Here is a 212869-nt window from a genome sequence, read left to right on the forward strand (position 1 = left end):
TGCGGCCTCGGCGGCGATGCGCAGACTCCGGCGCAGAAGGCGTGGGCCGACGCGGAGCGTGTCGCTCGAACATACATACGAGCAGGTGCGTAGACTGCTTTCATGATCTCCTCCCTGCGTGGCACCGTGCTGTCCGCGACCACGGATTCCGTCATCATCGAGGTCGGAGGAGTCGGTTTCTCCGTCGCCGTGCCCGGTGACGTCGCGCACACCGCCCGGGTCGGGCACGAGCTGCGCCTGCACACGTCGCTGATCGTGCGCGAGGACGCGCTGTCGCTCTACGGTTTCGCGGATGCCTCCGAGCTCGAGGTGTTCGGGCATCTGATCTCCGTCACCGGAGTGGGGCCGAAGTCCGCCCTGGGCGTGCTCTCGCACCTCTCGGTCGACCAGATCGCCACCGCCGTCGCCGCAGACGACGATGCCCCGTTCCGCCGCGTGTCCGGGATCGGGCCGAAGACGGCCAAGCTCATCGTTGTGCAGCTCACGGGCAAGCTGCAGGCTCCGGTCGCGACGCCCTCCTCTGCATCGATCCCCGACGAGATCGGCACGCAGCTGATCGCGGCCCTCATCGGCCTCGGCTGGTCCGAGCGCATCGCCGCCGAGGCCGCAGAGCGGAGCACCACCGAGGCGAGCGAGACCGAACGCGGATCCGTCGCGCTCCTGCTGCGCCGCACGCTCGCGACCCTCGGACCGGCTCAGGGCGGAGCCGCTCGTGGTTGAGTTCCACGACTCCGGCGAGGCCGTCGACGAGGTCGAGCTGGCGATCGAGGGAGCGCTGCGTCCGACGAGCCTGAGCGAGTTCGTCGGTCAGCACAAGGTGCGCGGCCAGATGAAGCTGCTGCTCGAGGCGGCGAGGATCCAGGACCGGCCCGCCGACCACATCCTGCTGTCGGGCCCTCCGGGACTCGGCAAGACGACGCTGGCGATGATCGTGGCGCACGAGAGCGGGCGGCCGCTGCGCATGTCGAGCGGTCCCGCCATCCAGCACGCCGGCGACCTCGCCGCGCTGTTGTCGAGCCTGACCCCGGGGGAGGTGCTGTTCATCGACGAGATCCACCGGATGGCGCGCTCCGCGGAGGAGATGCTGTACCTCGCGATGGAGGACTTCCGCATCGACATCATGGTGGGCAAGGGAGCAGGGGCGACGAGCATCCCGCTCGAGCTCGCCCCGTTCACTCTGGTGGGCGCGACCACGCGCTCCGGACTGCTGCCGAACCCGCTGCGCGACCGCTTCGGCTTCACCGCGCACCTGGAGTACTACGAGGCGGACGAGCTCGAGCGGGTCGTCGAGCGCTCCGCCATCGTGCTCGGCGTCGGCGTGCCCGCGGTGGCACGGGCGGAGATCGGTCGGCGCTCACGCGGCACCCCTCGCATCGCCAACCGCCTGCTGCGGCGCGTGCGCGACTACGCGCTCGTGCACGGCGGAGGATCCTCGGCCTCCGTCGAGGACGTGAAGGCCGCCCTGGAGCTCTACGACGTCGACCGGATCGGCCTGGATCGCCTGGACCGTGCGGTGCTGGACGCGATCGTCCGCCGCTTCCGTGGCGGCCCCGTGGGCCTCAGCACCCTCGCGGTCTCGGTGGGCGAGGAGGCGGACACGATCGAGAGCGTGGTGGAGCCGTACCTCGTGCGGATCGGCTTCCTCGGCCGCACGCCCCGCGGGCGCGTGGCGATGCCGGAGGCGTATGCGCACCTCGGCGTCGCGCACCCCGAGGGTGCCGCGTTGTTCGATGACCTATAATCGCTGGAGACTTTCACTGTCCCCACCCTTCTGCGCACCCACCGCCGGCGCGCGCCCCGAAAGGCACCTCTTCGCATGAATCTCGCGACCTTCTTCTCGCAGTACGGTCTGTTCTTCGTCCTGGCCATCCTGCTGGTCTTCATGGTGTTCTCCACCCGTCGGCGCAACAAGCGCATGAAGGAGGAGCAGGAGAAGAAGGCCACGCAGACCATCCCCGGCGCCAAGGTGCTGCTGCAGGGCGGCATCTACGGCACGATCGTCGAGTTCGACGCCGAGAACCTGGACCGTCCCGCCCGCGTCGAGGTGGCGCCCGGCGTGGTCATCGAGGTGCACTCGCAGGCGATCCTGCGCATCGTCGACGAGGAGCAGGACGCACCCGTCGTCGACGAGACGCACACGCCCCTCGACGAGCAGACCCCGCTGGATGAGCAGACGCCGCTCGACGAGCGCGCCAAGGACATCCGCATCGAGTCGGCCGAGGAGACCCGCGCGCGCCTGGAGCGCGAGGCCGACGACAAGAACTGACGCGGTCCGCGCTCGGCGCAGGACTTCCCTCCGGACAGACCGTCCCCCTCAGAAAGCGAAGAACCTTCGTGGCATCGTCTTCTCCCGTCAAGCACGCCTGGCGGGTCCTGCTCGGCCTGCTCATCGCCATCGGCGTGCTGTTCGGCCTGAACGCGCTCGGCGTGTACGGCTTCGGCAAGAGCTCCTGGACCCCTCAGCTGGCCCTGGACCTGCAGGGCGGCACGCAGATCATCCTCAGCGCGCAGACCGCTGACGGCAAGGATCCGAACGCCGACCAGCTCACCCAGGCGGCGCAGATCATCCGTCAGCGCGTGGACGCGTCGGGTGTCGGGGAGTCCGACATCACCACCGAGGGCGGCCGCAACATCGTCGTCCAGATCGCCGGCAAGGCGGACGAGGCCACGCGCAACCGGATCCAGGCGAGCGCCAAGATGGAGCTTCGCGCGGTGCTGGCGGCCACGGCGCCGTCGACATCATTCGTGGGCGACGACGGCAAGTCGACGCCGTATCCGACGCCGGCTCCGGACCTCGCGTCCACGCCGTCGCCGTCGCCGACCGACGGCAGCGACATGTCGTGGGCCACTCCGAAGCTGCAGGCCCAGTTCCTCGCATACGACTGCAAGACCAAGCGCGATGCGGCCAAGCTGCCGGCGGATCAGCCGCTCATCGCCTGCGACAGCAGCGATCAGGCCAAGTACCTGCTCGGCCCGGTGGAGCTGGACGGCACGTCGATCAAGGACGCCACGGCGGGCCTGAACCAGCAGAACGGGCAGTGGGAGGTCAACCTGACCTTCGACAGCAAGGGCACCGATTCGTTCGGCAAGGTCAGCCAGCGCCTCTACGCGTTCACGCAGCAGGGCCAGACGCCGCGCAACCAGTTCGCGTTCGTGCTGGACGGCTCCGTCATCTCCGCGCCGACCATGAACGGCGTCATCCTCGACGGTCGTCCCTCCATCAGCGGCTCGTTCACGCAGGAGACGGCCAAGAGCCTCGCCGACCAGCTCAAGTTCGGTGCATTGCCGCTGAGTTTCACGGTGCAGAGCTCTGACACCATCTCGGCGACGCTCGGATCTCAGCAGTTGCAGATCGGCCTCATCGCCGGTCTCATCGGCCTCGGACTCGTCGCCATCTACTCGCTGCTCAGCTACCGTGCGCTCGGCTTCGTGATCATCGCGTCGATCGGCGTGATGGCCGTCATCACCTACGTGCTGATCTGCATCCTCGGCTGGCGGATGGGCTTCCGCCTGTCCCTCGCGGGTGTCGCCGGTCTGATCGTGTCGATCGGATTCACGGCCGACTCGTTCATCGTCTACTTCGAACGAATAAGGGACGAGCTGCGCGACGGCAAGTCCATCACCGGCGCGGTGGAGGACGGCTGGAGCCGTGCCAAGCGCACGATCTACATCTCCAAGTCGATCAACATCCTCGCCGCCGTGGTGCTGTACATCCTCGCCGACGCGACCGTGAAGGGCTTCGCGTTCACGCTGGGTCTGACCACGCTCATCGACGTGCTGATCTTCGTGGTGTTCACGCACCCGGTGATGCAGATCCTCGCTCGCACCCGCTTCTTCGGCAACGGTCATCCGCTGTCGGGCATGGACCCCGAGGCGCTCGGCGCCGTGTACCGCGGACGCACCGAGTACCGCGCGGTGGCCCCGGCCTCCCAGGGCAAGGCGGCGCGTGCCGGCCGCTCCCGCGGTGAGGCCGAGCGACGCCAGACCATCGCCGAACGAAAGCGCGCGGAGTCCCTCACCTCCGCGGACCAGGGCGCGAGCCGGAACGGGGAGAACGACTGATGCGCTCCATGAACGAGCTCGGCAACGACCTCTACTCCGGCAAGACCTCCTTCCCGTTCGTCGGGAAGCGGCGGGTCTGGTTCATCATCGCGATCCTGCTCGTCGTCGGATCGGCCCTCGTGCCGCTGTTCCGTCCTGTGCAGTTCTCGATCGAGTTCACCGGCGGCTCGCAGTTCACGGTCGAGGCGCCCTCGAACCGCAATCAGGACATCGCGACGACCGCGGTGCGCTCGGTGCTGCCCAACGTCACCACCAAGGTGACCACGGTCAACAACCGCGACATCCGCGTGCAGACGGCCCAGCTCAAGAACGAGCAGCAGAGCCACGACGTGGCCGCCGCCCTCGCCAAGGCCTACGGCGTCGCCGACGACAAGGTGAACACGTCGTTCATCGGCCCGAGCTGGGGCGAGGGCGTGACCCGCCAGTCGCTGTGGGGTCTCGCGATCTTCCTCGCGCTGACGTTCCTCATCCTCGCGATCTACTTCCGCACCTGGAAGATGTCGGCGGCCTCGATCCTCGGCCTCCTGGACGTGCTCGTGATCACGGTCGGCGTGTACGCCCTGGCGGGCTTCGAGATCTCTCCGGCGGCTGTCATCGGCTTCCTGACGATCCTCGCGTACTCGCTCTACGACACCACTGTCGTGTTCGACAAGATCCGTGAGAACACGAGCGAGGAGGGCACCAAGTCTTCCCGGACCTTCGGCGAAGCGGTGAACCTCGCGGTCAACCAGACCCTGATCCGGTCGATCAACACCGCGGTCATCGCGGCGCTGCCGGTCGGCGCGATCCTGTTCATCGGCGCCTTCTGGCTCGGAGCGCAGACGCTGACCGACATCTCGCTGTCGATCTTCGTGGGCATCATCGTCGCCGCGTACTCGACGCTGTTCGTCGCCGCCCCGCTGTACTCCCTGTTCCGTGAGAACGAGTCGGGGATCCGCGAGCACGACAAGCGCGTGCTCGCCGCCCGGGAGCGCGCCACGGTCAGCGCGGTGGAGGTCTGACCGGCCGATGCGTCCTGCCGTTCCGGGCGCTTGTAGGATGATCTGCCTGGAGGTCGGATGAGCGAGGTCGGGACGACGCCTGGGGCACCGGCGCAGGGGTCGAGTCTGCGCAGGCTCGTGCCCCGGATCTTCTCGCGCGCGCCTCGGATCAACGACCTCGACAACCTCATCCGCACGGTTCGGCAGAACCATCCGCGCGGCGACCTCGCGATCATCGAGCGCGCTTATGCGGTCGCGGCGGAGAAGCATGAGGGGCAGAAGCGCCAGAGCGGCGAACCGTACATCACGCACCCGCTCGCGGTGGCGCAGATCCTCGCCGATCTCGGGCTGGGGCCGCGTGCGATCGCGGCCGCGCTGCTGCACGACACGGTCGAGGACACCGGCTACGCGCTGACCGATCTGACCGCGACGTTCGGCGACGAGGTCGCGATGCTCGTGGACGGCGTCACGAAGCTCGACAAGGTCAAGTACGGCGACAGCGCCCAGGCCGAGACCGTCCGCAAGATGATCGTCGCGATGTCGAAGGACATCCGGGTGCTGATCATCAAGCTCGCCGACCGCCTGCACAATGCCCGCACCTGGGGCTTCGTCCCGCCGGAGAAGGCGGCGAAGAAGGCCACCGAGACGCTCGAGATCTATGCGCCGCTCGCGCATCGGCTCGGAATCCAGGCGATCAAGTCCGAGCTCGAGGATCTGTCCTTCGCGGTGCTGCACCCGAAGATCTACGCCGAGATCGACAGCCTCATCAAGCAGCGCACCCCGCAGCGGGAGAAGTACATCCGCGAGGTGGTGGACGCGGTCGAGAGCGACCTGCGCGATCTGCGCGTGCGCGGCAAGGTCGCGGGCCGACCGAAGCAGCTGTACTCCGTCTATCAGAAGATGGTCGTGCGCGGACGCGAGTTCGACGACATCTACGACCTGATCGGGATCCGCGTGCTGGTCGGCACGGTGCGCGACTGCTACGCGGTGCTCGGCGCCATCCACGCGCGCTGGACGCCGCTGCCCGGCCGGTTCAAGGACTACATCGCCACCCCGAAGTTCAACCTCTACCAGTCGCTGCACACCACCGTGATCGGCCCCGGCGGCCGCACCGTCGAGATCCAGATCCGCACGCACGAGATGCACCAGCAGGCCGAGTTCGGCGTCGCGGCGCACTGGATGTACAAGGAGCGGATGAACGGCGGCGGCAAGGGCTCCACGGCCGACGCCGACATGACCTGGCTCGCGCACATCTCCGACTGGCAGGCGGAGACCGCCGACCCCAGCGAATTCCTGGACTCCTTGCGCTTCGAGATCGGCGCGAAGGAGGTCTACGTCTTCACGCCCAAGGGCCGGGTCATCGGGCTCCCGTCCGGAGCGACGCCGGTCGACTTCGCGTACGCCGTGCACACCGAGATCGGCCACCGCACGATGGGCGCCAAGGTCAACGGCCGCCTCGTGCCGCTGGAGACCGCGCTGAACAGCGGCGACGTCGTCGAGGTGTTCACCTCGAAGAACCCCGACGCAGGCCCCAGCCAGGACTGGCTGACCTTCGTGAAGAGCACCCGTGCGCGCAACAAGATCCGCGGCTGGTTCACGAAGGAGCGCCGCGAGGAGGCGATCGAGCAGGGCAAGGAGGCCATCGCGCGCGCCATGCGCCGGCAGAACCTGCCGCTGCAGCGCCTGATGAACCAGGACTCCTTCGCCGAGGTCGCGCAGCAGTTGCGCTATGAGGACGTCTCGGCGCTGTACGCCGCGGTCGGCGAGGGACATGTGTCCACGCAGTCCGTGCTGGAGAAGGTCACCGCGCTGATCTCCACGACCGAGGACACCTCGACCGGCGCGATCGACCTGCCCGCCCACGGGCGCAGCCGGGCCCCGCGCGAGGGCGACTCGGGTGTGCTGGTGCGCGGAGCCTCGGACATCCTCGTCAAACTCGCGAAGTGCTGCACGCCCGTTCCGGGTGACGAAATCGTCGGGTTCGTGACGCGGGGGAGCGGCGTGTCCGTGCACCGCTCGGACTGCGTGAACGTCAAGGCGCTGGCGGTAGAGAAGGATCGCATGGTCGACGTCGAGTGGGCGCCGACCACGCGCAGCATCTTCCTGGTGCAGATCCAGGTCGAGGCGCTGGATCGTTCCGGTTTGCTGTCCGACGTCACGCGGGTGCTCAGCGAGCACCACGTGAACATCCTGTCGGCGACCGTGCAGACCACCAACGATCGTCTGGCGCTGAGCCGGTTCGTCTTCGAGATGGGCGATACGGTGCACCTCGACCGCGTGCTGAACGCCGTGCGCAGGATCGACGCCGTTTACGACGTCTACCGCGTCACGTCCTCCTGAGCGTCCGTCGTCGCTCAGGAGGACGACGGACCAGCCCCGTGGGCGGCGAGGAAACTCGCGATGCGGTGGTAGCCGGGCCCATGGCGCATGGCCGCCAGGCGAGTGGCCGCGCGCTCGATGAGAGCCGGATCCGCCTGCACCAGCAGGAGCGCCCAGCGGTGCCGTTCCGGCAGCGTCGCGGGCCAGCGCAGCAGATCGATCACGGTGCGCTCGGGAGTCGTCACGGCGACGCCGCCGAAGTGCTGCACGTCCGCACAGTCCAGGGCGGGGTCGTGCACGATGATCCGACGCGTCGCGGGAGCGCGCAGCCGGCGGCCGGAGGCGCTCTGCAGCTCGTGCGTCTCCGGCGCCGCGTCGCCGGCGCCGTGTATCCAGGCTGCGCTCATGCCGGCGAACGCCGCGTCGCGCATCCCCGCGACGAGAGAGGTCAGCGAGGAGGCGCGCAGGACAGCGGTCTCGACGAGATCGGCGGGAGCGAAGGCCTCGCCGAGTCCGACCACATCGCCGTCCAGGCGCGCCGCCGTGAGCTCGGCCAGGGAGAGCCGGTCGCCGGGGATGTGGAGGAACGCGCTGCGCATGCCTTCAGTGTGGGGCAGACGCCGCAGGGCGGGGATCCGAAGACCCCCGCCCTGTGGACAACTCCGCCGATGCTCGGCGTGCGATGACTGCTCAGCCGTCGAGCGCGTTCAGCCAGGCGCGACGGGCCTCGAGAGCCTCGGTCGCCTCCTTGAGGGCCTTGGCGTTGCCGGACTTCTCGGCCGCGTCGCGCTCGGCCTCGAGCTTGGCGATGGCCTGCTGGAGCTGCTCGCTCATCGCGCCGGCGCGTGCCTTCGTCTCGGGGTTGTTGCGCTTCCAGTCGACGTCCTCGCGAGACTTGAGCTCCTGCTCGATGACGCGCAGACGGTCGTCCAGCGCGCGCTCCTTCTCGCGCGGGAAGATCCGTCCGACCTCGTCCCACTGGCGCTGGATGCGGGTCAGGAGCGCACGGGCCTTGGTGAGGTTCGCCTCGTCGGCGACGGCCTTCGCCTGCTCGAGCAGCGCGGTGCGCTCTTCGATGCGAGGAGCGGACTCCGCCTCGGTCGCCGCCGCCTGCTCGGCGCGCGCCGAGTAGAGGGCGTCGCCCGCGGCCTTGAACCGGGCCCACAACGCGTCATCGGCCTTGCGCCCTGCGCGGCCTGCGGCCTTCCACTCATCGAGCAGACCGCGGTAGGCGGGGATCCCGTCCACGCCCTTGGGCGCGAGCGCCTCCGCACGCTCGACCAGACGCGACTTGCGGTCGCGGGCGGCCTTGTGCGTCTCGTCGAGCTCTGCGTAGAACGCGCGTCGCTGGCGATCCACCGTGGCGCGCGCGTCGCGGAACCGCTTCCAGAGCTGGTTCGCCGCGCCCTTGGGCAGGCGGGGACCGTTCTGCTGGTGGTTCTGCCACGCGTCGAACAGCGCGCCCATCTCCTCGGTGACCTTCTTCCACTGCACGGAGGAGAGGTCCTGCGCGGCGATGGCCTCGGAGCGCTCCACCAGGGCGGTGCGCTCGGCGATCGCGGCGTCGACGGCGGCCTTGGCCTCGACCGCTTCCGCGGCGGAGGCGTCGGCGAGGGAGCCGGTCAGCGCGTCGAGGCGGGCACGCAGGTTCGCGAGATCGCCGACCGCCGCGGCGTCGGTGACCTCCACGACGAGGTGCTGAGCCTGCTTGGCGAGATCCGTGGCACCGGAGCCGCCGGCCTGCACGCGCTGCTCGAGCGTGTTCACCTTGAAGGCGATGTCCTCGAACTTGCGCACGAAGTAGGCGAGAGCCTCAGCAGGGGTTCCGTCGGGGTACTGCCCGACCTCACGCCACTCCTCGCCCTCGCGCACCGACACGGTTCCGTCCTCGGTGACGCGTCCCCATTCGGCGGCATCGCTCGTGCTCACCGCGGAGGGGGCGACGGGAGCGGCAGGCGCGGCGGGGCGGATCGCCGATGCCGGCGGGCGCGGCATGGCCGGCGGCCGGGGCATCGCCGACGGACGCGGCGCGGGCGCGGGGACGGGCGGCTGCTCCTCGGCGACCGGGGCCTGCTCGGGTGCGGCGACCTCGGTGGGCGCCTCTGCTTCCTCACCGGGAGCGTCGGGCTGCTCGGCAGGGACGGCGACCTCGGCGACGGCGGACTCGGAGGCCTCCGTCTCGACGACCTCGGACGCGTCGGCGACAGGCGTCGTGGCGTTCTCGGTGTCGGGCTGCGGGGTCTGCGCGGCGTCGATCGGGTTTTCGGGGATGTGCTCTTCGGTGGACACGGTGAACTCCTTGCGCGGCGTGCCGCGGGAGGCGGAAAGGACAGGGCCAGCCTAGTACGCCGGACCGGCGCGCGAGAGGGACGCGGCTCAGCCGGCCGGGGTCTCCGTCGCCGTCGGCGCAGGTGTGGGAGCGGGGCTCGGCACGTCCGTCGGGCTGATCGTCGGGGAGGGGGACGGGGCGGGCGCGGTGGCCTCCGCGTGCACGACCTGGCTCACGACGGCGCCGATCACGATGACGGCTCCCGCGACCACGGCGATCGTGTTGTCGCGCACCCTGCGTCGGACGCTCCCGGCGTGCAGATCCAGGCGCGCGGCGTGCAGACGGGCGCGCTCCTGCTGGACACGAGCGCGCTGGTCGCGGGCGTTCGTCGGGCGGTGAGCGGCCATGGATCCTCCCTGGATGTCGAGGACCGAGCCTATCGCGAGAGCCTCGGCCCTCCGCGCAATCCGGGGGTCGACGGCGCACCGCGCGTCGCACTGTCGGCGCACGCCGTTAGCCTTGACCGCATGACTCCTGCAGCTCCGCTGATGAGCGGCCAGACGCCGCTCGCCGTGCGGATGCGACCGATCTCTCTCGACGAGGTCGCCGGACAGCAGCATCTGCTGCGCCCCGGATCGCCGATCGTGAGCCTCGCGGATCCGGCGGCGAAGACCGCGTCCAGTGTCTCGATGATCCTCTGGGGGCCACCAGGGACAGGCAAGACCACCCTCGCGCAGGCCATCGCCCGGTCGTCGGGACGGCGCTTCGTGGAGCTGTCCGCCATCACCGCCGGAGTGAAGGACGTGCGCGAGGTGATGCAGGAGGCGCTGAACCAGCGCGACCTCTACGGCCAGTCGACGATCCTGTTCCTCGACGAGATCCACCGCTTCACCAAGGCGCAGCAGGACGCACTGCTGCCGGGGGTCGAGAACGGCTGGGTCATCCTCATCGCCGCGACCACGGAGAACCCGTCGTTCTCCGTGATCTCCCCGCTGCTGTCCCGGTCCCTGCTGCTCACCCTGAAACCCCTCACCGACGAAGACATCGGCGTCCTGATCGACAGGGCCGTGGCGGATCCGCGGGGGCTCAACGGCCGCGCCACCCTGGACGACTCTGCCCGCGCCGCACTGATCCGGCTCGCCTCGGGAGATGCGCGACGGGCGCTCACCGGCCTCGAGGCGGCAGCGGCCGTCGCGGCCTCGCCGGACCGCCTGACCGAGGACGAGACGCCGACCGTCACGGACGACGACGTCGCGCAGGCCGTCGACCGTGCGCTCCTGCGGTACGACCGCCAGGGCGACGAGCACTACGACGTCATCAGCGCGTTCATCAAGTCGATCCGCGGTTCCGACGTCGACGCGGCCGTGCACTACCTCGCCCGCATGATCGAGGCGGGGGAGGATCCTCGCTTCATCGCGCGGCGCCTCGTGATCTCCGCCTCGGAGGACATCGGCCTCGCCGATCCGCAGGCGCTCGTGATCGCCGTCGCGGCGGCCGACGCGGTCGCCTTCATCGGGATGCCGGAGGGGCGGATCCCGCTCGCGGAGGCGACCGTCTACCTCGCGACCACCGCGAAGTCCAACGCCGCGTATCTGGCGATCGATGCGGCGATCGCCGACATCCGTTCTGGAGGGTTCGGGCGGGTGCCCGTGCATCTGCGCGACGCGCACTACCCGGGGGCCAAGCGCCTCGGACACGGCAAGGGCTACCGCTATCCGCATGACAGCGACGCGGGGATCGTGCCGCAGCAGTACCTTCCCGACGAGCTGCAGGGGCGCCGCTACTATCAGCCCAAGGCCCTCGGCGGAGAGCGCGAGGTGCAGGCGCGCCTGGAGCGCATCAGGAGGATCCTGGGGGAGGGGTAGGCGACCGTGGCACGAGCCGTTCCGAGGATCCCGCCCGACCGCGACCTCTCGATCGACTTCGTCCGTGCGATCTGCCTGCCCGTCGTGGTGCTGCTGCACGCGCTCCAGATGGGCATCGCCGGCGACCCGCTGCGGGCCTTCAACGCCCTCGCGGAATGGAAGTCGCTGACGGCGATCACCTGGGTGGGCATGATCATGCCCACGTTCTTCATCGCCGGAGGTTTCGCGGGGATCACCACATGGCGGCGCGTGCACGGCGCCGGAGGAACGGCCGCGGAGTACATCCGCGCCAGGATGCTGCGACTCGCACGCCCTGTGCTGTTCGCGATGCTCGGCGTACTGGCGGCGATGGGGATCCTCGCGCTGTGCGGAGCGGATCCCGAGTTCCTGCGCACCTTCGCGTTCCGGCTGGCAGAGCCTCTCTGGTTCATCGCGGTCTACGCGATCTGCACGTCGTTCGTTCCGCTGATGGCGGCGCTGCACCGGCGCGCCGCGTGGGCGACCTACTTCACGCTCGCCGGTCTCGCGGTGGCGGTCGACCTCGTGGACCGATACCTGCATGTGCCGGTCGGCGCACTGAACTGGCTGTTCGTGTGGCTGTTCGTCCAGCAGCTCGGCTTCGGGGTGCGGGATCAGTGGTACTCGCGCCGTCCGCGCTGGCTGCTGCTCCTGCTCGCGCTGACCGCGTACGCCCTCATGGCGGTCGCCGTGCTCGGCATGGGATACGACCCGGACATGATCGCGAACCTGAACCCGCCGACCGTGCTGCTGCTCCTGCTCGGCCTCGCGCAGGTCTACCTGTTCACGCTGCTCCAGCCCGCGATCCGCGCGGCGATGCGACAGCGCCCGGTTCTCGTGGCCATCGGAGCACTCGGCATGTTCGGGATGGTCATCTACCTCTGGCACACGGTGGCGATGGCGGTCGTGGTCGGGGTGCAGCTCGCGCTCGGGCTGCCCTTCCCGCCCGTGCTGACCGCGACGTGGTGGATCACGCGGATCCCCTGGGTGCTCGCCATCGTCGCGGTGCTCGCGGTGCTGTGCCTCATCGTGCCGCGCCTGGAGCGGCTCTGGCCCGATGAGCGATCGCGGCGGATGCCCCTGTGGGCGGCGCTCGTGTGCGCGGCGGCGCTCGTGCTGAGCGTCGGCTGGGTGCTCACCCAGGGGTATCTCACGCCCGGCAGCGCACTGGCCGTGGTCCTGCTCGCGGCGGCGATCGCGTGGCTCACGATCGGCGGACCGGCGCGACGTGTTCCGTTCGATGCGGTGCCCAGGCACTCCGATCGCACCGAGACAGGCGCCCAGGCCTGATCTGATAGCATGGATCGGCTCGAAACCGTGTTTTCGGGCATCTCTCCACTCCTGCACCACCCTCTCGTCCGCCCCGGCGTGCGCTCGTGAGGGGCGGAATCGAGACGATACGTCCGCGAGCCGTGATCGACACGGCCGCGTATCGAAAGGAACACTTCGTGGTTACGAAGTCCCAGGACCGCCGTAAGGTCCGCCTGTCCCGTGCTCTCGGCATCCCCCTCACCCCGAAGGCTGCCAAGTACCTCGAGAAGCGTCCCTACGCTCCGGGCGAGCACGGCCGCACCAAGCGCAAGCAGGACAGCGACTACGCCGTCCGTCTGCGCGAGAAGCAGCGTCTTCGCGAGCAGTACGGCATCCGCGAGAAGCAGCTGGTCATCCAGTTCAACGAGGCCCGTCGCAAGGACGGTCTGACCGGTGAGAACCTCGTCGAGCAGCTCGAGATGCGTCTGGACGCGCTCGTGGTCCGCGCCGGTTTCGCGCGTACCACCGCGCAGGCGCGTCAGCTCGTCGTGCACCGTCACATCCTCGTCGACGGCCAGCTCGTCGACCGCCCGTCCTTCCGCGTGAAGCCGGGTCAGCTCATCCACGTCAAGCCCAAGAGCGAGGGCCTCGAGCCGTTCCAGGTGGCGGCCGCCGGCGGTCACGCCGAGGTGCTGCCCCCGGTTCCGGGTTACCTCGAGGTCGAGCTCGACAAGCTGGAGGCCCGTCTGGTCCGTCGCCCGAAGCGCGCCGAGGTCCCCGTGACCTGTGACGTGCAGCTGGTCGTCGAGTACTACGCCGCGCGCTGAGTTCAGCGACTCTGCTCTCGGAGTTCAGCGAACTCCGAGAACACGCCGAGGAGGCGTCGGGGGTATCCCCGGCGCCTCCTTCGCGTTTGCGCATACGATGGAGAGCGTTGTGACGTGCGACCCGATCCGGAGGTGGTGACATGAAGACCCTGCTGTGGTTCCTCATCGGCGTGATCGGCGGCTTCGTCGCCGCACACTTCCTGAACAAGGATCCGCGCGGACATGACGTGCTTGCGGCCGTCGACGACCGGATCAACGAATTCACCGGCATCCTCGCCGACGCGTTCCACGCGCAGGAGGCCCGCCTCACTCAGGACGGACCCGCGGACTGACGCGGATCCGCCCTCTCCCGATTCCGCGCTGCGGCGCGCCCTGACAGCAAGGACCCCTCGACGAGCATGAAGACCGCGGAGATCGCGCAGCGCTACCTGAGCTACTTCGAGAAGAACGATCACTTGATCGTCCCCTCGGCGTCGCTGGTCAGCGACGACCCCTCGCTGCTGTTCACCGTGGCCGGCATGGTGCCGATGATCCCGTATCTCACGGGCGTGGTCCCCGCTCCGCATTCGCGCATCGCCGACCTGCAGAAGTGCATCCGCACCAACGACATCGAAGAGGTCGGCCGCACGGCGCGGCACGGCACCTTCTTCCAGATGCTCGGCAACTGGTCGTTCGGGGACTACTTCAAGGAAGGCGCGATCCGCTACGCCTGGGAGCTGCTGACGGGTTCCGAGAGCGACGGCGGACTCGGCTTCGACGAGAAGGACCTCTGGGTCACGGTCTTCGAGACCGACGACGAGGCCGAGGCCATCTGGCGCGACGTGATCGGCCTGAAGCCGGAGCGCATCCAGCGTCTGGGTCGTGCGGACAACTACTGGAACACGGGACAGCCCGGCCCCGGCGGCCCGGACAGCGAGATCTTCTTCGACCGCGGACCCGCGTACGGCCAGGACGGGGGACCGGCGGTCGACGACAACCGGTTCCTGGAGATCTGGAACCTCGTGTTCATGCAGGACTTCATCGACAACATCCGCGGCAAGACCGAGTTCGACATCGTGGGCGAGCTCCCCATGAAGAACATCGACACCGGCATGGGCCTCGAGCGCGTCGCGTTCCTCAAGCAGGGCGTCGAGAACATGTACGAGACGGATCAGGTGCGTCCCGTGCTGGACCGGGCGGTCGAGTTGTCGGGGCTCCGGTACGGCGCCGAGCACGCCGACGACGTCCGCTTCCGCGTCGTCGCCGACCACGTGCGCTCCTCGCTCATGCTGCTCTCCGACGGCGTGCGCCCGTCGAACGAGGGCCGCGGCTACATCCTGCGCCGGCTCATGCGCCGCACGGTGCGGTCGATGCGTCTGCTCGGCGTCGACGAGCCGGTGTTCCCCGAGCTGTTCTCCGCGTCCAAGGAAGCGATGAAGAGCGCCTATCCGGTCCTCGAGCAGGACTGGGCGCAGCTCTCCGCCGCGGCGAACGCGGAGGAGGAGACCTTCCGCCGCACGCTGGACGCGGGATCCACGATCCTCGACCTGGCTCTCGCCGATACGAAGAAGTCGGGCTCGGAGACGCTCAAGGGCTCCGAGGCGTTCCTGCTGCACGACACCTACGGCTTCCCGATCGATCTCACCCTCGAGATCGCCGAGGAGGCAGGGCTCAACGTCGACCGCGCCGCGTTCGACTCCCTCATGCAGGAGCAGCGCTCCCGTGCGAAGGCCGATGCGCGCAACCGCAAGCGTCAGATCGCCGACGTGTCGGTGTACGGCGACCTGCGCGCGAAGGGCGAGACCGCGTTCCTCGGCTACGACGAGCTCGAGGCGAGCTCGACCGTCCTCGGGATCCTCGTCGACGGCCAGCCCGTCCGCAGCGCCTCAGAGGGCCAGGTGGCCGAGGTCGTCCTCGCCGAGACCACGCTCTACGCCGAGTCGGGTGGGCAGGTCGCGGACAAGGGCGTCATCACCGGCCCCGGTTACGCGCTCGAGGTGCTGGACGTGCAGCGTCCTGTTCCCGGCCTGATCAGCCACACGGTCGAGGTGACCAGCGGCGTGGTCTCGATCGACGCCCCGGCGACGACGTCCGTGGACGCGGCCAACCGCCGCGCCGCGCGCCAGGCGCACTCCGCCACGCACCTCGTGCATGCAGCCCTGCGCGACACGCTCGGCAAGACCGCGACCCAGGCCGGATCCCTGAACCGCGCCGGATACCTGCGCTTCGACTTCTCCTGGGGTCAGGCGCTGTCCGGCGACACGAAGACCGAGATCGAGGAGATCGCGAACCGCGCCGTGCAGGACGGGCTGGAGGTCACCACGCGGATCATGTCGCTCGACGATGCGAAGGCCGCGGGCGCCATGGCGCTGTTCGGCGAGAAGTACGGCTCGACCGTGCGCATGGTCGACATCGGCGGCCCCTGGTCGCGCGAGCTGTGCGCCGGCACGCACGTCGCCTCGAGCGCCGAGATCGGCCTCATCAACCTGGTCGGGGAATCCTCGGTCGGCGCGTCGAACCGTCGGGTGGAGGCGCTCGTCGGTGCGGACGCCTTCCGCGAGTTCGCCGCCGAGCGCGCCCTCGTGTCCCAGCTCACCTCCGCGCTCAAGACGCCGCGCGACCAGCTCACCGAACGCGTGACCGACCTCGCGGCGCAGCTCAAGGCCGCCGAGAAGCGGATCGCCCAGTTCGAGGCCGCGGAGCGGGCCGGGCGCGTCCCCGCGATCGCGCAGAGCGCGACGTCCCTCGGCGCACTGCAGTTCGTCGCGCACGACCTCGGCGAGGTCGGCGGGGCGGACGAGGTGCGCGAGATCGCGACCGGCGTGCGCGACACCTTCGGTTCCGCGGCCGCGGTCGCGGCGATCTCCGGGGTCGCGAATGGCCGGCCGATGGTGGTCATCGCGACCAACGACTCCGCCCGCGCCCAGGGCGCGAAGGCCGGCGCTCTGGCGAAGATCGCCGCGGGCGTGCTCGGCGGCGGCGGCGGCGGTCGCGACGACGTCGCGCAGGGCGGCGGATCCGATGCGGCGGCGCTGCCTGCGGCGTTCTCCGCGATCGAGCAGGAGCTGCGTCGCGCGTGACCGGGTTCCGACGGGGCGTGCGGCTCGGCATCGATGTGGGCCGCGCCAGGATCGGCGTGGCACGGTGCGATCCGGACGGCCTGCTCGCCGTCCCGGTGGAGACGGTGCCGCGCGGTGATGCGGACGTCGCGCGGATCGCCGAGCTCGCGGCCGAGTACGCGCCGCTCGAACTCGTCGTCGGCCTGCCGATCAACCTGCGCGGCGAGGACACCGCATCGACCGTCGATGCCCGCGAGTTCGCGGCGGCTCTCGGCCGGGCGTGCGGCATCGCCGTGCGCCTGATCGATGAGCGGCTGAGCACGGTCACCGCGCACCAGGCGCTCCGCGCCTCCGGACGCACCCAGCGCAATTCTCGCGGTGTCGTGGACCAGGCCGCTGCCGTGGTGCTGCTGCAGCACGCGATCGACACCGAGAAGAACACCGGCAACCCGGCCGGTGCGCCCCTGATTCTCGATGAGGAGAACATCTGACATGTCCGACCGATCGCCGTCGGCCGCCACGCCGGAGAACGAGCCCGTCTCGCACGACCTCTTCGGTGCGCTGCCGGATCCGCAGGTGCAGCCTCCTCGCCCCGCCGAGCAGCCCGCCGTCCCCGGTTCTCGTCGCGCCGTCCGCGAGGCCGCCTCGTCGTCGACTCCGACTCCGACTCCGGCGGCGCCGTCGGGTGACGGTGCCCCCGCGGAGCACCACGACCCGGTCCACTCGACGCTCGAGGCGCTGTTCCACCACGAGACCGAGCCGCCGAAGACGCCGAAGCGGAAGAAGCGCCGCGGCTGCCTGGTCGCGCTGCTCATCGTGTTCGTGCTCATCGCAGGCGTCGCCACCGGCGGGCTGTGGGTGTGGAACACCTATGGCGACAAGATCAGCGAGGTCTTGGGCTGGGGGCCGTCCAAGGACTTCGAGGCAGGTCAGGCCACGGGCAATGCGCTCGTGACGATCAAGAAGGGCGACGGAGGGCAGCAGATCTCGCAGGCGATGTACGACGCCGGCGTGACGAAGACTTCTGGAGTCTTCTACGACATGCTGGTCAAGGAGAACGTCGTCACCACGTTCTACCCCGGGGTGTACAAGCTGCAGCTGAAGATGACGGCCGCAGCCGCCCTCAAGGCGCTCGAAGATCCCAAGAACAAGATGCAGAACTCCGCGGTGCTCCCGGAGGGCCTCTCGGTCGCCGAGACCATCTCGCGCATCGCGCAGAGCGTGGACGTGCCCCTCGCGGATCTCCAGGCCGCGGTGAAGAATCCGGCGGACTACGGCGTGAACGCGCCGTCGCTCGAGGGATGGCTGTTCCCGGCGCTCTACGAGTTCCAGCCCGGGGCGACCGCGAAGGATGTGGTGTCGACCCTCGTCCAGCGCACGAGGGACTCTCTGAGCGCCGCCGGAGTGCCATCCGCGGATGAGCAGCGGGTGCTCACGATCGCATCGATCATCCAGCGCGAAGCACGCGCGGAAGGCGACTTCTACAAGGTGTCCAGGGTGATCCAGAATCGCCTCGATCAGGGCATGAAGCTGCAGATGGACTCGACGGCGCAGTACGGCTACGGCGAACTCCACAGCGGGTCGGCCAGCACCTCGGACGCGGCGCAGACCGACGACAACCCGTGGAACACCTACGTGATCGACGGGCTCCCGAAGACGCCGATCGCGAATCCGGGGGACAAGGCGATCGATGCTGCCATGCATCCGGCTGCCGGACCCTGGCTGTACTTCGTCACCGTCAACCTCGACACGGGCGAGACGGTGTTCTCGACGACCTACGCCGAGCACGAGGCCGCGGTGAAGCAGTGGCAGGACTGGTGCAAGGCCAATCCGAGCTCGGGCTGCTGACATGTCCGTCGGCGGTCCTGCCGTGACGCGCCTGGCGGTCTGGGGCGATCCGATCGACCACAGCCGCTCGCCAGACCTGCACGGCGCCGCCTACCGACTGCTCGGAGTGGACTGGGAGTACGGCCGCCGCCGGGTGGACGAGGCCGGATTCGACGCGGCGCTGGACGGACTCGACGACACCTGGCGCGGGCTCTCGCTCACGATGCCGCTGAAGGAGCGCGCGCATGCCCGCGCCGACCTCCTCGATGAGGACGCAAGGCTCACGGGCGCGGTGAACACGCTGCTTCTGGGCGAGGAGATCCGCGGCTTCAACACCGACGTCGGCGGGCTCACGTCCGCGCTTCTGGCGGGCGGCCTCGGCTCGGCGCGCTCGGCGCGCGTGCTCGGCGGGGGAGCGACGGCCCGGTCGGCCCTGTTGTCCCTGCTGCGCCTCGGCGCCGACACGGTCGAGCTCCGGGCGCGTCGCGCCGAGCAGGCGGCCGAGCTGGCCGGATTCGCGGAGCGGATCGGACTGCGGGCGACCACCGCGGAGCTCGCCTCGGAGGCGATCCCCGCGACGGTCGATCTGACGATCTCGACCCTTCCCGGCACCGCGGTGCTGCCGGATGCCGTCATAACCGCGCTCGCGAGCCGCGGCGGAGCGCTGTTCTCCGCCGCCTACGCCCCCTGGCCCACCCCGCTCGTCCGTGCGTGGACCGACGCCCCCGTCTTGAGCGGTCTCGAGATGCTCCTGCACCAGGCGGTCCGGCAGATCCGGATCTTCCTGCACGGGGATCCCGAGCAGGAGCTGCCCGACGAAGCAGGCGTGCTCGAGGCCATGCGGGCGGCCTTGCGCTGAACGCGCGGAAGTCATGCGGGCGGGCGTGCTCTGAACGCATGGGAGAGGAGAGGAATCCTCCGGTACGGGAAGTCATGCGGGCGGGCGTGCTCTGAACGCATGGGAGACTAGAGAAATGCTCCGCGTGCTCACGGCCGGCGAATCGCACGGCCCCGAACTCATTGCCGTCATGGAGGGTCTGCCTGCGGGCGTCCCGCTGTCGCGTGAGGCGATCCAGTCCGACCTGCAGCGCCGCAAGCTCGGCTATGGGCGCGGGTCGCGGATGAAGTTCGAGCAGGACGAACTCTCGATCTCCGGCGGCGTGCGCCACGGCTTCTCGCTCGGCAGCCCGATCGCGATGCGGATCGGCAACACCGAGTGGCCCAAGTGGGTCGAGGTGATGAGCGCGGATCCCGTCGAGCTCACCGACAAGTCCCGTGGACGCAGCGCGGCGCTGACCCGCCCCCGTCCCGGTCACGCCGACCTCGTCGGCATGCAGAAGTACGGCTTCGACGAGGCCCGCCCGATCCTGGAGCGCGCGAGCGCCCGGGAGACCGCCGCCCGTGTCGCGCTCGGCGCCGTGGCCCGCGCCTTCCTGGGCGAGCTCGGCATCCGCCTGGTCAGCCACACCCTGTCCATCGGACCGGTGCAGGTGCCGGAGGGATCCGATCTGCCGACTCCCGACGACGTCGATGCGCTGGACGCGGATCCGCTGCGCTGCTTCGACCCCGCCACCTCCGCGCGCATGGTCGACGAGGTGGACGCCGCCCGCAAGGACGGTGACACCCTCGGCGGCATCGTCGAGGTGCTGGCCTACGGCCTGCCGCCCGGGCTCGGCTCCCACGTGCACTGGGACCGCCGGCTGGACGCGCGACTCGCGTATGTGCTCATGGGCATCCAGGCGATCAAGGGCGTCGAGGTGGGCGACGGATTCGAGACCACTCGCCGGCGCGGATCCGCCGCGCACGACGAGCTCTTCGCGACGGACGACGGCATCAGCCGCGGCTCCGATCGTGCGGGCGGCACCGAGGGCGGGATGTCCACCGGAACCGTCCTGCGCGTGCGCGCCGGCATGAAGCCGATCGCCACCATCCCGCACGCGCTGCGCACGGTCGACATCACCTCGGGCGAGCAGGCCACCGCGCATCACCAGCGCTCCGACGTCTGCGCGGTGCCCGCGGCGGGCGTCGTCGCCGAGGCGATGGTCGCGATCGAGCTCGCGAACTCGGTGCTGGAGAAGTTCGGCGGCGACAACGTCGCGGAGACCCGGCGCAATCTCGAGGCGTACCTCGCCGCGATCCCGGAGGAGCTGCGCACCACGCCGGCCTCCGAGGCGGCGCTGATCCTGCACGATGAGCTCGGCTGAGGCGCAGGCGCCGGAACTGCTGGTCCTCGTGGGTCCCATGGGAGCCGGCAAGACCAGCATCGGCCGCAGAGTCGCCAAGGCCACGGGACTCCGCTTCGTCGACACCGACAAGGCGATCGTGCAGGGGCATGGACCGATCCCGGCGATCTTCGCCGAGCACGGCGAGGCCCAGTTCCGGGTATGGGAGCGCGAGGCGGTCGCCGAAGCGGTCGCGGCCGGCGGGGTGATCTCGCTGGGCGGGGGAGCGGTGCTCGCCCCGGAGACCAGAGCCCTGCTGCGCACCGTGCCGGTCGTGCTGCTCACCGTGTCGCCGGAGGCGGTCGCGGTGCGCATCGCTGGCGAGGGACGTCCCCTGCTGCACGGCGAGGAGGATCCGGTCCAGCGCTGGTCCAGGATCTACGCCGAACGGCGAGCACTGTACGAAGAAGTCGCCGACACGCATTTCGACACCTCACGGGTGCCGATGTCGCGGGTCGCCGAGCAGGTCGTGGAATGGATGAGAGGACGAGCATGAGCGCGGAGCAGAACGACGGGGTCACGACGATCGCGGTGACGGGGAGCACCCCGTACGACATCACGGTGGGACGGGACATCCTCGATCGCGTCTCCGCGGCTCTGGCGCCGAGCGTCCGCAAGGTGCTCGTCGTGCACCCGCCGACACTCGCAGATCGCGCCGCGAAGCTTCGCGACCGGATTGTCGCCGACACCGCGAACGGTCCGCGCGAGGTGCTGCTGGCCGAGATCCCGGATGCGGAGCAGGGCAAGCGCATCGAGGTGGCGCAGTTCCTGTGGCAGATCATGGGTCAGGCCGACTTCACCCGCACCGATGCGGTCGTCGGCTACGGCGGCGGGGCGGTCACCGACCTCGCCGGCTTCGTCGCCGCCACCTGGCTGCGCGGCGTGCAGATCGTGCAGGTGCCGACCACCGTGCTCGGGCTGGTCGACGCCGCCGTGGGCGGCAAGACCGGCATCAACACGAACGAGGGCAAGAACCTCGTCGGCGCCTTCTGGGCGCCGCGCGCCGTGATCGGCGACCTCGACGAGCTGTCCAGCCTGACGCCGAACGAGGCGACCGCCGGCTTCGCCGAGGTGGTCAAGGCCGGATTCATCTGGGCGCCCGAGATCCTCGACATCATCGAGGCGGATCCTGCTCGCGCCGTGGATCCGCTCACCCCGGAGTTCCGGCGCGCGGTCGAACTCGCGATCGGCATGAAGGCCAGCGTGGTCTCGGAGGACTTCCGCGAGGCCGGCCAGCGCGAGATCCTCAACTACGGCCACACGCTCGGCCACGCCATCGAGCACGCGGAGCGCTACCGCTGGCGTCACGGCGCCGCGATCTCCGTGGGCATGCTGTTCGCGGCCGAGCTGTCCCGGCTGGCAGGGCGCCTCTCGGACGACGACGCCAACCGGCACCGCGCGATCCTGGAGTCCCTGGGGCTTCCGACCTCGTACCGCGCCGGCGCATGGCCGACCCTGCTGTCCACGATGCAGCGCGACAAGAAGAGCCGCGGCGGCATGCTGCGCTTCATCGTGCTGGACGGCATCGCCAAGCCCACGGTGCTGCAGGCCCCCGACGAGTCGCTGCTCTTCGCCGCGTACCAGGAGGTCGGCGAGTGAGCATCGAGGTGCGCCGGGTGCTGGCCACGGAGTGGGCCGACGTCCGCGATCTGCGCCTGCGCGCCCTGCAGGATCCGGTGGCCGCGCTCGCGTTCCTCGACACCTTCGAGAACGCCTCGGCGCAGCCCGACGCGTTCTGGCAGCACCGCACCGCCAATGCGGCCGAGGGCGGTCCCAACGCGCAGTTCGTGGCGATCGCCGACGACGGCGAGTGGTTCGGATCCGCCACGGTGCTGCCTTCGGGGCTCGAGGGCCCGGAGTCCACCGCACTCGTCGTCGGCGTCTACGTGGCCGAGGGGCATCGCGGTGCCGGAGCCATCGAGACGCTCTTCGACGAGTGCGCGACGTGGTCGGCCGAACAGGGCGCCTACGGGCTCACGCTCGAGGTGCACGTGGACAACCACCGCGCGCAGGCGGCCTATGAGCGCTGCGGCTTCACGCGCACGGGGCAGATCACGGAGCTCGCCAACGGGCGGGAGTACGTGATGGTGCGCCCCGTGGTCCCCGACGCGCGCTGATACCGTGAGCACGTGACCACTCCGCGCCGCCTGCTCCTCGTCAACGGGCCGAACCTCAACCTGCTCGGCCTGCGCGAACCGGGGATCTACGGATCCGCGACGCTCGCCGACGTCGAGCGGATCACCGCCGAGGCCGCCGGGGCGTACGGCTACGAGATCCGCGCGGTGCAGAGCAACCATGAGGGCGTGCTCCTCGACGCGATCCACGACGCGCGCGAGGACTGCGGCGGCATCGTGATCAACGCCGGCGCCTACACGCACACCTCGGTCGCCCTGCGCGACGCGCTCACCGGCGTCGCCCTGCCGTTCGCCGAGATCCACATCTCGGATGTGTATGCGCGCGAGGAGTTCCGGCACCATTCGTACCTCACGGACGTCGCCGCGGTGCACGTCGTGGGGGAGGGCGTGCAGGGGTACGCGACCGCGACGCGACGCCTGATCCTGCTGCTCGAGGGCCAGGCGGACGGCTGATCCGCGGCACCGCTCCGGTCGCTCTCACAGGCCGATCGGCGGGCATCCCGTAAGATTGAACGTCGGCCGCTCGGCCGCGAACCTCAGGAACGGACTTCTCAGACCCATGGCATCGACCGCAGACATCAAGAACGGCGTCGTCCTCTCCATCGACGGACAGCTCTGGAACGTCATCGAGTTCCAGCACGTCAAGCCCGGCAAGGGCGGCGCTTTCGTCCGCACGAAGCTCAAGAACGTCGTCAGCGGCAAGGTCGTCGACCGCACCTACAACGCGGGTGCCAAGATCGACATCGAGAACGTCGACCGCCGCGACTTCACCTACCTCTACACCGATGGCGACAACTACGTCTTCATGGACCAGGAGGACTACGACCAGATCAACGTGGCCGCCGCCACGGTCGGCGACGCGAAGAACTTCATGCTGGAGAACCAGCAGGTCCAGATCGCGCTGAACAACGGCAACCCGCTCTACATCGAGCTGCCCGCCTCCGTCGTGCTCGAGGTCACCTACACCGAGCCCGGCCTGCAGGGCGACCGCTCGTCGGCCGGCACCAAGCCCGCCACGCTCGAGACCGGATACGAGATCCAGGTCCCGCTGTTCCTGGAGACCGGCACCAAGGTCAAGGTCGACACGCGCACCGGCGGCTACCTCGGCCGCATCAACGACTGACGCGTGGGCGCCCGGACCAAGGCGCGCAAGCGCGCCCTCGACATCCTCTTCTCCGCCGATGTGCGCGGTGACGACCTCGCGGTGACCCTCGCCGCCGAGGCCAAGCGCGCTTCCGCCGAGCCCGCCCGCGAAGCCTCCTGGCTGTATGCGCGCGAGATCGTCGACGGGATCATCGATCACCGCGACGAGATCGACGAGCAGATCACCACGCACAGCCGTGACTGGAAGCTCGACCGGATGCCGGCCGTGGACCGGGCGCTGCTGCGCATCGGCGTGTGGGAGATCCTCCGCAACGACGAGGTGCCCACGGCCGTCGCGATCGACGAGGCCGTGGAGCTCGCGAAGGAGTTCTCCACCGACGACTCCGGCGCGTTCGTGCACGGCGTGCTCGCGCGAGTCGCGCGCTCGGCCTGATCCGATCGCACCACGATCTCCCGTTTGGGGCGTGCCTGTCCGTTTTGGGGCGCAGGATCCCGGGTTTTCCCGGCATCCTGCGCCCCAAAACGTAGAAGTGTGCCCCGAAACCCGGCCGGTGTGTCCGTGGCCCGCATGAGGATGGATCATCATGACCTCCGCTGACGCCGACGACTGGCGCGTGCTCCTGCCGTCCACCCGGGCGAGCGGTGCGCCGCTGGCCCTCGGGGTCGAACTGCGCCGACGCGACCGCGCCGATGCGAGGCACTGGGCCTCGCGGCCGCTGCGCACGGCCACCGCACGGGATCTGGTCAAGGATCCGGGCGAGCTGTTCCTCGCCGTCCGCCCGCTGCGGCGCAACGACGCCGGATCCGCCTGGGTGCAGTCGGACGCCGACTGGGACGCCGTCCGTCGCCCCGGCACGCGCTATGACGCGGCGCACTCCCGCTGGTTCGCCGACCTGCTGAGCATCTCCCGCGACTCGCTGCTCTCCGGCACGGCGGGGGACTGGCTGCTGCTGGATCCGGTCGCATCCCCGCTGCTGTGGCCGCATCTGCAGTCGGCATCCGCGGCGGGGATCGTGCTGGTGGCGACCGAGCGCAGCACCCGCCTGCAGTGGTCGGAGGAGCTGCGGATCGTGGTCGACATCGCTGCGGACGGCGACGGCGGGCTCCTGCTCTCCGCCTCGGCGGACGCCGTGGGCGAGTCGTTCCCCGCCACCGCGACGCAGGCGGTGGGATCCGGTGGCGCGTACGCGCATCGCGTCGTCGGCAAGAGGATCGATCTCGTGCTCGGACCGGTGCCGCTCACGGACGGCGTGCGGGCGCTGCTGTCGGCGCCGGCCGGCCTGACGGTCGCTCCGGTGGACCGGAAGGCCTTCTTCCGGGACGGGTATCCGACGATCATGCGCGGGGCCGCGGTGCGCGCGGGGCACAGTGTCACGCTGCCCGCGGCGCCGAAGCCCGTGCCCTTGCTCGTCGTCGACTTCCGCCCCGACGACGTCGTGGCCTACCGGCTGCACTGGGACTACCCGGGGTACGCGCGCTTCCCTCTCGATGAGCGCGCCACTGAGTCCGGGATCCGCGACGGCGCGGCGGAAGAGCAGCTGCGTCCTTCCGTGCACACGGCCTGGACCGAGGTCACGGGATTGCCGTTCACGCTCGCCGGCGCGCTGCGCGACGCCGACGCGGCCGAGTTCGTCTCGCACCTCGTGCCGACCCTCGAAGCGCGCGGCATCGCCACGGAGAGCACCGGCACGCCGCGCACGTACGCGGAGCTGACCGGCGACCCCGCGATCACCATCAGCACGGTGGAGAGCACGGATCCGGACTGGTTCGAGCTCGGCGTCCTGGTGCGGATCGACGGCCGCACGATCCCGTTCGAGCCGCTGTTCCGCGCGCTCGCCCTTCGTCAGGGCAAGCTCAAGCTCGTCGACAACACGTGGTTCTCGCTGCGCCACCCCGCCTTCGACCGACTCAAGGAGCTCCTGGACGAGGCGGCGGAGCTCGCCGAGTGGGAGACCGGGCCGAGGATCGCGCGCACCCACCTGACGCTCTGGGAGGACTTCGAGGACCTCGCCGACGAGACCGTGCCCGCGCAGGCCTGGCGGGCCGCCGTCGAGGGTCTCCGAGCCGATCCGAGTGCGGATCCGGTTTCGGTGCCGGCCGCCATCACCGCCGAGCTGCGCCCGTACCAGCGCGAGGGATTCACGCGGCTCGCCCGGCTGTGGCAGCACCGCCTCGGCGGGATCCTCGCCGACGACATGGGGCTCGGCAAGACCGTGCAGCTGCTCGCGCTCATAGCTCACGCGCGGGAGAGCGGGAGCGGCGGCGTCGAGGCCGAAACCGCACCGTGGCTGGTCGTGGCGCCGACCTCGGTGCTTCCCGTTTGGCAGCGGGAGGCCGAGCGGTTCGCGCCAGGGCTCCGCGTGGTCCTGGCCGGCCGCACCCGCGACGCGCACGGCATCGATCTCGCCTCGCATGTCGGCGATGCGGACCTCGTGATCACCTCGTACACCGTGCTGCGCCTGGACGCGGAGGAGTTCGCGCGCCGGCCATGGTCGGGAGTCGTGCTCGACGAGGCTCAGAACGTGAAGAACCCGGCGACCAAGCAGCACCAGGCCGTCGCCGCGCTCGACGCCCAGGCGGTCTATGCCGCGACCGGCACACCGCTGGAGAACGGTCTGGGGGAGCTGTGGGCGCTGCTGAGCCTCACATCGCCCGGCCTGTTCGCCTCGGCGCGGAGATTCCGGGAGGACTTCATCCAGCCGATCGAGCAGGGCAAGGTGCCGGAGAACGCCGAAGGCGCACCTTTCCGTCGATCCCGTATCGACCTGCTGCGGCGGCGGATCCGTCCGTTCCTCATCCGCCGCACCAAGGAGCTCGTCGCCCGCGATCTGCCTGAGCGGCAGGAGCAGGTGCTCCGCGTCGAGCTCGCTCCCGCGCACCAGCACCGATACGACACGGTGCTGCAGCGCGAACGGCAGAAGATCCTCGGCCTTCTGCCCGACCTCGACCGGCAGCGTTTCATCGTGTTCCGCTCGCTCACGATGCTGCGCATGCTGAGCCTGGCGCCGGGGCTGATCGAGCCCGATGATGCCGGTATCGCGTCCCGAAAGCTCGAGGAGCTCGTGGAGCGACTGATCGAGCTGCGCTCCGAGGGGCACAGGGCGCTGGTGTTCAGCCAGTTCACGTCGTTCCTGGGGCTCGCGGCCGAACGGCTCCGCCGGGCAGGGCTCCGGGTGTCCTATCTGGACGGATCGACCAGGGACCGGGACCGCGTCGTCCAGGAGTTCAGGGAGGGGGAGCAGGACGCCTTCCTCCTCAGCCTCAAGGCCGGCGGTACCGGCCTCACCCTCACCGAGGCCGACTACGTGTTCCTGCTGGATCCGTGGTGGAATCCGGCGGCCGAGGCGCAGGCCGCCGACCGCGCGCACCGGATCGGGCAGCAGAACCGCGTCTTCGTCTACCGGATGATCTCCGAGGGCACGATCGAGGAGAAGGTGCTCGCCCTGCAGCAGCGCAAGGCGCGCCTGTTCTCCGCGGTGCTCGACGACGAGGATCTGTTCGCGCAGTCCCTGACCGCCGACGACATCCGCGAACTGCTCGGCTGAGCTGCGCTCCCCGGCGGGGTCGTGGCGGCCCTGGCGGCCGTCGGATCCGGTTATGCACGGGCCGTCTCCAGGCCCGATCGGGCGGGCCCCGGTAGGATCGACAGGTCCACACAGGAGGAGAAACATGCGGATCACGGGACTCGGGCACGCCGGGATGTTCATCGAGACGGTCGGCGGAAACATCATCTGCGACCCCGTCCTCGGCCCGTCCTTCTACGGATCCTGGTTCCCGTTCCCCGACAACCGCGGCCTCGACTGGGAGCGGTTCGGACGCGAGGCCGACTTCCTCTACGTGTCGCACCGGCACCGCGACCACTTCGACCCTCGACTGCTCGAGCGCTACATCCGCAAGGACATCGAGGTGCTCCTGCCGGAGTACCCGACCGACGACCTGGAGAAGGATCTCCGCGCCCTCGGATACGAGAACATCACCTACGCGCCCGCGGGTGAGATCATCGAGCGCGGCGCGCTGAAGATCATGATCACGCCGCTGCGTGCGCCCAGCGACGGCCCGATCGGCGACTCCTCGCTCAGCGTCGACGACGGCTCCGGATCGGTGCTGAACCAGAACGACTCGCACCCGCTCGACCTGGAGCGGCTGCTCACGTTCGGCAAGCCGGACGCCTACTTCACGCAGGTCTCCGGCGCGATCTGGTGGCCCATGGTCTACGACCTGCCGCTGGATGCCAAGCAGAACTTCGCCCGCCTCAAGCGCGAGGCGCAGAACAAGCGCGCGATGTACTACATCGAGAAGGTCGACGCCCCGCACGTCTTCCCGATGGCGGGCCCGCCGATGTTCCTCCGCGACGAGCTGTTCGACTTCAACGGCATCGGTCGCAACGGCGAGTCGATCTTCACCGACCAGAAGCAGTTCCTGGCGCACATGAAGGAGCTCGCCCCGCAGTACGACGGGCACCTGTTCGTGCCCGGCACCGTGGTGACCCTCGAGGACCGCGAGATCGCCTCGGTCGAGCAGACGCTCTACTCCGAGGACGAGCTGCGCCACATCTTCGATGAGAAGTGGGACTACCTCGGGGAACAGCGCGCCACGCGCCAGCAGGAGATCCGCGACGAGGAGGCTCGTCGCTCGCCGATCCTTCCTCCCGAGGAGATGCTCGCGGCCATCAAGGAGTGGTGGGAGCCGCTGCTCAAGAAGTCCCGCACGATCCGGCTCGGCGTGGGCGGCAACGTCCGCTTCCGCATCGGCGAGCTCGACATGGTGGTCGACTTCCCGAAGGCCAAGGTGCGCGAGTACGCGGGGGAGGAGTGCATCTACTGGTACACGATCCCCGCCGACCTCGTCTCGACCAACATCGCCGACCATGAGATCGACTGGTCGAACTCGATCTTCCTGTCCATGCAGTTCTCCGTCGGCCGCAGCGGCAAGTTCAACGAGTTCCTCACCACGTTCCTCAAGTGCCTGTCCGTCGACCGGATCGAGTACGTCGAGAACTGGTACCAAGAGCAGACTGATCAGACCGAGGACGCCGAGGTCGGAGACTGGATCGTGCAGCGCCGCTGCCCCCACCTGCGCGCCGACCTGACCCGCACCGGATCCGTCGACGAGGAGGGCGTGCTCACCTGCAGCATGCACGACTGGAAATGGGATCTGAAGACGGGCCGCTGCCTGTCCACGAGCGGGCACCCGATCCGGGCGAAGCAGATCGACCCCGTCACCGACGACGCTCTGCGGCTCGGGGTCTGAACCCCTTCCGCCATCGCACGTCCGGAGCCGTCCTCCCCTTGGGGAGGGCGGCTCCTTTCGCGTCCGGCGCGCCTGTGCACTCGGGGACCTTTTCTGTCCACTCGGGGACCATTTCGCGGGTCGCGCCGTCCCTAGCATGGGGATCCGGCGGGCGACGAGGCCCGCCCGAACGGAGAGAATCCCGATGGTCACCGCCTTCAGTTCCGCGACCGAGATCGCCCGCGAGATCAGGGCCGGCGCGGTCAGCCCGGTCGAGATCGCCGAGCTCTACCTCGACCGGATCGACCGGCTGAACCCTGCGATCAACGCGATCGTCTGGATCGACCCCGACGCGACCCTGGCCGAGGCCAGGCAGGCCGAGCGCGCGGTACGTGCGGGAGAGCCGCTGGGGCCGCTGCACGGCATCCCGGTGCCCATCAAGGACCTCACGGCCGCCGCCGGACAGCCCTGCTTCTACGGGTCGCTCGGCACCGACACTGCGGTGCGGACGGAGGACGACCTCATCGTCGGGGCGCTCCGCCGTGCGGGCTGCGTGCTGCTCGGCCGCAGTCACGCCCCCGAAGCGGGCACGATGAGCGTGACCGAGACGTCGCGCTTCGGCGTGGCTCGGAACCCGTGGGACCTCAGCCGCTCACCGGCGGGATCCAGCGGCGGGGCAGGGGCGGCGCTGGCCGCGGGCCTCGCGCCCTTCACCCATGCCTCCGACGGAGGCGGCTCGATCAGGATGCCCGCGTCGAGCAATGGTCTCGTCGGACTCAAGCCCTCGCGCGGGCGAGTGCCCTCCGCGGTCGCCGGATGGGAGCACGCGGCGACGGAGGGCGCGGAGGCCCGCACGGTCGCCGACGCCGCCGCGATCCTCGACGCGATCAGCGGACCGGATCCTTTCGTGATGTACAACGCCCCTCGTCCCGAGCGCCCTTTCGCCACGGAAGTCGGGCGGCCGCAGGAGCCCTTGCGGATCGGCCTGCTCCTGGAGGCGCCCACCGGCCTTCCCGTCGATGACGAGTGCGTGAGGGCGGCGACGGGCACTGCGGCCCTCCTGGAGGCGATGGGGCACGTCGTGACACCCGTGGCGCCGAGGTTCTACAGCGAGCGCGCGGTGCTCGGATACGTCACCCACATCATGGACGCGTCCGTCGCCGCGATGCCCTACCTCCGGCCCGAACTCGCGGAGCCCTATCTGCGACACCGGATGGCCCGCGCAGGCCGTGCCAGCGCGGTCGACTACGTGCAGAGCGCGATGCGCATCCAGGCCGAGACCTACGACATCGTGTCGCAGTTCGGGCGGGACTTCGACGTGCTGCTCACTCCGACCATGGCGACCGTCCCGGTGCCGGCCGGCGAACTCGTCGCCGAGGCGAACGAGCATCCCGATCTGCCGCGCGTGCGGGAGGGGCGCATGGTGAGCTTCACGAGCTGGGTCAACCTCGCGGGCCTGCCCGCCATCTCGCTGCCGATGCACGTCGCGGCGGACGGCCTGCCGGTCGGTGCGCAGCTGGTCGCCGGACCCTGGCGCGAGGACCTCCTGCTGCGGCTCGCCGCGGCGCTCGAGGAGGCGGCGCCGTGGGCGCATCGCCGTCCCGCCGGATTCGAGGGCTGAGCGGATGATCGAGCTCCTTCTCTCGCTCTTCAGCCAGCTGGGGCTGGTCGCGCTGCTCGCGCTTTCGCTCTCGCTCGTGTTCGGGGTCAGCCGGATCGTGAACCTCGCGGTCGGCGACCTCGCGACGATCGGCGCCTTCGCGATGGTCGCGACGGCAGGGCTGCCGTTCTGGCTGGGGATCCTCATCGGCCTCGTCGTCTCGGTACCGCTCCTCTATCTGATCGAACGCGGTCTGCTGAGCAGGCTCGTCGGATCCCCGCTCGCCTCGCTGCTGGTGACCTGGGGCGTCGGGATGGTGCTCCGCCAGGTGTGCGAGCTCATCTGGGGTGCGACGGCGCGGGCCGTCCCGCCCCCGTTCGACGGCGTCGTGACCATCCTCGGAGTCCCGTACCCGTCCTTCCGCCTGCTCGCCGGACTCGTCGGCGCCGTGGCTGTCGCGATCGTCCTCGTCATCGCCTACCGGACGCGGGCAGGGCTCCGGCTGCGCGCCGTGGCCGACAACCCCACGATGGCGGCGCTGCTGGGAACTCCGCCGGCCCGCACCAGGACGCTCACCTTCGTGGTTGCAGGACTCCTCGCCGTCCTCGCGGGAGGTCTCTACAGCCCACTGCTCGGCGTCAGCCCTTCGATGGGCTTCACGATCCTCATCCCTGCGTTCGTGGTCCTCCTGCTCGCCAGGCCCGGCTCGTTCTCCGGGACCGTCATCGCCGCGCTCTTCGTCGTCGCGCTGCAGGTCGTGCTGCGCCGCTTCTTCGCCGACACCGCCGCCGATGCGCTCTTCTACGTCGTCGTGCTCTTCGCCGTCGCCGTCCGTTCCACCTCGACAACCAGGAGGCTCCTGACATGGTCCACCCGATTCCTTCCCCGCGGCCGCGTCGCATGACCCGCCGCAACCGCCTCGCGCTCGGAGCGGTCCTCGCCGCGGGTGCCCTGCTCCTGACGAGTTGCGGGAGCAGCATCGGCGGGGCATCGACGCAGAGCGACGCCGCAGGCCCACTGAAAGTCGGCGTGATCGTCCCTGCGACCGGCAACATCTCGTCGGCCGGACTCGCTCTCAAGGCGGGCTTCGAGCTCGGCGTCGAGAAGATCAACGCCGAGGGCGGCGTGAACGGCAAGCCGATCGAGTACACCGTCGAGGACGACTCCTCGGACCCTGCGACGTCGACCCAGCTGGCGAAGAAGTACGTGCAGGCCGGCGACGTCTCGTTGCTGTTCGGCACCATCACGGGCGACACCGCCGCCGCGGTGGCCTCCGTCGCGAACTCCGCGAAGATCCCCTTCGCGACGTCGATCCTCGGCGATCCCGCGGTCTGCTCGCGCTACGCATGGGGCTTCGGAGAATCGACCGATCAGCTGCTCACGCCGATCGTCCCCGACCTGCTCGCGAAGTACGGGAAGCGCGTCGCGATCGTCGGCTCCGACTACAACTTCCCGCGGGACTATGCGGCGAGCGCGGAGAAGATCGTGACAGCCGCAGGGGGGACCGTGGTCGCGCAGGAGTTCAGCCCCCTGGGCACGACCGACTTCGAGTCGACCATCGGGCGTCTCAAGGCCGCCGCTCCCGACCTCGTGCTGTCCATGGTCGTCGGCGCCGACGCCATCGTGTTCACCAAGCAGGCACAGGCCTTCGGGCTCCTGACGCCCACGCTGGGCTACGAAGGAGCGCCGCTCGACGCCGACTACTACCCGGCCGTCGCGGATCAGGTCACGGGCCGAGAGCACGCGGTGCGCTGGAGCGACGGCTTCGCCGATGACGAGAGCAAGGCCTTCGTGGCGGCGTACCGAAAGAAGACCGGGTCTCAGGCGCCGATCCCGGAGGTCGCCGCGAACGCCTACTTCGCGATCCGGTTCATCGCCGCGGCCGCGAACGACGCCAAGGCCACAGCGCCCGCCGAGCTCAACACTGCGATCGCCGGCTTCCGTTTCGACTCCCCGCTCGGCAAGGGGACGCACTTCGCGGGTCCCGCGAACATCCTGCAGGCCACCATGTCGACGGTGACCATCGGCGCCGGCGGCGCCTATCCCGTCACGAAGGATCACGGCATGGTCGCCGACACCGAGACGACCTGCGGATGACCGCGTCGGCCCGCCGGGGGATCGGCGGTCTCGTCCGTCGCCCCGGCGCGATCCTCGTCGTCGTGGTCGTCCTGCTCGCGGTGCTCCCGTTCGGGCTCGCACCCTATGCGCTCGGCGTCGTCGCCCTCGGCCTCGTCTACGGGCTCTTCACCTACGGGCTGGATCTCTCCTGGGGGAGGGTGGGACTCATCAGCGTGGGACAGGCCGCGTTCTTCGGCCTCGGCGCCTACGCGCTCACGATCGGCGTCTCGCTCGGCGTCCCGTGGGTGCTGGCCGCTGCGCTGGGCGTCGTGTTCGCCGCCGGCATCGCGGGACTGATCGCGCAGATCGCGCTCGCGGTGAAGGGCGAGACCGCGGTGCCGCTCTTCATCCTCTTCACGCTCGGCATCAGCCAGCTCCTGCAGCGCGTCGCGACCTCGATGCCGGAGGTGACGGGCGGATCCAACGGGATGGTCGCGCCGACGCTCGACCTCGTCCCGACCTACTACCTTGTGCTCGCCGTCACCGTGATCGTGGTCGGGCTCACCTTCCGGTTCTTCGTGGCGGGGCGGCGCGGTGCGTTCCAGCTCGCGGTGCTCGTGAATCCCGCCAGGGCGGAGCACCTCGGCATCAGCGTGCGCGGGACGCAGACCGCGGCCTTCATGATCTCGGCCGCGGTCTCGGCCGTGGCAGGGGCGCTCTTCGCACCCGTCGCAGGCCTCGTCACCCCCGCGACCCTCGGGCTGGCGCTGTCGACCAGTGTCCTCACCTGGCTCGCAGTCGGCGGCAAGGGCTCGCTGATCGGCCCGTTCCTCGGCGCCGTGCTCCTTACGGTGGCCGCCCAGACTCTCGGCCGCACGTGGCAGAGCTGGTACGTCTTCGGGCTCGCGGCGCTCTTCATCCTGGTGGTGCGATTCGCTCCGGGCGGCGTGGCCGGCGGGGCGCGGCGCCTGCTCTTCGGCCGGTCGGAGGTGCTGCGCGTCCCCTCGGCCCGTCCGGTGCGCCGTCCGAGCGTACCGCCTCCCACCGACGCCCCGTTGCTGCAGGTGGAGGGCGTGGACCAGCGCTTCGGCAGGTCGAGCGTGCTGCAGGACATCTCGCTCACCGTCCGCAGCGGGCAATGCGTGGCGCTGATCGGACCGAACGGCGCGGGCAAATCCACCCTGCTCTCGGTGATCGCGGGACTGCTCCGCCCCTCGGCCGGACGAGTCCTGCTCCGCGGAGAGGACGTCACCCTCTACGGCGTCGACCGCCGGGCCAGGCTCGGCATCGGCCGGCTGTTCCAGGTGCCGAGCGTCTTCACCGCGCTCGCCGTCGCGGACAACCTCACCCTCGCCGCTCTCAGCGGCGGATCGGCCGACAGGGCACCCGCCGATGCCCGTCTCGCCGGCGAGCTGTCGATGGCCGAGCGGAGGCACCTCGAACTCGACATGGTGCTGCGGGGGCCCTCCGATCTCGTGCTGCTCGACGAACCGGCGGCGGGGCTCTCCCACGCCGATGCGCGGGCACTCGCTCAGCGCCTGCGCCGGGTCGTGGAGGACACCGGATGCGGGATGGTCGTCGTCGAGCACGACATGGAGATCGTGCGGGAGATCGCGGACCGCGTCGTGGTCCTGTCCAACGGCGCGATCATCGCTTCGGGGACCATGGACGAGATCGTCGCGCACGATGCCGTGCGCCATGCCTACCTGGGGAGCTGAGATGGTGCTTCACGCGCGGGGGATCGCCGGGGGATACGACGGCGTCCGGATCGTCGACGGCGTCGACCTCGAGGTCGGTGCCGGGGAGATCGTGGGACTGCTGGGCAGGAACGGGATGGGGAAGTCGACCCTGCTCGGAGCGCTCTTCGGGACGGTGGACCGCCTCAGCGGCGAGGTCGAGGTGGCAGGCCGAAGCCTCGCGGCGCGCAGCCCTGATCGGTCGGCCGCCGCAGGCGTCGCCTTCCTCCCCGAGGATCGCGGGGTGTTCCCGTCGCTGACCGTCGCCGAAAGTCTCCGGCTCGCCCGGCGCGGGTACCGGCCGGCGGTCGATCCGCTCGAGGTCTATCCCATGCTCCGAGAGCGGGCTGCGCAGCCGGCGGGAACGCTGTCCGGCGGCCAGCAGCAGCAGCTCGGGATCGCCCGCGCGATCCTCGCCGGATCGGCGCTCGTGTGCATCGACGAGCTCACCCACGGCCTGCAGCCGTCGATGGTGACGCGCACGTTCGCCGCGCTCCGCGCCGTCGCGGACTCCGGCGTGGGGGTGCTGTTCGTGGACCAGAACCCCGATCTCGTCGCGGCGTCCTGCGATCGGGTGCTCGTGATGGAGGCGGGGAGGATCGTGCTGGACCGGAGGGTCGAGGACGGGGTCGTCGAAGAGCTGCGGCGTCTGCTCGTGCTCAGCTGACCGCGTCCTCGGCCGCGCGCAGCTCGCGCGGGCTCCGTCCGAACCGTTGCCGGACGACCTTGCTGAGCCGAGAAGGGTCGCGGAAGCCCCATCGGCGCCCCACGGCGGCGAGCGGTTCGTCCCTGCTCGCGGTCTGCAGCTCCCGGCGCACCCCCTCCACCCGCCGCGCCAGCACGTGCTCGCCGACCGTGGTGCCGGCGCGACGGAAGACGCGGTGCAGGTAACTGACCGAGATGTGGTTCGCCTCGGCGATCCTCGCCGGGGTGAGGTCGGGGTCGGCGAGGCGTCCATCGATCCACTCCACGACACGGTCGTAGACCGCCTCCTCGGCGGAGCGGAGGGTTGGACGCCCGCCTCCTGCCTCCCTGACGCAATCGCGGAGCAGCGACAGTACGACATCGGCGAGCTCGAGCCGCAGTGGCGCGGGCAATGCTCCCCAGCGCTCCGGAACGCCGGCCAGGAGACCCGTCAGGATGCAGGCCGCGGCCGTGTCGGAGAGTGCCGCGGATCCCGCCACCGCCGACAGGTCCCGGTCGCTCGCACCCAGCGCGTCGACGTCCACGGCCAGGACGAGATACCGATAGGGGCCGACGAGGTCGAGGAAGAACGGCGCGGACCGGGAGTACAGCACCATGCTGCCCGGGCGCAGCGCGGTCTCGGTCCGGTTCTGCGCGAAGGTGCCGGAGCCCTCGAGGAGGATCCCGAGGAAGCGCGTGTCGATCGCGGTCGAGAACGCGAGCGGACGGACGCTGACCGAGTAGTCGTCCCTGATGTCGCAGCCGAGCAGGCGCCCGAGCGCCCAGGAGGATGAACGTGCGCGATAGGGATCCTCGTGAGGCCGGACGACCACCGCGTCGCCGGGCACGCGATCGCTCGGCGCATCGTCGAGGTAACCGCTGACGACGGCGCCGCCGAGGGTCGAGGTGATGTGCATGGCTCCGCCTTTCTCTTCGTCGAGAGGGAGCGCAGGGTGCCCGATCACTGTATCTCAGGATGCCTGCCATTCGGTTCGGCAGCCTGTCTGCGAGCGGTCATCCGGTGCGGGCCACGGAGATCGCTCCCGCCGTCTCGACGCATGGTGCCCGTATCTGTACCACTGTCCGGGCAGGCGGTACACTCGTGATATGGCCACCACACTCCCGCGGATCCAGGTGACGCAGACTCCAGAGCTCGCCGCGGGGCTCGAATTGGCGGAGAAGGAGTGGCCGGGCGCCTCCCGGTCCGAACTCGTCGCGCGTCTTGCAGTGGCGGGGAGCGAGACCCTGGCTGCGAAGCGAGCAGCTCGCCGATCCGAGCGGCGCAAGGTGCTGGAGGAGACGCGGGGGAAGTTCAACTACCCGCCCAACTACCTCGATGACCTCCGGAAGGAATGGCCGGAGTGATCGTCGTCGATGCGAGCGTGCTGATCGCCTGGTGGACGCCAGGAGATCAGCACGCGGACCTTGCCGCTGAGATCCTCGATACTGAGGAGGATCTGATTCTGCATCCGGTCACGCTCGCCGAGACGCTCGTATGGCCGGTTCGCGAGGGGCGTGAGGACGAGGCGGTGCGGGACATCGTCCGGTTGGGGATCGATCGGCACGTCCCGCTGCTCGATGAGCCGCTCGATGTCGCGCGCCTCCGTGGCACGACGAAGCTCAGACTGCCCGGCACCTACGTGCTCGCCACCTCGATCGAACTCGACGCGACTCTCGCCACCTTCGACCGGCGTCTCGCCGATGCCGCCCGCGAGCGCGGCGTCGCCGTCGTGGTGGCGCAGCAGGACCGGGTAGACTGAGGCAATACTTCGAAGCAACCTTTAACACCGTCCCGTGAGGCGGAGAAGGGAGCCGGCAGATGAGCGCACGTATCGTGCTGCAGGAAGCCGACATCAGGCGCGCCTTGACGCGCATCGCCCACGAGATCCTCGAATCCAACCGGGGAGCGGAGGACCTGATCCTCCTGGGCATCCCCACCCGCGGGGTCCCGCTCGCCGAGCGCCTCGCGATGCTGATCACGGAGATCGCACAGATCGCGGTCCCGGTCGGATCTCTCGACGTCACGCTCTTCCGCGATGACCTCGCGAAGCACCCGACGCGATCGCCGCATCGCACGCACATCCCCGCCGGCGGCATCGACGGGAAGACCGTCGTCCTGGTCGACGACGTGCTCTTCTCCGGCCGCAGCATCCGAGCCGCCCTCGACGCACTGCAGTCCATCGGCCGCCCCGCCGTGGTGCGACTCGCGATCCTCGTCGACCGCGGGCACCGCGAGCTGCCGATCCGCCCCGACTTCGTGGGCAAGAACATCCCCTCGTCCCGCGCCGAGCGCGTCAACGTGCGCCTGCGCGAGGACGACGGCGAGGAGTACGTCTCGATCGAGGGAGGCGACGAATGAGGCATCTGCTCGACACCAGGACGCTCGCCCGTGAGGATGCGATGCGCATCCTCGACATCGCCGAGGACATGGCGGACACCCAGTCCCGCGAGGTCAAGAAGCTGCCGACGCTGCGCGGCAAGACCGTGGTGAACCTCTTCTTCGAGGACTCCACCCGCACGCGCATCTCGTTCGAGGCCGCCGCCAAGCGCCTCTCCGCCGACGTGATCAACTTCGCCGCGAAGGGATCCAGCGTCTCCAAGGGCGAGAGCCTCAAGGACACGGCCCAGACGCTGGAGGCGATCGGCGCCGATGCCGTCGTCGTGCGGCATCCCGCATCCGGCGCCCCGCGCACGCTCGCCACGAGCGGCTGGATCTCGGCCGGTGTCGTGAACGCCGGCGACGGCACGCACGAGCACCCCACCCAGGGCCTGCTCGACGCCTACACGATCCGCAAGCGCCGCTTCGGCGCGGACAGCCGGGGCCGCGACCTCAGCGGGGTGCGCGTCGTGATCGTCGGCGACGTGCTCCACTCCCGCGTGGCGCGCTCCAACGTGTGGCTGCTGTCGACGCTCGGCGCGGAGGTCACCCTGGTCACCCCGCCGACGCTGATCCCGCAGGACGTCACCGGCTGGCCGGCGCGAGTTCTGTACGACCTCGACGCCGCGCTGGCTGAGGAGCCGGACGCCGTCATGATGCTGCGGATCCAGCTCGAGCGCATGCATGCGGCCTTCTTCCCCTCCGAGCGCGAGTACACCCGCCGGTGGGGCCTGGACGCGGCGCGGCTGCGGCGGCTGCCCGACGATACGATCGTGATGCACCCCGGTCCGATGAACCGCGGACTGGAGATCTCCTCCGACGCCGCCGATTCCGCCCGCTCCACCGTGCTGGAGCAGGTCACGAACGGCGTGTCCGTGAGGATGGCGGCGCTGTATCTGCTGCTGGCGGGGGAGCGCCCCGAGCCGGACAGAGCAGGGGCGAGCGCTGCGACCGAGGAGTTCGAGATGAATCGAGGAGACCGATGACCGAGAGCCTGCTTTTCCGAGGCGCGAAGATCCTCGGCGCCGATTCCGCGGACATCCTCGTCCAGGACGGGCGGATCGCCGAGGTCGGATCCGGCCTCTCCGCCACCGGAGCGCGCGTCATCGACGCCGACGGGCTGGTCGCTCTGCCCGGGCTGGTGGATCTGCACACGCACCTGCGCGAGCCCGGCTACGAAGCCAGCGAGACCGTGCTGTCCGGCACCCGAGCGGCGGCAGCCGGTGGCTTCACCGCCGTGTTCGCGATGCCGAACACGTCGCCCGTCGCCGACTCGGCCGGTGTGGTCGAGCAGGAGCTCGCCCTCGGCGAGGCCGCCGGCTACGCCACGGTGCAGCCGATCGGCGCCGTCACCGTCGGCCAGAAGGGCGAGCGACTCGCCGAGCTGGGCGCGATGGCCTCCTCGCGCGCGAACGTCCGCGTCTTCAGCGACGACGGCTTCTGCGTGTGGGATCCGCTCATCATGCGCCGCGCGCTCGAATACGTGAAGGCCTTCGGCGGCGTGATCGCGCAGCACGCGCAGGATCCGCGGCTCACCGAGGGCGCCCAGCTGAACGAGGGCGCCGTCTCCGCGGAGCTCGGCCTCGCGGGCTGGCCCGCCGTCGCCGAGGAGTCGATCATCGCGCGCGACATCCTGCTCGCCGAGCACGTCGGATCCCGGCTGCACGTCTGCCACCTCTCCACGGCCGGCTCGGTCGAGCTGATCCGCTGGGCGAAGAAGCGCGGAGTGGCGGTGACCGCCGAGGTCACCCCGCACCACCTGCTGCTGACCGACGAGCTGGCCCGCGGCTATGACGCGCGGTTCAAGGTCAACCCGCCGCTGCGGACCCAGGAGGACGTGCTCGCGGTGCGCGAGGGCCTCGCCGACGGCACGATCGACATCGTCGCGACGGACCACGCCCCGCACCCGAGCGAGGCGAAGGCCTGCGAGTGGCAGGCCGCCGCCAACGGCATGGTGGGACTCGAGTCCGCACTGCGGGTCGTGCACCAGGCGATGGTGCAGACGGGCCTGCTGGACTGGACGGATGTGGCGCGCGTCATGAGCTCCGCTCCGGCGCGGATCGGCTCCCTCGCCGGCCACGGCACGCCGATCACCGCCGGGCAACCGGCGGAGTTCGCGCTCTACGACGCCGACGCGGTCGGCGTCTTTGCCGAGTCGGATCTGCACGGGCAGAGCACGAACTCGCCGTACCTCGGCCGCGACCTGCCGGGCAAGGTCCTCTGGACGGTGCACCACGGATACGTGACGCTCGAGGACGGCGTGCTGGCCGAGCAGGGAGCGCGCTCGTGAACCAGCAGCTCGCCGGAACCGTCGTCCTCGCGGTCGCCCTGCTGCTGATCCTCGGCGGCGTGCTCGCCTGGCGTGCACGGCTGCGTCGGGACTCCGGCCTCACGGCTCCGCTCGGCGTGCCGGAGCACGCGGAGGTGCAGGCCCGTTACGAGACGCTCTACGTCGCGACGACCAAGCACGACCACTCGCTCGAGCGCCTCGCCGTCCGTCCTCTCGTGTACCGCGCCCGCGGTGAACTCACTATCACCGACCGCGGCGCGGCGCTGAGCCTCGACGGCTCGCCGACCGTGTTCCTCGCATCGTCGCGGCTGATCGGCGCGGACCGGGCGACCGTCACGATCGACCGGGTCGTCGAACCGGGCGGCCTCATCCGCCTCGTCTGGCGCACGGACGAAGGCACCGTCGTCGACAGCTATCTGCGCATCACCGGTGACATCGGGAACACCGATGCCTCCGGCGCCGCGCTCACCGACCTCCAGCGACTCATCAGCTCGCAGCGCCCCGACGCTGCCTCCGAGACAGGAGAATCCGCATGACCCTTCCCCACGACTCCGCCGTGCTCGTCCTCGAGGACGGCACGCGCCACGTCGGGCGCGCCTACGGCGCCCGCGGCACCACCCTGGGCGAGGTCGTCTTCGCGACCGGCATGTCCGGCTACCAGGAGACCCTCACCGACCCGTCCTACGCGGGTCAGATCGTGCTGCAGACGGCGCCGCACATCGGCAACACCGGGATGAACGACGAGGACCCCGAGTCCCGGCGCATCTGGGTCGCCGGGTACATCGTGCGCGACCCCTCGCGGGTCGTGTCGAACTGGCGTGCGAACACGTCTCTCGACGAGACCCTGGTGCGCGACGGGATCGTCGGCATCAGCGGCATCGACACGCGTGCGGTGACCCGCCACATCCGCTCCGCCGGATCCATGCGCGGCGGCATCTTCTCCGGCGCGGACGCCGCGCTGGACGCCGACGAGCAGCTGCGCCGCGTGACCGAGGCGCCGGAGATGGCCGGCCAGAACCTGTCCGCCGCCGTCTCCGTCGAGCACGCGGAGGTCACGCCGGCGACGGGGGAGCGGATCGGCAACCTCGCCGTGCTCGACCTCGGCGTCAAGCAGTCCACGCTCGACAACCTCGCCGCGCGGGGATTCGACGTGCATGTGCTGCCGCAGTCCTCCACGTTCGCCGACATCGCGGCCGTCGATCCGGTCGCCGTCTTCTACTCGAACGGCCCCGGCGACCCCTCAGCGTCCGACGCGCAGGTCGCGGTGCTCCGCGAGGTGCTCGACGCCGGCCTGCCGTACTTCGGGATCTGCTTCGGCAACCAGCTGTTCGGCCGCGCTCTCGGGCTCGGCACCTACAAGCTCACCTTCGGCCACCGCGGCATCAACCAGCCGGTGCTCGACAAGGCCACCGGCCGGGTCGAGATCACCGCGCACAACCACGGCTTCGCGGTCGAGGCCCCCATCGAGGGCTCCTTCGACAGCCCGCACGGCTACGGCAAGGTCGAGGTCAGTCACGTGGGCCTCAACGACCAGGTGGTCGAGGGGCTCCGCGCCCTCGACATCCCGGCGTTCTCGGTGCAGTACCACCCCGAGGCCGCCGCCGGCCCGCACGACGCCAACTACCTCTTCGACAGATTCCGTGACACCGTCGTCGCCCACCTCTCCCTGAAGGACAGCAAGTAATGCCCAAGCGCGACGACATCCACTCCGTCCTCGTCATCGGATCCGGTCCGATCGTCATCGGTCAGGCCTGCGAGTTCGACTACTCCGGCACCCAGGCCTGCCGCGTCCTGCGCGAGGACGGTGTCCGCGTCATCCTCGTGAACTCCAACCCGGCCACGATCATGACCGACCCGGACTTCGCGGACGCGACCTACATCGAGCCGATCACCCCCGAGGTCATCGAGACCATCATCGCCAAGGAGAAGCCTGACGCGATCCTGCCGACCCTGGGCGGTCAGACGGCGCTGAACGCGGCCATGGCGCTGCATGAGCGCGGGATCCTGGAGAAGTACGGCGTCGAGCTCATCGGCGCCAAGGTCGACGCGATTCAGAAGGGCGAGGACCGCCAGATCTTCAAGCAGCTCGTGCTCGATGCGGGCGCCGACGTCGCCGCGTCCGTGATCTGCCACACGATGGACGAGCTGCTCGAAGGCGCGGAGAAGCTCGGCTATCCGCTGGTCGTCCGCCCGTCCTTCACGATGGGCGGGCTCGGATCCGGTTTCGCCTACGACGAGCAGGACCTGCGCCGCATCGGCGGCGCCGGCCTGCACGACTCGCCGACCACCGAGGTGCTCCTGGAGGAGTCGATCCTCGGCTGGAAGGAGTACGAGCTCGAGCTCATGCGCGACACCGCGGACAACACGGTGGTCGTCTGCTCGATCGAGAACGTCGACCCGGTCGGCGTGCACACCGGCGACTCCATCACGGTCGCCCCGGCGCTCACGCTCACCGACCGCGAGTACCAGAACCTCCGTGACATCGGCATCGACATCATCCGCGCCGTCGGCGTGGACACCGGCGGCTGCAACATCCAGTTCGCCGTGAACCCGGAGAACGGCCGCGTCATCGTCATCGAGATGAACCCGCGGGTGTCCCGTTCCTCGGCGCTCGCGTCGAAGGCGACCGGCTTCCCGATCGCGAAGCTCGCGGCCAAGCTGGCCCTCGGCTACCGACTGGACGAGATCCCGAACGACATCACCGGCGTGACCCCGGCGAGCTTCGAGCCCACGCTCGACTACGTCGTGGTCAAGGCGCCGCGGTTCGCGTTCGAGAAGTTCCCCGCCGCGGACGCCACGCTCACGACGACCATGAAGTCGGTCGGCGAGGCGATGGCGATCGGACGCAACTACACGACCGCGCTGCAGAAGGCGCTCCGCTCGCTCGAGAAGCGCGGATCCTCCTTCCACTGGGGTCCCGAGGACCGCAGCGTCGACGAGCTCCTCGAGATCTCGAAGACGCCGACCGACGGCCGGATCGTCGTGCTGCAGCAGGCGCTGCGCAAGGGCGCCACGATCGAGCAGGCGTTCGAGGCCACCGCGATCGACCCGTGGTTCATCGACCAGATGGTGCTCATCAACGAGGTCGCGGAGCAGATCCGTACGGCCCCCGAGCTCGACGCCGATACGATCCGGCTCGGCAAGGACCACGGCTTCTCCGACGCGCAGTTCGCCGAGCTCCGCGGCATCGGCGAGGCCGAGGTCCGGGGGGTCCGGCACGGGCTCGGCATCCGCCCGGTCTACAAGACCGTCGACACCTGCGCGGGAGAGTTCCCCGCGCTCACGCCGTACCACTACTCCAGCTACGACAGCGAGACCGAGGTCACGCCGTCCGAGCGCACCAAGGTCGTCATCATCGGCTCCGGCCCGAACCGCATCGGCCAGGGCGTCGAGTTCGACTACTCGTGCGTGCACGCCTCCTTCGCGCTCTCGGACGCCGGCTTCGAAACCGTGATGGTCAACTGCAACCCTGAGACCGTGTCCACCGACTACGACACCTCCGACCGGCTCTACTTCGAGCCGCTCACCCTGGAGGACGTTCTCGAGGTGCTGCACGCCGAAGCGCAGAGCGGCACCATCCTCGGCGTCGTCTGCCAGCTCGGCGGACAGACCCCGCTCGGGCTCGCGAAGGGCATCGAGGCGGCCGGCTACACGGTGCTCGGCACGAGCCCCGAGGCGATCGACCTCGCCGAGGAGCGCGAGCTGTTCTCGCGTCTGCTCGACGAGGCCGGCCTCGTCGCTCCGCGCAACGGCACGGCCATCGACGTGGACGGCGCCGTCGCGGTGGCCGAGGAGATCGGCTACCCGGTGCTGGTGCGCCCGAGCTTCGTGCTCGGCGGGCGCGGCATGGAGATCGTCTACGACACCCCTGCGCTGCGCGACTACTTCGTGCGCACGGCGGGCGAGGTCATCATCGAGGAGGGCAAGCCCCTGCTCGTGGATCGCTTCCTGGACGACGCGATCGAGATCGACGTGGATGCGCTCTACGACGGAACAGAGCTCTACATCGGCGGCGTCATGGAGCACCTCGAGGAGGCCGGCATCCACTCCGGCGACTCGAGCTGCACCCTGCCGCCGGTCTCGCTCGGACGCACCGACATCGACCGGGTGCGCGAGGCGACGCTCGCGATCGCCGAGGGCGTGGGCGTGCGGGGCCTGCTGAACGTGCAGTTCGCGATCAGTGCCGGCGTGCTCTACGTGATCGAGGCGAACCCGCGTGCGAGCCGCACCGTGCCGTTCGTGTCGAAGGCGCTGGGGATCCCGCTCGCGAAGGCGGCGAGCCGCATCCTGTCCGGAACCACGATCGCCGCGCTCAAGGACGAGGGCCTGCTGCCTGAGAACGACGGGTCCCGTGTGCCGCTGGGCTCGCCGGTCTCGGTCAAGGAGGCCGTGCTGCCCTTCAAGCGGTTCCGCACGGCGGACGGCCGCATCGTCGACTCCGTGCTCGGCCCCGAGATGCGCTCGACCGGTGAGGTCATGGGAATCGACCGCGACTTCCCGACCGCGTTCGCGAAGAGCCAGGCCGCGGCGTACGGCGGAACGCCGACCTCCGGCACCGTGTTCATCTCGGTCGCCGACGCCGACAAGCGCGCCGTGATCCTGCCCGCGCACCGGCTGCACCAGCTCGGGTTCACGATCGTGGCGACCACGGGCACCGCGGAGATCCTCTCGCGCAACGGCATCCCGGTGACCGTCGTCGAGAAGTACAGCGAGACCCAGACGAGCGGCGAGACGAACATCGTCGACCTGATCGACCAGGGCGCGATCGACATCATCGTGAACACGCCGTCCGGCGGCGCCGCACGTGCCGACGGCTACGAGATCCGCGCGGCCGCGGTCGCCGCGGACAAGGCGCTGTTCACCACGATCGCGACGCTGGGCGCCGCCGTGAGCGGGATGGACGCGGCGGACAAGGGCTTCGAGGTCCGCAGCCTCCAGGAGTACGCCCAGGACCGGTTGGCGCGCGCGTGACCGTGACCTCGTTCGGATCGCGGCTGCGCCGGGCGCTCGACGCGTACGGCCCGCTGTGCGTGGGCATCGACCCGCACGAGGCGCTGCTGGACGCCTGGGGGCTGCCCCAGACGTCCGACGGCGTGCGTGCGTTCGGACTCGCCACGGTCGAGGCCGCCGCGGGGCGCGTCGGGATGGTCAAGCCGCAGGTGTCGTTCTTCGAGCGCTTCGGATCCCGCGGCTTCGCCGCGCTCGAAGACGTGATGTCGGCGGCGCGTGCGGCGGGTCTCCTGGTCGTCGCCGACGCGAAGCGCGGCGACATCGGCACGACCATGGCCGGCTACGCGCAGGCGTGGCTCGAGCCGGGCGCACCGCTCGAAGCCGATGCGCTCACGATCAGCCCCTACCTCGGCGGCGGGTCGCTCGCCGAGGCGATCACGCGGGCGCTGCCTGCGGGCAAGGGCGTCTTCGTGCTCGCCGCGACGAGCAACCCCGAAGGCGCGCCGGTGCAGCAGGCGCTCGTCCCCGCGGCGCTCGCGACGACCCAGGGGGAGACCACCGCGCTGCGCATCACCCGGGACGTGACGGCCTACGACGCGTCGGAGAGCGGGCTCGGATCCGTCGGCCTCGTGATCGGGGCGACCATCGACCGGGCCGGATTCGCCCTGGACGACGACACGCTGCGCACGGTGCCGTTGCTCGCGCCCGGATTCGGCGCGCAGGGCGCGACGCCCGCGGATCTGCGTGCGAGATTCGGTACGCTGGCAGGTAACGTCCTGGCTTCCGAAAGCCGGAGCATCCTGTCCGCTGGTCCGGACCGGATCGCAGCGACGATCGAAGAGCGCGCCGCGCGCTACCAGGAGGTCATGGGTGGTTGAACCGGCAGGGCGCGCAGTCCCCGAGGTCGATCGTGTCGCCGCTGCGCGCCGAGCGGTCGAGCGCCGCCGCGCGCGGGCGTCGCTGAAGCGCGATCTGACCATGCGGGTGATCGCTCCGCAGGACGTTCTGGCCGCAGCCGCGGCCGACCCGCTCTCGACGGCGGGGACACTGCGCGTGCCGGACTTCCTGACCGCTCTGCCGGCGATCGGCGCCGGCAAGCGCGATCGCATCCTCGCCGACCTGCAGATCTCGCCGGTCAAGCGACTCGGAGGCCTCGGATCCCGCCAGCAGCTCGCGCTGCGCCAGTGGGTCGACGCCCGGTTCCCCCAGTCCGCGCCGCGCGAGGGCCGCAGCCGCCTGCTCGTGCTCGCGGGGCCGACCGCGGTCGGCAAGGGCACGGTTGCGGCGCACATCCGCGAGAACCACCCCGAGATCCATCTGTCCGTGTCGGCGACCACGCGCGCTCCTCGTCCGGGGGAACAGGACGGTGTGCACTACTTCTTCGTCGACGACGCCGAGTTCGACCGCATGATCGCGACGGACGAGCTGCTCGAGTATGCGACCGTGCACAACCGGTTCCGCTACGGCACTCCGCGCAGGCCGATCGACGCGGCGCTGGCCGAGGGCAAGACGGTGCTGCTGGAGATCGATCTGCAGGGCGCACGGCAGGTGCGCGCGGCGGATCCCTCCGCGAACCTCGTGTTCCTGCTGCCCCCGTCCTGGGACGAACTCGTGCAGCGGCTGGTCGGCCGGGGCACGGAGGACGCGGAGGAACGCACCAGGCGCCTGCGCACCGCGAAGGTCGAATTGGCCTCTCAGTCCGAGTTCGATCACCGTGTCGTGAACGAGGACGTCGCCACGGCCGCCCGAGAGGTCGTAGAATTGTCCTCGGCGTCTGCGCGCTGACCGCTTTCCCGGTCCCTGAGCTCGTCGAAGGGTCCTGAGCCGGTCCGAGGGCCGGTGCGCACGCCCGAATTCTTCGCGACGCGCGTCGCAGAACATCCCACCAACAGGAGGTCCACCATGGCCGGACACAACAACGGCATCATCGACCCGCCCATCGACAACCTGCTCGACCGCGTCGAGTCCAAGTACGAGCTCGTCATCTACGCGTCCAAGCGCGCGCGTCAGATCAACGACTACTACTCCGACCTGCACGAGGGCAACCTGTTCGACAACGTGGGTCCGCTGGTCGACTCCTCGGTCGAGGACAAGCCGTTGACCATCGCGCTGCACGAGATCAACGAGGACAAGCTCCGCATCCGCCACGCGGAGTGAGCTGACCCTCCGGAGCCGCCGTCATCCCTTCCGTGGATGTCGGCGGCTCCGTTCATACTGGGCTCGGGCGCACCGCCCGGCTGCCTGGGGTGCATCCCGCCCCACCCGACCTTCCTCCACACCAAGGAGCACCGATGAGCGCGCTGCGTCTGTTCACCTCCGAGTCCGTCACCGAGGGGCACCCCGACAAGATCTGCGACCAGATCTCCGACTCGATCCTGGACGGCCTGCTCACGGTGGACACCGGGGCGCGCGTCGCCGTGGAGACGCTCGTGACGACCGGCCTCGTGCACGTCGCGGGCGAGATCCGCACCTCCGGCTACGTCGACATCCCGACGATCGTGCGCGATGTCGTCAACGGGATCGGCTACACCTCCAGCGAAACCGGGTTCGACGGCTCCTCGTGCGGCGTGAGCGTCTCGGTGGGGGAGCAGTCGGCCGACATCGCGAGCGGCGTGGACCAGGCGCGCGAGCACCGCGAAGGCGGCTCGTCGGATCCCAGGGACCTCCTGGGCGCCGGTGACCAGGGCATCATGTTCGGCTTCGCGACGACCGAGACGCCGCAGCTCATGCCGATGGCGGCGTGGACCGCGCATCGCCTCGCGGAGCGGTTGACCGAGGTGCGCCGCGACGGCACGCTGCCGTTCCTGCGCCCCGACGGCAAGACCCAGGTGACGCTCGGCTACGACGGCTTCACTCCGAAGACGGTCGACGCGGTGGTGCTGTCCACCCAGCACAACCCGGAGATCTCGCAGGAGGAGCTCAAGGCGCTCGTCCGCGAGCACGTGATCGATCCCGTGCTCGCCACGACGGGCCTCGATCTCGACGGCGTCACGCACTACATCAACCCGGCCGGCCCCTTCGTCACCGGTGGCCCGAAGGGCGATGCGGGCCTCACCGGCCGCAAGATCATCATCGACACCTACGGCGGGGCGGCACGGCACGGCGGAGGCGCCTTCAGCGGCAAGGACCCGTCCAAGGTCGACCGCTCCGGCGCCTACGCCATGCGCTGGGTCGCCAAGAACGCGGTCGCGGCGGGTCTCGCCGATCGGCTCGAGGTGCAGGTCGCGTACGCGATCGGCGTCGCGCAGCCCGTGGGACTGTACGTGGAGACGTTCGGCACCGGCAAGGTCGACGACGAGACGATCACCCGCGCGATCCGCTCGGTCTTCGACCTGCGCCCGCAGGCGATCATCGAGGAGCTCGATCTGCTGCGCCCGATCTACGCCGCCACGGCGGCCTACGGGCACTTCGGCCGCGAGCTGCCGACGTTCACCTGGGAGCAGACGACGCGCGCGGACGACCTGCGCCGCGCCGCCGGCCTCTGATCGACCCCGCTCACCCGCAAGCTCCGCTCGTGCCACGGCCGATCGCCCGCGTGCTGCTGGACTCGCCGGTCCCGCAGCTGGATCGGCTGTTCGACTACGCCATCCCGGCTGAGCTGATCGACGACGCGATGCCGGGGGTGCGGGTGCGGGTGCCGCTCCGCTCGGCCGGACGACTCATCGACGCCTACGTGGTCGAGCTCGACACCGAGGACGACGACACCAGGACCCTCGCCGAGGTCGACGCCGTGGTGTCGCGCGCGCAGGTGCTGCCGGAGCAGCTTTGCACGCTCGCCCGCCGCGTGGCCGATCGCGCCGCCGGCAGCGCCTCGGACGTGCTCCGGTTGATCGTGCCCAAGCGCCAGGTGCGCGTGGAGAAGGCATGGCTCGCGGCCCGGGCCGCTGACGATGCGACCCAGGAAGCGGACGACGCCCCGCGGGATCCGGACGCCGTCGCCGCCGTCTCGCCGATAGTGCCAGTGCTCCCCGCCGTCTCCGACACGATCGCCCAGTACGAGGGCCTCGCCGACGCGCTCGCGGATTCCGCGCGGGCTGCCGTGGAGGCGATTCCGCGACTGGCCCCCGACGGATTGCCGGAGTGGACCAGGCTGCTGGCCGCCGCGGCCGCGCGCACCATCGCCGACGGCGCCTCGGCGATCCTGGTCGTGCCGGACTACCGCGACCTCGATCTGCTCCTCGCCGCGCTCGATGTGCTCGCACCTGAGGCCCCCGTCGCACGGCTGGACTCCCGCCAGACCAATCCCGACCGGTATCGCGCGTATCTCCGCACTCTCGAGGACGCGCCGTGCATCGTCGTCGGCAACCGCTCCGCCGCGTACGCCCCCGTGCGGGCGGGGCTGGTGGCGCTCTGGGACGACGGCGACAGCCTGCTCGGCGAGCCGCTCGCACCCGGCGTGCATGCGCGCGACGTCGCCCTGCTGCGACAGGAGCAGGAGGGATCGGCCCTGCTCTTCGCGGGCCACACCCGCACGACGGACGTCGAGCGCCTGGTCGAGAGCGGATGGATCCGTGCGATCACGGCGGCACGACGGCGGCTGCCGCGGATCGTTCTGGACACCACGGAGGATCTGGACCGCCGCGGTCAGCGCCTGCCGTCCAGGGCCTTCCTGACGGCCCGGGAGGCCGCGGCGACCGGCCCCGTGCTGCTGCAGGTCGCCCGGCCCGGCTTCTCGCCGACTCTGGTGTGCGCGTCATGCCGCGCCCCGGCGCGCTGCACATCCTGCGGGGGACCGCTCGGCGCCGCGCACCGCGGGGCGACCCCCGTGTGCGCCTGGTGCGGACGCGGTGCGCGGCAGTGGGCCTGCGGCTCCTGCGGCGGCGAGACCGTGCGACTGGCCGCGTCCGGCAGCGAACGGACGGCGGAGGAACTGGGGCGCGCGTTCCCCGGCATCAGGGTGATCGTCGCGGACGGCAACCACCCGGTCGAACGGGTCGACGCGAAGCCCGCGCTGGTCGTCGCGACGCGGGGCGCCGAGCCCCTGGCCGAGGGCGGCTATCGCGCGGTCGTGCTGCTCGACGGCTCCCGAATGCTGCAGGCGCCCGAACTGCGGATCGGCGAGTCCTGCCTGCGCTGGTGGTCGAACGCGGCGGCTCTGGCCGCCCCCGGAGCGCCGATCCATCTCGTCGGCGTCGACGGCGCGGTCGCCCGCGCCCTCGCCACGTGGTCCCAGGCGTCGTACGCCCGTGCGGAGCTCGTCGAACGCGCGCCGCTGCGCATGCCTCCCTCCGTCAGGGTCGCGCAGCTCGAGGGCACGGGCGCGGGGGTCCGCCGTGCTCTCGATGACATCGCGGCGCTCCAGCTTCCGCCGGACGCCGTGCTCGGACCCGTGCCGATCGAGGGCGACGACGACGGACGGGAACGCGCGCTCGTGCGCTTCCCCTACGCCGAGGGCGCGCGCGTGGCCGGCACGCTCCGGGCCGCCGTCGTGGCCGAGGCCATGGGCCGCCGCCGGGCCCGCGGCAAGACCCTACGGACTACGCTCTCGGTGAGGCTCGACGTCACCGAACCCGACCTCTGACCCACCCGAACCGCGCCGTTCGTCTCGAACATCCCGCAGCACCTTCGAAGGACCCCCATGCGTCTCGTCTTCGCCGGAACCCCGGCGGCCGCCGTGCCCACCCTCCGTCGCCTCGCCGGCGAGCACGAGATCGTCGCGGTCGTGACGCGTCCCGACGCCCCGCTCGGGCGCAAGCGGATCCTCACGCCGTCGCCGGTCGCCCAGGAGGCCGAGGCGCTCGGGATCCCGATCATCAAGGCCGCGCGACTGGATGAGGAGGCCACGGGGCGGATCTCCGCGCTGCGCCCCGAGCTCGGCGTCATCGTCGCCTACGGCGGCCTCGTGCGCGAACCGCTCCTGAGCGCGCCGGAGCACGGCTGGATCAACCTGCACTTCTCGCTGCTGCCCGCCTGGCGCGGAGCCGCCCCGGTGCAGCGGGCGCTCATCGCGGGCGATGCCGAGCTCGGCGCCACCGTGTTCCAGCTCGTGCCGGCGCTCGACGCCGGGGACGTGCACGTGATGCGCGCGTATCCGGTCGCGGGCGACGCCACCGCCGACGATGTGCTCGCCTCGCTCGCCGTGGACGGCGCCGAGCTCACGGCGGAGGCGGCCTCCGCGATCGCCGACGGCAGCGCCCGCCCGCTGCCGCAGCAGGGCGACGCCACGCACGCCGCGAAGCTCGCCCTCGACGACGGGCGCCTGGACTGGACCGAATCCGCGGACGCCGTATTCGCCCGCTACCGCGGGGTGACGACCGAGCCGGGTGCGCACACGACCTGGGACGGCGCACCGCTCAAGGTGCGCGAGCTCGCGCGGGCGGAGGATGCGGACCTGCTTCCGCCGGGCAGGCTGCGCGGGATCAAGGGCGGAGTGCTCGTCGGCACCGGCACCGTGCCGCTGCTGCTCGTGCGCGTGCAGCCCGCGGGCAAGGCCGCGATGGCGGCGTCCGACTGGTTCCGCGGCCTGCGGGTCGCCGACGGCGCGACCGTGGAGCTCGATGCGGCCTCCTCGCGCAGCGAGGGGAACGAGGCACGATGAGCGGGCAGGGACGGCAGAACCGCGACGACCGTCGGGGTCCGCAGCGACGCGCGGACGGGCAGGGCGGACCGCGTCGGGAGAGCACGGGAGGAACATCGCATCGTGCACCGTCGCGGGGTGCGCGTCCCCGTGACGTGCAGCCTGCGCGCCGCGTCGCCTACGACGTGATCCGCGCTGTCAGCACCTCCGACGCCTACGCGAACCTGCTGCTGCCCGGCGCGATCAGGGAGGCGGCGCTCTCCAGCGCGGATGCGGCCCTCGCGACCGAGCTCGCCTACGGGACCCTGCGCCGTCTCGGCACCTACGACGCGATCATCGCGCAGGCGGCCGGCCGGGACATCGCCGACATCGATCCGCCCGTGCTCGACGCCCTGCGCCTCGGGACGCACCAGATTCTCGCGACCCGTGTGGCGACCCACGCCGCGGTCAACGAGTCGGTGAACCTCGTCGCGCTGCATGCGGGCCGTGGGGCCTCCGGTTTCGCGAACGCGGTGCTCCGCTCCGTCGCCGCGCGCACGCAGGAGGAGTGGCTCGATGCGGTCACGGCCGCGGCGCGCTCGGACGACGAGCGCCTCGGACTCCGTTTCGCCCACCCGGTGTGGATCATCCGCGCCCTGCGCCGTGCCCTCGCGGCCGAGGGCCGGGAGGAGGAGCTCGAGGCGCTCCTCGCCGCCGACAATGCCGCGCCCGAGGTCACGCTCGTCGCCCTGCCAGGGCTCGCGGAGCCGCAGGAGCCCCGGCGGCCGTATGCGGCGACGGCGTTCGGATCCGCAGGGGGAGACCCCGGAGCGGTCGTCGCCGCGAACAAGGGGCGCGTGCGCGTGCAGGACGAGGGCTCGCAGCTCGTCGCACTCGCTCTCGTCGGCGCACAGCCGGTCACGGCGGGGGAGCGCTGGCTGGACCTCTGCGCCGGCCCCGGCGGCAAGACCGCGCTGCTCGCCGCGGAGGCTCTGCGCAGCGGCGCGACACTCGATGCGAACGAGGTGGTGCCGGCCAGGGCGGGGCTGGTCCGCAAGGCCGTCGCCTCCGTGCCGCTGCATGTGGACGTGGCCGAGGAGGACGGTCGCGTCCTCGCCGTCGACCGCCCCGGCGCCTACGACCGGATCCTGCTCGACGCACCCTGCACCGGGCTCGGAGCGCTCCGGCGCCGGCCGGAGGCGCGCTGGCGGAAGACGGCGGCCGATGTCCCCGAACTCGCCGCTCTTCAGGAGGGGCTGCTCGCAGCCGCGCTCGAAGCGCTCAAGCCCGGAGGCATCCTCGCCTACGTGACGTGCTCGCCGCACCTCGCCGAGACCGCCGCGGTGGTGCAGTCCGTGCTCCGCGACAGGGAGGACGTGCAGGAGCTCGACGCCCGCGAGGCGGTCCGCGCCGTGTCGGAACAGCCGATCGACCTGCCGGAGCCGTCGAGCGGATCCGGTCACGCCCAGCTCTGGCCGCACCGTCACGGCACCGACGCGATGTTCCTCTCGCTGCTCCGGAAACAGCCGTAAGGGTCGGTCGCTACTCGCTCCCCACTTCCGGGTCGTCCCCATCAGCGGACCCTATGGCGTGCGCTGATGGGGACGACCCGGAAGTAGTGAGGGGCGGACCGGGGCGCCGATGCCGGGATAATGGGCGCATGCCCGCATCCCGCGCCGAATTGCCCGCAGTCCCTCGGATCAACCCGTCGATCCTCGCCGCCGACTTCGTGAACATGCAGGCGGATCTCGCCCGCATCGCGACCGCGGACTTCGCGCACGTCGACGTGATGGACAACCACTTCGTGCCGAACCTCACGTTCGGGCCGCAGATGGTCGAGCGCATCCAGGCGACGAGCCCGATCCCGCTCGACGTGCACCTCATGATCACGGATCCGGACCGCTGGGCGCCGGGATACGCGGAACTGGGCGCCGCGAGCGTCACCTTCCACCTCGAGGCGGCGACCGATCCCGTCGCGCTCGCCCGCAGGCTCCGCAGCATCGGCGCCAGAGCCGGTGTCGCCGTCAAACCCGGCACGGCGGCGGAGCCGCTCTACGACATCCTCGGCGAGTTCGACCAGATCCTCGTGATGACCGTCGAGCCCGGCTTCGGCGGGCAGGGGTTCCTGCCGGAGACGATGCCGAAGCTGCGCGCTCTCGCGGATGAGGCGAAGCGGCGCGGATCCGACGTGTGGCTGCAGGTCGACGGCGGGATCTCCGATGCGACGATCGCCCAGGCCGCGGCCGCCGGCGCCGACACGTTCGTCGCCGGATCCGCCGTCTACGGCTCCCACGACGTCGAAGCGGCCGTCACGCGGCTCCGGGGCCTCGCGCGAGCCGGTAGCCTGGGAGGGTGAAGACCTTCGACGAACTGTTCGCCGAGCTGAGCCGCAAGGCGGCCGAGCGCCCGGAGGGATCCGGGACGGTGCGCGAGCTCGACGCGGGAGTGCACACGATCGGCAAGAAGATCGTGGAGGAGGCGGCCGAGGTGTGGATGGCCGCCGAGTACGAGAGCGACGAGGCCGCGGCCGAGGAGATCTCCCAGCTGCTGTACCACCTGCAGGTGCTGATGCTGGCCAAGGGACTGACCCTGGAGAACGTCTACCGACATCTGTGAAGCGCCCCGACCAGGATCGCTTCGAACGAAAGACCTTCCCATGCTGCGCATTGCCGTCCCGAACAAGGGATCGCTGTCCGAGACCGCCGCCGAGATGCTCGCCGAAGCCGGATACGCCGGCCGCCGCGACACCAAGACCCTGCACGTGATCGACGCCGACAACGACGTCGAGTTCTTCTTCCTCCGTCCCCGTGACATCGCCACCTACGTGGCCTCCGGCGCGCTGGATGTCGGCATCACGGGCCGGGATCTACTGCGCGACGTGCGCCGCCCCGACGCTCGAGAGATCGAGCAGCTCGGCTTCGCGCGCTCGACGTTCCGCTTCGCCGCGCCTCCCGGCCGGTTCAAGACCCTCGAGGACCTCAACGGGGTGCGGGTCGCCTCCGCCTACCCCGGACTCGTCGACGACTACCTGCGCGAGCACGGCGTCGAGGCGGAACTCGTCCCCCTGGACGGCGCCGTGGAGTCCGCCGTGCGCCTGGGCGTCGCGGATGCGATCGCCGATGTCGTGGAGACCGGCACCACCCTCCGCCAGGCGGGGCTGGAGATCTTCGGACCGGTGATCATCGAGTCCGAGGCCGTGCTGATCAGCCGCCCCGGCGACGCCGACGGCACCGAGAAGCTGCTGCGGCGGCTGCGCGGAGTCATGGTCGCCCACCGTTTCGTGCTCCTGGACTACGACCTGCCCGCCGACCTCGTCGAGCAGGCGGCCGCGATCGCACCGGGACGCGAGTCCCCGACCGTGTCCCCGCTGCGGGATCCGGCCTGGGTCGCCGTGCGGGTGATGATCCCGCGCCGCGGCATGAACCAGGTCATGGACCAGCTCTACGCGCTCGGCGCGCGGGCGATCCTCGTGACCGCGATCCACGCCGCGAGGCTCTGATGTCGCTCACCGCGCGCGTCATCCCGTGTCTCGACGTGGCCGCCGGCCGCGTCGTCAAGGGCGTCAACTTCGAGAACCTGCGCGACATGGGCGACCCGGTCGAGCTCGCGCGGCACTACGCCGCGCAGGGCGCCGACGAGATCACGTTCCTGGACGTGACCGCGACCGTGGACGAGCGCGCCACGACCTACGACGTGGTGCGCCGCACCGCCGAGGAGGTCTTCGTGCCGCTCACGGTCGGCGGAGGGGTGCGCTCGGTCGACGACGTCGCCCGGCTGCAGGGCGTCGGCGCCGACAAGGTCGGCGTGAACTCCGCGGCGATCGCCCGGCCAGAACTCATCGGGGAGATCGCCGACCGCTTCGGCGCCCAGGTGCTCGTGCTCTCGCTCGACATCAAGCGCAGCGCCCGCACGGCCTCCGGCTTCGCGGTGACCACCCACGGTGGTCGCACCGAGACCGACCTCGACGCGCTGGACTGGGCCCGCGAGGCGATCGAGCGCGGTGCGGGCGAGCTGCTGGTCAACTCGATCGACGCGGACGGCACCAAGGACGGCTTCGACCTGGAGCTCGTGCGACTCATGCGCGAGGTCTCCAGCGTTCCGGTGATCGCCTCGGGCGGTGCGGGGAAGGCGGAGGACTTCGCCCCTGCCATCGCCGCGGGCGCCGACGCCGTGCTGGCCGCGAGCGTCTTCCACTCCGGCCAGCTGACGGTCGGCGACGTCAAGGCGGCCCTGAGCGCCGCGGGCGTGACGGTGCGACGCAGTGCGCTGAGCGAACGGAACGAGACGACGTGACCGACGACCGCATCGGGGCCGAACTGGGCCTCGTCACCTGGAACGACCAGGGACTGGTCCCCGTCGTCGTGCAGCAGTGGGACACCCTCGAGGTGCTCATGATGGCGTGGGCCGACGAGGAGGCGCTGCGCCGCACGCTGACGACGGGTCGCGCCACCTACTGGTCCCGCTCCCGCCAGCAGTACTGGCGCAAGGGCGACACCTCAGGCCACGTCCAGAACGTGCGCGGCGCCCGCCTCGACTGCGACGGCGACACCGTGCTCCTGCTCGTCGACCAGATCGGGGTGGCCTGCCACACCGGCACGCGCACCTGCTTCGACGGAACGGATCTTGACCCCGTCGTCGCTGCGGCACAGGACGGTTCCACCCCAGACAGTGCAGAGCAGGCGACGGAGTGATGCTCACGCGCCGCGCGAAGTCCACGAGCCTTCTGCTGATCCTGCTCGCGGGCGGGATCGGCATCCTCTCCTCGACGCAGACCTGGCTCACGGTCGGACGCGCCGACGGGGGTGAGGCGCTCGAGGTCGCCGGCAATGCGGCGCTGCCGGTGCTCGCGCCGCTGAGCCTCACCGCGCTCGCTCTCTGCGCGGCCATCGCTCTGGTCGGTCCCGTGATGCGTCGCGTGTTCGCCGCGATCGCGGTCGCCGTCGGCGTCCTCATGCTCGTACTGACGGCGCGCATCCTCCTGCAGCATCCCCTCGATGCGGTGAGCCCGGCCCTGACCAAGGCGACGGGGCTCGCCGGGGACACCGCACTGTCGGCGATCATCGATGGCATCGCCGTGACGGCCTGGCCCTGGGCGGCGCTCGTCGGCTGGATCCTGCTCGTGCTCGGCGGAGGACTCGCGTTGATCACCGCCGGCCGATGGCGCAGCGGCGGGCGGCGCTACCGCACAGCGCCCGTGCCGCACGACGGACCGGTCGACGCCGTGGAGAGCTGGGACGACCTCAGCCGCGGCACGGATCCCACGCGCTGACGCCCGCCCCGAAGGCACTCATGCCGTCCGGCGTCCTCGCCGCCAGGCGCGATCCCGATAGACTTTGAACCCACCACCCGACGCTCGGAGGAGAACATGAGCAACCCCATCGCAGATCCCGGCCACGGACACTCGCCTGCGGCTTGGACCGCCGTGGTGATCATGCTGCTCGGCTTCACGGTCGGCACGACCGCGTTCTTCCTCGATGTCCCGGTCGTGGTCTGGGTGGGCGTCGCACTGATCGTCGTCGGCGCGATCTCCGGCTGGGTGCTCTCCAAGGCCGGTTACGGCGCGAAGGGCCCGAAGTACCAGCCGAAGGCGCACTAATGGTGCTCGCCGACCTCACGGCCGGCGCAGTCGAGGACGCGGCCCGTCGCGAGCGGGAGCGTCCGCTCGCGATCGTGGAGCGCGCCGCCCTGGATCGCGCCCCCGCACTCGATGCCCGCGCCGCGCTGGCGCCCGCCGACCGGGTGAAGATCATCGCCGAGGTGAAGCGGGCGAGCCCGTCGCGCGGAGCCCTGGCCGAGATCCCGGATCCGGCGCTGCAGGCGTCCCTGTACCAGCAGGGCGGCGCATCCGCGATCAGCGTCCTCACGGAGGAGCGCCGGTTCGGCGGCAGCCTGGCCGACCTCGAAGCGGTCACCGCCGCCGTGCAGGTCCCCGTGCTCCGCAAGGACTTCATCGCCACGCCGTATCAGGTGTTCGAGGCGCGTGCCGCCGGCGCGTCCCTCGCGCTGCTGATCGTGGCGGGCCTGGACCGCGCGAACCTGGAGCGGCTGTACGCCCTCATCCTCGAGCTGGGCATGACTCCGCTCGTCGAGACGCACTCGGCCGAGGAGCTCGAGGTCGCGATCGACCTCGGCGCGCACCTCATCGGCGTGAACGCCCGCGATCTGAAGACGCTCGAGCTGGACCGGGAGCTGTTCGGCCGGCTGGCGGAGCGGATCCCCTCGACCTCCGTGAAGATCGCGGAGTCCGCGGTGCTCACGCCCGGCGACGTCGCGCACTACCGCGCGGCCGGCGCCGACGCCGTGCTCATCGGCGAGGCCCTCGTCACCGGCGATCCCGTCGCCACCCTGCATTCTTTCCTGGAGGCCGGATCATGCGACGCACTGAGCGACCGGAGGGAGACGAAGTGAGTCTTCGCGATCAGCCGGGGCCGTTCTTCGGCGAGTTCGGCGGACGATTCATGCCCGAGTCGCTCATCGCGGCGATCGACGAGCTGACCGAGGCCTACCACGAGGCGATCGCCGACCCGGCGTTCCAGTCCGAGCTCGCGACCCTGCTGCACTCCTACGCCGGTCGTCCCTCGCCCATCACCGAGGTGCCGCGGTTCGCCGAGCACGCCGGCGGCGCGAGGATCTTCCTCAAACGCGAGGACCTCAACCACACCGGCTCGCACAAGATCAACAACGTGCTCGGCCAGGCCCTGCTGACCAAGCGGCTGGGCAAGACGCGCGTGATCGCCGAGACCGGGGCGGGTCAGCACGGCGTCGCCACGGCGACCGCGGCCGCGCTGTTCGGCCTGGACTGCACGATCTACATGGGCGAGGTCGACACCGAGCGTCAGGCGCTCAACGTCGCCCGCATGCGCCTTCTCGGCGCGGAGGTCGTTCCCGTCACCACGGGCTCGCGCACCCTCAAGGACGCGATCAACGACGCCTACCGCGACTGGGTCGCGTCCGTCGAGACGACCAACTACATCTTCGGCACCGCGGCGGGCCCGCATCCGTTCCCCGCCATGGTGCGCGACTTCCAGAAGATCATCAGTGAAGAGGCCCGCCAGCAGCTGCTCGACGAGGCCGGACGCCTGCCGGACGCGGTGCTCGCGTGCGTCGGCGGCGGATCCAACGCGATCGGCATGTTCGACGCGTTCCTCGATGACGAGGCCGTGCGCCTCTACGGCGTGGAGGCCGCCGGCGACGGCGTCGACACGCCCAAGCACGCCGCGTCCATCGAGCGCGGTCGGCCCGGTGTGCTGCACGGCGCCCGCACCTATGTGCTGCAGGACGAGGACGGGCAGACGATCGAGTCGCACTCGATCTCGGCCGGGCTCGACTACCCCGGCGTGGGACCGGAGCACTCCTGGCTCGCTGCGATCGGCCGCGCCGAGTACATCCCCGCGACCGACGACGAGGCGATGCAGGCCCTGCGCCTGCTCAGCCGCACCGAGGGCATCATCCCCGCGATCGAATCCGCGCACGCCCTCGCCGGCGCCATCCGGATCGGCAAGGAGCTCGGTCCCGACGCGATCCTCGCGGTCTGCCTCTCCGGACGCGGCGACAAGGACATGGACACCGCCGCGCGCTACTTCCACCTCTACGACGAGGGCGCAGCAGAGAACGGAGCCGGCGCATGAGTCGCGTCGAAGAAGCCATCCAGCGCGCGCACGACGCGGGACGCGGCGCCTTCATCGGCTACCTGCCGGTCGGCTACCCGGATCTGCAGACGAGCATCGACGCGGCGATCGCGCTCGCACGCAACGGCGTCGACATCATCGAGCTGGGCCCGCCCTACAGCGATCCCGTCATGGACGGCGCGATCATCCAGGAGGCGACGCAGGCCGCGCTCGCGAACGGCTTCCGGATGCGCGACCTGTTCACCGCGGTCAAGGCCATCACGGACGCGGTCGATGCTCCCGTGGTCGTCATGACGTACTGGAATCCCGTGCTGCAGTACGGCGTCGACCGCTACGCCGACGACCTGCTCGCCGCAGGCGGCGCGGGGCTCATCACCCCGGACATCACGCCGGAGGCAGCCCCGGAGTGGATCGCCGCCAGCGAGCGCACCGGACTCGACCGCGTCTTCCTCGCCGCCCCCACGTCGACCGACGCCCGGCTCGACCTGGTCGCGTCGCGCTCGACCGGCTTCGTCTACACGGTCTCGACCATGGGCATCACCGGAGAGCGCGCCGAGCTGGACAAAGCGGCCCGCACGCTCGTCGGGCGGCTCCGCGAGCACGGCGCAGGGCGCGCCTGCGTCGGCATCGGCATCTCCACGGCCGACCAGATCGCGGGCGTGCTGGAGTACGCCGACGGCGCGATCGTCGGCACGGCTCTCGTGCGCGCGCTCAGGGACGGGGGAGTGGAGCGGCTCGCCGAGGTGACCCGTGAACTCGCCACGGGCACCGCACGCGCGCGGTGACGGCGCCCTGACGACGTAGACTCGTGATCATGCCCTTCGCGCTCCAGAACGCCCTCATCGGCGTGCACGCCAGCATCCCGAGCCCGCCGGTCAGCTTCTTCACGCTGAACATCTTCGGGTGGACGCTGCAGATCCACTTCTACGCGCTGTGCATCATCGCCGGCATCATCGCCGCCACGCTGCTCACCAACCACCGTCTCAGCAAGCGCGGTGCGGAGCGCTGGGTCGTCGTGGACATCTGCATCATCGCCGTGCCGCTGGCGATCATCGGAGCGCGCATCTTCCACGTGCTGACGCACCCCGGCTTCTACTTCGGACCGGACAAGAACACCTGGAACCCCTTCGAGCCCGGTTCGGTCTGGGCGATCTGGGAGGGCGGCATCGCCATCTTCGGCGCCCTCATCGGCGGCGCGATCGGCGCCTGGCTCGGCTGCAAGTGGACCGGAGTGCGCTTCTCGGCGTTCGCGGACGCCCTGGCCCCCGGCCTCATCCTGGCGCAGGCGTTCGGCCGCTTCGGCAACTGGTTCAACCACGAGCTGTTCGGTCTGCCCACCGACCTGCCCTGGGGCCTCGAGATCGAGTCCACCAACCCCGCCTTCCCGGCCGGCCTCGCCCCCGGGACGCTGTTCCATCCGACGTTCCTGTACGAAGTCATCTGGAACACCCTGGGCTGCCTGTTCCTGCTCTGGCTCGGCCACAAACTGCGCCTGCAGTGGGGCAAGCTGTTCGCCGTCTACCTGATCTGGTACGGCGCGGGACGCATGGTCTGGGAGTCGATCCGCATCGATCCCAGCGAGATCTACTTCGGGCTGCGCACGAACGTCTGGGCGGCGCTGTTCGGCGTCGTGCTCGGCATCGTGATCCTCTTCGTCCAGGCCCGCCGTCACCCCGGGTACGAGCCCTCGCCGTACCAGCCGGGTCGGGAGCCGAGCAACGCTGGGGTAGAATCACAAAACCCCGATGATTTCGTCGATCTGAGCGAGCCTCAGCCCGACGAGAATCGCGCGGAGGCGGACGCCACGAGCGCCGTCTCCCGCCCCTGAGAACGGCACCGACAGGAGCCTCGCTGCGGTGGACGCACGTCCACCGGGAATCACGCACTGAACGAGCGGGCCGACGATGTCCCCGGGTTCATCAGAAATCTGAGGACGGTGACTGGTGTACTTCCAGCCTCCCTACGGCGCCTCGGGCGCCTACCCCCCGAAGCAGGGGATGTACAACCCCGCGTTCGAGAAGGACGCCTGCGGCCTGGCCATGGTCGCGACGCTCCGCGGGGAACCAGGCCATGACATCATCGCGCTCGCCCTGGAGGCGCTGCGCAACCTGGAGCACCGCGGTGCGATCGGATCGGACGCGGGAACCGGCGACGGCGCCGGGATCCTGACCCAGATGCCGGACGCGTTCCTGCGGGCCGTCACCTCCTTCGAGCTTCCCCCGGTCGGCGAGTACGCCGCGGGACTCGCTTTTCTCCCGCTCGACTCGCGCAGCCGCCGCGAGCAGAAGGCAGGGATCGAGAAGATCGCCCGTGCGGAAGGGCTCACCGTCCTCGGTTGGCGCGAAGTCCCAACCGCGAACCAGCATCTCGGCAAGCTGGCCGACGAGGCGCGTCCCGCGTTCGAGCAGCTGTTCGTCTCGCGTCCCGCTTCCAGCGGCGCCAAGGCCCTCTCCGGCATCGCGCTGGACCGCGTCGCGTACCGACTGCGCAAGCGCGCAGGCCATGAGCTCGGCGCCTACTTCGTCTCGCTCTCCGCGCGCACCCTCGGCTACAAGGGCATGGTCACGACCCTGCAGCTGGAGCCGTTCTACCCTGATCTCCAGGACGAGCGCTTCGCCTCTGAGCTCGCGGTGGTGCACTCCCGGTACTCGACCAACACGTTCCCCTCGTGGCCGCTCGCCCAGCCGCTGCGCATGCTGGCCCACAACGGCGAGATCAACACGGTCGGCGGCAACCGCAACTGGATGCGGGCGCGCCAGTCCCAGCTCGAGTCCGAGCTCCTCGGGGACATCCGCCCGCTGCTGCCGATCTGCACCGACGGGGCGAGCGACTCGGCCTCGTTCGACGAAGTGCTCGAGCTGCTCACCCTCACCGGGCGGAGCCTGCCGCACGCCGTCATGATGATGGTGCCGGCGGCCTGGGAGCGCCAGACGGATCTGGATCCCGATCTGCGCTCGTTCTACGAGTACCACGCGAACCAGATGGAGCCGTGGGACGGCCCCGCCGCCCTCATCTTCACCGACGGCACGGTCGTGGGCGCCACGCTCGACCGCAACGGCCTTCGTCCCGGCCGCTGGACCGAGACGACGGACGGCCTCGTCGTGATCGGCAGCGAGACCGGCGTCCTCGAGTTCGAGCCGGAGCGCATCAAGCGCCGAGGCCGTCTGCAGCCCGGCACGATGTTCGTCGTCGACACCGCGCAGCGCCGGATCGTCGAGGACGAGGAGGTCAAGCACGACCTCGCGACCCTGCACCCGTGGCAGGAGTGGCTCGACGAGGGGCGCGTGCGCCTCGCCGACCTCCCGGAGCGCGAGCACATCGTGCACCCCGTCGCCTCGATCACCCGCCGGCAGCGCACCTTCGGCTACACCGAGGAGGAGGTGCGGATCCTGCTGACCCCGATGGGGCAGACGGGCGCCGAGCCTCTCGGCGCGATGGGCAGCGACACCCCTATCGCGGTGCTCTCGGAGCGGCCGCGCCTGCTCTTCGACTACTTCGTGCAGCAGTTCGCGCAGGTCACCAACCCGCCGCTCGACGCGATCCGCGAAGAGGTCGTGACCAACCTCTCGCTCGGCCTCGGCCCCGAGCGCAACCTGCTGGACTGGGGACCCGACCACGCGCGGACGATCGTGCTGGACTTCCCGGTCATCGACAACGACGAGCTCGCGAAGCTCCGTCACATCGACCGGGCGCGCCCCGAGCGCTCCAGCGCCACGATCAAGGGGCTCTATCACTTCGACGTGGGCCCGCACGCCCTCGCGCAGCGTCTCGACGAGATGTGCGCCGAGGTCGACGCGGCGATCGAGGACGGCGCGGAGCTGATCATCCTCAGCGATCGCGACTCCAACAAGGACCTCGTCCCGATCCCGTCGCTGCTCATGCTGTCCGCTGTGCATCACCACCTCATCCGCCGCGAGGACCGGATGAAGGTCGGTCTGATCGTCGAGGCGGGCGACGTCCGCGAGGTGCACCACGTCGCGACGCTCATCGGCTACGGCGCGTCCGCCGTGAACCCCTACCTCGCGATGGAGACGGTCGAGCACCTCGTCCGCACCGGCTACATCACCGGCATCACGCCGGAGAAGGCCGTTCGCAACCTCATCTACGCGCTCGGCAAGGGCGTGCTGAAGATCATGTCCAAGATGGGCATTTCCACCGTCGGCTCCTACGCCGGCGCGCAGGTGTTCGAGGCCGTCGGTCTCGGCCAGGATCTCGTCGACGCGTACTTCACCGGCACCGAGACCAAACTCGGCGGCATCGGCATCGAGGACGTTTTCACCGAGAACCAGGCGCGGCACGACTTCGCCTATCCCGAGGACGCGGCGGCGCGCGCGCACGAGCGCCTCTGGACGGGCGGCGAGTACCAGTGGCGCCGCGACGGCTCCCCGCACCTGTTCAACCCGGAGACGGTGTTCCGTCTGCAGCACTCGACCCGCACCCGCCGCTACGACGTCTTCCGCGAGTACACGCAGCTCGTGGACGATCAGGCCAAGGAGCTGAAGACGCTGCGCGGCCTCTTCGAGCTGCGCACGGGGGAGCGCCCGCCGGTCCCGATCGATGAGGTCGAGTCGGTGTCGTCGATCGTGAAGCGGTTCTCGACGGGTGCGATGAGCTACGGTTCCATCTCGCAGGAGGCCCACGAGACGCTCGCGATCGCGATGAACCGTCTCGGTGCGAAGTCGAACACCGGCGAGGGCGGTGAGGATCCGGAACGCCTGGTCGACCCGGAGCGCCGCAGCGCGATCAAGCAGGTCGCCTCCGGGCGGTTCGGCGTGACCAGCCAGTACCTCACCGAGGCGGACGACATCCAGATCAAGCTCGCTCAGGGCGCCAAGCCCGGCGAGGGCGGTCAGCTGCCGCCGCAGAAGGTGTACCCGTGGATCGCGCGCACCAGGCACGCGACGCCCGGCGTGGGCCTCATCTCCCCGCCGCCGCACCACGACATCTACTCGATCGAAGATCTCAAGCAGCTCATCTTCGATCTGAAGCGCGCCAACCCGAACGCCCGCATCCACACCAAGCTGGTCAGCCAGTCCGGGATCGGGGCGGTCGCGGCGGGTGTCGCCAAGGCCCTCAGCGACGTCGTGCTCGTCTCCGGGCACGACGGCGGCACGGGCGCGAGCCCGCTGAACTCGCTCAAGCACGCCGGCACCCCGTGGGAGCTGGGGCTGGCCGAGACGCAGCAGACCCTGATGCTCAACGGCATGCGCGACCGTGTCGTGGTGCAGGTCGACGGCCAGCTGAAGACCGGCCGCGACGTGATCATCGGCGCCCTGCTGGGCGCGGAGGAATTCGGCTTCGCCACGGCGCCGCTCGTGGTGAGCGGCTGCATCATGATGCGCGTGTGCCACCTGGACACCTGCCCGGTCGGCGTCGCGACGCAGAACCCGGTGCTGCGCGAGCGGTTCACCGGCAAGCCCGAGTTCGTCGTGAACTTCATGGAGTTCATCGCGGAGGAGGTGCGCGAGCATCTCGCCGCGCTCGGCTTCCGCAGCCTCGAGGAGATCGTGGGACGCGCGGATCTGCTGCGCACGGACGCTGCGATCAAGCACTGGAAGGCGGATGGCCTCGACCTCGCCCCGGTGCTCGAGGGCCCGGCGTTCCCCGCGGACGAACCGCGTCGCAGCGCGCGCACCCAGGACCACGAACTGGAGAAGCATTTCGATGCGCCTCTGCTCGAGGCCGGCCGTGAGGCGATCGCCCAGGGCACGCCGATCTCCTTCGATCTGCCCATCCGCAACACCGAGCGAGCCGTCGGCACCATGCTCGGCCACGAGGTCACGGTGCAGCACGGCGGGGAGGGTCTGCCCGCGGGCACGATCGGCATCTCGTTGCACGGCACCGCCGGCCAGTCCCTCGGGGCCTTCCTCCCGCGGGGCATCTCGATCTCCCTGGAGGGCGACGCCAACGACTACGTCGGCAAGGGCCTCTCCGGGGGTGAGATCGCGATCCGGCCGGACCGCCATGCGACGTTCGAGCCGCACCGGAACGTGATCGCCGGGAACGTGATCGGCTACGGCGCGACGAGCGGCACGATCCACATCTCCGGCGTCGTCGGCGAGCGCTTCCTGGTCCGCAACTCCGGCGCGGTCGCCGTTGCCGAGGGCGTGGGCGATCACGCGCTGGAGTACATGACCGGCGGTGTCGCGGTGATCCTCGGCAGCACCGGCCGCAACCTCGGCGCGGGCATGTCCGGCGGCATCGCCTACGTGCACGACCTGCAGGTCGAGCGCGTCAATCCGCTGTCGCTGGGCTCGGGGGAGCTGGAGCTCCTCCCGCTCGACGAGGTGGACACCCAAGAGCTCCGCGAGCTGCTCGCACAGCACGTGGAGCGCACCGGATCCCCGCTCGCCGCGTCGATCCTGGCGGACGACGATTTCGCCGCCGCCTTCACGAAGATCCTGCCGCGGGACTACGCGGCGGTGCTGCGCACCCGCGCAGAGGCAGAGGCCGAGGGGATCGACCCCGACGGCTCCATCGTCTGGACCCGCATCCTGGAGGTGACCGGTGGCTGATCCCAAGGGCTTCCTGAACGTCACGGAGCGCGAGCTCCCCGCCCGCCGGCCCGTCCCGGTCCGCATCATGGACTGGAAGGAGGTGTACGAGCCGGGCGATTCGGCCGTGCTCCGCCGCCAGGCAGGCCGCTGCATGGACTGCGGCGTGCCGTTCTGCCACCAGGGGTGCCCGCTCGGCAACCTGATTCCGGAGTGGAACGACCTCACCTGGCGCGGCGAGGGCCGCGCCGCGATCGACCGCCTGCACGCGACGAACAACTTCCCGGAATTCACCGGGCGGCTGTGCCCCGCGCCGTGCGAGAGCGCGTGCGTGCTCGGCATCAACCAGCCGGCCGTCACGATCAAGCAGATCGAGGTCTCGATCATCGACGAGGCGTTCGCATCGGGATGGGTCGAGGCGCAGCCGCCGGCCCGCCTCACCGGCAAGACCGTGGCGGTCGTCGGATCCGGTCCCGCCGGCCTCGCTGCCGCCCAGCAGCTCACGCGCGCCGGGCACACGGTGGCCGTGTTCGAGCGCGACGACCGCATCGGCGGGCTGCTGCGCTACGGCATCCCCGACTTCAAGATGGAGAAGTCGCACCTCGACGCGCGCCTGCGGCAGATGTCTGAGGAGGGCACCCGCTTCCGCGCGGGAGTGAACATCGGCACCGACATCAGCTGGGCCGACCTGCGCACCCGGTACGACGCCGTGGTGATCGCGACCGGGGCGACCCTGCCGCGCGAGCTCGCGATCCCCGGACGCGACCTCGACGGCGTGCATTTCGCCATGGAGTACCTGGTCGAGTCGAACAAGGCGATCGCCGGGGACCCGGTGCCGAACCAGATCTCCGCCGAGGGCAAGCACGTGATCGTGATCGGCGGAGGCGACACCGGTGCGGACTGCATCGGCACCGCGCACCGTCAGGGCGCGCTCAGCGTGACGAACCTCGCGATCGGCCGCCAGCCGTCGTCGGGACGGCCGGAGCACCAGCCCTGGCCGATGATGCCGACCGTGTTCGAGGTCTCCTCGGCGCACGAGGAGGGCGGAGAGCGGCAGTACCTCGCCTCCACCGTCGAGTTCCTCGGCAACGAGGCCGGCGAGGTGCGCGCACTGCGCGTGGCCGAGACCGAGTTCGTGGACGGGCGACGGGTTCCCAAGAGCGGCAGCGAGCGGGAGATCCCGGCGGATCTGGTGCTCATCGCGATGGGCTTCACCGGACCCGAGTACGAGGCGTACGGCGAGGACGGACCGCAGCGCACCGACCGCGGTGCATTCCGCCGCGACGAGGACTACGCCTCGACCATCCCCGGAGTGTTCGTCGCCGGCGATGCCGGACGCGGTCAGTCCCTCATCGTGTGGGCCATCGCCGAGGGCCGCGCCGCGGCTGCGGCGGTCGACCGGCATCTCATGGGACAGACTGTGCTCCCCGCTCCGGTCCGCCCGTCGGATGTCGCGATCGGGGTCTAGCCCGCGTAGGCTGGGCCCGGCAGCGTGGCCCTTTATTCCATCCCCCTGACATTTATCGGAGAACGCATTGAGACGTGCCAAAATCGTGGCCACACTCGGCCCCGCAACCTCGACGTATGAAACGGTGCGGGCCCTCATCGATGCGGGCGTCGACGTCGCCCGACTGAACCTCAGCCACGGGGACTACTCCGTGCACGAGAACAACTACGCCAACGTCCGTCGCGCCGCGGAGGACTCCGGTCGCGCGGTCGCCGTCCTCGTCGACCTGCAGGGGCCGAAGATCCGCCTCGGCAAGTTCGAGGCCGGCCCCTACGAGCTCGCCGTGGGCGACATCTTCAAGATCACGACCGACGACATCCTCGGCAACAAGGAGATCTGCGGGACGACCTTCAAGGGCCTCCCGCAGGACGTCAAGCCCGGCGACTTCCTGCTCATCGACGACGGCAAGGTCCGCGTCGAGGTCGTGGAGACCGACGGCACCGTCGTCACCACCCGCGTGATCGTGGCCGGTGCGGTGTCGAACAACAAGGGCATCAACCTGCCCGGCGTCGCCGTCAGCGTCCCCGCGCTGAGCGAGAAGGACGAGGACGACCTGCGCTGGGGTCTGCGCATCGGCGCCGACCTCATCGCGCTGTCGTTCGTCCGCGATGCCTCCGACGTCACCCGCGTGCACGAGATCATGGCGGAGGAGGGCGTTCGCGTCCCGGTCATCGCGAAGATCGAGAAGCCGCAGGCCGTCGACAACCTCGAGAGCATCGTCGACGCGTTCGACGGCATCATGGTCGCCCGCGGCGACCTCGGTGTGGAGCTGCCCCTCGAGGCCGTCCCGATCGTGCAGAAGCAGGCCGTCGAGCTCGCGCGCCGCATGGCGAAGCCGGTCATCGTCGCGACGCAGATGCTCGAGTCGATGATCTCCAGCCCGGTTCCGACGCGCGCCGAGACGTCCGACGTCGCCAACGCCGTCCTCGACGGCGCCGACGCGGTGATGCTCTCCGGCGAGACCAGCGTGGGGGAGTACCCCGTCATCGTCGTGGAGACCATGGCGCGGATCATCGAGTCCACCGAGGACCACGGTCTGGAGCGCATCCACCCGCTGACCACGAAGCCGCGCACCCAGGGCGGAGCCATCACGCTCGCCGCCCTGGAGGTCGCCGAGTTCGTCGAGGCCAAGTTCCTCTGCGTGTTCACGCAGTCGGGCGATTCGGCGCGACGCCTCTCGCGGCTGCGTTCGCGCATCCCGATGCTCGCGTACACGCCCGACCCCGGTATCCGCCGTCGTCTGGCCGTCACCTGGGGCGTCCGCACGAGCCTGGTGAACTTCGTGCCGCACACCGACATGATGTTCCACCAGGTCGACGAGCACCTGCTCGGATCGGGCCTGGCGGAGGTGGGCGACAAGGTCGTGGTCATCTCCGGGTCTCCTCCCGGAATCATCGGCTCCACGAACGACCTGCGCATCCACCGGGTCGGCGACACCGTTCAGGGTGCCGCTCCGGCCTATCAGGTCAAGTAGGACGCGCGAGGGCCGGTTCCCACGGGGACCGGCCCTCGTCGTATCCCCGGGTGCGCTACAGTCGATCCGGGCCGGCGTGGCGGAATGGCAGACGCGGAGCACTCAAAATGCTTTGTCCGAAAGGACGTGTGGGTTCGAGTCCCACCGCCGGCACCAGGAGCATTGTGGAACGGCCGCCAGGCCGTTCCACAACGCTCTTCTGGTTCGGTGTGGGGCACCTCGAGCCCTAGGGCCCCGCCGGCCAGAGGCTCCGTGCGTCGCGCATGCGACGTGCGGAGAAGGCCCGGTGGGACTCGAGTCCCACCGCCGGCACCCGTGGTTCACAAGATCCGAATCTCCTGTCCAGTAGGATGGATCCGTGACTGAAGAGCAGCAGCCTGAGCAGCCCGCCTCGTCCGCTCCGCGACGCGTCGTCGTCGCCGAGGACGAGTCGCTGATCCGCCTCGACATCGTCGAGATCCTCCGCGACAACGGTTTCGACGTGGTCGGCGAGGCCGGAGACGGGGAGACCGCGGTACAGCTGGCGACCGAGCTTCGTCCCGACCTCGTCATCATGGACGTGAAGATGCCGCAGCTGGATGGCATCAGCGCTGCCGAGAAGCTGCACAAGGGCAACATCGCCCCTGTCGTGCTGCTCACCGCCTTCAGCCAGAAGGAGCTCGTCGAGCGTGCGAGCGAGGCCGGCGCGCTGGCCTACGTCGTCAAGCCGTTCACCCCGAACGACCTCCTGCCGGCGATCGAGATCGCGCTCGCGCGTCACGAGCAGATCATCACGCTCGAGGCCGAGGTCGCCGACATGGTCGAGCGCTTCGAGACCCGCAAGCTCGTCGACCGTGCCAAGGGACTGCTGAACGAGAAGATGGGCCTCTCCGAGCCCGAGGCGTTCCGCTGGATCCAGAAGGCGTCGATGGACCGCCGCCTCACGATGCAGGACGTGGCGAAGGCGATCATCGAGCAGCTGGCTCCGAAGAAATAGCGGCATGGATCTCGGCGACGGGATCCTGCTCCGCCCGCTCCTGGCCGGCGACGGCGAGGAGCTCGCAGCGGCGTACAGCCGCAACCGCGCGCACCTCGAGCCGTGGGAGCCCCTGCGCTCCGAGGAGTTCTTCACCGGGCCACGTCAGCGTCAGCTGATCGCGGAGTCACTGCGGGCCGTCGCCGACGGCCGCAGCGCCGCCTACGTGCTCGAAGACGGCGAGCACCGCATCGTCGGGCGTGCGAACCTCAGCGACATCGTCCGCGGCGCGTTCTGGAGCGCGCACCTCGGCTATTGGATCGACGGGCGATTGGCGGGTCGGGGCCTCATGCGGCGCGCTGTCGACCTGGTCTGCACGCTCGCGCGCGACGACCTCGGGCTTCATCGTGTACAGGCGGCGACGCTCGTGCACAACGAAGCCTCGCAGCGCGTGCTGCGAGCGACCGGCTTCACCGAGATCGGCCCGGCCCCGCGCTACCTGCGCATCGCAGGGGAGTGGCAGGACCACCTGCTGTTCCAGCGGATCCTGGATGACTCTCCTGAGGGCGCCGGCTGACGGATCAGGCTCCCGGGAGATCCTTGATCATGTTCGTGATGCGGATCGTCGAGCAGCGTCGGCCCTGATCGTCGCTGACGGCGATCTCGTGGACGGTGACGCTGCGGCCGAGGTGGATCGGCGTGCACACGCCGGTGACGACGCCGCTCGTCGCCGAGCGGGTGTGGGTGGCGTTGATGTCGACGCCCACCGCGAGCCGTCCTGGCCCCGCGTGCAGATTCGCCGCCATCGAACCGAGCGACTCGCCGAGCACCACGTAGGCGCCGCCGTGCATGAGTCCGACCGGCTGCGTGTTGCCCTCGACGGGCATCGTGGCGACGCAGCGGTCCACCGAGAATTCGACCCAGCTCAGGCCCATCTTCTCGGCCAGAGCACCCATGCCGCGCTCGGTCGCCCACTCCAGTCCGGGGCTCGTCCGCGCGGTACTCGCGTCGACCTGGTCGCTCACGCGGGGTCCTCCTCGATTCGATGTCCGCCGGGGTCGTTAGGCTGGAAGTCGTGACGGACTCCGCAAAGCCTACCCTCATGGTCGTCGACGGCCATTCGCTCGCATACAGGGCCTTCTTCGCCCTCCCGGTGGAGAACTTCACCACGAAGGACAACCAGCACACGAACGCCATCTACGGGTTCCTGTCGATGCTGGTGAACCTCATCAAGGCGGAGCAGCCGACCCATCTGGCGATCGCCTTCGACACCTCGCGGCACTCGTTCCGCACCGACGAGTACCCGGAGTACAAGGCCACGCGCTCGGAGACGCCGTCGGAGTTCCGCGGGCAGATCCCGCTGCTGCAGGACTGCCTCGCTGCGATGTCGATCCCGGTGCTCACGAAGGAGGGCATCGAAGCCGATGACATCCTCGCGACGCTCGCCGCTCAGGGATCGGCGCAGGGCTTCGACGTCCTCGTCGTCTCCGGCGACCGCGACACGATCCAGCTCGTGAACGACCAGGTCACGCTGCTCTACCCGAACGTGCAGGGGGTGTCGCAGCTCAAGCGGTACGACCCGGTCGCCGTGCAGGAGCGGTACGGCGTGCGCCCGGAGCAGTATCCCGACATCGCCGCGCTCGTGGGCGAGACGAGCGACAACCTGCCCGGCGTGCCGAAGGTGGGGGAGAAGACCGCCGTGAAGTGGCTCACCCAGTTCGGGACGCTCGACGAGCTGCTCGAGCGCTCGGGCGAGATCAAGGGTGTCGTCGGCGGAAACCTGCGCGACCACATCGAGGACGTGCGCCGCAACCGCAAGCTGAACCGCCTCCTGCAGGACGTGGAGCTCCCGGTCGGTCCCGCCGACCTCGAGACGCGCCCGATCGACGCGCAGGCCGTGCGCGACATCTTCGCGCGGCTGGAGTTCCGCACGCTGCTGCCGCGCGTCTTCGAAGCCGTCGGCGAAGACGCTCCCGAAGAGGAGCAGGCCGCCACGGTCGCCCTCCCCCCGGTAGCCGAACTCGCCGCGGAGGGCCTCGCGACCTGGCTGAAGGCCGCCACCGGGGATGTCGCGGTCGAGGTGACCACTGCCGGCGGTCTGCCGCAGCGCGTGGGACTCGCGCACGGCGACGACCTCGTCGAGCTCTCCTGGTCCCCGCAGGTGCAGGCGGCCCTCGCGGACTGGCTCGCGTCGGAAGCGCCGAAGATCTTCCACGACGCCAAGTCGCAGGTGAAGGCGCTGCACACCGCGGGCGTGCGCGTCGGCGGTCTGGCCTACGACACCAACCTCGCCGGCTGGCTGCTCCGTCCGAGCTACCCGGACAAGACTCTCGCGGATCTCGTGGATCGCTATCTGGGCGAGAAGCTCCCGGAGGCGGATCCCACCCAGCTCGTGCCGGAGACCGAGGGCGCCTCGCCCGCGCAGCTCGCCTGGTTCACGGCGCGGGTCGCCACCTCCCTCCGCACGGATGTGCCGGAGAGCGTCGACAGGGTGCTCCGCGAGATCGAGCTGCCCACCCTCATCACACTGGCAGACATGGAGCTCGCGGGCGTCGCCGTCTCGCACGAGATCCTCTCCGGCTTCTCGCAGGAGCTGGGAGAGCGCGCGGGCCGTATCGCCGAGGAGTCCTTCGCGATCATCGAGCGCGAGGTGAACCTCGGCTCGCCCAAGCAGCTGCAGGAGGTGCTGTTCGAGCAGCTCGAGCTGCCGAAGACCCGCAAGACCAAGACCGGATACTCGACCGACGCCGCCGTGCTGGCCGACCTGCAGGAGAGCAACCCGCACCCGTTCCTCGATCTGCTGCTGCAGCACCGCGAGGCCACCAAGCTCCGGCAGATCATCGAGTCGCTCGACACCGCGATCCGACCCGATCACCGCATCCACACGACCTACGTGCAGACGGGCAGCCAGACCGGCCGGCTGAGCAGCACCGACCCGAACCTGCAGAACATCCCGGTGCGCACCGAGGAGTCGCGGCGGATCCGCAGCGCCTTCCAGGTCGGCGAGGGCTACGAGACGCTCCTCACTGCGGACTACTCGCAGATCGAGATGCGCATCATGGCGCACCTGTCCGGCGACGAAGGACTCATCGAGGCCTTCAACTCGGGGGAGGACCTGCACCGCTTCGTCGGCGCCCGCGTCTTCGGCGTCGAGCCGGAGGAGGTCAGCTCCGCGATGCGCACCAAGGTCAAGGCGATGTCCTACGGCCTGGTCTACGGGCTCAGCGCCTTCGGCCTGTCCAAGCAGCTGCGCATCGAGCAGTCCGAGGCCAAGCAGCTGATGATGGAGTACTTCGCCCGATTCGGGGCTGTGCGGGATTACCTGCGCGCCTCCGTGCTCGCGGCGAAGGAGGTCGGCTACACCGAGACGATCTTCGGGCGCCGTCGTCCGTTCCCCGATCTCGTCAGCCCGAACCGCGTGCTCCGCGAGAACGCCGAGCGCGCGGCTCTCAACGCCCCCATCCAGGGCAGCGCCGCCGACATCATGAAGATCGCGCTCTTCCGGATCCACTCGGATCTCCTCGACGAGGGACTCGCATCACGGGTGCTGCTGCAGATCCACGACGAACTCGTCGTCGAGGTCGCGCCAGGGGAGTGGGACGCCACGGAGCGCATCGTGCGCGAGCGCATGGGCGGCGCAGCCGAGCTGTCGGTTCCGCTCGACGTGCAGGTCGGCCGCGGCGGCGACTGGAACGAAGCCGCGCACTGACCCGACGCGCCGTCACGGGCCCCGCTCCATGACCCGCCCTCCGGGACGCGTCGTTCCATGGAGCGGGGCCCGTTCCATGGATAGGCTCGGGGGATGACCGCAGAGCAGCCCACGACGCGCACGCCGTCCACCATCGATCAGATCGCGGAGGGCTGGGTCGACACCCTCGCCGAGCTCTCGCCGATCCTCGGCACCTACATCGGTCGTAACGAGGTCAACGGCCGTCTCGACGACTTCAGCCCCGCCGGCCACGAGCACGCGATCGCGGAGACCCGCCGCGTTCTCGCCGAGCTCGACGCTCAGGAGCCCGTCGACGAGATCGACCGCGTCACCAAGACGGATCTCTCCGCCGAGCTCCGTCTCTCGATCGAGCAGCACGACGCCCAGTGGCACCTGCGCGACCTCAACGTCATCGCCTCCGCCGCACAGGATGTGCGCCAGGCCTTCGACCTCATGCCGACGGCGACGGCCGACGACTGGAGCGTCATCGCCGAGCGCCTCGGCGCGATCCCCGCCGCCCTGGACGGGTACGTCGAGACGCTGCGCGAGGGCATCGCGAAGGGCGTCGTGCCGGCCCGACGTCAGGTCGTCGAGGTCGCCACGCAGATCGCCCGCTACACCGCGGACGACGGGTTCTTCGCCGCGTTCGTCGCCGATGCTGCGACAGACGAGGGGCAGCTGCCCGCGAGCCTCGCCCGCGACCTCGCCGACCGCTCTGCGGCCGCCCGCGTCGCGTACGACGGTCTGCGCTCGTTCCTCAGCGCGGAGCTCGCACCGGTCGCCGGAGACCAGGACGCCGTGGGGCGCGAACTGTACGCCCTGGCTTCGCGCCGGTTCCTCGGTGCGACGATCGACATCGACGAGACGTACGAGTGGGGCCGCGAAGAGCTCGCCAGGATGGTGGCGGAGCAGACGGCCATCGCGAACGAGATCCTCCCCGGATCCACGGTCGAGGAGGCCGTCGCCCACCTGGAGGCCGACCCCGCGCGCAAGCTCGTCGGGACGGACGCTCTGCAGCGCTGGATGCAGGAGACCAGCGACCGGGCCATCGCCGAACTCGGCGCCTCCCACTTCGACATCCCGGAGCAGATCCGCGAGCTCGAGTGCATGATCGCGCCGACTCAGGAAGGCGGGATCTACTACACCGGCCCGACCGACGACTTCTCCCGCCCCGGCCGCATGTGGTGGTCCGTGCCGGAGGGTGTGACGGAGTTCGACACCTGGCGCGAGCTGACGACCGTGTACCACGAGGGTGTTCCCGGCCATCACCTCCAGATCGCGCAGGCCACGTACAACCGTGCGGAGCTGAACACGTGGCGGCGCGTGCTCGCCGGCACGTCGGGCCACGCCGAGGGCTGGGCCCTCTACGCGGAGCGCCTGATGGAGCAGCTCGGCTACCTCGACGACCCCGCCGACCGCCTCGGCATGCTGGACGGGCAGCGCATGCGCGCTCTGCGCGTGGTGCTCGACATCGGCGTGCACCTCGGCAAGCCGCGCCTGGACGGCGACGGCGTGTGGGACCACGATTACGCGCTCGACATGATGCGCCGCAACGTGAACATGTCCGATGAGTTCCGGCAGTTCGAGGTCAACCGCTACCTCGGCTGGCCGGGGCAGGCGCCGTCGTACAAGGTCGGCCAGCGCATCTGGGAGCAGGTCCGCGACGCCGTCAAGGAGCGCGAGGGCGACGCCTTCGACATCAAGGCGTTCCACAAGCGCGCGCTCGACATGGGCGGCGTCGGGCTCGACACGCTGCGGTCGGTCTTCCAGGTCGGCTGAGATCCGCATCCCATCACGGGAATGCGCCCTGCCCCTTGAGGGTTCATTCATCTGAATACGAAAGGGGCAGGGATGGATCTGCAGTTCGGATTGGGCACATTCGGCGATGTGAGCCGCGGAGCCGACGGGGAGATGCTGAGCGGCGCGCAGTCGATCCGCAACATCGTCGCGCAGGCCGTGCGCGCCGAGGAGGTCGGCGTGGGCTACTTCGGCGTGGGGGAGCACCACCGGCGCGAGTTCGCCGTGTCGAGTCCCGAGATGGTGCTCGCAGCCATCGCGTCCCGCACGGAGCGGATCCACCTCGGCACCGCGGTGACGGTGCTGTCGTCCGACGACCCGGTGCGCGTGTACGAGCGCTTCGCGACCCTGGACGCGCTCTCGAACGGCCGCGCCGAGGTCGTTCTCGGACGGGGATCCTTCACGGAGTCGTTCCCGCTGTTCGGCTACGACCTCCGCGACTACGACCGCTTGTTCGAGGAGAAGCTCGAACTGTTCGTCGAGCTCCTCAAGGAGGAGCCGGTCACGTGGCAGGGGACCGTTCGGGCGCCGCTCGAGAATGCGGACGTCTTCCCGAAGACCGAGAACGGCCTGCGCACCTGGGTCGGCGTCGGCGGGTCGCCGGAGTCCGTCGTCCGCGTCGCACGCTACGGGCTCGGGCTCACGCTCGCGATCATCGGCGGCGCAGCGGCACGCTTCAAGCCGTTCGTTGATCTGTACCACCGCTCCACCGCGGCCTTCGGCACGACGGTGCACCCCATCTCGGTGCACTCGCCAGGGCACATCGCCGACACCGATGCCGAGGCCTGGGACGCGGCCTATGAGGGCATGGAGGCGATGAACAACACCATCGGCCGGGAGCGCGGGTGGCCCGCCTACAGCCGCGCCCGGTTCCAGAACGACGTGGGCCCCGAGGGGGCGATGTACAGCGGCTCCCCGGATCGCGTCGCGCGGAAGATCGTCGACACGGTGCGCGCCCTCGGCATCGGCCGGTTCGAGCTCAAGTACGCCTCCGGACCGCTTCCGCACGAGGCGATGATGCGCAGCATCGAGCTGTACGGCACCGAGGTGATCCCGCGGGTGCGGGCGATGCTCGCCGACGACTGACCCGCGCTCACGACGGCGCCGCGCGGACGATCATCCGCCCGGCGCCGTCGTCGTAGGCTGAGGGGATGAGCACTGTCCGTTTCGTCGCCATCGGAGACTCGTTCAGCGAGGGCGTGGGTGACGAACTCCCCGACGGCACTGTCCGCGGGTGGGCGGACCTCGCCGCGATGGGGTGGGCCGACGCGATCGGCCAGACGATCGAGTACGCGAACCTCGCGATCCGCGGCCGGCTCGCCTGGCCGGTGGTCGAGGAGCAGCTCGAGCCCGCCCTCGCGTTGAAGCCGACGCACCTGTCCTTCAACGCGGGCGGCAATGACATGCTGCGCCCGAAGGCCGACATCGAGCACATCGCCGATGCGTTCACGCGCGTGCTGCGACGGTGCGATGAGGCCGGCACCACGCTCATCGTGCTCTCCGGGGCGAACCCATCGGCGCAGCTGCCGCTGACCTCGCTCATCCAGCGTCGCGGTGACGAGCTGTCCGCGGCCGTGCTCCGCAGGATCCAGGATCGGGCCGATGTGCTGCAGGCGCTGAACTGGCCCGATCGTGAGCTCAGCCGGCCCGAGTACTGGGCGGAGGACCGCCTGCACATGAACGCGAACGGCCACCACCGCGTCGCCGCGCGCGTGCTCGACGCCGTCGGCGCCGGAGCTCCCGAGGAATGGTGGCATGCTCACGACGTGCCAGAGGAGGAGCCGCTCAGCACGGCCGCGTACTACCGGCGGCACGTCGGCCCGTGGATCAAGCGCCGTGTCACGCGGCGCTCGTCCGGCGACGGCCGCCGCCCGAAGTTCGCCGAGTGGACCGAGATCCGCCCGTCGTCCGCAGGCTGAGCAGGCGCTGCCGCGAACCGCTCAGCCAGCGACAGTCTTCAGTGCGGCACGCGGGCGAGGAACTCCGCTGTCGCGGGATGCTGCGGCGCATCGAAGATCTGCTCGGGCGGCCCCTGCTCGATGAGCACGCCGTCCTTGAGGAAGACGACCCGGTCGGCGACCTCGCGGGCGAAGGACATCTCGTGCGTGGCCATGAGGATCGTCGTGCCGCGTCCCTTGAGCTCGCGGACCAGATCGAGGACCTCGCCGACGAGCTGCGGGTCGAGCGCGCTCGTGATCTCATCCAGGAGCAGCAGCTCCGGATCCGTGAGGATCGCGCGCACGATCGCGACGCGCTGCTGCTGCCCGCCCGAGAGGCGGTCGGGGTAGGCCTCGGCCTTGTCCCCGAGGCCGAGCGTCGTCAGCAGCTCGAGGCCGCGTCGAGCGGCTTCCGCCTTCGGCAGCCGGTGCACACGGCGCGCAGCCAGCGTGACGTTGTCGAGCACGGTGAGGTGCGGGAACAGATTGAAGTGCTGGAAGACGACCCCGATCCGCGCGCGGATCGCATCCGCGTCGATCCGGGGATCCGTGATGTCCGTCCCGGAGAGCAGGATCTGTCCGTCGTCGACCCGCTCGATGAGGTTCATCGTGCGGAGCAGCGTGGATTTGCCGGAGCCGGACGCGCCGATCAGCACGACGACCTCATGCGCGTCGACCGCGAGGTCGATGCCGCGCAGCACATCGTGGTCGCCGAAGCGCTTGCGGACACCGAGCGCCTCGATCACGGCGGTCATACGATCCCTCCGGCCTGCTCGCGCTTGTTGAGACGCGCCGTGACGACGTCGGTGAGCCGGATCATCGGCCAGCTCAGGATCACGAAGAAGAGCCCGGCGACGACGTACGGCGTGAAGTTGAACGTCTCGGCGACCTGGAGCTGCGCCGCGCGGACCGCGTCGATCGCGCCGAGGACCGAGATGAGCCCGACATCCTTCTGCATCGAGACGAAGTCGTTCATGAGCGCGGGGACCACTTTGCGCACGCCCTGGGGGATGACCACGATCCGCAGGGTCTGCCCGTGCGTGAGTCCGAGCGAGCGCGCCGCGACCCGCTGCGAGGGGTGCACGGCCTCCATCCCGGCGCGGAGCACCTCCGCGACGTACGCCGAGTAGCTGATGACGAGCGCGATCGTGCCCCAGAACATCGCGGGCATGCGAGGGAAGATCATGAGCGCCGGGATCCCGAAGCCGACCAGGTACAGCACGATCAGCAGCGGCACGCCGCGGAAGAAGTCGGTGTACGCCGCGGCGAGCAACCGCAGCGGGAAGAACACGGGGCCGCGCAGCGAGCGCATGACGGCGAGCAGGGTGCCGAGCAGCGCCACGCAGACGGCGGAGATGACGAGCACCACGATGTTGAGGAGCAGACCCTGGAAGATCGGGCCCACGCTCGCGAGCGCGGCCTTGGGGTCGAAGAACGTCTCGCGGACGACCTTCCAGCCAGGGGTGTTCGCGATCACGATGACGAGCACCCCGGCGACAACCAGACTGCTCAGCAGCGCGAGCAGAACGGACCACACCGTCGCGCGGCGTCGAAGCGCGCGGCGGGACAGCTCGAGTGCGCTCGGCTGCCACGCCGCTTCGGTCAGGGGAGCGGTCACTTCAGGACGGGGACGTTCACGGCCTCGCTCAGCCACTTCTTCTGCAGCTCGGCGATGGTGCCGTTCTTCTGCAGCGCGTCGACGGCCTTCGTGACGGCCGGCGTGAGCGAGGAGTTCTTCGGGAGCACGAAGGCGAACTGGTCGCCGCCCTTGTCGTCGGCGAACTGCCCGACCACCGCCGCGTTCTCGAGCTGGGCCGCGGTCACGTAGAACGCGCCGGGCAGGTCCGTGATCATCGCATCGATCTGGCCGCCCTTGAGCGCCTGGACCACATCGTCGACCGAGTTGAAGACGCTGAGGTCGCCGGTGCCGAGCTGTGCCTTCGCGACGGTGTAGCTCGTCGTGCCGGTTGCGACGCCGACCTTGGCCTTCTTGAGATCTGCGATGCTCGTGGCCGAGGCGGCGGGCGTGCCCTTCGCCGCGACGACCGCCTGCGTGGTCGTGTAGTACGACGACGAGAAGTCGACGGCCTTCTTGCGGTCCTCGGAGATCGAGAACTGCTGGATGTTGAGGTCCCAGTCCTTGGGGCCAGGGGCGATGGCGGCGTCGAAGCCGGTGCGCGTCCACACGATCTGCTTGTCCGAGAAGCCCAGCTCGGCGGCGACCGCGTGGGCGACGGCGCCTTCGAAGCCCTTGCCGTTCGACGGCTCGTTGTCCACGAACCACGGCTCGTAGTCGGGGTCGCCGGTCGCGATCGTCAGCTTGCCCGCGGTGACGGTCTGCAGGGCCGCGCCGGTGGCGTCGGCACCGGCGGACGGGGCGGACGCGGCGGAGCCGCTGCACGCGGCGAGGGAGAGAGCGGCGGCGGCGGCGATCGTCGAGACGAGCGCGACACGGCGCAGAGCGGGTGCGAGGGACACGGAGACTCCTGAGATGCGGGTGCGGGGGCGGACGGGTGTGACTGCAGGCGCAGGTGCCCCGTTCATACCGTAGAGGAATCGGCGAGTCGCCAGTCGGCGAAGTCGAAACCCGGCGAAACGAAACAGGAGACCAGCACCTCGCGGTCATCCAGCGGACGAGCGGCCTGCCACACCCCGGCGGGGACGAGCGCCTGCGCAGCGTCGTCGGGGCCGAGCACGATCGTCTCGGCGTCTCCCGGCGCGGCCTCGGATCCGCCGAGACTGAGCTCGAGACGGCCGGGGCCGTGCCAGAGCCAGAGCTCGTCGCTGGACACGACGTGCCAGGCGCTGGATTCCTCCGGAGTGAGGAGATAGTGGATGCAGGTGGCCGCGGGGCGCGTGCCGCCGGCGGTCTCGATCGGATTCGGGCTCGTCCAGGTGCGACGGAACCAGCCGCCCTCGGGGTGGGGCTCGAGACCGAGGCGGATCGCGGTCGAGGGGACGGGTGCCGTCATGGGGTGCCTCCGTTGCAGGCGGTCAGGGGGTCTCGAAGGCCATGGTGGAGTGACGGACCTCGCCGGCGATCACGGTCGCGACGGATCGTCCCGCCCCGGCCTCGACGAGCTCCACCACTGCATCGGCACCCGGCGGGACGTCGAAGAACGCGAGATCCGCAAGGGCTCCGACCGCGAGGTAGCCGGTGCGGTCAGGACCGACGTCGATCCCCATGGCGTGCGCACCGCCGAGGGTCGCGGCGTTCAGGAGCCGTGCGTGCAGCTCGCGATCGGTGTACCCCTGGGACCGGGCGATGCGGGCCAGCTCGGCGACGTCGGCGAGCAGATCGAGCGAAGGGCTCGACGAGAGCGAGTCGGTGCCCACGGCGATCGGGTTGCCCTCGCGCAGGTACGCCGCGATGGGCGGTTCCTCCAGCCCGATCACCGCGTTCGAGCGGGGGCACAACGCGACGCTCGTGTGTCGCTCACGCAGGATCGCACGGTCGCGGGCGCTCATGTAGACGCCGTGCGCGATGTGGCAGTCGGGGCCGAGCACGCCGAGCTGGTCCACGAACTCGGTCGCGCTGGTTCCGAAGCCGGCGTCGCGCAGCTCCTGGAAGCTCGCGAGGCCGGCCGTGTGCCAGGCATGGGCCTGGTCGTGCGCGAACTCGCTCTCGAACGCCGCCTCACCGAGGTGGATGTGGATCCGGCTGCCGCGTTCGCGGACGATGTCGGGGATCTCCAGCAGGGGTTCGATGTCGAGCGAGTACGGAGCGTGCGGCGACAGCCCGGTTCCCGGCGGCGTGGGCAGTGCATCCAAGGAGTCCTCGACCTGGCGACGCCCGGTGCGCGCCCAGTCCGCATTGGTCCAGCTCATCACCTCCCAGTAGGTGATGCCGTGCAGACGGGCGTCGTGCAGGGCCGACGCGGCAGCCCTGTCGGTCACGACATCGGCGGCGGCGGTCGTGCCGGTGCGGATCAGTTCCGCAGCGCCGTCCGCCGCCTCCGCGGCCCAGTTCCGCCCGGCCTCGTACACGGGGTCGAACGCCGTCACCCAGTCCTCGAAGCCCTGATAGCGGCCTCGTCCGACCTCGGCCATGCCGGTGTACTGCAGATGGGTGTGCGCGTTGACGAGCCCGGGGATCAGCACGCCGGGCCAATGCACCTCGGTGGGCGTGGCGCCGCGGTCGGCGAGGGATCGCTGCACCCAGGCGCGCTCGCCCACGTGCAGGATCCTGCCGTTCTGCACGGCGACGGCACCATCGGTGATCGGCGGGGCGGTGATGGGGAAGACCTGCCCCGCGGAGTACAGGGTCACGCCGTTCATGCCGTCGCCTCCCGGTACCGGGGCGAGCGCCAGTCGTCCTGCGCGCGGACCTGCGCGTCGCTGCGGACGTCGAGCGACTCGCCGCGCACAGCCAGCGCGGCGCGCGCGACCAGTTCGTCGGCGTCGGCGGGGAAGGGGTGCACGCCCGCCGGCAGGGACGTGCCGAGAAGCTGTGCCACAGCGGACAGCTGCACCGCGAAGGAGAGATCCATGATCTCGATCGGATTGCCCTCTGCGGCCGCGAGATTGACGCACCCGCCCCGTGCCAGGAGGAGCGCACCATCGCCCGCGCGTTCGAGATGGCGGAGCGTGGCGCCGTCGCGCTCGAACGGGAGCAGCCCCGCGACGTCGACATCGACCTCTCCTGGCACGCCTCCGGCGACCGCCACGATCCGCGCCGCGTGCAGGGTCTCGGCATGGATGGTGTGCGGGGCGCCCGTGGCGGAGACGACCAGAGCGCCGGGCGCCACGGCTTGCAGGCGTCCGGTCCGGTATCCGTCGTGCGCCGCCCGGAGCGCCCGCACCGGATCGGTCTCCGTGACACTGACCTGCGCGCCGAGGGCGCGCAGGTGCGCCGCGACGCCTTCGCCGACGGGGCCGTATCCCACGACGACCGCCGGCTGGTCGCGCATGCAGATGCCCGCCGCGTCGAGCACATCCGCGATCGCGAACACGCAGGACTGCCCAGTGCCGTAGCGGTTGTCGAACGCGGTCTTCATCGGCGCATCGTTCACGGCGACCACCGGGATCCGCAGCACGCCCTCCGCCGCCATCCGGCGGAGGGGAGTGAGGCCGCTCGTCGTCTCCTCTGCGGCGCCTCTGATACCGGCGAGGAGCTCCTCCTCATGGGCGAGCCGGATCAGGTGCGAACCGTCGTCCAGCAGCAGGTCGTGACCACGACGAAGGAAGGCGATCGCGGCCTCGCGCTCGGCCGCTCCTGACAGCGACGGGTCCCCGTCGACCGGGATCCCTCGTGCACGCAACGCGGCGGCGACCTCGGGGTCGATCTCGTCGGGATGCGCGTACACCGCGACATCTCCGCCCGCGTCGCGCAGCTGCAACGCGAGCTGCGCGGTCTTCGGCTCGAGCACCATCGCGATGCCGATCCGGATCCCGTGGACTGTTTCCGCGGCGTGCAGGGCCTCGGCGAGCCCGCGGGAGACGGGCATATGCGATCCCGCGAAGTCGATGCGTTCGTCGGCGGTCTCGCGCCGGGGCAGCGGAGCGCCGCCGAGCAGGATCTCCGTCGCGGTCCCCGGTGCGAACACGACCGCGCCGTCGCCGATCCGGGCGCCCAATCGCGAGAGCAGCGCGCGCAGCTCGTCGGCCACGTCGTCTTCCCCGACGACGCCGATGGTGCGGCCGGCCACCAGCAGATTAGTGTCACGGGCGAACCGGCGCACGAGTCGTTCGGCGATCAGGAGGGCGTCGGGCACCTGTTCAGCGTAGAGGTTCCGCCGGCCCGCTCGCCGCCGCGCGACATCGCTCCGTCACTCACCGCCGGCAGGGGGCGACAGGCGATAGGTGAGCTCGGCGAAGGGCCCTGCCTGGCGCGCTCCGGTGAGCTCGAGGCGGGAATGGTCGAGGTCGCGAGGCAGCAGCGGCCTGCCCGAGCGGAGCGTCGCAGGAGCGAACGTGACCACGATCTCGTCGAGCAGACCTTCGTCGGCGAACTGTCCGGCGAGATCGCCACCCCCGACGATCCACACATCGCGGGCTCCGGCGGCTGCGACGATCTCGTCCCAGTGCTCGCGGACCGGTCCCCGAACGAACCGGATGTCCGCGCCCGGAACCCGGGGGAGCTCGCGCGACGTGAAGACGAATGTGGGGCGGTCGCCGTAGAACTGCTGCCAGCGCTCCGGGTGGTCGAGCAGGCCTTCCTCCCGCAGAAGCCACTCATAGGTCGAGGAGCCCTCGACGAGAACGCCGACCTTCTCGGTGAACGCGGCGATGTCTGCGGTCGCCGCATCCTGGGGGATCGAGAGTAACCAGGACAGCGAGTCGGCGTCGTCGGCGAGGAAGCCGTTGAGGGTCGAGGCGGTGTAGAAGATCGCGCGCGTCATGCGGGCGACGCTATCCGAGGCCTCCGACATCGGCGGCGGCCTCGCGGCGCCGCAGGTGCAACTGCCACTCGCGTGCAGTGACGACCACGATGAACACGTCGAAGAGCGTGAGCGCGAGCATCCACCAGCTGAAATGGACGATCAGTTCGTAGCACTGCAGGACGATGAAGACCCCGAGCGCGGCGAGCATCCACGGATACGCCCAGAGCTGCTGTCTCAGCAGCGCCCAGACCAGCACCACCTTGATGATGCCGTGCAGGAGCAGATACGCGGCCGCGAAGAGCGTCGTCCTCGTGCCCCAGGAATCGCCGAGGTGGATCGCCCAGTGGAATACGGGAGAGCGTTCGTGGCCCACGAGCACGAAGGAGACGACATCTCCGAGGGCTTCGCGCAGCGCCGCCGGGGAGATGAACAGCAGCGCGAGCCCGCCGATCAGCTCGGCCACGCCGTCCAGCCCCTTGAGCACGATGCTCACGGCGAACACCCGGTCCAGGGTGCGGTGGGAGGCGGTGGCCGTCATAGACCCGATGGTAGGTCTGGCGGCTTTTAGACTTCCCTGAGATGAGTGACATCGAGATGCGCGCCCTGCCGGCTGGTTCCGTCGCCCTGCACGATGCGCGGAGCAAGCGCCGCTGGCAGGTGGACCTGGAGCCGTTCGAGATCGGCGTGTTCGCCGTGACCGAGGAGCAGGTGTCCGAGCTGCTCGGGATCGCGGCGGAGCATCCGGACCGCCCTGCCGTCGAGGTCTCCTGGCAACGGGCGATCCGCTTCTGCAACGCGGCCTCGGAATGGGAGGGACTGGATCCGGTATATCGGTTCGATGGCGCGGAGGTGCGCTGGGACGTCGATGCGGACGGCTACCGGCTTCCGACCGAGGCGGAGTGGGAGTACGCGTGCCGCGCCGGGTCGACCGCGCCGCACTACGGCCCACTTCAGGATGTCGCGTGGACGGCGGCCGACGGCCTGCGTCACCCCCAGCGCGTGGGGGAGAGGATGCCCAACCTGAATGGGCTCTTCGACACCCTCGGCAACGTCTGGGAGTGGTGCTGGGATCTACTGGATCCGGCGCGCTACGGGGAGTATCGCGTGTTCCGCGGAGGCGGGTTCGCGGACGATGCGTGGAGCGTCCGTGCCTCGGTACGGCGCGGGGGAGACCCGCGCACCGCTCAGGACGATCTCGGGTTCCGGGTCGCACGCGGCGGTTTCGACCGCGTGGACGCCGCTCAGGGCTGGTCTCTCGCCGCCGATGAGGAGCGGGCGCTGCTCGCCGGGCCGCTGCCGTCGGGCTGGACGCCCCGACGCTGAGCGTGATCTCCCGCGACGAAGCTCAGCCGCCGGGACACTCGCAGGGCTCACCGCTCGAGCACTGGCAAGGGGCCGCGGGGTAGTCGGTCGTGTCGACATGGCGCCGCACCGTCAGATCGTCGAGCGCGACGGTCGTCGCCTCGGCCATGGATTCGGGCAGTCGGCTCGCGACAGGGCTCCTGGCGCAGTCCGCGGAGGTGGTATCAATTCCGGAGCCGTCCCGGGCGACCACGAGCGTCCAGCACGTGCGCAGGGAGACCTGTGCGTAGAACAGCCCGCCACCGGTCTCTCCGCTCGCTGAGGTCATCAGCGTCAGTGCGGTGCCGGAAGCATCCTGGCGGAGGTCCGTCAGCAGCCAGGATCCCTCAGCGCTCGTCCGGCGGACATCCGCCAGACCGGAGATGTTCGCCAAAGCCGCTTCCGGATCGTGAGACAACGCCGCCCGGAACGGCCAGATCTGGTCCTGCGATTCCTCGACCATGTGCACGAGTCCTTGGCGGGCGCTGTGCTCGGCACTCGATTGCGGTGACCATGAGCCGCATGCCGACACGAGCATGATGCACGCGCTGACCAGCAGCACTCCGATGATCCGCGTCGTCTTCGACCTGCGCATCTCGTCATCGTGTCACGAAGCCCATGCCATCGGCGGTATGAGCCCGGCGATGAGCGCGGTCCCGGCTCTGCTCCGCATCGCGTGCCTCACGGGCGTGGATGATCCTGGCGGCAGGCCAGTCCCTCGTCCGACGGTGGGGAAGTCAGGGCATCGAGCGCACCAGGACGAGCGAGCCCTCGAACGCGGCCTGACGGCGGAGCGCACCGTATCGGCGGTCCCACTCGCCGGAGTCGAGCGCGTTCCGCAGTCGATCGGCGTAGTCCCTGGCGCGCACAGGATCCACGAAGCTCCATGCCGAGCAGGCCGCCCGCGCTCCCGCATCGAGCAGCGCCTCCGGCCTGCCGTAATAGGCCTCGTTGAAGCCGTCGGTGCAATCGAGGGGGATCGGCACCGGGTCGACGGTGACCGTTCCGCCAAGGGCGGAGGCGAGCCGGGCGACAGCCGGGTAGCGCCGCCGCTCGGTCTCGATCACGTCCGGGGCGTACTCGGCGAGCCAGAAGCGATCCAGCAGATCCGGATCGCACGTCAGGATCGCTACGGGCCCGCGTGTGACACGGCGGACCTCCGCGAGTCCGGCGGTGAGGTCGCTCCACTGGTGCACGGAGAAAGTCGTCATCGCGGCGTCGAATGTCGCGTCGGCGAACGGCAGCGATTCCGCCACGGCGTCGATCGCGGAGACGAGGTGCGGCGGTCGCTGCGCGCGCATGCTCGCGGACGGCTCGACGGCCGTCACCTCCAGATCGACCGGCTCGTAGCTCCCAGCGCCCGCGCCGATGTTGAGCACTGTGCGGGCATCGCCGAGCGCATCGCGCACGATCCTCGCGATCCTCGGATCCGGCCGGCGGAAGTCGCTGTAGGTCGCGCCGATGACCCCGTAGTCGGCGTCACCGGCGCTGCCGTCCTGAGTCCGCGACAGATCCGTCATGCCTTCGATCCTGACACGGACGCGCGCGTCGACGCCGCACGCGCCGCGATGGGATGATGAGGCCATGCCCGAGGAATCGCGCGCGGCGACGCTCACGACCGAGCGCTTGTATCTGAGGCCTCAACAGGTGCAGGACGCAGATGTCTTCCGGCGGCTGTGGACCGAACGCGACGAGCGGGTTCCTACACACCGTCGGCTCGATGCGGAGGGACATCCGACGGTGGCGGAGATCGCCGACGACATCCGCCAGAAGAGCGTTCGTGGACGGCCTCGGCTGCTCACGGTCGTGCTCCGCGAAAGCGATGCGGTGATCGGCTACTGCGGGTTGGCGTTCGACGACGACGGCGAACGGCCCGAGTTGGCCTTCGAACTGCTGAGTGCCGTGCACAATCGCGGATACGCCACCGAGGCCGGCGGCGCCGTCATCGAGTGGGCCGGAGAGGCGGGCTTTCCGCGCCTGTGGGCGAGCGTGTGGGACTGGAACCGGGCTTCGCGGCGCGCGCTGGAGAAGCTCGGCTTCGTGGACACCGGGACGATCGTCAAGGAGAGCGTCTACGGTCGCTCTCTGCTCACCGTGCGAGAACCGACAGGTTGAGCATGGCGACGATCGACGACGTGAGGGCTCTCGGGTCGACGCTCGAGCGCTCCTACGAGGTCTACGTCCGAGGCCGTCTGAAGTTCCGCGTGGGACAGATCGTGTATGTGGCGTTCTCGTCGGACGAGCGCATCATGGAGTTCGGGTTCCCCAAAGAGTTGCGCGAAGGACTCGTCGGTGGCCAGCCCGACAAGTTCCAGCTGCCGTCGCCGTCCGACATGCGCTTCCACTGGGTGCGCTCCGATCTCGCGGCCCTGGATCCGGGGGAGGCACGGGAGTTCGTCGTGGATGCGTGGCGCATGGTCGTCCCGCAGAAGCTGTCCCGCGCCTACGATCTGGCCCACCCGTACGGACCGGCGTGATCCGGGCCTCTGGGCCTTCACTCAGGTGACAAGGGGATATGCTCGACCTCAGGTTGTTGAAGTTGTGGTTTCTGCCGGAGTCCTGCTCCGGACCAGCTTCTGGGCTCGGTCATCGGCCGAGCGGGTATTCAGTTCAGTGACTCTGGTTGCGTCAGCCATTGTGATGCACTCCTCACCGGTTGGTTTTCTGATCTCTCCTGCTGTTCCCGTATCCCTCCCGCTGCCCGTGTCGGCCTCGGTGATCATGTGGACCCTTCCCCGCATGTCGGATCGACGACCAGACCGAGCGCCTGCCGGCGCGACCCCCTACTTCCCGACGGCATCGTCGCGGATTCGCGGACCGTTCAACGGGTCCCAGACAAGAAGGAATGACGACATGGCCACTGGCATCGTCAAATGGTTCAACACCGAAAAGGGCTTCGGATTCATCGCGCCCGACGACGGCTCCGCCGACGTCTTCGCGCACTTCAGCGCGATCACGGGTGACGGCTACCGCAACCTCGAGGAGAACCAGAAGGTCTCGTTCGACTCCGAGCGTGGCCCCAAGGGCATGCAGGCTGCGAACATCCAGGTCATCTGAGTTCTCACGAAAAGCGGGCGTCCCGGCATGCACATACCGGGACGCCCGCTTTTCGTTGCGCGGAGCGTCGTCCTCTGCGGGAGCCCCAGGCTGCGGGCGAACTGTCGGCCCGACCTATCATGGGGACGGTGACTCAGGAATCCGCGGCCGCACAGCAGGACCTCCCGGACTCCGCGCTGGTCGCCCGTCTTCTCCAGGAACAGGCTCCGCATCTCACCGGACAGGCGCTCCGCCCCAGCACGGCGTCGGGGAGCAGCAACTGGGTGTTCCGCCTAGGCAACGAGCAGGCTGTTCGTCTGCCCCGGTCCGAGGGTTACGCCGACGACCTGCTCAAGGAGGTGCGTTGGCTCCCGAGATTCGGGCCTGCCCTTCCCGTACCGGTTCCTCGCGTCGAGTTCGTCGGTGACGCGTCAGAAGCGTTCCCGAGACCGTGGACCGTCGTCTCCTGGTTGCCAGGGGATCCGCCTGCCGACCTCGACAGCACGCGGCAGGCCGAACTGGCGACGACACTCGGTCACTTCCTGCAGAGCCTTCATGACGTGGACGCCTCAGGAGTTCCGGAAGGCGCCGAGCACTGGGGGTATCGCGCGGGCGAACCCGTCACGGACACGATCGACGAGTGGGCCGACTACGCGGCGACGCGACTCTCCGACGTGTTCGATCCGGAAGCGGTCCGTCGGGCTTGGCGACTTCTGCGCGATGTCCCACCCGCGACAACGCCTCCCTGCTGGATCCACACCGACCTGTCGGCGGAGAACATACTCGTGCGGTCGGATGGAACACTGGCCGGAGTGATCGACTGGGGCGGCCTGGGAGTGGGCGATCGTGCCGTCGACCTGCTCTACGCGTGGAGCATGTTCGACGCCCCCGCGCGCGACGTGCTTCGCGCTGCTGCCGCAGCTGACGATGCCACGTGGGCCAGAGCTCGTGCCTGGGCGTTCGTCGGTCCAGGACTGCTCACGATCGAGAACTACCGCCAGACGATGCCGGGACGAACAGCCAAGCTCATCGCGATGGTCACGACAATCGCAGCGGAGGTCGGCATCCGGCTTCGTTGAACGAACGGATCACGCGCGGCCTCGCGATCACAGGAACCACGCCACCCGGAGCCGGGCACGACTCCGGCCGGTGATGCTCCGGCGCCCGTGGCGCTTCCGATGCCGGGTCCGTATCCTTCAGGCATGAGCGAGCCCTCGATTCCCCGCCCCGCCCTGGGCTATGTCGCGTCGTGATCACACGGGCTCCGAGCGTGCTAGGTTGAGCCGCGATCGCAAACGGCTGTGGAACCACAACCTCCACTTTCACCGCCTCGTCACGGACGCGATTCCCGCAGGCGCAACGTCGGCGCTCGACGTCGGCACCGGTGATGGCGCGCTGGCGGGGGAGTTGCGGGCGGTGATGTCGGACGTCACCGGCATCGACCTCGACCAGGGCGTGCTCACACGCGCGCAAGCCGAGCACCCCGGCGTCGCCTGGGTTCACGGCGACGTGATGGTCCATGACTTCGGTCGGACCTTCGATGTGGTGGCTTCGATCGCAACTCTCCATCACTTCGATGACACGCGTGCGGCACTGCGAAGGCTTGGCGCCCTCACCTCGCCGGGCGGAGTTCTCGTCGTCGTGGGACTCGCGCGATCCACGACCTGGGGAGACCATGCGCACGATGCGCTCGGCATCGTTCAGCACCAGTGGTACTCGCGGACGCGGACGTACTGGGAGCACTCGGCGCCCACGGTATGGCCGCCGCCGCATTCGTATTCGGAGGTTCGCGAGTCCGCAGCCCAGGAGCTGCCCGGGGTCCGGTGGAAGCGCCTCGCCCTGTGGCGATACGCCCTCACCTGGCAGAGGTCGGAGTAGCGCTGTCGCACGGCGAGGGAGGCGATGCGCACGTCAAACGCGCGCCGGCGCCGGATACAGCAGATGCAGCACGCGGTCGCCACGAATGACTTCCACGGGGTCGGCGAGCAGAATCTCATCGCTGACGCTGCCGAAGTAGCGCTTACCCTGACCGAACACCACCGGCACGATATCGATCGCGACGCGGTCGACCAACCCGGCGGCGACCGCCTGTCCAGCCATCTCGCCCGCGCACAGAACCACGTCGCCATCGCCCGCGATGTCTTTGGCCGTGGCGATCGCGCTCTCGATGTCGCCACAGAACGTGAATGGCGCGTCCGGGTGGCGGTCGCGCCACTCGTCGGCCTCGCGATGGGTGACAACGACGACGTGGTCGCCGATCACGGGCACGCCGTTCCATCCATTCGTGAAGTCGAACATGTGGCGCCCCATGATGACGCAGCTGGTCTCATCGATCAGCCGGCCGAGGTAGGCCGCCGAGGAAGCCGAGACGTGCCACTCGTATCCGCTCGAGGGTACGCGTACGGCGACGTCGCCGTTCTCGTACCAGTCGAACAGCGGCCCGACGCTGTCGTCGGGCCGAGCGATGTAACCGTCGATAGAGGCGACGGCGTGGACGGTGACCGTGCTCATGGGATCCTCCTGTCGTTGATCGGCTTCACTCCAGGGAACACCGCCGCGAAGAATTATGCAACCGATTGGTTGGATAATGTGGCACGATCGCACCATGACCGACAACCCCGTGCCCACCGTCCCGCCGAACGCGATGCTGCTGGAGCTCGTGCTCGTCCCTGTCAGCGACATCGACCGCGCGAAGGCGTTCTACGCCGACCAGCTCGGCTTCACCGTCGATGTCGACGTCGAACCGTCCGAAGGGGTCCGCATCGTGCAGCTCACTCCGCCAGGCTCCTATTGCTCGATCACACTCAGTGCCGGCCTGCCCGGGACCCAGATGCCGCCTGGCTCGCTCCGCGGACTGCATCTCGTCGTCTCCGACATCGCTGCTGCGCGCGCGAAGCTGGCCGAACGCGGCGTCGACATCGGGCCGGTGGAGGATGTCGGCGGTGTCTTCTACGCCGGCTTCGCGGATCCTGATGGCAACACCTGGACGTTGCAGCACATGCCCTGGCGACGCTGATCGGGCTTTCTGAGCCGCCGGTTGCGAGAGGGGAGAGCGCCGCACCGAGCCAGGGGAGGGGAGCCCCGGATCTCGTACCCGCATCGCCTCTGATGGAGATACCTCGCCGGGGAGTCTTACCCTGGCGTGGTGGCAGAACGACAGAAGATCCTCGCATCGATAGACACGGACTTTCCGCGGTGGTACCAGGACGTGCTCGAGAAGGCCGAGCTCGCCGACAACGGACCCGTGCGCGGCACGATGGTCATCCGACCGTATGCGTACGCGGTGTGGGAGCGGATGCAGTCCGAGGTCGACGCCCGGATCAAGGCGACCGGTGCCGAGAACGTGTACCTGCCGCTGTTCATCCCGCAGTCGTATCTCGAACGTGAGGCCGAGCACGTCGAGGGTTTCAGCCCTGAGCTCGCCGTGGTCACGCATGCCGGCGGCAAGGAGCTCACCGAGCCCATCGTCGTGCGTCCGACGTCCGAGACGCTTTTCGGGGAGCTGATGGCGAAGTGGATCCAGTCGCACCGCGATCTGCCGATGTTGCTGAACCAATGGGCGAACGTCGTGCGCTGGGAGATGCGTCCGCGATTGTTCCTGCGCACCAGCGAGTTCCTGTGGCAGGAAGGGCACACCGCTCACGCCACGCGTGAGGACGCTGCCGAATACGCCACGCGCATTCACCTCCAGGTCTACAAGGACTTCCTGGAGAACGTGCTCGCGATCCCCGTGCTGCCCGGGTTCAAGACGCCGTCCGAGCGCTTCGCGGGCGCCACCAACACGATGACGTGCGAAGCGATGATGGGCGACGGCAAGGCGCTGCAGATGGCCACGAGCCACGAACTCGGCCAGAACTTCGCCACCGCCTTCGACATCACCTACACCGACGCCCACGGCAAGGTCCAGACCACCTGGACCACCTCCTGGGGCTCCTCGACGCGAATGATGGGTGGCCTGATCATGTCGCACGGTGATGACTCCGGACTGCGCATTCCTCCGCGCATCGCGCCGCATCAGGTGGTCGTCATCGCCGTGAAGGACGACGACCGCACGGTTGAGGCGGCGAAGCAGATCGTCGCGGACCTCGCCGCCGTGGGAGTGCGCACGAAACTGGATGTGCGCGTCACCCCTGGCTTCGGTCGCCGCGCCACCGAATGGGAGCTCAAGGGCGTGCCGGTTCGAATCGAGGTCGGTCCGCGCGATCTGGACGCGGCGCAGGTCACCTATGCGCGCCGCGACACGGACGGCAAGTCGACGCTGCCGCTGGCGGACCTCGTGACCACGATCCCGGTGCTGTTGGACCGGATGCAGGAGGACATGCTCGCGAGCGCCCGCACGCGCCTCGCTGAGCGCACGACGCACGTGTCGACGATCGAGGAAGCGCGCGAAGCCGCTAAGACCGGGTTCGCGGTGATCGACTGGGCCGTGCTCGGCGAGGCCGGCGAGAAGGAGCTCAACAGGGACGCCATCACCGTGCGCTGCCTGCAGACGCGCGACGGGCAGATGCCCGACCCGCTGAATCCCGAGCAGGATCTCGTCGCGATCGTCGGGCGCGCGTACTGACGTCCGCTCCTCAGCGCAGCCGGACGAGACGGTACCGGCCATCCGGCGTGCGACCACCGAAGTGGAACCCCAGGCGTTCCGCCAGGCGCAGAGACGGGTGGTTGTCTTCATGGATCACCGCAGCGATCCAGTTCGCCCCCAGCTCGGCGAAGGCGACGTCGATGAGTGCCGTCGCGGCCTCCGCTGCGTATCCCTGTCCTGTGCAGGACGGGAGCAGCAGCCAGCCGATCTCGGCGCCGAAGGTGAGTGGATCCGTACCGCGCAGATGCAGCGAGACATCGCCGATCACCACCTCGCCCCGTGTGACGGCGAGTGCAAGGAAGTCGCCGTCGTAGCAGAGCCGGGTGTGCCGGGTTCGATGCTGCAGATGCCGCGCCGAGGCACGGCGATTCCGGGCCGGCCACGGCAGGAACTCACGGATCGTGGGCGACGACTGGATCCGAAACCAATCTGCGGTGTCGGCCGTTCTATAGGGGCGCAACAACAGGCGGGGCGTCTCCAGAGTGCGGGCGATGAGAGGGTTGCGCACGCCGGACCCGCGAAGGAAGTCCGGGCGGCGCAGCGGGAGCACGTCTCGCACCGCCCGCATCCAGGACCCTTCGCCGCCCGGATGCTGCAGCGCGCGGCGCTCGTGCGTCGGGTCGCGATGAACGATGCCTGCCATGGCTCCGAACCTAGGCACGCCCGCCATGCGCGACTGAGGCGGTGACTCTGCGCCCTCTGTGAAACACTTCGGTCCGCGATAAACGCACCCCGTGCACTACGCGGTCGGCGCCGAGAAGAGGTCGGGACTCGATCAGTACACGATTCGCTGTACTATAGCGGCATGCTCACCGCCACGCGACCACACACGGCTGCTCTGTCTCGCCTGGGCCATGCTCTGTCGGACTCGACTCGGGCGGCCGTTCTCCTGGCACTACGGAAGGGGCCGGCCTACCCGTCCGAGCTCGCCGACGATCTGGGCGTGTCGCGGCAGGTGATGTCGAACCAGTTGGCATGTCTGCGCGGCTGCGGGCTCGTGGAGGCTGTCGCAGAAGGCAGGCGTTCGTCGTACCGGCTCGCCGACCCGCACCTCGCGCCTGCCCTCACCGAGCTTCTCCAGGTCGTCTTGTCGGTCGAACCGGACTGCTGCACGGGGGAGGGGTGCAGCTGCTCATGACGATCGCCTCCCGCACCGGCGATCGCCGCCAGGTCTTGCAGCGACGGATCCGCTGGATCGTCGCGGCGACCATCGGATACAACCTCGTCGAGGCCATCGTCGCCATCGGCGCGGGCGCAGCAGCGTCGTCGGGCGCGCTGGTCGCGTTCGGCCTGGATTCGACCGTGGAAGTGATGTCTGCAGCTGCCGTTGCCTGGCAGTTCACCCGTCGTGACCCGGAACGATGGGAGAAGGGAACGCTGCGCGTCATCGCCGTCGCGTTCTTCGCCCTCGCGGTCTACGTGACGGCCACGTCGCTCATGACGCTCATCGGGCGCGTGGAAGCGGAGCACACAACCCTCGGAATGGTCATCACGGCGCTGAGCGTCATCGTCATGCCGTTCCTCTCGCTGGCCGAGCGCCGCGCGGGCCGTGAACTCGGCTCAGCGACGGCAGTCGCAGACTCGAAACAGACACTGATCTGCACGTATCTGTCGGCCGCCGTGCTGGTCGGTCTGGTGCTCAATTCGCTGTTCGGGTGGTGGTGGGCCGACGCGGTCGCAGGCCTGGTGATCGCCGGGTTCGCGATCCGAGAGGGCTTCGAAGCCTGGCGAGGCGACGCTTGCGCGACGTCGGTCGGCATGATCCTCGAGGACGACGAGGACCCTCGCCACTGAGTCGCTGGCGACCTCCTCGAGAACCGGCTCAGTGGCCGTTCACCGCACACGTATCATCGCTCGGTGCTTCGGGGGCGCTCTGAGGTGAGCACCCCCGAAGCCGGGTTGATCAACACCGTCCGGGAGCCACCTACCGCAATGGTTGGGGATCCCATGCCGCCTCCTGGGGGACAAAGGCGGCCGATGAATTTCTATCAACGCGAAGTGTCCCGTCCTAACCCCGTTGCAAGGAGTGCAAAAGGGGCGCACATCGCCTTCCTCTCGTCGCGCGGAAGAACGAGAGTCAGCCGGACAATATCGTCCGCGTTCAGAACCGGCAATCGGCGACAGGTAGATCCGCTCGCCGCTCTGGTGCCCCGAGAGCGCGGGATATGGCACGGGATGCCGCTCGCGTGGTCTCGGTGAGAGCCTGAAGGGGGCCATCGCCGTGCCGGAACACCACCGAAAGCCCTGCTATCGCGTGCCCGCCAGAGTCGAGAATTGGCGCGCCGATTGCTGCCGCGCTCGGGTCGGCGCCACGATCCGACTGCACGTATCCTCGTTCCCTGACGCGTGCAAGCAGGGTGCGCAGAGCATCCGGATCAGTGCAGGTATAGGGGGTCAGTGCGGGAAGGGGGCCGTCGAGAATCTCCTGCTGATCGCTTCCCGAACTGTTGGCCAGCAGCGCAAGACCGCTCCCTGTCGCATGGAGGGGAATCGATGAGCCGACCGTGTACATCATGGGTAGGCCGGCGGAACCGAACATGCGTGCTACGACCAATCCCGCCATGCCTTCCCGGACGACCAGCCCTACGTCGTATCGCGTCCGCAGAAAAAGCTCCTGCATCACAGGCTGCGCGACCTCGATGAGGTTGACTCCCGTCGGCGCGCACATCGCAATCCTCTGCAATGCGGAACCTATCGCGTAGCGCCCCGTCGTATCGCGGGTCAGCAGGCCGGCCCGCAAGAGATCATCGGCGCGCCGTAGGGCGGTTGAAGGAGTCAGCCCGGTGATGCTGCTTAATTCACCCAGCGATATCTTTGGCCGTTGGACGGTGAACGCGTCAAGAATCCGTGCCGCCTTGGATATGACGGTCACGTCCACAGCGCGCGCTATCTCCATGATTGGCCACACTGTCTTATAGACGCCGGTAATAGCAGGTCGAGAGGCCGTGAATAATGTTCCGGAAAAGACTCTCAGTCGCCGGAAGGTATGCACGTTCTCATCGCGGGGCGTTGAATCGTTCGGCCCGCCCGCGACGTAGAATTCAGGACGCACTTTTGTGGACGGCGGGGAAGGGGAGGGGTCGCCTAGTGCCGAGTTGATTTCGACCCCCAAGATGTCATCGATAGAAGATGAACGCCCAGAAAGCGAATCCCGTGCCCACTGCGGCAAGCGTTGTGAGCCCGGTCCTTTTCGCGGCCTCACGTATAGGATTCGGCGAGCGGTAGTACCGGTTCATGCGTCGTCTCCGACGCCGGGTACGCCTTCGGGCGGAGAGAGGTCCTCCGTGCATGCGGCTTTCAATCAACTGGGGGTGAGGGTGGGATTGCTCGGCGTGAGGTCTGTCCAGTTGACCGTCCCCGTCCCTGCGATGATCGCGCCCAGGCTCGAAGGACTCGTGATGTCGAAGCAGAGAGCATATGTGCACTCCACTTGAGGAATGGGAGGAATCGGAACGAAGATCGCAGTGAAGGTCATGCAGATTCGCGTCGGTACCTTCGGGGAGTACGGCGGCACCAGATCATTGGGCATGTTCACGCGGCCAAGCACGGTGAAAGTTGAATCGAACACGCTGACCTGCCCGATGGTGCCCACTCCGGTCGTAGCCCCGATCGTGTAGGGGTATTTTGTACCGTCGCTGAAGGAGATACTCCCTCCCGCGCCGAGGACGGTGTACAGGGGTTTGAAGAATCCCGTGTTGCAAGCTCCGCTGTCGAGATTGAACGCAATCGTTCCGGTGACGGTGCCGATATTCAAGAGCGTTGCGGCTTGCGCGGTGAATGCCCCGAGGGCTCCGGTCGCGAGGCAGCCGCAGTTGGGCTTCTTCTCCGATGCCGCAGCCAACGGTACGGCGACCGAAGCGGCAATGACCGGTACAGACCAAGCAAGCCCCTTCGTGACCGTTCGGCGGCCGATGCCGGGGGGCGCCATTGTGAAACTCTGCGTTTCGACACTTTGCGGCTGGTTTTCCTTGATGCCCATGCTCGTCCTGTCTCGCCGTGATACGCCTCCACGATTCGGGCGCTCTAGACCAGTTAGGAGGGACGGAACGGAATCACCAAGAGTCATTGCACTCAGTGCAATGGCGGGCGGGTAGGTGTTCAGCGCAACCGATGCACCTTGAGCGGGGGAGCGGGGCACCGATCGCAACGATCCCGAGTTGGCGCCCCCTCTGGCGACCGACGCCCCCTCGCAGAGACGCGTCTCAGAGGGGGCGCGGATCCTCGGAGGGGGCGTCGACGCAAGGGCACGGAGAGACAGGCCGGATCAGCGTGACTCGCTGAGGAATCGCTGCGTTCCCTGAGCGATCTCCGCCGACAGGGTGTGGTGCAGGTAGTGCTCGCCGGGCAGCGGCATGACCTCGCCGCGGTCGACGCTTGCCGCCTGCTCCTCGTGCAAGGTCATCCAGCCCTTCACGTCCGTGTTGTCGTCCTGCACGAACAGGAGCACCGGCAGGTCGCGGCGGAAAGCGAGCCGCTGCGCGTCGTGGAAGTTCTGCGAGAAGTGCTCCGTCTCGTCGACGTACGTCGCACTGAGACTGTTCTGCATCGACAGGATCTTCATCTGCTTCTTCGCGTCCTCAGTGAACGGCGTGCCGGCATAGGGATCGCCCCCGAGATCGGTCAGCACGCGCATCAGCCCGAGCGACTTCATGGCCTGCATCGCACCGATCGGCAGTTCGTCGTCCATCCCACGCTGCGTGGGCACGCTGCTATCGATGCCGACGAACGCAGAAACCTCGTCGGGGTATGCGTTCGCGTACTCGAGGCCGTAGATGCCCGCAATGGAGTGACCCATCAACGTGTAGCGGTGGATCCCGAGCTGGCCGAGAGCGTCGTGTACTTCGGAGACGATGTTCGCGGAGGTGCGCGGCCGGTCGGTCTGGTCACTGAGACCGTAGCCGAACGGCTCCACGACAACGGTGCGGTAGTTCGCGCCGAGCTTCTCGGTGAGGGGGCCGAAGTCGAGCGCCGGCGACGCCGTGCCGAAGCCGGGCAGCAGCACGATGGTCTGCTCGCCCTGTCCGCTGACGACGACGTTCATCTTCTTGCCGTCGACGTCGACCTTCTGCCCATACGGCTCGATCTCCTCGGCCTCCGCCGACGTGGCGACCGCGTTGGTGATGGAGGTGACGGCGAGCGTGACACCGACGACGGCCACAAGGCCCGCGATCGAGAACGCGACGACTTTCAGGAACGTCCTCCCACGGCGCGGCTTGCGCTTCGGCGGGGTGTCGTGGGGATCGTTCGGAGTGGAGTGACGACCGGATCCGGCGGTGCGGGTGTTCATAGGTTCAACGTATGGTGGGCGTCCGCACGGCGGATCGGGCGCGGGTACCAGCGCCGGTCACAAAAGATGGTCCCGCAGAACCATCTTTCCGAACGGGGCTCATCAGGGCGCGACCGGATAGCCGGTGCTCACTGGCGGTTGCACCCGCTTCTATGAGGATGTGAGTGCCGATGTGGTGATGACGCGGGTGAGCTCCGGCGCGTGGTCGGTTCGGAGGACTCTTGTCCGCCCGTCGGTGAGGGTCACGCACACGGCCGGGCCGGGGGACCACAGAAGGAACCGGGCCGAGCCTGCCAGTCGCCACCCGAGCCCGCCGGCGTCACCGATGGTGACCGTCGTGGTCTCGACCTGACGTACCTCGGCGAGGGGGATGTGCATGACGCGGAACGGCACGAGGCGCGCGGTGATGTGGGTATCCGAGACGGTGAGCGTGATGCGTCGTAGGAGGAACAGGACTCCGGCCACCAGGATCACGAGGAAGGCGACCGGAAGGAGCCAAATGATCCAGGGGTCCGGGGCATCGGGCTTGGCGACGATGGCGGGGACCACGATTGCGGTGATAGCGGCGAGGAACACGAGGACAGCTGCGCCGAGGTAGACCATCCAGCGTGGTCCGACGCTGGTCTCATGGAACATGATGTCCGGTCTCCCTGATCTGGTATCTCGCGACTCTCGTTGCGGTGAAGGGGGAGAGTCTATCTGCGGGCGTCGCACAACCGGGTCGATCAACGCCCGGATCCTTTCGGTCTTGCGAGTAGTTCGCTCGGAGTGCTGTCGTCGGCGGACGGTCGGTCGTCACGGGCACGAGTTCCGGGCGTTTGCGGATCGAGCAAGACGCGCAGTCGTTGGCGAGCGCGTTGGTAGCGCCCGCGGGCGGTGGACGCCGGGATGCCGAGCGGGGCGCTGCATTCGACCAGGGAGAGTTGTTCCCAGTGCACCAGCCGGATGATCTCCGCAAGATCGGACGGAAGACGCTCGATAGCGTCGCGCACGTCCACTCCCTGATCTGCGGGCGGAACGACTTCCTGGTGGAGCCGATCGCGCAGACGATGCGCGAGGGCCCGCTGCCGCCGCTTCCCGCGGGCGTAGTTGCGCAGCACGCCGCGGGCGACGCCGAACAACCACATTCGGGCGGACTCGGCTTCGACGGGTAGGCCACCGACTCGCCGCCAAGCGGTGACCATGGTCTCGCCCAGCAGGTCCGCCGCGTCGTCCCTCTCCACGCGGCGGAGGAAGTACGCCAATAGGTCCGATCCGGACTCGGTCAGTGCTGCTGTGAGCCTGTCGGGTTCGTTCATGATGCTGGCTGGCACTGCATTTGCAGATTGGTCGACCAGTCCGTGGATGCACCGACCGTGACGGCGTGCGCGTCGAGCACATCCTGCAGCCCCGTGTCTACCGCAATCGCGTAGAGGTCGTCGGCGGTGGGTCCGGCCGTCGTCTTCGGCACCACGTCGAGCCCGCCGCTGCTCTTGAGTACAACCATGAGCGCGTCGGGGCCATTCGGATCGGGAAACACTGTTCCCTTTGCCTCAGCAGCTTTGGGCAACCCGTCCGCAGGATTCAATGCGGCAAGTTGGGCCGGCACATCCACGAGCTTGGTGAAATCGGCCGACGTCGCCCAAGCCTTCAGCGCCGCCCCAGCTGCAGACGCCGTCTGAATTCGGTCGCCTGCCGTTGTGGTCTCGTTGATCAGAATGTGCTCCTCGCATTGCCGGCCGCTGGGCAACGTGAACGAATAGGCGATATCGGGTTTGGCGGCCCACCCAGTCCAGGTGAACAAACCGCTGGCAATCGCCGCGCTCGCACCGCCGGTGAACAGCACCGCCAGACCCGCCCCGGCCGCCCAGCGCATTGCGCGCGTACGCCGCCTTGCCGTTGCCTCGGCCCGCGCTTCCCGGGACATGACCGCGATCGTCTCGGCGAACCAAGCAGAATCGATGGATGGGGTAACAGGTGCGGAACGGTCGAGCTTTTCGGTGAGTGGTTCGTCAGGCATCGCTCTCTCCAATGGATCGCTTCTACTACGTACCTGTCCGGTTGATGCCCGATCGTCCATGGCAACCTCGATTCAACTCAAAAGCGATGTGCCGACGATACGGATCTTCACGCCCAGCATGTTCGATATCGAGATGGTTTGGGGGAGAGGCGGCCATGCGCTTGCAGAGCTCGCGCAGTCCGAACCTCGCCACGTGCCGCCTGGATTCGGGCGCGACTGACTGAGAAGCGCCTGGAGTCGGGAGTAGGTTGCATTGGTGAAGAAGTCCTTCCGATCCGGGCTTGCCGTGGCCGCCACGGCGATCCTGCTGTCGGGGTGCGCCGGCGGGGATGTCGCCGGCGATGTGCGCAGGGACGCGGAGATGAGCGTCGCGATAGGGGTCGATCATCTGGCGAAGGGTCTCGCCGATTCGATCTCTTCAGACAGCATCGGAGCGCAGCTGACCGCGGATGCGATATCGAGGATGGGCGTGCCAATGCTGTTCACGTTTTGGATCTACCAAGACGTCTCGACATCAGCGTCGTTCGTCAGTCTGTCGGTACAGGTATACGGATGCGGTGAATGGTGATCGAGCGTTCGCGCGCGGTCCGGCTTCATGATGTCCCATGCCCCTCCTGGGCGGCACCGTGGGGGAGCGGGGAAGCGAAGCGACTTTCCCTGGAAGCAGTTCTCACGGACTATCGCGGCGGCACGGCATGGTGACTGCGGGAACAGGTCATCTTCTGATGGGTAACCCCGTGTCCTGGTTGTCCGCAGCGCGACGATCGCGCCGCACAGATCGTCCGCGATAGCACCTGGCGTCAGCGGGCTCCCTCTCGGGTGACGGGAGTTCGTCGGAGTTGGTCGGCGGTGGCCTGCACGGTGCTCGCGGTTGTGAGCTCGCGGGGCGTCGTGCCCAGCGCGTCGGCCAGACGTGCGACGTCGTTCAGGGTGAAGCCCCCATGGAGGCAGGTGCGGAAGTCCATCGCATTCATTCCGACGTCGGATAGAACCCTCGATACGGACTTGCCGCTGCGGTTGCGGAAACGCTCCAGGGTGCGAGGGTGAAGCGCCACGCGGACTTCTCTGTTCATGCTGTTCGGCTGCGCGTGGGCGTGGGTCATGACAAGACGACGATGATGATGGCGGCGATGGAGGCGGCGATCACGACGACGAGCCCCACCCACCCGAGCATGATTCCGAGGTCCGCCCGCTCCCGACCACGTTCCCGATGCATCTCGATCTGCCTCCGCGCTGTGTGCCCAGCGATGAGCGCGACGACTGAGCCGAGCAGGGGGACCAGGCATACGATGCCGAGGAACCCGCTGATCAGGGAGATGGTGGCCAAGGAGTTCATCCGGGCAGATGCGAAAAGCGGATCCGTGAGGGGCGCTGACCTCGCGGTCCGAGGACGGATCTCCATCGTCACACCGCCATCGCGCGCGCAGGCAGCGGGGAGGACGGGGCAAGCGGGTTCATGGGCTCACATTGCTCGGGGGCGGGGGCGGCAGAGGACGCCCTTCGCCGCGACGTTGACGCGCCGCAGGGGTCTGTGCCGCGCATCGAGGTGTCACTAACAGAGATGCCATCGCGCGGGATTCATTACGCGACCACGTCTCGGCACTTGAACGCCAAGGCCAGGTAACAGCCCTCACTCGGCAGATAGGGTGCCCTTGCGAGGCACGGGGCCGGATCCCTGAGCGCAACCTACGGCTCTCGCGACAGTCACGCCGAGGGCCAATCGATGGAATCCAGATCCACGTTCGACTTCAGGGCGTGGATCAGACTCCGCGAGCCGCTGACCTTTGTCGCCCAGAGGTCGTAGTCGGTGTAGACGAACCATGACCGATCAGCGGGCCAGAAGTTTGATGGCGTACAGCCGAAGCGCTCGATCAATTCGTCGATGGCGGCAAACGGCCCCCTCCAAACGTGCGGTGACTGTTCTCCCGCCCAGTCGCCGCTCGCGCCGTCGGCATACAACGCCGTGATTTCGGCGCCGAAACCGCCGCTCTGCTCGGCGAGCGTCGCGACCAGCGCACGGAAGCTGCTCTCGTCCAGCGACCCTTCATCGGGCGGGAGTACGTTGGCTGGCCAGCTCCCAGGGGGGAACCAACGGAAGCACGGCGGCACCTTGGCTTCGCGGGCGATGCGATCGAGATCTGGCGAGTAGTCCGCCCATCGAACGCGAGACCACTCCGGGCCAGGTGTCGGTGAGAATCCCAGGCCGCCGCCCTGAACCACCGTTGTCTCGTCGAGGTTGACGTCGGCGATGACGAGCGGCGCCTCCACCCCCGCCGAAAGTTGGATCTTGTGAACCTCATCGTGAGTCAGTCCCGACGGGAGTGAATGATTAACGTACATCGCAGACAGCAGCCAGACATCAGCGTCCCAGCCGTGCGCGTCAACGCCGGCAAAGAGCTCGGGGATCTCGGCACCGCCTGCGAACCAGTCGATCGCCTCGACGGCACCGTCGATCCTGGCCATTCGCGTCGGTTCGCGCCCGCCGTTGTTCACGCGGTCAGCCTCTCACGATCGCGGCCCACGAGTGGGCGAAATTGTCCAAGCGATTCCTTCTGCGTGCTGGACGCAGATCCAGTCGCGCAAGCACCTCCAGACGCGCGTCAGACCGACCAACTTCCGGACTAAGCGAGGGGAGTCGTGCCAGGTGTGCCAGGCGTCGTTTTCGCATCTACCAGGAGTAGGCCATTTTCGTACTGACATAATGTTGATTATCAGCGATACCGCCCGGGTTGCGCAGGCTCCATCGAACCATGCCGATCACGCCGTACTGCCTGCCGTGGGCGACTTCAGCTGCTGTGGGCGCTTCCAGAGAACGTGTCGCAATGCACGCCTACGAATGTGCCGACGACGACACGACGCCAGATGAAGTTCGAGTTCTCGTCCCAGAGACGCCTGGATGACGACCTGGCGGATCCACGCCGGCTAGCTCATGCCGAAGGCCGAGATCGCGTCGCCGCCCAGATGGACTCTTCCCTAGGAGATTCTCCACGCGGGTACCAGAATAGCAGAGCTGACATAATGTCACCCTCTCCGTTATCGCAGGTGCCCGTCACGCCGCGGGGCTGCCCGTCACGCCGCGGCCGCCCGCTGCCGTGCAGCTTCATAGAGCATGAGCGTGGCCGCGTTCGAGGCGTTCAGCGAACTCGCCGACCCGCTCATCGGCACCCGGACCATCACATCTGCCGCGTCGCGCCAGCCGCGCGCCAACCCTGTCGTCTCGTTGCCGATCAGCACCAGCGACGGCTGGGTGAAGTCGTAGTCCCACACGTCCACGTCGCCGTGCTCGTCCGTCGCGACCAGTGTGAGCGGCGTCCCCTGCGCGCGCACCTGGTGCACCCAGTCGAAGACGGGGCCGCCCGAAGCCGTCCTGACGACAGGCGTGGCGAACAGTGAGCCGGTCGAGGCGCGTACCGACTTCGGATCATACGGATCCGCCGCGTGTCCGGAGACGATCAGGCCGTGCCCTCCGAGCGCATCCATCGAGCGCAGGATCGACCCGATGTTGCCGGGCTGCGTCGGTCGGTCGAAGACCATCCCCAGGAAGTCCTGCGGCACCGCGATCCGCGACAGGTCGTCGTCGGGCATCGCCACCACGGCGATGATCTCGGTGGCGCCCTCGTCCTTGTCCGCGAGCTCGGCGAGCAGCGCAGGGCTCATCGCGATCGTCTCAGGCGCCTGCTGGAGCACCTCTCGCGCCCAGGACGACAGCGACCGCTCCGCGTCGTGAATCACGGTGAGGATCGTCCAGCCGTGCTCGATCGCTTGCGAGATCGGACGCACGCCCTGCACGACGAAGCGATGCTCGCGCAGGCGATGGTTGCGGTTGCGTGTCAGCGCCTCGAGCAGCTGGAACCGCGAATTGCGCGTAGAGATCCGAAGGTCTGCCATTGTCTCCCCTTCACGCCCCCACGTAGGCGGCGAGGTGCTCCCCCGTGACCGTGGACTTGGCCGCGACCAGATCGGCCGGTGTGCCTTCGTAGACGATGCGCCCGCCATCGTGGCCGGCGCCGGGCCCGACATCGATGATCCAGTCGGCGTGCGCCATGACGGCCTGATGGTGCTCGATCACGATCACCGACCTGCCGGCGTCGACGAGTCGGTCGAGCAGGCCCAGCAGGTTCTGCACGTCGGCGAGGTGCAGCCCCGTGGTCGGCTCGTCCAGCACGTAGGTCGCCGCGCCGTCGGCCATCTGCGTAGCGAGCTTGATGCGCTGGCGCTCCCCGCCGGACAGCGTGGACAGCGGCTGACCGAGCGACAGGTATCCGAGCCCGACATCTTCGAGCCTGCTCAGGATCGTGACCGCGGCCGGGATCTTCGCCTCTCCCCCGCGGAAGAACTCGTGTGCCTGGGCGACGGGCATGTCGAGCACCTCAGTGATGTCCTTCCCTGCCAGCTTGTACTCGAGCACAGCAGCCTGAAAGCGCTTTCCGCCGCAATCCTCGCAGGGACTCTCGACGGTGTCCATGAAACCGAGTTCGGTGACGATGACGCCCGCGCCTTTGCAAGTCGGGCAGGCGCCTTCGGAGTTGGCGCTGAACAGGGCCGGCTTCACTCCGTTCGCCTTCGCGAACGCCTTGCGGATCGGCTCCAGAAGTCCCGTGTACGTCGCCGGATTGCTGCGGCGCGACCCCTTGATGGCGGTCTGGTCGATCGAGACGACGCCCTCGCCCTTAGCGACCGAACCGTGGATCAGGGAGCTCTTGCCCGATCCGGCGACCCCGGTGACCACGGTCAGGACCCCCAATGGCACGTCGACGTCGACGCCCTGCAGGTTGTTGGTCGTGGCCCCGCGCACCTCGATCGCCCCGGTGCGCTCGCGCACCTCGGGCTTGAGGGTGGCGCGATCGTCGAGGTGACGACCCGTGAGGGTCCCGCTGGCACGCAGCCCCTCGACCGTGCCCTCGTAGCAGATCTCACCGCCGGCGCTGCCTGCTCCGGGCCCGAGGTCGACGACGTGGTCCGCGATCGCGATGGTCTCCGGCTTGTGCTCGACGACCAGCACGGTGTTGCCCTTGTCGCGCAGCTGCTCGAGCAGGCCGTTCATGCGCTGGATGTCGTGCGGGTGCAAGCCGATCGTAGGCTCGTCGAACACATAGGTCACGTCGGTGAGCGAGGACCCGAGGTGCCGGAGCATCTTGATCCGCTGCGCCTCTCCCCCGCTCAGGGTGCCGCTGGGGCGCTCGAGCGAGAGATATCCGAGCCCCAGCGTGACGAATGCCTCGAGGTTGGCGCGCAGCGCCTCGAGCAGCGGGCCCGCGCCGGGCAGGTCGAGCCCGCGCACCCAGGCAGCGAGGTCCGTGACCTGCATGCGGCAGGCGTCCGCGATGCTCACGCCCGCGATCTTCGAGGAGCGCGCACCCTCGGTGAGCCGCGTGCCGTCGCACTCGGGGCAGATCGCGAACGTCGCGACGCGCTCAACGAAGGCGCGGATATGCGGCTGCAGAGCCTCGATGTCCTTGGACAGCATGGACTTCGTGATCTTCGGGATCAGCCCCTCGTAGGTGATGTTGATCCCGTTGATCTTGACCTTGGTGACCTCGCCGTACAGGAAGAGCTGACGCTGCTTCTCCGTGAACGCCTCGATCGCCTTGTCACCCGGATAGAAGCCCGACTCGGCGAACTGACGCACCATCCAGCCGTCGGCGGTGTACCCGGGCACCATGATCGCGCCGTCGTTCAGGGACTTCGTCTCGTCGACGATCTGCGTGAGATCCAGATCCGACACCGCTCCCCTGCCCTCGCACCTCGGGCACATTCCGCCCAGGTAGATGGCGTCCTTGACGATCTTCTTCTCACCACCGGGGCCGGTCATCACGCCGCTGGCCTTCTGCGTGGGGATGTTGAAGGAGAAAGCGGTCGGCCCGCCGATGTAGGGGCTGCCGAGCTTGGAGAACAGAATCCGCAGCATCGCATTCGCATCGGTCACGGTGCCGACTGTCGAGCGCGGGTTCGCCCCGAGGCGCTCCTGATCCACGAGGATCGCCGTGGTGAGCCCCTCGAGCACGTCGACGTCGGGGCGCGGAACAGACGGCATGAAGCCCTGCACGAACGCGCTGTAGGTCTCGTCGATCATGCGCCGCGATTCGGCCGCGATGGTGTCGAACACGAGCGAGCTCTTGCCGGATCCGGAGACGCCGGTGAACACCGTCAGCCGCCGCTTGGGCAGCTCGATCGAGACGTCTTTGAGGTTGTTCTCCCGGGCGCCCTGCACCCGGATCGCATCGTGGGTGTCGGCGATATGCGACTCGGTGATCGGCATGCTGCTCCGTATCGTGCGGGCGGAAGGGTGCGGGACAAAAGAATAGCGGTGCCCGCCGACGCGCCGGCGGGCACCGCAGAGCGGTCAGGCGACCTGCTGCAGACGGATCATGTTGCCCGCCCGATCGCGGAACGCGCAGTCGCGGATCCCGTAGGGCTGGTCGATCGGCTCCTGCACGACGTCCGCGCCGCGCGCCTCGATCTCGGCGAACGCGGCGTCCACGTTCTCGGTGGCGAGCACAACGCCGCCGAAGCTCCCCTTCGCCATGAGCTCCAGAATCGTGCGCCGCTCATCGTCGCTGATGCCGGGATCCACCGCGGGCGGAGTGAGCACGATGGAGGTGTCGGGCTGGTTCGCCGGCCCGACCGTGAGCCAGCGCATCTGCTGGTAGCCGACGTCCTTGCGAAGCTCCCATCCGAGCACATCGCGATAGAAGCGGAGCGACTCCTCCGCGTCGGTGTGCGGAAGGAAGCTGGCGTTGATCATGATGTCCATGCGGCTCACGCTACGCCGGAGGCTCCCGCGGGGCTTCTCGATTCCTGATCGGTCTCGTCGCCTGCTTCTCGATCCACGACGGGATGCCGGGACCCAGCCCCGGATCGGCGCGATACCGGCTCGGTGAGACGCCCACGAGCTCCGAGAAGCGCGTGCTGAACGTGCCCAGCGACTGGAAGCCCACGGCGAAGCACGCCTCCGTCACGGAGACGTCCCCCCTGCGCAGCAGGGCCATCGCGCGCTCGATCCTGCGCGTCATGAGATAGGAGTACGGAGGTTCGCCGTACACGAGCTTGAACTGGCGGCTGAGGTGCCCGGACGACATGTGCACGCCCGCCGCCAGCGCCTCGACATCGAGCGGCTGCGCGTACTCGCGATCGATCCGATCGCGCACCTTCCGGAGGGCCGCGAGATCGCGCAGGCGATCGTCATCGGCGGCCGAGCTCATCCCCCGATCCTCGCACGACGGACCAGGACACGGGCGCTCGCCGTTCCGGACCCTCGCGCTGCCGCCGCTGTACAGTGAGGGCATCCCCAACTCCCAGGGATTCCTCAGAAAGGGCCATCCTCATGTCCGAAGCAGTTGCCGGAGCGAAGAGCCTCGTGAAGTCGCTTCGAGTGTTCCTCGCCGTCTCGGGTGTCATCGCCCTCATCGCGGGCCTCGTCATGCTGGTGTGGCCGGTCAAGACCGCCTTCGTCCTCACCGGCATCATCGCCGCCTATCTGATCGTCGCCGGCGTCGTGTATGTCGGTCTCGGCATCTTCAGCGCAGGGAAGTCCGGATGGGCCCGTCTGGGTCACATCCTGCTCGGCGTGCTGTACATCGTCGCCGGCATCATCGCCTTCACCAACATCCAGACCGCCGCGATCGCCTTCGCCCTCGTGACCGTGATCTTCATCGGCGTGAGCTGGATCTTCGACGGCGTCGTCTCGCTCACCCTCATGGGCAGCGACGGCTCGAAGACGTGGACGCTGCTGTACGCGCTGCTCAGCATCATCGCCGGCATCGCCGTGATCAGCCTCGGCCTCGCCGCCGTGCCGTTCTTCTGGCTGTTCCTCGCGATCTCCCTCGTCGTGCTCGGCATCGCGCAGATCATCCGCGCGATCACGATCGGCAAGGACGCGAAGGCCGCAGCCGCGGCTGCCGGCCTCTGACCCGAGCGCACGTCGCACACGGGAAAGCGGCCCGGAGCATGAGCTCCGGGCCGCTTTTCCGTGCCTTCGCGGGACGTTACTCCGCGACGAATCCGCTCACGTCGCCGATGAGCCGCGTGTGGTCGGCCGGAACCGGCTCGACAGCCGCCTGCGCCACCTCGGCCGCGAACTCCGCGACGTTGTAGAGCCGACCTGCCGACTCACGGCGCTGCGAGATCGCGCCGGGGTTGGCCCGCTCCAGCAGCGTCGCGGTGATGGTGCCCTCGATCATGTCGCCGGAGACGACGACGAACTCGACGCCCTGCTCCTCGATCGATGGGATCAGTTCGCGCAGGGCGTCCTCGCCCGCACGCTTGGAGAGTGCGACAGGCTCGTACTCGGGCATGGTCGGGGTGGTGCGGATGAAGTGGGCCTGGTGGCTCGTCACGAACACGATGCGGCCGCCCTCGCGCAGCAGCGGGAGCGCCGTCTGCAGCGCGCTGACTTGGGCATCGCGGTTGAGGCGCAGGGCGTAGTCCTCACCCATGTTCGACTCCATGCCGCCGGAGGCGTTGAGCACCAGGACGTCCAGCCCGCCGAACTCCGCCTTCACCGCGTCGAACATCTCGGCAACCGACGCCGGGTCCGTCAGATCGGCGCCGACCACGAGGGCGCGGCGGCCGAGTGCGCGCACCTCGTCCGCGAGCTTCTCGGCGCGAGGGGCCTTGTTGCGGAAGTTGATGACGACGTCGGCGCCGGCCTCGGCGAAGTACCGGATCGTGTCGGCGCCGATCCCCCGGGAGGATCCGGTGACGAGGGCGACCTTGCCGGTCAGTGATTCGGCGGGAAGGATCTGAGACACGGGGACTCCTCGAGAGGGTGCGCACACGGCGCGCGGGTGGGACCAGATCACCCTACCAATCCGCGTGATTCCGCGGCGCGTGACGCGGAGTCCGCGCCAGAGCCGCGTGATAGGTTGGCAAAAAGAGGGGGCGGTATGGATACGATCCTGCAGATGTTCCAGGACTGGGCGTGGATCGGCTGGCTGGTCCTCATGGTCCTGTTCTTCGTCATCGAGATCTTCACGCTCGACATGACGTTCCTGATGCTCGGCCTCGGTTCCGCGGTCGGCCTGCTGTCGACGCTCACCGGATGGCCCGTCTGGGTGCAGGTGATCATCGCCGCCATCGCCGCCGTGCTGCTCATCTTCGTGCTGCGGCCTCCGCTGCTGAGGCGCCTTCACCGCGGCGAGGATCAGACACGGTCGAACGTCGACGCGCTGCTCGGCCTGCACGGCACCGTGCTGCTCGAGGTCACCACGCTCACGGGACAGGTCAAGCTCAGCAACGGCGAGACCTGGACCGCCCGTCTCTCCTCCGACGCGCCCGTCATCGCGCCCCTCTCCCCCGGCGCCCCCGTGACCGTGTCGCGCATAGAAGGCGCCACCGCATACGTCCGTTCCGCCCACGTCTAGGAGAAACAGGAGCAGCCCTTCATGGACAGCGCATCCTTCATCCCCACCGCCATCGGGTGGATCCTGGCGATCGCCGTCATCATCTTCGTGCTGGTGACGATCGCGCGATCGGTCAGGATCATCCCGCAGGCGACCGCCGGGGTCGTCGAGCGGCTCGGCAGGTACCACAAGACCCTGATGCCGGGTCTGAACCTGCTCGTGCCGTTCATCGACCGTCTGCGCCCGCTCATCGACATGCGCGAGCAGGTCGTCTCGTTCCCGCCGCAGCCCGTGATCACCGAGGACAACCTGGTGGTCTCGATCGACACGGTCGTCTACTTCCAGGTGACCGATGCCAGGGCCGCGACCTACGAGATCGCGAACTACCTCGGCGCCGTTGAGCAGCTCACCACTACCACGCTCCGCAACGTCGTCGGCGGTCTGAACCTCGAGGAGGCGCTGACCAGCCGCGACAACATCAACGGGCAGCTGCGCGTCGTGCTGGACGAGGCGACGGGCAAGTGGGGCATCCGCGTCGGACGCGTGGAGCTCAAGGCCATCGACCCGCCCGTGTCCATCCAGGACTCGATGGAGAAGCAGATGCGCGCCGAGCGCGACCGTCGCGCGGCGATCCTGACCGCGGAGGGCACGAAGCAGTCGCAGATCCTCGAGGCCGAGGGCCAGCGACAGGCGGAGATCCTCCGCGCCGAGGGCGAGAAGCAGGCCGCGGTGCTCCGCGCGCAGGGTGAGGCGGAGGCGATCCAGAACGTCTTCAACGCCATCCACCAGGGCCAGCCGGACGACAAGCTGCTCGCCTACCAGTACCTGCAGATGCTGCCGAAGATCAGTGAGAGCGCATCCAGCAAGCTCTGGATCATCCCGAGTGAATTCACGGAGGCCCTGAAGAACTTCGGTGGCGCATTCTCGCCGGGATCCGGCGGATCCACGCCGTTCACCCCGAAGGCGCCCTCGACGCCTTCGGTGCCAACGACGCGCGCGGCCGCATCGACCGCTGCGGTTCCCCCCGCGCCCGCCTCCGACGGCGTCGCGTGACGCACCCGTACTTCCAGGGCGCTTCGGCGCCGCGAGTCCTCGCTCACCGCGGTCTGGTGGGCGAGGACTCGTCTGTGTTCGACAACTCCGCACTCTCGATCGCGGCTGCGGACGCCGCGGGCGCGGAATACGTGGAGACCGATTGCAGGGCGACCGCCGACGGCGACGCCGTGCTCTTCCACGACGAGACCCTGCAGCGCCTGCTGGGCGACCCCAGGCCCGTCGCCGAGGTGACGACGGCAGAGCTGTCCAGGCTGTTCGCCGCGCACGGAGGCCTGCTCACCCTCGCGGAAGCCCTCGACGCGTTCCCCCGGCTGCGGTTCAACGTCGATGTGAAGGCGCGGGCCGCCGCCGAGGATGTGGGGCGCGCCGCCGCCCCGCACGGGGATCGAGTGCTCCTCACGAGCTTCGACGACCGCAACCGGCATGCCGCACTGGCGGCCGCGGTGAGGGCCGACGCCGATGTGCTGCCCGCCTCCTCCGGAGGAAGGAACGCGATCGCGATGCTGCGGCTGGCTTCCGCGCTCCGGCTGCGCAGCTGGACGCGGAGGATCCTGCAGGGGCTCGACGCCGTGCAGATCCCGGAGCGATTCGGTCCCCTGCGCGTCTTCACCCCCTCCCTCGTCCGCGCCGCACACGACTCCGGCGTCGAGGTCCACGTGTGGACGGTGAACGACCCGGAGCGCATGCGTGCGCTGGTCGCCGCCGGCGCAGACGGCGTCGTCACGGACCGGGCGGACCTCGCCATCCGGACGCTGGCGCCGCACTGACATCCGGTCTCACCCGCACGAGGATCCAGTCCCGATCAGCTCGCCCAGCGGCTGCGGGCTGGGTATCGACTGTGAAAGACTTCATGGTTTGCCCCCTTCGCATCTTCTGCACAGGCCGGGCCGATATACCTGAGGGCGACGAGAGGACCACACAATGGCAGATCGCAGCCTTAGAGGAATCCGACTCGGCGCCCAGAGCCTTCAGAGCGAAGAGGGCGTCGTCTTCATGGAACGCCAGCAGAGCGCATACACCTGCGACTCCTGCGGCCACGTGACCACCCTGATGTTCGCGGCCGACGCCGAGCCGCCGACCACCTGGGAGTGCCGCGCGTGCGGCGCCGACGCCCGCCTCCAAGTCGACGGCAAGCCCGTCGAGATCGCGGAGGACGGAGACAAGGCCGGACGCACCCACTGGGACATGCTTCTGGAGCGCCGAACCCGCGCCGAGCTCGAGGAGCTCCTGGAGGAGCGTCTCGCCTTCATCCGCGCCCGTCGCGGTGCCGGTGAGGATCCGACGCGCGAGCGGATCGGCGCCTAAGCTCCTGACCGGCTCCGTCGCACTCGCGCAGAAACACCCGCGAACGCGACGAGGAGCAGCCCGCCCCACAGCAGGATCTGCTCCAACCAGGGCCCGATGAGAACACCCGCGGTCGCCCCGGTGTGCAGCTCGACATCCTCGAGCAGCGCACCGGGGCGATCCTCGTTCAGGGACGCCTGCGTGGACCCGTCGGCCCGGATCACCTGGCTGGTGCCGACGGTCGAGATGTTCACGACCGAGCGCCCGGTCTCCACGGCGCGCATGCGTGCGATCCCGAGTTGCTGCAGGTTCTCCTCGGTGCCGCGGAAGTCGGCATTGTTGGTCTGGAAGATGAGCACCTGGGCGCCGGATCCGATGCCCTCCGCGATGAGGTCGTCGTAGATCACGTCGAAGCAGATCGCGAGACCCACCGGGGTGTCCCCGACGCGGACGACCGGAGCATCTGCGCCCGGGGTGTACTCCCGTCCGATCAAGCCGATGAGATCGGGCACGATCGCGTTGTAGAACGCGCGGTCCGGCACGTACTCGCCGAACGGCACCGGGTGCCGCTTGGCGTGCGTCTGCACGTCCTCCCGCGCCAGGGGACGGTGGTTGTCGGCGGGCCACAGGAACGAGGTGTTGTAGAACAGCTCGCCCTTCTGGGTGGCGGCGTTCGCGAGGATCGGCGCGTTCACGCGCGCGGAGATCGCATCGAGGGCGTCGGCGAGAACCGGGTACTGGAACGGATCATCGTCCAGGCCGCCCTCCGGCCAGACCAGCAGATCCATGCGCTTGCCGTACAGGGGCTCTGTGGCCGCCGCCTGTGCGTTCAGCACCGACAACGGTTCGCGCTTGTCGAAGTATCCGGTCGGGCCGTTGCCCTGCACGGCTCCGATGCGCATCGAGCCGTTCGCCGTCGTCGGGAACGCGGGCAGGAATGCGAGCAGGGCGACGAGTGCCGCGGGTACGAGGAGCGTCACGGCGCGCGGAAGCCGGCGGGCGCGGACGACCTCGACGAGGACCGCGACGAGGAGGACCATCACGAAACCGAGTCCGCTGATGCCGATCCAGCTCGTCACGCGCGCCGCCGAGGTGTCGGACAGCGTGTAGGCGATGCGCGCCCACGGGAATCCGCCGTACGGCCAGTTGCCCACGAACAGCTCCCGGCCGACCCACAGGGCGGCGACGATGACCGAGAGCAGGAGCGAGCGGGCCGGCCCGGGCCGCATGATCCGGGGGATCCACCGGTACGCGAGCGTGACCGGGATCAGCGCGATCGCGGTCAGGGCGCCCTCGAGCAGTCCGAGGGCGAGCCACGGGATCGGCCCCAGATAGCGAGCCGTCCAGGAGACGAGGACCAGGAAGAACACGGCGCCGTACACGAAGCCCACCAGCAGTGCGGACCAGGTGCGACGGCCGATCAGCGAGACGAGCAGCAGCGCCACGGCGGGGAACGCCAGTAGCCAGAGCGAGAGCGCCGGGAACGCGAGATTCAGCAGACCCCCCGCGGCGGCCGCAGCGATCAGGGCAGCCCATAGCGGCAGCACGGGCCGGGTCGCTGCGGATGCGGCTCCGGCGTCGACGGGCGCGGTCAGGCGGGTCGTCACGATCACATCGACGAGTAGGCGACGATGCCGCGGCGGACACCGTCGAGCGCGGTGCGGGCGGTACGGGCCGTCTCCGCGTTCGGGGCGACGATCGAGAGCTGATCCAGCAGATCGATCGTCTGCTTGGCCCAGCGGACGAAGTCGCCCGCCGCCATGTCGGCGTCCTCCAGCACGGCGTCGAGCGCGCTCCCCCGTGCCCAGGCGTGCATCGCGCCGGCGAGACCGGCGGAAGGACGGTCGGATCCCGGCAGCCGGTTGTCGTGCTCGAGGTCGTCGAGTTCGGCCCAGAGCTCCTGCGTGCGCTCCCAGGCGATCCTGAACCGGCCTCGCGGCAGGTCGCGGGGGTCGATGGAGCCGTCGTCCCGTCGCGGCTCGTAGACGAGCGCGCAGGCCATCGCCGCCAGCGACGGCGCATCCAGGCCGTCCCACAGGCCGCGCCGGAGCGACTCCGCGACGAGCAGGTCGCGCTCACCATAGATGCGCTGCATGGTGCGCCCCGCATCGGTGAGCGTCAGCGCGTCGCCGCTCCCCTGCACGTAGCCGACCTCGGTGAGCACGTCGAGCACACGGTCGAACACTCGGGCGACCGTGCCGGTGCGGTTCTCGATCTGGCGGCGTGTGCGGTCGGTCTCTCGTTTGAGCTTCCAGTACCGCTCGGCCCAGCGCGCATGCTGCTCACGATCGGGGCACCGGTGGCAGGCGTGGCGCTGCATCGCGCGGCGGAGCGACTCGATCTGATGCAGCCGCTTCTCGCGCACGCCTCGAGGCGCCTGCTGATCGGCACGGTTCTTCTTCTCCAGGTCGCTGAGCTCGCGCCTGATCCCCGAGTACTCCGTGAAGTCGCCTCGGTCGCACGTCATCGACCCGAGGTAGCCCTCCAGCGACGTCTCGGCCTCGCGCACCGTGCGTGCGAGGCCCACGACGGCACGATCCGCCTGGAACTGCGCGAAGGACGATTCCAGGACCTGGCGGGAGCGATTCCGCCCGAACCGGTCGAGCAGGTTCACCGCCATGTTGTACGTGGGCCTGAAGCTGGAGTTCAGCGGGTAGGTGCGCCGCGAGGCGAGTGCGGCGACGGCCTGGGGATCCATGCCCTCGGTCCACTGCACGACGGCGTGGCCCTCGACGTCGATCCCGCGACGGCCGGCGCGGCCGGTGAGCTGGGTGTACTCCCCCGAGGTGATCGCGACGCGCGCTTCGCCGTTGAACTTCTCCATGCGTTCGAGCACCACGGTGCGGGCCGGCATGTTGATGCCCAGCGCGAGCGTCTCGGTCGCGAACACGACCTTGAGCAGGCGCTGCTGGAAGAGCGCTTCGACGATCTCCTTGAACGCGGGCAGCAGCCCCGCATGGTGCGCGGCGACGCCGCGTTCGAGGTTGTCCAGCCAGTCCCAGTAGCCAAGCACGGCCAGATCCTCGTCGCGCAGCGTGCGGACGCGGTCTTCGACGATCGCACGGATCTCGCGCCGCTCCTCCGCCGTGGTCAGCCGCAGCCCGGAGCGGCGGACCTGTTGCACCGCCGCGTCGCATCCGACCCGGCTGAAGATGAAGAAGATCCCCGGTAACAGGTTCGCGCGGTCGAGGAGATCCACGACCTGAGGGCGGTCGAGCCGTTCGATGCGGCGGACGTTGGCAGAGCGCACGGGGCGCTTGCCGCCTCGTTGCGGACGCCGCCCCTGCGCTCCGGCATGGCGCGCGCTGCGGTACTGCTGCGCGTCGCGGTTGCGTTCGTAGTTGGCGCCGCCGAACGAGCGGATCCGCAGCAGCTCCTGGTTGACCTGCGCGGTGGCGATCCCGGCACGGTCGTCGAACAGCGGCAGCAGATCGTCCCGCACGAGCACGTGCTGTTCCAGCGGCACAGGGCGGGTCTCGGAGACGATGACCTCGGTGCCGCCGCGGACGGTGTCCAGCCAGTCCCCGAACTCCTCCGCGTTCGACACCGTCGCACTGAGCGCGACGAGCCGCACGCTCTGCGGCAGGTGGATGATGACCTCTTCCCACACGGCGCCGCGGAACCGGTCGGCGAGGTAGTGCACCTCGTCCATGATCACGTAGCGGAGATCGTCGAGAGCGCGGGAATCCGCGTAGATCATGTTGCGCAGCACCTCGGTGGTCATGACCACGATGCGCGCGGAGCCGTTGATGTTGACGTCTCCGGTGAGGAGTCCCACCTGGTCGGCCCCGTAGACCTCGACCAGCTCACGGAACTTCTGATTCGACAGCGCCTTCATCGGCGTGGTGTAGAACGCCTTGTCCGACAGGGTCGACATCGCCTGATGGATCGCGAACTCGCCGATGATCGTCTTGCCGGCACCGGTGGGCGCGGCGACGAGGACACTGCTGCCGCGCTCCAGGGCATGGCAGCCCTCGACCTGGAACGGATCCAGCTGGAAGCGCTGCATCGCCGCGAACGATGTCGTGGCGGGGTGGTCCTGAGCGGCGCGGGCGGCGGCGTAACGATCCGCCGGTGAGGTCATACCGTGGGCTCCTCGAGGAACTCCTGCTGGCGCTTGTGCTTGCGCTTGTCGAAGAGCAGCGACAGGCCGGCCGCCGCGAAGTACAGGACGATCAGGATGCCGGCGAGCATCAGCATGCTCACCACATCGGCCGCGGGCGTCGCCAGAGCGGCGAACAGGCAGGCGATGAGGATCGCGATCCGCCATGCCTTCAGGATCGCTCGCCCGGACATGATGCCCGCGAAGTTCAGCGCCACGAGGAACACCGGGATGATGAACGAGACCCCGATGACGATCATCAGCTTGAAGACGAAGTCGTAGTAGTCCTGCGCGTTGTACAGGTTCTGCGCGCCCTCAGGCGTGAAGCCGGCCATGAGCTCGATGATGTGCGGCATGACCAGGACGCCCACGTAGCAGCCGGCGAAGAACAGCGGCACCGCGGAGGCGACGAAGCCCACGGTGTACCGGATCTCCTTCTTCGTGAGTCCGGGCATGATGAACGCCCAGATCTGCCAGAGCCAGACCGGCGCGGACAAGAAGATGCCGATCGAGAAGGCCATTCGCATGCGCAGGTCGAAGGGCGCCGTCACCGATGAGAAGGTGAAGCCGACGAGATCCTTGCCTCGTTCCTTCGCCACCTGCCGGATCGGCTCCGTGACGAAATTGAGGATCGGGTCGGTGATGAAGAACGCGATGACCATGCCGATGATCAGCGCGGCCGCAGCGATGACGAGTCGCTTGCGCAACTCGATGAGATGCCCCGCGAGGGGCATGGTGCTATCGCGACGCGGCTTCCGCCCCTTCGTCGCCGGTGACGCGTCGGTCACGCCCGTCAGCGCTGGGTACCGGCGTCGTGCGGCGGGTTGACAGCGCTGGTGTCGGCGACGTTCGGTGCGGCGGTCGGCAGCGCGGTGGTCGCGGGCGCCTGCGTCGAAGCAGCGGTGGCGGCATCCGTCGCAGCGGCGGCGTCGTCGTCCTTCATGGCCTTCATCTCACCCTTGAAGACGCGGGCCGACTGCCCCATGCTCTTCGCGAGCGCGGGAAGCTTGGCCGCGCCGAACAACAGCAGGATGACGGCGAGGATGATGACCAGATGCCATCCGTTGAGTCCGGCGAACATGATGATCTCCCTTGATGGATCGGGTGTTGCGCCACAGTCTACCGTGACTGCGGGGTGGTTTGTTCGGAGTACAGCGCAAGTGCTGCGATCGCCCATTCGCGAGCGGCGGATCGCGCCGACGCAGGCTCCAGGATCTCCACCGCGCCGCCGAAGCGGGCGGCCAGCCGCTTCAGGCTGAGCGGATCCCCCACGTGCAGCGTAGCGGTCATGGAGCCGTTCTCCACGCCGGCCTCGGCGCGGCGCAGATAGTCGCGCAGCAGCGGGGCGAGGCGCTCCGGGAAGCGGATCACCGCCTCATCGCTCTCGCCGTTCCCGGCGAAGAGCTCAGGGACGGGTTCGTCTCCGTGCGTGATCGGGATCTCGGTGAGCCGCGGCTCGCTGACACGGTCGAGATGGAACGTGCGCATCGCACGGCGCAGATGACACCAGCCCTGCAGGTACCACTGGCCATTGGTGATCAGCACCGTCACCGGGTCGACCGTGCGCGTCGTCGGCGCCGCATCGGGCGCACGATAGGTGAAGGACACCGCCACGTGCTCCTGCAGAGCGGTCGCGACGACCGTGCGGACCTCGTCGACCGGCCCCGGCGCGACGATGACATCGGCGGGCAGCCCGGCGGCTCCGCGGGACAGCTTAGCGATGAGCCCCTGCACCACGCCCGACTCGGCGACACCCGGCACTGCCGAGGCCAGCTGCAGCCCGGCGACCAGCGCTGCGGCCTCGCGCGCCGTGAACTTGGGCACGCGGCGCAGTCCCACGTCGTTCGTGATCTCGATGATGCCCTGCTCGTCGAGCAGGTCCCAGTTGATGTCGAACAGCTCCTGCGGCGCCTGCCAGTAGCCCTCGTCGCCGGGCAGTCCGATCACGGTGAGCTTCTCGACCATCGCCCGCATCTGGGCCTCGGTCATGTCGAACTCGGCCGCGGCCTCGGCCAGCGACACCTCGCCGCGCTCGAGCAGGTAGGGCACGAGCGTGAGATAGGCACGGACGCGGTCCGAGCTCAGCAGAGGTCTGCGCTGCGCCATCATGCCCCGCCCTTCGCGTCGGAGTGCGCGGCGGCCGCGGCGCGCAGGCGCACGATCACCGCATCGCGGAGCACCGCGGGCTCCACCACGCGCACCTCCGGTCCGTAGGAGGCCAGCTCGTCGGCGAGGATGTGCAGATCCACATACGGCACGCGGATGCCCTGCAGCGCCGGTTCCGCACGCCGTCCCAGGCGCAGCGCCGCTTCGGTGCCCGGTGTGATCTCGAGCAGCGCGGAGTGCGCGGCGGCGACGGCTTCCAGGCTTGCGAGCGCCCGCTCCCCCGCGCCTTCGCGCAGTTCGGCGGGGAACGCATCGCTCGTGACCTTCAGGTCGCCCACGATGCGGGTCAGCAGGAACATGCGGTCGCCCTCGGCGTCCACGTCGCGTCCGAAGACGTGCCAGCGCGCCTCGTACTCGACGAGCGCGAGCGGCTGCACGCGCCGTCGGCGGGGTGCCTGCTCCCCCGGCTTCAGGTAGTCGAAGACCACGACGACGCTGCGTTCGATAGCCCCCTGCAGAGGAGCGAAGGCGGCGTCACGGGCCGTGATCCGGGGCGCGAAGCCGATGATCGGCTCGTCCACGTCGATCCCCAGCGCGCGGATCTTGCGCACACCCGCCTGGGCGTCGGCGGACAGCGATTCCTCACTCCACACGCTTCCGGCGAGACGCAGCACGGCGAGCTCGGCCGGCGTGAACTCGATGTCGACCGGCAGGTCGTATTCCGCTTTCGGAATACGGTAGCGGGCCTCGCGGAGGTCATTCGGGTCGGCGTGGTCGCCGAGCGTCTCGATCGGGATGCCGAGCGCTCGCAGCTCGTCCTTGTCCCGCTCGAACATCTTGTCGAGCGCGTCTGCTCGACCCTCCGCGCGCTGGCGATAGCCCGAGACCGAGGCGAGGATCTGCTGCTTGGTCAGGCCGATCTCCGTGGCCATGAGCGCCACGACGAGATTCGTCAGGCGCTCCTCCGCGGGGATCCGTTCCGCCATCTACTGCCCCGTCGCGGAGGAGTTGTCGATCCCGAGGATGTCGACGACGATCGCCTGCGTGCCGTTGCCGTCCGAGCCGGTGCTCTGGCCGGCCGCGGCCGGGGGCACGATCAGGAGGACCTGGGATCCGACGGTCTGGCCCTCGATGCCGGCCGCGCCGGAGATCACGGCGGACTGCGAGTCCCACGTGCTGTTGACGACCTTGCGGGTGTCCCAGTCCACGCTCGTGAACTGCACGCGGACGCCGTCGGTCTTCTTGACCTTCGCGCCGTCGCCGTGGATGAGCGTCTGCACCACCTGCTTGGTGGGCTTCTTGGCGTCGGGGATGATGACGCCGGGGCGGCCGTCGGGAGCACGCACCACGGTCGGAAGGCCGAGCGCGTCGTTGTACTCCAGCGAGCCCTCGGCGTGCGGGAGGAACACCGTGCGCACATCCACGACGCCGACCGCAGCTCCCTTCGCTGCCGTCCCCGCGGGGAACCCGATGAGCAGGCGCGAGCCGGCCTTGGCGCACTCCAGCGCGTCGCCGAGCACCTTCGCCTGAGAAGCGAGGGTGTTGACATCCGCGACGGCGGTCGTCCCGTCGAAGCCGGTCGCACCGATCCGCTGCCCCGTCTGCGCGTCGTAGAGCGCGATGTCGGCCACGAACGGCTGGTTCTTCGTCGTGATCGCGGCACCGGTGCCGTGGATCAGGTCGTCGACGCTCGCCTTCTGCACCTTCGTGGGCAGCGACAGGGTGACCGACGGCTCCTTGCCGAAGTCGCCCTTCACCGTCACGGAGTTCGTGAGCGCGGAGGAGGTCGGCATCTCGGAGCAGGCCTGTCCCGCGAAGGACGGACCAGCGGAGCAGCCGGCCAACGCGAGGGCGGCGAGGCCGAGGGTGATCAGAGCAGCGGCAGTCTTACGCACGCGCTCCAGTCTAAGCGGACGGATCCGCGCTCCCCGCCGCATCCTCATCCGCGTCGCCCGAAGCGGCAAGCCTCGCGCCGCCCGCCGCGCGCTGCGCCTCACGGACGCGCTTGCGCAGGTTCTTGTCGGTGATCTCGCGATCGCCCACGGCACCGGGGGTCCACTGCTCCACGTCCTCGTCGCCGTAGCTCGGCTTCTTGGCGGCGCGGCGCTTCACATCGGGCGGGATGGCACCCGGCGCGAGCCGGCGCGCCGTGATGAGGAACCCCGTGTGCGCGACCATGCGGTGATCCGGGCGCACGGCCAGACCCTCGACGTGCCACCCGCGGACCATGGTCTCCGACGCCTCGGGCTCGGTGAACAACTCCGTGGCGCGCAGGTACTCCGCGACGCGGGACAGCTGGGTCGCGGTCGCGATGTAACAGAGCACCACTCCGCCCGGCGCGAGAGCCTCGGCCACGGCGTCGATGCACTCCCAGGGGGCGAGCATGTCCAGCACCACGCGGTCGACGGCACCTGCGGCGAATTCGGTGGAGAGCTGCTCCTGGAGATCGCCCACGACGATCCTCCACGTGTCCGGCAGCTCGCCGAGGAACGTCTCCACGTTGGCGCTCGCGACCTCGGCGAAGTCGTCCCGGCGCTCGAACGAGACCAGGCGCCCGGCGGGTCCGATCGCACGGATCAACGACAGCGACAGCGCGCCGGATCCGACGCCGGCCTCGACGACCGTCGCGCCGGGGAAGATGTCGGCCTGGGTGAGGATCTGCGCCGCGTCCTTCGGGTAGACGATGGCGGCGCCACGGGGCATCGACATCACGAAGTCGCGCAGCAGCGGGCGCAGGGCGAGGTACTCGTTCCCGGAGCTGTTCGCGACGACGGATCCGTCCGGCAGACCGATCAGATCACGGTGACGCAGAACGCCGTGGTGCGTGTGCAGCTCGCCGTCCTCGCGCAGCGTGACCGTGTGCATCCGGCCCTTGGGGCCGGTCAGCTGCACGCGGTCGCCCTCGCGGAACGGACCGCTGGGCCGCTGCGCGCTCACAGTGCGGCCTCGGCCCTGGCGGCGCGGACGCGGGTGAACTCGGCGGCGAGATCGTCTACCCCGCGTCCCGCGAGCGTGTCCCAGAGCGCATCAGCGTCGAGACCGTCGAGCCCGACGATGTGCGGCACGCCGATCGCGACGGTACGGGCGGACACGGCGGCCTGCAGCCCCGTGCGCGAGTCCTCGAGGGCCACGGTGTCGGCGATGTCGACGCCGAGAGCGTCCGCCGCCTGCAGATAAGGGTCGGGGAAGGGCTTCGGGCGCTCGACGTCGTCGCCGCCGACGATCACGTCGAAGGCGTCGAAGCCGATCAGCGCGACGATGTCCTCGGCCATCCGCCGCAGCGACATGGTCACCAGGGCGGTGCGGACGCCCGCGTCGCGCAGTTCGCGCAGCAGTTCCCTCGCCCCCGGCCGGAACGGCACGCCGTCCTGCTGCAGGCGCACCCGCACGCGCTCGGTGAGCTCGTCGACGATCTCCTGGGCGCCCATCTTCACGCCGGCGCCCTGCAGGATGACCGCGCTGTCGATCAGACCGTTGCCGACCAGCTGCAGCGCCTGCTCGTGCGTCCAAGTGCCGCCGAAGGACTCGATGAGATCGGTCTCGGCGTCCATCCAGTACGGTTCGGTGTCGACAAGGGTTCCGTCCATGTCCCAGAGGACCGCGCGAGGGTGCTGATTCACTCCCCCATCGTACCGGCGGCCCGCACCCCCGACGGTGGCGGGGACTAGCCTGGACGGAACACACGGCGCAGGTCGCCGCAGGAAGGAACACAGTGCAGGTACTCGGGAACCGGATCATCGTCGCCGCCTTCGACGGCTGGAACGACGCCGGCGAGGCCGCGTCCGCCGCCGCCGAGCAGATCGACGACGGCGGCTTCGATGTCGTGCACGCCGCCGACCCTGAGCTGTACTTCGACTACCAGTGGGCTCGTCCGACACTCGAGCGCGATGAGGAGGGCAACCGCAGCCTGCGCTGGCCCTCGGCGCGGATGCTGCGGCCGACCGCGGTCTCCGACGGCACCGAGCCGCGGCTGTGGCTGCTGACCGGCACCGAGCCCGCACGCGCCTGGCAGGCGTTCAGTGCGGAGTTCATCGACGCCGCCCTCAGCGAGGACATCACGGGATTCGTCACGCTTGGCGCGATGCTCTCGGACGTGCCGCACACGCGCCCGATCTCGATCTTCGCCTCGAGCGAGAACGCCGAGGTCCGCGAGGCGCTCGGCATCGAGCGCTCCACCTACGAGGGGCCCATCGGGATCCTCTCCGCGCTGGAGCACTCGGCGGAGCAGGCCGGGATCCCCGCACTGTCGCTCTGGGCCAACGTGCCGCACTACGTGCAGACCGGTGGTTCGTCGCCCAAGGCCACGCTCGCGCTCCTCGACCGGCTGCACGAGGTGACCGGCGTCGACGTCCCGCGCGGGACGCTCGCCACCGAGGCAGCCATGTGGGAGGCCACGATCGACGCGGCCGCCGCGGAGGACGAGGAGATGGCCGCCTACATCGCGCAGCTGGAGACGAAGCGCGACACCTGGGATTCGCCCGACGCCTCTGGCGAGGCCATCGCTCAGGCCTTCGAGCGGTTCTTCCGCCGCAACGGCGAGGGCCCGGGCGAGCACAAGCGCTGAGCCGCCGGTCCCCGAGCCTGTCGAGGGGCCCGGGATCCGGTCGGCGTCGCCGGCCGACGCGTCGTCAGGGCTTGATCACACCCATCGCGAGCAGGACGATCAGCACGATGCCGAGCAGGATCCGGTAGACCACGAACGGCAGGAAGCTGCGCTGCGAGATCCAGCGCATGAAGAACGCGATCACACCGAGCCCCACGACGAAGGCGATGCCCGTGGCGGCGAGGGTCTCGCCGGCGGAGAACACGCTCGGCTCGCCGATGCTCTTGACCGCCTGGTACACACCGGATCCGAAGACCGCGGGGATCGCGAGCAGGAAGGCGTAGCGGGCGGCCGCTTCGCGCTCGTAACCGAGCAGCAGTCCGGCGGTGATGGTGCCGCCGGAGCGGGAGACGCCGGGGATCAGGGCGAGGGACTGCGCGAGCCCATACACGATGCCGTGGCCGAGAGTGAGGTCCTTGAGCTTGCGCCGCCGCGCCCCGATCGCGTCCGCGACCCCGAGCAGCACGCCGAACACGATCAGCATGATCGCGACGAGCCACAGCGAACGGAACACGGTCTCGATCTGATCCTTGAACACGAGGCCCAGCACCACGATCGGGATGCTGCCGATGATGATCAGCCACCCCATCCGGGCGTCGGGGTCGTTACGCGGAATCCGGCCGATCAGGGCCAGCCACCAGTTGCCGACAATGCGCACGATGTCGCGCCAGAAGAACACCACGACGGCCGCCTCCGTGCCGATCTGGGTGATCGCGGTGAACGCGGCGCCGGGATCCTGCGCGCTCGGCAGGAAGGCGCCGACGATGCGGAGATGCGCGCTGGAGGAGATGGGCAGGAACTCGGTGAGTCCCTGGACGATCCCCAGGAAGATGGCTTCGAGAAGGTGCATGGATCGCTTTCGCGTCGTGCGCAGGCTCGCGCGGTTCGGTCGGTCGGTGGGCGGTCGGAGGACCCGCGGCAGGTGCTCAGTAGGTCCGCAGGAGATCGGTGAGGACGCGCTGCCCGAACACCAGGGACTCGATCGGCACCCTCTCGTCCACGCCGTGGAACATGCCGGTGAAGTCGAGATCGGCGGGAAGCTTCAGAGGCGCGAAGCCGTAGCCGGTGATGCCCAGGTAGGCCAGCGCCTTGTTGTCGGTGCCCGCGCCGAGGAGGTAGGGGATGACGGGGACGCCCGGATCGTGACGTTCGAGAGCCGCGACCATGGCTTCGACGAGAAGGCCTGCGAACGGGGTCTCCATGCCGATGTCCTGCACGACCATCTCGATCTCGATGTCGTCACCGACGAGTGCGCGCAGCTGCGCGAGCACGTCCTCCTCCTGACCGGGGATCACGCGCACGTCGATGAGCGCCTCGGCGCGCTCGGGGATCACATTGTGCTTGTAGCCGGCCTGCAGCACGGTCGGGTTCGTCGTCGTGCGCAGCGTGGAGCGCAGGAACGCCTCCGCCGGGCCGGCGGTCGCGGCGAGGGCATCGGGGTCGTCCACCGGAAGACCCGTCAGGGCGCTCATCCGGTCGAGGAATTCGCGGGTGGTGTCGGTCAGCTGGATTGGCCACGACGTGCGGCCAATCGCCGTCACCGCCTCGGCGAGCCTCGTGACGGCGTTCTCCGGGTGGAAGCGGCTGCCGTGCCCCGCACGTCCCTTCGCGATGAGGCGGATCCACATCAGCGCCTTCTCCCCCACCTGGAGAAGGTACGCACGCTGGTCTCCGACGGGGATCGAGTAGCCGCCGACCTCGCTGATCGCCTCGGTCGCACCGGCGAACCACTCGGGGCGGTTCTGCACGACGAGGGCCGAGCCCTCGACGCCGCCGTTCTCCTCATCGGCGAAGAACGCCAGGATCAGGTCACGCTCCGGCTGCTCCCCCGCGCGCAGGATCTCCGCCACGGAGGTGAGGATCATCGCGTTCATGTTCTTCATGTCGACCGCACCGCGGCCCCAGAGCATGCCGTCCTGCACGATGCCGGCGAACGGATCCACACGCCAATCGCCCGCCATCGCGGGCACGACGTCGAGATGGCCGTGCACGACCAGCGCCGGCTTGTCCTTGTTCCTGCCCGCCACGCGCGCCATGACGTTCGTACGCCGCGGGATCGGCTCGTAGAACTCCGGCTGAAGCCCGAGCGATTCCAGGTAGGCGCCGACGTACTCCGCGGCTTCGCGTTCGCCCTTCGCGTCACCGCCGCCGAAGTTGGAGGTGTCGAAGCGGATGAGCTCGGCGGCGATCCGCGCGACCTCGGGAAGTTCGGCATCCGACTGGGGCATGCGTCCAGGCTACCCAACGGCCGAGGGCGATCCGGAGCCCGGGATCTCCTGCCGACCTGGGCGACGCGCCCGACATGCACCGCGGTTCGAGGGGTCACACGGAACGTGATAGTGTCATTCTTCGGTTGGGAACAGCCGAAAACACCAGCGCGGGTGGCGGAATAGGTAGACGCGCTAGCTTGAGGTGCTAGTGCCCGAATAGGGCGTGGGGGTTCAAGTCCCCCCTCGCGCACGCTGGTGAGAAGGCCCGGATCGAAAGATCCGGGCCTTCTTCGTGTCTGGGCGCAGCGCGTGGACCCGACGTATGCGCGAGTGTCGTGGCAAGCGAAGAGCCGGGATCGACGACCCCGGCTCCTCCGTTGTGCAGAGCGCGTCAACCCACGCTGACGTTGAACAGCAGGCCCAGCGCATAGGTCACCGCCGCAGCGCCGAAACCGATCGCCAGCTGGCGCAGGCCTCGTCGCAGCGGCGGGCCCCCGGAGAGCACGCCGACGGTCGCGCCGGTGCCGAGCAGCGCGATGCCGACGAGGGCAAGAGCCACCAGCACCGCGGGCAGCCCCTGCATGCCGAAGATCCAGGGCAGCACCGGCACGATCGCGCCGGATGCGAACAGCAGGAAGCTCGAGATCGCTGCGGGCCACGCGTTGCCGATGATCTCGTGCTCGTCGCCGCCCTCGGAGGGCACGCGCAGCGGACCCGTGGCGCGCTGCGCCAGGCCCGCCTTCGCGGCGCCGACGACGCGGCGAGCACGCTGCAGAGACTCGTCGGCGTCCATGCCCCTGGCACGGTAGACGAGCGCGAGCTCGTTCTCGTCCAGATCGAGGTCGCTCGCAGTGGCGTCGCCGTGCCCGTTCTCCTCTGTCGCTTCGAGCAGCTCGCGCTGCGAGCGGACGGACACGAATTCGCCGGCACCCATCGACAGGGCGCCGGCGAGCAGGCCCGCGAAGCCGCTGAACAGGACGAGGCCGCTGCTCGCCCCTGTCGCCCCGATGCCCAGCACGAGAGCCAGGTTGCTCACCAGGCCGTCGTTCGCGCCGAACACCGCTGCCCGGAACGAGCCGGAGAGCTGGCGCCGACCGCGGGCGGCAAGGCCTCGGACGACTTCGAAATGCACCTTCTCGTCGGCGCGCATGGCCGGAGTGGCATACACCTCGGCGTCGTACGGGGACCGCGCCTCCGCGCTCTGGGCGAGCGCGAGCACGAAGATGGAGCCGAACCGTCCGGCCATCCAGCCGAGGGTCCGCGTGCGCAGACCCGGTCGCGGAAGCCGGGCGGGCTCTCCGCCGAGCAGCGCGAGCCAGTGCGCCTCGTGGCGCCCCTCTGCGGCCGCGAGCTCGAGCAGGATCTCGCGCTCTTCGCCCTCCCGGCGCTGAGCGAGCTGCTGATAGACGTGCGCCTCGGCGCGCTCCTCCACGAGGTAGCGCGCCCAGCGGCGGCGGTCGGCCGCGGTGGGTTCGGCGTGGGCGGTTTCAGGCTTGTTCATGAAGTCCTTCACGGATCGAGGCAACCGCTCAACGCTATCGAGGCGAGGGCCTGGAATCCGCGCCAGGACGGGGATTGACAGCATTTCGGGGATCCGAACCGGGCGCTGCCGGGCGCGTCCTCGCACCACCCGCGGGGCGGGTCTGCTCAGGCCCGCACGCGCCGCCGGAGCAGGTCGATCCGTGACTGCAGCTGGGTCACCGTAGCCTGGGCGACCGCCGGACCGCCGCAGAGCCGGCGCAGCTCCGCGTGCACGGCGCCGTGCGGTTCGCCGGTCTGCTTCGCGTAGACGCCGACGAGGCTGTTGAGCAGCTGCCGCTGTTCGCGCAGGGTGCGGTGCAGCGGCTCCGGCAGCGTCGTCGTCTGCGCCGGAGCGGCGGCCTCGCGCGCTTCCCGCAGCCGGGATTGCCGGGATTGACGTTGCATGAGCAGCTCGTGCACGTGCTCGGGTTCGAGAAGACCCGGGATCCCGATGAACTCCTCCTCCTCGGGCGTGCCGGGCTCCGCGAGCTGACCGAACTCCTTGCCGTCGAAGACCACACGATCGAAATGCGCGAGCGAGGAGATCGCCTGGTAGCTGAACTCCTGGGTGAGCGCGTCCGAGGCCTCGTCCTCACGGTTCGCGCTCTCCAGCAGCGAGTCCTCGAGACCGTCGTCGTCCTTGGACTGGCGGTCCAGGGCATGGTCGCGCTGCTTCTCGAGCTCGTTCGCGAGCTTCATCAGCACGGGGACGTTCGGCAGGAACACGCTCGCCGCCTCGCCGCGACGACGCGCGCGCACGAAGCGGCCGATCGCCTGGGCGAAGAACAGCGGCGTCGACGACGACGTGGCGTACACCCCGACGGCCAGACGCGGCACGTCCACGCCCTCCGACACCATCCGCACCGCGACCATCCAGCGGTCGTTTGAGGAACTGAACTTCTCGATGCGCTCCGACGCCGTCGCATCGTCGGACAGCACCACAGTGGCGCGCTGCCCGGTCAGCGAGTGCAGGATCTTCGCGTACGCGCGGGCCACGGTCTGGTCGGTCGCGAGCACGAGGCCGCCGGCGTCGGGCACGTGCTGGCGGACCTCGGTGAGCCGGCGGTCCGCGGCCGACAGCACGGCGGGCATCCACTCCCCCTCCGGATCCAGCGCGGTGCGCCAGGCCTGAGAGGTGACATCCTTCGTGTTGTCCTGACCGAGATGCGCTTCGAGCTCGTCGCCGGCGCTCGTGCGCCAGCGCATCTTGCCCGCATACATGTGGAACAGCACGGGCCGCACGACGCCGTCCTGCAGCGCCCGCCCGTAGCCGTACGCGTAATCGGTGCTTGAGATCCGCGCACCGGACTCGTCGGGAAGGTAGTCGACGAACGGGATCGGCGCGGTGTCGCTGCGGAACGGGGTGCCGCTGAGCAGCAGCCTGCGCCGTGCCGAGCCGTACGCGTCGCGGATCGCATCGCCCCAGCTCAGCGCGTCGCCGCCGTGGTGCACCTCGTCGAGGATCACGAGGGTGCGCCCGCCCTCCGTGAGGTGCTTGTGCACCGAGGACTTCGCGGCGACCTGCGCGTACGTCACGACGACGCCGTGATACTGGCGTGACGGTGCCCAGTGGCTGTTACGGAAGCGCGGATCCAGCCGGATGTGCACGCGCGCCGCGGCGTCGGCCCACTGCGTCTTGAGGTGCTCGGTCGGGGCGACCACGATGACGCGGTCGATCTCGTTCGTGTGCAGCAGCTCGACCGCGAGCGTGAGCGCGAACGTCGTCTTGCCTGCGCCCGGCGTCGCGGCGACCAGGAAGTCGCGGCGCTCGGGGATGCGGAAGTACTCCTCCAGCGCTTCGCGCTGCCACGCTCTCAGCCTGTCGGCGGTACCCCAAGGGGCGCGCTGGGGGAAGGACGGAGAGAGCATGGGATTCCACGATAGACGAGGCGCCTGACATTCCCGGGCGCGTCGGATCGCCCCTCCCCCGGCTCAGCATTCCCAGAGCATCGGCTCAGCGGATCCACCGCGGGCGATCGTAGAGTGCGAGCCGGCATTCCACTCGGAGCGCCCTGCCCGAAGGAATCTCCGTGACACGACACCGTTCGGTGCGCCCGATCGCTCAGCACAGCTCTGCACGGCGGCCCCGCACCTGGGCACGAGCACTCCGCGCGCTCGGCATCGCGCTCGCCGTCGTCCTGGTGAGCGGCGTGGCCGTGGTCGGATATGTGGTCAGCGACCTCACCGCGGCGGTGGCCCACAACAGCGTGCAGCTCGAAGGCGGCCCCACGACGGCGCCCGACATCGGTGCGTACAAGAACGGCTTCAACCTGCTCGTCGTCGGCATCGATGCCTGCGAAGCGAAGTACGCCGATCTGTTCCCCGGGCGCTGCGACGGCCCCGACGCCTCGAGCGTGAACAACGACGTGACCGTGCTCATGCACGTCTCGAACAACCCGCGCCGGATCACGGTCGTGAGCTTCCCGCGCGACATGATCGTGCCCGTGCCCTCGTGCACCGCGACGGACGGCACGAGCGTCTCCGCGCAGAGCGCGGCGCAGATCAACACCACCTACGACGAAGGCGGACTCTCCTGCGTCGCCAAGACGGTGTCGGCGCTGTCCGGACAGCAGGTCGACTTCGCCGCCGCGGTCAACTTCGGCACCGTGATCGACATCACGAACGCGATCGGCGGGGTCCAGGTCTGCCTCGCCACGCCGATCGACGATACTTACACCGGCCTGAACCTGAGTGCGGGCGAGCACACGATCCAGGGCCTGCAGGCGCTGCAGTTCCTGCGCACCAGGCACGGCCTCGTGAGCGGAAGCGACCTCGCGCGCATCGGCAACCAGCAGCAGTATCTGGCCAGCCTCGCCCGTCAGCTGACGAGCGGCAAGGTGCTCTCGAACGTGCCGGAGGTGCTCAGGATCGCCACGATCGCGTTGACGAACCTCGAAGCCAGCACGACGCTCAAGAACCCCGCGACGATCCTTCAGCTCGCCCTCGCCGTCAAGGATGTGCAGCCCTCGGACATCACGTTCATCCAGTATCCGAACGTGACCGACCCGGACAACCCCAACCGCGTCGTGCCGGACGATGCCTCAGCCCAGACCCTCTGGGCGGCCGTCGCCGCGAACCAGCCGGTGCTGATCACGCACCAGAACACCGTGAACGACGGCGTCACGGTCGAACCCACGACGCCGACGACCGCCCCGACGCCCGCGCCCACCGGCGCCTCGGCGACCTCGACCCCGACGCCCGCAGCCAGCGCGGTCCCGCTCTCCGCCAACGTCCGCGGCAGCACGTCCGCGCAGCAGACCTGCACGAACGGCGACACCAGCGGCTGATCCGGCCGTCCGCGGGTAGTCTCGAATGCTGTGCCGCGCCGAACAGGCGCCCGCGAGGAGGAGAGGATCATGTCCGGTCACGAACCGCGCACCCCGTATGTCCCCAACGAGACACCGCACCCGTGGCACCGCTACGTGGCGATCGGCGACTCCTTCACCGAGGGCATCGGGGATCCCGAGCCGAGCGCGCCGGGAGGCCACCGCGGCTGGGCCGACCGCGTGGCGGAGGTGCTCGGCGCCCAGAGCGAGGACTTCGCCTATGCCAACCTCGCGGTGCGGGGCAAGCTCATCGGGCAGATCAGCGATGAGCAGGTCGCCCCGGCGATCGCGCTGAACCCCGACCTGATCACCCTGTGCGCCGGCGGCAACGACGTGATCCGCCCCGGCACGGATCCGGACGAGATCGCCGTGCTGCTCGACGACATGGTCACGCGCCTGTCGCGCACCGGTGCCGCGATCGTGCTGATCACCGGCATCGACACGAACTTCACCCCGGTGTTCCGACCGTTCCGCGGCAAGGTTGCGATCTACAACGAGAACGTGCGCGCGGTCGCCGAGCGGCACGACTGCATCGTGGCGGACCAGTGGGGCCTGAAGACCATCCAGGATCCGCGGTTCTTCGCCGACGACCGGCTGCACATGAACCCGCTCGGCCACCACGAGGTCGCCCGCATGGTGCTGCGTGCCCTGAACGTGCCGAACGATCTCCAGGAGATGGCCGCCGACCCGTTCCCCGTGCGCACCTGGCGCGAGGCCCGCAACGAGGACCTGGTCTGGGCGCGCACGCACCTGGTGCCGTGGGTGCTGCGCCGCCTGCGTCACCAGTCCTCCGGCGACACGATCGAGGCCAAGCGTCCCGAGCCGATGCCCGTGGTGCTGCCGCACGAGGAGTGAGCGACCGCTCCGGGGCGGTCACTCGTTCCGGAACGGCCTTCAGGTACGGATCGCCGGCGGATGCCGCAGCGCCCAGAGTGCGACGGCGGCGGTGGAGGCGACGTTGAGCGAATCCACGCCCCCGGCCATCGGGATCGTCACCACGGCGTCGGCCGCCGCCAGCGCCTGCCCGGTCAGGCCTGGCCCTTCGGATCCGAACGCGAGTGCGATCCGTTCCGGGCGACGCGCGGCATAGGACTCGAGCGTCTCGGCGTCGTCGCGGAGCGCGAGCGCCGCCAGAAGGATCCCCTCGGCGCGGAGGACCGGCGTCAGCTCGTCCCAGCTGTCGAAGCGCGTCCACGGCACCTGGAAGACGGTGCCGGTGCTGACCTTGACGCTGCGCCGGTACAGCGGATCCGCGCAGCGGGCCGAGACGAGGACCGCGTCGGCGCCGAGAGCCGCGGCCGCGCGGAAGGCGGATCCGACGTTCTGGTGCTCGACGAGGTCCTCCAGCACGAGGATCGTGCGGGCGCCGCGCACCACATCGTCCAGCGCCGGGAGCGCGGGTCGGTGCATGGCCGCCAGCGCGCCGCGATGGACCGGGAACCCCGCGGCCGCCTCGACCACCGCATCGGCGCAGACGTACACGTCGACCTCGATGTCCCCGAACAGCGCGCGGAGGCCGTCCAGCCAGCGCTCCTGCGTCAGCACGGAACGCGGGCGGTGTCCTGCACCGACGGCCCGCTCGATGACTTTGAGCGACTCGGCGATGTACAGCCCGCCCTCGACATCGCTCCGCACGCGCAATGCGGTGTCGGTCAGCCCCCGGTAGTCGTCGAGCCGGGGATCAGCGGGGTCGTCGATGCGGAGCTCATGCACGGAACCACTCTGGCAGGTCGCCCGCCCGGCGACCGTGCAGGATCCCGCCCGTAGACTCGGGCGAGGAGGTCGGATGAACAGCAGCAGCCCGTCGTTGCACGCCCAGCTCGAACCCGTCGCAGAGCTTCTCGCCGATCGCCGCATCGCCTTCCTGACCGGCGCCGGACTCTCCACGGACTCGGGCATCCCCGCGTATCGCGGAGCCGGTTCGACCCCGCGGCGCACGCCGATGACCGTGCAGACCTTCCTCGGCTCGGAGGACGCGCAGCGGCGGTACTGGCTGGGCGGACACCTCGGCTGGCGCTCGTTCGGCACCGCCGTCGCGAACCCCGGGCATCGCGCCATCGCCGGACTGGAACGGGCCGGCCGCGCGGTCGGCGCGATCACGCAGAACGTCGACGGTCTGCACCTCGCTGCGGGATCCGCCCGCGTGGTCGAGCTGCACGGCACCATGCGGACCGTGCTGTGCCTGCACTGCGGCCAGAGCTTCTCCCGCGACGCCGTGGCCGCCCAGATCGAGGAGCGCAACGTCTGGCTCGACGTTCCGGACGACGTGCTGCTCGGCCCGGACGGCGACGTACGCCCGGAGACCACGGAGGGCTTCGTCCTGCCGGTCTGCACGGTGTGCGCGGGCCCCCTGAAGCCCGACGTCGTCTTCTTCGGCGAGTACATCCCCACCGAGCGCTTCGCGACGGCCGAGGCCCTGCTGCGCTCCGGCGACGCGCTGATCGTCGCAGGGTCGTCCCTGGTCGTGAACTCCGGCATCCGGATCATCGAGCGCGCTCGCCGCCGTAGTCTCCCCATCGTCATCATCAACCTCGAACCCACGCGCGCCGACGCCTGGGCCTCCGCGACGATCGCCGCCTCCACCAGCCTCGTCCTCCCCGCCCTTCTGGAGCTGCTCACGTGACTCTCATCACCCTCATCCGCCACGGTCAGACCGATTGGAACCTGGCGGGCCGCATCCAGGGATCCACCGACATCCCCCTCAACGACACCGGACGTGCGCAGGCGCGCCATGCCGCCGTGCAGCTCGCGGCCGTCGCCTTCGACCACGTCTATGCGAGCCCGCTCGGCCGCGCCCGGGAGACCGCGGAGATCATCGCCCGTGAACGGGGACTGTCCGCGCCGCTCGTCACCGTCGGGATGCGCGAGCACGAGTTCGGCGAGGCCGAAGGCCTGCTCTGGGACGAGTACCGGGAGCGGTTCGGAGCCAGAACCGACGATGTCCCCGGAGCCGAGACCGTGCAGCAGCTGACCGACCGCGCCCTCGCTTCGCTCACACGGATCGACCTCGCGGCACGGCGCCGCTCCGCGCCTCGCGTGGAGTCGGTGCTGGTATGCACCCACGGCGGCGTCATCCGTGCACTGCTCGAGCACGCCTCGGGGGGCACGCTCCCCGCGCCGGGAGAACGGCTCGGGAACGCGTCGGTGCACCGCTTCGCGATGGACGGCGGAGGCCTGCGCCTGCTCGACGCGGCCTCCGTCTGAGGCCCGCACCGCCGGGGCGGCGCTCGGGTCCGGAACACCCCCGGGCGTAGGATCGAAGACGCCGCCGATCCCGAGGAGAGCCGTGAATCCCGCCCCTGCACCGACGTGGCGGATGTGGCTGATCTGGATCGTGGGCGTGTCCGCCTACGTGCTGTCGATCACGAACCGGACCTCGCTGTCCGCGGTCGGCGTGGACGCCGCGCACCTCTTCCAGGCCGATGCGTCGACGCTGTCGCTCTTCGCCGTGCTGCAGCTCGCCGTGTACGGACTCATGCAGATCCCCGTCGGTCTGCTGCTGGACCGCTACGGATCCCGCCCGATCATGGTCGCGGGCATGCTCCTCATGGCGGTCGGCCAGCTCGTGATGGCCTTCGCGCCGAACGTGGGCGTCGCGATCGTCGCCCGTATGATCCTCGGAGCCGGCGATGCGGCGATCTTCCCCGGCGTCCTGCGGCTCGTGGCGATCTGGTTCCCGGCGCAGCGCGGGCCGCTGATGGCGCAGCTGACCGGCATCGTCGGCCAGCTCGGGCAGCTGGTCGCGATCCTCCCGCTCCCCCTCCTGCTGCACTCGACGTCGTGGTCCGTCACGTTCGGGAGCCTCGCCGGGCTCGGCGTCCTGTTCACGGTGCTCGTCTTCGCCTTGATCCGCAACCGCCCGCCCGAGCTCGCCGAGGACGTCTCGGTGAACACGGACACCGGAGTGATCCGGGTCGTCACCTCCCGGGCGGATCTGCGCGTCACCCTGCGCGAGGCGCTCGCCCATCCCGGAACGCGCCTCGGCTTCTGGACGCACTTCACGACCCCCTTCGCCGGCACCGCCTTCATGATGCTCTGGGGCATCCCCTTCCTCACGAACGGAGAGGGGCTCTCGATCGGCACCGCGTCCCTGGTGACCACCGTCTATGTGCTGTTCGGGATCCTGTTCGGTCCCGTGCTGGGAACCCTCTCCGCCCGTCATCCGACCAGTCGCTCGCTCATGCTCGTCCTGCCCACGATCGCCCTGCAGGTGGTCGTCTGGCTCGCCGTGATCCTCTGGCCCGGTCAGGCGCCGCTCTGGCTGCTCATCCTGTTGGCGATCGCGCTCGCCACCGGCGGCCCGGCCTCGATGGTCGCGTTCGATCACGCGCGCACGCACAACCCGCAGCACCGGCTCAGCACGGCGACGGGTGTGGTCAACGGCGGCGGATTCCTGGCCGCGCTCATCGCGATCTTCCTGATCGGCCTCGCGCTCGACCTGCAGGGCGCCGGCACACCGGCCACCTACACGCTCGACGCGTTCCGCTGGGCGTTCGTCACGCAGGTTCCGCTGTGGGCGCTCGGCACGGTCTTCATCATCCGCGAACGGCGCCTGACCCGCCGGGTGCTGGGCCTGGAGCGTCGCCCCAGGAACGACTGATCGCGCCGTCCGCAGACGGCGCGATCAGCACGTCTCAGCCCAGCAGCATCGCGCGGCCGGGTTCCTGCAGCACGTCGGCCACCGCCTTCAGGAACTGCGCCCCCTCTGCGCCGTCCACGATCCTGTGGTCGAACGAGAGGCTGAGAGTCATGATGTCGCGCAGCGCGATCTCGCCTTTGTACTCCCAGGGCAGGCGCCGCACGGCGCCGAGCGCGAGGATCCCGGTCTGCCCCGGAGGCAGGATCGGAGTGCCCGCGTCGATGCCGAACACGCCGATGTTCGTGAGCGAGAACGTGCCGCCGGCGAGGTCCGCGGGCGGGGTCTTGCCGCTCCGGGCCGTGCGCGTGAGCTCGGCCACAGCGGCGGCGAGCTCACCGAGCGGCATCCGCTCGGCGTCGCGGATGATCGGCACGATCAGCCCCCGATCCGTGGCCGCCGCGATGCCGAGATCGACGAAGTGCTGCTGCACGATCTCGCCCGCGTCGCCGTCCCAGCGGGCGTTGATGCCGGGGAACGCGGCGAGGGCCAGGCACACCGCCTTCGCGACGACGGTGAGCACGCCGATGCGCGGGGCATCGGGCTTGGCACTCGCGCGCAGAGAGGCGATGAGCTCGCTCGTCGCGGTCACGTCGACCGTGTGGAAGGTGGTCACGTGCGGTGCGGTGAACGCGCTCCGCACCATCGCCTCCGCCGTGTGCTTGCGCACCCCGCGGACCGGGATCCGGGTGGTCGCCCGATCCCCCGCGGCCGGGCGCCTGGGCACCGTGACCGCGGCGGGTTCCGGGATCGTCTCGGCGACCGGGCTCTCGCCGCGGTGCACGAGCCGCTCGCGGTAGGCGTCGACGTCGGCGCGGGTGATCACCCGGTCTCCGAGCTCGGCTGCGACGAGCACGAGGTCCACGCCCAGGCCCTTGGCGTAGGCGCGGACGGGCGGCGTGGAACGAGGGCGCTCCCCGCGCACGGGCGGTGCCGGCACCACCGCGATGTCGTCATGGGGCGCCGCGACGCGCACGTCGACGTCCGCAGCGACGGTGGTCGTCGTGGCGACGGAACCCGCGCCCGCGCGGCGTGCACGACGCTGCGGCCGGCCGTTCGACGGCGCGGCGCCGTAGCCCACGAGGTTCGGACCGGAGCCCTCCTCGACCTCTGCGGCCGCGGCGGGCGCTTCCGGCTCCGGCGCGCCCTGTCCCTCGATCTCGAAGCCCACGAGCGGCGCCCCCACGAGGACCACGTCTCCGGCGGCGGCGTGCAGCGAGGTGATCAGGCCCGCGTGCGGCGAGGGCAGCTCGACGATCGCCTTGGCGGTCTCCACCTCGGCGAGCGTCTGATTCAGGGTGACCGTGTCGCCTTCGGCGACCAGCCACTGCACGATCTCCGCCTCGGTGAGACCCTCACCGAGATCCGGAAGGAGGAATTCCTGCTTCATCGGTCGACCCCCTCCAGCAGCTGCTCGTCGTCGCAGACGCGGTCGACCGCGTCGAGGATCCGGTCCAGGTCCGGCAGGTGGAACTTCTCCAGCTTCGCCGGCGGATACGGGATGTCGTGGCCCGTGACGCGCAAGGGCGCCGCCTCGAGCCAGGTGAAGCACTTCTCGGTGATGCTCGCGATGACCTCGGCCGCGACACCGGCCTCGCGGGCCGCCTCGTGCGCGACGACCACCCGCCCGGTCCGGCGCACCGACGCGCAGACGGTGCCGTAGTCGATCGGCGAGAGCGAGCGCAGATCGATCACCTCGAGCGACCTGCCCTCCGCTTCAGCCGCCTCGGCGGCCTCGAGCGCGGTGCGCACCATGGCGCCGTAGGTCACGATCGTGGCGTCCGTGCCCTCGCGCACCACACGGGCGAGGCCCATCGGCGCCGCGTCCGCGAGCGGGGTCTCCAGATCCACCTCGCCCTTGGCGTGGTACAGCCGCTTGGGCTCGAAGAAGATCACGGGGTCGTCGCTCGCGATGGCCTGGCGCAGGCACGTGTACGCGTCCTGCGGGTTGGAGACCGCGATCACACGGAGTCCCGCGGTGTGCACGAAGTACGCCTCCGGCGACTCGGAGTGGTGCTCGGCCGCGCCGATGCCGCCGCCCCAGGGGATGCGGATCGTGATCGGCATGGGGACGGTGCCCTGGGTGCGATAGTGCAGCTTCGCGACCTGCGAGACGATCTGGTCGAACGCGGGGTACACGAATCCGTCGAACTGGATCTCGACCACCGGCCGGTATCCGCGCATCGCGAGGCCGACGGCCGTGCCGACGATTCCCGACTCCGCGAGCGGGGTGTCGATGACCCGCTCCGCGCCGAACTCGTCCAGGAGCCCGTCGGTGATGCGGAACACGCCGCCGAGCTTGCCGATGTCCTCGCCGAGCAGGACGACCTTCGGATCGTCCGCCAGGGACTGCTTGAGGGCCGCGCCGAGCGCCTTGCCCATTGTCATCTGGACCATGTCACGCCTCCGCGAGGGTAGCGAGGTAGCGGGCGTAGTCGGCGCGCTCCTCGTCGATGCCGGTGTGCGGTTCGGCGTACACGCCGTCGAACACCGCGAGCGGGCCGCGCGTGGTGAGACTGAGGCACGCGGCCCGCATCTGCATGGCCGCCTCGTCGGCCTCCGCCGCGAAGCCGGCGGCGATCTCGTCGGTGAGCGCACCCTCGGCGCGCAGCAGGGCCTCGACCCGCGCCAGCGGATCCTTGCCGCGCCAGTACTCGAGCTCCGCAGGGTCCCGGTAGCGCGTGGGGTCGTCGGCGGTCGTGTGCGGGCCCATGCGGTAGGTGACGAGTTCGAGGAATGCCGGAGAACCGCCACGGGCCTGCTCGAGGGCCCAGCGCGTCGCTGCGAACACCGCGAGCACGTCGTTGCCGTCCACGCGCATGCTGGGGATCCCGAAGCCGGGGGCGCGCCCCGCGATCGGATGCTGCGACTGCACGGCCACGGGCTCGGAGATCGCCCAGTGGTTGTTCTGGCAGATGAAGACGACCGGGGCGCGGTACGAGGAGGCGAAGATCATGGCCTCGTTCACATCGCCCTGGCTCGTGGCGCCGTCGCCGAAGTAGGTGACCGCGACCTGGTCGGAGCCGTCGTGAAGGATGCCGAGCGCGTAGCCGACCGCGTGCAGCGTCTGTGCGCCGATGATGATCTGCAGCGGAGCCATGTGCATCACGGCGGGGTCGTACGCGGCCCCCTCTTCGCCGCGCCACATGCGGACGTAGTCGCCGGGCTGCGCGCCGCGCGCCAGCATCACGCCGGTCTCGCGGTAGCTCGGGAAGACGACGTCATCACTGTTGAGCGCGCGGCCGGAGCCGATCTGCGCGGCCTCCTGCCCCTGACACGGGGCCCACAGGCCGAGCTGGCCCTGGCGCTGCAACGCCACTCCCTCGCTGTCGAGGCGCCGCAGGACGATCATGTCGCGCAGCAGCGAGAGCAGCTGATCGGACGTGACGTCGGCGACGTAGGGGGTGAGACGCGTGTCGTTGCGGCGCCGACCCTGGGCGTCGATGAGGCCGGCGGGCTCGTCGAGCCCGATGCCGGTCACAGTGATCGGATCAAGGTGGGTTGACATCTTCGTCCTCCTCAGTCGATCCGCCCTCGTGGGGAGGATCCGGTGCGTCTTCGCTTGCCTTGAGCGTACGACCGCTTCACACGTCGCTCAAGCATTCGGCAGCAGCCTGAGCATGTTGCCAACTAATGCCCTCTGACAGACTGCTAGCCTTTGGCAACATGGCAACCCTTGATCGCACCGATCTCGACATCCTCGAGATGCTCTCGGCCGACCCGCGCACGACGGTGGTCGCGATGGCCGAGAAGCTCCGGCTCTCCCGCAACACGATCCAGGCTCGCCTGGCCCGGCTGGATCAGACCGGGGTGTTCCTGCCCTATGAGCGCGCCTTCTCCCCCGCGGTGCTCGGCTACCCGCTGCAGGCCTTCGTGAGCATCGGCGTCCGTCAGACCGAACTGCCCCGGATCATCGCCGAGCTGGCGCGGGTGCCGGAGGTGGTGCAGGCGCACGGCCTGAGCGGCTCGATCGATCTGCTCGCGCTCGTCGCCTGCCGCGACGCGCGCCACCTCTTCGACACCGACGCCCGTATTCTCTCGATCGACGGCGTCGAGAGGACGGAGACGTCGCTCGCGATGGGCGAGGTCATCCCCTTCAGGGTCGGCGGTCTTATGGGGCTGGCACGGCGAGAGGCCGGAGGAACCGCCTGATCGCTCCCGCCGCTTCGGCCGGGGTCTCGTAGTGGATCAGGTGGCCGACGTGCGCGATCTCGATGAGCTCGGCGTCGGGGAACAGCGGCGCAAGCGCCCGCTCCGCCTCGATCGGGGTGATGTCGTCGCGCTGTGCGGCCACCAGCAGGGTCGGAACCGTGATGTGCGGGGCGAACTCCCGGACGTCGTGCGAGACGCTCGTGCGGAACGCCTGGCTGAGTACGTCGCGATCGGAGAACCGGGAGAAGTAGGTGTCGTGCTGATCGTGCACGAACCGGCGCAGTTCGGGATCCCGCGTCTTCGCCATCGCGATGCTCATCCCGCGCACGATGACCCTGTTCCGCAGGAGCTCCGTGCCGAGGGCTTCGGGAAGCCACGCGCCGAGAGCGTAGTAGAGCATCGCGAGACGGGTCAGCACGGCCTTGGGGCCCTCCAGCGCCGGCGCCCCGATCGGGTTGACCAAGATCAGCCGCGGCGTCTCCAGCCCGCCGGCGACGGCAGCCGAGGCCACGATCGAGCCGAACGAATGGCCCAGGATCACCGCCCCCGGGGCGACAGCCGCGGAGAACTCCGTGAGCCACTGCGCGTAGGCCTCGATGTCGTGCACGCGACCGGGAAGAGGCGGCGTCTCGCCGAACCCCGGGAGGTCGGGCATGATCACGCGCACTCCTGGCAGGTGCGCGACCACGGGCTCCAGCCCGTGGTGCTCGCCTCGGAAGCCGTGCACGGCGAGCACGGTGAGCTCCGCATCGTCGGCGCCGTAGACCCAGTACGCCGTGCGCCCGCCGAGGATCTCGGCCTCCTGACGTCGCACCGGGATGCGATCCAGGCGTGCGGCATAGGGAGAGGGCGCGGGCATGCTTCGAGTCTACGGGCGCGGACGATGCCGCCTGAGCGCTCCGCCGCGCGCCGGAACCGGGATGTCGGGCCCTCGCCCTACGGTGGCGTCATGACCGATTCGACGCCGTTGCCGCCCTGGCTGATCCGCGTCGGAGTCTTCGACCTCGAGACCACGGGGATCGACGTCACGCGGGACCGCGTCGTCACCGCGCACGTCGGCGTGCTGGACCACCACGGCGCCGAGATCGCGGCGCGCACCTGGCTGGCCGATCCTGGAGTCCCCATCCCCGCCGGCGCCACCGCGATCCACGGCATCACCTCCGAACGCGCGCACCGAGACGGCACCCCTGCCGCCCAGGTCATCGCGGGCGTCGTGGCCGCCCTCAGATCCCTTCTCGACCAGGGCGTGCCCGTCGTGGCGTACAACGCCGCGTTCGACTTCTCCCTCCTCGCGCACGAGGCGCGACGACACAGGATCGCACCTCTGGAGAACCCCTCTCCGGTGATCGATCCGCTGATCATCGACAAGACCTACGACCGGTACCGCCCCGGCAAGAGGACGCTGGAGATCGTGGCCGCGCACTACGGGGTCGATCTGACCGGCGCGCACGACGCCTCGGCCGACGCCGTCGCCGCGGGCCGGGTCGCTCAGGCCCTGGCCCAGCGCTTCCCGCTGCCCCCGAGCGCCGGAGAGCTGCACACCCGCCAGATCGGCTGGGCTCGGGCGCAGGCCGCGAGCCTGACCGACTATTTCGTGCGGATCGGCCGGATCGAGCCGACCGAGCGCGTGGACGGCCGCTGGCCGGTCCGCGACGGCGATCCCGCCCGGCAGAACGCCCCTCTCGGATCCTTCTGACGACGGATCCGGATACGGACCGGACGGCGTAGCCTGCAGGGATGAGAGAGACCCTGAACGCCGTGCTGGGCTGGGGCACGATCGCCCTGCCGGTCGCACTCGGGCTCTATGTCCTGGGCTATGCCGCCTGGACGCTCTCTCATCGCAGGCCGCTCGAGAAGCGCTATGCCGGGGGCGGAGGAGGAATCGGCGGCGCGTTCGACAGCGTGTTCGCCCCCTCGTCTCTGGAGGCCGAGGCCGAACGCGACCGGCAGACCCGGCGGACCGCTCCGGCGCCCTCGCCCGGCGACCCGCCCTGGGGAATCGACGGAGACAGGATCCGGATCGACCTCTGAGCGGCGGGTTCTGCACCGTCAGCGGGGCGCACGGTAAACTGGACGGTTACCCGATGGAGGGAGACCCGATCGCCATGACGACCGACACCGAGCGCATCGAAGTCCTCGAACGCGAGATCGAGAGGATGCAGACCGTCATCGACTTCCTGCAGGTGACCTTCGCTCACGAGCCGAAGCGCAAGAACCGCTTCCGGCGCGTGATCCGCCATGCCGAGGGCAAGATCGACGGCATCCGATTCGCCCTCGAGACGATCCGGTCATCGCCGCCCGAGCCCGGAGGACGTCCCTCCGCCTAGACAGCGGAAAGCCCCCGCCTCGATCGAGGACGGGGGCTTTCGCGAAGGCGATTACTTGGAGGAACCGCCGAAGTTCTTGAAGCGCTGGTTGAACTTCTCGACGCGGCCGGCCGAGTCCATGATGCGCTGCTTGCCCGTGTAGAACGGGTGCGAGGCCGAGGAGATCTCGACGTCGATGACCGGGTACTCCACGCCGTCCAGCTCGATCGTCTTGTCGCTCGTGACCGTCGAACGGGTGAGGAACGTGTCGCCCGAGCCGAGGTCGCGGAACACGACGGCCTGGTACTGGGGGTGGATGTCAGTCTTCATGGGATTCCTTACGTGGTGCCCTGGATTGTGCCAGGGGCGAGGGAAGTCTGTGGCGCAGAATGCACCGAGGATCGATTCTAACAGATCACGCGGCGCGCGCCGCGTAACGGCCGTCGGCCCGGTCCAGCGAGATCGGCATGCCGAATGCGTCGCTCAGCGCCTCGGCCGTGAGCGTCTGCTCGATCGGCCCCGCGGCGACGATCGCGCCATCGCGCAGCAGCAGGACGTGCGTGAACCCGACCGGGATCTCCTCGACGTGATGGGTCACCATGACCATCGCGGGAGTCGTGGGCGACTGGGCGAATCCGCCGAGCAGAGCCAGCAGCTCTTCGCGCGCGCCGAGGTCGAGGCTCGCGCTCGGCTCGTCCAGCAGCAGCAGCTCCGGATCGGTCATCACGGCCCGTGCGATCTGCACGCGCTTCTGCTCGCCGTCGCTGAGCGTGCCGAAGTGACGCTCGGCGAGGTGCTCCAGATGCCATTGCTCGAGAACGCGCATCGCGCGGCGCTCGTCGATCGACTCGTACGACTCGTTCCAGCGCCCCATGACCGAGTACGCCGCCGTCATGACGGTGTTCAGCACGGTTTCGTCCGCGGGGATCCGGCGCGCCATCGCCGAGGAGGCGAAGCCGATCCGCGGGCGGATCTCGAACACGTCGGTGCGGCCGAGGGTCTCCCCCAGGATGTCGACCCGTCCCTGCGTCGGGTGCATCAGGGTGTCGGCGAGCTGGAGCAGCGTCGTCTTGCCCGCGCCGTTGGGTCCGAGCACGACCCAGCGCTGGTCGTCCTCGACGGTCCAGGAGAGGTGATCGACGATGTTGCGGCCGTCGCGGCGCACCACGACATCCGAGAATTCGAGGACGGCAGACATGCCTTCAGCCTATCGGTCAGGCCGTGAGCTCCTCGTAGAGCGCCCTTGTCGTGTCGGCGATCGCGCCCCAGCTGAACTCCTCCGCCGCGCGACGTCGCCCCGCCTCGCCGTACGCCTTCGCCTGCGCGGGATCCGAGACGACCTCGGTCAGCACGGCGGCGAGATCCGAGACGTAGCGGTCCGGATCCACGGGCGTCCCCGTCCCGTCCTGCACCTGCTCGATCGGCACCAGCCGGCCGGTCACCCGGTCGTCCACGACCTCGGGGATCCCGCCCGTCGCCGTGCCGACGACCGCGGCGCCGCACGCCATCGCCTCGAGGTTCACGATGCCCAGCGGTTCGTACACCGAAGGGCACACGAAGGTCGTCGCAGCGGTGAGGATCGCGGACAGCTCGTGCCGAGGCAGCATCCGCTCGATCCACACCACGCCCTGTCGCGTCGCCTGCAGGCCTCGGACGAGCTCCTGCACCTCGGCCATGATCTCGGGCGTGTCCGGCGCTCCTGCGCAGAGCACCAGCTGCACCTCTGGCGGCAGCAGCGCCGCCGCCCGCAGCAGGTAGGGCAGACCCTTCTGCCGCGTGATCCGGCCTACGAAGACCACGGACGGCTTCTCCGGATCGATGCCCTGCGCGCGCACGAACTCCGGGTCGTCGACCGGGTGCCAGGCCTCCACGTCGATGCCGTTGTGGATCACCCGCACCTTCGCCGGATCCACCTGCGGATAGCTGCGCAGGATGTCCGCGCGCATTCCGGCGCTCACCGCGATGATGGCCGCCGCGTTCTCGTAGGCGAGCCGTTCGATGCCGCTCGAGACCGCATAGCCGCCGCCGAGCTGCTCCGCCTTCCACGGCCGCAGCGGCTCCAGGCTGTGCGCCGTGAGCACGTGCGGGATGCCGTGCAGCTGCGATGCGATGTGCCCGGCGAAGTTCGCGTACCAGGTATGGCTGTGCACCACGTCGGCGCCCGCGACGTCCGGCACGATGACCAGATCCGTGCCCAGCGTCTGCAGCGCCGCGTTCGCGGAGGCCAGTTCCGCGGGAGTTCGATAAGCCGTCACATCCTGTTCATCCCGCTCCGCGCCGAAGGCCCTGACCCGCACTTCGATGCTCTCTCGCAGGGCTTTCACGAGCTCGGCGACATGCACGCCGGCCCCTCCGTAGATCTCCGGCGGGTACTCCTTGGTGACGATGTCGACGCGCATGTCGTGAACGCTAGTACATGCATCGACGTGGCTCTATGGTGGACCCATGTCGGCACCAAAGAAGGTTTTCGGGATCATCCTCGCCGGTGGCGAGGGCAAGCGGCTCATGCCTCTGACGGCGGATAGAGCCAAGCCTGCCGTGCCCTTCGGAGGCCAGTACCGATTGATCGATTTCGCGATCTCCAACCTGATCAACTCGGGTCTGCGCCAGATCGTGGTGCTCACCCAGTACAAGTCCCACAGCCTCGATCGCCACATCTCGCAGACCTGGCGGATGTCCGCCCTGCTCGACTCGTACGTCACTTCGGTGCCGGCTCAGCAGCGCCTCGGCAAGCGCTGGTTCTCCGGATCCGCGGACGCCATCCTGCAGAGCCTGAACCTGATCCTGGATGAGAAGCCCGACATCGTCGTCGTCATCGGCGCCGACCACGTCTACCGCATGGACTTCACGCAGATGATCGAGGCGCACATCGCCTCGGGGGCGCGCGCGACCGTCGCCGGCATCCGTCAGCCACTCGCTCTCGCCTCGCAGTTCGGCGTGATCGACATCGCGGACGGCGACTCGGGACGCATCAGCCAGTTCCTGGAGAAGCCCTCGGATCCGACGGGCCTCCCGGACTCCCCGCACGAGGTGCTCGCCTCGATGGGCAACTACGTGTTCGACGCCGACGCGCTCATCGAGGCCGTCGAGGCCGACGGCGAGCTGGCCGGATCCAACCACGACATGGGCGGCGACATCGTGCCGTACTTCGTGGGTCGCGGTGAGGCCGGCTTCTACGACATGAAGCAGAACGACGTACCGGGGTCCTCCCCGCGCGATCGGTCGTACTGGCGCGACGTGGGCACGATCGAGTCGTTCTTCGACGCGCACATGGATCTGATCTCCACGCTGCCGATCTTCAACCTCTACAACATGGAGTGGCCGATCCACTCCCAGGCGGTGAACTCGCCCCCGGCGAAGTTCGTGCGCGACTCGGTCGGCCGGATCGGCAATGCGATCGACTCGATCGTGTCGCTCGGATCGGTGCTCTCCGGCACGCATCTCGAACGCAGCGTGGTCGGACCATGGACCCTCGCCGCCGGAGGCTCGACCATCACCGACTCGGTGCTGTTCGACGGAGTGCGGGTCGGCCAGGGCGCGCGCGTGCACAGGGCGATCCTGGACAAGAACGTGGTCCTGCTCGATGGTGCGACCGTCGGCGTGGATCGCGAGCGCGATCTCGACCGCGGCTTCACCATCACCGAGACAGGCCTGACCGTGGTCGGCAAGGGCGTGCGCATCGAGCGCTGAGTGCTCCTCCTCCCGGCCGTCACAGCGGCGGGGACGCGCGGATCCGGCCGCTACGCTCGTCGGGTGACCTCCGCGCGCTTCCTCGTCGTCCTCGATGCCGATTCCACTCTCATCCGCAACGAGGTGATCGAGCTCCTCGCCGAGGAGGCCGGCCGCCGGGCCGAGGTGCAGGCTGCGACCGAGGCGGCGATGCGCGGCGAGGTCGACTTCGCGACGAGTCTGCGCTCACGGGTCGCGGCGCTGACCGGCGTCCCCACGGCCGCGTTCGAGCGCGTGCGCAGCCGCATCGAGCCCACCCCCGGCGTGCGCGAGCTCACCGCGGCGGTGCACGAGCGCGGTGGCGTGGTCGGCGTGGTCTCCGGCGGCTTCCACGAGATCCTCGACGCTGTCGCCCCCGCCCTCGGCGTCGACCGGTGGCGTGCGAACAGGCTCGAGGTCGCGGATGACGCTCTGACCGGCCGGGTCGACGGCGCCATCGTCGATGCCGCTGCCAAGGCGGCATCGCTGCGGGAGTGGTCCGCAGAGCTCGGTGTCGCGCCCCACGCCACGATCGCGATCGGCGACGGCGCGAACGATCTTCAGATGATGGCGGCGGCCGGACTCGGCCTCGCGTTCAACGCCAAGCCCGCCGTCCGCGCGGCGGCCTCGCTCGTGGTGGGCCCGGTCGACCTGTCCCAGGTCATCCCGCTGCTTCCCTGATCGCACGTCCCTGGCTCCTGCGCCGGCGCCTCCGGGCCTGGCGCGCTGTCGGTGGCCCTGTCTAGCGTGGGGACATGGACATCTTCCTCGTTCCCGGCCTGTGGCTCGACGCCGGCTCATGGGCACCCGTGCTGGAGCCGCTGCGCGCGGCCGGCCACACCCCGCGGCCGCTGACCCTGCCCGGCGTCGGAGTGCCCGCCTCCGGTTCCGCCGACCTTCGCATGCACGACTGGATCGCGGCGGTCGTGGCCGCGATCGACGAGGCGCAGGGCGATGTGGTGCTCGTCGGTCACTCCGGCGGCGGCAACGTCATCTGGGGCGCGGTGGATGCGCGCCCCGACCGCGTGCGCCGCGCGGTGTTCGTCGACACGGTGCCCCCGCCGAACGGCAGCGGGATCAGCGAGTTCCCGGTGGTCGACGGGGTCATCCCGTTCCCCGGCTGGGACTTCTTCGATGCCGTCGACGTGGAGGACCTCGACGCGCCGACTCGAGCGGCGGCCGCCGCCACCGCGCAGAGCGTTCCCGCGCAGGTGCCGACGGATCCGATCGCCCTGACGGATCCGCGTCGCTACGACGTGCCGGCGACCCTGCTCATGGGTTCGCTCACGCAGCCCGAGCTCGAGGGATACCTCGAGCAGTGGGGCTCCTACGGCGACGAGTACCGCAGCATCCGCGATACCGAGGTCGTGCGGATCGGCTCCGGGCACTGGCCGCAGTACTCGGCCCCGGAGCGGCTCGCGGAACTGCTGGTCGCAGCCGTGCGCTGACGCAGTCGGTCAAGGCCGTGCGCCGGTGCACCTCTGCGCGACGGCGTGCTGTCGATCGCTGCGAGCCGAAGGATGGCCTGCGCTCAGTGCCCCATGCCGAGGCCGCCGTCGACCGGGATCACGGCGCCCGAGATGTACGCGGCGTCATCCGAAGCGATCCACGTGACCACGCCGGCGACCTCGTCCGCGGAGGCGAAGCGTCCTGCCGGGATGCTCGCCTTGTACTGCTTCTGGGTGTCCTCGGGGAGCTCGGCGGTCATGTCGGTCTCGATGAAACCGGGCGCGACGACGTTGGCGGTGATCCCGCGCGCCCCGAGCTCCCGGGTGAGGGAGCGGGCGAAGCCGACGAGAGCGCTCTTGGACGCGGCGTAGTTGATCTGCCCGGCGGAGCCGTAGAGGCCGACCACGCTGGAGATGAGGATCACCCTGCCGAAACGCGCCTTGAGCATCCCCTTCGATGCGCGCTTGACGACGCGGAAGGATCCGCCCAGGTTCGTCGACACCACGCTGTCGAAGTCGTCCTCGCTCATCCGGAGCAGCAGCGTGTCCTTCGTGATGCCGGCGTTCGCGACGACGATCTCGACAGGACCGAGCTTCTGCTCGACCTCCGTGAACGCCGCATCCACTGCGGCCGCGTCCGTGACGTCGGCCCGCACCGTGAGCGTCCCCTCGGGCCCTTCGCCGCTGCGCGCGGTGACGGCGACGCGGTAGCCGTCACGCACGAAGCGCTCGGCGATCGCGCGGCCGATGCCGCGATTTCCGCCGGTGACGAGGACGACGCGATCAGTGCTCATGCAGGGCTCCCAAGAAATCGAGGTGTACGGCTCGCAAGCCTATCGAGCCGATGTGGCGGCAGGAATTGACACGGCCCTGAGAGCACGGAAATCTTTGTGTTGACCCAGGAGGAACAGTCATGAGCAACGACAACGGCGGTATCCCGCCCCAGGGGCAGCAGCCCCCCGCATATCCGGGCGCCCCTGTGCCCCCGCAGCAGCCCGCCTACCCGTCCGCCGCGCCGGAGCCGCAGGCCCCGGTTCCGCCGGCCCCGGCGTATCCGGCTGCCGCACCGCAGCAGCCCGCCACACCGCAGCAGCCCGCCTACCCGGCCCCGGCCGCGCAGCAGCCCGCTGCGCCGGCCTATCCCGGTGCCGCTCCCGCCGCCCCCGGCTACCCGACGCCGTCGTACGCGCAGCCCTACGGCCAGCCCTACGCCGCGCCGCAGAAGTCGAACGGTCTCGCGATCGCCTCGATGATCTGCGGCATCGCGAGCGTGCTGTTCTGCTGGGTGTACCTCATCCTGCCGCTGGCCCTCGGCCTCGCGGCGGTCATCATGGGGCACATCTCGCTCAAGAAGATCAAGAACGATTCGACGCTCGGCGGCAAGCCGCTCGCGCTCACCGGCCTCATCACCGGCTACGTCGGAATCGCCCTCGGCGTCATCATCGGCGCCTTCCTGATCTTCGCGATCATCTACGCCGTCTCGGTGAGCAACAGCTACGGCTACTGAGCGCCCGTGAGGTCACGGCGGCGTAGGCTGGAGTCATCGTGAGAAGGACTCCAGACGCCGCTGTGACCTCCCTGCCGCGCGCACCGCGCGACGAGGCGAGGGACCGTGTGCGCCATTACGTCATCACGATGTCGATCCGCATGGTCTGCTTCATCCTGATGTTCGTCGTCCAGCCGATGGGCTGGTGGACCTGGGCGTTCGGCATCGCCGCCGCGGTCCTTCCGTACATCGCGGTCGTCTTCGCGAACGCCGGAGACGACTCCGTCCCGACCGGCGTCGAGTCGCCCCGCATCCAGATAGAGGCGGCCGATGATGCGCCCCCGCCTGCGCCGAGCGATCCCCCGGTGATCACGATCTCCGAGACCGCCGCGCACCCCGCCGAGCCGCGCTCGTGATCGCTCGCGAACCCGCCTTGAAGTGCTCACGTGCAGGTTGCCGCTCTGCGGCGACGCACCGCATCGTGTGGCGCAATCCGCGCATCCACGGGCCGGAGCGGGAGAAGATCTGGCTCGCGTGCGACGAGCACCTGCGCTTCCTGTACGACTACCTGCGCGCCCGGGAGTTCCCGGCCCGCATCGACGACGCCGTGGGCGAAGGCGAGGGCGAACCCGAATGATGCGTCAGCGCCTGCTCCGATGGAGCGCCTACCTCGCCGTCGCGATCGTGTTCGCAGTCGTGTGCGCCTATCTCTCGAACTGGCAGTTCTCCCGCAACGACGGCCGCCAGACCCAGCTCGAACTGGTGCAGCAGAACTACGATGCGAAGCCCGTCCCGCTCGGTCAGCTGCTCTCCCCCGGTGGGACGCTCGCGGAGAAGTCGCAGTGGCACCCCGTGTCGCTGAAGGGTCGGTACGAACCCTCCGGACAGCTGCTGGTGCGCAACCGTCCGCATGGCGGCACCAGCGCCTTCGAGGTGCTCGTGCCGTTCCGCACGGACGATGGGCGCGTCTTCATCGTCAACCGCGGCTGGGTCATCGCCGGGGACGGATCCGATGTGCCCACCTCGATCCCGGCGCCTCCCACGGGCGAGGCCACCGTCATCGCGAGGCTGCGCCCGGCGGAGCCGCTGCCGCCGTCCGGCCGCGGCGCCCCCGAGGGGCAAGTGCCCAGCATCAACCTCGCGCTGGTGGCGGACAAGATCGGTGGCGGGACCGCCGTCGACACCGGCGCCTATGGCGAGCTCGTGAGTGAGTCCCCGGCTCCTGCTACACGTCCGCACGCGTTCGAAGCCCCCTCGGACGATCCTGGGCCGTTCCTGTCCTACGCGGTCCAGTGGATCCTGTTCGCGATCATGGGCTTCATCTTCATCGGGTACGTGATCCGCACCGAGATCATCAAGCACCGCGATGAGGCGGCGGGACGCCCACCGCGCGAGCCCCGTCGCCGTCGCGACCGCGACATGGACGACGAGGACGCCCTGCTGGACGCCGTCCAGCACTGACCTCCCCGCCCCGCGCTGCCCGCTCACTCCCCCTACCTACCGCGAGACTCCATCTGGGCGACGAGACTGCGGCTTTCGCATGCAGTCTCGTCGCCCAGATGGAGTCTCGCGGATAAGAAGGCCGGAACGAGCTCGGCGCGGGTCAGGCGAGCTCGATGAGGTCCTGGTAGTCCTTGGACCAGATGTCCTCGACGCCGTCGGGCAGGATCAGCACGCGCTCCGGGTTGAGGGACTCCACCGCGCCGGGATCGTGCGAGACGAGGACGACCGCGCCCTCGTAGTGCGCGAGCGCGCCGAGGATCTCCTCGCGCGACGCGGGATCGAGGTTGTTCGTGGGCTCGTCGAGCAGCAGCATGTTCGCCGCCGAGACGACGAGCGTCGCGAGCGAGAGACGCGTCTTCTCGCCACCGGAGAGCACTCCGGCCGGCTTGTGCACGTCCTCCCCCGTGAACAGGAAGGATCCGAGGACCTTGCGCGCCTCGGTCTCGTTGAGATCGGGGGCGGAGGACATCATGTTCTCCAGCACAGAGCGCTTCACGTCCAGGTTCTCGTGCTCCTGCGCGTAGTAGCCCACCTTGAGGCCGTGACCCGGCTCGAGCTGCCCCGTGTCGGGCTGGTCGACACCCGCCAGGATCCGCAGGAGCGTGGTCTTGCCGGCACCGTTCAGACCCAGCACCACGACCTTGGAACCGCGGTCGATCGCGAGGTCCACGTCGGTGAAGATCTCCAGCGAGCCGTAGGACTTCGACAGGCCAGATGCCATGAGCGGCGTCTTGCCGCAGGGCGCGGGCTTCGGGAAGCGCAGCTTGGCGACCCGGTCGACCTGGCGCACCTCCTCGAGACCCGAGAGCAGCTTCTCCGCGCGCGCCACCATCTGGTGCGCGGCGGCGGCCTTGCTGGCCTTGGCGCCGAATCGGGCGGCCTGCTGCTGCAGCGACGTCGCCTTCTTCTCGGCGTTGGCGCGCTCCTTCTTGCGGCGCTCCTCGTCGGCCACGCGCTGGCGGAGGTAGTTCTTCCAGTTCATGTTGTAGATGTCGATCATCTGCCGGTTCGCGTCCAGGTAGAACACCCGGTTCACGGTCTCGCCGACGAGCTCGACATCGTGGCTGATCACGATCAGCCCGCCCCTGTATCCCTTGAGGAACTCGCGCAGCCACACGACGCTGTCCGCGTCGAGGTGGTTCGTGGGCTCGTCGAGGATCATCGTCTCGGCGTCGGAGAAGAGGATGCGCGCGAGCTCGATGCGACGGCGCTGTCCGCCGGAGAGCGTCTTGAGCTGCTGGTCGAGGATGCGGTCCGGCAGCGACAGGTTGTGGGCGATCGACGCCGCCTCCGCCTCCGCTGCGTATCCGCCCATCGCCTCGAAGCGCTCGGTGAGGTTGCCGAACTGGCGCATGGCCTTCTCCGCGACCGCGGGATCGTCGGAGCCCATGAGCTCGGACGCCTCACGGATCCGCAGGGTCAGGGATCCGAGTCCGCGGGCGTCCAGGATCCGAGTGCGGGCCAGCATCTCGGGGTCACCGGTGCGCGGGTCCTGCGGCAGGTAGCCGAGCTCCCCGCTGCGATCGACCTTGCCGTTGGCGGAGATCAGATCCCCAGCCAGCACCTTGGTCAGCGTGGTCTTGCCGGCGCCGTTGCGGCCGACGAGGCCGATCTTGTCGCCGTCGGCGACGCGGAAGGACACGTTCTCCATGAGGAGGCGCGCTCCCACGCGGATCTCGAGGTCGTGCACGGCGAGCACAGCGGACGTCCGTTCTTCAGAAGGGGGTGGGCGGCCGGATGGCCAGCCTCCCAGTATAGGACGCACGGCTGAACCGGATCTGCGCGCCAGGACGAGCGAGCGCGTCGACCGCGTCGCCCTCTACGGCGTCAGCCCAGCCCGCGCGCGGCGAGGGCCTCCCCCACGGCGTCCGCATGCCGCAGCGTGCGGACCAGCAGCGGCACCGCCATGCGCGGCCCCAGGCGCACGCCCCTCGCCTCCTGGGCCTCTCGCACAGCGTTCACGAAGCTGCCCACGACGGGAACCATCGTGATGGTCAGCGACAGGATCAGCGCGACGGCATCCGCATTCACGCCGAGTGGCCGCAGCGGGCGCAGCATCCTCCCGATCGCCGCCATGAGCGCGCTCATCGAGGTTGACCGGGTGACGAGTTCCGCGAGCAGCAGCAGGACGACGACCCGGCCCGTGTTCACGATCGCCGCCGGCACGCTCACGAAGATCACCAGCGCGACGCCGAGCAGGAGGATGAGCCAGCGCAGCCGCCACCAGGCCTGCCCGAGCGCGCGGACGTCGAACCCGGCGAGCAGGAACAGTACGCTGACGGTCAGGACCGCGCCGACGATCGGCAGGACGGCGCCGGGGGTCGCAGGCACGAACGAGAGGCCGAGCGCGATCGCGGCGAGCAGCGCGAGCTTCACTCCCGCGGGTGTCCGGTGCAGGAACCCGGATCCGGGACGGTAGAGCGAGATCATCGGCGGATACTCACGCGCAGGCCTGCAGGTACGCCGCGATCACGTCGTCCGGAGCGCCCTGGGCGAGGACGCGTCCCTCCTCGACGAGCACCGCCTCGTCGCAGCGCCGGGCGAGCTCGAGGTCGTGCGTCACCAGCACGAGCGGCACGTCGAGCTCGTCCAGCAGCGCATCCCCGATGCGGCGGCTGTTGCGCAGATCGAGGCGCGTGGTCGGCTCATCGGCCACCACGAGCCGCGGGCGGCCGATGAGCACCGAGGCCAGCGCGAGCAATTGCTTCTGGCCCCCTGACAGTTCGGACGCCGGGGCGTCCCGGAAGGCGCCGAGGCCGCACAGCGCCAGGGCTTCGTCCACGCGCACCGCGCGCTCGTCGGCGGGGACGCCGCGCAGCGACAGTGCCAGATCCTCGGCGGGCGTCGGCATCAGGATCTGGGCCTCCGGATCCGCGAACACGAAACCGACCCGGCGTCGGATCTCGCGCACGTCCCGCGCCGGGTCGAGTCCGCTGACGCTCACTGTTCCGGCTGTCGCGACGTGCAGCCCGTTCAGCAGCCGGGCCAGACTCGACTTCCCGGATCCGTTCGCGCCGATCACGGCTGTCCGGCGCGCCGTCAGCCGCATCGACACGTCGTCGAGGATCGTGCGCTCGTCGACGCGCATTGAGACGGCGCGCAGCTCGATGTCAGGCGACACGCGCGGCCGTCTGCCGGAACGCCCGCGGGTAGGCGCGCTGCAGCGCGACGCACAGCACCGTGGCGAGGGCCGCCTTGAGGAGGTCGCCCGGGAGGAACATGAGACTCGACAGAGCCGTCGGGCCGAGCGGCACCCCGGTGACCAGCGCCTGCACGGGGATCCCGAACAGGTACACGACCCCGATGCCGCCGAGCACCGCGGCGAGACCCGCGCGCCACCAGGTGACGCGCCGGGACCCCAGGATCAGGCCGATCACGACGACGCCAGCGACCCACCCCAGAAGGTAGCCTGCGCTCGGACCGACGAAGACACCCAGCCCGCCGCGTCCGCCGGCCAGCACGGGGAGGCCCACCGCAGCGAGGGCGAGCACGACCAGCACGGAGAGCGGCGCGAGCTGCGGGCCGAGGATGAGTCCTGCGAGCATCACGCCGAGGGTCTGCGCCGTGATCGGCACTCCCCCGGGCAGGGGGACGATCACGAGCCCCAGGGCGATGATGAGCGCCGCGAACACGGCGATGCGGGCGGCGTCTGCGCCCCACGGGCGGGAGGTCGAGGTCATGGGATCCCCTTCGGATCTGGGACGGAGCGGCGGCGCGGGTCTGGCCGCCCGTCTCCTGAACAGTGTTCACCTGAACGGCGTTCAGTATACTCATGCCCATGACCCCCGCACGCACCGGACGCCACGACCGCGAACACATCGTCGGTATCGCGCTCGACCTGCTCGATCGCTACGGCCTGCCAGACCTCACCATGCGACGGCTGGCGACGGAGTTGGAGGTGCAGCCCAGCGCCCTGTACTGGCACTTCGACAGCAAGCAGGATCTGCTCGCGGCCGTGTCGGACCGCATCCTCGCGCGCATCCCCGCTGCGGAGCCGGGCGCCGATCTCCTCGTCGCGGCGCATGCGGTGCGAGACGCCCTGCTCTCGTACCGCGACGGCGCGGAGGTCGTGCTGAGCTCCGCCGCCCTCCGCCCCGGCCGGTCCCGCGCGGAAGACGCCCTCCGCGCGGCATTGCCGACCGCGCTCCCCGACGCCGGCCTCGCGGCGACGGCGGTGCTGCAGTTCATCCTCGGCCACACCACGCTCGTGCAGCAGCGCATGCACGGCGAGAGCCATGGCGCGGCGAACTCCGCCGTCGACCCGGCCGGCGGTGAGGACGCGGCCGTGTTCGAGGCGGGGATCGCGCTGCTCAGCCGCGGCGCGGGTCTGACACCGACGCTGCGCTGACGGTGTCCGCGTCGATCGCGCCGGGGCCGTCGCCGATCCGCAGTCCGGGGATCGTCGCGACCAGCAGGACCGCCGCCGCCAACGCGAACACGACGGGGAAGCCCGACCCGGTGAACGGAAGGCTCACGAACAGCAGCCCGGCGACCGCGATCGTGACGGCCGAGCCCGTCGCATCCGAGATCGAGAGCGCCGACGAGTTGAACCCCTCGTCGGCCGGTGTCGAGTACGCGAGCGTGAGCACCGTGAGACGCGGGTAGAGCAGTCCCATCGCGCCGCCTGCGATCCCCCACAGCACGACGACGACCCAGGGCAGCGCATGAGTCGCCGCGACCACGGCGAGGCCCAGGAAGGCGATGAGGAGGAGCACCGCGCTGATCACGACCATCCGGCGGCTCCCCAGCCGCTCGCCGTACCGGCCCTGCACCGCGGAAGCGCCCGACCACGCGAGGGCTGCCGCGGTGAGAGCGAGACCGGCGATCGTCGGGCTGAAGTCGAAGCGCTCCATGAGCATCTTCGGCACGTAGGCCTCGGCGGCGAAGAACGCGCCCGCGACGAGGCCGCGCATCAGTACGACGCTCGGGAGCCGCGGCGCCGCGCGCAGCGATCCCGCCGGCAGCAGCGGCTTGATGGCGAACGCGATGACCGCGATCGAGACGAGGGCGAGCGGCCAGCCGATCGCCGGAGCGGCGTCCGCCGCGAACCCGACGGCGACGGCGGCGATCGCCACGACGACGGCGAGGAGGATCCGCAGGCCGATCCGTCCGCCGTCCGCTACGGCGGCCTCATCCTCCGAGGAGGCGTCGGGATGCGCGTTCAGATCCACCGCGCGCAGCCGCACGATGACGAGGATGAACGCGATCACCGTCAGCACGGCGACCCCGAGGAACGTCCACCGCCAGTGCAGGTACTGCGCGACCGCACCCGCGAGGAATGGGCCGATCATCGAGGGCACCACCCAGGCCGCGGCGAAGGCGGCGAAGATCCGGCCGTGCAGCTGCGGCGGGTACACGCGGGCGACGACGACGTACAGGGCGACGGTCTGACCGCCCGCGCCGAGCCCCTGAATGAGCCGGCCGAGGATCACGACGTACATGTCGGTCGCGACGCCCGCGATCAGCAGGCCGGCGATGAACAGCACGACTGCGGTGTAGAGCGGCGCTCTCGGGCCCGAGCGGTCGCTCCACGCCCCGGCGACGACCATGCCGATCACGCCCGTGGCCAGCGTCCCCGCGAAGGCCACCGCGTACAGCGCTTCGCCGTGCAGGTCCGACGCGACGAGCGGCATGACGGTCGTGACCGCGAGAGCCTCGATCGCGGCGAGGAAGATCAGGACCACGGATCCGACCGTGATGCCGAGGCGATGCCGATCCCAGATCGTGGCGACGGGCGCGCCGGCGCTCACCGCTGCACCAGCGCCGCGATCCGCAGCACGGCCTCGGTCAGCACTTCCGGCGCACAGCCGAGATTGATGCGCACGTGCCCGTTGCCCTCTGCGCCGAACGTCGGGCCGCGGTTGAGTGCCACCCTGGCCTCGCGCAGGATGCGCCCCGCGGGGTCGTCGCCCCAGCCGAGGTCGCCCAGGTCGACCCAGGCGAGATAGCCCGCATCGGGCAGGCGATAGCGCGCTTCCGGGATGTGCTCGGCGAGCAAGCGGCCGAGAAGGCGCCTGTTCTCATCGAGCGCGACGAGAAGAGCGTCCAGCCAGGAGTCGCTTGCAGGATCCCACGCGGCCACGGCCGCCAAAGCGCCGAAGAGCCCCGTGCGCCATTCCACCTCGGGCGGCAGCGCGCGCACCACGGCGGCGGTCTGCTCGCTCGCCGTCACCATGACCGCGCATTTGAGCCCGGCGAGGTTGTACGCCTTGCTCGCGCTCGTGACCGTGTAGCCGACCTCCTCCGCGAGCGGCGATGCGGCGAGGAACGGCGTGTAGTCGACGCCGGGCTGCACGAGGGGTGCGTGGATCTCGTCGCTCACGACGACGGCCCCGTGCGCGGCCGCGAGCTCGGCGAGCCGCGCGAGCACCGCGCGGCTGTGCACCGTGCCGGTCGGGTTGTGCGGGTTGCACAGCAGCACGGCGCGCGCGCCGCCCGCGAGTGCTCGCTCGATCCCGTCGAGATCGAGCACCCAGGACCCGTCGACGTCGAGGAGCGGCACCCGCTCCACCACGCCCCCGGCCTCCTCGACGCAGTCGAAGAAGGGCGGATAGACCGGCGGCGCCACGATCACGCGATCACCCGGCGTGAGGACCGCACGAAGGATCTCGACCACGCCCATCATCACGTCGCAGGTGGACCGGACGCGGGCGGGCTGCACGCTCCAGTCGAACCGGCGCTGAGCGAAGGCGACGAAGGCGTCCCGCAGCCCGGGGTCCGGCGGGGTGTACCCGGTGTCGCCGAGGTCGACCGCCTCATGCAGGCGCGCAGTGATCGCATCCGCCAGCGGGAAGTCCATCTCCGCCACGAACAACGGCAGCACGTCGTCCGGATACGAGCGCCATTTGGTGCTGGTACGACGGCGGAGCTGATCGAGCGGCAGCGCCTCGAGGGCTGCGGTGCGGGCGGCGATGGTCACCGTTCGAGCCTATCGAGGCGCAGACGACGAAGGGCCCGACGCCGTCATACGGCGTCAGACCCTTCGGGCGTTGCGTGTCAAATCGCGAAGCCGAGCGCGCGCATCTGGTCGCGACCGTCGTCGGTGATCCGCTCGGGACCCCACGGCGGCATCCACACCCAGTTGATGCGGAAGCGGTCGACGACATCGTCCAGCGCCTGGCCGGTCTGCTCCTCGAGCACATCGGTCAGCGGGCACCCAGCGCTCGTGAGCGTCATGTGGATGACGAGGGCGTCGTTCTCCTCGTCCCAGGAGAGGTCGTAGATGAGGCCGAGGTCGACGACGTTGATCCCGAGTTCCGGGTCCACCACGTCCTTGAGCGCCTCGGTGACCTCGTCGTACTTCTCTCCGGTCAGCGTTGCCGTCATGCCTTCAGCCTACGCTTCGATGGGAGCGGCGGGGTCGAGGAAGCGGTCGTAGCCCTCGTCCTCGAGACGGTCGGCGAGCTCCGCGCCACCCTCTTCCACGATCTTGCCCGCGACGACGACGTGCACGTAGTCGGGGCGGATGTAGCGCAGGATGCGCGTGTAGTGCGTGATCAGCAGCACGCCGAGGTTCGTGTGCTCCTTGGCGCGGTTGACACCCTCGGAGACGATCTTCAGCGCGTCGACGTCGAGGCCGGAGTCGGTCTCGTCGAGCACGGCGATCTTCGGCTTGAGCACCTCGAGCTGCAGGATCTCGTGACGCTTCTTCTCGCCGCCCGAGAAGCCCTCGTTGACGTTGCGCTGCGCGAACTTCGGGTCCATGCGCAGGTTCGCCATGGACTCCTTCACGTCCTTGGTCCACTGGCGGATCGAGGGCGCCTCGCCGTCCAGCGCCGTCTTCGCGGTGCGCAGGAAGTTGGTGACGGTGACGCCGGGGATCTCGACCGGGTACTGCATCGCGAGGAAGAGACCCGCGCGGGCGCGCTCGTCGACGCTCATCGCAAGGACGTCCTCGCCGTCGAGGGTGATCGATCCACCCGTGACGGTGTACTTCGGGTGGCCGGCGATCGTGTACGCCAGGGTCGACTTGCCGGACCCGTTCGGGCCCATGATCGCGTGGGTCTCCCCCGTGCGCATGGTGAGGGTGATGCCGTTGAGGATCGGCGTGGTGCCCGCCTCGGTCTCGACGGTGACGTGCAGGTCCTTGATCTCCAGGACAGTCATGGATGGTTCCTTCGTATTCGTGAAGCTTCGTGTGCGGGCGTCGGGCTCAGAGGCCGCTGACGTCCTTCGTGACGGTGGGGTCGATCATGAGGTCGTCTCCGACGATCTCCGTGACGTACACCGGGACCGGCTCATAGGCCGGGAGGTTCAGAGGCTTGCCCGAGCACAGCGAGAACGCCGAGCCGTGCGCCCAGCACTCCAGCGTCGTGCCCTCGACGAACCCTTCCGACAGCGAGATGTCGCCGTGCGTGCAGGTGTCGCCGATCGCGTGGATCTCGCCCTCGGAGTCGAGCACGACCGCGATCGGCACACCGTCCAGCTCGACGCGCAGCGGAGTGTCCTCCTGCAGGTCGCTCACGGCGCAGGCCCGCTGAGCGGTCACGCGTTCACCGCCTGCAGCTCGAGCTCGATCGCGGCGAGCAGCTCCTTCTCGAGGGAGGGCACGCCGAGACGCTGCACGATGTCACTGAGGAAGCCGAGCACGACGAGGCGGCGGGCCTCCTCCTCGGTGATCCCCCGCGCCTGCAGGTAGAAGAGCTGCTCGTCGTCGAAACGTCCGGTGGCACTCGCGTGACCCGCGCCGAGGATGTCGCCGGTCTCGATCTCGAGATTCGGGATCGAGTCGGCGCGTGCACCCTCGGTGAGCACCAGGTTGCGGTTCGCCTCGTACGAGTCGGTGCCGGTGGCGTCCGGGCCGATCAGCACGTCGCCGATCCACACGCTGTGCGCGTTCTGGCCCTGCAGGGCGCCCTTGTACAGGACGTCGCCGACCGTGTGCGGACCCTTGTGGTGCAGGTACACCTGGCTCTCCAGGTGCTGGCCCGCATCCGCGTAGGACAGTCCGTACAGGCGGGCCTCGGATCCGGCGCCGGCGAGCTCGACGTTGGGGTTCACGCGCACGACACCGCCGCCGAAGCTCACGACGAAGTGCGTGAGCGAGGCGTCGCGGTCGACGCGGGCCTGGTGCGACGACGCGTGGACCGCGTCATCGGCCCAGCGCTGCACGCTGACCACGGTGAGGCGTGAGCCGTCGCGGGCGATGACCTCGACGTTCTGCGCATACTGGGCGGCGCCGTGGTGGTCGAGCACGACCGTGGCACGGGAGTTCGGCATCGCCTCGATGAGGATCTGGCCGAACGCGCGCTTGCCCGCGTCCGTGCCGTCGATGCGGAGCACGATCGGCGCGTCGATCTCGTCGTCCTGCGGGATGCGCACGTGCAGGCCGCGGCGGGCGTGCTTCCACGCGAGCGCGCTGGGCAGATCCTCCGGGCGGAAGAACTCGCCGTACGCGTCGGCCTCGTCGGGGACGAGGAAGGCCTCGACGTCGTCGAGGTCGATCGACACGGCGAAGTCATCGCCGGGCTCGTCGGTCATCAGACCGGCGAGCTGCGCGACGGGCGTGTGCTTCCAGTTGACCTCGCGACCCGTGGGTGCGCCGAAGTCGGCCGGGTCGTACGAGTGCGGGCGCTCCGAACGGGTCTGCACCGGAACGGTCTTCTCCGCAGCCACGAGCTGGGCCGCGGGGTCGATGTGGGCGTGCGTGTCCTGCGCCTCCGCGGGCGCGGCAGTGGGGGCCGTCATCTCAGCCGACCGATCCTTCCATGCCCATCTCGATGAGCTTGTTCAGTTCCATCGCGTACTCCATGGGCAGCTCGCGTGCGATCGGCTCGATGAAGCCGCGCACGATCATCGCCATCGCCTCGTCCTCGGGCATGCCACGGGACTGGAGGTAGAAGAGCTGCTCCTCGCTGACCTTCGAGACCGTCGCCTCGTGGCCGAGCTGCACGTCGTCGACGCGGATGTCGATCGCGGGGTAGGTGTCGCTGCGGGACTTGGTGTCCACGAGCAGCGCGTCGCAGCGCACGGTGTTGGCGGAGTGGTGCGCGTTCGCGTCCACCCTGACCTCGCCGCGGTAGCCGGCGCGGCCGCCGCCGCGGGCGATCGACTTCGAGACGATCGACGACTGCGTGTACGGCGCCATGTGGATCATCTTCGCGCCCGCGTCCTGGTGCTGCCCGGGGCCGGCGAAGGCCACGGAGAGGGTCTCGCCCTTCGCGTGCTCGCCCATCAGGTAGATCGACGGGTACTTCATCGTCACCTTGGAGCCGATGTTGCCGTCGACCCACTCCATGGTCGCGCCCTCGTGCGCGACCGCGCGCTTGGTGACCAGGTTGTAGACGTTGTTCGACCAGTTCTGGATCGTCGTGTAGCGCACGCGGGCGTTCTTCTTCACGATGATCTCGACGACGGCCGAGTGCAGCGAATCGCTCTTGTAGATCGGCGCGGTGCAGCCCTCGATGTAGTGGACGTAGCTGTCCTCGTCCGCGATGATCAGCGTGCGCTCGAACTGACCCATGTTCTCGGTGTTGATCCGGAAGTAGGCCTGCAGCGGGATCTCCACGTGGACGCCCTTGGGGACGTAGACGAAGGATCCGCCGGACCACACGGCGGTGTTCAGCGCGGCGAACTTGTTGTCGCCGGCCGGGATCACCGTGCCGAAGTACTCCTCGAAGAACTCGGGGTGCTCGCGCAGCGCGGTGTCGGTGTCCATGAAGATGACGCCCTGCGCCTCCAGATCCTCCCGGATCTGGTGGTAGACGACCTCGGACTCGTACTGCGCGGCGACGCCGGCGACCAGGCGCTGGCGCTCGGCCTCGGGGATGCCGAGGCGTTCGTAGGTCTCGCGGATGTCTTCCGGGAGGTCTTCCCAGCTCTGCGCCTGCTTCTCGGTGGAGCGCACGAAGTACTTGATGTTGTCGAAGTCGATCTCGCTGAGGTCGGCGCCCCAGGTCGGCATCGGCTTGCGGCCGAAGAGCTGGAGGCCCTTCAGACGGGTCTTCAGCATCCATTCCGGTTCGCTCTTGAGCGCCGAGATGCCTCGCACCACGTCTTCGGAAAGACCGCGTCGTGCGGTCGCGCCGGCGGCATCCGTGTCGTGCCAGCCGAACTCGTACACCCCCAGACCATCCAGCTCCGGGCGGTCGATCAGCACATCCGACATCACACTCTCCTCTTGGGCCGTAACGGTTCATCCGCCCCGGCACACCGCCGATCCTGTCGAGTCTGCAGGGAACGGGTGCCGCTTCTGGGCCCTCATCATGGACGCAAAGCATTCGCGCCTAAACTGTGTTGTCGATGGCATCGCCATGCGCGTTCCGCGCTCCTGCGACCATCGCCAACACCTGAGATTCTACAGGTTCCCTCCGACATCCGGGCCGCAGTGCGCCCGCCGGAAGGGTTCCGGAGGAGCTATGCCCGAGATCGCACCCCAGCCCGCCCCCCGCACCCGCTCCGGATTCCTGGGCCGGGTCCATGATTGGCTCCCGGATCGCGTGGACCTCCGCGTGCGCATCGCGGCCTGGATCTCGCTCATCCTCGAGATCGCCATCGTCGGCACCGGAGGCGCTGTCCGCCTCACCGATTCGGGCCTCGGCTGCGAGTGGCCGCTGTGCACGCCGGACTCGCTGTTCCCCACCGCCGCGCAGAGCTACCACTCGCTCATCGAGTTCGGGAACCGCGGACTCAGCTTCTTCGTGGGGCTCGCCGCGATCGCGGTGATCGTGCTCGTGTCACGCATGAGGGCCGAGCGCCGCGACCTGTGGATCATGTCCTGGATCATCTTCGCGGGCGTTCTCGTGCAGGCCGTGGTCGGCGGGATCCTGGTGATCTTCCAGCTGCACCCGAACATGGTCGCCTTCCACTACCTGGTCTCGCTCGTCCTCGTCGCTGTGGCGGCCGCCTTCGTGGTGCGGATGGGGCAGCCCGGGGGCGCACGAGAGCGCGCCGTGCCCAAGGGCGTCGCGATCCTGGTGCACATCACCTCCTTCGTCCTCGCGCTGACCGTGATCTTCGGCGTGCTCACCACCGGTGCCGGTCCGCACTCCGGCGACCCTGCGGTGACGCTGCGCAACGGCTTCGACGCGACGATCCTCGAGCACGTGCACTCCTGGCCCGCCTACGCGCTGTTCGCCCTCACCCTGACGCTGCTCGTGATCGCGCTGGCGAACTCGCTCACGGCGATCCGCAACGCCGTGATCGCGGTGCTCGCGATCGAGCTGGTGCAGATCGCCGTCGGCCTCTATCAGGCCCGCAACGCCCTGCCCCCGCTCGCCGTCGGCGTGCACATGGTCCTCGCCGCGATCCTCGTCGCCGCGTGCACGGCCCTCGTGCTGCAGCTGAAGCGCCCTGTGGCGAAGACCTGGCCCTCGGCCGCCGGCACCGAGGGGGCCGGAGCCACCGGCACGGCCTCCGCGACCACGCGCGGCTGAACCGCGCTCAGCCACCCGCCCGTTCCGCGCCGGGGCTGCCGTCCTACGCCCAGGCGGCGCCCAGCGCGAACAGCGTGGCGACCCCGTAGCGGTCCATCGCGGCCGCGATCCTGCGCCGTCCGGTGCGCGGCGTGATGCCGAGCGAGCGCGACGCCGCGTCCAGAGTCATCCCGCGACGCATGCGCTGCAGCAATTGGCCGTAGCCACCCGGATCCTTCTCGACCGGACTGGCCTGCTGCCACAGTTCGGCGAAGTAGACCTTCGCGATCCCGGCGATCACCGGACTCGCGACGGCCAGGACGCTCTGCGGCGCCTTGTCCCCCCACACCAGCGGCACGCCCGTGACATCGAGATCGTCCACCCAGAACCAGCTCGGCGGATCCGCCAGCATGCGGAACTCGACCCCGGAGTCTCCGAAGCCGCGAACCATGGCGGCCAGCTGCTCGTCGAGCGGCATCGCGGGGATGATCGCCTGCACCGACGAGTACGTGGACATCGCCTGCGCGAACGACCTGCTGCGCTCCGGGCTGCTCGCACGGTACCGGTCGAGGTCTGTGAGCACGGCACGAACCCTGCCGCCGGAGCCCACGCGCGAGGCCTGCACGGCGAACCACAGGTCCTCTGCGGCATGCGGTCCGTGCGCGCTCTGCAGCGAGAGCCGGTCCTGAGCCACCGCCTCGCCGAAGTTCCACGACGAAGTGCGGCGCGCGACCGCGTCCACGATCGCGGTGAGCCGAGCGCTGCGCGCCTGCGCCTCCGCGCGTTCCGATTGCAGCATCCGCTCGATCGCGATCGCGGCGGCGTGCACGGGCGGATTGAGCAGGATCACCCCATCCCGCAGGGACAGACTGCCGTCGTCCGCGAGGCGCTCCAGACTCGCGTGCGCGGCATCCGGCCCGAGGCCGGAACGCGCGACGACGGCGTCCACGTCGAGGAGCCGTTCGCGCAGCAGCAGATCCAGAAGTTCGTCGTCGGTCATGATCGTGTCCTCTTGCGGACAGCGCACGAACCGGACCTTGCGCCGTCCTGATCAGGTCGGTTGGAATGTGATCCGGACGCTATCAGGGTGTTCTGGATCAGGGACGGATCCGCACCCGGCGTGCTGGGGACGCCGGTCCCGGTGCCTGGGCGCCGGGACCTCTCCCCCGGCGGGACCGCACGCGGCAACGCGCTCGACGGGATCCCCCAAGGCAGCGGCCGACGCATACCTGCCTCATAGGCGACGCAGATCGGACACACGAGTTCGCCCGTGAGGCTGGGTCCATGACACGCGTACTGAACCGAAGCATCCCGTTCTGGATCCTCCTCGCCGCCTCGATCGCCCTCGTCGTCGCAGGCCTCCTCACGGTCCTCGACCATCTCGGCACCATGACCGCCACGCTCAAGGACGGCAGCGCGACAGGGCTCGAGGTCTACGGCGGACAGTCCTGGATCGTGCTCGGAGCCGCCCTGCTCGGCGCGGGAGCGCTCGGCGTGCTGCTCACGCTCGCTCTGGCGGTCGTCTCTTCGCTGCTCGGCGCCGCCACCGCGAAGCCCGTCGAGATCGCGCCCCTGGTCTTCGACGACCTCGATCAGGATGTCGATCGCGAAGAAGCCCCCGACGCGCCTGCCGCACCGCAGGAGATCGCGCAGGAGCAGCAGCAGAACAGCGCCGCCGCCGAGGCCGACGAGACGTCGGCCGAGGAGACTCAGAACGGAAGCAGCGGGTCGACCGCGACGGCCACGAAGATCAACGTCAAGTAGGTGATGGAGGCGTGGAAGACGCGCATCGGCTTGGCCGATGCGCCCTTCACCGCCTGCGAGTACAGCCGGTGCGACTCGTACACGAACCAGCCGCCGAAGACCAGCGCGGAGACCGTGTAGACCAGGCCCATGCCGGCGACGGGGATCAGCAGCAGCGAGCACGCGAGCGTCGCCCACGCGTACAGGATGACCTGCAGGCCGACCTGCGATGCGGACCGCGTGACGCCGAGCATGGGCACGTCGACGTCGTCGTAGTCGTCCTTGTACTTCATCGACAGCGGCCAGTAGTGCGCGGGAGTCCAGAGGAACACCAGCACGAACAGCACGAAGGCCGGCCAGTCCAGCGAGCCGGTGACGGCCGCCCAGCCGATCAGCACCGGGAAGCATCCTGCGATGCCGCCCCAGATGATGTTCTGCTCGGTGCGACGCTTCAGGACCAGCGTGTAGATCACCACGTAGAAGAAGATCGCGGCGGCCGACAGCACGGCGGCGACCCAGTTCGTGGTCAGCCACAGCCAGACGGTCGAGAGCGCCGCGAGCACCCAGGAGAAGATCAGCGCGCCACGAGGCGACACCTCGCCGGTCACGAGCGGACGCTTCTCCGTGCGGTGCATGTGCGCATCGATGTCGCGGTCGATGTACATGTTGAACGACGCCGCGGATCCGGCGCTCATCGAGCCGCCGATCACGGTCGCGGCGACCAGCCAGAGATTCGGCAGACCGTGCTGCGCGAGGAACATCACAGGCACGGTGGAGACGAGCAGGAGCTCGAGCACACGCGGCTTGGTCAGTTCGATATAGGCCTTGACGGTCCGCTTCAGAGAACGCTCGGCGGCGACGGACTCGATGGTGGTCGCGATGCTGACCGCCTCCTTCATGCGCACACGGGAACGCTTTCATCCTATGCCACGGCGGAGTCCGGCCCGTCCTCTCCGGCCCCGCCGAACACCGCGGCAGGCGGCCGCGCGCAACATAGGGTCCCGACCGGCCACGCAGCCATGTGACCGCACTATGCTGAAATCACTCGCGCGCCCGTCAACGTGCCACGCCTCCGTGAAGTAGCGGTAGCGCGCAACTGCCGGGCGCACTCACTGTCTTGGAAAGGGCTCTGGAGTGTCGGAACTGCTGTGGGATGAGATCGATCGACGCGCGGTGGACACCGCCCGGATTCTGGCGGCGGACGCCGTCCAGAAGGTCGGAAACGGCCATCCCGGAACCGCCATGAGCCTGGCCCCGGTGGCCTATCTGCTCTACCAGCGCGTCATGCGCCACGATCCGGCGGACACCCACTGGATCGGTCGCGACCGCTTCATCCTCTCCGTGGGACACTCCTCCCTCACGCAGTACGTCCAGCTCTACCTCGGCGGCTTCGGCCTCGAGCTGACGGATCTGGAGTCGCTCCGCACGTGGGGCTCGCTCACCCCGGGGCACCCCGAGTACGGGCACACCAAGGGCGTCGAGATCACGACGGGCCCCCTCGGCCAGGGCCTCGCCTCCGCGGTGGGCTTCGCGTACGCCTCCCGCTACGAGCGCGGCCTGTTCGACCCGGACGCCGCCGCGGGCACGAGCCCGTTCGACCACTACGTCTACGTGATCGCGGGCGACGGAGATCTGCAGGAGGGCGTGACGAGCGAGGCATCCTCGCTCGCCGGGCACCAGCAGCTCGGAAACCTCATCGCGATCTACGACTCGAACCGGATCTCGATCGAGGGCGACACGAACGTGGCCTTCACCGAAGAGGTGCGCGAGCGCTACGAGTCCTACGGCTGGCAGGTGCAGCACGTCGACTGGGTGCGCACCGGCACCTACGTCGAGGACGTCAAGGAGCTGTTCGACGCGATCGAGCAGGCGAAGGCCGAGACCTCCAAGCCGTCCCTGATCATCCTGAACACCATCATCGGCTGGCCGGCGCCCAACAAGAAGGGCACCGAGTCGGTGCACGGCAACGCGCTCGGCGCGGACGAGGTCGCCGAGACCAAGGTCGTCCTGGGCTTCGACCCCGAGCAGTCCTTCGTCGTCGAGGACGCCGTGATCGAGCACACCCGCGAGCTCGGCGCGCGCTCGGCCGAGAACCGTGCCGCGTGGCAGCAGGGCTTCGACGCCTGGGCGACGGCCCACCCGGAGCGCAAGGCTCTCCTCGAGCGCCTCGAGGCGCATGAGCTCCCCGAGGGCATCGAGGACGTGCTCCCGGTGTTCGAGGCCGGCACGGAGCTCGCGACCCGCGCGGCCTCCGGCAAGGTCATCAACGCCCTCGCCCCCGAACTCCCCGAGCTGTGGGGCGGATCAGCCGACCTGGCAGGATCCAACAACACCACGATCGCGGCGGCGAAGTCCTTCATCCCGGCGACCTGGTCCACGCACGACTGGGACGGCAGCCCGTACGGCCGCGTGCTGCACTTCGGCATCCGCGAGCACGCGATGGGCTCGATCCTGAACGGCATCGTCCTGCACGGCCCGACCCGGCCGTTCGGCGGCACCTTCCTGATCTTCAGCGACTACATGCGCCCTGCCGTGCGCCTCGCCGCCCTCATGAACGTGCCGAGCGTGTTCGTGTGGACGCACGACTCCGTCGCGCTCGGCGAGGACGGCCCCACGCACCAGCCGGTCGAGCAGCTCGCCTCGCTGCGCGCGATCCCCAACCTCGCGATCGTCCGCCCCGCGGACGGCAACGAGACCGCCGCCGCGTGGCTGGAGATCCTGCGCCGTCACGGCGGACCCACCGGGATCGCGCTGACCCGCCAGAACGTGCCGAACTTCGCGCGCGGTACGGGCGAGGCGTCGGGCGACACGTTCGCCGCCGCGTCGAACACGGTCAAGGGCGCCTACGTCCTGGCCGAGGCTCCGAACGGCACGCCCGACGTGATCCTCATCGGCACCGGCTCCGAGGTCCAGCTCGCGGTCGCCGCCCGCGAGACGCTGGCCTCCGAGGGCGTCAACGCCCGCGTGGTGTCCGCGCCGTCGCTCGAGTGGTTCGCCGAGCAGGACGAGGCCTACCGCGAGTCGGTGCTGCCGTCCGGCGTCAAGGCCCGCGTCTCGGTCGAGGCCGGATCCACCCTGAGCTGGCACGCCATCGTCGGCTCGACCGGACGCTCGGTCGGCATCGATCACTTCGGTGCGTCGGCCGACTACAAGACGCTGTTCCAGAAGTTCGGCATCACCGCGGAGGCCGTCGTCACCGCGGCCCACGAGACCATCGCCGCGAACGCGGCCGCCTAAGCACGGATTCGAGGAGAACGCATGACCACCCCCACCGCAGCACTCGCCGCCGCCGGAGTCTCCATCTGGCTGGACGACCTGTCCCGCACCCGGATCACCTCCGGCAACCTCGCCGAGCTCATCGCCACCCGCAACGTCGTCGGCGTGACCACGAACCCGACGATCTTCGCGAACGCGATCACCAACCCCGACGACACCTCCTACGACGCCCAGGTCGCGCAGCTCGCCGCGTCCGGCGCGAGCGCCGAGGAGGCCATCTTCGAGGCGACCACCCAGGACGTGCGCGATGCGCTCGACGTCTTCCGCCCCGTGTGGGAGCAGACCGGCCACGTCGACGGCCGGGTCTCGATCGAGGTCTCCCCCGACCTCGCCCACGACACCGACGGCACGGCCGCCCAGGCCAAGGAGCTGTGGGCCAAGGTCGACCGCCCCAACCTGCTCGTCAAGATCCCCGCGACCAAGGCCGGTCTTCCGGCGATCACCGCGGCGATCGCCGAGGGGATCAGCATCAACGTCACGCTGATCTTCAGCCTCGAGCGCTACGCCGAAGTCATCGACGCCTACCTCACGGGCCTCGAGCAGGCCAAGGCCGCCGGCCACGACCTGTCCACGATCCACTCGGTCGCCTCGTTCTTCGTGTCGCGCGTCGACACCGAGACGGACAAGCGCCTCGCGGCGATCGGCACCGATGAGGCCGTCGCGCTGAAGAGCAAGGCCGGACTCGCGAACGCACGACTCGCCTACGAGCTGTACGAGCAGACCTTCGCCGGAGACCGCGCCGCCGCCCTGCTCGCCGCGGGCGCCAACCGCCAGCGGCCGCTGTGGGCCTCCACGGGCGTCAAGGACCCGGCCCTGCCGGACACGCTCTACGTGACCGAGCTCGTCGCGGCGAACGTCGTCAACACGATGCCGGAGAAGACGCTCGAGGCGACCTTCGACCACGGCGTCATCACCGGCGACACCGTCACCGGCGCGTACGAGGAGTCCCGCGAGGTGTTCGCGGGCCTCGCGGCCGTCGGGGTCGACTTCGCCGACGTGACCCAGGTGCTCGAAGACGAGGGTGTCGAGAAGTTCATCGACTCCTGGCACGACCTGCTCACCCAGGTCCGCGAAGGACTGGAAGCCCAGCGGTGAGTTTCGAGATCCACACCTCGGGCGCGCCGAGAGCGGCGATCGACGAGGTCGTCCCGCGTCTGGTCGGCGAGCTGATCGCCTCCCGGATCACCGGCGGCGACCCGACGGTGTGGGGCGATGCCGCCGAGGCCGAGGCGAGCATCCGCCTGGGCTGGGTGGACGCCGTCTCCGTGTCGCGTCCGCTCGTGCCCGAGATCGTCGCTTTGCGCGATGAACTCGCGGGCAAGGGCGTCACCCGGGTCGTGCTGGCGGGGATGGGCGGTTCCTCCCTCGCCCCCGAGGTCATCTCGCAGACCGCGGGCATCGACGTCACGATCCTCGACTCGACCTCTCCGGGCCAGGTGCTCGCGGCGATCGACGCCGGTCTCGCCGACGCCGTGCTCGTGGTGTCCTCCAAGTCCGGATCCACGGTCGAGACGGATTCGCAGCGACGCACCTTCGAGGCCGCGTTCCGCGATGTCGGGATCGACCCCGTCGAGCGCATCGTCGTGGTCACCGACCCCGGCTCGCCGCTCGACGAGTCGGCACGCGCCGCGGGCTACCGGGTCTTCAACGCCGACCCGAACGTGGGCGGCCGGTACTCCGCGCTGACCGCCTTCGGTCTGGTGCCCTCCGGCCTGGCCGGCGTCGACATCGCCGAGCTGCTTGACGAGGCAGAGGCCACGCTCCTCCAGGTCGCGATCGACTCCCCCGAGAACCCGGCTCTGCTGCTCGGCGCGGCGATCGCCGCCAGCGCGCAGACTCCCGATGGTCCCCGGCGCGACAAGCTGGGGCTGATCACGGACGGCACCCACATCGTGGGCCTGCCCGACTGGATCGAGCAGCTGGTCGCCGAGTCCACGGGCAAGGAGGGCACCGGGATCCTTCCCGTCGTCCTGCTCCCCGTCTCCCCCGAGGTGGAGAACCGGCCTGCGGACCTGCAGCTGGTGCGCCTCGTCGACGAGGCCGACGAGTTCCATCTGCGCGAGCGCCACCCCGGCGAGATCCTCGTCAGCGGAACGCTCGGCGCGCAGTTCGTCGTGTGGGAGTACGGCACCGCGATCGCGGGATACCTGCTCGGGATCAACCCGTTCGACCAGCCCGATGTGGAGTCGGCCAAGATCGCCGCCCGCGGTCTTCTGGATGCGCGTCCTGAGGCCGCTCCCGCCGCCTTCGTGCAGGACGGGGTCGAGGTCCGCGCCTCCGACGACTCCCTGCTCGCCTCCGGCACGATCGCCGGCGTCCTCGACGCGCTGTGGCAGACGCTTCCGGCGGACGGCTACGTGTCGATCCAGGCGTACGTGGACCGGCTCGAGATGCCGCAGCTACAGGGTCTGCGCGAACTCGTCGCCGCCGACTCGGGACGGCCCACGACGTTCGGCTGGGGACCGCGGTTCCTGCACTCGACGGGTCAGTATCACAAGGGCGGTCCTGCACAGGGCGTGTTCCTGCAGATCCTGGAGCGCACGGATGTGGATCTGGAGATCCCCGATCGCCCCTTCACGTTCGGGCAGCTCATCGAGGCGCAGGCCGCGGGCGACGCGGGCGTGCTCGCCGCGCACGGACGGCCCGTGGTGACCCTCACGATCACTGAACCCCAGGACGATGTGCTGGACCTCTTCGAGGCCGCGCAGTAGGCACCCCCAGAGAGCACTCAGGAGAATCCCCCACCGATGACTGTTCCCGTCTCCCGCGGCAGCAACCCGCTCCGCGATCCCGACGACCGCCGGCTGAACCGGATCGCGGGGCCCAGCGCCCTGGTGATCTTCGGCGTCACCGGCGATCTGTCGCGCAAGAAGCTGATGCCCGCCGTCTACGACCTCGCCAACCGCGGTCTGCTGCCTCCCGGGTTCGCCCTGGTCGGCTTCGCCCGCCGCGACTGGGAGGACCAGGACTTCGCGCAGGTCGTCTACGACGCCGTCAAGCAGCACGCGCGCACCCCGTTCCGCGAGGAGACGTGGGCGCAGCTGCTCCAGGGCATCCGGTTCGTGTCGGGCGAGTTCGGCGACCCGGACGCGTTCCGCCGCCTGCGCGAGACCGTCGAGAAGCTCGACATCGAACGCGGCACGATGGGCAACCACGCCTACTACCTGTCGATCCCGCCGAACCAGTTCCCGCTCGTCGCGCAGCAGCTGCGCGACTCCGGGCTGGTCGAGGCCCATGAGGACGCGGACCACTGGCGCCGCGTGGTGATCGAGAAGCCGTTCGGCCACGATCTGGCCTCCGCGCGCGCGCTCAACGACGCGCTCGAGGGCACCTTCCCAGCCGACTCGATCTTCCGCATCGACCACTACCTCGGCAAGGAGACGGTGCAGAACATCCTCGCGCTGCGCTTCGCGAACGAGCTGTACGAGCCGATCTGGAACCGCAACTACGTCGACCACGTGCAGATCACGATGGCCGAGGACATCGGCGTCGGAGGACGTGCGGGGTACTACGACGGCATCGGCGCGGCCCGCGACGTGATCCAGAACCACCTGCTGCAGCTTCTGGCCCTCACCGCGATGGAGGAGCCGATCAGCCTCTCCGCCGAGCACCTGCGGGCCGAGAAGGAGAAGGTCCTGGCCGCGGTCTCGCTGCCCGACGACCTCTCCCTCGCGACCGCCCGCGGGCAGTACGCCGGCGGCTGGCAGGGCGGCGAGCAGGTCACCGGCTTCCTCGACGAGGACGGCATGGATCCGGAATCCATCACGGAGACCTACGCCGCGGTCAAGCTCGAGATCAACACCCGCCGGTGGGCCGACGTGCCGTTCTACCTGCGCACCGGCAAGCGCCTCGGCCGCCGCGTCACCGAGATCGCGGTCGTCTTCAAGCGCGCACCCGAGCACCTGTTCGGCAGCGGTCAGACATCGGAGCTCGGGCAGAACGCTCTCGTCATCCGCGTGCAGCCGGATGAGGGCGTCACGCTGCGCTTCGGTTCCAAGGTTCCGGGCAACGGCAGCAACGTGCGCGACGTGACGATGGACTTCGGCTACGGACACGCGTTCACCGAGGCCAGCCCGGAGGCGTACGAGCGGCTCATCCTGGACGTCCTGCTGGGCGACCCGCCGCTGTTCCCGCGTCATGAGGAGGTCGAGCTCAGCTGGAAGATCCTCGATCCCGTGGAGCAGTTCTGGGCCGCAGAAGGCGGCCCCGTAGAGCAGTATGCTCCCGGATCCTGGGGCCCGGCCTCCGCCGACGCCCTGCTCGCCCGCGACGGACGTGTCTGGAGGCGCCCGTGATCATCGATCTGCCCGACACCAACATCAGCCAGGTCGCGAAGAATCTGGTCAAGGCTCGCGAAGAGGGCGGCGTGGTCGCACTCGGCCGCGTGCTCACGCTCATCATCGCGGCGCCGGACGACGCGCTCGAGGCAGCGGTCGACGCGGCGAACGACGCATCGCGCGAGCACCCGATGCGCGTCATCGTGCTCACCACGAGCGACGGCGACGCACATCTGGACGCGCAGATCCGCGTCGGCGGCGACGCCGGCGCGAGCGAGGTCGTCGTCCTGCACGCCTACGGCGCCGCAGCCAGCAACGAGGAGAGCCTGGTCACCGGCCTCCTGCTGCCCGACGCCCCTGTCGTCGTCTGGTGGCCGACACTGGCGCCGGAAGCCCCTGCCGAGTCGCCGCTCGGACGCATCGCGCAGCGCCGCATCACCGACGCTGCGACCGCGACCGACGTGCGGGCGCAGCTCGAGGTGCTCGGTCGCACGCACGTTCCCGGCGACACCGACCTCGCCTGGACCCGGCTCACGCACTGGCGGGAGCAGCTCGCCGCTGTCCTCGATCAGCCGCCGTTCGACGAGGTGACCACGGTCGAGGTGCGCGGTGCCGCCGATTCCCCGTCCACCGCGCTGCTCGCCGCCTGGCTGGGCCTCGCGCTGGACGTGCCGGTCCGCTGGGCATACGAGCCGATCGCGCAGTGGGCGCACGGCATCAAGTCGGTGCGGCTCACCCGTGCCAACGGCGACATCCTGCTCGAGCGCCCGGTCCCGGGATCCGCGATGCTCACCCAGCCAGGACAGCCGGATCACGAGCTCCATCTGCCGCGGCGGACGCTGCGGGAGTGCCTGGCGGAGGAGTTGCGCCGGCTCGACCCCGACGTGCTCTACGGCCGCGTGATCACCGAGGGCTTCGCACGGCTCAGCGCCCCGGAGCCGGTGGCCTGACATGGCCTCCGACTCCCCCGCCAAGCGGGTCGTGATCGGCGAGGATCCGGCGTCCCTCGCCGGCCTCGTCGCCGACCGCTTCCTCGTCCGCGTGCAGGCGCGGATCAGAGACGGACGACTCGCACACATCGCCCTCACCGGCGGCAGCATGGGATCCGCCGTGCTGCGGGCCGTCGCGGAGGACCCGCGCGCGACCGAGGTGGACTGGTCGCTCGTGCACTTCTGGTGGGGCGACGAGCGCTTCGTGCCGGCGGACGACCCCGACCGCAACGCGGGACAGGCGCGCGAGGCGCTCCTCGACCGGATCCACGTCCTCGCCGAAAACGTCCACGAGATGGCGGCGAGCGATGCGGGACTGAGCCTGGACGAGGGCGCTGCGGCCTATGCGGCCGAGCTCGCGCGCTTCGGCGACAGCGGGCGCGCCTGGCCCTCGTTCGCCGTGTGCTTCCTGGGCGTCGGCCCGGACGGCCACATCGCGTCGTTGTTCCCGGACCGCCCCGAGATCACCGTGACCGATGCCGCAGTGCTGCCGGTGCGCGACTCCCCCAAGCCTCCGCCGGAGCGGATCACGCTGACCCGCCCTGTCATCAACGCGTCCAAGCGGGTGTGGCTCGTGCTCACCGGAGCGGAGAAGGCCTCGGCACTAGGACTCGCGCTGGCCGGGGCGAACTACGAGAACGTGCCGGCCGCGGGTGCCAAGGGGCGCAAGCGCACGGTCTTCTTCGTCGACGAGGCGGCCGCCTCCGAGGTCGCACCCGACCTCATCGACATCGACTACTGAGCGAAACCGTCGTCTGATGGGACCGGATCCGGTTCCCGCTCAGACGCCCGAGGATCCGTTCCCGCGCTCGCCGGCGTCGCCGCCGGTGCGGGGCGGATCCTCTCGCCGTATCGGGGCGACGTTGGACGGCCACTCCGGCGCAGCCCCCCGCGGGGCACCCGGGGACGCTGATCCGCCGGGAGGCGCCTCGGTCGCCAAAGGCGCGGGCTCCGCGTGCGTGGCGGACGGCGTCGCGCCCCCGGAGCTGCCTCGCGTGATCGGCAGCTCCTGACTCTCGCCGACCACCTGCGGGTGGTAGCGCGCGAGCGTGACGACTCCCCAGCCCGCGATCGCGCCGGAGATCCCGAATGCGACGAACACCCACGCGGGAGCGGCAGCGCCCTCCTCGAGGACGAGCAGGCCGATCAGCACTGCGACCATCGGGTCGACCACCGTGAGGCCTGCGATCACCAGGTCGGGAGGGCCGGAGCCGTACGCGGTCTGCACGAAGTAGGCGCCTGCGGCACCAGCTGCGATCAGCGCGATGACGCACACGGCCGTGAGCCAGTCGAACTGCCCGGCCTGGATCCGGCTGATGACGGCCTTGGCGAGCGTCGCCACGAAGCCGTACAGGATGCCGGCGCCGGTCACATAGAAGAGGGCGCGCATGCGGTGCCGCAGGATCAGCCAGCAGGTGCCGAGCAGGATGATCACGACCAGCAGGATCGTGAGGATCGTGAACAGCTGGATCTCGCTGATCGCGCGCTCCACCGCGAACAGCGCCGCGAACAGCACGAAGATGAAGATGCCGCCCACGCAGGCGAAGATCGAGACGAGCGAGCGCTTGGTCGGCGCGACGCCGCTCACCCGGGCGTTCAGCAGGGTCGTGATGACGAGCGCGATCGCGCCCAGCGGCTGCACCACGATCAGCGGAGCCTTGGTGAGCGCCGCGAGCTGGCAGATGATCGCCAGGGCCAGCATGAGCGTGCCGACGATCCAGGACGGACGCGTGAGCAGCCCGCGCACCTGCACCCAGCTGAGGCCCGTGGCTGCGTCAGAACCGCTGAGGCGTTCCACCTTCTCCACGCCGCGGTGCTGGTACTGCGCGCCGAGCGACATGAACACCGCGCCGGCGAGAGCGAGTGGAATGCCCATCAGCAGGCCGGGGTTCTGGAAGACCCCGGCGAGATGCTCGCCGACGTCGGCCGCCCCGGTAGTCCGCGTCAGGTTCTCAAGCACCCTTCGAGCCTACCTGCCGCCCGGCGCCGACTAGGGTTGACGCGTGGCTGTGCTTCCGATTCGCATCATGGGCGACCCCGTCCTGCATTCCCCCGCCGATCCGGTCGGCGAGATCACCGACGAGATCCGCACCCTCGTGGCGGACATGCACGAGACCATGGATGTCGCCCCGGGCGTCGGGCTCGCCGCACCCCAGGTGGGCGTCGGCCTGCGGATCTACGTCTACTCCTATGTGGACGATGACGAGAACCCCTGGCGCGGAGAGATCATCAATCCCGTGCTGTGGATGGCTCCCCTCGAGCCGGGCTCCCCCGACCCCGACCTCGAGTCGGAGGGCTGCCTCTCCTTCCCCGGTGAGCGGTTCCCGCTGCGGCGCTCCGAGCGCGTGCTGGTGACCGGCGCGGATCTGAACGGCGATGACGTGCGCATCGAGGTCGATGGCTGGCGTGCCCGCATCATGCAGCACGAGTTCGACCACCTGGACGGCATCCTCTACGTCGACCGCCTCGACGACGGCGACTGGAAGACCGTGCAGAAGATCGCCCGCAAGCGCGGCTGGGGCCGTCCCGGCGTCAGCTGGCTGCCAGGCGTGGACGATCTCGAGGGCTGACCCCCCAAACTTCGACTCGGAACAGAAATCCCCCTGGATAGAACGACTTTTTTGCAGGTTTGAGATTTGCTCTTCTGCACCGGTACGTTCTTAGCTGTCCCGCGTTCTGCGTGGATTCATAGCTTCTAGAGGGGGAATTCCCATGAACGACCGCGCACTTCTCCGTCGCGTCACCGTCGTCGGCTCCGCGCTGGTCCTGGCCGCTGGACTCAGCGGCTGCAGCATGCTCAGCAGCGTGCTCGGCAACGGAGGCGGCGATGCGCCGCGCGACGACAAGTCTCAGGTCACGGCGAGCTCGAACATCGGCATCTTCAACCTCAAGCTCGGCGACTGCAAGATGAGCGACACGGGTTCGACGGTCAGCGAGACCGACGTGGTCCCCTGCGACAAGCCGCACGACGAAGAAGTCTTCTACGAGTTCAAGCTGGAGGGCGCCGAGTACGACTCCGCCGCGATCGACGCCGAGGTGGAGAAGTGCGCCGGCGATGCGTTCACGACCTTCATCGGCGTCGCCTTCAACGACTCCGCTCTCGACGTCTCCTACATGACCCCGACGAAGGACACCTGGGACTCGATGAACGACCGCCTCGTGCAGTGCATCGTGAGCGACCCGGCAGGACAGACCACCGGCTCCCTCAAGGGCGCCGCACGCTGATCCCCGCGGATCCTGCACCACACGGAGGGGCTCGCCACGGCGGGCCCCTCCGTCGTCTGCGAGGGGCGAACGGGGCGACGCGCCCGGGCGCCGGCCCGTGTCGGAGTCGGCGCACATCCTTTGCTATAGTTGACGAGTTGCCCGCGCAGCGGGAAGCATTCCTCGGTAGCTCAATTGGCAGAGCAGCCGGCTGTTAACCGGCAGGTTCTTGGTTCGAGTCCAAGCCGGGGAGCCAATAGGCCCCCAACCCCCTTTGATATGACAAGGAGGTTGGGGGCTTCTCCGTTTCTCGGGCCCGTCCGGGCCGTCGATCGTCTGAAGCCCCCGCGATGCCGCGCGAGCGAAACGCTCCCCGTCGCTACCGGAAACGGCGTCGAAACACCGGCCTGAGATGCTCCTCTCGACCGAGCCCTGCGGACCGGTGTCGCGATGGCGGGATCCCCGGTTCCCTGCTCCGTCCCGTCTGCCGGAGAGGACAACCCCATGGATCCGCTCGCCACCTTCGTCCTGGTCGGCTCCCTCGTGGTGGGCTCATCCTGGGCGGCGCCTCGGCTCCGCCTGCCGGTCCCGCTGCTGCAGCTCCTGCTCGGGTTGATGGTGGGACTCATCCCCCCGGTGCAGAGCATCCACCTGCCCTCCGATGCGGTGCTCGTGCTGTTCCTGCCGGCGCTGCTTTTCTGGGAGGCTCTGATGACGCCTCTGCGCGAGGTGAGACGGGATCTGCGGGTCATCCTGCTGTTGAGCACTCTGCTGGTGGTCGCCACGACCTTCGGCGCGGCCGGGATCGGCGTCGCCCTCGGCTGGGGATGGCTGCCCGCGCTGATCCTGGGCGCGGCGCTGGCCCCCACCGACGTCACTGCGGTCGGGGCGCTCGCCCGCGCGCTCCCGCACCGGAACATCGTCCAGCTGCGTACCGAGAGCCTGATCAACGACGGCACCGCGCTCGTCATCTACACGATCGTGATCGGACTCGCCGGTAGCAGCGCTCACTACTCCGGCGCGGAGGTCACGTGGCTCGTCGTGCTGGCGTACGGCGGCGGCGGGATGGTCGGCCTCCTCGCAGGCTTTCTCGGCACCGCCGTCCTTCGGCGCCTGAGCAACCCCCTCATGCACAACGCAGCCCTGATCCTGGTGCCGTTCGCGGCGTTCCTCGCCGCGGAGCAGATCCACGCCTCAGGCGTCATCGCGGTCGTGGTCGCCGGCCTCTACCTGAGCCGCACCGGGCCGCGCTCCGGAACACCGCAGTCGAGGCAGCAACGGGACGGCTTCTGGATCCTCGCGACCACGACGCTCAACGGCGCCCTTTTCGTCCTGATCGGGATCGAAGCGCAGTCGGCGCTCCGATCGGTCTCAACGCAGAGCATTCCTCTGCTGCTCGCACTCTGCGTGCTGATGTGGGTCGCCATCCTGCTCATCCGCTTCGTGTTCCAGATGTTCACGACCTGGACGATCCGGCTCGTGGACCGGAGCCCGGCGCAGCGAAGGAAGCGGATGACGCATCGGGCCAGGGTCGTCTCGACCGTCGCGGGGTTCCGCGGAGCGATCTCTCTGGCGGTCGCACTCGCCGTGCCCGCCGGGATGCCCGGTCGCGCCGAGATCGTCTTCGTCGCCACCGGAGTCGTCATCCTCACGATCCTCGCCCAGGGCCTGCTCCTGCCGTCGGTGATCCGGTGGGCGCGCTTCGAGCCCGACTCGATGGTCTCCGCCGAGTTCGCCCGCGCGCATCGGACGGCCCTGCTCTCCGCGATCCGTGCAATGCCCGCCCTCGCGCAGGAGATCGACGCCCCGGACCACGTACGCGACAGGCTCGTGAGCGAGTACCGGGAACGCCTCGAGAGGATCGACGGCTCACGCGGATCTGAGGACAGCACCCGGCGGGATCTGGATCGCGACTACGCAGCGCTGAGCCTCGCCCTCGTCGACCACACCCGAGAAATCGTGATCCGCCTCCGCAACCACGGCACGATCAGCGACGTCACGCTGCACCGGCTGCAGTCGCGTCTGGATCGCGACGCGCTGCACCTGGCGCCCGCGTCGACGGAGCGGCACGAGTGAAGCGGTCCGGTCGCAGGCCGGCTCTGACGACGTGTCGGCACGCTCGAGAGCTACGCCCGATCGCCGTGCACGGTCCGCCCTGTCATCCGTTCGATGCGGAATCGCAGCGGCAGATCCCTGCTGGCACCGGCCCACGGCGAGACACGCGGCAGGACTGCCTCCGCATCCCCCTCAGCGACACGTGAGAGCCGGCCGTGCATCAGCACGCTCCACGCCGTGCGAGAGAGGGGAACATGGCTGTCGACTTCGAACGCCACCTCGCTCGGGGCCTCAGAGAGGGTGCCCAGAAGCCCGTCGGCGGTCGTGCGCAGGAGAAGATCCCGCCCCGACACCACGAAGTTGACGGGGAGGATCAGCACGCGGGCGTCGTGCACGAAGCCGACCCGGCCGACGGTCGTCGCGGTGAGCAGGTCGTAGCACTCCTGCTCGCTGAGTTCGATGATCATCGCCTGCTCCTATCGGACGACGGCCGTGACCGTGGCCGGATGGGCGATGACCTCCTGGCTGATCGATCCGAGCAGAAAGCGCCGGACCGCACCTCGCCCGCGTGAGCCGACGACGCAGAGTCGTGCCGTTGCCGCGAGTTCGTCAAGGACACGCGAGGGATAGCCGCTCTCGACGACGGGGACGATCGTGAGATCGGGATAGTCCGTCGACAGACCGGCCAGGGCGATCGCGAGGATCTCCTCGGTCGACGTCTGCATGTTGTCGAGGTAGGGCTGCGAGTACCCCACCAGGCCGTATCCGGGCGCCGTCAAGGGCGTCCACACCGACACCGCCGTCAGCGGCTCATCGCTGCGGTCGGCCTCGGCGGCGGCGAAGCGCAGGGCGCTCTCGGAGATCTCGGATCCGTCGACCCCGACGACGACTCCCTTCCGATCAGCCGGATCGAAGTCGGGGACGACGACGACGGGACAGTGCGCGGCGGCGGTGATGCGGACCCCATGGAATCCGCGGACCGAGGGCGATGATCCTCCTTGATAGTCGCTGCCGATGACCAGCAGCGCTGCATCCTCCGATGCGGCGACGAGGCGTTCGACCGGGTTGCCCACGTCTACTCGCACGCTGACCTCCACGCCCCGGTCTGCGTGCAGTCGGACGTAGTCCTCGAGGAAGGAGCGTGACGCCGCGGTGGCCTCCGCCAGAGGGCCGCCTTCGCCGAGAGTCCCGATCGCTCCCCCGACGACGGACATCAGTTCCACGCGCTGAGACCGTTCCGCGGCACGTGTCATAGCCCAGTCCACGACTCGTGCCGACACCGGTGCGCCCGAGACTCCTACAACGATCACTTCACTCATGACTCGTTCCTCTCCTCTCTGCCTTCTTTCGAGGGTAGCCAGAGGGGACTGCGCTGTGCAGGGGGTGCGACCGGGTTTAACGTCCTGCTCACCGAGAAGGCCCCGCCGGGGTACGACCCGACGGGACCTTCTTCATCGCTCGACGGCTCGACGCGCGTGCGATCGCTTCTCAGGCGGTCGCGGTTCCGGTGAAGTTGACGGTGCCTGCGCCGAACGCCACGAGGCCGGTGGCGACGCCGTGCAGGTTCCAGGTGAGAACCATCGGGCACTGGATGGAGAGGCCGATTCCGTACTGGAGCGTCGTCTGCACCGTGACCGTGAGCTTGGTCGGGACATCGGTGTAGTTGCCGAGACCGCCGATGGCTCCGCCGTTGGGGAGCGACACGTTGGTGAACACGAAGGCACCGGGCATCGCGCCGACGGTCGAGATGTTTCCGGCGCCGGCGCCCAGGCCGACGGCGGAGTTGTAGGTCTTGCCGTCGGACATCGTCAGCGTCGCCTGCGTCACGATGTACGTGAAGGCGGGCTGGAAGATGTTGGTGAAGCTGATGCCGCACTGCGTCGCATCGAGGCCGAAGATCGACGGGAAGGCGATCGTCCCCTTGTTCCCGACGACGAGAGCCTGGGATGTCCAGGCTCCGGAGATGATGCCGCCGATGATCGGGAAGCCCGCCTTGATGCAGGTGGGGCAGCCCGGCGTCGACGCGGATGCCAGCGGCATGGCGGCAGCCGCCGCGACGACGGGGATGCTCCACGCCGCACCCTTGACGATCGTGCGGCGATCGACGCCAGGACGCCCGCTCCCGATGGTCTTGCTTTCGGACATGTGTGTTCCTCCCCAGAAAAGTGGATCTCAGACTGCTCGGTCCGGCGCCGCCTCGGCGGTCGCGCAATTGCCGCGCTGGATCATCATCGACGCATGCATCGCCTCGGTGGAGTGCTTGGACGCGATAATGATGAAATGTGGCGCTGAATCGAAGAGCATTCGCGATGCGCACTCCTTCGCCCTCTGCTCTGCATACCCTGGAAGAGCCACTCGGGCTGTTCACTGGTTGGCGCGACGAATGGTCGGTATCGAATCGAATTCTCGATAGCAGGCCATTGCGGAGTCCGAGGAGGGGAATCCGCAATGGCGCAATTGCGCAATGCTCGTGAATGGGTCTCTGGGACCACCATTCGACCGATGGGAAATTCGGCCGGACTCCGAGCATTGCACAGCTTCCGAGAGTCGTCGAGCAGCATCTGGAGACCGGTTCGACATAGGAAGCCGTGAGACTCATCAAATCACGGGGATCCCGCACTCGTGCCACCGAAGGCGAAGAATGTCGCGCGAGCGTCGACAGAGTGCGCGCTTTGCCGCTCCAGTGTCGCAGAATCGAGTATCTCTGGCGCGATAGTGATGAACCGCCCCACACGGGGTCTCCGGTCACTGGTCAGCGACGGGAGGCCCTGCGCAGTTCCCGCGGTGTCGTCAGCCCCGCCCACGCGAAGGCCCGGCGCAGGGCCGCAGCGTCGCGGAAGCCCGCGAGTTCTGCGATCTCGGCTATGCCCAGCGGCGCGTTGCCCACGTTGGCCAGCAGCTCCTGGGCGAGATCCACCCGTGCGTGCCGCAGCTCGTCCGCCGGCGTACTCCCGTCGACGGCGAAGAGTCGCTGCAGATTCCGGACCGACATGTGCAGATCCTGCGCCAGTGCGGCGACGCCGAACTCCGGCTCGGTGCGCCGGATCAGGATGAGCGTGCGCGCACGTGCGATGCCAGGGGCCTCGATGCCTGCGATCGTCGTGCGCGGTCCTGCCTCGACAAGGACGCCGAACACCATCTCGGTGATCAGCTGCTCGACGAGGTAGTCGGTGTACAGCGTCGGCTCAGAGGGCTGAGTGAGCAAGGAATCGAGGAACGCACGCAGCCCACGGCCCAGCGCACTCGCCGGGATCACCTCCATGGGGGCGCCGACGCCCGATTCGATCTCGACCAGTTCCGCCCAGGGGACCCAGGCGATCATGACGGTGCCGGCCTTCACCGCACTCACCGACGCCACCCGATGCGGATGCAGGAACACCAGCGCACCGGGAGGAACTTCTTGCGGTTCCCCCTCCGCACCGTGGATCTCGAGCGGGATCGACGAGACGAGGAGCGCCGCCGTCTCCGCTCCGTCGGCCTCCTGCGGCAACCATCGCCACAATATGTCACGGCCCACGACGTGCTGCGTCGCAAGTACGCTGCGGTAGCGCAGCGCAACGATCGGATGCTGCCTCTCACCGCGGAGGAGCCGTGTTAAATCCCCTGAATTCGTGACAATCCCCATTTGACGATCTTCCCCCGTCGATCAGTGCGAGAGCGACTCCCCCAGCTGCGATATCCCGCATCAACATAACGTCATCAAATGGAGCGCGGCAACCGCGCCCCGGTGCGACGCGGGCGAGTTCGATGATGCTCGGGGGGTCGCGATCTTGTAGTGTCTTTTTCGTGCCCGGCGATCAGCGGAGTCGCTGTGCACGAGGTGACCACTGGGGAGGTCGGCAATGGCGGGCGAAAAGCGACGCAACCATGCGCGCAAGGGTGACAGCGACTATGAGATCCCCTGGCTGCTCAAGGAGTTCTACGGCGCGCCGATCTGGGCCATCTTCGGCCTCGGCGTAGTGGTCATCGGCCTCGGCGCCGCGTATCTTATGCAGCGCTAGAGGCACTGCAGGTTTTCGCATTGTGAGATATGAAGCTGCGCGTTCCTGCCTTTATCGCGTCAGCACGATTCTGTTCCGATTCGGTGATTCGCAGCGATGAGCCCGGAGAGGGGCGAGGGGCTCGACCCCGACGGAGCGTTCGTCCTCGCAGAACGGCGGGCAAGCTGCTCAGCGGCCGTGCTCGGCGCCGGGAGTCCAGAGCAGATCCGCGCCCGCGCCCCGTGCGACCACGTGCCCCTCGCGGATCATGAGCGTCTCCGCGCCGAGCTCGCGGGCGAACGCCGCGTCGTTGCTCACCAGCAGAGCGGCCATCCCGCGCTCGGTGCGACGGCGCGTGATCGCGGCGAAGACCACGGGGCGCACCTCCAGATCGAGGTTCGCGAGCGGCTCGTCGGCGATCAGGACCGTCGGATCGAGTACCAGCGCTCGGGCGATCGCAACGCGCTGACGCATGCCCGCGCTGAGTTCATAGGGGAAGGACGCGGCGAGGCCCAGAGGCAGGTGCAGCTCATCCAGCAGCGTCGCCACCCGGATCGCCAGAGCCTTCACGTTCACGCGCCGCTCGCGCTGCAGGATCGGCTCCGCGATGGTCTCCTGCACGGTCAGCTGCGGAGTGAGCAGCGCACCGGCGTTCTGCGGCAGGTAGCCGGCCCGGTAGGTCAGCTCCCGCAGCCGGCGTCCCGGGTGGCGCACGGACACGCCGCAGACCGTGGCGGATCCTCCGACGACACGGATCGACGGATCGACGGCGCCTGCGAGCGCTCCGACGAGCGTCGACTTCCCGGATCCCGTCGCACCGGCGATGCACATCAGCTCCCCGGCGGGCAACGTGAAAGTCACGCCGTCGATCGCCCTCGTCGGCGCGGAATGCCCGATCCGGTCGATCACGATGTCCTCGCAGACGATCGCAGTGGATGCATCCCCCGTCGCACGTGCCATGCACCCCATCCTGCCCGATGCCTGAGGGCGCCGGGGCGTGCTCCGCGGCGGGCCTCAGTTCTCGATGAAGCGCTGACGCTCGGCGTCGATCTCGACGATGCGTCGTGCGATCGAACGGGCGCCGTCGGAATCGGCGGGCAGCCGCTGGATCGCGCCCAGCAGTTCATGCTTCTCCCGCTCCAGGCCGCGCACGATGAGGCGGCGGCACAGGTCCGTCGCGGACGCCCTGGCGCCCTGCTCGTCCCGCGCGGGGAAGGCCGCCATGAGCAGTTCCCCGCCCAGCCCGCGGTAGGGCTCGCGCACGGCGTCGACGGCCTGCAGTGCCCAACCCGGCCGTTGCCGATCGGGGAACTGCGCGATCGCCTCGCGCACCGCGTCGAGCGCAGGCACGGCGAACGGCGTGGTCATCGCGCGCTGGAGCAACTCGGCGTCGAGCTGATGACCGTACTGCAGCGCCCCCATGAGCGCGTCGCGCTCGAGCGGCGAGTCCCCCGTCCTCGGAAGGGTGGCGATCGTCACCACTGGCATCGGCGCGGCGGCCGGCGCATCGGGCGCACCGGGACGCGCTCCGGCAGCAGGGGCGGCCGCACGCTGATCGTGCGCACCGGAGTCGCCCTGGCGGCGACGCCCCTCATGCCGACGCACCTCGGCGTGCACGTCGGTGGGATCCATGCCGAGGCGCCTGGCGAGGATCCGCTCGTACTCCGGGCGCAGCAGGGCGTCTCGGATCTCGGCGACGATCGGCGCCGCCGCGCGCAGCGCGCCGACCCGTCCCTCCGCGGTGCTCAGATCGAACGAGGCGATCTTGCGGTCGATCACGAACTCGAACATCGGCACCTTGGCCGACATGAGCCCCCGTACGGCCTGGTCGCCGCGCTGCAGGCGCAGATCGCACGGATCCAGACCGTCGGGCGCCACCGCGACGAAGGTCTGCGCGTTGAACCGATCGTCCTCCGTGAAGGCTCGGAGCGCCGCCTTCTGCCCCGCCTCGTCGCCGTCGAACGTGAACACCACCTCGCCGGCGGCGGAGTCGTCGCCCATGACCCGGCGCAGCAGCTTGATGTGCTCGGCGCCGAACGCGGTGCCGCAGGTCGCGATGGCGGTGGTGACGCCAGCGAGATGACAGGCCATCACGTCGGTGTATCCCTCGACCACGACCACGCGCTTGGGATCGCCGCGCGAGATGTCTCGCTTGGCCAGATCCAGCCCGTAGAGCACCTGCGCCTTCTTGTAGATCGGCGTCTCGGGAGTGTTCAGGTACTTCGGGCCCTGGTCGTCGTCGTAGAGCTTGCGCGCGCCGAATCCGATGGTCTGACCCGTCACATCGCGGATCGGCCAGACCACGCGTCCGCGGAACCGGTCGTAGACCCCGCGCTGCCCGGAGGACACGAGCCCCGCGGCGGTGAGCTCGTCGCGGGTGAATCCCTGCGCGCTCAGGGCCTTGAGCATGCCGTCCCAGCCGCGCGGGGCATAGCCCACGCCGAAGTGCGCGGCGGCGCCCGCGTCGAATCCGCGCTGGCCCAGGAACGCACGCGCCGATTCGGCCTCGGGACTGAGCAGCTGACTGCGGAAGAACTCTGCGGCCGCGGTGTTCGCCGCATAGAGCCGACTGCGCCCGCTCGTCTCCGGCGCGGGCCCGCCGTCCTCGTAGTGCAGCGTGTAGCCGACGCGGCCGGCGAGGCGCTCCACGGCCTCGGTGAAGCTCACGTGATCCATCTCGCGGAGGAACGAGTAGACGTCGCCGGAGGCGCCGCACCCGAAGCAGTGGTAGTAGCCGACCTGCGGGCGCACGTGGAAGCTGGGGCTCTTCTCATCGTGGAACGGGCACAGGCCCTTCATCGACCCCACGCCCGCGGACTTCAGCGAGACGCGCTCCCCCACGATGTCGGCGATGTTGGTGCGCGACTTGACCTCGTCGACGTCCGCCTGCAGGATCCGCGGCATCAGTGGCCGCCGTGTTCGGCGGCGACGAGCCCGGCCCGCGATGCGTGCGCCGGGCGGGGCCTGGCGTGCCGGGGCGACCAGATGCCGACCTCGGCGGGGTCGATGTCCCCGACCAGGCGGTTGTGCCAGTCCACCGCGGTCTGGTCTGTGAGACTCGCGACCTGGTCGACGACCACCCTGGCCCGCTCGGCGTCGGATCCGGCGGCGTGGAAGTCGGCGGCGAACGCGGGCTCGAGCACGTCCGCCCCGGCCGTCCAGAGCGCGTCGGTGGACCACAGCGCGTCGGCCAGGCGCTTGAGCACCCGCCGCTGCTCCTTGTACACCCCGCGACGGGCGTCGATCGTGACGATCGCCTGACCCATGATCCCCTTCAGCACGGCGATCTCGGCTTCGATGACCTTCGGCACCACGACATGCGCGCTGTACCGGGCGAGGTTGGCGCCGGGGTAGGCCTCGCGGGTCGCGGAGACGGCGGCGCGCGCGAAGCGGCCGATCATGTCGCTCGTGAGGTTCTTCAGTCGCGCGAGATCGCGACGGGAACGGTCGAAGGAGGACAGCCACATCGGCTGCCGGGTGAGCCGGTACAGCGCGTCGGCGAGGTCCTCGCGGGTGAAGTCGTAGCCCACCCACTGCTGAACCCGCCCCACGAGCGCGTGGTGTTCCGCCGGATCCGCCAGCTGCGCCACGTCCAGGTAGCCGTTGACGATCGCATCCTCGAAGTCGTGCACCGAATAGGCGATGTCGTCGGAGAGATCCATGATCTCGGCCTCGATGCAGCGCAAGCGCCCAGGGGCGCCCTCGCGCATCCAGCGGAAGACGTCCTCATCATCCGGGTACACGCCGAACTTGAGTCGGCCGCCAGGATCGGGCAGCGGGCTGTCCACGGTCCAGGGGTATTTGCAGGTCGCGTCCAGGCTGGCCCGCGTGAGGTTGAGCCCGACCGAGCGGTCCCGGTCGTCGAGCACCTTCGCCTCGAGCCGGGTGAGGATCCGCAGGGACTGCGCATTGCCCTCGAAGCCCCCGATGTCCTCGGCCCAGTCGTTGAGCGCGCGCTCGCCGTTGTGACCGAACGGTGGGTGCCCCAGATCGTGGCTGAGGCATGCGGTGTCGACGACGTCGGCGGAGACCCCGAGGGCGACCGCGAGTTCGCGCCCGACCTGCGCCACCTCGAGGGAGTGCGTGAGCCGGTTGCGGGCGAAGTCCGCTGTGCTCGCGGGGCTCAGCACCTGCGTCTTCGCGGCGAGGCGGCGCAGCCCCGCCGAATGCAGAACCCGGGCGCGGTCGCGGGCGAAATCATCCCGTTCGGAGCGGTGGGTCTCGGCGAAGAAGCGAGCAGCGTCGTGCGCGTCGTAGCCGTCGACGAGCACGACGGCCTCAGCCGCCACTGTTCTCGACCTCGGCGCCGCGCATCATGTCGGTGACCTCGGAGGCGACGTCGCGGGAATCCAGCCAGCCGTCCGGCAGCGCCGTGCGCTTGGGCGTGCCCGCGCGACCGCGCTGCCCTTCGGCCGGTGCGCCAGGATACGGGGCGTCGCCCAGCGTGCCGAGGATGTCGTCGATCTCCTGCAGCGTCGAGACGCGGGCGAGCGCCGCCCTGGTCTCCCCGCCCACGGGGTAGCCCTTGAAGTACCAGGCCACGTGCTTGCGGACGTCCTTGCAGCCGCGATCCTCGTCCTCGAAGAACTCGACGAGGAGTTCGGCGTGCCGGCGGAACGCGTCCTTGACGAAGCCCAGGGTCGCGTCGACCTGCACGGCGTTCTCGTCGCCGAACGCACCGGCGAGATCTCCGAAGAGCCAGGGGCGGCCGAGGCAGCCCCTGCCCACCACGACGCCGTCGCAGCCCGTCTCCGCCATCATCCGCACGGCGTCGTCGGCACTCCAGATGTCGCCGTTGCCCAGGACCGGGATCGAGGTCACCGCCTGCTTGAGCTCGCCGATCGCCGACCAGTCCGCATGTCCGGAGTAGTACTCCCCCGCCGTCCTCGCGTGCAGCGCGACCGCGGCAGCCCCGGCGTCCTCCGCGGCACGCCCCGCGTCGAGGAAGGTGAGGTGATCCTTGTTGATACCCTTGCGCATCTTCACGGTGAGCGGCACATCGCCCGCGGCCTTGACGGCGCGGTCGACGATGTCGGCGAAGAGGCCGATCTTCCACGGCAGCGCCGCGCCGCCGCCCTTGCGGGTGACCTTGGGCACCGGGCAGCCGAAATTGAGGTCGATGTGATCGGCACGGTCCTCTGCGACGATGATCCGCACCGCTTCGGCGATCGTCTGCGGATCCACCCCGTAGAGCTGGATCGATCGCGGCGTCTCGCTCTCGTGGTGCTGGATGAGACGCATGGTGATCGCGTTGCGCTCCACGAGCGCCCGCGACGTGATCATCTCACTGACGTACAGGCCGGCACCGTACTCGCGGCAGAGTCGACGGAAGGCCGTGTTGGTGATGCCCGCCATCGGCGCGAGCACGACGGGGACGTCGATGCGCAGCGGGCCGATCTGCAGGGGCCGGACGGAAGCAGGGGCGAGAGTCATATCCTGTCCATTGTCCCAGATCCGGAGCCCCCGATCCCCGTCGCTCCTAGGCTTGGGGATATGTCCGACACTCCACTGCGCCAGATCCCGTTCACCGACGCCGCAGGCGACACCCGCACGCTGGACGATTACGGCACGGGTCCCGTGCTCGTCGTCAACGTCGCGTCGAAATGCGGTCTGACGCCGCAGTACGAGCAGCTCGAGGAGCTGCAGCGCCGATTCGGCGAACGCGGCCTCACCGTGGTGGGCTTCCCCTGCAACCAGTTCTTCGGTCAGGAGCCCGGATCCGTCGACCAGATCCTCGAGTTCTGCTCCACGACCTACGGGATCTCGTTCCCAATCAACGACAAGGTCAAGGTCAACGGCCGCAGCGCGGCCGACCTGTACAAGTCGCTCAAGGAGACCGAGGACGGTCACGGCAAGGCCGGGCGCGTGGAATGGAACTTCGAGAAGTTCCTCGTCGCGCCCGATGGATCCGTGCGGCGCTTCCGCCCGCGCCAGGTCCCCGACGACCCCGAGATCGTCGCCGCGATCGAGCACGCCTTGGACTGACCCCGCACGCGCGAGCGCTTCTCCCGGCCACCCCACTTGACCGCGAGACTCCATCTGGGCGACGAGACTGCACCCAATTCGTGCAGTCTCGTCGCGGAGATGGAGTCTCGCGGTCAAAGAGGTTCTGGCGGGGGCGGTCAGCCCTCGAGGACGGAGCCCGCGTCGGCGCGCTTGGCCCAGAGGTCGCGCAGGACTCCGGCGAACGCCTCGGGCGGCTGCGCGCCGCTGACGCCGTACTGACCGTCGATCACGAAGAACGGCACGCCTTGGATCCCGTAGGCCTGGGCCTGCGCCTGATCCGCTCGCACGTCGGCGAGGTGCCGCTCGGACCGCAGCGCCTCGAGAGCGGCGTCCCGGTCGAGCCCGACCTCCGCGGCGAGGTCGGCCAGGTCGTCCACGCGACCGACATGACGGCCCTCGATGAAGTACGCGGACATGAGCCGCTCCTCCATGTCGTGCTGGCGCCCCTGAGCCTTGGCGTGGTGCAGCAGCTCATGGGCCTTGACCGTGTTTGTGTGCTGCAGGAGGTCGAACCGGTAGTCGAGTCCCGCCTCCTTCGCGACGCCCGTCACGCGGTCGAGCATCTGCTCCACCTGCGCGCGCGGCATGCCCTTGTGGCCCGCGAGGAAGTCCGCCTCATCCCCTTCGAAGTCGACAGGAGTGTCGGGAGAGAGCTCGAAGGAGTGGAACGTGATCGTCACCTGCGGCGCGTCGTCGTCCTCTGCGGTAGCGGCGAGCCCCGCCTCGAGATTGCGCTTGCCGATGTAGCACCAGGGGCAGGCGATGTCGGACCAGATGTCGATCGAGATGGGTTCACTCACACATCGATTCAACCGCATGTTCTTCGGGGATATTCCGGATGCTAGCCTCATCCGATGCCTGCCGACCCTGCCGATCCCGCCTCCGCGCCGCAGCGGATCCTCATCGCCGGTGTGACGGGAAGCGGAAAGACCACCCTGGCGCGGCGGCTGAGCGCGATCCGCGGTCTCCCCCACATCGAGCTGGACGCGCTGTTCCACGGTCCCGGATGGACGCCGCGACCCTCGTTCCTGGACGATGTCCGCGCATTCGCCGGCACGGAGCGCTGGGTGACCGAGTGGCAGTACACCAGCAAGGGCACGGATCCGATCCTCGTTCCGCGCGCGGACCTGGCCATCTGGCTGGACTACCCGTATCGCGTCGTGCGGACGCGGCTGCTTCGGCGGACGATCTCACGGAGCGTTCTGCGCCGCGAGCTCTGGAACGGCAATCGCGAGAAGCCGCTGTGGGCCATGCTCCGCGAAGGCCCCGAGGAGAACATCCTGCGCTGGCAGACCACGACGCTGCACAAGTGGAGCGAGCGGATGCCCGAGATCTCCACGGAGCATCCGCATCTTCCGATCATGCGGTTCGGGCATCCGCGCGAGACGGAGCGCTGGCTGCGCGCGCTGCCGCGCCCGTCCTGACGCGCAGGCGCCGGACCGGCTCAGAACAGCAGCGCGCTCAGAACAGCAGCGCGGCGAGCCGCTTGCGTGCCGTGACGACGCGCGTGTCCGCATCGCCGACCAGGCCGAAGAGCTCCACCAGACGCTCGCGCACCCGACTCTGCTCGTCGGCGGGCACGGCGGTGAACAGGTCCAGGAGGCGGTCGAACGCATCGGCCACGTGGCCGCCCGCGACATCGAGGTCGGCGACAGCGAACTGCGCGGCGATGTCCGTCGGCGCTGCGGCAGCCGCAGCGCGTGCCTCGTTCAGATCGAGATCCTGCGTGCGGAACAGCAGCTGGACCTGCCCGAGGCCCGAGCGGGCCTCCTCATCCCGCGGATTCTCCGCCAGGGCCTTCTCGTACGCCTCGATCGCCGCAGCGAAGTCGCCGCGCTCGATCGCGTCGAAGGCAGCCTGGTGCAGCGGCGGAAGCGGCTGCTCGACCGGCTCGACGGGCTCGCCCTGCTCCGCTCCCTCACTGACCGGGATCGTTCCGGTCACACCGTGCTGCGCCGCGAGCTGGAGCAGCTGGGCGAACACCTCGCGCACCTGCTCCTCCGGCACGGCACCGGTGAACAGAGGAACCGGCTGACCGGCCACGAGGGCGACCACCATCGGGATCGACTGCGCTCTGAAGCCCTGGGCGAGCTGCGGATTGGCGTCCACATCGACCTTCGCGAGCACCACGCGACCCGCTAGTTCGGTCACGACCTTCTCGAGCACGGGACTGAGCTGCTTGCAGGGCCCGCACCACTCCGCCCACAGGTCGACGACGACAGGAACACTCTGCGACAGCTCGAGCACCTGCCCGAACGTGGCATCGGTGACGTCGAAGACCAGCGGGATGGCTGCGCCCTCCGCGGGCGTCTGCGCCGTAGCGTCGGACGTCGGCGCGGCAGGGCGATTGCGCAGCGAGGAAAGGTCGACGGCACCACGAAGGGCGGCGGCGGACAGCTCGGTCATTTGATCTCCGTCACACTCTGGAGCTGCTGGGACGCGGCCAGCAGCGTGATCTTCGCATCGGATCCCTGCGCGGGCACGGCGAAGAACAGCTGCACGCCGTACACCGACACGAAGCCGGCCGCCGACTGATCGACACCGGTCAAGGCCTTCGCCGAGGGGTTCTTATCCAGCTTGATCACGGCATCCGCCGATGTCGGCTTGATCGTCTGCGAGTCCTCGACCGTGACGGAGACGATCGCGCCGCTGTCGATGCTCGACATCGACACCGGCGCCTCGGTACCGGCTTTCGCCGCGAAGGCGAGAGTCGACGTGGTGTCGGCGTTGGCATCCTTGAGGGCCTGCACGACGGTCGCCCTGCTGTCCTGCACGGACTTGGCGAATGCGAGCGCCGACTTGTCGAACTTGTCGTAGAACTCGCTCTTGTCGCCCTGGTCGATCACGTTCGCGAACTCCGAGGCCAACTCGTCCGGCGCGACCACGAGGAACGGGGAGTCCGGCGGGGTCAGCTTGGCGCCCAGCCAGGCGGGGGCCATGTTCGGCAGCTTCGCAGATGCCTGCATCTCGGCGACGTGGGAGATCTTGTAGTTCGACCAGGGATCGGCCTGCGTCATCGTCATGATCAATGGCGCGACCTTGTCGTTGCTGCCGTGCTCCACGAGCATCAGCACGGTGCGCGGCCAGGAGTCGTACGCCTGCGGCACGAGGATCTTGACCTTGTCGGCCGGGATCGTCGCGGGCAGGGCGAAGTCTGCGACGCTCTTGTGAACGGCATACGCCGTCTTGCGCGCTTCGAGGGCCGAGCCCTCCAGGCGCGTCTCCGCCTTCGCCGCGTCGAGGTTCTTGTCGGCGTCGGCGAGCGTGCCGGAGATGCTCTCCAGGATCCGCGCGGCCTGCGCCTCGGTGACGGCCGGGGCCTGCTGACCCGCTTCGACGGCCTGGGTCTCCGTCGGCGTCGGAGTGGGCGATGCGGCGGGGTGCGGCCAGATATCCGGGGTGCACCCGCTGAGCAGCGCCGCGGTGACGCCCACCGCGGGAATCAGCAGCAGGGCGCGCCGGCGCTTCGGCATCGTGGCGCGTCGCTCCCGCACGGCTCCGTCCTGGCCGGCGGCAGGATCGGGTTCCGGCTGGGTCCGCGAGCCGGTCGCGTCGGTCGCCGGCACGGCGTCGGGAGCCGCGGCGCCCTCAGGCGCGGAATCGATGGCGGCACGGTCTGCCACGTCGATGGGCTCGGTCACGGGCAGGGGCGGCGGAGCCTTTCGGCGCGGGCCGCGGCCTCGGCGGGAGTGCCGGATCGCGAGCACGTACAGCACCAGCCCGAGCAGGAGGAAGATCCCGCCGGCGACCATGAGCGGTCCTGCCCACGGCGTCGCCGTGTCGAGCGGCCACTTCACAGCGACGTCGGACGGAGCTTCGGCCTTGCCATCGGAGGCGAGCAGCACGCTCACCCCTTCCGGCACCTGCATACGGTCGACGAGCGAGTTCTTGTCCGCGAAGCTGTCCAGCCACAGATCGGATCCCGCCGGGTCGCGCTGCACATCCTTGCCGTCTTCGCTCTTCGCCGTCGGCTCCACCAGCTTCGCAGTGGTCGTGGTGCCGTCCTTGGCGAGGGTGATCCGGTTGTAGCTCGTGTCGCTCAGCCAGGCCTCGAGGTCGGCCGTGCGGGCCTGAGCCACGAAGATCGTGCCGTCACCGTGCGCAACGAGGGTCTGCTCGCCCGGATGGGCGCGGAGCACGGCCGAGTCGATCACGGTGAACGCCTGCGGGGCCTTGACCGAGAGCTCAGCCGTCACGTCCTTGGGGCCGAGGAAGATGGTCCGCTGCGCGATACCCGTCCCGATCAGGACGGCCGCCAGCACGAAGGCCAGAACAGCCCATACAAAACGCACGAAAAATCTCCTCCGCGATCCTCGGGTAGGCGCCCGGGATCTCCGCTCGACGTTTCAGACTAGCGAAACGACCTGTATGGATGCCACGAGAGGCCCCTCCGCCTGCTCGGCCACGACCTCTGCCGCGATGCTCCAGGGCTCGGAGAGGTCTGCCGGTTAGGCTGAGGGACCGAGTCAGAAGGATCTCATGAAGCTGCACAATCCGTTCCGCACCGCGCTGGTGGCGACGCTCGGCGTGGGTCTGGGCATCATGCTCATCCAGAGCGTGCAGTCCCTGTCGACGATCCTGCTGTATGTCGGCACAGCGTTGTTCCTGAGCCTCGGCCTGGATCCGATGGTGAGCTGGCTGACCCGGCGTCGCCTGCCCCGGTGGGCTGCGGTGCTGATCACGATCGTCGTGGTGCTCGGGGTCTTCGCGGGCATCGTACTGATGGTGATCCCGATCCTGGTCAACCAGATCTCCCAGCTCGTCCAGCAGATCACCGTGATCGTCAACAGCGGCACGGCCCTCGCCGATTTCAAGCACTGGCTGGAGGGCCTTCTCCCCAATCTCGACGTCGACACCGTCTTCGGCTACATCAACGACTGGCTCAACAAGAACCTCGGCGACATCAGCAGCTCGATCGGCCAAGGGGTGATCGTGGTCGGGGGTGCGCTCTTCGCGGGGATCAGCGGCACGTTCATCGTGCTGATCCTGACCATCTACTTCACCGCCGCGATCCCCTCGCTCAAGGGCGCCGTGTACCAGGTGGTGCCCGCCTCCAAGCGCGACCGCTTCATCGACCTCGCCGAGCAGATCACCGCCTCGGTCGGCCACTACGTCATGGGCCAGGTCGCGATGGGCGTGATCAACGGCGTGCTGAGCTTCATCTTCCTGTCGATCATCCGCGCGCCCTTCCCCATCGTGCTCGCCGTTATCGCGTTCTTCTTCTCCCTGATCCCCCTCGTCGGCACGCTGACCGGCTCGACGCTCATCGTCCTGCTGTGCCTGATCCCGGGGCTCGGCTCTCCCCCGTGGGCCTGGCTCATCGCGGCCGCGTACTACCTCGTGTACATGCAGATCGAGGCGTACGTCATCTCGCCGCGCGTGATGAATCGTGCGGTCGCCGTCCCCGGAGCCGTGGTCGTGATCGCCGCACTGTCCGGTGGGGCGCTGCTGGGACTCCTCGGCGCGCTCATCGCGATTCCCGTCGCCGCCAGCATCCTGATCATCTACCGCCAGGTGCTGATCCCGAGGATGAACGAGCGCTAGCAGGTCAGGGCGCCGGCCACTCGCGCGCGAGAGGAAGAGCGGAAGGGTTCACCGCGGCGACGATCTCGTCCATCACGCGGCGGGTCTGGCTCTCCCCCACCCAGAGGTGCTTGCCGCCGTCCACCGCGATGAATTCGGCGTGCGGTATCGCGGCGAAGCGCTGCGCGGCCTCGGCCGGTCGCAGATAATCGTCGAGCTCGGGAACGAGCACCACCACCCGCCGGTCGTCGTGGGCCCAGGCGGCGACCTCGTCGGCGGTCGCCCGGTGCAACGGCGGAGAGAGCAGGATGACGCCCTCGATCTCGTGCTCGCGGCCGTACTTCAGCGCGAGCTCGGTTCCGAACGACCAGCCCACGAGCCACGGCCGGGGCAGGCCGCGCTCGCGCACGAACGCCATCGCTGCGGCCACATCGTTCCGCTCCGCCGCTCCGCCGTCGAAGACGCCTTCGCTCGAGCCCCGCGGCGAACTCGTGCCGCGGGTGTTGAAGCGCAGTACGGCGAGATCGGCCAGCGCGGGCAGTCGCGCCGCCGCCTTGCGCAGGATGTGCGAGTCCATGAAGCCGCCGGCGGTGGGCAGCGGATGCAGGGTGACGAGGGTCGCCACGGGATCGGCGGCCTCGGGCAGGGCGAGCTCGCCGACCAGGCAGAGCCCGTCCTCGGTGCGCAGCTCGATGTCCTCACGTCGCGCGGGCAGCGCACGGGGTCCGCGGATCTCCACGTCAGGTCCTCTTCCAGCAGCCGTTGTGCCAATGACGGCGCGCCGCGAGGTCAGCCGCATCGCCCAGCACGCCATCCGCGCGCCAGACCACCAGATGCGCCGTGGCCGCGGGGATCACGCTGCGGCACCCGGGACAGATGTACTCCTTCTGCGCCTGCGCCGCCGTCAGCGGCTGGACGTACCACTCGACGCCTCCACGCACCTCGGTGCGCTTCCACCCGGCGATCAGCCGGTCGAGCGAATCCTCGCGCGGGCGCTCTTGACGTCGTCGATGCGGGCGTGGCATGGGTGAGCGCCGCTCACCACCAGTCGTTGGCGGACCAGAACGCCACCGCGGCGGCCCAGCTGCCGTAGCGGCCCACGGCGTAGCCGTTGCCCCAGCGCAGGTTGTCGACGGGGTCGTAGCCGTTGCCGTCCACCTTGCTGCACGGGAGCGCCTGCACGAGACCGCACGCGCCGGATCCGCTGTTGGTGGCGTTCGGGTTCCACCCGCTCTCGCGGCTCACGATGTAGTCGACGTAGCCCCAGTCGCTCGAGGCGATGCCGGCCGCGGCCATCCACTCGGCCGGCGCGCCTCCGCCGCTGTAGTACATCGGCCCGGCACTGCCGGAGGACGAGGATGAGGAGGACGACGAGGAGTCGCTGGATGCGACCACCGGCTCCGGCGTCGGGGTCGGCTTCGGCGTGACGTAGACGTCGAAGGAGTCGCGCGTCTGCGCGGTCGGCGTCGCGCCGTGCACGGAGACGGTGATGTTCTGCGCATCGCGGGCCGCCAGCGAATACGCAGTGGTCACCGAGGCCTGCGCGGGCTCCGAGGCGGACATGGCGAGCCCCGCCGGGGCCACGATCGCGACGGAGAAACCCACCACAGCGAGCCCGGCGAACACCGCGGAGGTCGCACGCCGACCAGGGCGCGACTTCGCGTTCGGGCGGGATGCTGTGGCTGCGTCGTTCTGCGCGGCGGTTCGGGAGCGCGCCGCAATCGAATCGTTATCGGGAGTCACAATGGCTCCGAGTTTAGCCAGCCGAAGCTGAAATCGCCATGAGAATCGCCGCAATGCGCCCCGCGCCCGGTTCCACCGTGCTCAACGGATCGCGAGCAGCACGTCGATCGTCGCGTCGAGCAGTGCGTCGACCTGCTCCTCGCGATAGCCGCGACGCTGCATCCGGAACGCGGTCTGACGCACCTGCTCCGCTGTCAGCGCGTCGCCGTCCCGGAGAAAGCGCACGATCCGCTTGGCGACGTGATCCACCTCGTCGATCCGGTAGCCGAAGGTGAGCAGCCCGGTCCGCGCGAACTTCCGTCCCTGGGGGCGGCTGAGGTGATCCAGGATCACCTGTGCGTCTGTGCGCGCCCTTCCGACCCACGCGGAGGCGCCGTCGGTCGAGACGACCAGAGCGCGCTCGCGCTGGGCGAAGGCCTCCTCGACTCTTGCCAGCGCGGCGTCCACGGCCGCGATGTCGTAGCCGCCGCGCACCAGCGGGAACGAGGCTGCGCGGATGTCTGCGGATCCGACCCCGTCGGCGTCGTCCTCGAACGCGCCGCGTGCGCGCGCCAGGAACGTGTCGACGGCGGCGCGCTGGTAGCCCTTCTCACGACGAGGGACCACGGGGAAGCTCGCTGCGGCGCCGGAGATGGTGCGGTCGGAACGTGCGGAATCGGTCATGCTGCCGCCAGAGGGGTGAGGAGGAAGTACAGGGCGAGGGCGACGACGGCGGAGGGGAGCATGCTGTCCAGCCTGTCCAGCAATCCGCCATGGCCGGGTAGCCAGGAGCTCATGTCCTTGATACCGAGGTCACGCTTGAGCAGCGACTCACCAAGGTCGCCGACGGTCGCGGAGGCGACCAGGCCGGCGCCGAGGATGACTCCCGCCCACCACGGCACCTCGAGGAGGTAGACGCCGACGAGGGCACCTGCGACGAGGGATCCAATCACGGCGCCTGCGAAGCCCTCCCAGGTCTTCTTCGGGCTCACCCGCGGCGCCATCGGATGGCGTCCGCCGCGTCCGAACAGCAGCCCGGAGGCGTACGCGCAGGTGTCGGCCACGACCACCACGACGATGAGCGAGAGCACCCACCACTCCCCGCGCGGCTGGCGCAGGAGCATCAGGACGAGAGCTCCGAGGAACGGCACGTACACCTGGATGAAGCCGCCGGCCATCGCATCCGTCAGGACGTCGCCGTAGGTGCGTCCGTCCTTCGCCACCATCTGGGAGACGAGCCGCCAGACGATGACACCGAACACGGCGACGAACAGCATGACCCAGGTCAGCCAGGGATCGGCGAAATAGCCGCCTGCCGCCAGCAGGGCGCCGAGCACGAGCTGCGGCCACAGGTCGACCTTGCGTCCGCCGCTGCGCAGGGCGAGCACCAGCTCCCAGACGGCGAGCAGGATGATCGCGAGACCGATCACGACGAACGACCACTTCGCGAACAGCAGCGAGGCGAGGATGACACCGCCGATCAGCAGGCCCACGCCGATCGCGACGACGAGGTCGCGGCCAGTGCGCTCCTTGATGCGCTCGTTCGCCTGGTCCAGCTGGTCACGGGCATGCGAGACGTGCGTCTCCAGCTCCGCCTTCTTCGCGCGGAACTGCGCCTGCAGGTTGTCTCCGGTGCGCGCCTGAGGGCTGTCACCGGCACGCGCGGGCTGGTCGTCGCCGACCCGCGGCGGAAGCGGCGGTCGCGGGGGGATCCTCGACGCCTCGTCGTCGTCGGACGGAGTGCTCATGGACGGTCTCAGACCTCGAGCAGCTCGGCCTCTTTGCGCTTGACAGCCTCGTCGATGAGGTCGACGTGCTGGCGCGTGAGGGCATCGAGCTCCTTCTCGCCGCGGGCGATCTCATCCTCGCCGAGATCGCTCTTCAGGCCGTCCAGCTCATCCTTCGCCTTGCGACGGATGCCGCGGACGTGCACCTTCGCGTCCTCACCCTTGCTCTTCACGAGCTTGACGTACTCCTTGCGGCGGTCGGCCGTGAGCTCGGGCATCGTGACGCGCACGATGTTGCCGTCGTTCGTGGGGTTCGCGCCCAGGTTCGGCATGTCGCGGACGGCCTGCTCGATGGCCTTGAGCGCCGTCTTGTCGTACGGGGTGATGATCAGCGACCGCGCCTCGGGGTTGGCGAGCGACGCGAGCTGCGCGAGCGGAGTCGGCGTGCCGTAGTAGTCCACCAGGACCTTCTGGAACATCTGCGGGTTGGCACGGCCGGTGCGCACCGTGCTGAAGTCCTCCTTGGCGGCCTCGACGGCGCGCTGCATGCGGGAGGTGGTGTCGGCGAGGACATCCGCGATCACGGTGGCTCCTATTCGTCAGGGGGGTTGCGTCCCCAGTCTATCGGGGAGGATGCACGGATCCCCGGCCAGACGCCCTGCGGCGCGGTCCGGGGATCCGATGCGTTCAGGCGATGACGCGGGTTCCGATCGGCTCGCCCAGCAGCGCACGGGTGATGTTGCCCGCGGGCTCCATGCCGAACACGCGCATGTCCATGCCGTTGTCCATGCACAGGCTGAACGCGGTGGAGTCGACGACCTTGAGGCCGCGCACGAGCGCATCCTGGAAGGTGATCTCCTCGATCCGCTCCGCGGACGCGTCCTTCTTGGGATCGGCGGTGTAGATCGCGTCCACGCCGTTCTTGGCCACGAGGACCTCGTCGGCGCCGATCTCCAGCGCGCGCTGCGCGGCGACCGTGTCGGTGGAGAAGTACGGCAGCCCCGCACCGGCGCCGAAGATCACGACGCGGCTCTTCTCCATGTGCCGCTCCGCGCGCAGCGGCAGGTACGGCTCGGCGACCTGGGTCATCGCGATCGCGGACTGCACGCGCGGCGAGGCGCCGGCCTGCTCCAGGAAGTCCTGCAGCGCGAGCGCGTTCATGACGGTGCCGAGCATGCCCATGTAGTCGGCCCGCGAACGGTCCATACCGCGCTGGCTAAGCTCCGCACCGCGGAAGAAGTTCCCGCCGCCGACGACGACCGCGATCTCGACGCGGTCGGTGGCTGCAGCGATCTCCCGGGCGATCTGGCTGACGATGTCGGGGTTGACCCCGAGCTGGCCGCCGCCGAAGGCCTCACCGGAGAGCTTGAGGACGACGCGACGTCGACCCTGTCGTTCGGTCATGGAGTGCTTCCTCTCATCCGTGGAACAAACTACCGTGCGCGAGCACGGAGGAACTCGGGAGATGCGCCGAGCGACGCACCGAAACCCGGGGGCATGACGAAGGGGTTCGGATCCTGGTGGATCCGAACCCCTTCGATGATGTTACGCGCCGACCTTGAAGCGGGCGAAACCGGTCACGTTCAGACCGGCGTCCTTCGCGACCTGGCCCACGGACAGCTTGTTGTCCTTGGCGTAGTCCTGCTCGAGCAGGGCGACCTGCTTGAAGAACGCGGTCACGCGACCCTCGACGATCTTCGGCAGGGCGGCCTCGGGCTTGCCCTCGTTGCGGGAGATCTCGGTGACGATCTCGCGCTCCTTCTCCACGTCCGCGGCCGGGACATCCTCACGGGTGAGGTAGGAGGGGTTCGCGAACGAGATGTGCTGAGCGATGCTGCGAGCGGTCTCCGCGTCGTCACCCGTGTAGGCGACGACGACGCCGATCTGCGGCGGGAGGTCCTTGCTCGTGCGGTGCAGGTACACCTCGGTCTTGTCGCCGGAGATGGTCGCGACGCGACGCAGCTCGACCTTCTCGCCGATGATCGCCGCCTCGTCCGAGATCAGCTGCTCGACGGTCTGGCCGCCGGCGTCGGCCGCGAGAGCCGCCTCGACGGAGTCCGCCTTGATGGCGGCCACGGCGTCGGCGACCTTGTCGGCCAGCGCGATGAAGCGGTCGTTCTTCGCGACGAAGTCCGTCTCGCAGGCGAGCTCGACGAGCGTCACGGCGCCGTCCTGCTCGCGGGCGACGACCAGGCCCTCGCTGGTGGAACGGTCCGCGCGCTTGGCGTTGCCCTTCGCACCCTTCAGGCGGAGGATCTCGACGGCCTTCTCGACGTTGCCGTCAGCCTCCTCGAGCGCCTTCTTGGTGTCGACCATTCCCGTGCCGAGCTGCTCACGCAGCGCCTTGATGTCGGCGATGGTGAAGTTGGCCATGTTGTGGTGGCTCCTTGCTTCGTGTGTGTGCGTGGTGGTTGCGGGTCGGCCGGCTTCCGCCGGCCGACAGACCGCGATTACTTGTCGGCGGACTCGGCGTCGGCGTCGGTCGCCTCGGCCTCGGCGGCGGTCTCCTCGGCGGCGGCGGCGACCTCGGTCACCGTCTCCTCGGCGGCAGCGGCGATCGCCTCGTCGTGCGCGGCAGCACCGGCCTCGTCTGCGGCGGACTCGGTCGCCGCGGTCTGCGCGTCGGCGCCCTCGAGCAGCTCCTGCTCCCACTCGGCGAGCGGCTCGGCGTCGCCGACCTCGGGGTTGTGCTTGAGCTGCAGGCCCTCGGCCGCGGCGTCGGCGATGATGCGGGTCAGCAGGGAGACGGAACGGATCGCGTCGTCGTTGCCGGGGATCGGGTACTGGAAGTCATCCGGGTCCGCGTTGGTGTCGAGGATGCCGATCACCGGGATGCCGAGCTTCTTGGCCTCGTCGATCGCGAGGTGCTCGCGCTTGGCGTCGACGACCCACAGAGCCGACGGGGTCTTGGTCAGGTTGCGGATGCCGCCCAGCGACTTGTGCAGCTTGTCGAGCTCGCGCTTCTTGAGCAGCAGCTCCTTCTTGGTGAAGCCGCTGTTCGCCGGGGTCTCGTAGTCGAGCTCCTCGAGCTCCTTCATACGGGCGAGGCGCTTCGAGATCGTCGAGAAGTTGGTGAGGAGGCCACCGAGCCAGCGCTGGTTCACGAAGGGCTGGCCCACGCGGGCGGCCTGCTCGGCGAGGATCTCCTGCGCCTGCTTCTTGGTGCCGACGAAGAGGATGGTGCCGCCGTGCGCGACGGTCTCCTTGACGAAGTCGTAGGCCTTGTCGATGTAGCCCAGCGACTGCTGCAGGTCGATGATGTGGATCCCGCTGCGCTCGGTGAGGATGAAGCGCTTCACCTTCGGGTTCCACCGGCGGGTCTGGTGTCCGAAGTGAACGCCGCTGTCGAGCAGCTGGCGGATGGTGACGACGGCCATGGTCGTACTCCTTGTTGGTTGAGGTTGTTGCTGCCGATCGGGCGATCGGCGATCCTGGTACCCGGCGCGCACTCCGCTCTCTTGCGAGAGACCTGTGGAATGTTCGCCACGTTGAACGCTGTGGGCACGCGTAGTCACCCCGACATACGGGATGCCCTGCAAGCATATCAGGGTCGGGGCCCCGGATCGCGCGCGTTCCCTCCGCACAATGAGGCCGCCCCGCGCGCTTCCCACCGATTGCGTGGAGGCGTCCCGCGTCGGGACCGACCGGCGCAGGATCGGGGGATGCCCCACTCCCCCCGTCACCCTGCCGCACCGGTGCTCACGCGCCGTCCTTCACTCATCACGGTCTCCGTCGCGGTCGGGCTTCTCGGCGGGCTGGTCCCGGTGCTCCTCACGGCTGCGGCGCCGGTCGCCATCGCGACTCCCGCGGCCGCCGCGAGCGGGGCCGCCGGCGCTGCCACGGGCGGGGCCGCCGGCGCTGCCACGGGCGGGGTCGCCGTCATTGCCACGGGCGGGGCCGCCGTCACCGCAGGAGTCTCGCGCGGGCTCGATGGGGCGGTCGACCCCGGCCCACTGCCCGACGGCGACTGGCTGTGGCCGGTCGTGGGCGCGCGCACGGTCGTCGTGCCGTTCCGTGCCCCTGCGCACGCCTACGGGCCGGGGCATCGCGGGATGGACGTCGCAGCGTCAGGAGAGGTGCGGGCGCCGGCCTCTGGCGCGGTCGCCTACCGCGGCGTGGTCGTCGACCGGGCGCTCCTGACGATCGACCACGGCAACGGCCTCGTCACCACCCTCGAGCCGGTGCAGGCGGTTCTGGGCGCCGGCGCTGCGGTACGCGCGGGCGATGCGGTCGCGACCGTGTCGGCGGGCGGCCACACGCCGGAGGGCGCGTTGCACATCGGCGTGCGGTGGAACGGCGCCTACATCAATCCGATGCTGCTGTTCGGCGGAGTGCCGCGTGCGGTGCTGCTCCCGTGCGGCCCCGGCGGATGCTGACCGATGCTGACGGGGGCACTGGTGGACGCGGTGCTGCGCGCGAACGACACGGCCATCACGCTCTGGGGTGCGCGAGCCGGTAGCTCGCGGTGAGCCTCTCCGCGGAGACGTGGGTATAGATCTGGGTGGTCCCGAGGCTCGCGTGCCCGAGGATCTCCTGCACCGCGCGCAGGTCGGCCCCGCCGTCGAGCAGGTGCGTGGCGGCGGAGTGGCGCAGGGCGTGCGGGCCGACGGTCTCCGCGCCGATGACGGGTGCGAGCACGCGGGCGACCAGTTCGTACACCGTGCGCGGTCCGAGCGTCCCGCCTCTGGCGCCGCGGAACAGGGCCGGTCCCGGCCGCTCCGCACGCGCCACCAGCACGGGGCGCGCCCGGCGCAGATACTTCGCCACCGCATCGCGTGCCGGCGCACCGAACGGCACGACGCGCTCCTTGTCGCCCTTGCCGAGCACGCGCGCGGTGCCACGGTCGAGGTCGAGGTCGTCGACGGCGAGACCGCACAGCTCGGAGACGCGCATGCCGGATCCGTACAGCAGCTCCAGGATCGCGCTGTCGCGCAATCGGATCGGATCGCCGTCGAGAGCACCATCGCGCGCCTCGTCCAGGAGCACGCGCATCGCGTCGGCGGAGGCGACCGCCGGCAGCGTGCGCCCGCGCTTGGGCGTCACGAGGCGCAGCGCGGGGTCGATGCCGACGAGGCCGGTCTCGGCCGCCCAGGAGAAGAACGAGCGCACCGCCGCCGTCCGACGAGCCAGCGTCGAGCGCGCATCGCCGCGCTGCGTGGCGCGCCACAGCCAGTCCCGCAGCGCCTCCAGGTCGACATCGGGGAGTTCCGCATCCGCAGTGGAGGCGGCGAGGTCGGCCAGATCCGAGCGGTATGCCCGCACCGTCGCCGGGGAGAGCCGGCGCACCTGGGTAAGGTGCGTCGTAAACGCCGCGGCGGCCTCGGATACGCGCATGGGTCCAGCATGCGCTCCTCCGCGCCGCAGCAGCAGGAGCACGCGCGGGCGCGGTGCCGACTCGGGGCCGGACGCTCTCACCGCAGGACACTGCGCCACCCGCGTTCGGAACGGACGGCGCCGCCGTCCAGCTCGAGGACGCCGAGAAGCGCCTCCACGCGATCGATGCTCAGCCCGCTGCGCTGCGCCAGCTCCGTGCTGCCGCGCGCCGCGCGCACGTTCAGGGCATCGGCCAGGCGCACCATGTCCGGATCCTCCGCACGCCTCGTCGCCGCGACCGGCGCCCCTCCGAGCAACTCCCGCACGTCCGCCACCGACGTGACGCAGCACGCGTCGTAGTCGCGCAGCAGCCGGTGGCATCCCGCCGACGCCGTCGAGGTGATCGGCCCCGGCACGGCACCGAGCGGCCTGCCGAGCGCGGCCGCATGCCCTGCGGTGTTCAGGGATCCACTGCGCTGCCCAGCCTCGACGACGATCGTCGCCGCGGAGAGCGCGCTGATCAGCCGGTTGCGAGCCAGGAACCTCCACCTCGTCGGTGCGACGCCGCACGCGACCTCGCTCACGAGCGCGCCGCTCGCGGCGATCCGCTCGAACAACTGCGCATGCCCGCTCGGGTACGGCCGATCCACGCCGCCGGCGAGCACCGCCACCGTCATGCCGCCGGCGCGCAGCGCAGCCCGGTGGGCAGTGCCGTCGATTCCGTACGCGCCTCCGGAGACGATCACGCGCCCCTCCGCGGCGAGCTCTCCCGCGAACTCCCCCGCCACGTGCTCGCCGTAACTCGAGGAGGCCCGTGCACCGACGAGCGCCACGCCGGATCCGGCCAGAGCCGCAGCGTCACCACGCAACCAGAGCGCGAGCGGAGCGTGCGCGCCGAGGTCGGCCATGGAAGTCGGCCATTCCGGATCCGACGGCAGCAGGAGCCTCACGCCCATGCGCGCCGCTGTTCGCAGGCCGCCCAGATGCAGATCGGGATCGAGTCGGGGCGCCCATCGACGACGCCCCTCCCGCAGCGCCCCCGCGGCGGGACGTTCGTCATCTGCGAGACCGACGGATCCGCCATGCCCGCCCGCCACCACCTCCAGCGCCTCCGTGGCCCCGAGCGCCGCGACCAGGGCACCGGCGACGCCGTCGCCGGGTTCGGTGACGAGGCCCCAGATCAGCCCGTCCCGCACGTCGGGGTCTCCGGCATCGGGTCGAATCCGGGTCGCTGCCGCGAGGACACGGGAGTCCTCGCGCAGGTCCCGCAGCATCACCTTCATCTCCGCGCTGCTCGGAGCGCGGAGAGCCGTCGAGTCGGTCGCCCCCGCCCTCTTCTTCGGCAGGTCGTTCATGTCGTGATCCCCTTCTTCAGGAAGAGCGCGCGGCCCACATGGGCGAGCCCGGGAGCGTCAGCGCCGACGAGATCGGCCACCGACCACGCCAGTCGCAGAACCCTGTCGTATCCGCGGAGGGTGAGGGCGCCTCGCTGCAGCGCGCGATCCAGCGGCGCCCGCGCATCGACCGGGAGCCGGAACTCGCCCTGGCGCAGCCAGGTCCCTGGCACGTGGGCGTTGAGCCGCCACGGCGTCCCTCGCCATCGCCGCGCTGCGCGGTCACGGGCGGCCTCGACCTGCCCGCGGGCGTCGGCCGTCGAGAGCGTGCCGCGCTCTTGCGCCGTGACCTGGACAGCGGACACGCGGGCGACCCTCACTTCGATGTCGAGCCGGTCCCTGATCGGGCCCGACAGCCGCGCCGCGTAGCGCCGGATCGCCGACGGCGGGCAGATGCACTCCTCGCCGACCACTCCGAACGCCCCGCACGGGCACGGATTCGTCGCCAGCACCAGCTGGAACCGCGCGGGGAAGCGCGTCGTGAACGCCGACCGATGGATCTCGATCATGCCCGCCTCGAGAGGCTGCCGAAGCGCCTCCAGGACGCCGCCTGGGGCCTCGGCCGCCTCGTCGAGGAAGAGCAGCCCGCCGTGCGCGCGGGCGATCGCCCCCGGACGAGCCGCCCGGGATCCGCCGCCGATCAGTGCCGCGATCGACGCGCTGTGATGCGGGGCGACGAAGGGCGGGCGACGATCCAGCCGAGTGATGGTCTCCCCCATCAGCGAGCGGATCGATGCGGCTTCGAGTGCGAGCTCTTCATCCAGATCGGGGAGTATGCCGGCGAGCCTGCGCGCCAGCATGGTCTTGCCGGCGCCGGGCGGACCGGACAAGAGCAGATGGTGCCCGCCGGCCGCGGCGGCGACCAGCGCGGACACCGCCTCGTCCTGACCGATCACGTCGGCCAGCTCGGGCGCCGGATCACTCTGGGGCGAGGTCACCACCGCCCGCACCGGCTCCGGATCGCCGGGGTCGGCGAGGTCGGCCCCGTGCAGCAGTGCGACATGCGCGAGGCTCACCGCCGCGTGCACCTCGAGCCCCGGCACGAGTCGCGCCTCCGCCTCGTTCGCCACCGGGACGACGGCGCGCTCGAATCCGGCCGCTCGTGCCGCGTGCAGCGCGGGCAGCACGCCGGGGACCGGACGCAGCCGCCCGTCCAGTCCGAGCTCGCCGAGGTGCACGGTGCGCGCGAGCGAGACCGGGTCGAGGGAGCCCGCCGTGCCGAACGCTGCGATCGCGATGGCCAGGTCGAACGCCGACCCGTGCTTGGGCAGGCTCGCCGGCGACAGGTTCACCGTGAGCTTGCGGCGCGGCAGATCGAGGCCGCTGTTGCGGCATGCGTTGTGCACGCGGCGCACGGCCTCGCCGAGCGCGCGATCCGCGAGGCCGATGAGATCGAAGCCCGGGGTCTGCTGCGAGAGGTCGGCCTCGACGTCGACCATATGCCCGTTCAGGCCGGTCAGCGCGACCGACCAGGTGCGCGCGGTCATCGCAGATCCCGCAGGTGCTCGAGGTCGCCGACGGCCGGATCCGCGCCCACGATCCCGATCGCCTCGAGCCGCAGCGCCCGCCCCGCGCTCGACATCGGATGCTCGCGCACCCAGACATGCGCGAGACGCCACAGCCTTTTCCGCTTGCGCTCGTCGATCGCCTCGAACGGGTGGCCGAAATCGAGGGTCCGCCGGGTCTTCACCTCGACGAACGCGAGCACCCCCTCACGCTGAGCGACGATGTCGAGTTCGCCCTCATCGCACCGCCAGTTGCGATCCAGGATCCGATATCCGAGTCGGGTCAGATGCTCGGCGGCGCGGTCCTCCCCCGCGCGTCCGAGCTCGTCTTTGGCTGCCATGACAGACAGCCTGCGAGCCGGCCGTCGTTCGTGGAGGCGCTGTCGCGCAACCGGTGCGGAAACTGCGGTGCCGCCGATCTGTGGAGGACGACCGCTCCCCGCAAAGCGGAGCCACGCCTCTCCAATAGCTCCTCCACTACCGAGTCGTCCCCGTCAGCGGACGCCATGGGGTGCGCTGATGTGGACGACTCGAATTGGTGGGGCGCGCTCAGAGCTCAGCAGAGATGGCGCCCGCGGGGCGGGGCGGGGGCAGATCTCGTCGAGCGAACGCGTTGTTGCCCGGAACACGGAGTATCGACGCGGCGATCCCGTGCACTCGACAGTCCGCCGTGAACTCGGCGAGCAGCCGTCCGGACGGCCGGCGAGAAGTAGCCTGGACGGCCGGCGCCTCAGCGCGTGGGCGCCCCTACGGCCGGGATCACTCGCCGTCGAGCGAAAGCTCCTGGGGCAGCTCGAACTCGCGGCGGGACAGCTCCTCGACGTTCACGTCCTTGAATGTCAGCACGCGCACCGACTTCACGAAGCGGTCGGCGCGGTAGATGTCCCACACCCAGACGTCGTTCATGGACACTTCGAAGTAGAAGTCGTGCTCGGTGTCACGACGCACCACGTTGACCTCGTTCGCGAGGTAGAACCGACGCTCGGTCTCGACCACGTACTGGAACTGAAGGACCACGTCGCGGTACTCGCGGTACAGGGCGAGCTCGAGCTCACGGTCGTAGTCGTCGAAGGCGTCGTCATCCATGATCCCCCCATCCTACGAGAGCCGCCTCGGCAGGGCCGCATCCGCGCGGGTGCTTCAGAACAGGGTGGGCGCGTCGGCGATCGCCCAGGACGAGCGGTGATGGCGCGTGAGACCGCGCAACCGGATCGCCTCACGGTGCTCGATGCTCGCGTAACCCTTGTTGCGGTCCCACTGATAGTCCGGGAACTCGGGAGCGAGCTCGACCATGAGCGCGTCGCGCGCCACCTTCGCCAGCACCGAGGCCGCCGCCACGGATGCGCAGTCGCGGTCGGCCTTGATGATCGAGCGCACGGTCAGCGGTCCGGGGTGCACGGCGGAGACGTAGTCGTGGTTGCCGTCGAGGATCACGAGCGCCGATGAGGCTTCCCAGGCGTCCCCGCACGCGGCGATGATGGCGCGGGAGGCGGCGAGGCCGAGCGCGCGCATGATGCCGACCTCGTCGATCTCCGCGTTCGTGGCCCAGCCCACCGCGCTCGCGGGCGCCCAGGCCCCGGCGCGTTCGGCGACCTCGGGCCGGCGCTTCTCCGGCACCAGTTTCGAATCCCGCAGCCCCTGGGGCACGCGGCGCCGGGCTGCGGCCGCGTCCACGACCGTGGCTCCCACCGCGACAGGACCGGCGAGGGCTCCCCGACCGACCTCGTCCAAGGCGATCAGATGGGAGTGCTCGCGCAGCAGCCGCCGCTCGAGGACCAGGCTAGGCTCGACGACCGCCACGGCGGCGCCCCTGCGGCTTCGGGTTCGAGACCCCGTTGAAGACGGCGTAGTGGCCGTCGATGAGGCCGAATCGATCGAACGGCCAGGTGGTGAGGAACGCGCGCCCGACGATGTTCTCCTTGGGCACGAACCCGCCTCCCGGCTGGTCCTGGTGATACCGGGAGTCCTCGGAGCGCGTGCGGTTGTCGCCGAGCACCCACACGGCACCCTTCGGCACCGTGACGTCGAACGGGATGCTGGACGCGCGGGAGTCGCCCACGCCCGGCTTGAGATAGGAGGACTCGTCGATCGGCGCACCGTTGACGGTGAGCTGACCCAGCGAGTTGCAGCACACGACATGGTCGCCCGGCAGTCCGATGAGCCTCTTGACCAGATGGTCGTCCGAATCGGGGGCGGCGACGCCGATCAGCGTCAGGAACCACTCCCCGGCCTCGAGCAGCGGCGATCGCGGCGGCTGCGGCGGCGCCGGCGGCAGCCAGCCGCCCGGATCCTTGAAGACCACGACGTCGCCGCGGTGATAGCCGTTCCAGTGCGGAGTGATCTCGTCGACGAGGATCCGGTCCTTGACGAGAAGAGTGTTCTCCATCGAGCCGGACGGGATGTAGAAGCTGCGCACCACGAAGGTCTTCACGAGGAAGGAGACCAGCACCGCGATGAGGAGGATCACCACGACGTCTCGGAGGAAGATCACCCAGCCGCGGCGCCGCGGCGTCGTCTGCACCCGTACCGCGTCAGCGGATCCGGCCGCGATCTCTTCCGTCATGCGCCATCCTTCACAGACCTCGGCCGTCGGTCGACGGCGCCATCCAGCTTCTCACGTCCAGGGAATGAACAAGCGCCCCGAGAGCCGTGTCTCGGGGCGCTTGTTCGAAAGCCGAATGGGATCAGCGCGCGTCGCGCTTCTCCTTGATCTTCGCCTTCTTGCCGCGCAGGTTGCGGAGGTAGTACAGCTTCGCGCGACGCACGTCACCGCGGGTGACGACCTCGATGTGGTCGATCACCGGGGAGTGCACCGGGAAGGTGCGCTCGACGCCCACCTGGAAGCTGATCTTGCGGACCACGAAGGTCTCGCGCACGCCGTCGCCCGAGCGGCCGATGACGACGCCCTGGAAGACCTGGATACGGGAGCGGCTGCCCTCGATGATGTTGACGTGCACCTTGACGGTGTCGCCGGGGAAGAACTCGGGGATGTCGGAGCGGAGCGAAGCCGCGTCGACGACGTCGAGGATCTGCATGATCGTCTCTCTCTGCACTCGCCTCAGGTCGCATGCATGTGGGAAGGGTTGAAATCGGAAGTCTGTGCCGAACGGCGCACGAGGCGTCCGCGGGTTCCCCTGAGGCAGAACCGGGTCACGGCACAAACAACCATTCTGCCATGGATCCGGACCCGCACCAAAACGCGGGTCGACGGCGCATTGCGCGGACTCAGCGCTCCGAACGCCCCTCGCTGGAATTCCCCGTCTCGGTGATGACGATGACGTCCCCGTTGCGGCTCGCGCGCTCCCGCACGGGTTCGCTCTGATCCCCGTAGACGGTCGCGCGCATGGTCTCGGGGTCGATCACGAAAGCCGTCCTTCCGCGCTCCGCGACGTCCTTCCAGAGCTGCCAGAGCGTCGACCAGAACAGCCCGAGGAACGCGACGATCGTGCCGGTCAGGAGCCAGCCGAACGCATCCTTCGGGAAGAAGCCGAGCGCGATCGTCAGGCCGTGCCACACGGTGAATCCGAGGACGTCGCGCCAGGAGACGGCGCGCTCCTCGCGGACGGTGGGCCGCGCGCGCACCAGGAACGCCAGCGCGACCTCCCCCACGAGCACCGACGGCAGGGCGACGAACAGCACCCAGAGGAACGCCCACCCGCCCGCCTGGAACACACCCCAGCCGATGAACAGCCAGAGCGGCAGCACGAGAGCGGCCGGGAACAGCCAGGAGAAGAACGCGCGCCGGATCCACATACCGCGATGCTACGTCTCGGCAGCAGGCGCGGATCCGCACGTTCGCTGTGAGCGTCCCCTGTGTGCGCGGTAGGAGAGAATGGATGCGACGAGAGGACTGGGAATGATCGAACTGCGCACCCCCGCCGAGATCGAGGAGATGCGGGCGGCTGGACGCTTCGTGGCGGAGACGCTGGCGACGCTGCGCGCCGAGACCAAGGTGGGCACGAACCTGCTCTCGATCGATCGTCGCGCCCACGACATGATCCGCAAGGCCGGCGCCGAGTCCTGCTACATCGACTACCACCCCTCGTTCGGTGCGAGCCCCTTCGGGAAGGTGATCTGCACGTCGGTGAACGACGCCGTGCTGCACGGCCTGCCGCACGACTACACGCTGCGCGACGGCGATCTCGTGTCCCTGGACTTCGCCGTGTCGGTCGACGGCTGGGTCGCCGACTCCGCCGTCTCGTTCGTGGTGGGCACGCCCCGCGATGAGGACCTGCGCCTCATCGACACCAGCGAGCGCGCCCTGGAGGCGGCGATCGCCACCGCCGTGGTCGGCAACCGCATCGGCGACATCTCCGCCTCGATCGCCGCCGTCGCCCACGGCGAGGGCTACTCGATCAACACCGACTTCGGCGGCCACGGCGTCGGCCGCATCATGCACGGCGACCCGCACGTGCCCAACGACGGGCGTCCCGGCCGCGGCTTCCCCCTGCGGGCGGGCCTGGTGATGGCGCTCGAGCCCTGGTTCCTCGCGACCACCGACGAGCTGGTGACGGATCCCGACGGCTGGACGCTGCGCAGCGCCGACGGCTCCCGCGGTTCCCACTCCGAGCACACTGTCGCGATCACCGAGGACGGCCCCATCATCCTCACCGACCGCTCGTTCCTCGGCGTCGACTGACCCGCTGCTCCGAGGGCGGCCACCGGCGTCACGCCGCCACCTGCGCCGCGCGGCGCGCATGTGCCATTCTGTGGGCATGTCCCGACACGACCTGCGGATGCCGGAGCGCCTGTTCCTGGCCAGGCACGGCCAGACCGCGTGGAACCGCGAGCACCGGTTGCAGGGTCAGCTCGACTCCCCGCTGACCGAGGCCGGTATCGGGCACGCGAACGAGATCGCACGACGACTCGAGGGGGCAGGCGTCGGGGTCGTCTGCACGAGTCCGCTGGGACGCGCACGACGGACCGCCGAGATCGTCGCGGCGCACCTGGACGTCGAGGTCGTCGCCGTGGACGAACTCGCCGAGGTGCACCACGGGTCCTTCGCGGGTCGCACGTGGGACGAGCTCGAGGAGGCCACCCCCGGCATCCGCGCGCTGCGATCGGAGAACCGCTATGGCTGGGCGTTCCCCGGCGGTGAGAGCTATGCCTCTGCACGCCCGCGGGCACTCCGCGCCCTGGACGAGTGCTCCTGGGCGGGCGAGGGCACACCGCTGATCGTCGCCCACGAGATGATCGGCCGCCTGCTGCGCGCAGCGATGCGCGGATACGGTCATGCGGAGGCGCTCGCACTGCGCCATCCTCACGGCATCGTCTTCGAGATCACCCGAGGAGCGGAGCGGCTGGTCTGAGGGCATCGCCCGGAGAGCCGTTCCCTAGCGCCGAGCGTGCGGCCCTCATGCGGAAGCGAGTGACGGAACCGCGCTCAGCCCTCGTCGTCGGGCAGAAGGTCGGGACGGCGACGCCGGGTGCGCTCGATCTGCTGCTCGCGGCGCCAGGCCGCGATCGCCCCGTGGTTGCCGCTCAGCAGGATCGGCGGCACCTCGCGGTCGCGCCAGACCGACGGCTTCGTGTACGACGGGTACTCGAGCAGTCCGTCCTCGTGCGATTCCTCGACGAGGCTCTCGGGATTGCCGACGACGCCGGGGATGAGCCGGCCGATCGCCTCGACCATCGCCATCACGGCGACCTCTCCCCCGTTCAGCACGTAGTCGCCGAGGCTGATCAGGCGCACCTCGCCGAGCGCCGCGGCCTCTTCGAACACGCGCTCGTCGATGCCCTCATAGCGGCCGCAGCCGAAGATCAGATGCTCGCGATCCGCGAGCTCGCGGGCCGTGGACTGACGGAACACCTCGCCGGCCGGCGAGGGGAAGATGATCGTGGGGCGCCCTTCGACGCGCTCGGGGACCGAAGCCGTGCGAGCGGGTTCGGCGGCGAGCTGATCGAGGGCGAGGCCCCACGGCTCCGGCTTCATGACCATGCCGGCGCCACCCCCGTAGGGCGTGTCATCGACGGTGCGGTGCCGGTCGCCGGTCCAGTCGCGCAGATCGTGGACGTTCAGATCCAGGATCCCGCTGTCCCGCGCCTTGCCGAGCAGGGAGAGGGTCAGCCCGTCGAAGTACGACGGGAAGATCGAGACGACGTCAATCCGCACCGGGCGCGTCCTGCTCGGGGGCATCCTCCGCCGATTCATCGGCGGGAGCGTCATCCTCGGCGAGCTCCTCGAAGAGGCCGGCGGGCGGCGTGACGATGATCCGCCCCGCGGCGATGTCCACGGTCGGCACGATCGCCGAGACGAACGGGACCATGATCTCGGATCCCGATGCGGGCCGGACGATGAGCAGGTCCTGTGCGGGCAGGTGGTCGACGCGGATCACCCGGCCGACGACGACGTCGTCGCGGACGACGTCGAGTCCGGTGAGCTGGTGGTCGTACCAGGCGTCGTCCTCGGGCTCCTCGGAGTCGTCCTGGTCGATCCACAGGATCGCCTTGACGAGGCCCTCGGCGGCGTCACGGTCATCGACGCCCTCGAAGAACACGACGGAGCTGCCGTTCATCACCCGGTGCTCGCGGACCGTGATGGACTTGCCGTGCCACGGAGATGCTTCAGGCACCTGCAACGTGAACTCGGCGCCGGGCACGAAGCGTCCGGCGGGATCGTCGGTGTAGAGCTCCAGCTTGAGTGCGCCCTTGAGCCCGTGCGCCTTGACGAGGCGCCCCACACGCAGCTGGTTGCGTCCGTTGGGGCGATCGGTGACAGCCACGCTCAGTCGTCCGCGACGTCGACGCGAACGCGACGTCCGTCCGCGAGCGCGGTGATCAGCGTGCGCAGGGCCTTGGCGGTGCGGCCGCCGCGCCCGATCACGCGCCCCCGGTCATCGGGGTGCACGTGCACCTCGAGGACGTCGCCACGAGGCGACGAGGTGGCGGTGATGGTGACATCCTCCGGGTGATCGACGATCCCCGAGACGATGTGCTCGAGCGCGGCAGCCAGCACGACGGATTACTCCGCGTCGGCCGCAGCCTCGGCTGCGTCCTCGGCGGGGGTCTCGACGGGAGCCTCCTCAGCGGGAGTCTCCTTCTTCTCGACCTTGGGCTTGATGACGGACTTCTTGGCCGAGTCGGCCTCGAAGACGGCCTTCTCGCCGGCGACCTTGAGGGTGGACTTCGCGTCCTTGTCGCCCTTGAACTTGCCCCAGTCGCCCGTGATCTTGAGGATGGCGGCGACCTGCTCGGTCGGCTGAGCGCCGACCGACAGCCAGTACTGCGCCCGCTCGGAGTCGACCTCGATGAACGAGGGCTCCTCGGTGGGGTGGTACTTGCCGATCTCCTCGATCACGCGACCGTCGCGCTTGGTGCGCGAGTCGGCGACGACGATGCGGTAGTAGGGCGCACGGATCTTGCCCAGGCGCTTGAGACGAATCTTGACAGCCACGATTCTCCTGAATGGTGTGGAAGGAAGACGAACTGATCACCAGAAGCGTGGGGTGCACACCCGGTGGAAGCTCTGCGGGTGGATCACGGCCGGATAGAGGGTCGAGCGGCGATCCAGCTGTCCATTCTGCCAGATCCCCGCCGCTGAGGCGAAACGGTGGGAATCCGTGTTGCGCCGACCGTTCGAAAGTGCTGTACCGCATGACATATTACTAGTTAGGCTGGGTGCATGTCCGATGTCATCGCCGATCTCGCCCTCATCGATGCGGCGACCCTCTCCGCCCGCGTGAGCATCGCCGAGGCGATCCAGGCCGTCGGCGAGGTGCTCCGCGGAGGCTTCGACCCCGAGCACGATCTCCCGCGGACGATCCTCGATGTCCCCCACGGGCAGCTGCTGCTCATGCCGGCCGCGTTCGACGGCATGGTCGGTCAGAAGCTGGCCTCCGTCGCCCCGGGCAATCCCGCCCAAGGACGAGAGCGCATCCAGGGCGTCTACATCCTGCTGGACGGAGCGACACTTGCGCCGATCGCCGTCCTGGACGGCACGGCACTCACCTCGCTCCGCACCCCGGCCGTGAGCGCCGCGGCCGTCGACGTGCTCGCCGAGCCCGAAGCGGGCGACCTCATCGTGCTCGGCACGGGACCCCAGGCCGTGAGACACGTCCAGGCGCTCTCCACGGTGCGTCCGCTGCGGACGGTGCGGATGGTCGGCCGGGATGCGGGCAGAGCAGCAGCCGCCGCCGCCGCAGCACAGGCGCTCGTGCCGGAGTCGTCCGTCGCGGTCGGCTCCATCGCGGATCTCGCTGCCGCCGATCTCGTCGTGTGCGCGACGACGGCGACCGATCCGCTCTTCTCCCCGGAGGTCGTCCGCGCCGACGCCACCGTCGTCGCGATCGGCTCGCACGAGCCCGCGAAGGCGGAGCTTCCGGCCGCACTGCTCGGCCGCAGCCAGGTCGTCGTGGAGAGCCGACGCGTCGCGGCGGCCGAAGCCGGCGACGTCATCCGCGCCGTGGACGCCGGCGCGCTGCGCCCGGAGGGCCTCGTCACGATGCACGAGCTCTTCACGGGCGCGGTCTCCCCCGCGCGGGACCGACCGAGGATCATCAAGACCTGCGGCATGGGCTGGCAGGATCTGGCCGTCGCGGCACGCGCCGTCGGCCCCGGAGAGGAGCGACCGTGATCACCACCGAGGACTGGCACACCGCCGGTGAGCCGTTCCGCATCGTCGAAGGCGTGCCGACCCACGGCGCCACCGTGGCGGAGCGCCGGGTCGCGGCGATGACGGGCGAGGCCGACGCCGTTCGGCGCTTCCTCTGCCTGGAGCCCCGCGGCCACGACGACATGTACGGAGGCTTCCTCACTCCGCCCGACGACTCCGGCGCCGATCTCGGCGTGCTGTTCTGGCACAAGGACGGCTTCTCCACGGCGTGCGGGCACGGCACGATCGCGCTGGGGGCCTGGGCGGTCCGCACCGGTCGGGTCCCCTCGGATCCGGACGGCGAGACGACCGTGACGATCGACGTGCCGAGCGGTCGCGTGCAGGCCCTGGTGCGGCAGGAGAAGGGCCGGATCACCGAGGTCGTCTTCCGCAACGTCGAGTCGCGGGTCCTCGCGCGCGGCATCTCGCTGACGACCTCGCTCGGACGGGTCGACGTCGATCTGGTCTTCGGCGGCGCCGTGTACGCGACGCTGCCCGCCTCCACGGTCGGGCTGTCCGTGCTCCCGGAGCACACCGCCGACCTCATCCGCATCGGGCGCGAGATCAAGTGGGCGCTCAACGACCATCCGGCCGCGCAGCTCGAGGACGCACGGTTGAGCGGCGTCTACGGCACGATCCTGTTCGACGATCTCGGGCGCACAGAACGCGGCCCCTGGCAGCGCAACGTCACCGTCTTCGCGGACGGCGAGGTGGACCGCAGCCCGTGCGGCTCCGGCACCGCGGCCCGCGTCGCGCTCCTCGCCGCGTCCGGCGCGCTCGGCGATGGCGAGGAGCTTACGCACGACTCGATCATCGGGACGCGCTTCCTCGCGACGGTCGCGGCCCGCACCTCGGACGGCGTGATCCCCGAGGTGCGCGGGCTCGCGCACCGGGTGGGATCGTGCACCTTCGATCTCGACGACGGCGACCCGCTGCCCGAGGGCTTCAGCCTGCGCTGAGGCCGGCGCCGCCGTCGTATCGTGAAGCGTCCCGCTCCCCCCTGCCCAACCGCATC

At 69.6% G+C, this 212869-nt stretch carries 217 protein-coding genes and 3 tRNA genes; 120 read left to right on the forward strand and 100 right to left on the reverse strand.

Translation table 11 applies throughout. From position 1 onward, the window contains the following. The first annotated feature begins 102 nt into the window (after window positions 1–102). From ruvA to CQ044_RS06375, 6 genes are all read left to right on the forward strand, one after another. Entirely contained in the window at window positions 103–720 is a 618-nt protein-coding gene (ruvA, locus tag CQ044_RS06350; RefSeq protein ID WP_105687701.1) for a Holliday junction branch migration protein RuvA, read from the forward strand. Next, complete coding sequence (gene ruvB, locus CQ044_RS06355; RefSeq protein WP_105687702.1) at window positions 713–1741, forward strand: Holliday junction branch migration DNA helicase RuvB; 1029 nt, start codon at window positions 713–715, stop codon at window positions 1739–1741. Before ruvA ends, ruvB begins: the two co-directional genes overlap by 8 nt. 75 nt (window positions 1742–1816) lie before the next feature. Beyond that, entirely contained in the window at window positions 1817–2266 is a 450-nt protein-coding gene (gene yajC / locus CQ044_RS06360) for a preprotein translocase subunit YajC (RefSeq protein ID WP_105687703.1), read from the forward strand. Between the two features lie 68 nt (window positions 2267–2334). Further along, the gene (gene secD, locus CQ044_RS06365; protein WP_105687704.1) at window positions 2335–4062 is read left to right on the forward strand and encodes a protein translocase subunit SecD; all 1728 of its coding nucleotides are present in this window, start codon (window positions 2335–2337) and stop codon (window positions 4060–4062) included. Next, the gene (gene secF, locus CQ044_RS06370; RefSeq protein WP_105687705.1) at window positions 4062–5063 is read left to right on the forward strand and encodes a protein translocase subunit SecF; all 1002 of its coding nucleotides are present in this window, start codon (window positions 4062–4064) and stop codon (window positions 5061–5063) included. Before secD ends, secF begins: the two co-directional genes overlap by 1 nt. A gap of 57 nt (window positions 5064–5120) precedes the next feature. Next, window positions 5121–7382 carry a bifunctional (p)ppGpp synthetase/guanosine-3',5'-bis(diphosphate) 3'-pyrophosphohydrolase gene (locus CQ044_RS06375; protein WP_045273052.1) on the forward strand — a complete coding sequence of 754 codons (2262 nt, stop codon included), beginning with the start codon at window positions 5121–5123 and terminating at the stop codon, window positions 7380–7382. A 14-nt stretch (window positions 7383–7396) separates the two neighbouring features. Here the strand turns inward: CQ044_RS06375 and CQ044_RS06380 are convergent, their stop codons facing one another. The 3 genes from CQ044_RS06380 to CQ044_RS06390 form a co-directional block, all read right to left on the reverse strand. Then, window positions 7397–7960 carry a type IV toxin-antitoxin system AbiEi family antitoxin gene (locus tag CQ044_RS06380; protein WP_105687706.1) on the reverse strand — a complete coding sequence of 188 codons (564 nt, stop codon included), beginning with the start codon at window positions 7958–7960 and terminating at the stop codon, window positions 7397–7399. Between the two features lie 91 nt (window positions 7961–8051). Beyond that, window positions 8052–9650 (reverse strand): DUF349 domain-containing protein, encoded by a 1599-nt coding sequence (locus CQ044_RS06385; protein ID WP_308736922.1) that lies wholly within the window; start codon window positions 9648–9650, stop codon window positions 8052–8054. Between the two features lie 87 nt (window positions 9651–9737). Beyond that, the gene (locus CQ044_RS06390) at window positions 9738–10037 is read right to left on the reverse strand and encodes a hypothetical protein (RefSeq protein WP_105687707.1); all 300 of its coding nucleotides are present in this window, start codon (window positions 10035–10037) and stop codon (window positions 9738–9740) included. Between the two features lie 120 nt (window positions 10038–10157). Here CQ044_RS06390 and CQ044_RS06395 point away from each other — a divergent pair, with 120 nt between their 5' ends. The 22 genes from CQ044_RS06395 to CQ044_RS06500 all read left to right on the forward strand — a co-directional run bounded on the left by CQ044_RS06395 (window position 10158) and on the right by CQ044_RS06500 (window position 35207). Continuing rightward, a complete protein-coding gene (locus tag CQ044_RS06395; protein ID WP_105687856.1) occupies window positions 10158–11495 on the forward strand; it encodes a replication-associated recombination protein A in 1338 nt (445 codons plus the stop codon). A gap of 6 nt (window positions 11496–11501) precedes the next feature. Beyond that, window positions 11502–12803 carry an acyltransferase gene (locus CQ044_RS06400; RefSeq protein ID WP_105687708.1) on the forward strand — a complete coding sequence of 434 codons (1302 nt, stop codon included), beginning with the start codon at window positions 11502–11504 and terminating at the stop codon, window positions 12801–12803. A gap of 158 nt (window positions 12804–12961) precedes the next feature. Next, window positions 12962–13591, forward strand: a complete 630-nt coding sequence (gene rpsD / locus CQ044_RS06405) for a 30S ribosomal protein S4 (protein WP_052680324.1) — start codon at window positions 12962–12964, stop codon at window positions 13589–13591. Window positions 13592–13731: 140 nt separating this feature from the next. Further along, window positions 13732–13923: a hypothetical protein gene (locus tag CQ044_RS06410; protein WP_045273054.1), complete on the forward strand. Its 192-nt coding sequence runs from the start codon at window positions 13732–13734 to the stop codon at window positions 13921–13923. A gap of 66 nt (window positions 13924–13989) precedes the next feature. After that, entirely contained in the window at window positions 13990–16650 is a 2661-nt protein-coding gene (alaS, locus tag CQ044_RS06415; protein WP_105687709.1) for an alanine--tRNA ligase, read from the forward strand. Continuing rightward, window positions 16647–17120, forward strand: coding sequence for a Holliday junction resolvase RuvX (gene ruvX / locus CQ044_RS06420; RefSeq protein WP_105687710.1), 474 nt, complete (start codon window positions 16647–16649; stop codon window positions 17118–17120). The genes alaS and ruvX overlap by 4 nt, the downstream gene beginning before the upstream one ends. A gap of 1 nt (window position 17121) precedes the next feature. After that, window positions 17122–18477: an endolytic transglycosylase MltG gene (gene mltG, locus CQ044_RS06425; RefSeq protein WP_105687711.1), complete on the forward strand. Its 1356-nt coding sequence runs from the start codon at window positions 17122–17124 to the stop codon at window positions 18475–18477. A 1-nt stretch (window position 18478) separates the two neighbouring features. Then, a complete protein-coding gene (locus CQ044_RS06430; protein ID WP_105687712.1) occupies window positions 18479–19315 on the forward strand; it encodes a shikimate dehydrogenase in 837 nt (278 codons plus the stop codon). Between the two features lie 115 nt (window positions 19316–19430). Then, window positions 19431–20660 carry a chorismate synthase gene (gene aroC / locus CQ044_RS06435; RefSeq protein WP_045273059.1) on the forward strand — a complete coding sequence of 410 codons (1230 nt, stop codon included), beginning with the start codon at window positions 19431–19433 and terminating at the stop codon, window positions 20658–20660. Beyond that, complete coding sequence (locus CQ044_RS06440; protein WP_105687713.1) at window positions 20647–21174, forward strand: shikimate kinase; 528 nt, start codon at window positions 20647–20649, stop codon at window positions 21172–21174. The genes aroC and CQ044_RS06440 overlap by 14 nt, the downstream gene beginning before the upstream one ends. Continuing rightward, window positions 21171–22277: a 3-dehydroquinate synthase gene (gene aroB, locus CQ044_RS06445; protein WP_105687714.1), complete on the forward strand. Its 1107-nt coding sequence runs from the start codon at window positions 21171–21173 to the stop codon at window positions 22275–22277. Before CQ044_RS06440 ends, aroB begins: the two co-directional genes overlap by 4 nt. Beyond that, the gene (locus tag CQ044_RS06450) at window positions 22274–22795 is read left to right on the forward strand and encodes a GNAT family N-acetyltransferase (protein ID WP_105687715.1); all 522 of its coding nucleotides are present in this window, start codon (window positions 22274–22276) and stop codon (window positions 22793–22795) included. The genes aroB and CQ044_RS06450 overlap by 4 nt, the downstream gene beginning before the upstream one ends. 12 nt (window positions 22796–22807) lie before the next feature. Continuing rightward, complete coding sequence (gene aroQ, locus CQ044_RS06455; RefSeq protein WP_045273063.1) at window positions 22808–23266, forward strand: type II 3-dehydroquinate dehydratase; 459 nt, start codon at window positions 22808–22810, stop codon at window positions 23264–23266. A 106-nt stretch (window positions 23267–23372) separates the two neighbouring features. Beyond that, the gene (gene efp, locus CQ044_RS06460) at window positions 23373–23936 is read left to right on the forward strand and encodes an elongation factor P (RefSeq protein ID WP_045273064.1); all 564 of its coding nucleotides are present in this window, start codon (window positions 23373–23375) and stop codon (window positions 23934–23936) included. Window positions 23937–23939: 3 nt separating this feature from the next. Next, entirely contained in the window at window positions 23940–24350 is a 411-nt protein-coding gene (gene nusB / locus CQ044_RS06465; protein WP_045273065.1) for a transcription antitermination factor NusB, read from the forward strand. Between the two features lie 151 nt (window positions 24351–24501). Next, a complete protein-coding gene (locus CQ044_RS06470; protein WP_105687716.1) occupies window positions 24502–27462 on the forward strand; it encodes a DEAD/DEAH box helicase in 2961 nt (986 codons plus the stop codon). Between the two features lie 124 nt (window positions 27463–27586). Continuing rightward, complete coding sequence (locus CQ044_RS06475; protein WP_105687717.1) at window positions 27587–29167, forward strand: Rieske 2Fe-2S domain-containing protein; 1581 nt, start codon at window positions 27587–27589, stop codon at window positions 29165–29167. 184 nt (window positions 29168–29351) lie between these two features. Continuing rightward, window positions 29352–30767: an amidase gene (locus tag CQ044_RS06480; protein ID WP_105687718.1), complete on the forward strand. Its 1416-nt coding sequence runs from the start codon at window positions 29352–29354 to the stop codon at window positions 30765–30767. Between the two features lie 4 nt (window positions 30768–30771). Next, the gene (locus tag CQ044_RS06485) at window positions 30772–31650 is read left to right on the forward strand and encodes a branched-chain amino acid ABC transporter permease (protein WP_105687719.1); all 879 of its coding nucleotides are present in this window, start codon (window positions 30772–30774) and stop codon (window positions 31648–31650) included. Next, the gene (locus CQ044_RS06490) at window positions 31647–32843 is read left to right on the forward strand and encodes an ABC transporter substrate-binding protein (protein WP_181158198.1); all 1197 of its coding nucleotides are present in this window, start codon (window positions 31647–31649) and stop codon (window positions 32841–32843) included. The genes CQ044_RS06485 and CQ044_RS06490 overlap by 4 nt, the downstream gene beginning before the upstream one ends. After that, window positions 32840–34522, forward strand: coding sequence for an ATP-binding cassette domain-containing protein (locus tag CQ044_RS06495; protein ID WP_105687721.1), 1683 nt, complete (start codon window positions 32840–32842; stop codon window positions 34520–34522). Before CQ044_RS06490 ends, CQ044_RS06495 begins: the two co-directional genes overlap by 4 nt. A gap of 1 nt (window position 34523) precedes the next feature. Next, window positions 34524–35207 carry an ABC transporter ATP-binding protein gene (locus tag CQ044_RS06500; protein WP_181158199.1) on the forward strand — a complete coding sequence of 228 codons (684 nt, stop codon included), beginning with the start codon at window positions 34524–34526 and terminating at the stop codon, window positions 35205–35207. Here the strand turns inward: CQ044_RS06500 and CQ044_RS06505 are convergent. Beyond that, window positions 35200–36141 (reverse strand): AraC family transcriptional regulator, encoded by a 942-nt coding sequence (locus CQ044_RS06505; protein ID WP_105687723.1) that lies wholly within the window; start codon window positions 36139–36141, stop codon window positions 35200–35202. The two genes, CQ044_RS06500 and CQ044_RS06505, sit on opposite strands and share 8 nt — an antisense overlap. A 190-nt stretch (window positions 36142–36331) precedes the next feature. Between CQ044_RS06505 and CQ044_RS06510 the strand changes: the two genes are divergently transcribed. From CQ044_RS06510 to CQ044_RS06665, 32 genes are all read left to right on the forward strand, one after another. Next, a complete protein-coding gene (locus tag CQ044_RS06510) occupies window positions 36332–36589 on the forward strand; it encodes a hypothetical protein (protein ID WP_105687724.1) in 258 nt (85 codons plus the stop codon). Next, a complete protein-coding gene (locus CQ044_RS06515) occupies window positions 36586–36984 on the forward strand; it encodes a type II toxin-antitoxin system VapC family toxin (RefSeq protein WP_181158200.1) in 399 nt (132 codons plus the stop codon). Before CQ044_RS06510 ends, CQ044_RS06515 begins: the two co-directional genes overlap by 4 nt. 59 nt (window positions 36985–37043) lie before the next feature. Next, window positions 37044–37583, forward strand: a complete 540-nt coding sequence (gene pyrR / locus CQ044_RS06520) for a bifunctional pyr operon transcriptional regulator/uracil phosphoribosyltransferase PyrR (protein ID WP_045273074.1) — start codon at window positions 37044–37046, stop codon at window positions 37581–37583. Beyond that, entirely contained in the window at window positions 37580–38587 is a 1008-nt protein-coding gene (locus tag CQ044_RS06525; RefSeq protein ID WP_105687726.1) for an aspartate carbamoyltransferase catalytic subunit, read from the forward strand. Before pyrR ends, CQ044_RS06525 begins: the two co-directional genes overlap by 4 nt. Then, window positions 38584–39891, forward strand: a complete 1308-nt coding sequence (locus tag CQ044_RS06530; RefSeq protein WP_105687727.1) for a dihydroorotase — start codon at window positions 38584–38586, stop codon at window positions 39889–39891. Before CQ044_RS06525 ends, CQ044_RS06530 begins: the two co-directional genes overlap by 4 nt. Further along, window positions 39888–40427, forward strand: a complete 540-nt coding sequence (locus CQ044_RS06535; protein ID WP_258133179.1) for a hypothetical protein — start codon at window positions 39888–39890, stop codon at window positions 40425–40427. The genes CQ044_RS06530 and CQ044_RS06535 overlap by 4 nt, the downstream gene beginning before the upstream one ends. Next, window positions 40424–41575: a glutamine-hydrolyzing carbamoyl-phosphate synthase small subunit gene (gene carA, locus CQ044_RS06540; protein ID WP_105687728.1), complete on the forward strand. Its 1152-nt coding sequence runs from the start codon at window positions 40424–40426 to the stop codon at window positions 41573–41575. Before CQ044_RS06535 ends, carA begins: the two co-directional genes overlap by 4 nt. After that, a complete protein-coding gene (carB, locus tag CQ044_RS06545; protein ID WP_105687729.1) occupies window positions 41575–44862 on the forward strand; it encodes a carbamoyl-phosphate synthase large subunit in 3288 nt (1095 codons plus the stop codon). The genes carA and carB overlap by 1 nt, the downstream gene beginning before the upstream one ends. A gap of 2 nt (window positions 44863–44864) precedes the next feature. Further along, entirely contained in the window at window positions 44865–45719 is an 855-nt protein-coding gene (gene pyrF, locus CQ044_RS06550) for an orotidine-5'-phosphate decarboxylase (protein ID WP_105687858.1), read from the forward strand. Beyond that, a complete protein-coding gene (gene gmk, locus CQ044_RS06555; protein ID WP_105687730.1) occupies window positions 45712–46626 on the forward strand; it encodes a guanylate kinase in 915 nt (304 codons plus the stop codon). Before pyrF ends, gmk begins: the two co-directional genes overlap by 8 nt. A gap of 117 nt (window positions 46627–46743) precedes the next feature. Further along, complete coding sequence (gene rpoZ / locus CQ044_RS06560; RefSeq protein ID WP_045273081.1) at window positions 46744–46998, forward strand: DNA-directed RNA polymerase subunit omega; 255 nt, start codon at window positions 46744–46746, stop codon at window positions 46996–46998. Window positions 46999–47132: 134 nt separating this feature from the next. Continuing rightward, window positions 47133–48326: a methionine adenosyltransferase gene (gene metK / locus CQ044_RS06565; RefSeq protein ID WP_045273082.1), complete on the forward strand. Its 1194-nt coding sequence runs from the start codon at window positions 47133–47135 to the stop codon at window positions 48324–48326. A 29-nt stretch (window positions 48327–48355) separates the two neighbouring features. Next, window positions 48356–50362, forward strand: a complete 2007-nt coding sequence (locus CQ044_RS06570; RefSeq protein ID WP_258133180.1) for a primosomal protein N' — start codon at window positions 48356–48358, stop codon at window positions 50360–50362. 57 nt (window positions 50363–50419) lie between these two features. Continuing rightward, window positions 50420–51379 (forward strand): methionyl-tRNA formyltransferase, encoded by a 960-nt coding sequence (gene fmt / locus CQ044_RS06575; protein WP_105687731.1) that lies wholly within the window; start codon window positions 50420–50422, stop codon window positions 51377–51379. 134 nt (window positions 51380–51513) lie between these two features. Then, window positions 51514–52869, forward strand: coding sequence for an RsmB/NOP family class I SAM-dependent RNA methyltransferase (locus CQ044_RS06580; RefSeq protein WP_258133181.1), 1356 nt, complete (start codon window positions 51514–51516; stop codon window positions 52867–52869). Window positions 52870–52997: 128 nt separating this feature from the next. Further along, window positions 52998–53693, forward strand: coding sequence for a ribulose-phosphate 3-epimerase (rpe, locus tag CQ044_RS06585; RefSeq protein ID WP_105687733.1), 696 nt, complete (start codon window positions 52998–53000; stop codon window positions 53691–53693). Next, on the forward strand, window positions 53690–53953 hold the full coding sequence (locus tag CQ044_RS06590) for a phosphoribosyl-ATP diphosphatase (RefSeq protein WP_045252002.1): 264 nt from the start codon (window positions 53690–53692) through the stop codon (window positions 53951–53953). The genes rpe and CQ044_RS06590 overlap by 4 nt, the downstream gene beginning before the upstream one ends. 40 nt (window positions 53954–53993) lie before the next feature. Further along, window positions 53994–54836, forward strand: a complete 843-nt coding sequence (gene hisG / locus CQ044_RS06595) for an ATP phosphoribosyltransferase (protein ID WP_105687734.1) — start codon at window positions 53994–53996, stop codon at window positions 54834–54836. Further along, a complete protein-coding gene (hisF, locus tag CQ044_RS06600; RefSeq protein WP_045273087.1) occupies window positions 54836–55630 on the forward strand; it encodes an imidazole glycerol phosphate synthase subunit HisF in 795 nt (264 codons plus the stop codon). Before hisG ends, hisF begins: the two co-directional genes overlap by 1 nt. Then, window positions 55627–56028, forward strand: coding sequence for a phosphoribosyl-AMP cyclohydrolase (hisI, locus tag CQ044_RS06605; RefSeq protein ID WP_181158201.1), 402 nt, complete (start codon window positions 55627–55629; stop codon window positions 56026–56028). The genes hisF and hisI overlap by 4 nt, the downstream gene beginning before the upstream one ends. Next, the gene (locus CQ044_RS06610; protein ID WP_258133182.1) at window positions 56028–56606 is read left to right on the forward strand and encodes a Trp biosynthesis-associated membrane protein; all 579 of its coding nucleotides are present in this window, start codon (window positions 56028–56030) and stop codon (window positions 56604–56606) included. Before hisI ends, CQ044_RS06610 begins: the two co-directional genes overlap by 1 nt. Window positions 56607–56702: 96 nt before the next feature. Continuing rightward, window positions 56703–56933 (forward strand): DUF6704 family protein, encoded by a 231-nt coding sequence (locus CQ044_RS06615; protein WP_105687736.1) that lies wholly within the window; start codon window positions 56703–56705, stop codon window positions 56931–56933. A 2-nt stretch (window positions 56934–56935) separates the two neighbouring features. Continuing rightward, window positions 56936–57745: an indole-3-glycerol phosphate synthase TrpC gene (gene trpC / locus CQ044_RS06620; RefSeq protein WP_181158213.1), complete on the forward strand. Its 810-nt coding sequence runs from the start codon at window positions 56936–56938 to the stop codon at window positions 57743–57745. Then, window positions 57742–58965 carry a tryptophan synthase subunit beta gene (gene trpB / locus CQ044_RS06625; RefSeq protein WP_105687738.1) on the forward strand — a complete coding sequence of 408 codons (1224 nt, stop codon included), beginning with the start codon at window positions 57742–57744 and terminating at the stop codon, window positions 58963–58965. Before trpC ends, trpB begins: the two co-directional genes overlap by 4 nt. Then, the gene (gene trpA / locus CQ044_RS06630) at window positions 58962–59750 is read left to right on the forward strand and encodes a tryptophan synthase subunit alpha (protein ID WP_105687739.1); all 789 of its coding nucleotides are present in this window, start codon (window positions 58962–58964) and stop codon (window positions 59748–59750) included. The genes trpB and trpA overlap by 4 nt, the downstream gene beginning before the upstream one ends. 29 nt (window positions 59751–59779) lie before the next feature. After that, window positions 59780–60793 carry a prolipoprotein diacylglyceryl transferase gene (gene lgt / locus CQ044_RS06635; protein WP_105687861.1) on the forward strand — a complete coding sequence of 338 codons (1014 nt, stop codon included), beginning with the start codon at window positions 59780–59782 and terminating at the stop codon, window positions 60791–60793. 169 nt (window positions 60794–60962) lie between these two features. After that, the gene (gltB, locus tag CQ044_RS06640) at window positions 60963–65480 is read left to right on the forward strand and encodes a glutamate synthase large subunit (protein ID WP_105687862.1); all 4518 of its coding nucleotides are present in this window, start codon (window positions 60963–60965) and stop codon (window positions 65478–65480) included. Continuing rightward, the gene (locus tag CQ044_RS06645; RefSeq protein ID WP_105687740.1) at window positions 65473–66927 is read left to right on the forward strand and encodes a glutamate synthase subunit beta; all 1455 of its coding nucleotides are present in this window, start codon (window positions 65473–65475) and stop codon (window positions 66925–66927) included. Before gltB ends, CQ044_RS06645 begins: the two co-directional genes overlap by 8 nt. 67 nt (window positions 66928–66994) lie before the next feature. Further along, the gene (pyk, locus tag CQ044_RS06650) at window positions 66995–68440 is read left to right on the forward strand and encodes a pyruvate kinase (RefSeq protein ID WP_105687741.1); all 1446 of its coding nucleotides are present in this window, start codon (window positions 66995–66997) and stop codon (window positions 68438–68440) included. A gap of 70 nt (window positions 68441–68510) precedes the next feature. Then, window positions 68511–68596: transfer RNA gene (locus tag CQ044_RS06655), tRNA-Leu, on the forward strand. 202 nt (window positions 68597–68798) lie between these two features. Then, complete coding sequence (locus CQ044_RS06660; protein WP_045252013.1) at window positions 68799–69416, forward strand: ANTAR domain-containing response regulator; 618 nt, start codon at window positions 68799–68801, stop codon at window positions 69414–69416. A 4-nt stretch (window positions 69417–69420) separates the two neighbouring features. Beyond that, entirely contained in the window at window positions 69421–69972 is a 552-nt protein-coding gene (locus tag CQ044_RS06665; protein ID WP_105687742.1) for a GNAT family N-acetyltransferase, read from the forward strand. Between the two features lie 4 nt (window positions 69973–69976). Here CQ044_RS06665 and CQ044_RS06670 read toward each other — a convergent pair whose 3' ends face one another. Further along, complete coding sequence (locus CQ044_RS06670; RefSeq protein WP_105687863.1) at window positions 69977–70351, reverse strand: hotdog fold thioesterase; 375 nt, start codon at window positions 70349–70351, stop codon at window positions 69977–69979. Between the two features lie 119 nt (window positions 70352–70470). On the opposite strand from CQ044_RS06670, the gene polA reads away from it, so the two are divergent. The 4 genes from polA to CQ044_RS06690 all read left to right on the forward strand — a co-directional run bounded on the left by polA (window position 70471) and on the right by CQ044_RS06690 (window position 76820). Next, window positions 70471–73104 carry a DNA polymerase I gene (gene polA / locus CQ044_RS06675; protein WP_181158202.1) on the forward strand — a complete coding sequence of 878 codons (2634 nt, stop codon included), beginning with the start codon at window positions 70471–70473 and terminating at the stop codon, window positions 73102–73104. 93 nt (window positions 73105–73197) lie between these two features. Continuing rightward, on the forward strand, window positions 73198–74883 hold the full coding sequence (locus tag CQ044_RS06680) for a DUF885 domain-containing protein (protein ID WP_105687744.1): 1686 nt from the start codon (window positions 73198–73200) through the stop codon (window positions 74881–74883). Between the two features lie 72 nt (window positions 74884–74955). Further along, complete coding sequence (locus CQ044_RS06685) at window positions 74956–75987, forward strand: LLM class flavin-dependent oxidoreductase (protein WP_105687745.1); 1032 nt, start codon at window positions 74956–74958, stop codon at window positions 75985–75987. Between the two features lie 65 nt (window positions 75988–76052). Continuing rightward, entirely contained in the window at window positions 76053–76820 is a 768-nt protein-coding gene (locus CQ044_RS06690) for an SGNH/GDSL hydrolase family protein (RefSeq protein WP_105687746.1), read from the forward strand. A gap of 38 nt (window positions 76821–76858) precedes the next feature. Here the strand turns inward: CQ044_RS06690 and CQ044_RS06695 are convergent, their stop codons facing one another. From CQ044_RS06695 to CQ044_RS06730, 8 genes are all read right to left on the reverse strand, one after another. Then, entirely contained in the window at window positions 76859–77593 is a 735-nt protein-coding gene (locus CQ044_RS06695) for an amino acid ABC transporter ATP-binding protein (RefSeq protein ID WP_105687747.1), read from the reverse strand. Further along, complete coding sequence (locus tag CQ044_RS06700; protein WP_105687748.1) at window positions 77590–78456, reverse strand: amino acid ABC transporter permease; 867 nt, start codon at window positions 78454–78456, stop codon at window positions 77590–77592. Before CQ044_RS06700 ends, CQ044_RS06695 begins: the two co-directional genes overlap by 4 nt. Next, on the reverse strand, window positions 78453–79316 hold the full coding sequence (locus CQ044_RS06705) for an ABC transporter substrate-binding protein (protein WP_258133183.1): 864 nt from the start codon (window positions 79314–79316) through the stop codon (window positions 78453–78455). The genes CQ044_RS06700 and CQ044_RS06705 overlap by 4 nt, the downstream gene beginning before the upstream one ends. Window positions 79317–79378: 62 nt before the next feature. Beyond that, window positions 79379–79810 (reverse strand): cupin domain-containing protein, encoded by a 432-nt coding sequence (locus CQ044_RS06710; RefSeq protein WP_105687750.1) that lies wholly within the window; start codon window positions 79808–79810, stop codon window positions 79379–79381. 22 nt (window positions 79811–79832) lie between these two features. Continuing rightward, a complete protein-coding gene (locus tag CQ044_RS06715) occupies window positions 79833–81116 on the reverse strand; it encodes an amidohydrolase family protein (protein ID WP_105687751.1) in 1284 nt (427 codons plus the stop codon). After that, window positions 81113–82552, reverse strand: coding sequence for an adenosylhomocysteinase (locus tag CQ044_RS06720; RefSeq protein ID WP_105687752.1), 1440 nt, complete (start codon window positions 82550–82552; stop codon window positions 81113–81115). Before CQ044_RS06720 ends, CQ044_RS06715 begins: the two co-directional genes overlap by 4 nt. 54 nt (window positions 82553–82606) lie before the next feature. Continuing rightward, window positions 82607–83179, reverse strand: a complete 573-nt coding sequence (locus tag CQ044_RS06725) for a dihydrofolate reductase family protein (RefSeq protein ID WP_105687753.1) — start codon at window positions 83177–83179, stop codon at window positions 82607–82609. 10 nt (window positions 83180–83189) lie between these two features. Further along, window positions 83190–83699: a DUF2127 domain-containing protein gene (locus CQ044_RS06730; protein ID WP_105687754.1), complete on the reverse strand. Its 510-nt coding sequence runs from the start codon at window positions 83697–83699 to the stop codon at window positions 83190–83192. Between the two features lie 41 nt (window positions 83700–83740). Here CQ044_RS06730 and CQ044_RS06735 point away from each other — a divergent pair, with 41 nt between their 5' ends. Beyond that, complete coding sequence (locus tag CQ044_RS06735; RefSeq protein ID WP_105687755.1) at window positions 83741–84484, forward strand: SUMF1/EgtB/PvdO family nonheme iron enzyme; 744 nt, start codon at window positions 83741–83743, stop codon at window positions 84482–84484. Window positions 84485–84506: 22 nt separating this feature from the next. On the opposite strand, the gene CQ044_RS06740 is transcribed toward CQ044_RS06735, so the two are convergent. Next, window positions 84507–85097, reverse strand: coding sequence for a hypothetical protein (locus tag CQ044_RS06740; protein WP_105687756.1), 591 nt, complete (start codon window positions 85095–85097; stop codon window positions 84507–84509). A 142-nt stretch (window positions 85098–85239) separates the two neighbouring features. Further along, the gene (locus CQ044_RS06745) at window positions 85240–86022 is read right to left on the reverse strand and encodes a class I SAM-dependent methyltransferase (protein WP_105687757.1); all 783 of its coding nucleotides are present in this window, start codon (window positions 86020–86022) and stop codon (window positions 85240–85242) included. A gap of 64 nt (window positions 86023–86086) precedes the next feature. On the opposite strand from CQ044_RS06745, the gene CQ044_RS06750 reads away from it, so the two are divergent. From CQ044_RS06750 to CQ044_RS06770, 5 genes are all read left to right on the forward strand, one after another. Continuing rightward, the gene (locus CQ044_RS06750; RefSeq protein WP_105687758.1) at window positions 86087–86617 is read left to right on the forward strand and encodes a GNAT family N-acetyltransferase; all 531 of its coding nucleotides are present in this window, start codon (window positions 86087–86089) and stop codon (window positions 86615–86617) included. Window positions 86618–86619: 2 nt separating this feature from the next. Further along, complete coding sequence (locus CQ044_RS06755; protein ID WP_105687759.1) at window positions 86620–86979, forward strand: MmcQ/YjbR family DNA-binding protein; 360 nt, start codon at window positions 86620–86622, stop codon at window positions 86977–86979. 376 nt (window positions 86980–87355) lie between these two features. Beyond that, the gene (locus tag CQ044_RS06760) at window positions 87356–87559 is read left to right on the forward strand and encodes a cold-shock protein (RefSeq protein ID WP_045273112.1); all 204 of its coding nucleotides are present in this window, start codon (window positions 87356–87358) and stop codon (window positions 87557–87559) included. A 128-nt stretch (window positions 87560–87687) separates the two neighbouring features. After that, the gene (locus tag CQ044_RS06765) at window positions 87688–88617 is read left to right on the forward strand and encodes an aminoglycoside phosphotransferase family protein (protein ID WP_258133184.1); all 930 of its coding nucleotides are present in this window, start codon (window positions 87688–87690) and stop codon (window positions 88615–88617) included. A gap of 199 nt (window positions 88618–88816) precedes the next feature. Beyond that, window positions 88817–89416: a trans-aconitate 2-methyltransferase gene (locus CQ044_RS06770; protein WP_219844929.1), complete on the forward strand. Its 600-nt coding sequence runs from the start codon at window positions 88817–88819 to the stop codon at window positions 89414–89416. A gap of 33 nt (window positions 89417–89449) precedes the next feature. Here the strand turns inward: CQ044_RS06770 and CQ044_RS06775 are convergent, their stop codons facing one another. Then, window positions 89450–90049: a dihydrofolate reductase family protein gene (locus CQ044_RS06775; RefSeq protein ID WP_105687762.1), complete on the reverse strand. Its 600-nt coding sequence runs from the start codon at window positions 90047–90049 to the stop codon at window positions 89450–89452. A 94-nt stretch (window positions 90050–90143) separates the two neighbouring features. Here CQ044_RS06775 and CQ044_RS06780 point away from each other — a divergent pair, with 94 nt between their 5' ends. Together CQ044_RS06780 and proS are read left to right on the forward strand one after the other, a co-directional pair. Beyond that, complete coding sequence (locus CQ044_RS06780) at window positions 90144–90554, forward strand: VOC family protein (protein ID WP_105687864.1); 411 nt, start codon at window positions 90144–90146, stop codon at window positions 90552–90554. 129 nt (window positions 90555–90683) lie between these two features. Beyond that, entirely contained in the window at window positions 90684–92102 is a 1419-nt protein-coding gene (gene proS, locus CQ044_RS06785) for a proline--tRNA ligase (protein ID WP_258133185.1), read from the forward strand. Between the two features lie 10 nt (window positions 92103–92112). Here the strand turns inward: proS and CQ044_RS06790 are convergent, their stop codons facing one another. Continuing rightward, window positions 92113–92766, reverse strand: a complete 654-nt coding sequence (locus CQ044_RS06790; RefSeq protein WP_181158203.1) for a GNAT family N-acetyltransferase — start codon at window positions 92764–92766, stop codon at window positions 92113–92115. A gap of 162 nt (window positions 92767–92928) precedes the next feature. On the opposite strand from CQ044_RS06790, the gene CQ044_RS06795 reads away from it, so the two are divergent. Both CQ044_RS06795 and CQ044_RS06800 read left to right on the forward strand, forming a co-directional pair. Next, window positions 92929–93261 (forward strand): helix-turn-helix transcriptional regulator, encoded by a 333-nt coding sequence (locus CQ044_RS06795; protein WP_105687764.1) that lies wholly within the window; start codon window positions 92929–92931, stop codon window positions 93259–93261. Then, window positions 93258–93917 carry a cation diffusion facilitator family transporter gene (locus tag CQ044_RS06800; protein ID WP_105687866.1) on the forward strand — a complete coding sequence of 220 codons (660 nt, stop codon included), beginning with the start codon at window positions 93258–93260 and terminating at the stop codon, window positions 93915–93917. Before CQ044_RS06795 ends, CQ044_RS06800 begins: the two co-directional genes overlap by 4 nt. Window positions 93918–94224: 307 nt before the next feature. On the opposite strand, the gene CQ044_RS06805 is transcribed toward CQ044_RS06800, so the two are convergent. The 6 genes from CQ044_RS06805 to CQ044_RS06825 all read right to left on the reverse strand — a co-directional run bounded on the left by CQ044_RS06805 (window position 94225) and on the right by CQ044_RS06825 (window position 99409). Beyond that, window positions 94225–95001 carry an IclR family transcriptional regulator gene (locus CQ044_RS06805; protein ID WP_219844930.1) on the reverse strand — a complete coding sequence of 259 codons (777 nt, stop codon included), beginning with the start codon at window positions 94999–95001 and terminating at the stop codon, window positions 94225–94227. 423 nt (window positions 95002–95424) lie between these two features. Then, window positions 95425–96102 (reverse strand): hypothetical protein, encoded by a 678-nt coding sequence (locus CQ044_RS19390; protein ID WP_146116744.1) that lies wholly within the window; start codon window positions 96100–96102, stop codon window positions 95425–95427. A gap of 285 nt (window positions 96103–96387) precedes the next feature. Next, window positions 96388–97410, reverse strand: a complete 1023-nt coding sequence (locus tag CQ044_RS06810) for an alpha/beta fold hydrolase (RefSeq protein ID WP_105687766.1) — start codon at window positions 97408–97410, stop codon at window positions 96388–96390. Between the two features lie 150 nt (window positions 97411–97560). Continuing rightward, window positions 97561–98046, reverse strand: a complete 486-nt coding sequence (locus tag CQ044_RS06815) for a hypothetical protein (RefSeq protein ID WP_105687767.1) — start codon at window positions 98044–98046, stop codon at window positions 97561–97563. 89 nt (window positions 98047–98135) lie between these two features. After that, on the reverse strand, window positions 98136–98708 hold the full coding sequence (locus tag CQ044_RS06820) for an RNA polymerase sigma factor (protein WP_105687768.1): 573 nt from the start codon (window positions 98706–98708) through the stop codon (window positions 98136–98138). After that, window positions 98705–99409 carry a hypothetical protein gene (locus tag CQ044_RS06825; protein ID WP_146116745.1) on the reverse strand — a complete coding sequence of 235 codons (705 nt, stop codon included), beginning with the start codon at window positions 99407–99409 and terminating at the stop codon, window positions 98705–98707. The genes CQ044_RS06820 and CQ044_RS06825 overlap by 4 nt, the downstream gene beginning before the upstream one ends. A 256-nt stretch (window positions 99410–99665) precedes the next feature. Between CQ044_RS06825 and CQ044_RS06830 the strand changes: the two genes are divergently transcribed. Next, window positions 99666–99977, forward strand: a complete 312-nt coding sequence (locus tag CQ044_RS06830) for a hypothetical protein (protein WP_146116746.1) — start codon at window positions 99666–99668, stop codon at window positions 99975–99977. 232 nt (window positions 99978–100209) lie between these two features. Here CQ044_RS06830 and CQ044_RS19395 read toward each other — a convergent pair whose 3' ends face one another. From CQ044_RS19395 to CQ044_RS06860, 7 genes are all read right to left on the reverse strand, one after another. After that, entirely contained in the window at window positions 100210–100512 is a 303-nt protein-coding gene (locus tag CQ044_RS19395; RefSeq protein WP_146116747.1) for a hypothetical protein, read from the reverse strand. Continuing rightward, window positions 100509–100736, reverse strand: coding sequence for a DUF4190 domain-containing protein (locus tag CQ044_RS06835; RefSeq protein ID WP_181158205.1), 228 nt, complete (start codon window positions 100734–100736; stop codon window positions 100509–100511). The genes CQ044_RS19395 and CQ044_RS06835 overlap by 4 nt, the downstream gene beginning before the upstream one ends. 377 nt (window positions 100737–101113) lie before the next feature. Next, window positions 101114–101902: a hypothetical protein gene (locus tag CQ044_RS06840; RefSeq protein WP_146116749.1), complete on the reverse strand. Its 789-nt coding sequence runs from the start codon at window positions 101900–101902 to the stop codon at window positions 101114–101116. A 576-nt stretch (window positions 101903–102478) separates the two neighbouring features. Continuing rightward, entirely contained in the window at window positions 102479–103297 is an 819-nt protein-coding gene (locus CQ044_RS06845) for a TrmH family RNA methyltransferase (RefSeq protein ID WP_105687773.1), read from the reverse strand. A 10-nt stretch (window positions 103298–103307) separates the two neighbouring features. Continuing rightward, the gene (locus CQ044_RS06850; RefSeq protein ID WP_105687774.1) at window positions 103308–105668 is read right to left on the reverse strand and encodes an excinuclease ABC subunit UvrA; all 2361 of its coding nucleotides are present in this window, start codon (window positions 105666–105668) and stop codon (window positions 103308–103310) included. Between the two features lie 84 nt (window positions 105669–105752). Continuing rightward, window positions 105753–106163: a VOC family protein gene (locus CQ044_RS06855; RefSeq protein WP_105687867.1), complete on the reverse strand. Its 411-nt coding sequence runs from the start codon at window positions 106161–106163 to the stop codon at window positions 105753–105755. A 10-nt stretch (window positions 106164–106173) separates the two neighbouring features. After that, on the reverse strand, window positions 106174–106611 hold the full coding sequence (locus CQ044_RS06860) for a helix-turn-helix transcriptional regulator (protein ID WP_105687775.1): 438 nt from the start codon (window positions 106609–106611) through the stop codon (window positions 106174–106176). 122 nt (window positions 106612–106733) lie between these two features. Here CQ044_RS06860 and CQ044_RS06865 point away from each other — a divergent pair, with 122 nt between their 5' ends. Further along, window positions 106734–107318, forward strand: a complete 585-nt coding sequence (locus tag CQ044_RS06865; RefSeq protein WP_105687776.1) for an HdeD family acid-resistance protein — start codon at window positions 106734–106736, stop codon at window positions 107316–107318. A gap of 76 nt (window positions 107319–107394) precedes the next feature. Here the strand turns inward: CQ044_RS06865 and CQ044_RS06870 are convergent, their stop codons facing one another. Beyond that, complete coding sequence (locus tag CQ044_RS06870; protein WP_105687777.1) at window positions 107395–108159, reverse strand: SDR family oxidoreductase; 765 nt, start codon at window positions 108157–108159, stop codon at window positions 107395–107397. 135 nt (window positions 108160–108294) lie between these two features. On the opposite strand from CQ044_RS06870, the gene CQ044_RS06875 reads away from it, so the two are divergent. The 4 genes from CQ044_RS06875 (at window position 108295) to CQ044_RS19515 (ending at window position 111111) form a co-directional block, all read left to right on the forward strand. Beyond that, entirely contained in the window at window positions 108295–108771 is a 477-nt protein-coding gene (locus tag CQ044_RS06875) for an NfeD family protein (protein WP_258133186.1), read from the forward strand. Between the two features lie 21 nt (window positions 108772–108792). Beyond that, window positions 108793–109803: an SPFH domain-containing protein gene (locus CQ044_RS06880; protein WP_219844931.1), complete on the forward strand. Its 1011-nt coding sequence runs from the start codon at window positions 108793–108795 to the stop codon at window positions 109801–109803. Between the two features lie 56 nt (window positions 109804–109859). Continuing rightward, the gene (locus CQ044_RS06885) at window positions 109860–110573 is read left to right on the forward strand and encodes a glycerophosphodiester phosphodiesterase family protein (protein ID WP_308736924.1); all 714 of its coding nucleotides are present in this window, start codon (window positions 109860–109862) and stop codon (window positions 110571–110573) included. A gap of 154 nt (window positions 110574–110727) precedes the next feature. After that, the gene (locus tag CQ044_RS19515) at window positions 110728–111111 is read left to right on the forward strand and encodes an RNA polymerase-binding protein RbpA (protein ID WP_181158206.1); all 384 of its coding nucleotides are present in this window, start codon (window positions 110728–110730) and stop codon (window positions 111109–111111) included. On the opposite strand, the gene lnt is transcribed toward CQ044_RS19515, so the two are convergent. The 9 genes from lnt to CQ044_RS06930 are packed head-to-tail and all read right to left on the reverse strand — an operon-like array spanning window position 111108 to window position 120918. Continuing rightward, window positions 111108–112697 (reverse strand): apolipoprotein N-acyltransferase, encoded by a 1590-nt coding sequence (gene lnt, locus CQ044_RS06890; protein WP_258133187.1) that lies wholly within the window; start codon window positions 112695–112697, stop codon window positions 111108–111110. The genes CQ044_RS19515 and lnt overlap by 4 nt on opposite strands. A 2-nt stretch (window positions 112698–112699) precedes the next feature. Continuing rightward, window positions 112700–115174, reverse strand: coding sequence for an RNA helicase (locus CQ044_RS06895; RefSeq protein WP_105687779.1), 2475 nt, complete (start codon window positions 115172–115174; stop codon window positions 112700–112702). Next, entirely contained in the window at window positions 115171–115926 is a 756-nt protein-coding gene (tatC, locus tag CQ044_RS06900) for a twin-arginine translocase subunit TatC (RefSeq protein WP_105687780.1), read from the reverse strand. Before tatC ends, CQ044_RS06895 begins: the two co-directional genes overlap by 4 nt. A 59-nt stretch (window positions 115927–115985) precedes the next feature. After that, complete coding sequence (gene tatA, locus CQ044_RS06905; protein WP_105687781.1) at window positions 115986–116273, reverse strand: Sec-independent protein translocase subunit TatA; 288 nt, start codon at window positions 116271–116273, stop codon at window positions 115986–115988. Window positions 116274–116311: 38 nt separating this feature from the next. Continuing rightward, window positions 116312–117301 (reverse strand): YafY family protein, encoded by a 990-nt coding sequence (locus tag CQ044_RS06910; RefSeq protein WP_105687782.1) that lies wholly within the window; start codon window positions 117299–117301, stop codon window positions 116312–116314. Next, entirely contained in the window at window positions 117298–118284 is a 987-nt protein-coding gene (locus CQ044_RS06915) for a YafY family protein (protein WP_105687783.1), read from the reverse strand. Before CQ044_RS06915 ends, CQ044_RS06910 begins: the two co-directional genes overlap by 4 nt. Next, window positions 118285–119193 carry an FKBP-type peptidyl-prolyl cis-trans isomerase gene (locus tag CQ044_RS06920; protein ID WP_146116750.1) on the reverse strand — a complete coding sequence of 303 codons (909 nt, stop codon included), beginning with the start codon at window positions 119191–119193 and terminating at the stop codon, window positions 118285–118287. It lies immediately after the preceding gene. Window positions 119194–119203: 10 nt separating this feature from the next. Beyond that, window positions 119204–120235, reverse strand: coding sequence for a tRNA (adenine-N1)-methyltransferase (locus tag CQ044_RS06925; protein WP_105687785.1), 1032 nt, complete (start codon window positions 120233–120235; stop codon window positions 119204–119206). Then, window positions 120232–120918: an HAD family phosphatase gene (locus tag CQ044_RS06930; protein ID WP_258133188.1), complete on the reverse strand. Its 687-nt coding sequence runs from the start codon at window positions 120916–120918 to the stop codon at window positions 120232–120234. The genes CQ044_RS06925 and CQ044_RS06930 overlap by 4 nt, the downstream gene beginning before the upstream one ends. A 92-nt stretch (window positions 120919–121010) precedes the next feature. On the opposite strand from CQ044_RS06930, the gene CQ044_RS06935 reads away from it, so the two are divergent. Beyond that, the gene (locus CQ044_RS06935) at window positions 121011–121862 is read left to right on the forward strand and encodes a PAC2 family protein (RefSeq protein WP_105687786.1); all 852 of its coding nucleotides are present in this window, start codon (window positions 121011–121013) and stop codon (window positions 121860–121862) included. A gap of 64 nt (window positions 121863–121926) precedes the next feature. Here CQ044_RS06935 and CQ044_RS06940 read toward each other — a convergent pair whose 3' ends face one another. Both CQ044_RS06940 and CQ044_RS06945 read right to left on the reverse strand, forming a co-directional pair. After that, complete coding sequence (locus tag CQ044_RS06940) at window positions 121927–122751, reverse strand: undecaprenyl-diphosphate phosphatase (protein ID WP_105687787.1); 825 nt, start codon at window positions 122749–122751, stop codon at window positions 121927–121929. A gap of 76 nt (window positions 122752–122827) precedes the next feature. Continuing rightward, the gene (locus tag CQ044_RS06945; protein WP_105687788.1) at window positions 122828–124129 is read right to left on the reverse strand and encodes a M20/M25/M40 family metallo-hydrolase; all 1302 of its coding nucleotides are present in this window, start codon (window positions 124127–124129) and stop codon (window positions 122828–122830) included. 147 nt (window positions 124130–124276) lie between these two features. Here CQ044_RS06945 and CQ044_RS06950 point away from each other — a divergent pair. Beyond that, a tRNA-Leu gene (locus CQ044_RS06950) sits at window positions 124277–124361 on the forward strand. A 141-nt stretch (window positions 124362–124502) separates the two neighbouring features. Here the strand turns inward: CQ044_RS06950 and CQ044_RS06955 are convergent. Both CQ044_RS06955 and CQ044_RS06960 read right to left on the reverse strand, forming a co-directional pair. Continuing rightward, entirely contained in the window at window positions 124503–125612 is a 1110-nt protein-coding gene (locus tag CQ044_RS06955; protein WP_105687870.1) for a VIT1/CCC1 transporter family protein, read from the reverse strand. 146 nt (window positions 125613–125758) lie between these two features. After that, window positions 125759–127501 (reverse strand): DEAD/DEAH box helicase, encoded by a 1743-nt coding sequence (locus CQ044_RS06960; protein ID WP_105687789.1) that lies wholly within the window; start codon window positions 127499–127501, stop codon window positions 125759–125761. A gap of 161 nt (window positions 127502–127662) precedes the next feature. Between CQ044_RS06960 and CQ044_RS06965 the strand changes: the two genes are divergently transcribed. Both CQ044_RS06965 and CQ044_RS06970 read left to right on the forward strand, forming a co-directional pair. Next, complete coding sequence (locus CQ044_RS06965; protein WP_258133191.1) at window positions 127663–128919, forward strand: LCP family protein; 1257 nt, start codon at window positions 127663–127665, stop codon at window positions 128917–128919. A gap of 69 nt (window positions 128920–128988) precedes the next feature. Next, window positions 128989–129813 (forward strand): SGNH/GDSL hydrolase family protein, encoded by an 825-nt coding sequence (locus tag CQ044_RS06970; RefSeq protein WP_105687790.1) that lies wholly within the window; start codon window positions 128989–128991, stop codon window positions 129811–129813. A 39-nt stretch (window positions 129814–129852) separates the two neighbouring features. Here CQ044_RS06970 and CQ044_RS06975 read toward each other — a convergent pair whose 3' ends face one another. Next, a complete protein-coding gene (locus CQ044_RS06975) occupies window positions 129853–130671 on the reverse strand; it encodes an RNA methyltransferase (protein WP_105687791.1) in 819 nt (272 codons plus the stop codon). Between the two features lie 73 nt (window positions 130672–130744). On the opposite strand from CQ044_RS06975, the gene CQ044_RS06980 reads away from it, so the two are divergent. The 3 genes from CQ044_RS06980 to CQ044_RS06990 all read left to right on the forward strand — a co-directional run bounded on the left by CQ044_RS06980 (window position 130745) and on the right by CQ044_RS06990 (window position 133558). Next, window positions 130745–131581 (forward strand): Sir2 family NAD-dependent protein deacetylase, encoded by an 837-nt coding sequence (locus CQ044_RS06980; protein WP_105687792.1) that lies wholly within the window; start codon window positions 130745–130747, stop codon window positions 131579–131581. Further along, on the forward strand, window positions 131578–132162 hold the full coding sequence (locus tag CQ044_RS06985; protein ID WP_105687793.1) for a histidine phosphatase family protein: 585 nt from the start codon (window positions 131578–131580) through the stop codon (window positions 132160–132162). Before CQ044_RS06980 ends, CQ044_RS06985 begins: the two co-directional genes overlap by 4 nt. A 112-nt stretch (window positions 132163–132274) precedes the next feature. Beyond that, a complete protein-coding gene (locus CQ044_RS06990; RefSeq protein ID WP_105687794.1) occupies window positions 132275–133558 on the forward strand; it encodes a nitrate/nitrite transporter in 1284 nt (427 codons plus the stop codon). 34 nt (window positions 133559–133592) lie between these two features. On the opposite strand, the gene CQ044_RS06995 is transcribed toward CQ044_RS06990, so the two are convergent. Genes CQ044_RS06995 through CQ044_RS07005 form a run of 3 tightly spaced genes read right to left on the reverse strand, consistent with a single transcriptional unit; the run spans window position 133593 to window position 137102 of the window. Further along, window positions 133593–134984, reverse strand: coding sequence for a dihydrolipoamide acetyltransferase family protein (locus CQ044_RS06995; RefSeq protein WP_105687795.1), 1392 nt, complete (start codon window positions 134982–134984; stop codon window positions 133593–133595). Further along, window positions 134981–135991, reverse strand: a complete 1011-nt coding sequence (locus CQ044_RS07000; protein ID WP_105687796.1) for an alpha-ketoacid dehydrogenase subunit beta — start codon at window positions 135989–135991, stop codon at window positions 134981–134983. The genes CQ044_RS06995 and CQ044_RS07000 overlap by 4 nt, the downstream gene beginning before the upstream one ends. A 1-nt stretch (window position 135992) precedes the next feature. Continuing rightward, window positions 135993–137102, reverse strand: coding sequence for a thiamine pyrophosphate-dependent dehydrogenase E1 component subunit alpha (locus tag CQ044_RS07005; protein WP_105687797.1), 1110 nt, complete (start codon window positions 137100–137102; stop codon window positions 135993–135995). Between the two features lie 158 nt (window positions 137103–137260). Between CQ044_RS07005 and CQ044_RS07010 the strand changes: the two genes are divergently transcribed. Then, window positions 137261–137746: an Lrp/AsnC family transcriptional regulator gene (locus CQ044_RS07010; protein WP_045273148.1), complete on the forward strand. Its 486-nt coding sequence runs from the start codon at window positions 137261–137263 to the stop codon at window positions 137744–137746. Here the strand turns inward: CQ044_RS07010 and CQ044_RS07015 are convergent. Further along, complete coding sequence (locus CQ044_RS07015) at window positions 137706–138605, reverse strand: alpha/beta fold hydrolase (RefSeq protein ID WP_105687798.1); 900 nt, start codon at window positions 138603–138605, stop codon at window positions 137706–137708. The genes CQ044_RS07010 and CQ044_RS07015 overlap by 41 nt on opposite strands. A gap of 90 nt (window positions 138606–138695) precedes the next feature. Here CQ044_RS07015 and CQ044_RS07020 point away from each other — a divergent pair, with 90 nt between their 5' ends. The 3 genes from CQ044_RS07020 to CQ044_RS07030 all read left to right on the forward strand — a co-directional run bounded on the left by CQ044_RS07020 (window position 138696) and on the right by CQ044_RS07030 (window position 140073). After that, window positions 138696–139442: a 3'-5' exonuclease gene (locus CQ044_RS07020; protein WP_105687799.1), complete on the forward strand. Its 747-nt coding sequence runs from the start codon at window positions 138696–138698 to the stop codon at window positions 139440–139442. A 41-nt stretch (window positions 139443–139483) separates the two neighbouring features. Further along, window positions 139484–139777: a hypothetical protein gene (locus CQ044_RS07025; protein ID WP_105687800.1), complete on the forward strand. Its 294-nt coding sequence runs from the start codon at window positions 139484–139486 to the stop codon at window positions 139775–139777. A gap of 74 nt (window positions 139778–139851) precedes the next feature. Then, window positions 139852–140073, forward strand: a complete 222-nt coding sequence (locus CQ044_RS07030) for a hypothetical protein (protein WP_146116751.1) — start codon at window positions 139852–139854, stop codon at window positions 140071–140073. A gap of 51 nt (window positions 140074–140124) precedes the next feature. Here the strand turns inward: CQ044_RS07030 and CQ044_RS07035 are convergent, their stop codons facing one another. The 3 genes from CQ044_RS07035 to glgA all read right to left on the reverse strand — a co-directional run bounded on the left by CQ044_RS07035 (window position 140125) and on the right by glgA (window position 142451). Further along, window positions 140125–140382, reverse strand: coding sequence for a type B 50S ribosomal protein L31 (locus tag CQ044_RS07035; RefSeq protein WP_045273153.1), 258 nt, complete (start codon window positions 140380–140382; stop codon window positions 140125–140127). Between the two features lie 85 nt (window positions 140383–140467). Further along, entirely contained in the window at window positions 140468–141250 is a 783-nt protein-coding gene (locus CQ044_RS07040; protein WP_105687802.1) for an ABC transporter ATP-binding protein, read from the reverse strand. Window positions 141251–141266: 16 nt separating this feature from the next. After that, window positions 141267–142451 carry a glycogen synthase gene (glgA, locus tag CQ044_RS07045; RefSeq protein WP_105687803.1) on the reverse strand — a complete coding sequence of 395 codons (1185 nt, stop codon included), beginning with the start codon at window positions 142449–142451 and terminating at the stop codon, window positions 141267–141269. Window positions 142452–142497: 46 nt separating this feature from the next. Between glgA and CQ044_RS07050 the strand changes: the two genes are divergently transcribed. From CQ044_RS07050 to CQ044_RS07060, 3 genes are all read left to right on the forward strand, one after another. Then, entirely contained in the window at window positions 142498–143742 is a 1245-nt protein-coding gene (locus CQ044_RS07050) for a glucose-1-phosphate adenylyltransferase (RefSeq protein WP_045273156.1), read from the forward strand. A 63-nt stretch (window positions 143743–143805) separates the two neighbouring features. Beyond that, window positions 143806–144441: a phosphoserine phosphatase SerB gene (serB, locus tag CQ044_RS07055; protein WP_105687872.1), complete on the forward strand. Its 636-nt coding sequence runs from the start codon at window positions 143806–143808 to the stop codon at window positions 144439–144441. A 74-nt stretch (window positions 144442–144515) separates the two neighbouring features. Continuing rightward, window positions 144516–145208, forward strand: a complete 693-nt coding sequence (locus tag CQ044_RS07060; protein ID WP_105687804.1) for an alpha/beta fold hydrolase — start codon at window positions 144516–144518, stop codon at window positions 145206–145208. An 83-nt stretch (window positions 145209–145291) separates the two neighbouring features. Here the strand turns inward: CQ044_RS07060 and fabG are convergent, their stop codons facing one another. Continuing rightward, complete coding sequence (fabG, locus tag CQ044_RS07065; RefSeq protein ID WP_045273159.1) at window positions 145292–146002, reverse strand: 3-oxoacyl-ACP reductase FabG; 711 nt, start codon at window positions 146000–146002, stop codon at window positions 145292–145294. 119 nt (window positions 146003–146121) lie between these two features. Here fabG and CQ044_RS07070 point away from each other — a divergent pair, with 119 nt between their 5' ends. From CQ044_RS07070 to CQ044_RS07085, 4 genes are all read left to right on the forward strand, one after another. Next, the gene (locus CQ044_RS07070) at window positions 146122–146715 is read left to right on the forward strand and encodes a DUF4190 domain-containing protein (RefSeq protein WP_105687805.1); all 594 of its coding nucleotides are present in this window, start codon (window positions 146122–146124) and stop codon (window positions 146713–146715) included. 38 nt (window positions 146716–146753) lie between these two features. Beyond that, window positions 146754–147110 carry a DUF3099 domain-containing protein gene (locus CQ044_RS07075; RefSeq protein WP_105687806.1) on the forward strand — a complete coding sequence of 119 codons (357 nt, stop codon included), beginning with the start codon at window positions 146754–146756 and terminating at the stop codon, window positions 147108–147110. A 65-nt stretch (window positions 147111–147175) separates the two neighbouring features. Further along, a complete protein-coding gene (locus tag CQ044_RS07080) occupies window positions 147176–147331 on the forward strand; it encodes a hypothetical protein (RefSeq protein WP_374954851.1) in 156 nt (51 codons plus the stop codon). After that, window positions 147328–148155, forward strand: coding sequence for an SURF1 family protein (locus CQ044_RS07085; protein WP_105687807.1), 828 nt, complete (start codon window positions 147328–147330; stop codon window positions 148153–148155). The genes CQ044_RS07080 and CQ044_RS07085 overlap by 4 nt, the downstream gene beginning before the upstream one ends. Window positions 148156–148297: 142 nt before the next feature. Here the strand turns inward: CQ044_RS07085 and CQ044_RS07090 are convergent, their stop codons facing one another. The 4 genes from CQ044_RS07090 to CQ044_RS07105 all read right to left on the reverse strand — a co-directional run bounded on the left by CQ044_RS07090 (window position 148298) and on the right by CQ044_RS07105 (window position 151877). Continuing rightward, entirely contained in the window at window positions 148298–149896 is a 1599-nt protein-coding gene (locus CQ044_RS07090) for an ABC-F family ATP-binding cassette domain-containing protein (RefSeq protein ID WP_045273163.1), read from the reverse strand. A gap of 128 nt (window positions 149897–150024) precedes the next feature. Then, window positions 150025–150627, reverse strand: coding sequence for an energy-coupling factor transporter transmembrane protein EcfT (locus CQ044_RS07095; protein ID WP_105687808.1), 603 nt, complete (start codon window positions 150625–150627; stop codon window positions 150025–150027). A gap of 10 nt (window positions 150628–150637) precedes the next feature. Further along, window positions 150638–151318, reverse strand: a complete 681-nt coding sequence (locus CQ044_RS07100) for an ABC transporter ATP-binding protein (RefSeq protein ID WP_308736923.1) — start codon at window positions 151316–151318, stop codon at window positions 150638–150640. Continuing rightward, complete coding sequence (locus tag CQ044_RS07105; RefSeq protein ID WP_105687810.1) at window positions 151308–151877, reverse strand: biotin transporter BioY; 570 nt, start codon at window positions 151875–151877, stop codon at window positions 151308–151310. The genes CQ044_RS07100 and CQ044_RS07105 overlap by 11 nt, the downstream gene beginning before the upstream one ends. Before the next feature lie 98 nt (window positions 151878–151975). Between CQ044_RS07105 and CQ044_RS07110 the strand changes: the two genes are divergently transcribed. Beyond that, entirely contained in the window at window positions 151976–152545 is a 570-nt protein-coding gene (locus CQ044_RS07110) for a TetR family transcriptional regulator (RefSeq protein WP_105687811.1), read from the forward strand. Here the strand turns inward: CQ044_RS07110 and CQ044_RS07115 are convergent. From CQ044_RS07115 to sufB, 7 genes are all read right to left on the reverse strand, one after another. Continuing rightward, on the reverse strand, window positions 152508–153947 hold the full coding sequence (locus CQ044_RS07115) for an MFS transporter (protein WP_105687812.1): 1440 nt from the start codon (window positions 153945–153947) through the stop codon (window positions 152508–152510). The two genes, CQ044_RS07110 and CQ044_RS07115, sit on opposite strands and share 38 nt — an antisense overlap. Then, complete coding sequence (locus CQ044_RS07120) at window positions 153944–155116, reverse strand: MalY/PatB family protein (protein ID WP_258133192.1); 1173 nt, start codon at window positions 155114–155116, stop codon at window positions 153944–153946. The genes CQ044_RS07115 and CQ044_RS07120 overlap by 4 nt, the downstream gene beginning before the upstream one ends. 77 nt (window positions 155117–155193) lie before the next feature. Continuing rightward, window positions 155194–155523: a metal-sulfur cluster assembly factor gene (locus CQ044_RS07125; protein WP_045252088.1), complete on the reverse strand. Its 330-nt coding sequence runs from the start codon at window positions 155521–155523 to the stop codon at window positions 155194–155196. Between the two features lie 9 nt (window positions 155524–155532). Then, window positions 155533–156303 (reverse strand): Fe-S cluster assembly ATPase SufC, encoded by a 771-nt coding sequence (sufC, locus tag CQ044_RS07130; protein WP_105687813.1) that lies wholly within the window; start codon window positions 156301–156303, stop codon window positions 155533–155535. A gap of 46 nt (window positions 156304–156349) precedes the next feature. Further along, window positions 156350–156685, reverse strand: a complete 336-nt coding sequence (locus CQ044_RS07135; RefSeq protein ID WP_045273169.1) for a non-heme iron oxygenase ferredoxin subunit — start codon at window positions 156683–156685, stop codon at window positions 156350–156352. Then, window positions 156682–157884 carry a Fe-S cluster assembly protein SufD gene (gene sufD, locus CQ044_RS07140; protein ID WP_105687814.1) on the reverse strand — a complete coding sequence of 401 codons (1203 nt, stop codon included), beginning with the start codon at window positions 157882–157884 and terminating at the stop codon, window positions 156682–156684. The genes CQ044_RS07135 and sufD overlap by 4 nt, the downstream gene beginning before the upstream one ends. A gap of 1 nt (window position 157885) precedes the next feature. Next, window positions 157886–159304 carry a Fe-S cluster assembly protein SufB gene (sufB, locus tag CQ044_RS07145; protein WP_105687815.1) on the reverse strand — a complete coding sequence of 473 codons (1419 nt, stop codon included), beginning with the start codon at window positions 159302–159304 and terminating at the stop codon, window positions 157886–157888. A 250-nt stretch (window positions 159305–159554) separates the two neighbouring features. Here sufB and CQ044_RS07150 point away from each other — a divergent pair, with 250 nt between their 5' ends. Next, window positions 159555–160571, forward strand: coding sequence for a heme A synthase (locus CQ044_RS07150; RefSeq protein WP_105687816.1), 1017 nt, complete (start codon window positions 159555–159557; stop codon window positions 160569–160571). Window positions 160572–160614: 43 nt separating this feature from the next. Here CQ044_RS07150 and CQ044_RS07155 read toward each other — a convergent pair whose 3' ends face one another. After that, entirely contained in the window at window positions 160615–161550 is a 936-nt protein-coding gene (locus tag CQ044_RS07155) for a hypothetical protein (protein WP_105687817.1), read from the reverse strand. A 284-nt stretch (window positions 161551–161834) separates the two neighbouring features. Between CQ044_RS07155 and CQ044_RS07160 the strand changes: the two genes are divergently transcribed. Then, window positions 161835–162314 (forward strand): hypothetical protein, encoded by a 480-nt coding sequence (locus tag CQ044_RS07160; protein WP_105687818.1) that lies wholly within the window; start codon window positions 161835–161837, stop codon window positions 162312–162314. Here the strand turns inward: CQ044_RS07160 and CQ044_RS07165 are convergent. After that, a complete protein-coding gene (locus CQ044_RS07165) occupies window positions 162260–163192 on the reverse strand; it encodes a heme o synthase (protein ID WP_105687819.1) in 933 nt (310 codons plus the stop codon). The genes CQ044_RS07160 and CQ044_RS07165 overlap by 55 nt on opposite strands. A 235-nt stretch (window positions 163193–163427) precedes the next feature. On the opposite strand from CQ044_RS07165, the gene tkt reads away from it, so the two are divergent. The 6 genes from tkt to pgl are packed head-to-tail and all read left to right on the forward strand — an operon-like array spanning window position 163428 to window position 171577. Beyond that, window positions 163428–165530, forward strand: coding sequence for a transketolase (gene tkt / locus CQ044_RS07170; protein ID WP_105687820.1), 2103 nt, complete (start codon window positions 163428–163430; stop codon window positions 165528–165530). 21 nt (window positions 165531–165551) lie between these two features. Beyond that, window positions 165552–166664 carry a transaldolase gene (gene tal, locus CQ044_RS07175; protein WP_105687821.1) on the forward strand — a complete coding sequence of 371 codons (1113 nt, stop codon included), beginning with the start codon at window positions 165552–165554 and terminating at the stop codon, window positions 166662–166664. Beyond that, window positions 166661–168280 carry a glucose-6-phosphate isomerase gene (locus CQ044_RS07180; RefSeq protein ID WP_105687822.1) on the forward strand — a complete coding sequence of 540 codons (1620 nt, stop codon included), beginning with the start codon at window positions 166661–166663 and terminating at the stop codon, window positions 168278–168280. The genes tal and CQ044_RS07180 overlap by 4 nt, the downstream gene beginning before the upstream one ends. 36 nt (window positions 168281–168316) lie before the next feature. Then, on the forward strand, window positions 168317–169864 hold the full coding sequence (gene zwf, locus CQ044_RS07185; RefSeq protein WP_105687823.1) for a glucose-6-phosphate dehydrogenase: 1548 nt from the start codon (window positions 168317–168319) through the stop codon (window positions 169862–169864). Beyond that, the gene (locus tag CQ044_RS07190) at window positions 169861–170796 is read left to right on the forward strand and encodes a glucose-6-phosphate dehydrogenase assembly protein OpcA (RefSeq protein WP_105687824.1); all 936 of its coding nucleotides are present in this window, start codon (window positions 169861–169863) and stop codon (window positions 170794–170796) included. Before zwf ends, CQ044_RS07190 begins: the two co-directional genes overlap by 4 nt. Before the next feature lies 1 nt (window position 170797). Continuing rightward, window positions 170798–171577, forward strand: a complete 780-nt coding sequence (gene pgl / locus CQ044_RS07195; protein ID WP_105687825.1) for a 6-phosphogluconolactonase — start codon at window positions 170798–170800, stop codon at window positions 171575–171577. A gap of 39 nt (window positions 171578–171616) precedes the next feature. On the opposite strand, the gene CQ044_RS07200 is transcribed toward pgl, so the two are convergent. Beyond that, on the reverse strand, window positions 171617–172711 hold the full coding sequence (locus tag CQ044_RS07200) for a DMT family transporter (RefSeq protein WP_146116753.1): 1095 nt from the start codon (window positions 172709–172711) through the stop codon (window positions 171617–171619). Window positions 172712–172838: 127 nt separating this feature from the next. Here CQ044_RS07200 and def point away from each other — a divergent pair, with 127 nt between their 5' ends. From def to CQ044_RS07220, 4 genes are all read left to right on the forward strand, one after another. Next, window positions 172839–173405: a peptide deformylase gene (gene def, locus CQ044_RS07205; RefSeq protein WP_082076822.1), complete on the forward strand. Its 567-nt coding sequence runs from the start codon at window positions 172839–172841 to the stop codon at window positions 173403–173405. Window positions 173406–173547: 142 nt separating this feature from the next. Further along, complete coding sequence (locus CQ044_RS07210) at window positions 173548–174060, forward strand: septum formation family protein (RefSeq protein WP_105687826.1); 513 nt, start codon at window positions 173548–173550, stop codon at window positions 174058–174060. A 159-nt stretch (window positions 174061–174219) separates the two neighbouring features. Continuing rightward, window positions 174220–174295 (forward strand) — tRNA-Asn (locus CQ044_RS07215). 248 nt (window positions 174296–174543) lie between these two features. Next, window positions 174544–176115: a Na+/H+ antiporter gene (locus CQ044_RS07220; RefSeq protein ID WP_181158207.1), complete on the forward strand. Its 1572-nt coding sequence runs from the start codon at window positions 174544–174546 to the stop codon at window positions 176113–176115. Window positions 176116–176165: 50 nt separating this feature from the next. On the opposite strand, the gene CQ044_RS07225 is transcribed toward CQ044_RS07220, so the two are convergent. The 4 genes from CQ044_RS07225 to CQ044_RS07240 all read right to left on the reverse strand — a co-directional run bounded on the left by CQ044_RS07225 (window position 176166) and on the right by CQ044_RS07240 (window position 179584). Then, entirely contained in the window at window positions 176166–176561 is a 396-nt protein-coding gene (locus CQ044_RS07225; protein WP_105687828.1) for a pyridoxamine 5'-phosphate oxidase family protein, read from the reverse strand. A 9-nt stretch (window positions 176562–176570) separates the two neighbouring features. Then, complete coding sequence (locus CQ044_RS07230; RefSeq protein WP_105687829.1) at window positions 176571–177413, reverse strand: universal stress protein; 843 nt, start codon at window positions 177411–177413, stop codon at window positions 176571–176573. A gap of 169 nt (window positions 177414–177582) precedes the next feature. Then, window positions 177583–178239 (reverse strand): hypothetical protein, encoded by a 657-nt coding sequence (locus CQ044_RS07235; RefSeq protein ID WP_105687830.1) that lies wholly within the window; start codon window positions 178237–178239, stop codon window positions 177583–177585. A 607-nt stretch (window positions 178240–178846) separates the two neighbouring features. Then, window positions 178847–179584, reverse strand: a complete 738-nt coding sequence (locus CQ044_RS07240; protein ID WP_181158208.1) for an AraC family transcriptional regulator — start codon at window positions 179582–179584, stop codon at window positions 178847–178849. Window positions 179585–179936: 352 nt separating this feature from the next. On the opposite strand from CQ044_RS07240, the gene CQ044_RS19520 reads away from it, so the two are divergent. After that, on the forward strand, window positions 179937–180095 hold the full coding sequence (locus CQ044_RS19520; protein WP_181158209.1) for a hypothetical protein: 159 nt from the start codon (window positions 179937–179939) through the stop codon (window positions 180093–180095). 168 nt (window positions 180096–180263) lie between these two features. Here CQ044_RS19520 and CQ044_RS07245 read toward each other — a convergent pair whose 3' ends face one another. From CQ044_RS07245 to dusB, 4 genes are read right to left on the reverse strand one after another with little or no spacing between them, the layout of a single operon-like run. Further along, window positions 180264–181034, reverse strand: coding sequence for an ATP-binding cassette domain-containing protein (locus CQ044_RS07245; protein WP_105687832.1), 771 nt, complete (start codon window positions 181032–181034; stop codon window positions 180264–180266). Between the two features lie 54 nt (window positions 181035–181088). Then, complete coding sequence (dnaG, locus tag CQ044_RS07250) at window positions 181089–182978, reverse strand: DNA primase (RefSeq protein WP_105687833.1); 1890 nt, start codon at window positions 182976–182978, stop codon at window positions 181089–181091. Continuing rightward, window positions 182978–184363, reverse strand: coding sequence for a deoxyguanosinetriphosphate triphosphohydrolase (locus CQ044_RS07255; protein ID WP_105687834.1), 1386 nt, complete (start codon window positions 184361–184363; stop codon window positions 182978–182980). Before CQ044_RS07255 ends, dnaG begins: the two co-directional genes overlap by 1 nt. Beyond that, a complete protein-coding gene (gene dusB, locus CQ044_RS07260) occupies window positions 184353–185507 on the reverse strand; it encodes a tRNA dihydrouridine synthase DusB (protein WP_045273190.1) in 1155 nt (384 codons plus the stop codon). Before dusB ends, CQ044_RS07255 begins: the two co-directional genes overlap by 11 nt. Window positions 185508–185567: 60 nt before the next feature. Between dusB and CQ044_RS07265 the strand changes: the two genes are divergently transcribed. Then, window positions 185568–186059 carry a glutathione peroxidase gene (locus CQ044_RS07265; RefSeq protein ID WP_045273191.1) on the forward strand — a complete coding sequence of 164 codons (492 nt, stop codon included), beginning with the start codon at window positions 185568–185570 and terminating at the stop codon, window positions 186057–186059. Between the two features lie 137 nt (window positions 186060–186196). Here CQ044_RS07265 and CQ044_RS07270 read toward each other — a convergent pair whose 3' ends face one another. Continuing rightward, window positions 186197–186880, reverse strand: a complete 684-nt coding sequence (locus tag CQ044_RS07270; protein WP_105687835.1) for a DsbA family protein — start codon at window positions 186878–186880, stop codon at window positions 186197–186199. 54 nt (window positions 186881–186934) lie between these two features. Here CQ044_RS07270 and CQ044_RS07275 point away from each other — a divergent pair, with 54 nt between their 5' ends. Beyond that, a complete protein-coding gene (locus CQ044_RS07275) occupies window positions 186935–187504 on the forward strand; it encodes an AAA family ATPase (protein WP_105687836.1) in 570 nt (189 codons plus the stop codon). A 37-nt stretch (window positions 187505–187541) separates the two neighbouring features. Here CQ044_RS07275 and CQ044_RS07280 read toward each other — a convergent pair whose 3' ends face one another. Both CQ044_RS07280 and CQ044_RS07285 read right to left on the reverse strand, forming a co-directional pair. Further along, entirely contained in the window at window positions 187542–188486 is a 945-nt protein-coding gene (locus tag CQ044_RS07280; RefSeq protein ID WP_105687837.1) for a tetratricopeptide repeat protein, read from the reverse strand. Further along, entirely contained in the window at window positions 188483–190372 is a 1890-nt protein-coding gene (locus CQ044_RS07285; protein WP_146116752.1) for a glycosyl transferase, read from the reverse strand. The genes CQ044_RS07280 and CQ044_RS07285 overlap by 4 nt, the downstream gene beginning before the upstream one ends. Window positions 190373–190559: 187 nt before the next feature. On the opposite strand from CQ044_RS07285, the gene CQ044_RS07290 reads away from it, so the two are divergent. Further along, a complete protein-coding gene (locus CQ044_RS07290; RefSeq protein WP_045273196.1) occupies window positions 190560–191624 on the forward strand; it encodes an AI-2E family transporter in 1065 nt (354 codons plus the stop codon). Window positions 191625–191628: 4 nt separating this feature from the next. On the opposite strand, the gene CQ044_RS07295 is transcribed toward CQ044_RS07290, so the two are convergent. The 9 genes from CQ044_RS07295 to rpsB all read right to left on the reverse strand — a co-directional run bounded on the left by CQ044_RS07295 (window position 191629) and on the right by rpsB (window position 198429). After that, a complete protein-coding gene (locus tag CQ044_RS07295; protein ID WP_105687839.1) occupies window positions 191629–192342 on the reverse strand; it encodes an alpha/beta hydrolase in 714 nt (237 codons plus the stop codon). A gap of 1 nt (window position 192343) precedes the next feature. Continuing rightward, entirely contained in the window at window positions 192344–192628 is a 285-nt protein-coding gene (locus tag CQ044_RS07300) for a hypothetical protein (RefSeq protein WP_045273198.1), read from the reverse strand. A gap of 13 nt (window positions 192629–192641) precedes the next feature. Next, a complete protein-coding gene (locus CQ044_RS07305; protein ID WP_258133193.1) occupies window positions 192642–193208 on the reverse strand; it encodes a lytic transglycosylase domain-containing protein in 567 nt (188 codons plus the stop codon). 219 nt (window positions 193209–193427) lie between these two features. Continuing rightward, window positions 193428–194009: a DivIVA domain-containing protein gene (locus CQ044_RS07310; RefSeq protein ID WP_105687840.1), complete on the reverse strand. Its 582-nt coding sequence runs from the start codon at window positions 194007–194009 to the stop codon at window positions 193428–193430. After that, window positions 194006–195073 carry a phosphatidate cytidylyltransferase gene (locus tag CQ044_RS07315; protein WP_105687841.1) on the reverse strand — a complete coding sequence of 356 codons (1068 nt, stop codon included), beginning with the start codon at window positions 195071–195073 and terminating at the stop codon, window positions 194006–194008. Before CQ044_RS07315 ends, CQ044_RS07310 begins: the two co-directional genes overlap by 4 nt. 8 nt (window positions 195074–195081) lie before the next feature. Next, window positions 195082–195636, reverse strand: a complete 555-nt coding sequence (gene frr, locus CQ044_RS07320) for a ribosome recycling factor (protein WP_045273202.1) — start codon at window positions 195634–195636, stop codon at window positions 195082–195084. A gap of 103 nt (window positions 195637–195739) precedes the next feature. Next, entirely contained in the window at window positions 195740–196456 is a 717-nt protein-coding gene (pyrH, locus tag CQ044_RS07325; RefSeq protein WP_045273203.1) for a UMP kinase, read from the reverse strand. Window positions 196457–196597: 141 nt separating this feature from the next. Beyond that, window positions 196598–197425 (reverse strand): translation elongation factor Ts, encoded by an 828-nt coding sequence (gene tsf, locus CQ044_RS07330; protein ID WP_105687842.1) that lies wholly within the window; start codon window positions 197423–197425, stop codon window positions 196598–196600. A 77-nt stretch (window positions 197426–197502) separates the two neighbouring features. Then, a complete protein-coding gene (gene rpsB / locus CQ044_RS07335) occupies window positions 197503–198429 on the reverse strand; it encodes a 30S ribosomal protein S2 (protein WP_105687843.1) in 927 nt (308 codons plus the stop codon). Window positions 198430–198714: 285 nt separating this feature from the next. Here rpsB and CQ044_RS07340 point away from each other — a divergent pair, with 285 nt between their 5' ends. After that, on the forward strand, window positions 198715–199428 hold the full coding sequence (locus tag CQ044_RS07340) for a murein hydrolase activator EnvC (RefSeq protein ID WP_105687844.1): 714 nt from the start codon (window positions 198715–198717) through the stop codon (window positions 199426–199428). Window positions 199429–199483: 55 nt separating this feature from the next. On the opposite strand, the gene CQ044_RS07345 is transcribed toward CQ044_RS07340, so the two are convergent. From CQ044_RS07345 to CQ044_RS07385, 9 genes are all read right to left on the reverse strand, one after another. Beyond that, window positions 199484–200386, reverse strand: a complete 903-nt coding sequence (locus CQ044_RS07345; RefSeq protein WP_105687845.1) for a tyrosine recombinase XerC — start codon at window positions 200384–200386, stop codon at window positions 199484–199486. Between the two features lie 77 nt (window positions 200387–200463). Next, window positions 200464–201720: a DNA-processing protein DprA gene (gene dprA / locus CQ044_RS07350; protein WP_258133194.1), complete on the reverse strand. Its 1257-nt coding sequence runs from the start codon at window positions 201718–201720 to the stop codon at window positions 200464–200466. After that, window positions 201717–203246 (reverse strand): YifB family Mg chelatase-like AAA ATPase, encoded by a 1530-nt coding sequence (locus tag CQ044_RS07355; protein ID WP_105687846.1) that lies wholly within the window; start codon window positions 203244–203246, stop codon window positions 201717–201719. The genes dprA and CQ044_RS07355 overlap by 4 nt, the downstream gene beginning before the upstream one ends. Continuing rightward, on the reverse strand, window positions 203243–203605 hold the full coding sequence (locus tag CQ044_RS07360) for a YraN family protein (protein ID WP_105687847.1): 363 nt from the start codon (window positions 203603–203605) through the stop codon (window positions 203243–203245). Before CQ044_RS07360 ends, CQ044_RS07355 begins: the two co-directional genes overlap by 4 nt. Before the next feature lie 418 nt (window positions 203606–204023). Next, window positions 204024–204350 (reverse strand): DUF2469 family protein, encoded by a 327-nt coding sequence (locus tag CQ044_RS07365; protein ID WP_045273217.1) that lies wholly within the window; start codon window positions 204348–204350, stop codon window positions 204024–204026. Between the two features lie 54 nt (window positions 204351–204404). Next, window positions 204405–205064 carry a ribonuclease HII gene (locus tag CQ044_RS07370; protein WP_045273218.1) on the reverse strand — a complete coding sequence of 220 codons (660 nt, stop codon included), beginning with the start codon at window positions 205062–205064 and terminating at the stop codon, window positions 204405–204407. Next, window positions 205045–205827 carry a signal peptidase I gene (gene lepB / locus CQ044_RS07375; protein ID WP_045273219.1) on the reverse strand — a complete coding sequence of 261 codons (783 nt, stop codon included), beginning with the start codon at window positions 205825–205827 and terminating at the stop codon, window positions 205045–205047. The genes CQ044_RS07370 and lepB overlap by 20 nt, the downstream gene beginning before the upstream one ends. A 121-nt stretch (window positions 205828–205948) precedes the next feature. Further along, complete coding sequence (gene rplS, locus CQ044_RS07380; RefSeq protein ID WP_045273220.1) at window positions 205949–206299, reverse strand: 50S ribosomal protein L19; 351 nt, start codon at window positions 206297–206299, stop codon at window positions 205949–205951. 190 nt (window positions 206300–206489) lie between these two features. Next, window positions 206490–207017, reverse strand: a complete 528-nt coding sequence (locus CQ044_RS07385) for an MFS transporter permease (protein ID WP_105687848.1) — start codon at window positions 207015–207017, stop codon at window positions 206490–206492. 103 nt (window positions 207018–207120) lie between these two features. Between CQ044_RS07385 and map the strand changes: the two genes are divergently transcribed. Together map and CQ044_RS07395 are read left to right on the forward strand one after the other, a co-directional pair. Beyond that, complete coding sequence (gene map, locus CQ044_RS07390) at window positions 207121–207903, forward strand: type I methionyl aminopeptidase (protein ID WP_105687849.1); 783 nt, start codon at window positions 207121–207123, stop codon at window positions 207901–207903. Window positions 207904–207979: 76 nt separating this feature from the next. Continuing rightward, window positions 207980–208573, forward strand: coding sequence for a histidine phosphatase family protein (locus CQ044_RS07395; protein ID WP_258133195.1), 594 nt, complete (start codon window positions 207980–207982; stop codon window positions 208571–208573). Between the two features lie 74 nt (window positions 208574–208647). Here the strand turns inward: CQ044_RS07395 and trmD are convergent, their stop codons facing one another. From trmD to rpsP, 4 genes are read right to left on the reverse strand one after another with little or no spacing between them, the layout of a single operon-like run. Continuing rightward, window positions 208648–209376 carry a tRNA (guanosine(37)-N1)-methyltransferase TrmD gene (gene trmD / locus CQ044_RS07400; RefSeq protein WP_105687876.1) on the reverse strand — a complete coding sequence of 243 codons (729 nt, stop codon included), beginning with the start codon at window positions 209374–209376 and terminating at the stop codon, window positions 208648–208650. Further along, the gene (gene rimM, locus CQ044_RS07405) at window positions 209366–209986 is read right to left on the reverse strand and encodes a ribosome maturation factor RimM (RefSeq protein WP_105687851.1); all 621 of its coding nucleotides are present in this window, start codon (window positions 209984–209986) and stop codon (window positions 209366–209368) included. Before rimM ends, trmD begins: the two co-directional genes overlap by 11 nt. Before the next feature lie 2 nt (window positions 209987–209988). After that, window positions 209989–210219 carry an RNA-binding protein gene (locus CQ044_RS07410; RefSeq protein ID WP_045273224.1) on the reverse strand — a complete coding sequence of 77 codons (231 nt, stop codon included), beginning with the start codon at window positions 210217–210219 and terminating at the stop codon, window positions 209989–209991. A gap of 6 nt (window positions 210220–210225) precedes the next feature. Continuing rightward, window positions 210226–210657: a 30S ribosomal protein S16 gene (gene rpsP / locus CQ044_RS07415; RefSeq protein WP_105687852.1), complete on the reverse strand. Its 432-nt coding sequence runs from the start codon at window positions 210655–210657 to the stop codon at window positions 210226–210228. A 228-nt stretch (window positions 210658–210885) separates the two neighbouring features. On the opposite strand from rpsP, the gene CQ044_RS07420 reads away from it, so the two are divergent. Together CQ044_RS07420 and CQ044_RS07425 are read left to right on the forward strand one after the other, a co-directional pair. Then, window positions 210886–211836 carry an ornithine cyclodeaminase family protein gene (locus tag CQ044_RS07420; RefSeq protein WP_105687853.1) on the forward strand — a complete coding sequence of 317 codons (951 nt, stop codon included), beginning with the start codon at window positions 210886–210888 and terminating at the stop codon, window positions 211834–211836. Next, entirely contained in the window at window positions 211833–212813 is a 981-nt protein-coding gene (locus tag CQ044_RS07425; protein ID WP_105687854.1) for a proline racemase family protein, read from the forward strand. The genes CQ044_RS07420 and CQ044_RS07425 overlap by 4 nt, the downstream gene beginning before the upstream one ends. Window positions 212814–212869 lie beyond the last annotated feature (56 nt).

It is taken from the genome of Microbacterium sp. MYb64 (assembly GCF_002979495.1).
GTDB classification, from domain to species: Bacteria; Actinomycetota; Actinomycetes; order Actinomycetales; family Microbacteriaceae; genus Microbacterium; species Microbacterium azadirachtae_A.

Bases quoted from the DNA above. Each gene is read 5' to 3' on its own strand.
- ruvA (WP_105687701.1), top strand. From the start codon at position 103: ATGATCTCCTCCCTGCGTGGCACCGTGCTGTCCGCGACCACGGATTCC.
- yajC (WP_105687703.1), top strand. From the start codon at position 1,817: ATGAATCTCGCGACCTTCTTCTCGCAGTACGGTCTGTTCTTCGTCCTG.
- secF (WP_105687705.1), top strand. From the start codon at position 4,062: ATGCGCTCCATGAACGAGCTCGGCAACGACCTCTACTCCGGCAAGACC.
- CQ044_RS06375 (WP_045273052.1), top strand. From the start codon at position 5,121: ATGAGCGAGGTCGGGACGACGCCTGGGGCACCGGCGCAGGGGTCGAGT.
- CQ044_RS06380 (WP_105687706.1), bottom strand. From the start codon at position 7,960: ATGCGCAGCGCGTTCCTCCACATCCCCGGCGACCGGCTCTCCCTGGCC.
- CQ044_RS06390 (WP_105687707.1), bottom strand. From the start codon at position 10,037: ATGGCCGCTCACCGCCCGACGAACGCCCGCGACCAGCGCGCTCGTGTC.
- CQ044_RS06395 (WP_105687856.1), top strand. From the start codon at position 10,158: ATGACTCCTGCAGCTCCGCTGATGAGCGGCCAGACGCCGCTCGCCGTG.
- CQ044_RS06410 (WP_045273054.1), top strand. From the start codon at position 13,732: ATGAAGACCCTGCTGTGGTTCCTCATCGGCGTGATCGGCGGCTTCGTC.
- alaS (WP_105687709.1), top strand. From the start codon at position 13,990: ATGAAGACCGCGGAGATCGCGCAGCGCTACCTGAGCTACTTCGAGAAG.
- mltG (WP_105687711.1), top strand. From the start codon at position 17,122: ATGTCCGACCGATCGCCGTCGGCCGCCACGCCGGAGAACGAGCCCGTC.
- CQ044_RS06430 (WP_105687712.1), top strand. From the start codon at position 18,479: ATGTCCGTCGGCGGTCCTGCCGTGACGCGCCTGGCGGTCTGGGGCGAT.
- aroC (WP_045273059.1), top strand. From the start codon at position 19,431: ATGCTCCGCGTGCTCACGGCCGGCGAATCGCACGGCCCCGAACTCATT.
- CQ044_RS06440 (WP_105687713.1), top strand. From the start codon at position 20,647: ATGAGCTCGGCTGAGGCGCAGGCGCCGGAACTGCTGGTCCTCGTGGGT.
- aroB (WP_105687714.1), top strand. From the start codon at position 21,171: ATGAGCGCGGAGCAGAACGACGGGGTCACGACGATCGCGGTGACGGGG.
- efp (WP_045273064.1), top strand. From the start codon at position 23,373: ATGGCATCGACCGCAGACATCAAGAACGGCGTCGTCCTCTCCATCGAC.
- CQ044_RS06470 (WP_105687716.1), top strand. From the start codon at position 24,502: ATGACCTCCGCTGACGCCGACGACTGGCGCGTGCTCCTGCCGTCCACC.
- CQ044_RS06475 (WP_105687717.1), top strand. From the start codon at position 27,587: ATGCGGATCACGGGACTCGGGCACGCCGGGATGTTCATCGAGACGGTC.
- CQ044_RS06480 (WP_105687718.1), top strand. From the start codon at position 29,352: ATGGTCACCGCCTTCAGTTCCGCGACCGAGATCGCCCGCGAGATCAGG.
- CQ044_RS06485 (WP_105687719.1), top strand. From the start codon at position 30,772: ATGATCGAGCTCCTTCTCTCGCTCTTCAGCCAGCTGGGGCTGGTCGCG.
- CQ044_RS06490 (WP_181158198.1), top strand. From the start codon at position 31,647: ATGACCCGCCGCAACCGCCTCGCGCTCGGAGCGGTCCTCGCCGCGGGT.
- CQ044_RS06495 (WP_105687721.1), top strand. From the start codon at position 32,840: ATGACCGCGTCGGCCCGCCGGGGGATCGGCGGTCTCGTCCGTCGCCCC.
- CQ044_RS06500 (WP_181158199.1), top strand. From the start codon at position 34,524: ATGGTGCTTCACGCGCGGGGGATCGCCGGGGGATACGACGGCGTCCGG.
- CQ044_RS06505 (WP_105687723.1), bottom strand. From the start codon at position 36,141: ATGCACATCACCTCGACCCTCGGCGGCGCCGTCGTCAGCGGTTACCTC.
- CQ044_RS06510 (WP_105687724.1), top strand. From the start codon at position 36,332: ATGGCCACCACACTCCCGCGGATCCAGGTGACGCAGACTCCAGAGCTC.
- pyrR (WP_045273074.1), top strand. From the start codon at position 37,044: ATGAGCGCACGTATCGTGCTGCAGGAAGCCGACATCAGGCGCGCCTTG.
- CQ044_RS06525 (WP_105687726.1), top strand. From the start codon at position 37,580: ATGAGGCATCTGCTCGACACCAGGACGCTCGCCCGTGAGGATGCGATG.
- CQ044_RS06530 (WP_105687727.1), top strand. From the start codon at position 38,584: ATGACCGAGAGCCTGCTTTTCCGAGGCGCGAAGATCCTCGGCGCCGAT.
- carA (WP_105687728.1), top strand. From the start codon at position 40,424: ATGACCCTTCCCCACGACTCCGCCGTGCTCGTCCTCGAGGACGGCACG.
- carB (WP_105687729.1), top strand. From the start codon at position 41,575: ATGCCCAAGCGCGACGACATCCACTCCGTCCTCGTCATCGGATCCGGT.
- rpoZ (WP_045273081.1), top strand. From the start codon at position 46,744: ATGGCCGGACACAACAACGGCATCATCGACCCGCCCATCGACAACCTG.
- metK (WP_045273082.1), top strand. From the start codon at position 47,133: ATGAGCGCGCTGCGTCTGTTCACCTCCGAGTCCGTCACCGAGGGGCAC.
- fmt (WP_105687731.1), top strand. From the start codon at position 50,420: ATGCGTCTCGTCTTCGCCGGAACCCCGGCGGCCGCCGTGCCCACCCTC.
- rpe (WP_105687733.1), top strand. From the start codon at position 52,998: ATGCCCGCATCCCGCGCCGAATTGCCCGCAGTCCCTCGGATCAACCCG.
- hisG (WP_105687734.1), top strand. From the start codon at position 53,994: ATGCTGCGCATTGCCGTCCCGAACAAGGGATCGCTGTCCGAGACCGCC.
- hisF (WP_045273087.1), top strand. From the start codon at position 54,836: ATGTCGCTCACCGCGCGCGTCATCCCGTGTCTCGACGTGGCCGCCGGC.
- CQ044_RS06610 (WP_258133182.1), top strand. From the start codon at position 56,028: ATGCTCACGCGCCGCGCGAAGTCCACGAGCCTTCTGCTGATCCTGCTC.
- CQ044_RS06615 (WP_105687736.1), top strand. From the start codon at position 56,703: ATGAGCAACCCCATCGCAGATCCCGGCCACGGACACTCGCCTGCGGCT.
- trpA (WP_105687739.1), top strand. From the start codon at position 58,962: ATGAGTCGCGTCGAAGAAGCCATCCAGCGCGCGCACGACGCGGGACGC.
- lgt (WP_105687861.1), top strand. From the start codon at position 59,780: ATGCCCTTCGCGCTCCAGAACGCCCTCATCGGCGTGCACGCCAGCATC.
- gltB (WP_105687862.1), top strand. From the start codon at position 60,963: ATGTACAACCCCGCGTTCGAGAAGGACGCCTGCGGCCTGGCCATGGTC.
- CQ044_RS06665 (WP_105687742.1), top strand. From the start codon at position 69,421: ATGGATCTCGGCGACGGGATCCTGCTCCGCCCGCTCCTGGCCGGCGAC.
- CQ044_RS06670 (WP_105687863.1), bottom strand. From the start codon at position 70,351: ATGGGTGCTCTGGCCGAGAAGATGGGCCTGAGCTGGGTCGAATTCTCG.
- CQ044_RS06680 (WP_105687744.1), top strand. From the start codon at position 73,198: ATGACCGCAGAGCAGCCCACGACGCGCACGCCGTCCACCATCGATCAG.
- CQ044_RS06685 (WP_105687745.1), top strand. From the start codon at position 74,956: ATGGATCTGCAGTTCGGATTGGGCACATTCGGCGATGTGAGCCGCGGA.
- CQ044_RS06690 (WP_105687746.1), top strand. From the start codon at position 76,053: ATGAGCACTGTCCGTTTCGTCGCCATCGGAGACTCGTTCAGCGAGGGC.
- CQ044_RS06695 (WP_105687747.1), bottom strand. From the start codon at position 77,593: ATGACCGCCGTGATCGAGGCGCTCGGTGTCCGCAAGCGCTTCGGCGAC.
- CQ044_RS06710 (WP_105687750.1), bottom strand. From the start codon at position 79,810: ATGACGGCACCCGTCCCCTCGACCGCGATCCGCCTCGGTCTCGAGCCC.
- CQ044_RS06715 (WP_105687751.1), bottom strand. From the start codon at position 81,116: ATGAACGGCGTGACCCTGTACTCCGCGGGGCAGGTCTTCCCCATCACC.
- CQ044_RS06725 (WP_105687753.1), bottom strand. From the start codon at position 83,179: ATGACGCGCGCGATCTTCTACACCGCCTCGACCCTCAACGGCTTCCTC.
- CQ044_RS06730 (WP_105687754.1), bottom strand. From the start codon at position 83,699: ATGACGGCCACCGCCTCCCACCGCACCCTGGACCGGGTGTTCGCCGTG.
- CQ044_RS06735 (WP_105687755.1), top strand. From the start codon at position 83,741: ATGAGTGACATCGAGATGCGCGCCCTGCCGGCTGGTTCCGTCGCCCTG.
- CQ044_RS06740 (WP_105687756.1), bottom strand. From the start codon at position 85,097: ATGCGCAGGTCGAAGACGACGCGGATCATCGGAGTGCTGCTGGTCAGC.
- CQ044_RS06745 (WP_105687757.1), bottom strand. From the start codon at position 86,022: ATGACGGATCTGTCGCGGACTCAGGACGGCAGCGCCGGTGACGCCGAC.
- CQ044_RS06750 (WP_105687758.1), top strand. From the start codon at position 86,087: ATGCCCGAGGAATCGCGCGCGGCGACGCTCACGACCGAGCGCTTGTAT.
- CQ044_RS06755 (WP_105687759.1), top strand. From the start codon at position 86,620: ATGGCGACGATCGACGACGTGAGGGCTCTCGGGTCGACGCTCGAGCGC.
- CQ044_RS06760 (WP_045273112.1), top strand. From the start codon at position 87,356: ATGGCCACTGGCATCGTCAAATGGTTCAACACCGAAAAGGGCTTCGGA.
- CQ044_RS06775 (WP_105687762.1), bottom strand. From the start codon at position 90,049: ATGAGCACGGTCACCGTCCACGCCGTCGCCTCTATCGACGGTTACATC.
- CQ044_RS06780 (WP_105687864.1), top strand. From the start codon at position 90,144: ATGACCGACAACCCCGTGCCCACCGTCCCGCCGAACGCGATGCTGCTG.
- CQ044_RS06790 (WP_181158203.1), bottom strand. From the start codon at position 92,766: ATGGCAGGCATCGTTCATCGCGACCCGACGCACGAGCGCCGCGCGCTG.
- CQ044_RS06795 (WP_105687764.1), top strand. From the start codon at position 92,929: ATGCTCACCGCCACGCGACCACACACGGCTGCTCTGTCTCGCCTGGGC.
- CQ044_RS06800 (WP_105687866.1), top strand. From the start codon at position 93,258: ATGACGATCGCCTCCCGCACCGGCGATCGCCGCCAGGTCTTGCAGCGA.
- CQ044_RS19390 (WP_146116744.1), bottom strand. From the start codon at position 96,102: ATGGGCATCAAGGAAAACCAGCCGCAAAGTGTCGAAACGCAGAGTTTC.
- CQ044_RS06810 (WP_105687766.1), bottom strand. From the start codon at position 97,410: ATGAACACCCGCACCGCCGGATCCGGTCGTCACTCCACTCCGAACGAT.
- CQ044_RS06815 (WP_105687767.1), bottom strand. From the start codon at position 98,046: ATGTTCCATGAGACCAGCGTCGGACCACGCTGGATGGTCTACCTCGGC.
- CQ044_RS06820 (WP_105687768.1), bottom strand. From the start codon at position 98,708: ATGAACGAACCCGACAGGCTCACAGCAGCACTGACCGAGTCCGGATCG.
- CQ044_RS06825 (WP_146116745.1), bottom strand. From the start codon at position 99,409: ATGCCTGACGAACCACTCACCGAAAAGCTCGACCGTTCCGCACCTGTT.
- CQ044_RS19395 (WP_146116747.1), bottom strand. From the start codon at position 100,512: ATGACCCACGCCCACGCGCAGCCGAACAGCATGAACAGAGAAGTCCGC.
- CQ044_RS06845 (WP_105687773.1), bottom strand. From the start codon at position 103,297: ATGGCAGACCTTCGGATCTCTACGCGCAATTCGCGGTTCCAGCTGCTC.
- CQ044_RS06850 (WP_105687774.1), bottom strand. From the start codon at position 105,668: ATGCCGATCACCGAGTCGCATATCGCCGACACCCACGATGCGATCCGG.
- CQ044_RS06855 (WP_105687867.1), bottom strand. From the start codon at position 106,163: ATGGACATCATGATCAACGCCAGCTTCCTTCCGCACACCGACGCGGAG.
- CQ044_RS06860 (WP_105687775.1), bottom strand. From the start codon at position 106,611: ATGAGCTCGGCCGCCGATGACGATCGCCTGCGCGATCTCGCGGCCCTC.
- CQ044_RS06865 (WP_105687776.1), top strand. From the start codon at position 106,734: ATGTCCGAAGCAGTTGCCGGAGCGAAGAGCCTCGTGAAGTCGCTTCGA.
- CQ044_RS06875 (WP_258133186.1), top strand. From the start codon at position 108,295: ATGGATACGATCCTGCAGATGTTCCAGGACTGGGCGTGGATCGGCTGG.
- CQ044_RS06880 (WP_219844931.1), top strand. From the start codon at position 108,793: ATGGACAGCGCATCCTTCATCCCCACCGCCATCGGGTGGATCCTGGCG.
- CQ044_RS19515 (WP_181158206.1), top strand. From the start codon at position 110,728: ATGGCAGATCGCAGCCTTAGAGGAATCCGACTCGGCGCCCAGAGCCTT.
- CQ044_RS06895 (WP_105687779.1), bottom strand. From the start codon at position 115,174: ATGACCTCACCGGCGGATCGTTACGCCGCCGCCCGCGCCGCTCAGGAC.
- tatC (WP_105687780.1), bottom strand. From the start codon at position 115,926: ATGCCCCTCGCGGGGCATCTCATCGAGTTGCGCAAGCGACTCGTCATC.
- tatA (WP_105687781.1), bottom strand. From the start codon at position 116,273: ATGTTCGCCGGACTCAACGGATGGCATCTGGTCATCATCCTCGCCGTC.
- CQ044_RS06910 (WP_105687782.1), bottom strand. From the start codon at position 117,301: ATGATGGCGCAGCGCAGACCTCTGCTGAGCTCGGACCGCGTCCGTGCC.
- CQ044_RS06915 (WP_105687783.1), bottom strand. From the start codon at position 118,284: ATGGCGGAACGGATCCCCGCGGAGGAGCGCCTGACGAATCTCGTCGTG.
- CQ044_RS06940 (WP_105687787.1), bottom strand. From the start codon at position 122,751: ATGCACCTTCTCGAAGCCATCTTCCTGGGGATCGTCCAGGGACTCACC.
- CQ044_RS06945 (WP_105687788.1), bottom strand. From the start codon at position 124,129: ATGCCCCAGTCGGATGCCGAACTTCCCGAGGTCGCGCGGATCGCCGCC.
- CQ044_RS06955 (WP_105687870.1), bottom strand. From the start codon at position 125,612: ATGAACAAGCCTGAAACCGCCCACGCCGAACCCACCGCGGCCGACCGC.
- CQ044_RS06960 (WP_105687789.1), bottom strand. From the start codon at position 127,501: ATGCTCTCTCCGTCCTTCCCCCAGCGCGCCCCTTGGGGTACCGCCGAC.
- CQ044_RS06970 (WP_105687790.1), top strand. From the start codon at position 128,989: ATGTCCGGTCACGAACCGCGCACCCCGTATGTCCCCAACGAGACACCG.
- CQ044_RS06980 (WP_105687792.1), top strand. From the start codon at position 130,745: ATGAACAGCAGCAGCCCGTCGTTGCACGCCCAGCTCGAACCCGTCGCA.
- CQ044_RS06990 (WP_105687794.1), top strand. From the start codon at position 132,275: ATGTGGCTGATCTGGATCGTGGGCGTGTCCGCCTACGTGCTGTCGATC.
- CQ044_RS06995 (WP_105687795.1), bottom strand. From the start codon at position 134,984: ATGAAGCAGGAATTCCTCCTTCCGGATCTCGGTGAGGGTCTCACCGAG.
- CQ044_RS07000 (WP_105687796.1), bottom strand. From the start codon at position 135,991: ATGGTCCAGATGACAATGGGCAAGGCGCTCGGCGCGGCCCTCAAGCAG.
- CQ044_RS07005 (WP_105687797.1), bottom strand. From the start codon at position 137,102: ATGTCAACCCACCTTGATCCGATCACTGTGACCGGCATCGGGCTCGAC.
- CQ044_RS07010 (WP_045273148.1), top strand. From the start codon at position 137,261: ATGGCAACCCTTGATCGCACCGATCTCGACATCCTCGAGATGCTCTCG.
- CQ044_RS07015 (WP_105687798.1), bottom strand. From the start codon at position 138,605: ATGCCCGCGCCCTCTCCCTATGCCGCACGCCTGGATCGCATCCCGGTG.
- CQ044_RS07020 (WP_105687799.1), top strand. From the start codon at position 138,696: ATGACCGATTCGACGCCGTTGCCGCCCTGGCTGATCCGCGTCGGAGTC.
- CQ044_RS07025 (WP_105687800.1), top strand. From the start codon at position 139,484: ATGAGAGAGACCCTGAACGCCGTGCTGGGCTGGGGCACGATCGCCCTG.
- CQ044_RS07030 (WP_146116751.1), top strand. From the start codon at position 139,852: ATGACGACCGACACCGAGCGCATCGAAGTCCTCGAACGCGAGATCGAG.
- CQ044_RS07035 (WP_045273153.1), bottom strand. From the start codon at position 140,382: ATGAAGACTGACATCCACCCCCAGTACCAGGCCGTCGTGTTCCGCGAC.
- CQ044_RS07040 (WP_105687802.1), bottom strand. From the start codon at position 141,250: ATGTCTGCCGTCCTCGAATTCTCGGATGTCGTGGTGCGCCGCGACGGC.
- glgA (WP_105687803.1), bottom strand. From the start codon at position 142,451: ATGCGCGTCGACATCGTCACCAAGGAGTACCCGCCGGAGATCTACGGA.
- CQ044_RS07050 (WP_045273156.1), top strand. From the start codon at position 142,498: ATGTCGGCACCAAAGAAGGTTTTCGGGATCATCCTCGCCGGTGGCGAG.
- CQ044_RS07060 (WP_105687804.1), top strand. From the start codon at position 144,516: ATGGACATCTTCCTCGTTCCCGGCCTGTGGCTCGACGCCGGCTCATGG.
- fabG (WP_045273159.1), bottom strand. From the start codon at position 146,002: ATGAGCACTGATCGCGTCGTCCTCGTCACCGGCGGAAATCGCGGCATC.
- CQ044_RS07070 (WP_105687805.1), top strand. From the start codon at position 146,122: ATGAGCAACGACAACGGCGGTATCCCGCCCCAGGGGCAGCAGCCCCCC.
- CQ044_RS07085 (WP_105687807.1), top strand. From the start codon at position 147,328: ATGATGCGTCAGCGCCTGCTCCGATGGAGCGCCTACCTCGCCGTCGCG.
- CQ044_RS07095 (WP_105687808.1), bottom strand. From the start codon at position 150,627: ATGATCTCGCTCTACCGTCCCGGATCCGGGTTCCTGCACCGGACACCC.
- CQ044_RS07105 (WP_105687810.1), bottom strand. From the start codon at position 151,877: ATGACCTCGACCTCCCGCCCGTGGGGCGCAGACGCCGCCCGCATCGCC.
- CQ044_RS07110 (WP_105687811.1), top strand. From the start codon at position 151,976: ATGACCCCCGCACGCACCGGACGCCACGACCGCGAACACATCGTCGGT.
- CQ044_RS07125 (WP_045252088.1), bottom strand. From the start codon at position 155,523: ATGACGGCAACGCTGACCGGAGAGAAGTACGACGAGGTCACCGAGGCG.
- sufC (WP_105687813.1), bottom strand. From the start codon at position 156,303: ATGACTGTCCTGGAGATCAAGGACCTGCACGTCACCGTCGAGACCGAG.
- sufD (WP_105687814.1), bottom strand. From the start codon at position 157,884: ATGACGGCCCCCACTGCCGCGCCCGCGGAGGCGCAGGACACGCACGCC.
- sufB (WP_105687815.1), bottom strand. From the start codon at position 159,304: ATGTCGGATGTGCTGATCGACCGCCCGGAGCTGGATGGTCTGGGGGTG.
- CQ044_RS07150 (WP_105687816.1), top strand. From the start codon at position 159,555: ATGCCCGAGATCGCACCCCAGCCCGCCCCCCGCACCCGCTCCGGATTC.
- CQ044_RS07155 (WP_105687817.1), bottom strand. From the start codon at position 161,550: ATGACCGACGACGAACTTCTGGATCTGCTGCTGCGCGAACGGCTCCTC.
- CQ044_RS07160 (WP_105687818.1), top strand. From the start codon at position 161,835: ATGACACGCGTACTGAACCGAAGCATCCCGTTCTGGATCCTCCTCGCC.
- CQ044_RS07165 (WP_105687819.1), bottom strand. From the start codon at position 163,192: ATGAAGGAGGCGGTCAGCATCGCGACCACCATCGAGTCCGTCGCCGCC.
- tal (WP_105687821.1), top strand. From the start codon at position 165,552: ATGACCACCCCCACCGCAGCACTCGCCGCCGCCGGAGTCTCCATCTGG.
- zwf (WP_105687823.1), top strand. From the start codon at position 168,317: ATGACTGTTCCCGTCTCCCGCGGCAGCAACCCGCTCCGCGATCCCGAC.
- pgl (WP_105687825.1), top strand. From the start codon at position 170,798: ATGGCCTCCGACTCCCCCGCCAAGCGGGTCGTGATCGGCGAGGATCCG.
- CQ044_RS07200 (WP_146116753.1), bottom strand. From the start codon at position 172,711: ATGGGCATTCCACTCGCTCTCGCCGGCGCGGTGTTCATGTCGCTCGGC.
- CQ044_RS07210 (WP_105687826.1), top strand. From the start codon at position 173,548: ATGAACGACCGCGCACTTCTCCGTCGCGTCACCGTCGTCGGCTCCGCG.
- CQ044_RS07220 (WP_181158207.1), top strand. From the start codon at position 174,544: ATGGATCCGCTCGCCACCTTCGTCCTGGTCGGCTCCCTCGTGGTGGGC.
- CQ044_RS07225 (WP_105687828.1), bottom strand. From the start codon at position 176,561: ATGATCATCGAACTCAGCGAGCAGGAGTGCTACGACCTGCTCACCGCG.
- CQ044_RS07230 (WP_105687829.1), bottom strand. From the start codon at position 177,413: ATGAGTGAAGTGATCGTTGTAGGAGTCTCGGGCGCACCGGTGTCGGCA.
- CQ044_RS07235 (WP_105687830.1), bottom strand. From the start codon at position 178,239: ATGTCCGAAAGCAAGACCATCGGGAGCGGGCGTCCTGGCGTCGATCGC.
- CQ044_RS19520 (WP_181158209.1), top strand. From the start codon at position 179,937: ATGGCGGGCGAAAAGCGACGCAACCATGCGCGCAAGGGTGACAGCGAC.
- CQ044_RS07245 (WP_105687832.1), bottom strand. From the start codon at position 181,034: ATGGCACGTGCGACGGGGGATGCATCCACTGCGATCGTCTGCGAGGAC.
- dnaG (WP_105687833.1), bottom strand. From the start codon at position 182,978: ATGCCGCGGATCCTGCAGGCGGACGTCGACGAGGTCAAGTCGCGCACC.
- dusB (WP_045273190.1), bottom strand. From the start codon at position 185,507: ATGACTCTCGCCCCTGCTTCCGTCCGGCCCCTGCAGATCGGCCCGCTG.
- CQ044_RS07265 (WP_045273191.1), top strand. From the start codon at position 185,568: ATGTCCGACACTCCACTGCGCCAGATCCCGTTCACCGACGCCGCAGGC.
- CQ044_RS07275 (WP_105687836.1), top strand. From the start codon at position 186,935: ATGCCTGCCGACCCTGCCGATCCCGCCTCCGCGCCGCAGCGGATCCTC.
- CQ044_RS07280 (WP_105687837.1), bottom strand. From the start codon at position 188,486: ATGACCGAGCTGTCCGCCGCCGCCCTTCGTGGTGCCGTCGACCTTTCC.
- CQ044_RS07290 (WP_045273196.1), top strand. From the start codon at position 190,560: ATGAAGCTGCACAATCCGTTCCGCACCGCGCTGGTGGCGACGCTCGGC.
- CQ044_RS07300 (WP_045273198.1), bottom strand. From the start codon at position 192,628: ATGCCACGCCCGCATCGACGACGTCAAGAGCGCCCGCGCGAGGATTCG.
- CQ044_RS07310 (WP_105687840.1), bottom strand. From the start codon at position 194,009: ATGACCGATTCCGCACGTTCCGACCGCACCATCTCCGGCGCCGCAGCG.
- CQ044_RS07315 (WP_105687841.1), bottom strand. From the start codon at position 195,073: ATGAGCACTCCGTCCGACGACGACGAGGCGTCGAGGATCCCCCCGCGA.
- pyrH (WP_045273203.1), bottom strand. From the start codon at position 196,456: ATGACCGAACGACAGGGTCGACGTCGCGTCGTCCTCAAGCTCTCCGGT.
- tsf (WP_105687842.1), bottom strand. From the start codon at position 197,425: ATGGCCAACTTCACCATCGCCGACATCAAGGCGCTGCGTGAGCAGCTC.
- rpsB (WP_105687843.1), bottom strand. From the start codon at position 198,429: ATGGCCGTCGTCACCATCCGCCAGCTGCTCGACAGCGGCGTTCACTTC.
- CQ044_RS07340 (WP_105687844.1), top strand. From the start codon at position 198,715: ATGCCCCACTCCCCCCGTCACCCTGCCGCACCGGTGCTCACGCGCCGT.
- CQ044_RS07345 (WP_105687845.1), bottom strand. From the start codon at position 200,386: ATGCGCGTATCCGAGGCCGCCGCGGCGTTTACGACGCACCTTACCCAG.
- dprA (WP_258133194.1), bottom strand. From the start codon at position 201,720: ATGAACGACCTGCCGAAGAAGAGGGCGGGGGCGACCGACTCGACGGCT.
- CQ044_RS07355 (WP_105687846.1), bottom strand. From the start codon at position 203,246: ATGACCGCGCGCACCTGGTCGGTCGCGCTGACCGGCCTGAACGGGCAT.
- CQ044_RS07360 (WP_105687847.1), bottom strand. From the start codon at position 203,605: ATGGCAGCCAAAGACGAGCTCGGACGCGCGGGGGAGGACCGCGCCGCC.
- CQ044_RS07365 (WP_045273217.1), bottom strand. From the start codon at position 204,350: ATGGATGACGACGCCTTCGACGACTACGACCGTGAGCTCGAGCTCGCC.
- lepB (WP_045273219.1), bottom strand. From the start codon at position 205,827: ATGACGGAAGAGATCGCGGCCGGATCCGCTGACGCGGTACGGGTGCAG.
- rplS (WP_045273220.1), bottom strand. From the start codon at position 206,299: ATGCAGATCCTCGACGTCGTCGACGCGGCTTCGCTCCGCTCCGACATC.
- CQ044_RS07385 (WP_105687848.1), bottom strand. From the start codon at position 207,017: ATGTGGATCCGGCGCGCGTTCTTCTCCTGGCTGTTCCCGGCCGCTCTC.
- map (WP_105687849.1), top strand. From the start codon at position 207,121: ATGATCGAACTGCGCACCCCCGCCGAGATCGAGGAGATGCGGGCGGCT.
- CQ044_RS07395 (WP_258133195.1), top strand. From the start codon at position 207,980: ATGTCCCGACACGACCTGCGGATGCCGGAGCGCCTGTTCCTGGCCAGG.
- CQ044_RS07420 (WP_105687853.1), top strand. From the start codon at position 210,886: ATGTCCGATGTCATCGCCGATCTCGCCCTCATCGATGCGGCGACCCTC.